The organism is Chitinophaga fulva (genome assembly GCF_012927205.1).
GTDB classification, from domain to species: Bacteria; Bacteroidota; Bacteroidia; order Chitinophagales; family Chitinophagaceae; genus Chitinophaga; species Chitinophaga fulva.
Window position 1 is genome coordinate 3,909,167 of sequence record NZ_JABBGC010000001.1, and the last position, 230,686, is coordinate 4,139,852.

A 230,686-nucleotide genomic window follows, 5' to 3' on the forward strand; every position below is an offset into this window, starting at 1 on the left:
AAAGAGATCGCCGGTGCCATGCACCTGAGCCAGCATACCATTCACTCACACCGCAGGAATATCATGCGGAAATTGCAGATACACTCTGTCGTTGAGTTGTGCAATTACGCACTGGAAACCGGTATCGTTAAACCAGAAACCTAAATAAGGCCATTTGCCTGCAAAACAGCGGGGCAGCCGTATAATACGGCTGCCCCGCTGTTTTTTGTCCTACTGCAATACCTCCGCATTGTATACCATGATCAGGCTAACCCGCCTACCATCTTTCTACCATTTTTTTACCACCGCCAGGCGATTGTTGTTGGGAAGTAACACTTGTACTTTTAATGCTCTGCTATCAATTAAATGAAAATTCTATGGACAAAAAGATCTATGACTTTGCGGCTGTTGGCGTTGGCCCTTTTAACCTCGGACTGGCTTGCCTCACCCATTCTATTCCGGACCTGAATGGCATTTTCCTCGACAAAAGACCTGAGTTCAACTGGCATCCCGGGATGCTGATGCAAGACACCACCTTACAGGTGCCTTTCCTGGCAGATCATGTTACCCTGGCTGATCCTACCAACCCTTTCAGTTTTCTGAATTACCTCAAGGAACAGGGACGCATATACGCTTTTTACATCCGGGAGCAATTCAAAATGCTCCGCAATGAATACAACCAGTATTGCCAATGGGCTATCCGCCAACTGCCGGAGGTCCACTTTAATACAGCGGTGAAAAACATTGAGTACGACGAAGCGGCACAGCTCTACCTGTTGCACGGCGTTACCGCCGCAGGTGAACAGCTGTTGCTCCGCGCGCGGAAACTGGTGCTGGGCACCGGTACGGTGCCTTATGTGCCCGCCAACTGCCGGGAGTTGATGAGCAAAGCGATACATTCCGCCCATTACCTGCAACACAAGCACGAGCTGCAATCGCAGCGCTCTATCACCATTGTTGGCAGCGGGCAGAGTGCCGCAGAGATTTACTATGATCTACTGCAAGACATCGATACTTATGGTTACTCCCTGCACTGGATCACCCGTTCCCCCAGGTTTTACCCGCTGGAGTACAGCAAGCTTACATTGGAAATGACCTCTCCGGAGTATGTTGATTATTTCTATAACCTGCCACAGGCCAAACGAGATGATCTGCTGCATCACCAGAAGCACCTGTACAAAGGCATCAACAACGATCTGATTGCTTCGATCTTTGATACCATCTATGCCAAGAAGCTGGTGTCCGATATTGACATTTCCCTGCGCACCAATGCTGACCTGCGGGAAATCACGCATGATGAAACAAACGGATTCCGGCTCACCTTCTTCCAGGAAGAGCAGGAGAAATACTATTCCCATCAGACTTCCGGGCTGGTGCTGGCAACGGGCTACACGCACCGCATTCCCGATTTTATGGAGCCGGTGCTGCACAAAGTGCAGCTGGATGAGAAAGGCCGCTTTGCGGTGAACCGCAACTACACCATCGATGCCGCCGGTTCCATCTTCGTACAGAACGCAGAGCTGCATACCCACGGTTTTGTAACGCCCGATCTGGGCATGGGCTGCTACCGCAATGCCTGGATCATCCGGGAGATGCTGGGCCGTGAGGTGTATCCGATTGAACAGCGGATTGCCTTCCAGCAGTTTACTGTGGATGCCGACGAGGAAACCGTACCTGTACAACCTCACCTGATATAATATGCCGCTGCGATTTTACCTGATACTCATGACACTGGTGGCGGTGGTCAGTGATTATATGATGCATCCGTTTTATCCGTTGTTCTTTGCTTCCCGGTTTGGTATTGAAGACCCACGGATCACCGGTACCTATTTCAGCGCCGTGTGCGCTACCGTGATGGTAGCGTTTCCGATATGGGCCATGGTGTCGCGGCGTATCCCGGAGCTGCGCATACTGGTGTACACACAAGTGATAGCGGGGATACTGGCGGCTTCCTGCGCGTTTATTACCCACTATGCATTGTTCTGGGTAGTATCGCTGGCCATCATCATTTTTAAGGGCAGTTATTTACTGGTGTATCCGTTCATTCTCCGTATAACGGCCACGGACAAACATGTAGGCGTTATCAGCATCCTGTCGGTGATTATTCATCTGGGCAGCGTGCTGGGGGCGGTGTTTGGCGGGATGGTCATCGACTGGATGCAGCCGCAGTACATCTACCTGGGCATGGCTGCCGGCGACTTTTTCCAGGCGGGGCTGAGTGGCTGGTTGTTGCTCTCCCGGAAAGACATTCCCGGTCCGGTGGTAACGGAGCAGCCTACACGTAGCTGGTCGGAGCTGTTGCCTTCAGGCACCGTGTTGCGGCTGAGTGTGATCACGCTGTTCTTTTACTATGCCGATTTTATCATCCGGCCGTTTTTTGTCCGGTATTGGGAGACCGTATCGGCGGTGCATCTGCGGATCGTTTCCGGGGCGGTGTACGCCATTCCCGCAGCGGTAGCGGTTTTGGCGCTGTGGATGAACCGGCGGCGTAAAGTGCCGGATTCGCCCTGGCATGCTATACTGCCGGCGTTGTTGCTGGCGCTGGCCGGACTGCTGCTACAGTCATGGCCTTCAACGGGCGCTATCATCGCCGGGCGTTGCCTCTATGGCTGGGCATTTTTTCAGTCGGCCGTCCGGTTTGATGCGTTGCTGTTTCATGTCAGCGATCCTGCGTCCTATGCTGTTGAATACAGCAAGATCCATTTCTTTCAAAACCTGGGCGTGCTGACGGCCTCATTTTCCGCCGGGGTACTGGTGGAGCATTACCCGCTGAATGTGCCGTTTGTGGTGGCTTTCGCCGGTTACCTGCTGGTGGCCGCGATGTACTACCAGCTGGCGCGCCCGCATGTTCACCCGGTTAATCAGTCCTGATCATGAAAACAGTCAATGTAATACCAGCATATACCAATCCTCATCATCCACTGGGAATAGTGGATCTATGGCCGATGGACCTGAAGCAGGACACACCGGAAATCTATCGTTGGGTGACACAGCCCTACGCCCACTATTGGGGGATGACTTACAAAACATACGAAGAAGTGCTGGCAGAATATACCGCTATCCATCATAACCCGCACGCGGAGGCGCTGATCGGGAAGATAAACGGGAAAACGGCCTTTCTCTGCGAATGTTACGATCCGGCGCATGATCTTATCGGCAGCTTTTATACGCCTGAAGAAGGAGACATAGGCATGCATATACTGATCGGCCCGGCGGAAAAGCCTGTCCATGGCTTCACCTGGCAGGTGTTCTCCATCGTGATGGACTACCTGTTTGAAAACCCATCACACAACAGGGTAGTGGTAGAACCCGATGCCCGCAACGAAAAAATCCATCGCCTCAATAAAAAGGCTGGTTTCACCTACGTGAAGGAGGTGCAACTGCCCCACAAAACCGCTGCCCTGGCTTTTTGTACCAGGCAGCAATACTTTCATGCAAAGAAAAATAACTGAATATGTATACGAACGACACTATCATGAATTCCCCTGAAACAGTAGTTAGCCATCTGCAACCAGCCCTCTGGGCAAAGGCCAACAGGCTCCATGTGGCAAAGATCATCAGCGAGTTTGCCCATGAACTCCTGCTGCAGCCCGAATGGATCAGTGATGACCAGGAATGGTCACAGTACCGGCTACACGCTCCTGATGCGGAACAGACTACCTATTTTTTCCGGGCGCGGTTGCTCAGCCTCAACCACTGGTCCATCGATGCAGATACCATCCGGAAAGTAGGTGGCAGCCAGGAACTGCCACTGGACAGTATTTTATTCATACAGGAATTCCAAAGCCAGCTGAATATCAGCAGGGAGAATATTCCGGCCTACCTGGAAGAAATTACCAGCACGCTTAACGGCAGCGCCTATATGATGAGCCGGCCACAGTTGCCTATGGATAAACTGGTACGGTCAGACTATCAGACTTTGGAGCATGCCATGACTTCCGGTCATCCCTGTTTCGTGGCCAACAACGGCCGCATCGGTTTTGATGCCAACGACTACCGGCAATATGCGCCGGAGGCAGATCAACCGATCCGCCTGATATGGCTTGCCGGGCATAAGAGCCGTACCGCCTACAGCGCAGTGGATGAATTGCCTTATCAGCAACTTATCGCCGCTGAACTGGGTGCGGACGTACTGTCTCTCTTTAATAAAAAACTGGCAGACAGCGGGCTCTCACCGGATGACTATTTCTTTATACCCGTGCATCCCTGGCAGTGGTTCAATAAGCTCGCCATTATCTGTGCGCCGGACCTGGCCAATCAGCAGTTGGTATGCCTGGGCTATAGCCCCGATCAGTTTAACGCGCAGCAGTCTATCCGCACGTTCTACAATATCAGTCACCCGGAGAAGCACTATACGAAAACAGCCCTCTCTATCCTGAACATGGGTTTTGTACGCGGACTGACGCCGTATTACATGGACAGCACACCACCTATTACGGAATGGATCCGGAAGTATGTAGGAGAAGATCCCTACCTGAAACAGAATGGATTTACACTCTTGTGCGAAGTAGCCACCGTAGGATACAGGAACTTCTACTACGAGCCTTTCGGTAAACACGTGCCTTACAACAAAATGCTGGCAGGCCTTTGGCGGGAAAGTCCGGCTAAGGTGCTGCAACCCGGTCAACAGCTGATGACCATGGCCGCCCTGCTGCATACCGATTTCCAGGGCAACGCTTTGCTGCCGGCGCTGATCGCCGCTTCCGGCCTTTCCATCCACGACTGGCTGGAACGTTACCTGCGGGCCTACCTGACGCCGCTGTTGCATTGTTTCTATGAACACGACCTCGTGTTTATGCCACATGGCGAAAACCTGATCCTGGTGCTGGAAAACCAGGTACCGGTAAAAGCGATCATGAAGGATATCACCGAAGAGATCGGCGTTTTCCGCATGAATACAGACATTGCAGAGAAAGGAAGGCGTATATGCGTTACCGTGCCGGAAGAACTGCGGATACTGAGCATACTCACCGACGTGTTTGACTGTTTCTTCCGTTTCCTGTCCAATATCCTGGTGACAAAATGTGATTACCGCGAAGAAGATTTCTGGCAGCAGGTGGCTGCCTGCGTATATGCGTACCAGGATGACCAGCCGCAGCATGCCGCTAAGTTTGAACAGTACGATATGTTTGCGCCTGAGTTTATTCTCTCCTGCCTGAACCGGCTGCAGCTGCGGAACAACCGGCAGATGGTGGACCTCGCCGATCCGGCCGGCAGCCTGCAGCTGGCAGGGATGTTACAGAACCCGATAGCGCCGTTCAAACGCACCACAACAGTTCCCGCAGCACTGGCCAATACCGTTGGCCAATGATCATGTGGGAAGAGAAACGGGATGTCCGGCAGCAGGTGCTGACGGACATCATCCGCCAGAGAAGGAGCATCTTTGCTGATGACTACCTGGACGTGCCGATACCGGAAGATATTATCCGGGAGATACTGACCAATGCTACGTGGGCGCCGACTTACAAAATGACACAGCCCTGGCGCTTCATCGTCCTACAGGACAGTCAGCGTGCGCCTTTCGGGGAGTACCTGGCGGAATACTACCGGCAACGGCTATCCGCTGATGAATGGCCACACAACAGGCATGAGCGGGCAAGACTGTACCCGCTGAAAGCCCCCTGTATCATTGTCATCGTACTGCGTCGTCATCTGAAGATCGACATAAAAGAATGGGAAGAAATGGCAGCTGTGTGTTGTGCTGTACAGAATATGGCACTGACCTGTGAGGCGTACGACATAGGCGCCTACTGGGACAGCTGCGATGCCTGTGTTGCATACGCCCGCGAACACTGGCTGGAAGACCATGAGCAGTGCCTCGGATTTTTTTATATGGGTTATTACGACCGGCAAAAGCACCACAGCGCTAAAAGGCGCACCGGCATTGACAAAAAAACGACCTGGCTCTATTGATTTTTTGACCCGCTTAATGACTATTCTATGGAAACTGTTCTTCCGCTGCTGCTCGGAAAAATGCAGAGCGTATTTGGATATATCGTGCTGGGGCTCGTCGTACTGGAATGGGTGATACTGGTGATCTCCAAAAAGATGGAAAGCAACCGCGAAGGATGGGTGAACGTGATCTCCTACGTGCTGGACAGCTTCCCGTATTTTTTCCTCGGTAAGTTCGTCGTTTTCGGCACCATGATGTGGATGTACGAATACCGTTTCTTTACGCTCGGTTACGCCTGGTACGTATGGATACTCGCTTACCTGGTGTACGATTTCATGTTCTGGCTCGTGCATTATCTCGGACATAAAGTCCGTTTCTTCTGGTGTATCCACGGGGTGCATCATACCGCCGAAGAGATGAAGCTGACGGTGGCCGTTCGCGGTTCCTTCCTGGGAATACTGCATATACCCCTTACCGTTATAGCCCTGCCCATACTGGGATTTGATCCTTTTATGATCTTCATCTGCGAGGCCATCGCACGGCTGTACGGCCTTTACGAACATGTGAATGACCACTTCGATGAGATTGTCGGAAAACAGCGCTGGCTGGAGTTTTTCTTCATTACTCCCTCCGTGCACCGGGTGCATCACGCGAAAAACCATATCTATCTCGACAGAAATTACGGAGAAACCTTTTCTATATGGGACAGGATCTTCGGCACTTTTCAGACAGAGATGGACCAGGTAAAGCCGGTATACGGCATCCTGAACGACAAGATCAATGGTAAAAACCTGTTGCAGGTGCAGCTTCAGTTGTGGCGCGACCTGTGGGCCGATGTAAAACACGCGCCCGGACTGAAAAATAAACTGAAATACATCATCATGCCTCCGGGCTGGAACCATATCGATGGCGGTAAAATGGCCGCCGAATACCGCGCAGAAGGCTGGAAAGTTCTGCGGGAAGAGAAGAAGAAAAAATTAGTAGCCCAATTAAACCCTTCAACATGAGAAACATCACCCTAACAACACCCGATATCATAAAGGACGTATGGCAGGAAACCTCCGTGCCGCCGCCATCCGCACCACTCGTTGTAGATATCACCGCGCGGGAATCTACCGCGATGTACTATATCGGCCGGCAACTGATCAGGGAATACGGCAGTTATGAAAACCCCGCATTCATCGCCACGTTGCACCTGAATGCCTATCAGCTGCTGCCGGAGCGCATTGCCAGGATACTCAGCCAATTCGGTACCGATTATTCCGCCGGTCAGTATGGCGCTATTGTTTTCAGAGGATTAATACAGGTAGACCAGGACGACCTGGGTAAAACGCCTTCCAGCTGGAAAGACGCCGATTATGAGAAGCTGAAAGCATATGGCTTTATCAGTAGTCTCATGCATGGCGCTGTGCCCAGCAAGCCCGTTCAGTATTACGCTCAGCGCAAAGGTGGTGGACTGATGCACGCTATCATCCCGGATGAGAAAATGAGCCATACGCAGACAGGCAGCGGTTCCCGCACTGATCTGTTTGTACATACGGAAGATGCCTTCCTCTTTCATCAGGCCGATTTTCTGAGTTTCCTGTTTATTCGTAATGAAGAAAGAGTGCCTTCCACATTATACTCTATTCGTTCACATGGCGCCACCGACGAGGTGATGCGGCCCTTGTTCCGCTCCCTGTACAAATGCCCGAAAGACGCTAATTACACAAAGGATACCGCAGCAGGAGAGGAGGTGAGCACCGCCGTATTGTATGGTAACGAAACCTATCCTTTCATCCGCTTTGATGCCGCCGAGCAAATCCATAATCCGGATGCCGGCCAGAGCGCCGAGGCCATGCATTACCTCGAGGAGTTCTGGAAAGCAGCGAAGACACATATCTACAATGATTTTGTCCCTGAAGCCGGTGACCTCATCTTCGTGAACAACCACCTCTGTGCACATGGCAGAAACGCTTTTGTGGCCGGTTACCGGGAAGAGAAAGGCGTATTGGTGCCCTGCGAGCGAAGGATGATGTTGCGCATGATGAGCAAGACCAGCTTGATTAACATCCGTGCCGTCACCAAAACAGACGACCCTTATTTTATCATGGAAGAGCATTATGGCAACATCTTCCGCTAAATCATCTCCCGAAAAAAAATATGATATGCATACAGACCAGATTACCGTTATGGCTCCCATTCAGCAACACAGCAAGAGCAACAAATTGCTGAAAGACATCTTCTATGAAGAAACATCCGCGGAATATCACCAGGCACTGGAAAAAGCGCGAACGGCCGTGGAAGATTTTCTGCATCATACCCGGCAGCCATTTACCGGCATCCGGCCGGCTGCCATGCGCGAAGCGGTGTATAGCGTGGATTTGAGCAATCCGCTCACCGGCTATGACGAGTTGCTGGCAGAAGTGAATGAGTTGTATATCCGTCATGCTACCGCCTTTCACCTGCCGCAGTATATCGCGCATTTGAACTGCCCGGTGGTGATACCGGCGCTGGCGGCGGACGTGATCATCAGTGCCATCAATTCCTCGCAGGATACGTATGACCAAAGCGCGGGCGGTACTTTCATGGAGAGAAGGCTGATCGACTGGACGGCTCACGAGATCGGTTATACGAACGCTGATGGCGTATTTACCGGTGGCGGCTCACAATCCAACCTCATGGGGCTGTTGCTAGCAAGGGATCATTTTGCCATGCAGCTGTTGGGGCATAATATTAAACTCGAAGGGCTGCCGGCACAGGCCAGCCGGTTCAGGATATTTGTATCGGATAAAGCCCATTTCAGCAACGATAAAAACGCATCGCTGCTGGGGCTGGGCGAGCAGGCCATCGTACGGGTAAAAACGGATAGCCGTTTCCGTATGGATGCCCCGGCCCTGAAGGAGGCGCTGGACTGGCAGCTCAGTCTCGGTAATATTCCGATAGCGGTAGTAGCCACCGCCGGTACGACTGACTTCGGCAATATAGATCCGTTGCAGTCTATTGCAGCCATTGCGGCGGAGTACCAGGTATGGATGCACGTAGATGCCGCTTACGGTTGTGGTTTGCTGTTGTCCGGTAAATACCGCCACTTGCTGAACGGGATAGAGCACGCCGATTCCGTGACGATTGATTACCACAAGTCTTTCTTTCAACCTATCAGCAGCAGTGCTTTCCTGGTGAAAGACAAAGCCACGTTGCAGCTGGTCAGGCATCATGCGGACTACCTGAATCCGGCGGAACAGGATTATGAAGAGCTGCCGGCACAGATCAATAAATCGATCACGCAGAGCACGCGTCGTTTTGATGCCTTGAAACTCTGGTGTACGCTGCGACTGATGGGCAAACAGAAACTGGGCATCTATACAGACATGATCATTGACACCGCTGCAGGCACCGCTGCCTTGTTGCAGCAGGACCCGGAGTTTGACCTGCTGAGCAGTTCCGACCTGGGCGTACTGGTGTTCCGTTTCCGGCCGGTGGGGCTGAATACAGACCTGTCGGCGCTGAATCTGCACATCAAACAATCGTTGTTCTTTGATGGAACTTATATTCTGGCCAGCACGAAAGTGGAGGGGAATTTTTATCTGAAGTTTACGATCCTGAACCCGGTGACTACGCTGGCGCATATACGGGAAATTCTGGCTGCCATTAAAGCGAAGGGATATAGTTTGCTTTGAGTGTTAAAATGCCTGTCCCGGTGCCAACAGGCCCGGGACAGGCATTTTAACCAACTATTTTACAGTAATTCCGGCTGTAGCCCAATATTTCTGAGGCAGCCATATCTTCCCGGATTGCGGGTCTACCGCGAATTCGGTATCGGTATCGCTGATATAGATGCTGTGGTCTTTCCCGTTCCAGGTGATCCGGCTGGGCGTTTCAAATATTACTTTCACATCAGTGGCGCTTTGTTTCAATACAAACTGGTTGTTGCCGTTGGGTGATTTCTCCACGTCGAAAACGGGGTAGACAACAGCTGGTTCGGGCCTGTTTTTTGACGGAACTCCCATAGGAGGTACCGCGCTGGCCTCATCGTACTCTGACAATTTTGTTTTCATGATGTCAGAAGCTATCTCCTCCAGTTGTTCCTTGCTAGCATTTTTCAGCTCAAACTTTTTGACCAGCTTCATGGCTGTATCATACAAACTATGCGTATGATCGGTGCTGAAAATGATAGCGTAAAAGTTAGAATGCTGACGGGGGCCATAGGTTACGGTTTTCACCCTGACGATTGTTTCCTCTGCCTTGTTGTTGTACAGGGGCAGATAGGTTTTATACAATCCTTTCATGACAGGCTTTAAAGTCTCGTCATTAGCGGCAATAACGGCGTAATTACTAAAGCCCGGCGGCGGTATCTTCATGGGCGGTGGTAGCATTGGAGGGGGCGGGAGCAGCCCCCCTTTGCTTTTTACCTGCTTAACAGGCGGCGGTGGTGGCGCCGGCAGCGCACTGGCGTAATATTTAGCGATAATATATTTCCCTTCAGTTTTAAAATCAGAATAGTCTTCTTTCAGCGGGATGATTTTACCATCTTCCTCGCTGCGGAGGTACTTTTTGGTTTTTTCCGTGACGAGCGTATAGGAGACATTGTTTACCGTGGCTTCGCCGGGATTAATATAGGCAAACGTCAGTATCTTTCCCGTGGAGGTGTTCACAATCAGGTCTTTTACGTCGTCGTTGAAGTTGTACAGCGCGAATTCTTTTCCTGAACGGAACTGCTCACAAAACTTGTGAACGGGTTTTACCAGTTCATTGCCCAGCGTGTCGGTAACGCCGTACATCTTGTCCACACGGAACGGATGATACTTGTTTTGGGCAAAGGAGGTACTGCTGACTGCCAGCAGCAGCGCAGTGGTCAGTAGTTTTTGCATGCTCTTGTATGTTGTGGATATTGAATGGTGGAAATTGATTGGGTTAAACAATTAATGGCGAAAATAGGGATTTTTCCGCTACTAGTGGTGGGTGTTTCTTTGGTTTAAATTAATTATTTTCGTTTCCCTGTTTGACCACTTCTGCCTATTGTAAGCATTGTTAGCATCTGTCACCCAAAAAAATATCTTATGAAAATTGGCATCATTGGTTCCGGCGCCGTAGGGCAGACGTTAGCCAAAGGATTTAAAAATGAGGGCCATGCCGTAACCCTGGGCACCCGCGACATTTCCAAACCGGAGGTTGTTCAGTTCAACAAAGACACCGGCATTCCCGTAGCAGATTTTGAAACCACCGCGAAAACGGCTGAGTTGATCGTGCTGTCCACCAAAGGAACGGTGGCTGCTGACGCGCTCCGGCTGGCAGGTATCGCCAATCTTGATAAGAAGATTGTTATCGACACCACCAACCCCCTGGCAGAAAAAGGCCCCGACCATGGCGTATTACATTTCTTTACTACGCTGGATTTCTCCCTGATGGAGCAGTTGCAGCAATTGGTGCCGGCCGCCAGGTTTGTAAAGGCATTTAATTCAGTGGGCAATACCGCCATGTATAAGCCGCAGTTCAGCGAAGGGCCCCCGTCCATGTTCATTTGCGGTAACGATGAGGAGGCTAAGAAAACGGTGACTGACCTGCTGACTGCCTTCGGCTGGGAAACGGAAGACATGGGTACTGTAGAGGCTGCGCGGGCGATTGAGCCGCTGTGTATCCTGTGGTGTATCCCCGGGTTCCTGCATAACAGCTGGTCACATGCGTTTAAGTTGTTGAAATAAAAATACTGTTCGCTGTTTTTTGTTTTTCTGGTAGCCCGCAGTGGTGAAATAAATATTTCGTATAGGGGATCAAGACGAAAAGTTGGGGGATGGAGTAAAAACACATTGCCTGGCGACAGAAATGAGAAAGGAGTGTTTCCCTGGATATATCGCTATGATACATACAGCATCCCTATAGTAACCCAGGGGTAAAGGTGGACTTGATGCGGGGGTGTTCTTTGGATGTATAGTTTTAATGAAATATAACAGGAAGGATGGAGAAGATGCAGGACATGCATGTAAAGGCAGGCTTCAGATTAAGCCTGCGGGCAGTAGGTTGGAGCATGTAGTTCAAAGGGAGTTATGTTTGTTCATCAGTATACAGTTGCCAGACAGGAAATGGCTTATTCCCGCTGAATGACAGGCAGCAGGAGTTGCACTGAGGCAGCGGCAGGTATTTTTTCTGACTGCAGTTTTAACCGGGGGAATTCCGGACAGGTCTGTTTGTACAGGGCCTCCGGCAGGGGTTGTGGCGGCTCTGCCGCAATAATATCAGCGGCGAAGTATTTCGTGTTGCAGGAAGGAACATGGTCCTGTATGCCTCTTACCTGTAGAACAACTATCAATGTTCCTTTACCCGGTACATCCACATTACATGCTGCTCCTTTAAAATCTTCTCCGGTTTTTACTGTGAGTACAGCGCTTTCCGTACCTACTACCTGGTGTGTAGCGAAATGGATACGGGCGGCGATCACCTTTATTTCCAGGCTGTCGATGCCCTTACATGCAGGTAATGCCTGTGGCGAAATGTACAGGATGCCATCATGGGAAAGCCTGGGTGCATGGATGAGAAACCTGTCTGTTCCCGTATGCCGGTTGAACCTGAAGCCGGTAATGCTCCTGATGTTATTACCGGTGGAAGGAATGAGTGCGCTGGTCAGCCTGTTGATATGCCCGCTATCGCAACCAGCATCCAGCTTGCCGGAAAAAGCACTGCGGATGAGCGCCCCTTTTTTGCTGGCTATGCCAAATCGTTGAGCGGCCCTGCAGGTAGCTGCCGTCTGCCGGACGTATGAAGGCATGCTTCGCAGGAAGTGTTTGCCATTACGCCTGTAACCGATCAGGTTGCCGAGCCTGCCGGTGAAGGTGATGATAGAAAGCTGTTTTGCCATAACGAATGATACTGATGATAGCTAAAGATAACATTATCAGCAAAAGCCATTTGATGGCCATACTGAAGATTATCCAATAGTAGGGGCTGGCTGCAGGAAAAATATTCAGGCGGAGTGCATCGGGCATTAGATATCCGTTAAAGCCGGGTGAACCAGGTTTAGAAAATTTTGAAAATACAAAACAAGAAAACAGATACACCGTTTTTCGGTCCCCAACTTTTCAACTTGATCCCGTATCGGCCAATAAATGCATTAAAAAACAAAGCCAGGCATGTTTATCTGCCTGGCTTTCGCACTTTTAAAGAAACCCGATCGTCATGATACGGCCGCGGGAGCTACCGCTGCATAATGCGCGGGGTACAGTTTCCGGAACATCAGATAAGCTGCGGACAATACGGTGAAAGCAATGATGGCGTCCACGGTGGCCGGGAAGCCCAGCACGCTTATCTTGGAAAAGAACGCAAAGGTGATATCGAAGAACATACCGGCAAATACCCATTCTTTTAACCGCAGGAATTTGTTGGGAATTAAAAGGGTGATGATACCGGCAATTTTGAATACACCCAGTATGTAAATGAAATGCGGAGGATAACCTAACTGTTGGGTAATGCCCCATACGATGGGGTTTCCGGTCAATTCAAAGAATCCGCTTGCGCCAAACCAGAGTGACATAAAAATAGTGGCTGACCAGTAGATGATAGTAGCTGTCTTAGTGTTCATTTTTTTAAGTTTTAGTAAGATGAAAAATGGAGATGAGTTTATTCTGCTAAATGTCCTGCCTCTATGATAGCCGCTGTAAAGGCTTCGGGGGCTTCGGCGGGCAGGTTGTGGCCTACGCCTCCCGTAATAGTATGATGCACGTATTTCCCTTTGAACTTGGCGGCATAAGCTGCAGGATCGGGATGTGGCGCGCCATTGGCGTCTCCTTCGAGCGTCACGGTGGGTACGTTGATCACCGGGCCCTGTGCGAGTCTTTTTTCCAGCGCATCGTATTGTTTTTCGCCGGTGGTCAGTCCCAGCCGCCAGCGGTAGTTGTGGATCACGATGGCTACATGGTCCGGATTATCGAAGGAGGCGGCGCTTTCGGCAAAGGTGCTGTCACTGAAGTGCCAGTCCGGAGAAGCTGTTTGCCAGATAAGTTTGTTGAAGGCACAGGTGTTGGCTTTATATCCTGCCTGCCCGCGTTCGGTGGCAAAGTAAAACTGGTACCACCATGCCTGCTCGGCCTTCGGTGTTAACGGCGCCTGGTTGGCCTGCTGGCTGCCGATGAGGTAACCGCTGACAGACACCAGTGCTTTGGTACGCTCCGGCCATAAGGCCGCGATGATATCTGCTGTCCGGGCTCCCCAGTCAAACCCGCCGATAATGGCCTGTTGTATTTTCAGTGCATCCATCAGCGCAATGATGTCTGCTGCAAAGACCGACTGCTGGCCGTTGCGTTTGGTCTGCGCAGAAAGGAACCGGGTGCTGCCGTAGCCACGCAGATAAGGCACTATTACGTGGTAACCTTTGGCGGCCAGTTGCGCAGCCACGGCGCTGTAGCTGTGGATGTCATAAGGCCAGCCGTGAAGAAGAATAACGGCTTGTCCGTTTGCCGGGCCGGCTTCGGCGTAACCTACATTCAGCACGCCTGCTTTGATTTGTTTGACAGGCCCCAGGGTAGCTGCGTTGTCCACGGCGAATGCTGCTGTATTACCGGTTATGATGAGCAGCGCTGCTGCGATGATTTGTGTGATCGTTTTCATGATTTATGGTATTTGTACTGGTTTATAACGCATGATGTAGGTAATTCTCTCTGCCTGCGTCGCGGGACGTTGTAGCGTTCCAAAGTCAAGCCGATAGGCAATAGAATCGTGACTGCCGGCCTGTACGGTTTCTACGCTCAGTAACTCGCCGTTTATCTTGCTGCCGAAGTATTGCGGATTATCGTGATAGCGCCAGGTGACCAGTTTCATGACGGTGCCTGCTGCGGGATGATTGCCTTTTGCGAGTGACTGAAGGGCGCTGTCATTGCCGTACAAGACGGACATGGTTTCCAGTTTCGGGTTCAGAGAAGAAGCGATGAATTGCAGGTCGCCCGGTTCAAATACAATACGTGCCTGGTCATGGGTGGAACGCTCATTTTTACAGGCGGTGAAAAATGCAACGGTCAGTAACAGGTAGAGCATGCGGTTCATTTGGAAAGAATTTTTTCGGTTAAACTTGCAGGATTTACTTTCATCGGAACATCGAAGAGATAGCCGGTGGAGGCTGACAGCTGCCGGTGGCAGCCGATGCAGGATTGCTGCGCAAACAGTGCATCTTTTCCGGTCGGGGCCAGCTTTTGTCCGCTGAACTTGGCGAATCCCCAGCCTTCTGTGTCCTTGTATTTTTCAGCGTTCTTTTCCATGAACTGTGCGTTGACAAACTCACCGGGCCTGATTTCTCCGTCGGGCTGTTCCTCCTGTTTCCATACGGCTTTCACTACAACAGCGCCATCAGGCCAGGGGAAGAAGTTTTCTTCACGTACCGCTTTTACCGCGATGTCATTGCCATAAATAACCCGGATGGAATGATCAAAGAGGGTGCTCATGCTGATGACCGTCCACTGTTTGAAGGCATCCGTGTATTTCACACCGTTGGGAGACACCGGGAATGTTTTGGGTGCGGCGCCGGCGGTGGCTGGTGGCGTGTTGTGTGGCGCTTCGTTGCCGGAGCGTGATAACGTATATTTTTTCACCACCTCGATATCCTTCTCTGTGACTTTTGCGCCCGGATGCAGCAGGAGGTACTCGCGGAGCGGCATTTTACCCGCCTGCATCATGTTGAGGATAGCGTACATTTTGCCGGTACGCTCGCCGGTAGACAGTTTGTCCCATTCTGAGAAATTCATCACTTCCCGTGCGCGGTCAACATCTTTTTTTACTGCCCAGGAGGCCGGCGCCAGTTGGTCGAACCAGCTCAACTTTTGCTCGTTGGAGTGGCAGTTGTAGCAGGACCGCTGCAGGATGGCCAGTACTTCTGCCGGCGCTTCATCCATATGGCCGGTGACCGGCTTGGAGGCGATCGGCTGGTTGAACAATTGAAGGCCGATCAACACCGCTACAATGGCAGCCGGAATGATGTAAATACGTTTTATGCGTTGTGTGTTTTTGGTCGTTTCCATGTGGATTGTTTTTTCCGTATTTGATAGCTCAAAGGTAGATGCAGCGCGGCCGGGAAGGAACCTGAAACTGGTGGGTTGGACATATTGGAGGCTGAATTAGACATTTCCTGCCTCCAATAGCGGGCTACCATTCCAGTTTGGCCGCCTGTGTGATGGCGCCGGTGTTTTTATGCTGTACAAAAGCGATCACTTCCCACCCGTTTTTTTGAAAATCTTCCGGCAGGGAGAGCGTTATTACTCCTTGTTCTTTCGCCTCTTGCTGCTGCAACCGACGGACAATCTGCACATGGGTAAGCTGTTTACCGGCGTTCTCACCGGCGCTGACCTGTGAACTGGCATTTTTCTGTACCAGCGCCACCAGGATGTGTGCTTTTTTGTTGGGCACGGCGCCGGAGTAGGTTATTTTCAACTCCCTGCCTGCCTGTTCTGCGTTTAAAGACAGCGGCTGGGCGCTTGTTTCCCGCAATGCGGCACTGATAGACCCTAACACGGCGCCTTCTTCTGAACCCACCATTTCGGTCCTGCCGTTAACGATCAGCTGTGGTGTGTAGATGTTGTTGAGGCGCAGCCAGGAAGCATATTGTTTTTGCCTTTCGGTAAAATCAGCCTGACTGAAGCGGTCTTTCCATCCCTGGTGGTCCCAGTAATCCACGTGGAAGGCCATGATGTAAAGCTGTTTGTTGTTATTGCCCTGTTGCAGCTTTGCAATCAGTTCATCTGCCGGCGGGCAGCTCCAACAGCCTTCGGAGGTAAACAGTTCCACCACTGCGAACCCTTTGTCATGGCTGTCTTTCTGAATATTTTCTATCATGGTTTGGTGGTTTGCGTTTCTAAATGCCATCATGGCAATGAAAATCAGCGGGAGGCCTATATACAGGGCGATTTCTTTAATGTATTTCATGATGAATCTGTTTTAGGAGGTAATGACAAAGGGTTCCGGGCAGGCCTTTCTTCCGGGGAAGAAAGGCCTGTTGTGGTTTATTTGGAGGCTGCGATGATCACATTGGCTACTTCCTTCGGATGGGAGACAAAGACAGCGTGACTGGCGCCTTTGATCTCTGTGATGGCGGCGCCGGAGCGTTGGTACATGTTTCTTAAAATAACCGGATTGATGCTTTTGTCGGCTGTGGGAACGATGCCAAACGATGGTTTGTTATGCCATGCGGCTGCCGTTACCGGAGTGCCGAAAGAAGCCGCTACTATGGGTTTCTGGGCATCTGCCATAAAAATTGCCTGTTCGTGGGAAAGGTCTGCGGCGAAACCTTTATGGAATTTTTCGCGGTCATAGTATACCAGTCCGTCTTTGTCCGGCGGCAGGATACCGTTTTCCGGCAGGGCAGGAGCGGTACCTAACCATTTCGTAGTGGCTTCGCCGTTATCCGGCTGAAAGGCCGTCACGTACACGAGGGAGGCCACTTTTGGATGTGCGCTGACTTCTGTGATCACGGTGCCGCCCCAGGAGTGGCCTACCAGTACTGCGGCTCCGTCTTGCCGGTCCAGCGCTTTTTTCACCACGGCTGCATCGTCTTGCAGGGAGGTCAGCGGAATCTGGGCGATGGTAACATGGTATCCTTTTTTAGTGAGTATATCGTACACGCCTTTCCACCCGGAACCATCTACGAAAGCGCCATGTACGAGTACCACGTTTTTGATTTTCGAAGCGGTGTTTTGCGCGGTGGCCACGGTGGTGCTGAACAATACCGCGATGAGGGCCGAAAACAGGAGGCTGAGTTTTTTGCTGATGGTTTTCATATTAGATAATATTAGTGGTGACGTTGATGTTTCCTTTGATAGCTTTAGAGTAAGGGCAGGTTTGGTGGGCCAGGTCCACCAGTTGTTGGGCCAGTTCGGGCGCCACGCCGGGCAGGTGTACCAGGAGGCGGGCCTGTAAAAAGTAGGCGCCGTCTGTGGTGCCGAGGTCCACTGCTGCATCTACCAGCGTGTCCTGGGGTAAGGCAGTGCCCAGTTTTTTAGCGGCCAGTCCCAGTGCCCCGATGTAGCAGGCAGACCATCCTGCGGCGAAAAGTTGTTCCGGGTTGGTGCCGGCGCCGCTGGTACCGGGAGGCGACAGTAATATATCCAGTCTGCCATCGTTGCTTTTGGCGTTTCCTTCTCTGCCACCAGTGGTGCGGGTTTGGGCAGTATACAATACTTTCTCAATGGCTACTGTGTTGCTGTTGTTCATCGTTTTAAATTTTAATAAGGTGATGTGAATGTTTTTTTATTTATTTGATGTTGATGTTAAAAGAGATGGTCTCCGGAGGGAGGCATTGGCGGGAACTACAGACGGTGAACTCGATAGTACCTTTTACGGCGGCGGTTTTGCCGGTCAGCTTGACTTTCTGTTGAAACACCACTTCGTGTTCGAAATAGCTGATGTCTGCACCGAACAGTTTCTCAAACCGGGTAACAGGTTCCGGCTGATCAACATTCCCTTCCGGACGGTAGGATGGATCGGGGAGGAAGTTGAAGGCCAGTCTCACCGGGCTGTTGGCGGGATTGTTCAGTGCGTACAGATGCCATCCGTCTGCGAGGGTAGCAGTGATCAACAGCACTGCTTCACCGGCAGCTGTTTTCCGGGCGGTATAGCTCCATTTAATGGGCTGCCCTGCCAGTACAGGTGTGGCTGCGTAACTGAAGCGGGTTAAAAGGCTGGTCAGTAGCAGTATCAGCGTGAACGATATCTTTTTCATCTTGGGTGTTTTTAATGTTGTTGAGATGTTGCTGCCCTGTCAATCCTGCGGTGAGCAACGATTACAGCACAAAGAGAACACAAAGCGGAGGGAAGGCATAGTACAAACCTGTTGAAGCCGGCATCCTGGCAGGTGAAATGGACAATAGCTACCCTGACGGATTTTGGCCCGGAAAAGGAGAGGGAGGGTGGGTTGTCCAGGTCAGGGGGAGGATTGTCTGATTCACGGGCGGATATGCCTGATTCAACCACTGAAATGGCGGCTTTCCGGCGTGGGAACAATACATTTGCAACAGATCAATTACTAAAAGGTGAATACACAACAACAACCGGCATTTAAAATATCCAACCGGATCATATGGTTAAGCTCTATCTCTTTGGGGATACTGACCGCCATTCCGAAAATAGCCGATCATCATTTTGTGCTGTATGAGGCGCTGGTGGATGCCGCAGTAACTTCGGGGTTCTCGCTGCTGATATGGTACTATAACGTATATACGTTCCCGTCATATACCGCCAAAAATGCCGGCGGCGGATTTGGTACCAAACGGTTGCTGCGGAATTTGCTGGTGGGGCTGGTCATCATGTTCGTATTATCATGTATCCAGCAGTACCTGTTGTCTCACCTGAATTTCGGTCCGGTGATGCTCATGTTTGAGGTAAGGGGGATATTGATCAACCTGACGTTTTATATGTTTATCCACCTGTTGCACCAGAGTTACCTGAACCAGCAGGTGTCGCTGGAGCTGGAACGCACCACCTCCGCCAATCTGTGGGCACAATATGAACTGCTGAAACAGCAGGTGAACCCGCATTTCCTATTCAACAGCCTGAATACACTGAAATACATGGTGGAGAGCGATGACCGGCAGGCGGTCAACTTCATCCTAAAGCTGTCCGATTTTTACCGGTTTACGCTGGAAAGCCGGAAGCTGGACCTGATACGGCTGTCGGAGGAATCAGAGATACTGGACTCCTATGTATATCTGCTGAAGGCCCGCTTTGAAAATGGGTTTGAACTAAAAAAGGATATTTCGGAAGAAGTATATGCCTCTATGATACCGCCTTTTACATTACAGTTGCTCATTGAAAACTGTATCAAACATAATATTGTTTCGGAGGGAAAGCCGTTGCATATTTATCTTTATTCCACTGCGGAACATATTGTGGTGGAAAATAATATCCAGCTCAAACGGGTGCCCGAGTCCTCCACAGGGATAGGGCTGGAGAATATCAGCCAGCGGTATCAGCACCTGCTGGACGGTGAAATGATCATCGATGTTACCGCTGAAAAGTTTATCGTTAAATTACCGATTATATATGAACGCCATCATCATTGAGGATGAAATCAAGGCCGCAAGGTCATTGGAAAACCTGATCATAAAGTTACGCCCGTCTATCCAGGTACAGGCTAAGCTGCAGAGCGTGGAAGCGGCCATCGACTGGTTATCGGACCACGAAATGCCCGGCCTGATTTTTATGGACATCCAGCTGTCTGACGGCCTGAGTTTTGATATATTCAAGTCCGTTACCATTACCTGTCCGGTGATATTCTGTACAGCCTACGGCGAGTATGCGCTGGACGCCATCAAAGCCAATGGGGTGGACTATCTGCTGAAACCATTCTCCGAAGATGACCTGAGAGCGGCCCTGGAAAAAGTAGAGAATTTCCGGAATTTTTTCCAGCAGCACTCCGGCAACAACCTGGAGGACCTTATTCGTAAAATCAGTGTGGACGAGGGAAAGAAGAGTTTCCTGGTGTTTAAGAACAATAAGTACGTGACCGTGCAAACCGATCAGATCGCGTATATCTATATCAAATACACGTCGCCTTCTATTGTTACTTTTAAGGGAGAAGAATATACCATTACCCAGTCGCTGGACCAGGTGCAGAACCAGTTATCGGCGAAGCAGTTTTACCGGTTGAACCGCCAGTATCTTATCAACTTTGCGGCTATCAAGGAGGTGGAACATTATTTCGCGCGAAAACTACTGGTAAACCTGCAGGTGGCTACTCCCGAAAAACTGTTAATCGGAAAAGAGAAGACTGCTGTTTTCCTGCGCTGGCTGGAGGAAAGATAGGATGACGGGGTTAATATGATAAACAGATATCATAATATCCGGGTTGTAAAAGATATTGCGGGGAATTGAATTTTAATGTAAATTCACGCAACATATCTTTAAACAACAATTGTATTAACCCTTTACATGTATGGCCCAACTGACCGATACTATGTTTAGCATTGATGGTAACCCCGTATTGCAGTTCACCTCCTTTGCGCTAAACCAGTCCATATTTGATCATCATCAGTTTACCTTAATTTGTCCGGCACAAGCCATTGATGGCCTTAGCGGCATCTTTTCGTCCTCACGGGACATGATCGGCAGCACCTTTGGAGCACACATCTCCGGGGTGGGTCTGAAAGGAGACCTAACATTCAATGGTATTGTCACCAGTGTGGAAACGTCACGGGTAAACGGCCAATACGGAGAGATCATTATCTCCGGTTACAGCCCCACCATCGTGCTGGACAATGGTCCGCATTGCAAAACCTGGGAACAGAAGACACTGCGGGATATTGCGCAGGACGTGCTGCGGTTCTTCCCACAGAACCAATTGTCTCCCAAAGTACAGCCCCTGGCGAAGGAATCATATGACTATATGGTGCAGTACAAGGAAACAGCATGGGCTTTTTTACAGCGTATCAGCGCTGAAAACGGGGAGTGGTTGTTCTGGGATGGCCGTAATCTCGTGTTGGGGCCGCCTACCGGTGATGCCAAGACTTCCCTCGTGTATGGGAGCACGTTAAGCCACTTTAACATCAACCTGAATGCGCGTCCTACCCGGACACAATATATGGGCTGGGACTACCAGAACAGTGAGCTGTACACCAGTGTGCCCCAGGCAGAAAACGTAGGACAGAAAGCCGGGCTCAACTCCCTCGGTGAAAAAGTGCATGAAAAAGCACAGACCATCTTCAGCACACAGCCCAAGCAGTGGAACTTCCGTTATACCGGCAGTAAAAAGCAGCAGGACGAAATGGCCACGTTGCACAGCGCCATGGAAGGCAGTAAGATGGTCCGCCTGACCGGTCATAGCGGGCACCCAGGCGTAGCCATCGGGGCCAGGACGGAGATCGTGTCTAACAACGTATTTAACGGCAGCACCGAAGGTTATGGCGAATATATCGTGACCAACATCAGTCACTTTGTAGATACCAAAGGTGATTACCGTAATGAGTTTACCGCCGTACCGTCTTCCATCCACCTGCCGCCGGTTTCCATACCGCAGGCGCCCGTTTGTGAAACGCAGAGCGCTATCGTGACCGACAACCACGACCCCAAAGGCATAGGCCGTATAAGGGTGAAGTTCCATTGGATGAACGGCGAGGAAAAGACGCCCTGGGTGCGGATAGCATCGCCTCACGGCGGTGGCGGCAAAGGGCATTTCTTTGTCCCTGAAATTGACGAAGAAGTGATTGTAGGCTTTGAAAATGACAGCGCCGTCAAACCTTATATCATCGGTACCGTTTATCACGGCAGTGCCAATACTTCTTTTAGCAACGCCGAAAACGATATTAAAACCATACAAACACGCAGCGGCAACAAGATCATCTACAATGATGGCAATAACAGCATGATCGTACAGGACGCCAGCGGCAACACCGTCACTATGGACGGCAACGGCAGCATCATTATCGACGCGTCCAGTGCCAATGTGACCATCAACGCGCCCAAAACCATGAACCTGCGCTCCACCGATATGAACATCGTGGTGGACAACAGGCTGCACATGACCGTCGGCAACATGCTGCAGATGGACGTGGGCAACCAGATGATGATCAACGCCATGGCCCAGATGCTGGTCAACACACCGGAGATGAAGCAGATGGTCTCCAAATATCTGCACCTGCAGGCCACCAAAGCGTTGATCCATACTCCTAAAGGGGAGATGAAGATCGAAGCGGAGGACTTCTATATCGCCGGACAGAAAAAACTGTTCCTGCATTCCGATGAAACGGCCACGCTCAACTCCAAAGGCACCGCCGAAATGAAAGGCCAGCAGGGCAACAAACATAGCAACAGCCCTATGCAGTACGAGGCGGCCACGCCCGAAATACAATCCAAATGTATCGTGTATTTCCGGCCTAAGAACGGCTGGGCAGGCGAGGACTTCGGGTTCGACTGGTACCGCAGCACCGATACCGGCAGGGATGGGGACATCAAATATGATGAACATATCGGCAAACACTACCAGGATGCCGCTTTCACCACGCTGCTCACCAACCTGAACGACTATTCCGCCAATTTCAAAAAGGACGATGTGATGATCCGCTCCCTGAAATCCAACGAATACTACGCGCATAAGATAGTATGGAAGCCTCAAAAAGACGCTGCCGGTGCTGAAGTGAAAGATGCCAGCGGCGCCACTATTTATGAGCAGTATTTTGGCGCGTGGCTGAGCCTTTACCCGGCACAGAAGACCACGCCGCCGCCTGCAGCGGCCGCCGCAGGCGCTCCCGCTTCCACGCCTCCGGCGCCTGTATCCACCGGATATACCAACACCAAAGCCACGCTGAGCCTCTATGTGGAAATTGAAGAAGAACCGGACCTGCTGCGCTTTGAAGACAACAGCCACTTTACCATCACCCCCAAAGAAACCAACGTAAAAGGAAAAGGGAAAGGGCTGCATAAACTGAATGACGCCATCACGATAGAATGCCTGACCGAATTTGCCACTGACCAGACAATTATCGTGAACGCGGTAACGAAGAACCCCGACGGTACTGAAACCGTGAAAAAAGCCGGGTTCGTGAAGGTAATGGCCAATAACTCCGCCAAACGCCGCAAAAAGAAAATTGTGCTGGTGAAAGTGGCCACCCCGCCCATGTCTACCGCCGTAGCGCAGACTGGCAGTACCAGCGGGCAGAAAGACCTGTTCGCCAAATACCTGAAGCAGGCGCTGATCAATGTGGAAGTAGTGGAAGAAACGCTGAATGTGACTGCAGATCCTGGTTTCCAGTCTGGGGGCAACTATAACAACAGTGGCCAGATAGTAGCTTATTATATTGGCAGCGGTGCACCATCAGGTTTTGTAACGTTGGAGAACCACCTCTATAGCAAACTGAAAGACCAGCTGAAAGCAGCCAATCCGGCAGATGAACGCAAATATGACGGGTATTTCAGGGCCTACTATATGGGTGAGGGCGGCGGATATATGCAGGGCGGTACCCTCAATGGACTCAATGGTTATTCCATTGGGAGCTCCGTGATGCTCTTCCCGACGAAGAATGACCAGACTGCCGCGCATGAGTTCCTGCATTCGCTGAACCTGCCGCATACCTTCAGTAATCCGGGTTCCAGCCCTAACGCTAAGTATACGTACCAATATAAACTTACGGAGAACTTGATGGACTATTCCCACCAGGCCAGCCCGGCTATCGTGAGAAGTGCCCTGTGGCACTGGCAGTGGGTGATTGCTAACGCCAAAGCAGACCCGGAATAAACCATAAAACCATGTTTATGACTAAATACATCCTGCTATTTTTACTGACCATAGGTACTGCGTGTAATGCACAGATAACGAACCAGACCAAACAAACAAAAGGAAATAATATGAACAATCCTGTTGTAACAAAAGACTTTGAAAAATTCGATTCCGTACTGTTTGATAACAGGAAAGATAAAAATGAGAACGTGCTGAGAGCCACGCAGCCCGACGGTTCCTACCTGGAGATGACCGTCTGGGATGGCGGTATGGGCTATAGCCTCACGCCCCGGTCTTCCTATTATATGCTGCAGAAAGTTTATTATAAGAACAACGGCAATATCAAAGCCAAAGGACTTTATTTTAATAACGGGTTTCTGCAACTGGGCACCTGGTATGAGTTCGATGAACAGGGGAGAATGGTCAGGGAGGTCAACTATGACAAGGACTACCACCTTAAACTGGAAGATGTGCTCAGGTTCTGTGAGCAGGAGGGTATCCGGGTAGACAAGGGACCGATCCTTCAAAGCACTGGTTATCACACTAAGATCCGGAGGGCCGGTAATACGCAGGGAAAGACCTGGACCATTGAATGGCTGAAGCAACCCGAAAAGGTGGAGAAGGTCATCCTGGATGACGCTACCGGCAAGGTGATTAACAGAACGGAGACGAATTACACCAATAATTAAGATCTTGCTATGCCGCAGAAGATAACAGAACAGGCAGTCCTGATGTGCGACAAAGGGGCTGCCCCTTCAAAGCTGAAAGTCACCAGCCAGCAGTTTTACGAGGTGGATGGTAAGCTGGTGGCCACGGAGCAGGACAAGGGCGCCGAAGTGAACATCCCTAATTTCGGCGCCTGTACCATTACCCGTGGTAAATGTGTGCCTGCGCCGGTAGCATGGCAACAGACAACTGAGAAGGACACCATCAACGATATGAAGATACTCACCGAACAATCTACCTGCCAATGTGGGGTGGGTGGAAAAATCTCTATCCAGCAAAAAGGCTACGGGGAAAATCACGAGGTAGCTTAACCAACCAAAAACACAGTTTTTACGTAACTTATATGACGGGGAGCATTTTGCCTCTGCCGGTAGTATCGTATTTGATCATCCCTATTTGCCCTGGCCGGGGGTGAATTTTACCACCTGGTTAAGGTGTTTTGCGTTGCTGCACCAGGAAGCGACCCAGTTCACCGGCATAACCATCGTGATAGATGCTGCCATAGGCTGATTAAAAAACCCGATTATCAAACTATCTTTACAAACGGAACATCAGCGAAGTATAAGAAGCCAACAGTTACAGGTAAATGGAGAAGAGCATGCCGATTTGCATTTGAGAGACCGCCGGAAGCTTATTTATTGCCGGCGAAAATGAAACTGTCACAAGAAGGTATATAGACCTTTGTCGATTTGCTTAATGTTTTATTAAAACATATTTCATGGATTAGCCCAGGGTATTATATACTTTGGGCTTTTTTGGCTGCATGGTCACTGCAGTGCCTATACGATTTAGGTAATATGTAATTTTTATTTATCTTAATAAAGCAACGACACATTTTTTCTTAAAATAGCCAGACCATCAGCTTGTACCCTTGGCGATTGGTTAGATCTACACTTTAGAATGCTACCACTTTATTTCATTTCTTATTTATTTCTTCTTCACTTTTTAAATCAAATTGTTATGTTAAATCGAAAGTATGCAATGGTCACTATCCCTGGTGACATCAAAATCAGCGATTATAGTGATACCGTACAGGCCAACACAGTGAATTGGGCGCAGGAATTTAACCTGTCGCCTTTTTTTAAACCTTTGAAATGGTATGACCGTGCCTTATTTGGAGTGCAGGCAGCCCGAGAGTATCCCTTTGCCAGTTTGGAACACATTACGTTGGCAGGAGAGCTGCTGACATGGCTCTTTACCGTTGATGACAGCTGTGATAGGGGATCGGAAGATAAAATCCGGGCAGTGCAAATGACCGCTCAGCTGGATGTATTCATCAGTATTTTGCAGGGAAGGATCTATCAGGGGAACGGACGTTTGGAATTAGCACTGGGGGATATCATCAAAAAGCTGCGGATGATTTGTAGTGACAGGCCTTTCCTGTACCAGCAGTTCAGTATCCATATGACAGATTACCTGACTGAATGCAAACTGGAAATCAAGATGCAACTTCACCGGCACCAGATGAGCATAGAAGATTATTACAGGGAGCGTCCTTTTACCGGCTTTTGCATTATGTACCCGTTGGTGGCCATGTTTGCAGGATTGCGTATTCCTGAGAAAGTGTACACACATCCTGTTGTCAGAAAAATCGAATTGGAGATCAGTTTATTGGGCTGTCTGTCCAATGACCTGCATTCTATTCGTCGTGAAGCCGAACTGGAAGAAGGTGGATTTAACCTGATATTGATTGCCCAAAGAGAACTCAATCTGACGTTGGATGATGCGATCGATTTTGTTGCCGATGAACATACGCGGCACCTACAGGAATTTGAAACAGCCCGTACCCTGCTTCCTGATTTTGGAGACCGTATTAATACACAGTTGGCGAAATACATTGCCGGAGTATATCAGATCGTGAGAGGGTATGACGACTGGGCAGTATTGGACACAGAGCGTTATCGTTAGTTACATCACGGCCCTGTAGGGCAGATATTTAGCCAATGCCAGACATAGTTCACCAAAATCAATCGGCTTCTTTAGGAAGCCGTTGGCGCCTATAGCTATAGCTTCATTTTCAGAAAACGATTCACTGGCACTGACAATTAAAACGGGGATGCTTTTTAAGGCGGCATGTTCCCTCATCCGCTTTAAAAGCATCTCTCCTGATAATCCCGGCATGTTCAGGTCCGTAATGACCAGGTTGGGGCTTTCCGCTACGATACGAGCTACTGCACTGTCAACATTATCATCTTTGCATAATTTGGCGTCGATACCCCATTTTTTCAGGAAACGCATAACCCAGCCCGCGCCCATCTGGTCATCTTCAAACAGTAATACTTTGGATTTCCAGAAGATGTTTTTGCCGTCTGCTACTTTATTGAGTTGTATGATGGGTTTTTCGCCGGCTTCATAGGGCATCTTTACAAACATCGTTGTCAGGTTGGGGTCGGGTTGAGGTAGGATGGAAATTTCACCACCCAACAGTTCCACCATATGTTTGGTAATAGCCAGTCCTAATCCACTGCTGGATTCACTTTCGCTTTTTGCTACAAAACGTTCAAAGGCAGCCTTGGCAATTAAAGGATCTATTTTCCCGGTATTCGTGATTTCCAGCGTCCACCACTCATCAGCTTTTTTCAACACAACACTGATCACCGTATTGTTGGTCGTGTATTTGATGCCGTTAGACAACAGGTTGTTAAAGATTTTGGTGATGATCATTTTATCGCTGTGGATAGCTTGCTTCAATGCATCGTCGATTTCCAGCGCTATCTTAATGCCTTTGGGGCCGGCCAGATAGGAATGGGCAGCGATGGTGGAATTGACAAGGCCAAACAGGGAAAAGTCTTCTTTGTTGACGTCCATAAATTTGCCACTCTCAATTTTGGCAATTTCCAGCACATGATTGATGATATTGCGGGTAAGCGCTGTGGAGCTGTACAATTGGTCGGCCATTTCGCCGCCGTTGGGCAACTGGTATTCTTCTGCGGCGTCTTCTTCTTCCAGTGTCGAGAGCTTGTCTTTCTTCAACAGGAATAACTGGGCAATGCTATACACCACGTTTAGCGGGGTCCTTACTTCATGAAACACTTCAGACAGATAGGCGGTCTTCCGTTCAGACGCCATCTGAAGCCGGCGGGATTCGGCTAACAGGCCATTAATTTGCGCAGCATAAGAAGCCAATATGGCCAAAATGATGATCAACAGCGCGATACTCGTTGACCAGCGCATGACAGTTGTTGCGCTTTTGCTGAAGTCTAGCGGTGTGATGAACCGGAGGTAGGCATTCGAGATAATATAGATCATCATGGCCACACATCCTATTATTCCATACAACAGCGCTTTATTTTTTTTATAAAGTACAAAGGAAGATATCAGATAGAATGTCATTACCGTCATAAAAGCCAGCAACATTTCAAGGGAAATGCCTTCACCCAATACTGTAGACCAATAGCCGATAAAAGCCACATTCGTGATCAGCATCAGCAGTACAGCGCGAAAAAACTGCTTTTTTTGATTCAACAAAACCACGCTCAGAAAACAAAGTGTTTCAAGCGGAACACCGATTAAAAACAAAGGGCTTCGCTTGAGCGAATAAAAGTATCCACCAATACCAACAACTAATAAAGCGAAGATAATTGCAATGACGTTTAATGATATGGCTGAGCGTCTTGCCACTTCTTTTTCATCGACGTACATACCTGCTACCGGCTGTAATAGCATCTGTTTGGTCACGTCAGACATTGTAATACGCTCTGGTTTCATATTTCGGATATATTGAGGGTCATAGAAAGACGAATTTCTCCTCCTGCACGTTGTAAGCGGGTATTCATTAAATGCCTTAGTTTCAGTTTTTTGGGTTACGGAATCAGGGTACAGTGTTTCGTGGGTAAGATAAATAAAATTATCGAATTTCTAAGTAATTTACCATCAAAGTGATTGTTCAACATTCTCTAATCCATTACTAAAAAATGAAAACGCCTTTGAGCCAACATCCCCTGCATCCACGTATGCAGGCCGCACTACCCTTTTTCGACACCAGTTTCACACCTTATTATTCCGACCATATTCCCGGCGCCTGGCAGGTGACCCGTTATGAGGATGTGGTGGCCGTACTGAGTGACTATGCTACTTTTTCCAGTGAGTACATCCCTAAAACCGATGACAACGTATTTACGCGTAACCTGAACGTGACAGACCCGCCGAAGCACAAGCATCTGCGTGCATTGGCCACCAAAGCATTTTCGCCGGCCATTATCGCCCAGTCAGAGGGGTGGATACGACAACAGTGCGAGGAACTGCTGTTGCCGCATCTGTCTGCCGGTTCTATCGAATTTGTGGGTGATTTTGCGTTACAATTGCCTCACCGGGTGATCTCCCGGCTGTTGGGCGTACCGGATGCCGAGGTGGAGAAGGTAAGGCAATGGATCATTGCGGTAGCAGGTGATCCACGGGTGATCGGGGTCGAAATTTTCGGCCGGTCTATGCAGGAAATGAGTATCTTTTTCTCTGACCTGATCCAAAAAAGGACAGCGCATCCGGAAGATGACCTGATTTCACAATTGATCGTTTCAGAAGTGGAAGGCAGCAGGCTGGAGACGATGGACGTGATAGCCATGTGTGTGGCCATTTTCCTGGGAGGCTATGAAACAACGAAAAGCTCCCTGGCCAATGCCATGTATATTTTCTCACAGCTGCCGGACATCCAGGCGCATCTGGCCGGACGTACGGAAGATATTCCCCGGGCCATCACGGAAGCATTGCGGGTATTATCGCCGGTGAAAGGATTTCCGAGAATAGCTGCGAAGGACATCATGGTTTCCTCCGCAGCCATTAAAAAAGGTGACCTGGTAAACGTCTCTATTAGCACAGCGAATAAAGATGAATCTGTTTTCGCTCATCCGGACGCTTTTGATATGGACCGTTCCAACCTGAACCAGGCATTAAGTTTCGGGCATGGCATCCATTATTGCCTGGGTGCGCCGTTGGCCAGAGTGGAAACGCGGATTGCTTTTGAAACGATCTTCAGCCATGCACGGGTACGGCTGGCAACGGCTGTGGAGCCTGAACCGGAAATCAGCGCGTTGGTATACAGTTTGAAAAGCCTGCCGCTGGTATTAGACAAGATCTAACGCCACGTGACCATATTCAAAGTGGTACCGTGCTGTTTCTCTGTAGCTCCAGTCCATGTTGCCGCGAAGGATAGCGCCGAGAATACGGACATATTTTCTGACAGCGGCATCATGGGCGCCGAAGGAGGGAAGCTGCTCAGATGCCCGTTCAAACTGGCGCATTTCCTGGTCATGCAGGGTAGCCGCTTGTACGATGGCATTTTCCAGCGAAAGCGCTCTTTCTGCTTTCATGATCAGCACCATGTTATGCTGGTCGCCATGGTCCAGTTCCTTCGACAGGGAAAAGAGATCGTTGGCCCAGCATACCAGGTTGCGTGCCAGCACCACTAATTCCGTCACTGCCGGATGTTCAAGAATATCGGCCGGCAGTGATATTTCTTCTATCACTTCAATCATGTCTGTACTGACATGCGCCGCGCCGAGGTATTGCCTCCTCTTGTAAAACTCCGCTACGGACGGGAGCTGACCGTTTTGTACGTTGCCATATTCCCACAGGCCGGCGGCAAACATTTTGTGCAGGCTTTCCACGAAGTTGCGTTGCCATTCGGGGGTGCTGATGGCTTTAAAACGGATCCATACGTCTGCCAGTGCCGCCATGACGCCGGTTTCATCTGCTTTAGGCGGTTGCGGGTCTGACAGGATCTGCTTACAGGCCCCAACAAAACTTTCAAAATTTAAACGGGACTGTATCAGTTCGTCGCGCTCTATCTGGTTGTCCATGGCATCATCCATCACAAATAAAAGCACGTTGGCATCGTTGGCCAGCTTCAGCTGGTCCAGCCCGCATTCGGGATAAAACCTGGCGGTCATCATTCCAAAGTTGTCGTCCAGGTATTTTTCGTAACTGCTGTCGGCATGCAGTGCAAATCTCTTTACCCACGCATTGGTGTGGTCGATGGCATGTTGGTAGTGTAGATTGATCGCTGGCTCGATAGGGCAGTAGAGGATCGGGAGAATTATTGCATTCATATCACATAATTTGTCCATATCAAGTTACGGCTAAATATTTTAATATTTAGCCGTTGACGTTATAATTGCCCCGTCTCGGAGACGAGCCTGCTGGACAAAAACGGCAGTAAGGCATAGTACAATTGTTCCAGCATAATAGGCTTGGAGAGGAACCCGTCTCCATGTATCCTGGCGGCTGCGATCTCTGCTGTATCTGCATTTCCGCTGATAAAAATTACCGGAACATGGCGCAGCAGGGTGTCTTTGCGGATCTTTCCAAGCAAAGCCATACCGGATATTTCGGGCAGGTAGTAATCGAGCAGTATCACATCAGGAATGATGGCGCGTGCTTTGTCTAGTGCTTCGCCGGAAGAGGCAGCGAAGGCGGTGGTGCAGCCTAATCGTTTTAGCTGCAACTCAGCCAGCAGCCGGTTGCTGTGGTCATCGTCCACACAGAGCACGGTAGCACCGTCGAATTTCTCAAATTCATTCGGCTGCTGTGGCTGGGATTTCCGGCTGTTATCGGCCACCATGGGGATGCTCAGCCGGAAAGTGCTGCCTTTGCCGGTTCCGCTGGTGGCGGTGAGGGTACCGCCCAGTGTCTCGGCTATTTTCCGGGAAATGGGCAGTCCCAGTCCGGTACCTTCCCCGGGTTTGGAACCGGTGATATATAAATCAAACACTTTCTCCAGTTCTTCGGCAGGGATACCCTTGCCTTCATCGCTGACTTCGAGGATGAAATGCTGATCTGTGGCGCGGGCGGTGATGGTGATGGAACCACCGGGAGAGGAAAATTTAATGGCGTTGGTGAGCAGGTTGCTCAGTATCCTTGTCAGCAGGGCGGCATCAGACACAATACGGCCCGGGATGCCGGCGAGCTTTAACTGCAAAGGGACCGGCGAAACATACTGGTAGCTGTCCAGCTGCTGGTACAACCATTGCCTGACAGAAAACGGCGCCGGTTGCGGTACGTCGTACATGCCTGCTTCGATGCGGGCGGTGTCCAGCACCACGTTCGTCATATCCAGCATGTTACGGGAAGAGGCGTACAGCGCGCGGATCACATCGGTAGACACTTGTATCTGGTCGGGCATGCCTTCGTCTTCTGCCTGTAATACCAGTTCATGTGCAAGCCCGTAAATAGGGTTCAGCTGTGTACGGTAGTCGTGCGACAGGGAATTGAGGTACGTGGTTTTATAGCGGTTGGCCTGGTCCAGTGCCTCCGTCCGTTCTTCAACGAGTGCTTCCAGTTCACGGTTGCTTTTGTTCACGGCCCGCTCGTAGAAATAGAGCAGGAGCGCATTCATCAGCAATACCGCCCCGGCGGCGAAGAAATACACCAGCCGGTTGTTACCGATGCTCAGGGGCAGCGGGTCTATCAGATTGCCATACCAGATCACTTTCAATATAACCGTTACCGTTAACACAAAGCTGATCGCTGCCCATTTGTAGCGGCTGGATTTAATGATCAGCAGGGCGGCGCCGCAGAGGAAAACGGCCAGCGCTTCTATGTTGATAGCAGGCCCCAGCAGCGCGCCGTAGTACATGGCGCTGAAGGACTGCAGCACGAAGATGGTCAGTAAGGCGCTGTTGGTTTTGCCGGCTTTGTTAAACAACGGCACACTGAGGTATATGACAGCCATCGCGTAACCGACGCCGGAGATACGAATTTCGTGGGCTGTGTTCCATAAAACAGTTGAAATCAGGAAGCACAGAAAAGAGGTTAATAAAGCCAGGGAATTAAGGATGATGATGACACGCTTGCTGTTTAACGGAAGCGGTGCTCCATCTGTACCAAGGAATGGAAGAGTTTTCAACAGGCGCCAGAATCTACGCATACATTCGTTGTGGGTTTTTTAGTGGGTCAAAGTTATCAATTGAGGGTGTTGATTACAATGATGCCGTTATTTTAGTTTTAGCAGGATACCGGTGCGCGTTACCTGACGTTAAGGTTTTCTGAACAGTTGTACATCGTTGTAGTTAGTCTTGGCTACAATATACGAAATTGATAAAGTTTTTTTTATTATTTATTGAAAATTGCTGACAATCGGCAGCTGGATAAGTTTTGGGGAGATGAGAAAACGGAATAATATTTTTATCGTACGCGGCTTGCTTTCAGACCGCAGTGAGTGTATGAGGATACATAGCCGTGGCCCATTTGGACCGCGGCTATGCCCTGGCTTTATCAGCCGAAATATTGTTGTTTCCAGGCATCAAAAGCAGCCTGATGTTTTTCCTGTGCGGGATTGATGATAAGTTCCGCATCAGTGATGGCATCCAGGTTGAAATTATCTTTCAGCCAGGTACGGTATTCTTCTGCATAGGAGCTGGAATAGTCGTCATCTTCGTCTCTATAAAAAGTAACCTCTTCAAAGATCATCGGCTCTGCATCGATGGTGAGCAGCTGCAGGAGACCTTTGATATTTTCTGCCACCACATATTCACCGCCTTCGTCACCGAAAACCACCACCGGCAGTTCGTTCAGGTCGGTGCTGTCATTGTGCAGCCATAAGGCATAGAAAGAGCCGGAGCCGTTGGCCTGGGCAAAGGGCAGCAGTTTTTCGAGGAAAGCTGGTTCGTTGGACCAGCCATGTTCCAGGCCGGATTTATCGTCGCGCAGCAAGCCGAAACCTTCGGCATATTCTTCGAAACCGGTTTCTTGTTGAAATGCCAGCAGCTGGGCCAGCGCCTGGGGAACGGGTTTTCCGTCAAAGTTTTGGGTAAATTCTTGTAATGAGGACATATTGGATGATTTAATGTAAAGTGGTTTGGTTTTCCGTTCCACAATATACGGTAAGACGGGAAAAATCCCGGATGCATATTTTAAAAATTTAAATATCTTTGCGCGCATTAATTTTAACCAAGAATCTGATCGCTAAGCCGTTACCCCTTTTGTCCATTCAATATCAACCCGAATAAACCGCAACGACCGTATGTACCAGAATGAAAATCAGCATTTTTTACCGAATGCGAACGTCCCTATGCCAGTGTTGACCACACCTGTCACCAGTTACCAATTTATTATCCCGGAAGAGGGTATGACCTGTTCACCGTGGCCGCTGTCGGGCTATTGCGTATAGCCGTCGACGACAGATAACCTGTACTGTTTAAATATTTCCCTGATAAAATCTTGTTCTACTAAATAAAATAAACAGGGGCAGGACACGGATGTGTTCTGCTAAGACCTGTTTGCCGTTAATTCAATAGTATGTATATCCCTAAAGTGATCCGCTTCGGATGGTCTTGTTTGTTGTGGTGCCTGTTGCTGGCAGCTATGCCGGCCAGTGCGCAGCTTTCTCCGTCCGATTTTGCCACTGATCCGCAACACACGGCTATTACGCGCGACCGGAATAATAACATCTACACCGTGGCTTATGACGTTAACGGGAGGGTGACGGTCCTCAAATATCTGGCCGGTGGTTCCGGTATTTATTTTGTTTACTCAGAATTAACCGGTGGGCCCGGTTTGGATGGTAGTTTTTTCTCGGGCATTGCCGTCAATTCAAAAGACGAGGTATTTTTGACCACTTCATTCAATGATGTTGGCGGCAGCAGAATCCTCAAAGTACGTTTTAATGGTACCGGTTATGACCCGGCCCAGTTGGTCAGATCGGGCGAAGGGTATACCAACCTGGCCTTTGACCAGCAGGACAATCTGCTGGTGCTGCAGGCAGATGGCGCTACCGGCAAATATAAGCTGGTAAAGTACCTGGCGGGGCAGGAAAATGGAGCGGGCATCGTGTTGTGTGATGATAACAATGTGCCGGGCGGGTTCAAACAAAAGGATTTTTTTATTCATCCCTGGGGGCTGGCGGTGGATAAAAGTAATACCGTGTACTTTACCACGTGTATGGGGGCTGTCCTCAGTTCCTCTAACACCAACCAGGTTTTTCGGTTAAAACAGGGAGAAACAACTCCCACATCTGTTGGCTCAGGGGCTTTTACATCGCTGGCATGTGATGATAATGGTAATCTGTACGCGCTGGAGGTAGAACTGAACACGATTGGGACACCCGGGAGAATACGATGGGGGGCTTCTGGTTCGCAGTTAACTTCAATGCTTTATTGGGGTGTCGCCAATGATGTCGCCAATGGCTATGTTCCGCTGGGGATTACCGTAACCGGAAATGGAAACGGTTCCACCATTTATTTTGACCAGCTTACTGATTACAATAATAATCCGCTTATTCCCGGCGTGAAAAAGCTGACGCCGTTACCGGTAATAGTGACGGAGTTGTCGGCCATGAACGCCACCGTTACCAATGCGAACACCGTACGTTATAAATTCAGCACCAATCTCGCGCTGAGTTATACGCCGGGAATAAATGCCTTTTCACTGAGCACGACAGGACTTACCGGGGCGACCATTACGAACGTGCTCCCTAACATCAATTATTATACGATCGACGTGAATACCGGCACCGGAGATGGTACGCTGACGCTGGCACTGAAAAATGGCGGGCTGATAAACCCTGCCAGTAATGCGCCCTATACCGGAGCGACTTATACCATTGACAAAACACCGCCTATGGCCAGTATCCAGAGCGGTCCACCGGCAATTACCTCCTCGAAGAATGCTTCGTTTGCTTTCACATCCAATGAAACAGTTACGTATGAAGTCAAACTGGATGGTGCTGCTGCCGTTAGTGGAACTTCTCCCTTCGCCTATACCGGGCTGTCCACCGGTGCGCACGTATTCTCAGTGAGGGCAAAAGATCAGGCGGGAAATCAGTCGGACTGGACGTCCTATAACTGGACCATTGTTACTATGCCCACCATAACAAATGTGACAGTACCGGCCCCCGGTTTTTATAATTTGACCAAACCGGTGGTTTTTGATGTTGTTTTTGACCAGGATGTGACGGTTAACTACATGCCTTTCACCACTCCTTATATTGAACTGACAGTAGGTTCACAGGTAAAACAAGCCAAATATGAGAGCAGCCCTTCGCCCAACACCTTGCGTTTCAGTTATCAGCCGCTGATGGGAGATGAGGACCTGGATGGTATCACCGTCAATAACCTGAATCTCAACGGAGCTACCATCCGTAATGCAGCAGGAGATAATGCCAATACAACGCTGAATAATGTTGGAAACACCGCAGGAGTAAATGTCAACACGACCATGCCTACCTGCGTTATCAGCATGTCAAGACCGTCGCCTGTCAACGGGAGTTTTACCCTGACAGCTGTCTTCAGCGAAGCAGTGACAGGCGTGACTGCGGGAACGCTAAGCCTTGTTAACGCTACTATTCATTTTACTGGAGGGACTGGTACCACCTATACCTTCACGATTACTCCCAACCCCGAGGGGCCCTATACCATGAGTATACCCTATGGGGCTGTGCGGCAGGCCGTTGGTGGTAATAACAACATGCCGTCGAACACCATTAACTTCATCGTGGACAAGACCAGCCCGGTAGTGAGCAGTGTGGTTGTCCCCGGCGGTAAATACTATAGAGAAGGAGACCCCCTCGATTTTGATGTTACATTTAGTGAAGATATTGTTGTCTCCACATCGGCTGGTGTTCCGTCTCTCCAGCTGACCATTGGCAGCGCCACTAAACAGGCCACTTTCCTGAACAGCCCATCCCCGGGTGTGGCGCGTTTCCGTTACACCATTGCTAACGGAGACATGGACAATAACGGTATCGCCATTAATTCACTGAACACCAATGGTGGTTCCATCCGTGACGCCGCCACGAACGATGCGGACCTCACCCTGAATAATGTGGGTAATACCACCGGTGTGCTGGTCAATACCGTACACCCGGCCGTAACCATCACTACTCCTGCACCTGCATTTGTGACGGCTGCCTTTACGGCCACCATTACTTTCAGCGAGGTGGTATCCTTATTTAAACCCGCCAATATTACGGTTACCAATGCTGATCTTTCCAATATGACGACCAGTGATAGTATAACCTTCACCGTTACTGTCTCGCCCCGCGGAGATGGACCAGTGACGGTACAGGTGCCAGCTGATGCAGCACTGAATATTGGCGGCAACGGCAACTACGCTTCCAATGCACTGAGCCTGACAGCTGATATGACAGCCCCTGTGGTGGCCAACGTAGCGGTTCCACCTGCCGGATACTATAAGATTGGCAGCAACCTCGATTTTGATCTTGCTTTTAATGAAGATGTAGCGGTGAACACTACGGGCGGTACTCCTTTTATGAATATTACCATCGGCTCACGGGTGAGGCAGGCTGTGTATGTGAACAGTCCTTCCACGACCACTATGCGTTTCCGTTATACGGTTGTGCCCCAGGATGAAACTGTGACCGGTATCACGATAAACACGCTGTTCCTGAACGGCGCTACTATCCGCGATCTGGCAGGCAATAATGCCAATATTACCCTGAACAATATCGGAAGCACCAGTGGCGTGAAGGTTAATACGACCCTGCCCACCTGTGTCATTTCAATGCCGTCATCACCTGTCAGCAAACCATTTACCCTCACGCTCACCTTCAGTGAACCGGTGACAGGGCTGGATGCCTCGGATTTAAACATTGCCGGCGCCCAGGTCACCAATCAGCAAATGGTCAATGCAAGCACCTTTACCTTTCTCATTTCTCCGCAGACAGAGGGTTCCTATACCGTCTATTTGCCTGCCGGCAGGGTGCAACAGACAGCTGGTGGTAATGACAACCAGCAATCGAATACGCTGACTTTCACAGCGGATATGACGCCGCCGAAAGTAACAAGTGTAAACGTTCCTGTTGCCGGATACTACGGCACCGGGAAACAGCTGGATTTCCATGTTCTCGTTTCTGAAGCCACTACGGTAACCGGTACGCCTTCCATTCCCATAACCATTGGCAGTCAAACCGTACAAGCCAACTATGTGGGTAATAACCTCGGTATAGATTTACTTTTCAGATATGTGGTACAGAGCGGAGAAACGGATTTGGATGGTATCTCCCTGGGGAGCGCAATCAACCTGAACGGTGGTAAAATACAAGATATAGCAGGCAACGATGCGTGGCTGGCACTAAATAACCCCGGTAACAGTACCGGTGTGTTCGTACATACTGCCGCGCCTACCGTTACACTGAGCACCAGTGCTGTATCGCCGGTAGGTAAATCATTCACCATAAAAGCTACTTTCTCTGAAAAGGTAAGCGGATTGTCAGATGCTGATTTTATCGTTACCAATGCAGACGTAGATCCGCCATCATCGGCTGACGGCGGCCTTACCTATACCATGGTAGTGAAACCCCAAACAGACGGGGCAGTCACTATATCCCTACCGGCCAATTCAGCCGTGAATCTGGCGGGAACGGGTAATGCCACGTCTAATACACTGAACGTGACGGCTGATGTTACCTCACCAGAGATAGTGAGTGTATCAGTACCCGGCGCAGATGCCTATGCTGCCGGCCGGATCCTGACTTTCCAGGCACGGTTCAACGAACCCATTATAGTGACCGGGATACCTTCCCTGACACTCAACATTGGTGGAAAAATGGTACAGGTGCCCTACGTTAGCACCGGAGGAGGTAATACGATGTATTTCAACTACCAGGTACAACCGGGCGACAACGATCCTGATGGTGTTGAACTGGGGGCTGTTATTCAATTGAATGGCGGCACCATTAAAGATGCAGTGGGTAATGATGCAGATCTGACCCTTCGTGGTATCCCTGTTACCACCAGCATTCTCGTAAATACCGCTACACCAGTTGTGCAGTTGTCTACTGCGTTCGTGTCGCCCGTAAACCATGCCTTTGTGATAACGGCTTCCTTTAGTGAAGTGGTGACGGGTGTTACCGCCGCCTCCTTCCAGGTAACTAACGGCACAGCAGATAGTGTGGTGAATAAGAACGGCTCAACTTATACCTTGAAGATTACACCCGTGGGAGACGGTCCCGTTCGAATCAGCGTACCGGCCAACGCAGCCATGAATAATGCGCATACCGGTAATTCGGCTTCCAGTCCGCTTATCGTGGCTTACGACGGCACAGCGCCTAATGTGAACACCGTATACGTTCCGATATCCGGCTCCTACAAAGCAGGTCAGTCACTGAACTTCCTCGTCTTTATGACAGAGGCAGTATCGGTGTCAGGGACTCCTTCGATACCTGTGATCATCGGTTCCCAAATTGTACAGGCTAACTACGTAAGCAAAACAGGGCCGGAGTCTCTGCAATTCAGGTATGTTGTACAACCTGGTGACATGGATTTGGATGGTATTTCCCTGGGAGCAGCCATTCAGCTGAATGGTGGCACTATTCAGGATGCCGCGGGAAATAATGCTGTCCTGACTTTAAATAATGTGGGCGACACCCGCCCGGTGCTGGTCACCGCACAGCAACCCACTGTTACCCTGAGCACCACGGCTGTAAGCCCGGTTAGCCAGGCGTTTACAGTGAAAATTGTTTTCAGTGAGGCGGTAACCGGATTGGCTGTCAGCGATATTGCTGTCACCAATGGTACTGCCAGCCTGCTGCAAACAGGTGATAATATCACCTATACCGTAGTGATCACGCCTTCAGATGGCGCTGTGACCGTGCAGGTGCCTGCCAGTGTGGCTAAGAATAGTGTAGGCAACGATAACCTGGCATCTAATACGCTTACCCTCCAGGGAGATGTGACGGCGCCGGTGGTGACCAGTGTAGGCGTGCCCGTGAATGGCCACTACAAAGCTGGTACGCCGCTGAACTTCAGCGTTAAGATGTCTGAACCAGTGAACGTGACTGGTGCTCCTTCCATACCTGTCATCATCGGTACACAAACGGTACAGGCTACCTATACCGGAGGTACGGGAACGGCTACCCTGCAATTCAGCTATACGGTGCAAAACGGCGACAACGCCCCGAACGGCATCAGTCTCGGTAGTGCTATCGTGCTGAATGGCGGTAGCCTGAAAGATGCCGCAGGCAACGACGCTGTGCTGACACTGCAAGCGGTGCCCGCCACCAATAGTATCATCGTGAAAACAAGCAGTCCTACCGTAGCGCTTTCTTCCACCAGCTCCGGCCGCATCAATACACCGTTCACCGTGAAACTGACCTTCAGCGACGTCGTGACCGGTCTCACAGCGGCAGCCCTTCAGGTGGCTAACGGTACCGCAGGTACGCTGCAAACGACGGATAATATTAATTACACCGTTGTGATCACACCGGCAACGGATGGTAATGTCACCCTGCAACTGCCTGCCGGCGTGGCCGCTGACAATGCCGGCAATAACAACCTGGCATCTAATCAGCTCAGTCTGGTGTACGACGCCACCGCACCGGCTATCAGTGCACAGGCGTTCGACGTGTATGATAACAGTCCGGCTGGCACCAGCGTAGGCCAACTGACCGGCACAGATGCTTCCGGTACGGTGAAAGACTGGACACTGGCAACAGACGGCTCCCGCGGTGCTTTGTCGCTCGATGCCAACGGCCACATCACCGTAAAAGACAACGCATTACTGCGTACGTTTGCCGGCAAAACTATCTCCCTACAGGTAAGCGCAAGCGATGGACTGAATATCAGTACAGCCGTTCCCGTTACCATAAGGGTCCAGATCTCGTACGTCAATAAACAACCCGTGATGGACCCGGTGGCGGATGTGTACATCTGTGCCACCACCGCCGCACAAACAATACAACTCACCGGTGTATCACCCGTGGAACCGGACCAGCACTATACCATCACCCTGGCGGCCAACCAGCCCTACTTTGATGTACTCAAGGCAGATGTTGTCACCAATACCATCCGGTACCAGCTGAAACCCGGCGTTACCAGCGGCAATACGGCGATTACCCTGACCCTGAAAGACGATGGCGGCACCGACAACGGCGGTAAAGACACCTACAGCCAAACCTTCTACCTGACGGTGAACGCGCTCCCTGGTGTGACTATCAGCAGCGATAGAGGCGCCTCCGTTTCCAAGGGAGATATCGTTACGCTGACAGCAACAGGCGCTGTTACTTATAGCTGGGAGCCTGCCAGCGGCACAAGCGGGGACCTGCATCAACCAACGCTGACCGTACGGCCCAATGCTGACGCCACTTACAAGGTGACAGGTACCAACGCCGCCGGTTGCAGCGCTGCCGCTACCATCAGCATACGCGTAGCCGATGATTATAAACTGGACGCTACCAACCTGCTCACGCCCAACGGCGACGGTAAAAACGACCGCTGGGTGATCCGCAACCTGGACAGCTATCCGGACAACGAAGTGAAAATATTTGACCGTACCGGCAGACTGATTTATCAGCGCCGTAACTATAGCAACGATTGGGACGGCACGCTGAATGGCCACCCGCTGGCGGAAGGCACTTATTATTACGTGTTGACCGTCAACGGTACCACCCGCGTATGGAAAGGATTTATCACCATTATCCGGAATGATCAATAGGAAAAAGATGTTTTATCAACATAATTACATGAGAAGCATAGTAACTTCCCTGACAAAGCGCATCACCCTGCTGCTGCTCACCGTAGCGGCAGGCAGCGCCTCGGCTCAAACACTCAGCAATGTGCCCGCACTGTTGGAGCCCTCTGGTACACAGTATTTTCAAAATCAATATCTCGCCAACGCCGCGATGGCAGGCATCGATACAGGGCTGCATGTGAATGTGGCCTACCGTCGTCAATTCAAACAAATGACCGGCGCGCCGGAAACCCGCTTCCTCACGGTAGACGGCTCATTGGGCAAAAGAGTGGGAGCGGGGCTGAGCGTGTTTAATGATGTGGCAGGATTGATCAACCGTACCCGGGTGGCCATGAGTTATGCGTATCATTTACCGTTAGGAGAGCAGGGGCAACAACTGCATTTTGGTCTCTCGCTGGCGCTTAATTTCCAGCGGCTGGACGTCTCCCACGTGAACGGCGATCCCAATGATCCTTCCCTCGGCGCTTTCAACCGCCGTGATAATTATTTCGAAGGGGAATACGGTATGGCCTATACGAACGGTCAACTCACCCTGCAGGCAGCCCTGCCCAATATCAGAAGCCTCTTTACCGGTGACAATAAAACCGTAGACGGCGGCACTATCTTGTATTCAGCCGCGGAATACCGGTTCCTGTTTGACGGGGCGCTGGAAAGCCTGACGCCTAAAGTCTGCTTCCGTGGCGTGCGTGGCTATGATAACATTATGGATATTGGCGTGAACGCTGCTTTCCTGAACAATGTGCTGAACATCATGGCGATGTATCATACTTCCAAAAGTGTTACGGCCGGATTTGGGGTAGATATCAAAAATACGGTGATGATACAGGCGCTTTACCATGCGCAGACCGGCGGGTATAATAATCCCAATAACGGTGCTTACGAAATAGGCGCTGCGATGCATCTGTTTAAATAGAAAAACGGAATGACATATTTAATACCGCCCTGTTAGCAATAACAGGGCGGTATTGTTTTTATAATTTATCAATCCACGATTTAATCTCTTCTTTTGTTTTTCCTGTTTTCTGCTGGATGCGCCCCAGCAGCTCATCTTCCTTGCCTTCCACATATAACAGATCATCGTCGGTGAGATCCGCATACTGTTGTTTGATCTTACCTTTTAATTGATTCCAGTTGCCTTTTACCTTCAGGATAAAGCTGTTGTTTTGAGTGTCCATAGTAAACAGTTTTTTGGGTGAATAATATTTTATACCGATGTCTGTCAAATATTAATCCACCTGTACTTATGCCTGTTTTCGCGGGTTGACGATATCAAAAAACGAGGAAAAACATCCCCGTACGCGGTCATCTGTCGACAGTTTGCTTATCCTTGTCCGCGGCCTGAGCCGGACAGGAACGATGCTTTGTCCATGACGGCAACAGTATGGCGGCAGATACAGATCAGCCGTTGTTCATCATCTGTGATCCTGATTTCCCAGATATGGCTGCGGCGGCCGATGTGTATGGGCGTGGCAGTGCCATGCACATATCCTTCGCGGGCGCTGCGTATATGGTTGGCATTGATTTCCATGCCTACGCAGATTTCTACGGCCGGATCTATCACCAGGGTAGAGGCGATACTGCCCACTGTTTCTGCCAGCGCTACGGAGGCACCACCATGAAGGATGCCGTATGTCTGTACCGTACGGTAATCTACGGGCATGCGTATACGAAGATAGTTATCGCCCACTTCCGTGAACTCCATGCCCAGGTGTTCATTCATCGTGGATTTTCCTTTCTCATTCAGTTCCGCCGGTGTAACATTTGAATGCCAGATTTTTGTTGTAGTCATATGGGTATATATATCTTTTTTGCGAACAGGAAATATAGTAATTTAGTTGGCTACATAATACCACCAATATGAAACCTCTCAAATTACTTCTCGCCACAGGTATCGCGGTATGCCTGTCATTGCAAATGCACGCCCAGCAGATCACGGGCAAAATGCTCAAAGAATGGGAAAGAGCAAAAGAGTACACCAAAGAGTACCTGGAAGTTATGCCGGAAGGCTCTTACAGCCTCAAGCCGACCCCGGAAATGCGCTCTTTTGCCGAACAAATGTTACACCTCGCAGAAGCCAATTTTGGTTTTGCAGCCGCTGCCAGCGGTAGCACGCTGCCTGGAAAACCGGGCGACCTGGAGAAAAACTCCGACAAAACCAAACCGGCGGTGACCAAAACTGTAATGGACAGCTATGATTACGTTATCGATAAGCTGAAAACCATGACAGATGCACAGCTGCCGGAGAAAATCAAACTCTTTGGCCGCTTTGACCTCACCCGTGGGGAAGCATTGGAGAAGGCATTTGAGCACCAGACACATCACCGTGGACAGACCACTGTGTACATCCGTCTGGCAGGTGCCAAGCCACCACAGGAAAAACTGTTCTAAGCCGGACTATCTGTTTTGTCGCAATTGGACGCAGGGGATGCCGGAGGATAGTTGTTACTTTACCAGGACAAAAGCATTGATAATGGACTTTTCAATACAACCCCACCTGGAAAATGAACGCGCTATTCTCCATCCGCTGCAGCAAAGCGATTTTGAAGCGCTGTATGAGGTAGCTTCCGATCCGTTGGTGTGGGAACAACACCCCAACAAAACCCGCTGGCAACGGCCGGTATTCGAGACGTACTTCGATGGCGCCATGAAAAGTGGCGGCGCATTCCGGATTGTAGACAAAGCTACCGGTAAAACAGCCGGCAGCAGCCGGTTTTATGACTATGATCCACAACAGAACAGTATCCTGATCGGTTATACTTTTTATAGCCGTGAGTTCTGGGGCTCAGGACTGAATCCTTCGGTAAAACACCTGATGCTTTCCTGGATTTTTCAGTACGTGGACAAGGTCATCTTTCATGTAGGTGCCGTCAACACCCGCTCACAGATAGCGATGACGCGGTTGGGCGCCCATAAAGTGAAAGAAGAGGAAGTGGCTTACTTCGGCGAACCTTCCCGCCTGAATTGCATTTATGAAATCAACAAGGCAGACTGGCAGGCACAGCATCCCTGATCCTACCGGTCTGCCATTTTATAGCCCGCTCTTATCTGCCGCATGCCCTGACCGTAAAACTTCTTCATCATACGGTTCATATGGCTGCTGTCAGTGAATCCCAGCTCCAAGGCAATATGCTGTAAAGAGGTGTCCGTGTACAACGCACGGGACTCGGCGATCTTCAGCCGCAGCTTCATCACATAATCCTGAAAACGTTCGTTGGCATTACGCCGGAAATATTCACTGAAGTAAGTTTCAGCGATGTGGAAGTGTTTTGACAGATAGGGCACGCTGAGCTTCTCCACATCCATGATATTAAAACTGATGAAATTGATCAGGTCAGCAAACCGTGTATCGGTAAACCGGCGCCCGTCCAGTTTCTTCTTCTGGATATTTCTGCAAATCACTGCCAGCACGGACACCAGCGTGTTTTGTATGATAAAGGCGGAGCAGATATCCTTCCTTTCATATTCCTGTAAGATGATATCCAGTAACTTTTTCAGCTGGGCCTTGTCGGCCGGATCTTCCACCAGCTCACCCGGATGATAATCATGATGCCCGAAAATAAAATTCAGCCGGCTGAACCAGCTGCTGTAGTCTACTACATCCGTTGGCCCGGGAATGAAGTAGCTACCGGTAAACCGCACAAAAAGGAAACGGCTATGTTCCTTTACTTCGTAGTAATGGCATTTGGCCGTCGGTAAAAGAAAAATACCGTTTGAGGTATAAGGGTACTGCATCTGGTTGACCGTCTGGTAACCTGATCCGTCCAGCACATACACCAGTTCGAAAAAGTTGCTTTTACGGCTTCTTTCCTTCCATTCATCGTATGCTGCGATTTCTACTGCAAAAGAATCATGTAAAAAGTCCATGGTATAAAATTACGGGAAATGAACAAGCAGAAATGTCTCATCCCGGAATGTTACTGTTTTTTCAATGTAGCGTACCGGAGTTTGCACGGACGCCGAAAGACCTTTGTCCTGTTAAACATCAAAATAAAAAAAGATGAAAGCAGTACAATTAACAGCCTTTGGCACAGATAACCTGGTGATAAACGACATTCCCACACCTTCTCTTAAGACCAACGAAGTGTTGGTCAATATCAAAGCGGTATCCTTAAACTATCTCGATCAGATCATACTGAACGGCACTTTCAACAGAGGAGTGGTATTCCCTTATATCCCCGTGTCGGACGGTGCCGGCGTGGTGGCTGCGGTAGGGGCAGACGTTACCCGTTGGAAGCCGGGCGACCGTGTGGTGGTGCAGTACGTACAAAACTGGACCAAAGGAAAGGTAGACCCTGAAAGTAATAGCATACGGGTAGCCTGGCAAACGCCCGGCGTTTTGTCTGAATACACCGCCATTCCGGAGCATGGCCTGGTGAAGATACCGGAGAACCTGAGCTTTGAAGAAGCGGCTACTTTGCCTATCGCTGCACTTACCGCGTGGTACGGACTGATAGAACAGGCGGGCCTGCGGCCTGGACAAACAGTGCTGACACAAGGGACCGGCGGCGTGTCATTGTTTGCCCTGCAGATAGCCAAAGCTGCCGGCGCTAAAGTGATAGCCACCACCAGCAGCGAAGAAAAAGCGGCCCGGCTCAAAGCACTCGGCGCAGATGCAGTTATCAACTACCGCCAACATCCGGAGTGGCATGAACAGGTGAAAGCGCTCAACGGCGGCGAAGGCGTGGACATTACCATGGACGTGGCGGGGGCCGCCACTATAGGGCAGTCGCTGCTTGCTGTAAAGGAAAACGGCTTTGTGGGAACGGCAGGTTTTATCGCCGGCCCGGAGTTGTCACTGGACATTCACCAACACCGGATCAATTTGAATTTCCTCAGGATACAGGGGCTGGCAGTAGGCAGTGCAGAGAGTTTTGCGGCGATGAACAGGGCTATTGAAGTGAATGATATTCATCCGGTAATAGACAGCGTGTTTACCATGAAACAGGCTATGGAGGCCTATCTGCGGCTGGAATCCGGTCAGCATACCGGGAAGATCGTGATCACTGTTCCGTGATAACAGCACTCATTACAAAGGGCTGCCTGCATGATGCGCGGGCAGCCCTCTTTATGATATAATGGATGGTTATTTGCTGGTTTTGCTGATGATCACGTCATCCAGGATGATGTCCTGTTGACCGGTATTTTTAAAATAAATACGGACCGTCTTCATGTTCTGGCCGTATTCTTTACCGGTTTGAAAGTGCAGCTGCTGGCGGGTGAATGTGTTTTTACCAGGTTGTGTCTGCGCAGCGGCCTGTTGTAATTCACCGGTGACGAGCTTCATATTCGCCACAGCAGCGTGCACAGGGCTGTTGCCTTGTTGCCAGTAGGTCAACTGGTAATTGGCGTCATTATCCAGGTAGACATATTGTTCCATCTCCTGGCCGGGTTTCAGCAGCAGGCCATGGCTGCCATTGCGGCCGGTGGCCAGCGTGCCGTTGCCTTCCCATGGCAGCAGGTTGGTGTTGGCGTCGAAATCGGGATTGGGCAGTTCGTTGTTGCCTTCCAGTGGCCACTGGTATCCGCGGATGTAATCCACCTCCATGCTCACGGAGCCGCCACCACCGTAGGAGCCCAGGAATACGTTCATGGCATGGTTGGGAGAGTAGATCTGGTGTTTGTCGGTGTATGCTTTTATCAGCTGGCCGTTGATATAATGTTTGATGCTGTTGGGTGTCCAGAGAATACCGTGGGTCACCCATTGGTCTTTGTGCTCAAACCCTTTGGCGATGTGGGTGTTGAGGTTATGTACGAACTGTCCTTTCTCATCAACATGACCGTGCAGTACAAACTGTGCATCGATGTTTTCAAAGACATCTATTTCAAATACCTGTCCTTTAGGACGTACGCCACTGACGCCATCCAGCGTGGTGCCTTCCTGGAGGTAGTATTTCAGGTCCGGCCCAGGGGAGTCAAACCAGTAGGCGGTGTTCAGTCCCTGTGGCTTACCGGTGAAGCTGCGTTTAACCCTTACTTCAAAATATCCGCCGCGGCTGTTGTCCAGCAGGTTTTCGTTGGTGCGCCAGTCATACGTCTGAATGGAAGATATCTTCCGGCCGTTGGACGGGTAGAACGGTTTGGCGGGCAGGGAGTCGTTGGTGAAGATATTGATGGTGTGGCCATTCAGCGTATAAGCTGCTTCCGGCAAAGTGCCATTGCGCATGGCTTCCAGGTTGTCTTTTTTCAGGAAGTCAATATTGGAATAGTAGGTCGTATGCCATTTGTTACGGTCCAGCAGGGAATCGTTGAATTCATCGTGCCAGAAGAGGGACATGCCTTCCGGAACAGCGGTGGAGCTGGAAATATCGAGCTGACGGGCTTCGGCGGAATCCAATGACCAGCGGGTGTTTGTGAGCACGGTGCCGGTCAGTGTTTTGCTATGCTGCCGCGCATCGAATGCTTCCACCCAAACATGATAGCGGGTGTTGCCCTTTACCTGCTGAATATAAAAGCGGGTACTGTTGGCGGGCAGGGTAGCAGCAGGTGTGGCGGGCTTGTGGTTATTGTCCGACCAGTACAGGTGGTACCCTGTCTCGTTGGAGGTTTTATCCTCCCAGTCCACCCTGATCCAGCTGCGGGTACCGGTGAGCCGGAGATTTGCAGGCGCGGATAAATCCTGCGCCTGCAAACCGGTTGATGTTAAAAACAATAAATAAAACAATCGCTTCATGGTCCTTAGTTATATCCTTCGTTTTGTTTGATAACACCGTTGCTTTGGGTGATCACCTGCCTTGGTAGAGGCAGCAGTACTTTATAAGCCTGGGCGGTAGTGGAACCGTCGTTGATGGCGCGCTGGATATAAAGGTTCCAGCGGATCAGGTCATCTTTTCTCCAACCTTCGCCCCAGAGCTCAAACAGGCGTTCGTCCTGTATTTTAGCGAGGAACTGGGACTTAGAGAGGCCAGCGGGCAAATCGTCTACCCCGGCTCTTCTCCTGACGGCGTTGATCGCATCGTAAGCCTGCTGGTTGGGTGCACCGTTCGCTTCGTTGATGCTTTCTGCCAGCATGAGCAGCACGTCTGCATAGCGGTAAATCGGGAAGTCGATCGCACTGTTTTGTGAATTGGCGCGGGACGGATCGGGGCCGAATTTTACCGGGATAGCGCCCAGTTCACCGCCCGTTCTGGCGTTTCTATAAATTACTTTGCCGTTGGCGTCATTACCGGTGGGATAGGACTCCAGCAGTACTTTCAGCCTTTTGTCCTTTTTGTCGAATTTATCGTAGCTGGACCATGGCATTTTGTAACCGCCCCAGGCAGTCAGCGGAATGCCGGTAGAGTCTTTATAATCTGACGGCAGGGCGTGTGCCAGCCACATGTTGGTGTACTGGTCGCCGCCGGAAGAGGAGCATACCACCGCGAGGATTGTCTCTGGTGAGTTGCCGCCTTTGCTGGCGGTATTGAAGTTGTCTTCGTAATTGCCCATCAGAGAGTAACCCATCTGCGTCAGTTGTTGCCCTACGGTCACAGCTTCCGCCCATTTTTTCTCATGCATATATAGTTTCATGAGACCTGTGAGGGCGGCGGCTTTGGAGAAGCGGCCGTAATCGTTGCCGGTGAATTTATCGGGCAGGGAAGCGGCTGCATCTTTATAGTCCTTTTCGATCTGTGCCACCACCACCTCTTTGGTCGGGCGCGGAACGTAGGGCGCATCAGGATTGGAAGCTATTTTAGCGTCGGTAACGATCGTGAAAGGGCCGTAGTTGAAGTACAGCAGCTGGGCATAGTGTGCTCTCAGGGCCTTCAGTTCACCGATATACCTTTTTTTCATGTCCGCATTGATGGTCATGTTTTCCATGTTGGCCAGGGCGATGGCAATGCGGGAGATATATGGTGTGTATCGGCCGTAGTTATGCGTCACCCAGTCAAAGTCGGGCGTATAGTTCAGGTTACGCAACGGTATCCAGTTACCGCCCCAGGAGCATACGCCTTCGTCGGTGGTCATCATGGCCTGTGTGCGCCAGGCATAGGTGCCGGCATCCCAGCCGCCCTGCCAGTCAGTGCCGCCGGCGAGGCCGGTATAGGCAGCATTCACAGTGGCCACAGCACCTTCGGTGGTGTTTACCACTTCGGCGAGGTTACCGTACGTGGTGTTTTGCAGATCTTTTTCACATGCACTGAAAGCCGCGAGGCTGCCCAGCAAAACGAGTCGGTGATATATGTTTTTCATGATTGTCCGGTTAAGTGATTAGAAGGATACGTTTAGGCCAAATACATAACTTTTTACCAGCGGGTAGAAGTTGTCTGGGTCCAGTTCCGGGTCCAGGCCTGGGTATTTGGTGATGGTAAACGGATTCTGTACGTCGAAGGAGAACCTTACACCAGAGAACACTTTTTGTCTTTCTATTACTTTGGCGGGCAGGGTGTACCCCAGTGTGATGTTGCGGCAACGCAGGAAAGAAGCGTCTGCAAGCCAGTAGCTGGCCGCGTTTTGGAACTGGGAGTAAGAGCCGTCGTTCAAAGCAGTGGGGAAGTCACCGTTCGGGTTTTTGAATGTCCAGCGGTTGGATGATATTGGCATGGCATTGAAACCAAACGGGTTGGTGGTGTTCTCGTTGACTCTGCCGGCGAGGTAAGGTGACCACTTTTTCTGCACCAGGCCGGAGAAGAAGATGTTCAGATCAAAGTTTTTATAGGTGAACTGGTTACCGATACCGAAGTTGAAGCGGGGATCAGCATTGCCCAGGTAGGTCCTGTCAGCAGCGGTGATGGCGCCATCGGGACCGATGATTTTGCTATTGGCATCATAACCGCGGATATCCTCGAGGATAAGGCCACCAGGTAGCATGCCGGGCATATTGGCAGGAGCGGCGCCATCGCCTTTATATATACCTGTTGAAACATAGCCGAAAATCGGATTGAACAGCGCGCCTTTGCCGGTGGCGATTTCATAAGGCTGTAATACAGCCAGTGCAGCGGGGGAGCGTTTCACCCAGTAGTTGAGGTAGTGGGAGAAGTTCACGCTGGTTGACCAGGTAAAGCCATTGTTATCGGAGATAATATTTTTACTGTGCAGGGCTATTTCATAACCGGTAGACCGTGTTTTGCCTGCGTTCATATATACGCTGTCAATAGGGAAGCCGGTAGGGTATCTAATACCTGCAATCAGGTTGCGGATGTCTTTACGGAAGTAGTCGAACGAGCCGGAAAGGCGGTTGTTAAAGAACGCAAAATCAATACCAGCGTTCAGTTCCCCGGCGGTTTCCCAGGTGAGATTTGGATTTGCGGCGCGGGTCATGACCAGACCGGAGTTAACATTACCAGAGCCGAAATACGGGCTTTGAGCCGTGCCATATACCTCGTTGGCAGCCGATCCAAAGCTACTGTTGCCTGTTTCACCGTAGCCTGCCCTTATCTTCAGGAAGGAGAGCGGGGTGAAGCCTTTCAGGAAAGATTCATCGGAGAGTACCCAGCCGGCAGACACGCCGGGGAAGTAACCCCATTTTTTATTAGCAGCAAATACAGAGGAGCCATCACGACGGATAGATGCCTGCAGGGTGATATTGCCTCTGTAGGTATAGATGGCACGGGCGAAGTAGGAGGCCCAGATCGTTTCTGATTTGCCGGAACCCACAGTAGGCTTGATCGCCTGTCCGGAGCCAATGTCATAGTATTTGGATATATCAGAAAGGAAGCCCTGGTTGGCGGCATTGAAGCCTTCCCAGCCTGATTTCTGATAGCTGTAACCGGCAACGGCGCTGAGGCTGTGTTGTTCGGAGAAAGCTTTGTTATAGGCAAGGGTATATTCCAGCAACGTGGATTTGGCTTCTGACTGGGCGATGCTCGCGGCTCCATTTACCTGTGAGCCCAGGTAGAATGTCCTCGGCATGTAGGTAGACCGTTTGGAGGTAGAGTTATCGTAGCTGAAACGTACGTTAGCTTTCAGTTCCGGGATGATGGTCCATTCGGCAAAAGCGCTGCTGAGTGTGCGGGTCAGATTGGTCAGGTCAGTGACGGTACCGTAAGATACCGGGTTAGGGATATTAGGGTAATAAGGGCTTACGGGGTAGCTGCCGTCCGGTTTTTGCAGCGGTTGTACCGGAGCCCAGTAAATGGCGGAGGTGATAATACCGCCGTTTTCATTGGCGCCGCCGGTAAAGGTGTTGTTGGCGGCGGAGTTGGAGAGGATCATGCTGGCGCCCAGTTTGATTTTGTCAGACACCACCTGATCAATGCTTACACGGCCGTTGTAACGTTTGTAATCGCTGCCAATGATTACACCTTTCTGATCGAAGTAGTTACCGGAAACATAGTAGTTGGTTTTGCCATTACCACCGGAAAGGGCGATGTTGTGCTGTTGCGTGTAACCTGCGCGGGTGATGGCGTCGGTCGCTTTTTCGTTATTACTGCGGGCGGAATCGATCTGCCCCTGGGAATAAATAGGTTTGAAAGGATCGGTTACAGAAGCAGGGTCTTTGGTGCCATAATAAGGTGCTACTTTGTTAGCACGGTACCACATCTCCTCTTTCAGCAGGTTGCGTTGTATCATGTAGTCGGCCGCACCATATATTGGGTACATTTTATCTACGTTCTGTATGCCGTAGGAACCGGTATAATCTACTTTAGGTTTGCCATTGACACCTTTCTTAGTGGTGATCAGCACTACGCCTGCGCCGGCACGGGCGCCATAGATGGAGGCGGCACTCGCGTCTTTTAGGAACTCGATGGAGGCGATATCATTGGGGTTGATGAAGTTCAGCGGGGATTTGTCCACGCCGCCTACTGCGTTTTTACCATATTTGGAACCTGTTATAGGTTGGGCAGCAGCATCCATTACCGGTACCCCGTCAATCACATATAGCACGCCTGCATTGGCGAAAGAAGGGTTGCTCCTGATCTGCACATTGACACCTGCTCCCGGTTGGCCACTGCTTTGTACTACCTGTACACCGGAGGCTTTACCCTGTAACGCGCTCTGGAAGTTGGTGCTGGCGCTGATGTTCAGGTCTTTGCCTTTTACAGTGGTCACCGCGCCGGTGAGGTTCTTTTGTTTTACCGTGCCATAACCGATCACCACTACGTCTGACAGGGCGTTGGTGGCTCTTTTCAGGCGGATGTCGAGTGTGGCCTGACCGGTATAGGTGATTTCCTGTGTTTCAAAACCGATGGAGCGTACCAGCAGCACATCGCCTTTGTTGAGGCTGAGGCTGAAGCTACCGTCAGCTTTGGAGATGGCGCCTTTCTGGGTACCTTTTACGGCTACGCTCACAAAAGGCAGCGGAGCACCGTCAGCGTCCAGGATTTTGCCGGTCACGTCTGTCAGTAGGCTGCCAGTCAGTGTTGTGGCCGCTGCTTTTTTTCTTACCGTGATTTCTTTGCCATCGATCACATAGGAGAGTGGCTGATCTTCAAAAATAATTTTCAGTGCTTCTGCCAGCGGAACATCGGTGAGGTTGACATTCACCGGTTTGGCAGCGTTGATGTGGTCTTTGACGTAGAAAAAGTTGTAGCCTGTCTGGCTTCTCAGTTTGTGGATGACTGCAACAAGTGAAGCGTTTTTCTCAGAAAGCGTGACTTTCTGGGCACTGGCCACAGCACTAAGGCTGATGAACGCTGTAAGCAGTAATGTGGTAGCAATCCGCATGAAAACGAAGGTTTTGGAAGGCCGGCAATAGCTCGCCCTGCCTCCTTTGTGAAGAAGGTTTAATATCATACCTTTACGAGGTTTGGTTTTTAATTCAATGTTGTTTTTCCGTGCGTGAAAAATTGATTTTGATTGAAACCTTACGACCGAACGTGGAAGTGCTTCCTCACTTTCACGTTTTTTATAAGGCCACATGCTGGTTGGCGCTTTTACTTCATTGGCGTGGATTTAAAGTTCACTGTTAATAGTTGTTCTCTTTGACAGTCACATTGTTCACAATCGTGTTCAGTACTTGCTTACATATATTTTCCCGGTTACTATCCTGAATTTTAATAAGCCTGCTTTCTCGATGGTGTTTAATACTTTTGATACGTTCTCAAACCGGGAGATGGTGCCTTCCATTTCGTTGGTGGGAATGTCTCCTTCATAGATGACTTCCACATCATACCAGCGGGATATTTTCCGCATGATCTCGTAGATATTTTCGTTGCTGAATTCAAAGTATCCGTTTTTCCAGGCCACGATGCCGTCGGTATTTACGGCGGCTATTTTCAGTGTGCCGTTTTTACCGCTGATGGCTTGTTGACCGGGCTTCAGCACCTGTGCGTCATTGATTTTAACGGCGCCCGTGAGTAATGTTGTTCTGGCAAACGGCTCATCAGCGTAGTTGTTGACATTAAAGCTGGTGCCGAGCACTTGTATCTGCTGATTGTTGGTGCGTACTTTAAAAGGTCGGGCCGGGTCGGCAGCTACTTCAAAGTAGGCTTCCCCGTTTATTTCCACCGCGCGTTCCGCCTGTTGTGCGAAAGAGGCGGGGAAGGTGAGGGTGGTGGCGGCATTGAGCCATACCCGTGTGCCGTCGGCCAGGGTGATCTGGTATTGTTCGCCCCGGGCGGTGCTGAGAGTGTTATATTGAATAGCGGCGGTGCCGTTTACCGGGCGGTATTCCAGTGAGCCGTCGGCCGCTTTGTTGACTTCCGCGCCTGCCTGGTCTGTCAGTTTACCGGTTTGTGTATCAGAGAGCAATATCTTCTTTCCGTTGGCCAGTGTGAGGGTGGCGGTATTTTTCCCGGCCGGCATGTCAGTTTGAGCGGGCATGGCATGCATTGCTACAGGTGTCGGCTGGCTGCCGCTGTGGCGGAACCAGTAAATGCCGCCGGCCAGTATGCCGGTAAGCGCAGCTGCCGCCGCGATGCGCCAGGGAAAGACCCTCCCGCGGGAGATGCCTGTCTGCCGGTGTATTTTTCCCAGGATGAGCGCTTCCTGTGCAGACATGTCGCCGATATCCGGTTTACCTGCCTGCTGTGCGTCGCACCAGGCGCTATATACCGCCAGATCTTCATCTGTGGCCGTGTTGGTCGCTATTCGATCTATAATACCGGTGATATGTTTTTCATCCATGGAAAGCCTGTTAAGTGCTGGTTCTATCTATTAAGGGACATAAAAAGGGGCTTCCCCCCAAAGGAGCTGAAAAAAAATTATAGCAACAGGAAGGAGAGCATTTTTTTGCTCAGGTCTGACCGGAGTTTTTTCAGGGCGATGGTGATCTGGTTTTCGACCGTTTTTTCGGAGATGCCCATGCGGGCAGCGATTTCCTTATTGGTAAGGTGTTGTACCCGGCTGAGATGAAATATCTTCCGGGCCCGTTGGGGCAGTGTTTCGGAGAATTCAGTGATCACCTTTCTCAGTTCTTTCACTTCAAAATCTTCGTCTATACGGGTGATAGTGGGCATTTCCACATTGGTCGCGAGGATCGCGGCACGGCGGCGGGATGTCTGGATGATCCGCGCCAGCCGGTATTTAACGGCAGCCATGAGGTAGCCTTTCAGGGAGGTCACTTCCAGGGTGCTACGGTTTTCCCATAACCACACAAATATCTCCTGTACCGCGTCGCTGCACTCTTCTTCATTGTTCAGGATATTCCAGGCATACTGGTACAGCAGCCGGAAATAGCGGGCATACACCTCGTTAAAGGCCAGTACCTCGCCTTCCTTTAATAAAGGTAGCAATGCTGCATCACTGAACGCGTTATAATCCCTCATATACTATAAACCTCTGGCAGAGCCCATCGGCCAAATTTATTTAGTTATTTGGTTATTTGGCGATTTTATTATTGGATTTACTGATTTTGGGATTTTTTGATTTTGGAATTTGGGGAGATGATCCAATCCAGCGGTAAATTAATTTATATTTGCTTTTGTCGATTTCATCCTGAAAAAACACCAGCAAATGGCAAAACAAACAACAGGCGGAGCAGGCATACAACAGGCCGGATTAGATTTTTTAAGTGTGTTGAAAAAAAATAACAACCGGGAGTGGTTTAACGCACACAAAGATGATTATCTCCAGGAACTGAAACAGATGGAGACATTTGCTGATGCCCTGTTGGCAGACCTTTCCGTTCATGACGTGATAGAAACAGCTTCCGGCAAACAAAGCCTTTTCCGCATTTACCGTGATACCCGTTTTTCCGCAGATAAATCACCTTACAGGACGTACTGGAGCGGTGGTTTCAAACGAGCCACCCAACAGCGTCGTGGTGGATACTACTTCAGTATAGAGCCAGGCGCCAGTTTCATTGGCGGCGGTTTCTGGGGCCCGGTTGCAGACGATCTCCGGAAAATCCGCGATGATATAGCGTTTGACCCGGCGCCGTTGCAGAAGATCCTTAACAGCAAGTCTTTTAAATCCACATTTGGTACCCTCGAAGGGGAGCAGCTGAAAAAGGCGCCCCGTGGCTATGATCCGGCGCACGAGGCCGTTGACCTGTTGCGTTATAAGCAGTTCCTGCTGATGCGCCGCTTTACAGACGAAGAGGTATTGTCGCCGCAGTTCAGAAAAGAAGCGGGCAAAACATTTGCCGCCATGCGTCCTTTCTTCGACTATATGAGTGAAATTTTGTCCACCGATTCCAACGGATTATAATCATCAGTTTATGCCCAACATAGAACCGTTAGCACCGGAGATAGAACAGCGCGTGCGCGATAGTTTCGGCCGGCAGAAAATGATGGCGCTGTATGGCGCCACCATGACCGGCATTGGTAAAGGTTATGTAGAAATCAGCATGCCGCCCAGCGACATCGCCCTGCGCCCGTCGGGCATCTTCCATGGCAGCGCCATCGCAGGCCTGACAGACGTAGTGGCCGGCTACTGTGCGGCCACTATTCCGGTGGAAGACCCTTATTTTGTGACCGTCGAGTTTAAAATCAATTTCCTCAACCAGGCCAAAGGCGAACTGTTGGTCGGACAGGGAAGGTCGATCAAAGCCGGCGCCACGCTCACCATTGTACAAACAGATATTTACACCCGTACCGGGGAGCGGGAAACCCACGTTGCCACTGCCCTGGTCACTATGATGAAAATCAATAAACGTTAACCACGTATGGAAATCACCTCTATCAGCACTTTCCTGCCTTACTACGACAAAATCCGTGAGCGCACCAAAAGACTGCTCGCCGTAGTTCCACCCGATTCCCTGGACTGGGCTTATATGCCGGGTAAATTCACCATCGGTGATGAGATCCGGCATATCGCCACTATCGAAAGGTATATGTTCGCCGAAACAATCGCCGGTCGCCCCAGCAGCTACCGTGGCTGCGGAAAAGAGCTGGCCGACGGCTACGATGCCGTGATGGCTTACTTCGATCAGCTGCATGAAGAATCCATGGCTATTTTCCGCGCATTAAGCGATGAAGACCTGCTGCAGAAATGCACCACGCCCGGCAACGCCACCATGCCCGTCTGGAAATGGTTGCGCGCCATGGTGGAACATGAAATACACCACCGCGCGCAGTTGTATATCTACCTGAATATGATCGGTGTAAAAACGCCGCCTATGTTCGGGCTGAGCGCAGAAGAAGTAGCGGCGTATTCGAAACCGGAATAGATCTTCTTCGATGAAATTGTGGCCTATAGCTATGTTGTTGTGCCTGGGCGTTTGCTGCGGGTCGCAGCGGTGTGCCTGATCTTTTTCGGGTTCCATGTGTGCTACCAAAAAATATAAAATATGGCTGTGAATGATCTTATATTCAAGTTTATAAATACCAGTGAGGAACCGCTCGTGATTTTTATTGACCCTCCCGTTATTGACTATATATTGGAAGCCGGAGAATCCCTAAAGTTGAAAATCATTGGCTATAAAGCGGAAGCGCAGGATGTGAGTGATATCGTTGATGTCCGGTATGAGAAGGATACTATCTATATCGATCTTAACTACAGCTTTACGACAATGGTCGAAAAAGATGGGGAAGAGGAGATTATCTGGGGATGGCCGGATAAGGAATAATTGTAGTATGAAAGCAGCCTTAAAGTTTATTTCGTTGTATGCTGTCTGTTGCCTGGTGGTGATAGTGGTCCTATATTGGTTGAAGTTCTTTTCTATCGAAATATTTTCTTATTTGTTGTGGTTTTATATAGAAGAATGGTTGTTGGGATTGATCATATATCCTCTGGTCAATCGTAGTGTTGAATGGTTGCGTCCCGGTTATCTTTTGAAGATCCTGATGGATGGTATGGTATGTATCCTGTTGTTGAATATTCCTTTCCTGATAGCTGATCATGAGATACTGACGGTAGATTTGGTAAAACGTATAGGCAGTGGGGTTGATCTTCATGATATACTATATCGTTGTCCTGCATGATCGGGGTAATAATAGTGGCAAAGGGAGAGGTGGTTGTAGAATGACTAAAAATCAATACCTATGTATAAATTACTGCTGATAGTAATTTTGTTTAGTATGACGGCCAACGCCCAGATGAAATTGAAGCCATCTTCATGGGAATCATCCATCTGGATAGGAGATAATACGGACAGTCTTTTCTTAAAGGGGGATACCGTTAGCCTGATCAAAGCCCCTGCCACAACTGATAATTATATTATCTGACATGATTTCTTGACGTTGGTATTTGGAAAGGCGCGAGCGTTGGATATATCAGAAACGAAGGTCAGTATATGGTCGGTAACAAAGCGGAAAGGGCTTTATACCTGGCAATTTGATCCACAATGTCAGTTACTGACGATCCTTTTTAATGGTGGAAAGTTGGTGGTATTTGGGTTGTTATCTGAAAAGCCTGTGCAACTGGAATCTTGTTATGTGAATGAGCCGGAAATAACGACCAGGAAAATTACCATGAAAAGGGTATGGTCAGCTATAGCCTTTGCTGGTTTTAGAAACAATAAATAACAAACATGAAAAGAAAGTTGGTTTATATTTCGCTGTTGCTGCTTTTGGCTGCCTGTTTTCCTCCTTTGTTAGAAGTTGACAGAAGAGTGTTAGCCAACATACCGGTTCCCGGCAAGGATTATAAGATAGTTATTTATTATGTTTCCGGAAACGCGACAGTGCAGGATTGTATTCAGGTAGTAGCATCTTCAAAGGATAGTGGTGAGCAGGTGTTGGAAAATTACGAGCGATACAATATACTGGAGTCTTATCAATTGGTGGCTGATTCTTCTTTGATGCTCGTTGTGGGCGATTCGTTAAGCTATTTGGGCAGTAAGAGCAAGCCGGATACGATTTTTTTACCATTGAAATAAATCGATTGAAATATATATTCATCCTGCTGATCAGCATAGTTTTGATCAGTTGTCAATACAAAAAAACGACTGCATCCTTCCATAAACTGCACATCACCTATAGCAATGGATGGGGCAAGCGTTTTTCCGTTATAATTGATAGTACAGGGAAAGTTATTCTCGGGAGGAAATGGGCTGATAGGACCTTTTTTAACGCGCAATTAGATGACCAGGATTTATTAAAGCTGGATAGTGCCTATAGGAGGACTCCATTTGAAAGCTATGACAGCACTTATTCAAAGGATGATCGCTCTGATTTGTACTCTTATAAAGTAGTGTTACCAGACTTTGATAATAAAGCAGTATATGTTTATGGCGGAATTGCACCTGAGTCATTGAAGTCATTCATTGGTTGCGTTAGAGAGATAGTAGAGAAACTATTCCTGACGCCTGCTGATACGGCTGTTATCTTTGAGAGTCATAAAGGCTTTTATCCTGTACAACCTCCATTAAAATAGAAAAACATTTGTTCATCATATTGAAATGAAATTTATAATAAAAGAGAATATCGATTAAGTGTAAAATTTTAAAGATGTAGGATAAGCCCTTCGTTTCCTTACCTTTAAGGAACTCTGATTATAGAAGGTGGTCGCATTTTGCGACCACCTCGAAAGCCTTTATGAAAAGGTACGTTAGTTACAGGGAGGATATAAACAAAATGTGCCAGAAGGACAAGATAGAAGCCGCTACCTCCGGCTGTAGGAAATATGATGAATAACCTTATAATTTAAAGATGAGTAACAAAATAAATGAAATGATGTTACCAGATGAAGTGTTAGCCAGCAAAATATATCATATCCGGGAACATAAGGTAATGTTGGATCGTGACCTTGCGGAATTATATGATGTGAAGCCAATACGGTTGAGAGAACAGGTAAAACGAAATACGGAGCGGTTTCCTGAAAACTTTATGTTCCAGTTAATGGATGAGGAAGCGGAGGTCATGGTATCGCAAAATGCGATACCATCTAAAAAGCATCTGGGCGGCTATCTCCCATATGTTTTTACGGAACATGGTGTACTGATGTTGGCTAATGTGCTGCGCAGTGACCGCGCCATACAGGTAAGCATTCGGATTATTGAAATCTTTGTGAAGATGCGGGAAATGCTGTCTGCGCATAAGGATATTTTATTGAAACTTGAACAGCTGGAAAGGAAATCAATAGGTCATGATGTGGATATACAGCTAATTTTTGGATACCTCAAAGAATTACTTAACCCGTCGCAGGAGCCTCGTAACATGATTGGGTTTACCCGTCATGGAGAAACGGAGGAATGATATGGAGTTGTGATCCTGCTTAGTGATCTGTTATTCCTGATAATTTCCAGCTTGTTCGCGTTTCTAAAACAACTCATCCAACATCACATAATACGCCAACCGCTCCTCATCTCTCTCCATCCCCAGTCTTTCAAACAACATCCCGGCATAATCATCCGTTCCGAAATTATGCTTCAACGACCGCACGCATAACGCAATATCCTGGTACGCATCTGCCACACCGGCGCCGCCAATATCGATGAAACCGCTCACCTGTCCTTGTTTGCCGAAGATATTCGGCAAACAGTAGTCACCGTGGGTGAAGACGGGCGTGTAGTAAGACGGCTTGTGAGCAATGAGATAGTCCAGCAGCGCCTGAGGGGTAGGGAAGCGGTTATTGTCTTCCCAATCGGAGGTATCTACCAGTCCGTGTGTTACATTATGCGCTGCGGCTGTTAGTTTCTTTTCCAGGCTGTTATCGAAAGGACAATTATCGATAGGAAGTGCGGACAGCAGCTGTATGCCATCGGCCAGCAGTTTGACGGTCAGTTCGGGATTATCGAGGTAGCTGTCGGCGCAGAGCATTTCGCCTTCTACAGCAGTGGTGAGCAGGTAATCGACAGCGTCATGGGTGCCGAAATACTGGATTACGGGCACCGGCAGCTTATCCTGCAGCCAGGTTAATACCTCATATTCGAGGCGTAGCCCTTGTCCGGAGGGTTGTGTTTTCAGGTAGAACACGCTGTGGGTGCTGGTGTAGCGGTACACGCTGGCGGCCGAGTAACCGATAGTGATGGGTTCGGGTGATAGGTCTGCCAGCAGATGGGCCAGGTCTGTAGGGAGGTTGGGCATGGGTTCCTGTTTTGTCTCCCTGTAAAAATAGGGTATTAATATTTTCCGGGCATACTTGCATATGTAAAAGGCTTTTTTTTATTTTTATGGCTAAACCTTTCGTGTTTGGAGCAGTTGTCGGATACCGCGTTGTTGGAGCGTATGCAGGCATATAATGATAAGGCCGCCTTTGATGAACTGTATCACCGGTATTGGGAACAGCTTTATGTGGCGGCATATGCCAGATTGCAGCAGGATGCAGATGCCAAGGATTGTCTGCAGGAAGTTTTCGTTTCTCTCTGGCATAAACGCCGGGAGTTACGGATTCAGGGCCCATTGGGGCCATACCTGCATGTGGCGCTTAAATACAGGGTCCTTAACCATCTCCGCAGCCATCAGAATTACCAGAAACACCTGGATATTTTCTCCGCTATCCCGCCGGCGGTATTTGACCGGGCGGATGACCGCCTGGCACTGGCGGAAATACAACAGATCATAGAACAGGCCATCGCGGCCATGCCGGAAAAGATGCGGCAGACCTATATCCTCAGCCGGCAGGAACAACTGACTGTCCGCGAAATGGCAGACCAGCTGGGCGTTTCCCAGCAAACGGTCAAAAACCAGCTCACCACGGCGCTGAAGCGCCTGAAAGATGCCCTTGCAAGATTCAAATAGCCTCATCCAAAAAAAAATTTCTCCCCGGTTTAGTACTATCCTTTTTCAGCGGTGTCATTATGGTAGAAAACGGTTAAAATGTGCACGATCAGGAAAAAATAGCAGCGATCATCACACGGCTCGAAACCGGCACCTGTACTCCACAAGAACTGGAATGGCTGCATGAATGGTATCAATCCCAACACATGCAAGCCGGCACAGCGTTCCGTCATGAAGGCCATCGGCAGCAACTCCAAGCGGAGATGTTGCAACATATCCATGGCCAGCTGGATACGGTGCCTGTTGCCACAGCAGGAAGGGTAGTGCCTTTCTATAAAAAATGGTGGGCGGCCGCCAGCCTGTTGGCCGCGGTGGTGACGGTGAGCGCCTGGTTATGGCATGACTACCGTCAGCAGCATGCCCTGCTGCTGGTGGAGGTAGGTCCTGGTCAGCAACGGCAGCTCATGCTGCCCGATAGCTCCCTGGTATGGCTCAATGCCGGCGCAAAGCTGAAATACCCCCGCACATTCGATGCCGTGCGGAAGGTAGAGCTGGAAGGAGAAGGATTCTTTGACATACACCCGGATGCGCATCATCCGTTTGAGGTACATACACAGGAACTAAATGTACAAGTGCTGGGAACATCTTTTGATGTGAAAGCCTATAATACGCTCGATGAGACACAGGTAACGGTGAAAACAGGCATGGTAAAAGTCCTGCACCATCAAACCGGCCTCGATGTGCTCAGTGCCAACGATCAGCTGACTTACAGCCGCTCGGCGCAACAGTATATGAAATCAACCGTAGAAAACGAACAAATCAACGAATGGGCCAACGGCATGATCAGCCTGTCCCAGGCCGGCTTCGCGGAAGTGGCGCTCACCCTGGAAAACCAGTACGGCGTTCGCATCCGGTACAATCCGGCGGAAATGAAAGCATTTGAATACACGCTGAGATGCAGTAAACAACTGTCGGTAACACAGGTACTGGACATCATCAGCAGCATACATCCGATACAATATGATATAAAGGACAACGAGATTACCATTCACCGTAAAAACTAATGTAGCACCAAGGAGGTTGCACCACCTATTAAAACCGGGATGACAGCGAAGAGAGCGTCCCTGGCACCGCTATGACCATATGTGTACAAAAAACCGCGTCTGTTGCAGCAGACACGGTTTGGATCATACAATGTTTTGTATGCATTTAGTAAAACACTAAAATCAACCAAAGATATGCAAAAATCGCTTTCGCTAACGTATATACGGAGCTTAGTGAGATGGAGCATCGCGTTCACAGTGTTCTCGCTGGGAAATATCAGTCTCCTTTCTTCACAGGTATATAGTCAGTCTACGCAGCCGGTCAGTGTTACCGCTGCTTTTGAAAATGAAACGCTTGCATCCTGTCTCAAAAAACTGGAACGCAGCTACCACCTGTCTTTCGGCTACGATAGCCAGGAACTCTCCCAATACCGGATCGATCAACAACATTTCGTCAACGTACCCCTGGACAAGGTACTAACAGCCCTGCTCAAAAAAACAGCTTTCGCATGGCAGGCAAAAAACGGGGTTTACCTGATCGTAAAACAACCGTCCACTCCAGCTGTGGCCACTACGCCTGCTGCTGCCGGTAAAATCCGCGGCCGTATCACCGATGCCACTACCAACAACCCTGTTCCGGGTGTAACGGTACGCGTGGCCGGCGCTAAATATTATGCGGTCTCCAATCCGGAAGGGGAATACGAACTGTTGTTACCTCCCGGCAACTATTCTCTTTTGTATTCTTTTATCGGTTACCAGGAAGAAGTAAAACCCATGGTGAAAGTGATGCCCGCTGCTGTGGCAGCGGTACCTGTGGCGCTGGTAGTGAAACCTTCCCGTTTAACCGAGGCCGTAGTCATCGGTTATGGTGTCCAGGAACGCCGCAGCCTGCTCGGCTCCGTGAGCAGCTTCAAAGCCAGTGAAATGCCCGGCCAGATGCCGCTTTCTGTGGATGAAGCCATGGTCGGCAAACTGCCCGGGGTGTTCATCGCGCCTTCCAGTGGCGTGCCCGGCGCTGCCAGTAACATCACCATCCGTGGTATCAGCACCCTTAACGCCAACGGCAATACGCCGTTGATCGTGATTGATGGGGTGCCTATCTATGGTATTGATCCCAATCTTAATACGGTGGACTATAATAAAGGAGCCTCACAGACCTTTTCTTTCGGTGGCAACCAGGTGGTGAATGAATACCGCCAGCCGACCACCTTCGAGAAGAACCCGCTGGCTACCCTCAACCCCGATGATATTGAATCCATCGAAGTGTTGAAAGACGCTTATTCCACTGCCATCTACGGTTCCCGTGGCTCCGGTGGCGTTATCCTCATCACCACCAAAAAGGGGAAACGCGGTAACGCCCGGGTGGATGTACAACTGGGCGCCTCCATCGCTTCTCCCCGCAAACTGCCATCTGTCCTGACCGGCGACCAGTACGCGGATTTCTACAACCGGCTCTTTGCACTGAAAGACTCTGTCGGCCGCGCGGGCAACCCTTTCTATCGACCATTGAATTATAAGTTCCCCAAAGGAGTGAACACCAACTGGTTGGATGAAGTAGTCCGCAATGCCGTAGGCAGCGATGCTAACGTGTCCCTCAGCGGCGGTACGGAAAAAAGCAACTACTACGTGAGCCTGGGATACGACAAACAACAGTCCTATATCGTCAATAACGATTTCACCCGCTATCAGGGTCGCGTGAACTTCGACAACCAGATGACCAAATCACTGAAGGTTGGCGTGAGCATGTCTATGAATCAGGCCAACAACAACTCGCTGAACGCACAGGAAGTATACCGCAACGCTATCCAGAAAGCGCCTAACATCGGTATCTACGACAGCACCGGCAATTTCAACTGGCGCTATGGCAACAACCCCACCGGACCGGAAGCCGTGATGAACCCGGTGGCACAAGCTACTGCTACTAAAAACTATTCCACCGACAGCCGCGTGCTGGGTAACGTGTTCGCTGACCTGAAGCTGCGCTCCTGGCTTAGCCTGCACTCCGATTTCGGGGTGGACTGGATCAGCTCCCGCGCGTATAGCCGTAACATTGACCGGCCCCAAACGCCGGGCGGCAACGCTACAGAATCTCAACAGCAGCTTCGCAAATGGGTGACCAACAACCGCCTCGATATCAACAAAGCCTTTGATGGCGGTCATGCTATCAGCGCCATGCTGGGCCAGAGCTTTGAAAAATCGGTGGAAAGTGTCAACTCCGTTGCCGGTGATGGTTTCCTCAATAATGAAATGCTGAGCATCTCCACCGCTAAAAACAAGAGAGTGGTGAACTCATTGCAACAGCAGTGGGCGCAGGTGTCATTCCTCGGCAGGCTCAATTATGAGTACCTGCACCGCTACCTGGTAGGTGTTACCTACCGGATGGACGGCTCTTCCCGTTTCTCTGCCAATCACCGTTATGTAGGTTTCCCTTCTTTTGCAGTGGGCTGGGTGCCCAGTGAGGAAGCTTTTCTGAAAGGCGGCAAACTCATTGAACAACTGAAAATACGCGGTAGTGTAGGCTTCACCGGTAGTGACGGCGGCAACGGCTACTATGGCAACCAGGGCCAATATGTGGTAGACGTATACGGTGCTTCCTATGGCAACGTGTCCGCTATCGGTGTAAAACAACCGGCCAATCCTAACCTGCAATGGGAACGTACTACCACCTGGAACGTGGGCATGGACCTCAGTCTGCTGAAAGGCCGTGTGAGCGCTACGCTGGACTACTACAGACGACAAACCTCCAACGCTATCCTCGGCTCTGTACTGCCTTACTTCATGGGTTTCTCCATGCAGAAACAGAACCTGGCAGACCTGAGTAACAACGGTATTGAGTTCAGTATCGCCAGCCAGAATATCATCCGGAAAAATTTCAGCTGGACCACCAACTTCAATATCTCCGGTAACAGGAATAAAATCATCCGCCTGCATAAAATCAGCGAAGACCAGCTCGCCAATCAGAACGAAATTGATGGCAACAGGTTCTGGCGGGTAGGGCATTCCGCTACGGCCTTTTATCTCTACAACTGGGGCGGCGTCAACCCGGACAACGGGCAGCCGCTCTGGATAGATAATACCGGCAAAAGCTCAGAGAAGCCTATTCAGCAACAGTATCCCAATGCGCCTTACGTACACCGCGAATACATGGGCGATGCTATGCCGGTGGTATTCGGTGGTATGGGAAACACCTTTACCTACAAAGACCTCGAGTTGAACTGCTTCCTGTCTTTCTCTGCCGGCAATAAAATCATCAATGGCGCAAAGGCGGCGCAGTTCAGCTATTTAGGCAGTTCCTCTACCGCCAATAACGTGTACAACCTTTCTCCGGACATCCTGAACTACTGGCAGTATCCGGGACAGCAAACAGATATTCCCGCGCTGATCAATAAGTCCAATGCAGCTGCTGCCGGTTTCGGCAACTCTTACGACTATACGCTCAGCCGGCAGAATTCCCGCTTCCTCGAAGATGCGTCGTTCATCAAACTGAGAAGTGTGTCTCTCACGTATAATTTCACGCGCCTGTTAAAACACAGCCAGTCAGTGAAATCACTGCGTGTATTCGTGGAAGGTAACAACCTGTTGGTGCTGACCAACTATTCCGGTCTGGACCCGGAGGTGAGCGCCTATGGCTCTTCTGCACTGAACATGGGATTTGATGAGCTCACCATGCCGTCACCACGCACATGGAGGGTAGGTATTAAAGCATCTTTTTAAAATGAGATTATGAAAAGATATTCCTGTTATATATATGCTGCGCTACTGCTCTCCCTGGGAGCATGCAGCCGGCAGCTGGACCTGAAACCGGAAGGTACTATGGTGGAAGCAGACCTGCTGAAAAATAAACAGACCACCGAAAGTTTTCTGGCCGACACTTACCTGCAATTGATGAAAGCCTGTGGCGGTAATGCTTTCCTTTTGGGAGATGTGACCGGCAATGTGGTGAGCAGTTTCGATCAGGCGTTGGTGAAGGGTGCTGTAGAGCCCAGGGATGGTAATTATGACGCCTTATGGTCCACGTATTATACCACCATCAATGAGGCTAACGTAATCATCACACAGCTGCCCAAACATGCTGCCTTTGATGCTGCCACACAGCAACAGTTTATTGCCGAAGCCAAGTTTATCCGCGCTTTCGGACACCTGATGCTGTTGCAGATGTATGGCGACGGCGCCCTGCAGGGAAAGCCTGGCAACATGGGCATCCCATTGATGCTGCAGTCTTTCGACGGGTATGACGGTTCCCAGAACAAAGCCAGGAATACCAACGAGGAAGTATACACGCAGATACTGAAAGACCTGGATGAAGCCATCGCCGCGCTGCCTGATAAAAGGACTGATCCTGTGGCGCAGGCCAGTCGCGCTACCAAAGGCGCCGCAGCGGCACTGGCAGCAAGGGCATGCCTGTACAAACAGGACTATGCCAAAGCGGCTACCTACGCCAATATGGTGCTGACCGCACAGCTTTACAACCTGCAGTCTTCCTTTGTGGCGCTGTGGCCTGATAATTCTACCGGCAATGGGAAATACGCACTCTCTACTGAGATTGTGTTTGCCTTCCCGGAAAGCTGGAATGCTACTGCATATGGTAATCACGGTATTTATTATTCCTACGGCTTCTATAAGCCCCTGCCTGATTTTCTGGCTATCTATGAAGCAAAGGACGAAAGGCTCACAGATTTGTTGACCACTACGAAGCTGATGCGCAAGTTCACCGATCCTAAAATCATGGATAACGTGAATATGGTCCGGCTGCCGGAGGTGATGCTGACCGCAGCAGAAGCCATGGCGCAAACAACCGGCGTGAACCCCACTTCCGTGGACCTGCTCAACAAAGTATACGCCCGCGCCTACACGAAAAATCCGGTGCCGAAGGTATATACCGTGGCAGATTTTGCCAGCAAACAACAGCTGATAGACCGCATTCTGCTGGAACGCAAACGGGAACTGGCTTTCGAAGGCTTCGCCCGGTTCGATGCCATTCGCAGCGGACAACAACCGAATCCGCAGCTGCCGGCCAACCGCTATTGTATGCCGATTCCGCAGCGGGAGATCGATATCACCGGTGGCCTGATCGTACAGAATCCGGGCTATGTACAGTAACGTAAAAGTATAAACGATAAACCATGAAGAAAATCATCACCACCCTTTCAGGGGCCTGCCTGGCACTCGGCTGCCTGGCGCAGTCCGGAAAAGAAATCACCCTACAGGGCGACATCTCCGGAGACCTGAAAGGACACAACAAAATGTATATCTATACCCGTACCTACAAAGACTCTGCGGTCATTGAAAACGGGCATTACACTTTTAAAATTCCTTTCGACGGCCCGGTATTCATGATGATACTGCCGCAATATGTACAGGCGGAACGCCAGATGTATGTGCCTTACGGCGTGCTGATGGACAAACCTGCTACCTATACCGTTACCAGCGATATCACTAAAGGCATGAATGCCTCCACGGTAAAAGGTTCCGAAGCACCGGAGTTGTATGAGGCCTATGGCAGGGAGAAGTCTGCTGCCTGGAAAACCATCAGCACCACGCTGCAAAAGGAATTCGGTAAACCATGGCTACAGGAAAATGACCCGCAGTATGAAGCTTTCCGGAAAAGACAGGAAGAACTGCAAAAGCAGCACCTGCTGCCATTGCTGGAGAAACTGGTGAAAGAACATCCGAATTCTTATGCGTCAGCCTTCAGCCTGAGCGATGCCCGCCAGATGGCTACCGTGGAACAACAGGACCGGCTATACGCTATGTTGTCCAAAGAAATGAAGGCATCGGCGCAGGCAAAGGAATTTCATCAGTTTACCGACGGTATCCGTAATTCCGCTATCGGTAAGCAGGTAAAGGATTTCAACCTGCCGGATCCGCTGGGTAATATGGTCTCCTTCAGCAGCCTGAAAGGTAAATATGTGTTGATCGATTTCTGGGCCAGCTGGTGCTCGCCCTGCCGTAAGTCTTTCCCGCATATGCGTGAAGTATACCAGCAATACAAAGATCAAAACTTTGTTATCTACAGTATCTCTATCGATAAAAGCAAAGCTGACTGGTTAAAGGCTGTAGGGGAGGAGAACAATCCCTGGCTGCAATCCCTGGACAATATCAATATTGCCGGCAGCGGTTTTGCTATTACCGGCGTGCCTACCACCTACCTGATTTCTCCTGAAGGAAAAATTCTGATGAAAGAAATAGGATTTGATGATACTGGTAATGGTAATATTGAAAAAAAGCTGGTCTCCCTCTTTGGTGCTGCCGTGAAAAAAGCAGCAGATAAACCCCAAACAGACGGAAAGGTTATACCGGCTATGCCCATGACACCTATGCAATAGTAATATCACAAACCATCCACATGAGAAAAAATCAACGTTCCTGGTTGTTGGCCCTGCTCGCCGCTACCATCGCACTGCCGGTGGCAGCGCAGACAAAAAAGTACATCACTGTCAGTGGGAAAATAAAATTTCCCCCGTCAAAAGAGCAACAGGAGAAATTTCCTTTCCGGGTACAAAAACAGGATGGAGATGACCGCATTACCATCGATACTATCCGCCTTAAACCGGATGGGTCCTATAGCATCAAAGTAGATGCTACCCGGCCACAGTTCTATATCCTGAACGAATTCGAAGAAGACCGGCTGACCATCTGGGCCAACAAAGACAATCTTCAGATCGATTTCAGAGGAGAAGACACCGCAGCGATGAAGATCAAAAACCCACCGTATGTGTACATCCTCGGCAGCGAAGAAAATAACCTGATCAACCAGGTGAATTTTATTACGTACCGTAATTACCAACAGATGATCCAGAACGGCAAATTGCAATATCAGGCTTCCCTGGCGAAAGACACGGCGTTAGTGCGTGTGATGCAGGACCAATACGACTGGCTGGGTGATGATATGGGCGAGCGGGTAAAGCTGCTCATCAAAATGTACCCCAACACACCGGTGCTGCTGTATGCGCTCGATTACCTGCATCCGCGGAGAGACAAAGCGCTGATCAATACGGAACTGGCTAAACTGGTAAAAAAATACCCCTATCTCGAAGAGGCTAAACGAAAACAAACAGACCTGGTGAAGGCGGAAGAGATTGCCCTTAAAACCGCTATCGGTGCTGCGGCCATGAACTTCACACAGAACAACGTCAGCGGAAAAGCTGTGCAACTGAAAGACTATCGGGGCAAATACGTGCTGCTCGATTTCTGGGCCAGCTGGTGCGGTCCCTGCAGAGCAGAAAACCCCAATGTACTGGACAACTACGAAAAGTACCACAGCAAAGGGCTGGAGATACTGGCCGTATCGCTGGACGATAAAAAAGATGCGTGGGTAAAAGCCATTAAAGATGACGGTCTTACCTGGGAGCATGTCAGCGACCTGAAAGGCTGGAAAAACGAGGTGGCAAAAGAATACAATATCCGTGCGGTACCCAGCAATTTCCTGATCGATAAGGAAGGTAAAATTGTGGCGGTAAACCTGCGCGGGGAAGAACTGACGAAGAAACTGGAAGAGATATTTGGTAAATAGTGTTAAAATAAAACTGTAAAGAAGCGTTATGAAGCGATTGTTATTATTGTTAGGCATCTGCTGGAGCAGCATGTCCATGGCCCAGATGCAGGCGGCTAAAAAGATCATCCCGGATTATACTCACGAGACGCAGATCAAAAGCACGACGGTGAAAATATGGCGTGTGATCCGTGACTTGCCGCAGGTAAAAGAATATTCCAACGGCATGGTGCGTGAGGTGAATGTCCGGACAGATCACGATACAAAGTACCGTGATCTGACCTTTAGTGATGGCCGTAAACGTACGGACGAAATTGAACAGATACATGATCAATACAAGTTCTTTGTGTTTCATGTACAAGACCCTTTGCCCGCAGGCATTAGCAAAGCGATTGTGACCGCGCTGGTAGAATCGATGCCGGACAATGACGATGTGTCCGTCGTACGCTGGAGCATTATCCTGGAAGGTGATAAAGCCGGCCGAAAGCCGCTGGTAGAAAGCCTCTCCGCAGAGATAGCCAATTACGAGACAGGACTGAAGAAGATGCTGGAATAGAAAAGAGAGAAAAGCCGGGTGATGGACCCGGCTTTTTTATTATTCGTTCAGAAAGTCGTCTATCATGGCTACCGCCATTTGTGGTGTGTGGCTGTGGTGTTTGGCTGTCAGCACATCGCCCAGGAATTCTCCATGTTGACCTGGCAATATCACGAGGCGGCCTTTAGGCAGCAACCGGTACATAGCGGTGGCATGTTCCGGCGTTATGGCATCCTGATCGCTGATCAATACGAGTGTAGGTACTTTGATGGAGCGGATCATATCATCGGGCCAGTCTTTAAAAGCCAGCATCCGGCCATTGTCCTGGTTGAACATGGTCTGCAATGCTTTAGGGTCATTGCGGACGGCGAGAAATGCGTCTTTAAAGGGTTGTGGCATATCGCTGAGGTGGGCTTTTTTCATCATGTCCCAAAACATTGGAGGCAGGCCTTCTCTTTTGTAGAAGGAGGAAATGGCTACAATGCGGCGTACCATTTCCGGATGACGGACGCCGATCTGGAGCGCCGTACAGCCGCCGTTGCTAAAGCCCAGGATATCTGCCTGTTGGATGTGCAGTGTTTTTAACAGGGCTGCCACATCATCGGCGTCTTGTTCGAAGGTAGTAGGACCGGGGCGTGCTTCTGTATGCCCGTGCCCTTGCAGCTCAACGGCTATCACCTGGTGATGTTGTGCAAAATCATTGAGCACCTGGCTGAAAGTGCTGCGGATGGTGGAGCCGCCGCCGTGGATCAATACCAGCGGGCTGCCGCTGCCATGTATTTCATAATACATTTTAATACCGTTGACCGTCGCGTAGGCACTGGTCGTATCCGTTTGTACGGCGGTTTGGGGCAAAGGAGTGCCCGTTCCGGGCATGGCGCTGCTGATGGCCATGGCCAGAAAAATACATTTTAGCATATATCTGTTTTTGTGTTGGTTGATTAGCGGGTGCCTGCCGGTTGCAGGTGTGCTTCGAGGATGTCGAGCATCTGTATCCAGCTTGGGTAGGCGCCTGTTCGTTTAGCCAATACCGTGTTGACCGTCTGGTGTAAAGTGAACAGGGTTTTGTCACCCTCCGGCGTGAATGTCACGGTCAGGATGGTTTCATCCGGCCAGTCAGGGTCCATGCCTGCTTCCCGGGAAGTGATGGGGCGTCCGTTGGCATCTGCCACCTGTAGTGTGCAGACGATTTTCTCCGGCTTCGTGATTTCCAGGAAGGTGGTTTTGCACCAGCAGTCCTTATAAGGGCCGTCCGGATTGCGGATGCAGGAGAGGAAGCCGCCGCCGGGGCGGATATCGACATGGGCAAAGTGGACCGTGCAGCCTTTCGGTGCGTACCAATGCTGAAGATGTTCTTCCCTGGTCCATGCTTCAAAAACCAGTTCCTGTGGCGCGTTGATGATACGGGAAATGAACGTATCCTGATTATTGCTGTTTGCCATGTTTTTTATTTTTAGTTTGTAATTGCTGTAAATAATCCTCCATGGAGTCGATGGTGGCGTTCCAGTATTTGTTGCATTCTTCCACCCATGAAGTCACCTCTTTCAGTTTGTCTATTTTCAGTTCGCAGAAACGTTCCCGGCCCTGTTGCCGGATAATGACCAGCCCACATTCAGTCAGTACTTTAATATGCTGGGAGATGGCCGGCCTGCTGGCGTCGAAGTTGTCTGCTATAGCGTTCAGGTTCATCGACTGCCGGGCTATCAGCGAGATGATTTCCCGCCGGGTGGGGTCTGCTATGGCCTGATAGATATCCCTTCGTTTCTCCATTATGTAAGTATTTGCTTACAAATATAGCAAATGTAAGTAAATGCTTACAAAATAATTTTCAGGAGATTTTTTATATCTCCCCAAAATCAAAAAGCGCAAATCAAAAAAATCGGAAGTGATCACTGCTTTTACTATTTTTATCGCATCAATAAATCCTATATACCTATATTATTCCTATGAGCCAATTAGCCCTGTACCATCCGGTAGCGCCCAGTATACATACTGCTATGGAACAAACGGCGCAGCGTACCATCCTTGCCCGGGAAGCGGTTGCCGCGATGAAACGTTACCTTTTTACAGATCAGCTCAACCAGGAACTGGACGGCAATGAAGAAGCCAAAGATGCCATTGCCACGGTGCTGTGCGACTTTGCGCAGGTAGCCTGGAATACGGACCGGGATTTGAACAGTGCCATACAGGCTGTCACCTGGGCGTTGGCGCTGAATATCTCCGTAGAGAAACGCAAACAGGTATGGGTATACGAAAAGCAGATGGCCGATTTGTATAAGCAACATGTGGGCATTGATATCTGTCATTTTTGTGCCGCTGCTCCGCACGACCGCAAGAGCAGTATTTTCCAGCCGTTGTACCAGGAGTATGAGCGGTCGGCCCGGCAGGTGAAGTTTAAAAAGATGAAAGTGGAAGTACCGCGTTGTGAGCGTTGTACCGGATTTCACAGCAAAGAGGAGGGCCGTGTGGGCTTAGTGTTCATAGGCGTATGGGCGGCATTTTTACTGGCGGGTTATTTCATGAAAGCCATGATCGTGATGGGCATCATCGGTGGTGCTGCTGCCTGGTGGATCAGTAAGAAGGCTGGTAAACGGGTACTGAAAGACGATATTGTACGGCCGGCAAATAATGAAGTGCTGGCGTTGCATCCTTCTATTGCGCCTTTTATGGAAGAAGGCTGGGTGCTGGAAGAGCCCACCGCCTGATGTTTTTAACTTATCTTCGCGTAAAATAAAAACAGAAGATGGGACCGTGGTTACATATTTGTCCGCAGTGTGGCGCCAAAAATTATTACAAGGCATGGGACATGTGTCAGCCGGAAGTCCGTTGCCGGGAGTGTGGGTTGGTGAAATCAAATCCGCCGGAAGAAGTGGAGCGTATGCGCAAGGTGCAGGCGGAGAATGTCTGGTACGCGGGTTTCGTGGAACTATTATTCGAGATGGAGGACGAGCTGGGCATCGAATTTAATGGCAAGGAATTTCCGCAGCCCTTTGCTACCTGGCGAACGTTGCTGGAGGCCACGTTGCAATACACCGGCACAGCAGTGACAGAAGCGCAGGTGATAGCAGTAATGGCACGTTGTGCCGGTGTAACGGAAACGATTATACGTGAAAAACTGGATGAACCAATCAATCTATAAAAAATGATATTTTATATAATAGTCAGGAAAACTAATTATAGGTTTATTTTATTTGTTGGCCTGTAATGGTCTGTGGTGGCTTGTTTGAGGGTGGTTTGCTGGTGAAATTTGTTAATCTTGTTACTTTTTTTGAAAAAAAATTTGGAGGAATCAGAATCTTAATTATCTTCGCTTCACTTATCCAAACAGTCTGTTTTTCTAGTTGTCCCAAAGTTGTCCCAAAATATTTGATTAATATTGTACCCCAGAATACTTATACTTATACTGAGATTGGCTATATCCTGAAATATCAATTCCATAGGTTTTCCAAGAAAAATATCCCTTCGCTGCGGTTACTGTTATCAGTATTATCCGTTGGTGTCTGTTGGGAATACAGATTAGATGTATCGAGTGCATGTGATTGTTATGTATGTATGCTTCGTGTGTAAGGAAGTGTAGCGCTTATCCCTGGCCGCACTCTGCTTATTTTCCGTTCTTAAAGATTAGCTTATTATTTTAAATCTGACTTCTTATGAAAGAGAAGATCCTCTCCGTGACTTTGCCTGTCGCGGTCTCGTGGGCCTGTAAGGTCTTCGCGCAGGCATCGCTGACAACGGTTACAGCTGACGCATCCGCAATAGTGGCGGCACCTGTACGATGTTCGCGGACTAATGGTAACATAGGTTTTGGTGACACGGCGCCTTCAGGGACAGCTGGTGTTGTGAAGCCGGCTCCGGATGTTACACGCAGGATTTCCGCTTTCTGGGAACGAAGGATCATAAACGCTGAAATTGTTGATGGAACAGGTGACGGGTAACCGCAAAAAGTAACTGATCGGCAATTCCGGCTTAAAACCAAAAGGTCCTGTACTTCACCTGGGTGCAGGCCTTTGGTATCCCTACCATGCAACCCAAAAATTTTTGAAAGATGTATGCAACCATGCTTATGAAGCGGCTAACCCTGCGCGTGCAGCGGAGATATGAGATAGTCTTTGCCACCGCATTTACCCTTTCCTTTTTGTTACTGCACACGGTGATTGTGCATGCGCAGGGAAACCTGATGATCTATCCGAAACGAGTGGTATTTGATGGTTCCAAAAGAACGCAGGACCTCGGTCTCGCTAATACCGGCGCAGACACGGCTACCTACCAGGTATCTTTCGTCCAGATCAGAATGAAAGAAGACGGTTCTTTCGAAAACATCGAACAACCGGATTCAGGACAAAGCTTCGCAAGCGCTAACCTCCGCATTTTTCCCCGTACCGTTACCATTGCACCCAAAGAATCACAAGCCGTGAAGCTACAGGTCATCAACACTGGTAGCCTACCTCCCGGCGAGTACAGATCTCATGTTTATTTCAGGGCTGTTCCTGCTCCCTTACCTGCCGGTGAAACACCGCCAATGCGACCAAAAGACACCAGTAAGCTGGAAGTCAAACTGGTCCCTGTATTTGGTGTCACTGTACCTGTTATCATCCGTGTGGGCCCCGATTCCACTTCCGTTGTTATCTCTGACATGGACATGGATTTCAAAGACCCGAAACAACCACAGGTGATGTTTGCGCTGAACCGCAGCGGCAATATGTCGGCCTACGGCGATCTGACGATCGACTATATCTCGCCGTCAGGTCAGCGAACGCGTGCCGCGGCGGTGAAAGGAGTGGCGGTATATACACCGCTGCCAAAAAGAAAAGTCAAGATAGATCTCGACAACACGGCTAAGCTCAATTATCATCAGGGCCGGCTCGAAGTCAACTACGAAACGGCTTCCGGCAAACCGGTCACCCTGGCTAAACAGGAAATAGTTCTACGCTGAGATAAACAGACGATTGTTTAACCCCTTAGCAATTACCCGATCATGTGTATGCATTTTATACAGCACCCTGCAGGGTGGGCTGTGACGGGCATCTTATGTCTGCTGCATTGTCTGCCCGCGGTGGCACAGGTAACGCCCACCATCGTTCAGCAACTCAGTTTTGGCACCTTCAGTACTGGTCAAAGTGGCGGCACCATCACCGTCAACGCTGATGGCGCCACTACCACCACCGGAGATGTGATACCCATCGGAAAAGGAACCATAGCTTCGCCGGCAGTGATAGAACTGGACGCGCCCGTTGGCAGCAGGATCGCCATCCTGGAAACCAACTCCCTGCTGAAAGGTAGTAACGGCAACACCATGTTATTGCGGATCAAAGGCTCTGACCCGGTGATGCCCTTCATCACCAAAACACCCCGGACCAGCATCCATATCGGTGGGACATTAACAATCAACAAACCCGGACAAACAGCTTCAGGAAAATACAACGGACAGGTTTTCATCACTTTTTTAGCAGGCGAGTAACCCTGCAAACTATGAGAAACCATGAACCATGAAAAACCTTCACGATATGCTCATGTCCGTTCTGTTCGGCGCGCTCTGCATCGCGTGCGCCATCACCGGAACTACGGGCAGATGCAAAGCACAAAGCCCCGGCTCAGATGAAGAACTGGTAGTGACTGTGTGGATGCAGGAATTGGGAAACGCTGAGATATCCACCATTATCCGTAACCAGGATGTTTACCTGTCGGTGAGTGACCTGTTCGATTTCCTGCAAGTTAAAAATACCTTGTCCCCCCAGGCTGATACCCTGTCAGGATTTATCATCGGCCCGGACGACAAGTACATCATAGATAAATCGACACATACCATTACATACAATAAAAAAACATTCACCATGGACGCTCAAAAACTTATCTGCACGCCTGCGGGATTCTATCTCCGCTCCGCCAGCTGGGCTGATGTGTTCGGGGTGAACTGTGTTTTCCACTTCCGCGATCTGTATGTAGCGGTGACGACTAAACGGGAGCTACCGATTGTCCGTGAAATGAAACAACAAAAGCTTCGTGATAATATTAACCGGTTGAAAGGAGAGGAGAAAGCGGATACTATTATCCGTAGAAAAGCCAGTGCTTTCAGCATCAATGCTGCCGACTGGTCAATGATGACCACCAGGCAGCGGGAGGCCACCAACGTGAACCTCAACCTCTCGCTCGGCGGACAAATGGCCGGTGGCGAAACCAACCTGCAAATGAATTATATAGATGGAAATTTTGACATACGCAATCAGCAATTCATGTGGCATTATGTGAACAATGAACATCCATTGTTACGGCAGGTTACCGTAGGCAAAATCAATAACATGGCGATCGCCTCTGTATTGTATCCTTTGGCAGGTGTGCAGTTTACCAATGCACCCACGACCAACAGGACTGCCTTCGGTACCTACCGGTTGACCGACATCACTACACCTGGCTGGAAAGTAGAACTGTACATCAATCATGAACTGGTGGACTACCAGCAGGCAGATGCTTCCGGTTTCTTTGCCTTCAACGTACCCATTATTTATGGCAACACTACCGTTACCCTTCGTTTCTATGGCCCCTTTGGTGAGGTACGCACCGAACAGCGGGAAATTATGGTGCCGTTCAATTTCCTGCCTGCCGGCGAAATGGAATATACGCTGACAAGTGGTATCATCCTCGACGGACAAAACAGCCGTTACGCTATGGGCGCCGTTCATTACGGTATCACCAAACGTATCACTGTGGGCGCCGGCACAGAATATCTTTCATCCATTCCCGGCGGGAAACCCATTCCTTTCGTGCACGCCGCCTGGCGGTTGACCGACAAACTGATCTTCAGCGGTGAATATGCTTATGACGTGAGAAGCAAAGCCTCCCTTTTCTGGCGGTTGCCTTTTGAAATGGAAGTAGAAGCGCAGTACCTGCGTTACAAACGCGGCCAGCAAGCGGTGAAATATAATTACCAGGAAGAACGCAAGGTGTCAGTCATGCTGCCTATACGAAAACCCAATTTTTCCCTGTTTTCCCGGTTGACGGTAGATCAGATCACCATGCCGCCGGCAGAACAGACCCCCGTGATAGAAAAAAATCCGACGGCGCCTTCTATCCCGCTGGTGAAATACACCACGGTAGAGTGGATCACCTCCGGTACCATAGGCCGCGTGAATACGAATGTCACCACGTTCTGTAATTTCAGGGAAGATGCGCCGCCAGTGGCTTACAGCACCTTATCACAAACGTACCGGCTCTTCTCCAATATGTTTGTCATGCCCCGGGTGCAATATTCCTATGACAGTCACCAGTTTTCCAACGCCCGCGTGGAGCTGGAGCGCAACATCAGGGAACGCACCTATGTAAGACTATCTTTCGAAAGGGATTTTATCTACCAGCAGTTTATCGGTGGCATTACCCTTCGTTATGATTTTAAGTTCGCTAAAGCGGGAATGAGTGCGATGATAGCAGGCCGCAATTCATCGATCACCGCTTCAGCAGGCGGCAGCCTGCTCTACGACCGGGAAAGTCACTACCTGATGACCAGCAACCTGGGTAGTGTGGGACGTGCGCAACTGACGGTACTGGCTTTCCTCGACATCAACGGCAATGGTAAAAGAGATGCCGGTGAACCCAAGCTGGACGGGCTTTCTATACAGATCAACGGAGGATTGTCCGTATTCGACCAACAGGATACCCTTTACCGTGTCTTTAACCTGGAACCTTACCGTAAATACCTGATACGCTTAAATCCTGATGGTCTCAGCTCCGTAGCGTGGCAGCTGAAACATACCGCCATCGGGGTTACCGCGCTGCCCAATCAGTTTAAACCGGTTGAAATACCTGTGACCGTTTCCGGTGAAGTAGCCGGTATGGTCAGGAATACCCAAAAACAAGGCATGTCCCGTATCCGGATAAATGTACTGGATACCGACTGTCACACAGTTGCCTCCGTGCTCACGGAACCCGACGGTTATTTCAGCTACCTTGGCCTTCGTCCGGGTACCTATACCCTAAGCCTGGACGCGGCGCAGCTGCAGCGCCTGCATATGACAGCCCAACCCGCTGAAATAACCGTTACCATTAAACGAAATCCGGATGGCGATGTCGTTGACGGACTGACGTTCAAACTTATTTCGATTCTATCCTCTAACCCTCCCAAATAGTTAATTGAATTGACCCCAAAACGTTTTTATTAATCACTTATTTATTAATCACTTATTTATTTTTCATTTTTTAAAACCCAAATTTTATGAAAAAGGTGTTATCATTAATGGTTATCATTTCAGCTATCTTCGCCGGCAAAGCAGTTGCCCAAACATCAGCTACCGCAACAGCCAATGCATCTGCTACTGTCATCACTCCCATCGCCATTGTAAAAACCCTGGACCTGAACTTCGGTATTCTGGCTTCATCTCCGATACCTGGTACGCTGAAACTCAGCCCAGCCGGTGTTCGTACCACAACAGGCGGTGTTTCCACCCTGTCTACTACTGGTACTGTTACCCCCGCCATCTTTTCCGTGACAGGCGAAAGTGGTTTTACTTACGCCATCACACTGCCGCTGATCCCTGTAGTATTGAATCATACTACACTTCCAGGTGCATTCATGCTGGCAGCTGCCTTCACCAGCTCACCTTCCGTGATCACTGGTGGTGTATTAACTGGCGGTTCTCAGGCACTGAACGTAGGAGCTACTTTGTTTGTAGGTCCTAATCAGCCTTCTGGCCTGTACACTACAAATATTCCGTTCCCGGTTACTGTGAACTATAACTAAGCAATTGTTGCGGTTGCTAGAACAAGGGGTTGTCCTGCATACAGGGCAGCCTCTTTATTTTTATTGCTATTTTAGATCTGTGCTTTGCGCAGTCAGCTTTTGGGGAGAAGAAAATGTCCGCTGTAACTGTAAAACTTCTTCCAGATGGGGGAGGCTCCCGGGCGCTACTCCGGGAAGTCATCTATATCATTATTGCATGGCTGTCACTTCCGGCAATTGTTTGCTCAGATAGCCGATAAAGGTCCAGATTTCCGCTACTTCATTGATGGGTACTTCAAAGTCGGCGTATTCCTCGTTGATGGAACGCAGCAGCAGTGTGCCGTTTTGTTTGATGCGGCTGTTAACCAGTTTGAAGATAATATCTTCTTCTCCGCCTTTCAGTACCAGTACGCAGGCCGTATTGTCTTTCAGATGTGACCAGTCTTCCAGGTACTGGGCGATGATATGGCTGCCATCGGGGATGGGATGCATGGAATCGCCGGAGATAGGGAACATGCGGATGGTTTTGCCGCGAGGCAGTTCAGGCAGGGAGAACTTCGGCAGGCCGGCGATGAACTCCGGATCTGCATGGCCGCTGCGATAGCCCGCCCTGGCGCGTGCCGGTACGTACTCCATATTTTCTTCATTATCCTGATCTACCGTGATCGGCAGAATGCGTATATGCCTGCCCGTTAAATCCACCGTGTTGCCGGCTTCCAGCTCCAGCAGTTGTTCTTCTGTGGCTTGTTGCAGATCATTTTTAATAAACGTGTCCAGATCTACCCGGAAAAAATCAGAGATCAGTACCAGGTCTTCCAGCCGCGGATTCCGTGTTTTGCCGCTTTCCTGCGCTGTAATTTTGTTTCTGTTGATACCCAGCAGATCGGCCAGATGCTGCTGTGAGAGCTTTTTCCGCGTGCGTAATATCCTCAGGTTCTCTCCCCAGAAAGTCGGCTTCTTCATCATGTCCCGATTATATTTAAAATAAACTATATTTATAACAAATGAAGACAAATGTAGTCAATTACGAATTACAAATGACGAATTACGAATGGAGAAGTCGTTTTTGGAAAGGTTACCTAGTAATTTCCCGATAAAGAACCCTGAATTCGTAATTCGTCATTCGTAATTGATCATCGGTGGTATCCTTTGCTGTACAGTTCCGCGGCGGTATAAGCTGCATAAGGGGCTTCCTGCAGGGGATAGTCCCAGCAACCCATGCGATGGAACAGCTCTCCGCCGAAACCATTTTTGAATTTGTACAGGCCGTATAACGGATGCTGTGGATCAGGGGTAGGGGACACGCCGAAAAAATCATACTCCGTACAGCCTTTACGTTTAGCCCGCCGCATGGCTTCCCATTGCAGCATATAGGTGCCCATGTAGTTCCGGTGCGTATCAGCGGAGGCACCATAAAGATAAGTGCCACGGTGGCCCGCCACCACGAGGAACATGGCCGCCAGCGGAATACCGTCAGCCTCGGCCAGCAACATCTCCACATCGGCAGGAGAGGTGCTGTTATTGGCCCGGGCGGTGAGGACGGTCCTGAAGTAGCCGATATCTTCCTGCACAATGCCATTGCGTGCGCACGTTTGTGCGTAGAGGTTATACCATGTATCGATGTTCTCCAGCCCGGCGGCTTTTACCTGCACGCCTTTACGCCCAGCCAGCTGAATGTTGTACCGGGTCTTGGTTTTCATTCGATCGAGCAACAGCTGGTCATCTTTCTTCAAATCCATAAAAATAGTGTTGGAAGGCAGGATGTCTGTGTTGGACTTCTTCAGTGCCCGGCTGCGGGTGCTGTAGTTGAAACGCAGCTCCTGCATTTGTTTGGCCGGAGGGCCCAGCCAGCTGCCGTTTTCATCGAAGTATTGTGCTTCACCTGACCAGTGCGACTGCCACGCCAGGTCGTAACGTATCATAATACATTGCGCTGGCAGGAGAGGCCGCAGGCACTCCGACAGTTCTTCGAGGAAAACACCCTGACAGTCAGTGTCCGGCTCTATCTCCGGTCCGTAGGGCACATACGCGATATAGTGCTCGTCGCTGATCTGCCGCAGGATCACCAGCACGTCACTCTCCACATAACTGTGTTCCGCAGCACCGGCAAACAATGCCTGCTGCTGTACTTTAAAATCAAAGGCGCAGGTTGTCCAGCCCTGGCGGCTTTTCACCTCCGACCAGTAGGCGGTCTGCTGTAGAATAGCTGTCTTGTTTACCTGCCTGATCTCTTTTTTGCAAATGTCAATATACATGATGCATCACGGTTGGATGTAAAAAAAGAAACCGCTTCACTTCCTGCCGGAAATGAAACGAATAAAAAATAACGCTATAAGTACGGGGTCCCCGGTATACGGCCGTTAGATCAACAGCCCGGGGTTTGTATATGGAAGTCCTTGAAATTGGAAATGAAATACAGCTTTTTACAGAAGCAACCGAAGGAGATAGCAGCAGCTATTTCCGCTACAGAAGCGGAAAGCGTGCGGTGTTGCTTTGTGTTGTATGATAAAAACTGTAACATGACGGAGGCAAAGATACGGAAATTCCCGGGGCATACATCGAGGATCCCAGGGCTGAAGCCCTGGGCTACAATTGTTATTCAGGCTGTTTCGCAGTCTTGCTCTCACAATTATTGGCATTAGCATTGGTCTTAATCCACATCGTTGTTCGTAATCGGTATTGCGGGCTTCAGTTCATATCGTCCTGTCGCAGTGATTCCGTAACCTCGTTTCCGCACTTACCAACATCAACCCTATATCATCACTTAGCACCCCAACCCCTGAATGGATTTGAACAACATCATAGCCCAGGGCTTCAGCCCTGGGATCATATGTATTATGCAAACAAAAGGGATCGATATCATCATACCGATCCCTTTTGTTTGCATAATATATCTAATCTTCCAGCGCCTGATACACGGCTACTTTAAACTCATCGCCAATGCTCCAGTAAGGTGATAAATACTCTTGTGTAAAGATGATGCCAATCAGGTCCTGTTTCGGGTCGGCCCAGTAGTGGGTGTTAAAAGCGCCGCCCCAGCTGAAGGTGCCAATGCTGTAAGGCATCAGGTGATCATTGGCTTTTGTCTCCACTGCGAAGCCAAGGCTGAAGCGGAAAGGCTCCGGTTGTGCAGGCAGGGGAGAAGGACGCACGCCTTTGTCCAGCTGGTTGGTCAGCATGAGGGCTACTGTAGCGGGACTGATAATAGTTTTGCTGATGTTGTCGTTTTTGTTGATGTACTTTCCGTTTTGCAGGAAGAGCGTCAGGAATTTGGCATAATCAGCGGCGGTGGACACCAGGCCGGCGCCGCCGGAGAGGTAAGTGCCCTCATGGTTGGGAAACAGCGGGTCTACGCCTTCATAGATAGGATGATTGACCGGCTGCATTTTCCCATCTGCTTCTTCGTAGAGGGTGACTAATTTCTTTTGTTTGTCTGCCGGCAGATGGAAATACGTGTCCTGCATGTCCAGCGGCGTAAATACGCGCTGTTGCAGGAATACGTCCAACCGTTGCCCGCTCCATAATTCTATGAGATAACCCAATACGTCGGTGTTGAGGCCGTAGGTAAAGGCTTGTCCGGGATCATGCATCAGTGGCTGCTGCGCGAGCAGGGCGATTTTAGTTTTCAGGTCAGAAGCCATGGTGCCGATGCCGCTGGGCACACCTGCTTTGGCATAGATAGCCTGCATCTGCGGATCACTGAACACGGCAGCGTAAGCGATACCGGAGGTGTGACGGAGCAGGTCACGCACCGTGATTTCGCGTGTAGCCGGCCGCGTGGTATAGCTGCTGTCTTTTGGATTAAAGAAAACCTTTACCCGCGGGTTTTTGAAGGCCGGGATGAATTTAGATACCGGATCATCCAGCTGGAACTTGCCTTCTTCCCAGAGTATCATCGCACCCAGACTGGTAATGGCCTTGGTTTGTGAAGCGATGCGGAAGATGTTGTCTGTCTGCATGGTTCTGCGGGACGCCACATCGGCATAACCGAAAGCTTTATTGTAAACAACCTGCCCGTGGCGGATAATCAGGGCGGTGGCGCCGGGAATATGTCCGGCTGCTATATGGCGATTGATCACGTCGTCAATGCGGGAAGTTCTTTGGGCGTCCAGTCCTGGCTGGGCATAGGCTGTAAGGGCCATTGCCAGCGCGGCAATGACAGTAAGTATACTTTTCATGATGGTTCGTTTGTTATTTTTTGTCTTTGGTATTGCAAAGATGGGGTCGTTTGATGTATAAATAAAATAGTATAAATTATATCAGTCTATAAATAAATTTATAATTTAGAGGCATGATAAATTTTGAATGGTTCCGCACTTTTAAGGCTATTTATCAGACAGGCACGCTTACCGGCGCTGCACAGGAATTACTGATATCACAGCCTAACGTAAGCCAGCACCTGGCTGGGCTGGAGGCTTATATCTGTCATCCTTTGTTTGAAAGACAGCCGCGCCGCATGGTGCCCACTGATTATGGCAAACTGCTGTATACGGAAGTCATTGATGCGGTAGAGAAACTGGAAAAAGTGGAGCTGGACTTCCGCAATACCAGTGCGTGGGAGGTGCCGCTTACCTGTGTGGGGGCGTCGAAAGAATTTTTTCAGGCAGTCATAGCACCGCGTATCAGTCAGTCGGACGCGAATTTCATTTTCGAATTTGGCGACCCTAAAGCCTTGCTGGAAAAGGTGATCAGAAAGGATATGTATTTTACGCTGACGACCGTCTGCGGCCAGGAGAAAAACATCGTATATGACCCGGTGCTGGAAGAGCGGTTTGTATTGGTGGGCAACGCCGGACTGGATGATACTGCCTTCCGGAAGGCGGTCCGGAAAAAAGACAACGCAGCGGCGGAAGCCTGGCTATACGACCAAACCTGGTATGCCTACAGCAGTGATATCCCACCTGTACGCCGTTTCTGGCAGGAGAATTTCCATAAGCGCCCGCAGATAAAGCCCCGTTTTGTGATACCAGACTACGACGCTATCCTGAAAGCGCTGGCGGCCGGCACCGGTGTCGCCATCGTGTCGGACTATCTCGTGAAAGACTATCTGCGCAGAAAAGAACTGAAACAGCTCTGGACAGACGCTGAAACATCCTCTCAGACCATTTACCTGGCCTATGATAAAACATGCGTTACTACCCGGCAACTACAGCAGGTAAAAGCCTTGTTGCATTTGTAGGTCCTATTGGTTATTATTGTTCTGCAAAATAGAAGCAGCGTCCGTATGTCCAGCGTTAGTGAATGGCAAACGAGCATTTCCCGTTATGATGATAAGAGGTCTTCGCCTATTTGTTCCGGTATTTTTATGACCGGCTGCTGCCCTTCTGCGAACAACAATATGATAGGCTTATAAAATAATGCTTATGTACCGTACAGTATGGCTAACGGTGGCGTATATACTCATGGTCGCCACCCTGTTTGCCCAGCACAATGCACAACGTGCCGGCCTGCTACAGGCGGCGGTTGACAAACACCTGTATGAACCGCGTACCGGTCTTTACATCCAGACCAGCGACCCGGCTAAGAACCATAATCCCCATGCCGACCTGTGGGGGCTTTGTGCGTTGGTACAAGCTGCCAATGAAATGGAGGGGCTGAATCCCGGAAAAGTTTATCTGAAGCCGGTAGTGAAAGCCATTGATCAGTATTATGACCCGGTTCCGCCTGCGCCGGGATATGCGTCGTATGTGGTAAAGGAAAGGCGGGAAGACCGTTACTACGATGATAACCAGTGGATAGGCATCGCTTACCTCGATGCTTTTGCCCGCACCCGACAGCGGACTTACCTCGATAAAGGCGCGGAAATTTACCGGTTTATGATGACCGGCTTCGATACCGTGAGTGGAGGAGGCTTGTATTGGAAAGAAGGTGATAAGACAACTAAAAACACTTGCTCCAATGGTCCGGGTATACTGCTGGCTTTGCAGTTGTACGAAGCCACGCATAAGAAAACATACCTTGACACCGCTTTGCTGCTGTATCATTGGACGAACGAACATTTGCGGAATGCCAGTGGCGTATTCTGGGATGCGCTCAAGCCATTGGAGAACAACCGTATCGATTCTGCTACCTATACCTATAACAGTGGTACCATGCTGGAAGCGAATGTGAAGCTGTACCGTATCACGCGGCAGCCAGAGTACCTGGAAGAAGCGCAGCAGATAGCAGCGGGTACGCTACAGCGGTTCTACCGGGATGGCCGGTTTCATTCCTCGTATTGGTTCAATGCCGTGCTGTTGCGAGGGTACCTGGCCCTTTACCGGGAGGACAAGGACAAGCGGTACGTAGATGCCATGCAGACTTACGCCGACAAGGTATGGGAGGAAGACCGGGACGCTGGTAGCAATATGCTGGGAAAACGGCCGGAGAAGGAGTTACTGGGACAGGCGGGTATGATGGAGATTTACGCCCGGCTGGCGACGCTTAAATAATCCGATGGTTTCATGACAAAATAATAAGCCACGCTGGTAAACACCAGTGCGGCTTTTCCTGTTGTTGTCGTTGTCGTATGATTAAAATCTTGTAACCAAAGCAATGCCCTGGTAGTTGTCCAGGGCGTTTTCGTCGAGAAATACCACGTTCCCGCCTTTATGCAGCACGGTGTCGATGACCGGCAGCGTTACGTCCGTAGAGCCGTTGCCGTTACCCAGACTGATGATGCCTTTGTCGATGTGGCCGGTAGGAAGGTAGGTCTGCTCGATATAGAGCGTATCTGCCTGCCCGTTTTCTGCGGCGGTATAGATATCGTTCAGGTCTACCAGCAGGCGTTGTGCAGATTGTGCTGCGTTGATGGCCTGCATGGCGGTATCCTGTTTCCCGGCAATGTATTGTTGAATGACCGGGAAAGTCACTTTTGCGATTTCCGGGTCGGAAGTGTCGTCAAAGCTACCGTGATGGGTACCCACTACCAGTCCCTTGATGTCCATTATTTCCTGGTAAAAGACGAGGTTTCTTTCCTCTCCCAGTATAATCACCGGCAGCGGATTCTCTTCATAATATTTTTTAAATCGTTTATCCGCCGTGTTAAAGAACTCTTTCAGGAGGTTGTCCACGACCAGGTCCTGTTGCAGGCGCATGGGATCGGTGGTGTAATAATGATTGAGATACGGGAAATCCTCATTTTTCACCTCTTGTACTATTTTATCATTGAAAGCTTCCAGCAGCCGTATTTTCTGACGGGAAACGGAGATGATATAATAGTGCTCACTTTGCTGGACGGCTTTGAGCAGGGGGCGGATCTCGAAGCGGTCGCCGATTACGTACCGGTCGGTAGTGACGATGGGCAGGCGTTTCACCAGGAGGAAATCCGCACTGGCGAAGATGACCAGCGTATCCAGGTTATAGTCGTGATTGATGGACTTTTCGGTTTCTTTTATTTTATCGAGTACAGGCCATACGATCCGTTTGTCGAACTGTTCATATAGCTCTTTTTCCACCTCTGCGATAAGGTTTTTGAGGTGGATGCTGTCCTGTTTATTGTCGGGGAAGGTGCGGTGAGTAGACAGCAGGATGGTAACTGCCGGGGTGCCGGTGTACTGGCTTAAGTTGATCAATGCTTGTTCCATAATGTCCTCCTGTTTTTTCTGGTGTTGAACAATCCGCGATGGGTAATGTTGCCCCTGCGTTTACAATGCAAAAATGCGATGAAACGCGCACCTGAAAAATGACAGGGGTCAGTTTATGCCCTGATGTTTGTCAGCCTGTTGTCTTCCTTTAGCCGTAAGGTAGGGGTAGAACTGGTTGAACAGCACCTCACCGTAGTACTGGACGGCTTTTTTGCCTTTGAGCTGCATTTTTATTTCATTGTGCGACAGGGCAAAGTCGGCCATGATATATTGCTGGGTGATGAGGTTTTTCCAGATATAGGGAGGAATGTCATCGCGGAAGATGCCTTCTTTGATGAGGGTGTTGAACAGGAGGAGGAATTGTTCTTCGCGGGCTTTGTCCCAGCTGTTGTAGAGTGTTTTGACTTCCGGTACGCGGCGGGTCACTTCCACGAAGTGGAGGAAGATGAAGCGGTATTGCCAGATATGTTCCATGAGTATTTCCACCCACTGCCGGAAGTGTTCCAGTGTCACCTGCCCGATGTTTTCTCCTTGTGTAAAAACGCGGGAGAAGCCATCGTTGAGCTCATTGAAGAGCACGAGGATGATATCGTTGGTGTTTTTGTAGTGGTACTGGAGGTTGCCGTGGCTGATGTCCAGTTCTTTGGCGATATGCCGTATGGTGATGGCATCGATGCCCTGTTCGTTGAACAATTTGAGGGCCGCTTTCCGTATTTTCTCTTTTGTGTCTACCATTAGTACAAATGTACTATTTTTTTCCACTGATATTATTTTATGTGTTCATTATGATATAATATTACATAATTCCTTAATTTTAAGTTTTTCATTATTTTTCAGGGCGGGAAATGTTCCCGTTGTGTTAAACGATAAACCTATCCTAACCTATGAGGCTGTTGTTGTTTCTGGTTTTTGCCTTCGTGCAGTTGACTGTCAGTGGACAGACGGCGGCGCCGACGGCTAAAAAAGGAAACCGCGCAACGGAGTTCCAGATGAAGGAGGGGAGTTACCTGGCGTTTGCACAAGTAAATCTTAGTATGGGCGAAATTGGTTTCCGGGTGGAAGTAGCCTGTGAACATAAAAAGAGCGGCTCTAAGCTGGAGTTCCGTATAGACAAGCCCAAAGGCAAAGTTATTGGCACCCTTGATATTCCTTATACCGGCGATAGTACTTATGCGCTGAAGTTGACCGGCAACCTGCGTCATGCGGAAGGTATACACGATCTATACCTTGTAGCCAAAGGGGGCGTGGCTTTCAGCGTTACCTCCTTCAGTTTTATCCACAATTATTAGTATATCCTTTCCCGTTAGTTTGAAAAAAAATTGACTTTTTGTTTGGAGAATTAAAATGAGTGCTTATCTTTGCGCTCCCTGATCACAATATCAGTTGCCCAGATGGCGAAATTGGTAGACGCACTGTGTTCAGGTCGCAGCGCCTGCAAGGGTGTGCTGGTTCGAATCCAGTTCTGGGCACTTAAATTAAAAGGCTTGTAAGTTGATGCTTACAAGCCTTTTTTATTTAGTCAAGTATCGTTTTTTACGACACAAATTTGACACCTCAAATGACACCCCACTAATAGGATATCCTCGCGTCACCCTCAATATATATAAAGGGTCTCTGGTTATGCGCTGGTAGATAGGACGTAGTTGTTAAAATGCGCCAAGAATAGCATCTGTGTAGGCTTTATTTACATTGCCGGCATAAATCATGACACCTGCTTTGTCTGGTGAAGGATGCCACTGCGCGTGGCTAATGGCGGAAGATTGGTTGTTATAGTCATGCGACATACCATCCATTACTTTGGCATTGCCCAATGTAGCAGCCCAGTAATTGAAACGGGAGTTGTTGTCGCTGAAGTAAGCCATGTCCATTATAAAGTTCATGTAATTAGTGAGGGCCGGGTCCCTGAAAGCAGGTCCGGGTTCACCACCGGAGTATACGGCGCCGGTATAGATTTTGGAGCCGCTGGCTGAAGATAACGGACCAAAATATTTACCCAGTTCTTTGATCATGTTGCGATAATTTGAATTATCATAAGCGCCATGTTCAACATCCAGGGATATACCGTCAAGCCCAACCTTATTTACGCAATTATTAATAAACGAGGCAAACTGGGTATACGTATATGGCGTACCGTTATAGGTAGTAAATGGGGTACTTGTACTCCATGAGGCAGCATCATCTACGTTCATCAATACCTTAACACCCCGGGCGCGTAGTGCCTGGATGTCGGCTAATATCTGTTTTTTTGACTTATAGATGCTGTTTACCATCCATCCGGTGTTATAATTTACGGTATCTGCCAGTTCCCATAGTGTACCTTCAAATACAATCACGATATTGGCCTGGTCGGTGAAGTTGACAAGGGACTTGTAACTCTGATTGACCGGCGTAGCATCGAAAGTATAATAGGCTACTTTGTTTCTGCCGGCAGGAGGCAGCGCACGCGGGCTTGTTTCAACTGTGGCTTTGCTGCTAACAGGATCAATCTTGCTCTCATTTTTTGTACAAGCGCTAAGCCCTACCAATAATATCATTGATAGTGTTGCTACAGAATGCTGAATTTTCATAATGAGGAGGTTTTATGATGAATAAATAAAGGTGCAAAATGAGATTACTTCTTACTGTCCCACCACAACCTTGTTTCACCGTTGTCTGGTCCGTTGAGTGTTTGTACGGCTCTGTCGTAACCCGGCTTGTTGTTCGATTGGTACTTACCCGGAATTGGCAGCCTGCGGATAAATTTTTTGATCAGGCCTCCGCTGTTGTTTACAACAACGGGGAACAATTTTGGATAACCGGTTCTTCTGAATTCCGTCCAGGCCTCTTGTCCGTCAGGATAGATGGCGATCCATTTTTGCGTAATGATACGTTCTAATTGTTGTTCAGGAGGAGCTGCATCATCCCACTTAATGGTAATGGTGCTAAGGTTGGAATCTTTTACAGGAACATCGTTGTTACCGGCCACCTGGGCTTTAGGATCAACATAGGGAGCTGCTGTAGAGGTATTGTCGTTTGCGTATCCAGCAGATGATCCGGCAGCCCACTCTTCAAAAGAGGCAGCGATGCCTTTGTTATAGTTATCTGCTTCATTTCCGGCATTGGCCCAGCCATTGAGGGCTGCTTCTGCCATCAGAAAATAGGTTTCTGCTGCGGAGGCCAGTTTTGCCTTTCCATCTTTAGGATCGAAATAATCACCGGAAGCTGCTTTGGCTAATGGGATGGAATACCCTGAATACCGGGATTTATCATCAATGGCCACACCATTTCTGATGCCGATATATTTTCCTGCTACCGCAGGATCAGTAGCACGAGCGGCCATATGGGGCAGGCGGGGATCGTTATAACCGGTCAGGAAACTGACAAGCGGCGCACCTATACGGATATCGTCCCATCCAATAATTTCACTTATTGGATGACGCATCCCAAAATCTAGCAGTGCATTGGCGGAGTTGTCAGTGATAAGCCCGCCATTTGCGGGCGCCAGTGCCTTTTCACCTTGTATTCTTGCAGTAGCAGCATCTACATTATTAATCCTGATCGCCAAACGCAGACGCAGGGTGTTTACCAGCTTTAACCAGTTGACGGCATTACCGCCATAAATGATATCCGCTTTGGTAAAAGCAGCTAATACTTTCTTTGATCCTGTAGTAAAGGGTTTTAGTAAGCTGACTGCATCATCAAGGTCTGCGAAGAAAGCCATATAGGCATCTTTCTGTGAATCATAATCTACAGAGAGATCTGCATTGGCCTTACCAAATTTTGTGTAGATAACAGGCCCGAAGATATCTGAAGTCCGATGCAGCGCTAATACCTTAATGGTTTTAGCCATAGCATTTGTAAAGGCAAAATCAACGCCTTCATAGGTAGTCGTTAGTTTCGAATAATCGCTGAGGACCTGCAGTACATTGTTGTAGGCAACGTCCAGGATAACGGTATTCCAGCCGTCCATCATGAAGTAGTTGGTGTTATTAATGCCGCCGTTAAATGGAGTGGGGGACATCATAAAACCGCTGTAGATATCAGCATTTAGATTTTGCTGTACCTGGTAACTGCCTGAGCTCTGAATAGCTTTCTGTGCATTCTGCAACGGCAGGATAATCTGCTTGAAATCGGCTTTGAATACATCTTCTGTGATCCCTGCAGGATTAGTGTTCAATGACTCAAAATTTTTAGTACAGGCTGAGAACAGCATGGATGTTATTATCGCGTAACAGCTTTTATAAAAGTGGGTTTTCATATTAGTTCATTTTTAGAAAAAACAAAAGATCATTCATCGCGTCTAACACTGTTACAGTGTGGCTTTAAGGCTGAAACCGAGGCTGCGGTAGGTTGGCAGGCCAAATACATCTACCCCGACACCGCCAGGGTTAACGGCAGCTACCTGTTCAGGATCAAACGGCGCCTTATTATACAGGAAGAAGAGATTATTACCGATAGCGCTGAAGTGGATCTGTTTCACCAGTTTATTCAGTTTCAAGGTATATGATATGGAAAATTCTCTCAGGCGGATAGCGGTGGCATCATACATATACGCTTCCGCAATGGGAGTTTTGCCGCCAATTGCTTTATAGTAATCTTTTGCATCCACTGTGGCTGTTACTGATTTGCCACTTTCATCTACGGCGTCCGGAATGGTTACCTTGCCGCCGTTATCGCGGGCGTCACCTGTTCTTTTGCTAACGCCCATCTGGTCCATCAATGCTTCTGTAATGCTGAGTACTTTACCGCCAAACTTACCATCCAGCAGGAAGCCAATAGTGACATCACGGATATTTATACTGTGGCTCCAGCCAATGATGGATTTGGGGTTGGGATTGCCCAGGTAAATATTGTTTACGGAGAGCGGCATGTTGTCGGAACCGACTACGATATGGCCGGCTGCATCTCTCTTAAATCCGCGGCCATAAATGTCGCCGAATGAACCTCCTTGTACCAGGAATCCGGAGCCACCGCTCAGCGCATACTTCTGATCGGCGGAGGGGGTGGCTACGATAGAAGGGTTGAAGAGCTCAATGACTTTATTTTGGTTATAGGAATAGTTGATGGTAGTACTCCAGCTAACAGCATGTGTTTTAACTACGTTGAAAGTTATGGCCGCTTCAACACCGGTATTCTGGATATTACCTCCGTTTACGTCTGCAGCGGTACCGGCGCCAAGGCCTGGCGCTACGGTAATGTCTTGAAAGAATTGGTTGGTGATATTGGATTTATACACTGTTACGTCCAGTGACAGCCGATTTTTCAGCATGCTCCATTGTGTCCCGAGCTCCAGTGATTTGTTCTTTTCCGGCTGCAGATAGTACCCGGCCACACGTATCGGGGTACTTGTTGGCGGAGTGGAAATACCTGCATTGAAGGTATACAGCGGACGGGTTCTGAATGGATCAATATCATTACCGACTACGGCATAGGATACACGGACCTTTGCATAATCAACCAGGTCAGGAAGATTGAATATCCTGCTCAGCACGGCGCTTATGCCTCCTGAGTAGTAATTGAATCCCCTGTGGGCGGTAGGTGTATAGGCAAGGGTAGAAGACCAGTCATTCCTGTCGGTCAGGTTGATGAATACTTTATCCTTGTATCCTAATTCCACTGCACCCAAAACGGATTGTATCTGACGGCGAACGGCTGTATTCTGATTTACTGCCCTGGAAATATTGCTCCAGTCAATCGCAGATTCCATGAATACATTAGGAACGGCCAGTGCTCCGCGTACGTTGGTGGTCGCGCCTTTCTGGTCCTGGATAGAACTACCCAATGTTACGCTCAGTGCCAGGTCAGTATTCAGGTTCTTGTTGGCTTGTAATACGAAGTCGCTGTACAATGTCTGGCTATTGGTCCTGTTCACATTCAACAATCCGTTATCTGGTGCAAGGGTGGATTGAGTGGTGGCATAGGTATTACGTTGGAATGTATTCTGGTAGTAGTTATAGTTGCCTCTACTATCCCCTTGTTATCTGTATTAGAGTATGAGAGGTAGTTGGATGTTTTGTCATTGCCCCAGGTCATGCCTGCACTGTTGATCCAGGTCATTCCTGTCTGGAAGAAATGCCTCATATAATTGGAAGTTGGTGTGGCAACTCCTTTGGAGCCCCAGCTGTCTTCACTCCCCGGTGTGGTGGCAGTAGCAGGTGTCGTTTGGCTGTAGCTGAATTGTTCTTTCGGGAATTTATAGGCCTGATCGAAAGTCATGCTGCTAACTAAATCGACTTTAGAAATACCCGCTTTCGCTTTTTTCGTCGTAATGAGTATAACCCCATTACTACCTTGACTACCGTAAAGTGAGGACGCTGAGGGTCCTTTAAGGATGTTGATGCTCTCTATATCTTCTGGGTTAATGGTACTGAGTATATCACCGCCATCGGCTGTAGCGTTATACCATTCCGCACTGGCGCCACCGGTTGGGTTGATGAGGGGTAACCCGTCTATCACATAGAGTGGCTGGCTGTTGCGGGTAGATTTGTCACCTCTGATAACAATACGCACGGAACCACCGGCACCACCGGAAGTTCGGTTGATTTGTACACCGGAAACTTTTCCACTGAGGCTATTAAGCACATTAGTACTTTTTACTGTATTAAGTTCTTGTGTACCCAGCTGCTGTGTAGCATAGGTAAGGTTAGAAACTCTTTTACCGAGACCAAGTGCGGTAACGACGGTTACCTCACCTATCTGGCGGCTATCGCGGTTCAGTTTCAGGTTTATTCCTTTATCAGTAGCATATACCGCTACTGTCTTGGATTCAAAGCCAATGAAACTGATTTCGAGAAAACCTGAGGGTTCTTTGAGCACAATGGAGAAAAGGCCGTTCTGATCTGTGGTGGTGCCGATGGTAGTGCCTTTCAGCTTGATGCTGGCACCGATGAGCGGTTGATTCCTGTCATCGCTGATACGCCCGGTTACCAGGTGGGTAGTGTCTGGTTTGCGTACCTGTTCATCTCTTTGTTTGATGATGAGGGTTTTTTCGACTAATGAATAGCTGAACGGAATACCGGAAAAGCACTTTTGTAATACACCGTCTATCGTGCTGTTGGTAATGCTGAAAGTTACTGGACCTACCTGGTCCAGGAGAGATTCATCACAAACCAGGTAGTAGCCGGTTTGTTTCCTGATCTCGTTAAATACTTTCTTCAGGGGAACATTCTTAACTGTCAGGGATATCTGTTGGGAATATCCCGTGGCACTTACATGCAGACTGACAGCCAATATAAAAATAGCAGTCCACTTCATTAAAAGTAATATTTTGAACCTATGGTCACAGGTATAGGAATACCAGCTGCAAATGTTGTTTTTTTGCATACATTTGTATGGTTGAGTTAAAATAAATAGCTGTAAACAAGTCTGTTTAATACTTGACCCGGACCAGTAATGTGAGCGCATTACTGGTCTTTTTTTAGGATAGCATCGTTGATATTATCTACATGCGTAGTTAATTTTGGTGAATCAATAACGTGAATGATAGTTTTCGCGGTCTGTCTTAAAAAATGATTTAGTCTTTTGGCATAATCACAAGTTTCTTTCCATTCAGGCGGCTATCTACGCCCATTCCTCTCAGTACGTTTAAAGTGCCGGATAATGCGCCATTGCGGGGGATCATACCTGCAAAGCGTTTTTCGGGTACGGGGCCTTCATAAACGATTTCAAGGTCATACCACCGTGCCAGCTGACGGATGATGCTTTTGAGGTCGGCATGTTCGAAACTAAAGTATCCGTTTTTCCAGGCCAGCGCTTCTTCTTCATTGGCGGCTATAGCCACCAGGGTTGATTGATTTCGGTTATATCGCCCCTCTTCTCCTGGTTTAAGAAGAAGCGGCTTATTATCATTCCAAAGTTGGACAGCGCCCTGTAGCAGCGTAGTGCGTATGTTTTCTTCATCAGGATAGGCCATCACATTGAATCGCGTTCCCAGTACCTTGATATTTATTTTATTGTTGACGGTCACATGAAAGGGGTGATGGGCATTTTCTGCTACTTCAAAATAGGCTTCTCCCTGCAGGTCTACATCACGTTGCAATTCTCTGAAATCAGTAGGGAAATGCAAGGATGAACAGGAGTTGAGCCAAACCCTGGACCCATCCGGTAATACTATCAGAAACTGCCCGCCTGGCGGAGTGGTGATCGTATTAAATTCCACGGGAGTATTTTGTCTGGCGGAAACGTGATATTCAATTTGCCCGGCACCATTCTTCTGAATGGTAAGGCCAGACTGACTTACGATGACTCCCTGCCTGCCGGAATCAAGCATTATCTTTTCTCCGTTTGCCAGCGTTAATATTGCTTTATCACCTCCGGGGCCAACATCGTTCTGCTGCACTCGTGCGGTTTCGCTTTGCCGATGGCCGGATTTGGTATTGAAATAATACAGTGTAGCCGATACCGTTATCAATGCAGCTACCGATGCTGCAACCCACCATTTTCTTTTAGATACATATACCGGCTGGAGTATATGTTTACCGGCAAATGCCTGTTCCTGAATCCTTTCATACATAGATTGTCCCAGTGGGTCCACAACATCCGTTTCCGCAGGTAATTGTTCCCAGTCTTCATCAATGAGCGCTTTCAGGTTATTCCAATGCTCATCGGAAGCCAGTAAAGCTCCCAACTGCTCTCTTTCTGCTGCATTGATATTGCCTGCTAAATACTTGTCCAGTAATTGCTTAAATACTTGCTGTTGTTCCATATACTGATATAATCATCGGCCTTCTACATTAAAAGACGCAAAAGAAAAGAGATAGGGGACATGTTGAGGAAAAAAAATGTAGGAAGGTGAAGAGAGTAGGCTATTTATTGACTTCAAGGTATTGACGGATAGACACTAATGCACGGACAATATGCTTTTTAACTGTTTCCCGGACTATGCCGGTGCGGGATGCAATCTGATCATAGGAAAGCCCCTGTTCTCTGCTTAACTTGAAAATATGGCGACGCTGAGGGGGTAGTTTTTCTATCGCTTTGGAGATAAGTGCGGCTGATTCGCGGGATATAGTTACAGTATGAGGCAGAAGACTATCGTCGGCACTGAGTTCCAGGTTGGGGTCCAAGGGAATCTGTGGGAGCTGATGTTTGCGCATATAAGAAATCACTTCATTACAGGTGACCACCCGGAGGTAACTGTCCATACACTGCACCGTTTTAAGCGCACTGCGCTTTAGCCATAGTTTGATGAAAATATTTTGTACAATATCCTCCGCTTCCTGGGACTGTTTCAAGTAAGTGAGTGCTATCTTATATATCTTCTTCCAGTATCTGTTATATAGTTCCTTGAAGGCATCCTGACTACCCTGGGCTAACAATTCGCGTAAATCTTCTTCAGACAACAAATTGTTCATTGTTCTTGCATTTGTATAAACTGAATAGGATTAAAGCTAGTAAAAATAAAGAAACAAAAAAAAATTGCAATGGTATCGCAAGGTTTTTTGTTATCCGGTGCAGATAAAAGAAATATTCGGGATTTTACCAGGTAGAATTTAGTCGTTAAGTAAGCAATTCCCACGGCAAAAATACCATTTGTAATGATCAAATTAAAGGTTGTATACCGGTTGACTTAGAACAAACTTTATATCAGCTTTGGAGAGGTCGGGTACTTGGGTAATGAATATGAACAATGAATGAGCATTCCACGAACTAGTCACCTATTATAATTTCCTTTATGAACCAATCTAAATCGTTACTATGGACGATCGCACTACTGTGTATTGTCCTGCACGCAACGCGAACTTATGCCCAGAACAAAATCAATGTCAGGGGCATTGTCACAGATTCTACCGGAACGTCACTGCCCGGCGCTACAGTCAGCCAGGATGACAATATAAAAAATGGGACAATTACCAGCCCGGAAGGGCGGTTTGAACTAAATGTCCCTGCCGGCAGCCGGCTGAAAGTCACGATGACAGGCTTTCAGGTTGCATTCGCCATGGCCGGCACTTCCCAGCTGACCATTAAACTGCGTCCTGCCACCACTGAATTAACAGATGTCGTAGTGGTGGGTTATGGTACGCAGAAACGTACTAAAATGACGTCTGCGGTATCCTCCATGAATGCGAAGGATATACAGCTGATTCCGGCCACCAATTTGTCCAATACATTGGCGGGACGTATGTCCGGGGTTTTCATCAGTTCCGGGACCGGTACCCCTGGCATAGGCTCCAAAGTCAAAGTACGCGCGCTCTCTTCATTCAGTAAAAGCGCTACTGAGCCCTTATATGTGATTGACGGTATCGTAAGGGATAAAACGAGCTTTGATGCATTAGACCCTAATGAAGTAGCAGACATCACCGTTTTAAAAGATGCATCTTCAGCGGCGATCTATGGCTCCCGTTCTTCCCCAATTTTAATGCTACCTACAACACGCAACGCGTGGGTGCGCTGCCGCAATACATGCCGGTAAAGGATGCTTTGAATTTAACCAAGGCGGTTAACGGAGGCATCAGCGATGAAGAAATCAACTGGGTACTGAAAAACAATCCTAACGGCGACAATTACTACAAAGCCGCTTACTCCAACCCTTCCAGCCAGCGCTATGCCATCAGCGTTTCCGGCGGTAATGAAAAAATCAGGGGATATATTGGCGGATCTTATGTCAGAGAAAACGGGTTCCTTCCACAGGTAAACTATGCCAAATACAACCTGCGTGGTAATGTACAGGCCAACCTGGTGAAAAACCTCACACTGGGCTTAAACATGTCCACCAGTAACGGCACCCGCAGCCGCTTCAACTTTACCTATGACTATGAGTCCGACGATCTGAATAACCTCTGGGGCAAGCTGTTGTACTGGGATGTATTTGCATCGCCTTATATCAACGGCAAACCGAATAACCCCGGATGGCTGGGCAACCCTATAGAAATGATGAGGAATGGCGGTTACTGGCGAAAAGACAATCAGCAGATAGATGCCCTCGTTACAGCAGAGTACAAAATTCCATTTGTAGAGGGGCTGAGCGTAAAAGGTACTTACAGTAAGAACTTTGACAACGGCTATGTAAAAACATTTGCCAAAAAACAACAACTGTATAACTTCAAGAAAACAGGCCCCAATGGCCTGATCTACACAGATTCACTGGTCGGCACTGTCATGAGCGGCGATCCTGGCACTCCTTATTTAGGAAACATCTACGACAGGTCCAACAATTATCAGCTGAACACACAGATCAATTACGATAGGTCATTCGGAAAACACACGGTGGGCGCCCTGCTTGTTTATGAACAGTTTGAAGGGTTCACCAATAACCTGGAACTGATGCGGTATAATTTTCCGCTCATAGCAACAGACCAGTTTTTGTATACCAGCGCCAACAATGCTGATTGGTCTACGAAAGGCGGGGAAGGCCAGATCGGCAGGTTATCCTATATAGGAAGGATCAATTATGATTATGATGCCAAATACCTTTTCAGCGCATCTGTCAGGAGAGACGGTTCTACCAACTTCGCACCGGATAGGCGTTGGGGTTGGTTCCCTTCTGTATCTGCAGGCTGGGTTGTTTCAAGGGAAAACTTCTTCAGCTTATCTAAAATTGGTCAGGTGGTTGATTTCTTAAAGCTGAGAGGGTCCTACGCCACTACAGGTAATGATATTCTTGATAAAGACGATCCTAACAGCAGATGGAGATGGATGGAGCAATATATTATCAAGGACGGCAGTTATTATCTCGGCGCCACCGGCACTCCCGCACCGCGCCTGGATTATGGAGGTCTCTCTAACAGTGGCCTCACCTGGGAAAAATCAAATTCCACCGGCATAGGGGTGGACGCTACGATATTTAAAAATATCCGGTTCAGCTTCGATTACTGGAAACGTCAGTCCTATGATATATTAGGCAGCCGCGTTTTAGCCATCCCGATTGAATTTGGCGCTACCCTGCCTCCGGAAAATTATGGAAAAGTAAATTCCCATGGTATTGAAATTGAACTAGGTTATAATAACAACATCGGCAAAAATTTCAGCTATAACGTAAAAGGCGTGTTCACCTATGCCACTAACAAGGTCATAAAGAAAGATGTGGCGGCCAATGCCCAGGATTATGCCAACCCCAACGGGAAAACGCTGGCCTACAAATATGGCTACCAGGCTTTAGGCATTATACGCTCAGAAAGTGATCTGAGTAAATTACCAGCCGGCTATACCATCAACGGAGTAGCGCCTGCTGTTGGAGATATGTTACTCGCTGATCTCAGCGGCCCCGATGGAAAACCGGATAATAAAGTAGACAGCTACGATCAGATGGTGCTGGGCAACTATTTCGGCGCAGACAATGCTCCCATTTCTTATGGACTGAATATCTCCATGTCTTATAAAGGCTTTACGGTAGATGCATTGTTCTCCGGTCTTACAGGATATAAAATAGAGTATAATGATCCCTGGGGTAAAGGCTTTGGCGGCGGTGGCAAAGTGCCGGTATACCATGCTGATTCCTGGAGCACTGATAATCCGAATGGCTCCACTCCAAAATTGTATCCAGGTGGAAATCCGCACTCAGCAGGCTACCAATGGACTTCTACTTTCAATGTCTATAACGGAGGATTCTTACGGATGAAATACCTGAACATTAATTACAAGCTTCCTGATGCAATATTAAACAGGCTGTCAATGCAGGATGTGAGGGTTTTCGTGGCGGGTTCAAACCTCTTTAACATAACAAAGTTCAAGATGTATGATCCTGAAATATTAGGGTTCATGAGTTATCCCACCTCAAAAACATTTACTGTGGGAATTGATGTCAGATTGTAACAGCCGTGTTTAAACCAAAAGCCAAAAAAATGAAGAACAAATTAAATATAGCCATACTCACCTTTTCCATTCCCTTCTTAATGATGGGTTGCAATAAGGTACTTGATAAAACGAACCTTTCTGCTGTCGGCCCTGACCAGGTATGGTCGGATGTAAATATGTCGACGGCGTATTTAAACCAGATCTACTTTGCCCTGATGCCAGGCAATACAAGTGGCAGCGGTAATGAAACAGATGAAGGGGTCCCTTATCAGAAACAAACCAGTGAATGGCTTAGGGGAACAGCTACCATTGACTCGTGGGACAACTTTAAGACCTATAACAGCATACGCACCATCAATATCCTGCTGGGCAATATTGATAAAGCTACTTTCAGCCAGGCAGACAAAGATAAGATCAAAGGACAGGCATTATTCTGGAGGGCATGGGCCTATCATGACCTGGTAAGCAATTATGGTGGCGTGCCTTTGATACTGGAAGCACAGTCTCCCACCACAGATCTGACAACACTGCAGAAGCCACGCAATAAAACATCTGAATGTGTGACACAGATCTTAAAAGACATAGATAACGCCATCGCCTTATTACCTGATGCTTTCACTGATAGTGATCTCGGAAGAGTGGATAAAGGCGTGGCCCTGGCTTTCAAAGGAAGAGTACTGATGTTCTATGCAAGCCCCCTGTTCAATGGATTGGGAGGTATTGCTTCGTGGCAGAAGGCATTCGATGCCACTAAAGCAGCCAAAGAATTTTTAGATGGCCGCGGCAAAGGACTGTACAGCCCTTACAACAAAATATGGGATGACGAGTTAAACAAGGAAGTAGTAATGGTGCGTCGGTACAACTATCCGCAGGCCGTCTATTTCCAGGGCGGTCTGATGCCCCTGAACTGGTCTAAAGACGAGGTGGGAAAAGACCGTCCTTCCCTGGAACTGGTGAACGCTTTCCCTATGAAAGATGGCTCCTCCTGGGAATCCCAGACAAGAAGCTATGATACTTTGTTTTCAAACAGGGATGACCGCTTCTATGCCAACATTTATTACAACGGATCTCCCAATCAGTATTTAAAGGGAATGCGTGATGATAAAACTTACCTGTGGACATATTTCACCAGCATAACCAATTATAGCGGCGTTACCGGTCTTGAAGGTGCACATAACGCTGTAACACAAGACCCGCTCTGGTCTAATTCCAGCTTCTACCGCATAAAAGCAATTGATAAAACAATCGATAAAGGCACTGTCTATAATGCGGCGGTGGACTGGATCGAAATACGCTATGCAGAAGTATTAATGAACTATGCAGAATGCGCTAACGAAACAGGTAACACCGCGGCTGCGCTGGATGTATTAAAACAGATCAGGGCCCGTGCAGGCGTTTTACCAGGCATATCTGGCAATTATGGCATTACAGCAGCGACACAGCCTGATGTCCGGACAGCTGTCCTGAAGGAGCGTTTTGTTGAGTTTTGTTTTGAAGGAAAACGTATGAATGATTTACGCAGATGGAAAATGTTTGACTACCTGAGAGCCTTGCCTCAACGCCACGGTATTGCCGTTTTATTGAAGGCCGGCCAGCCTGATGTAAGCCCCCTGTCGGATATCAGCACAGTATGGAACAGGTTCACTTCCACCGTTATCACAACAGATGCGGCTAACATCGCTATTAAAGATCAGTACTATATCTACGCTATTCCTAAAACTATCTTGGACAGGAACCCGTTATTAAAACAAAACAATAACTGGGGAGGAGATTTCGATCCTTTACAATAATATTCCGACAGATCGATTTGACCACATCTTTCGGGTGCAGGGACGCTGATAGGGCGTCCCTGTTTATTTTAGGGAAGCGTTTCATCAACTACCTAATTAATTTATTAGTATTAAAAATAAATAACACCACCATTTGCAATACGAAAAAAGGCCGCGCAAGGCGGCCTTTGGGTTAATGGTTGGTGCTTGACGTTACTATTTTTTCACTTCGCTTTCCAACAGCAGCTTCAGTTCTTTGCTGGAAGGCCGGGGAGCGTCGGTGGATACAATATTCCCTTTTTTATCAAATACCATGAAACGCGGAATGCCCTTGATGTTGTAAGACCTGGTAATTTCGCTCCTGCCGCTGGCAAAAAGCTGCACCCCTCCAAGCTCCTCGCTGGCAATAAAGTCCTTCCATTTCTGATGGTCCTTTCTTTTTATCTACATTAACCATATTTGTATGTTTTAAGCGAAAATCGATAAAATAGTTTATGTAATGGATTATGGACTTGTAGGAGTGTTGTCCAATTGAAACTAGTTTTGGCTTCACACTGAAATCGGCCATGAAAAGACGGAATTTTGTAAAAGCGGCGGGAGGTTATGTCCTTTTATTTCCCTTGATTAAGCCATTTGCCAATATTAGCATTAATGAAGGAGACATTGATTTGATACGGATTTTGAAAATATTTAAAGAGAAAAAATTTGATGGTGTATTTATCCCCGACCATACTCCTCAAATGAGCTGTGATGCCCCATGGTATGCAGGTATGGCTTATACATTGGGCTATATGAAGGCAGATTTGAATTTGATTTAGCAAGGAGGTGAGAAATATATTTTCAGCCAATGAAGCATTTGTACGAAAATTTCATATCCCCGGCAGATCAATCTTTCGTTATACGGACAGAAGTGCTGGAGATGAAGAAGTATAATACATTTAAATATCACGCCAATTTTAAAATAATATTGCAGGAAAATTGCTGTGGAAAGAGATTTATCGGGGATCATATAAGTAATTTTGAAGGCCCCGAACTGGTATTGCTGGGTAGCTATCTGCCACACTGCTGGCAATATCATCAGGTGCAAGACCTCACACAGTTACCGAAGGCATATATCGTGCAGTTTTTCCCGGATTTCCTGGGCAGGGAACTGCTTGAAAAACCGGAAAGCAAAGAACTGAATGACTTGTTCGACAAGGCGGCAAGGGGCATTATATTTTCAGGAAGTACAGTTGTCCAGGCAAGGTTAATTCTTCAACAAATGCTGCATGAAACGGGGCTTGGCAGGGTAGTCTGTATGATACATTTGTTACATACGCTAACGCGTTCAAAGAACAGCCAGGTATTGTCCTCCCCTTACTTCAACCCTGTGAAAACATCTAAGGACGTGCAAAAGATCAAACGTGTGTTTGATTACATCTATAAAAATTTCAAAAACGATATTACACTACAAGAAGTGGCGGCAATTATCCCTTTGTCAGCCTCCGGATTTTGCCGCTTTTTTAAGCAGCAGACTAATAAAACGTTTGTTGATGTTGTTAAGGAAATCCGGATCAGTCACGCAACCAGGTTACTTATTGGAGGTACGCACAACGTATCGGAAGCATGCTATAGCAGTGGATATAATAATATTTCCAACTTCAATAAGCACTTTAAGGAGGTGAAAGGCCTTTCTCCATCAAACTTTATAAAGCAATACCGGGTGCAAGCAGTTGGTAATTCAGCTTGATATAATAAATTTAATTATATATTAGAGTCCGGTTCTGGGCACTAAATGGACAAATCGAGATTAACCTCGGTTTGTCCATTTCTTTTTGGGAGCAAACACCTTGTCCAGATGGTTTATTAGCTCAACGGCCTTATCCAATAGCGTTTCAATGGTGTTGAATCGTCCACATTTGTTATCTAGTTTATATTATGTGGGTTGTCAATTATACAACGCCATATTCCATCTGCTCCTTTCCGGACCACATCTGTTGAAGTTCCTGAATATTTCGCAGGGTTTCCCGCCTCATCTGTATAGTCAACTGCCCAGTCAAGAATAACCAGTGCAATATCTTCATTGATTAATGTGTGCCTTGTTCCTCCTGATATTTTTCCATTTAAAGCAAAATACGGCTCCAACGCACTTTTTAATGCTGCTCCCTGAGCAATTTTACCTGGACTTTCAGCGATAACAGCATTTTGCTCATAATAAGCGTTTATCAAATTGTCGATATTGCCCTGGTTGTAGTAATAGATGAACACCTCTGTCGTTTTACCTGGCGTTGTTGCTTTTGGCGCTTCCTGTATCATTTTATTTTTGTTATTTGTGAATAGATGGGTGTACTTGTTGAAAAATAAACCGGTGATTTCTCAATACATCAAAACTATTTACTTTTACTGCGCAAAATATTTTACTTTCCTAAAGTATAGTGACTTTTTAAAACGAAAATTTAAATAAATGAAAGAAGCGTCAATAGAAGAATGCACCCGTTCTATTCTGCCTATCAGGGATGTGTTGGATATTTTAAGTGGCAAATGGAAGCTGCAGATTATTATGCTGCTGATGTTTGGAAAAAGAAGATTTAAAGATTTACAAAATCATATTCCCGGCATTACCCCTAAAGTGCTTGTCAAGGAATTACGTGGACTTGAAATGAACCAATTGGTAAATCGTACCGTTTACCAGGAGTCGTTTGTCTATATTGAATATTCTATGACTCCTTATGGAATGTCACTAAAAAAAATAATCCTTGAAATGGAAGATTGGGGTAAAAAACACAGGAAAAGAATAATGGTGAAGGCATCTTAGGAAAATAGGAAACGATGAGCCTATATGTGGGCCGGACGCAGAGATATACGCCTGCGTCTGCCGGCAAACTCTATATAAATAGGAATCGCGGATAATACAAGCCCGATAATCGATAGGACCGTTGCTATCAAATTGGTGTTCCTGTCTAAAAAAGAAGGATGGTCACGATTGTAATATTGTAATACGGCTTTATGCACCGGTATATACGTTTCCCCGTCATTCCTTATTTTTTGGAGTTGGCAGAACGGGTACTCATTGACAAGCTCAGATTCCTTCTCAAATAAAGCTCTCGTAAACTTATATACTGTTCTGTCACTGAGGTTACTGCTGACCACCAGCATCGCCCTTGTAGCAAAAGTTTCGTAATTACTGTCCGGCCTGTGAAGTCCATAAAATCCCATTGGTAATATAAACTTGTTCAGCTTGTGACGCCGCAGAACATAAGCATCCGTGTTCTCAAATGCAACAAGATGTAAAGTGGGGTCTTTTAATACGGAGGAAATCACTTCATTGCCCAGTCCCACAATCATAAAGCCGAGATCTGCTTTTCCACTTTTCAGCATAGCATATGTGCCATTGTAGTCCTTGTCAATATACCTGATTCGCGAAGCGTCAATGCCATAAAAACTGATCAGGTTAAGCAAATCCTTACTGGTCTGGCTGGGTGGGTCCAGCCGGGCAATCGTAAGCGTATCCCGGCAATTGGCAATATCCGAAATAGAGGCCAGGTCCTTCCTGTTGGTAATCAGGAAATAAAGCTCTGAATACACGTAGGCGACTGCTGATATATTTTTCGAATTCCATTTGGCATTCGATTGGACCAGGCCGATATCCGCCTTTCCTTTGTCAAGTTGATCAATGGTAGTACCAGACGCTCCCTGGGAATTACAAACATTAAGCTTCACCTTGTAACGCGAGGAGTCTTCATTTAGCACATGGGCAAACGCAGCCAGGAAATGTTCGTATTCGCCGCCTTTCTTTACACTAGCGGTAAGCGTCACGTCTAAGTCTTTTGCCAGACGCCTGGAGAAACGGAAGGTAAGTATAGCGCAGCCCACGAACGAAACGACAGCAAATGGGATGATGATTTTCAGATTTTTTTTAAAGAAGGAGCGCAGCTTCGCCTTGATGATGCCCATAACTTCAAAAGATGTTGGTTGATAAATTTGGGGTAATAAATATGTAAACAAGCCATCCCCTCCGTTGGGGGGAAGCGGCGTAAATATAGTAAATTATCAGATCAATAAATCTTGTACGGCGACAGGTTACTGCAAAAGGACATCAGGCCTGACCTCCCTCTTTTTTCTCATTTCCCCCTAAAAATGGTTTAAGCAAGTCGATGGGGATAGGGAAAATAGTAGTCGAATTTTTTTCCGTGGCAATTTCCCGCAGCGTCTGGAGGTAACGCAATGTAATAGCGCTTGGTTGATCGCTTAAAATATGCGCAGCATCCGCTAACCGTTGTGATGCCTGGAATTCCCCTTCCGCCGCAATGACCTTTGAGCGGCGTTCCCGTTCAGCCTCTGCCTGTTTAGCCATGGCCCGCTGCATTTCCTGGGGCAGGTCGATTTGTTTTACCTCTACGTTAGACACCTTAATGCCCCATGGTTCCGTATTGGCGTCAATAATTTGCTGCAGCCGCTGATTGATCTTCTCCCGTTGTGAAAGCAGATCGTCCAGTTCCGATTGCCCCAATACACTTCGCAAGGTTGTTTGCGAGAGCTGGGAAGTGGCTACCAGGAAATTCTCCACTTCTATAATCGCCTTGTCCGGCTGAATAACGCGGAAATAAATCACCGCGTTTACCTTAATGGAAACATTGTCCCGTGTAATGACATCCTGTGGCGGTACGTCCATTACTACGGTACGCAGGCTTACCTTCACCATCTTGTCAATAAGCGGAATGAGGAGAATGAGCCCGGGGCCACGGGCGCCATTGCCTAACAGCCGGCCAAGCCGGAATATCACGCCCCGCTCATATTCCCGCAAAATGCGGACGGCATTGGCGAGAATAATAATGGTAAAGAAGGTTACCACAATAAATACGACAGGAATACTTTGCATAGTCATTGCGTTTAAGATGCGTTCTCATTAAGTTCTACTTGTAGCTGAAGGCCTTTTATCCCTACCACCCGTACTTTCTTGCCCTTGTCTATTTTCCCGCTGATGGACTTTGTGTTCCATATTTCGCCATGTACCCGGGCCGTTCCATAAGGGTCCAGCTCTTCCAGCGATACCCCGTTTTCTCCTATTAAGCCGTCGATGCCACTGACAGGTTTCAGTCGCTGCGCCTTCAGGCCCATGCCTAACACAAATAGGAAAAACAGCGCAGAAACAATCGTGGAAATGATAATAATATTTTCGGAAATCCTGATCCCCGGGGCAGCCGGGTTCACGCGGACCAGCATCATGGAACCGAGAAAGAGAGATAAAACACCTCCCAGCGTCAGTAACCCGTGACTGGTGATTTTTATCTCCAGTAAAAAGAGGACAATCCCGAAAATGATCAATGCCAGTCCGGCAAAATTGATGGGTAAGGTATGAAGTGAATAGAATGCAAGAATAAGGCTGATAATACCGACAATACCCGGAAGAATAGCACCGGGGTTGTACAGTTCAAACAGTATTCCGTATAATCCAAGCAGGAGCAGTATATACGCGATATTGGGATCGCAAAGCACATCCAGTATTTTTTCGTCTACTCCCATTTCCAGTGGTTGTATATGCGCATTTTTTGTGTGGAGTGTCACTGCTCCGGAAGCTATTTCCACGCTTTTTCCGTCTATATGGTTGAGTAGTGCTGCTGTATTAACGGCCGTGAGGTCTATTACCTTCATATCCAATGCCTGGTTGGCCGTGATGGAAACACTGTTGCGTACTGCTTTTTCCGCCCATTCCACATTTCGTTTCCGCCTTTCCGCAATGGTGCGGATAAAAGCGACAGCGTCATTGGTCACTTTTTTATTCATGATAGAATCGCTCTCTGCCTGTAAACCAACAGGGTGCGCTGCGCCAATATTTGTACCCGGCGCCATAGCCGCAACGTGGGCGGCAAGGGTAATAAATACCCCCGCGGAACCGGCCTGAGCGCCTGCCGGGGCAACATACACCACGGTAGGTACCGGAGATTCCAACATATCGCTGACGATCACACGGGTGGATTTTAGCAGGCCGCCGGGCGTGTTGAGCTCAATAAGGAGGCACTCCGCTTTGCTGCGTTGGGCGGTTTCTATTCCACGATGAATAAACTGTGCGGTAACCGGGTTGATGCTACCGTCGATTTTTATTAAAACAACGGTTTGTGCTGCAAGCAGCAGTGGAGATAATAAAGACAGGGCCAAAGAAAAGATACGATGATTCATAGGAATATTGCTAAATCAAATGAAACACAGTCTGCCGGCCGTAGTGCTCTTATGCAATTTACTAAAATTCAGGCGGAGTTGGTGACGGGGAGGATAAAGTCAATCTGTGTGACGTGTTGAGCAGTATGCTTCATCGGGATTATCATTACTTGTCCAGCCTGTTAAAAAATGCGATGAGGTTCTTAATCATTGGTTTTTAAATAACAAATTGATAATAATTTTTGCGCGTTCGTTTACCAGCTCCTTAAAATCTTTCCCGGACACCTGGAATAGCTTTTGGTAAAGAGGGGCCATGATTAATGGGTAAGACAAAAGAGAAAACAAGTTCATGAGAAAATGCGCTGGATGCATCTTTTCAATCGTTCCTTTCTTCATTTCGTCCGCAGCTTCTTCCAAATAGGACTTTACAGGGCCTGATTGGATGTTGGTGATCAGTTTTTTACCTAAAGTATTGATCTCCGTCACCAAAAATGTCTCCTGGTAGGGGAAGGCAATCATATGCCTGAGAAAAACTGCAATAATATTTTCTGTCTTGGCTTTAAAAGGTTGGTCAGCAGTCATGCATTCGTTGAGGCGTTGGCTCAAATCCTGCATCGCCTCTTGAAATATGGCAGCAATCAACTGATCTCTCGAACGGAAATAGTAATGTAATGCAGTTCTGTTAACGCCAGCGGCGTCTGCTATTTCCTGCGTAGTAGCATGGAGTTTCCCCTCTGCAAAAAGCAGCCGTTTTGCGGTATCTTTTATATGCTGCTCAGTCCCTGTATTTTTTAGTGGCATATTTTTTTAAGTTAAACTTATGCTATAGTCAATTCCAATTTCGCTGATAAAATAGTCATCATGCGAAATCACTAACAGTGTACCCTCGAAATTTTTTACCGCCAAAGTCAGCACTTCCAGGCTTTGAATATCAAGATTGTTTGTCGGTTCATCAAGGATCAGTAAATCCGGCGCCTGATTACTTACCAATAAACAACTCAACGATAATTTCATTCTCTCTCCACCACTTAATCCTGCACATTTTTTATCAAAAGCAGCCGGATTAAACTGGGAATAAACCAACAATTCTTTTAATTCATGCTCTTCTAACCCTCGTTTATTATACGCTTGTATTTGTTCATAAACACTAAGTTTCGGATCTATCATCGAGTAGTCCTGGTCAAGGTAAAAATAGGAGAAGGCTGAACTGTTATAGCTGCCTTCAAAAGGTTCCAGTTCCCGTGTAATAATTTTCAGCAATGTGGTTTTCCCGCTTCCATTCTCGCCTTCGATCTGTACCCGTTCGCCGGATTTAATCTGAAAGCTAAGATTATTCCACAATAATCTGTCACCATACCTGAAGTTAACAGCTGCCATATCGATAAGCAACGCTCCCGGGTTTAGTTCCGGCGCCTTGATATCGATTTTAAGGGTTTCATATTCCTGGATTTGTGCTTTGGTCTCTTCAATGCTATGCAGCAGCGTGGCTATCTTTTCTTCATGTGCATGTAACATCCTCGCGGTACTGCGTTCCGCTTTATTTTTTAAGCCACCAGCGATAATACGTGGTATAGAAGCGCTCATGCCTGCGGACCTGGACTCCTGCTGTGCCCTGTGACTAGCCATATCGGTGGCTTTTTTCTCGGATTCTTTCAGTGCTTTGGATTGCTCGTTCAACCGGGCGCGCAATGCGCTTACTTTTTCCATTTTTTTCTGCTGGTAAAACTCAAAGTTTCCACCAAATACTTCAATTCCCTTTTCATTAAGTTCCAGCGTTTTGTTCATGAGATTCAATAACGTTCTGTCATGACTCACGATAAGCATGGTTGATTTGCTTTGAAGGATCATCGTGTACAGTTTCATCCTGGTTTTGATGTCCAGATGATTGGAGGGCTCGTCCAGCAAAATAAGGTTCGGGCTATTCATGTCCATTGCGGCAAGAAAAACTTTGGTCTTCTGACCACCGCTGAGGCTTCCCAGTAGCCGGTTTTCATGTATATGACCCAGTTCCCATTTTTCAAGGACCCTTTTAACTTTGTTTTCGATATCCCAATCATCATCCAACTGGGAAAAGTGCTGTGCATCCGTGTCCCCACCTAAAATAGCGTGAAGCGCATGCAGTTTCTTATCCGCTCCTAATGCCTGGGCGACGGACCATGTGTCAAACTCCCCCAAATGCTGTGGTACGTACCAGGGTATCTCCGGATAGGTAATTTCCCCCGATGTTAATTCAAGTTTTTGGGAAACGATGCGAAGCAGTGTTGACTTACCCGCACCATTTATGCCCACCAATGCGGCTTTTTCTCCATCATTTAAAATGAAGTTCAGGTCATGGAACAGCTCCGCATTATCTGGATGAACATAATTCAATGATCTTACAATTAAGCCCACGGGATTTTTGATTTAAACATTAACACTCCATTCCGAGTAGGCAAAGATGATAATTTATATTCATTTTTGTTAGACAAAATTGTTAAAATAAAAAATGGACAATGAGAAACTATTTTTGACTCACAGTTATATTTTTATATTTATAACGTATACAATGTGTTATGTATATTAATATATCATGGTTCATAATATATTGCCCATTTACAGATAAACCCGCAATCCCGACGTTTACCAGATAATAATTGTCTTTCACTAAAATTGCGGCGCTCTGTTATCCTTTTTTGTTATCGTTGTAGTCCCGGACCTGATATATTAGATGCTAACCTCCTTTAACCCTGGCCACACCTTCCACATCTATGTTTTTTCATATTTTTAACTTCCAACATTATGAAAAGAAAATCTTTTATCCCCACTGTACTGTGTATGTTGTGCTGCACCTTCCTTTTTAATGCGTGCAAAAAATACCCCCCTGTTGTACCGGATAACAACGTCCCTAATGGCCGGCTTCTCAAAACATGGCAACTTACTTCCTCTGAGGCCCCGGTCAATACCTATTTCTTTTACTATAACAAAAAAAATACGGTGGACTCTATTACTATTACACAAGGCAACGAGTATGTTTTTACCTATCATGTACAACGTAAAAGCAATGGTCAGATTGATAAGGTGACCGCCACCGAGGATACTAATAAGTTCAGTGATTTTGTCTATATTATTGCTAACAATTACAAGTATAACAAAGACGGATTGGTTACCCACTATGATTATAATGGATATGACCATTTTGGAAATCACCATTTACTGCTTATTGACATCAGTCATGAACTGCATAAAATGACAGTTAGATATAATACCATTGTACATGAATTTACCTTTAATGACAAACTGGATGTTGTTCACATGAAAGACAATACCCACCATCCATTCGATGGTACTTTCAATTATGATAATGGCATTAATCCACTGTTTTATGTAAAAGAGTTCTATGCGATCGTTGTGGACCTGTCTCCCTATTATTATGAATATATGCTACCGAAGCATAATGCTTCCAGGAAACAATATGGTGATGGTTATGCTGTTGACTATATCCATATGTACGACAATAAGGGCCGGCTTATCAGAAGTGATTTTACTGATATAAGGCATTCCGGGACCCAGTCATTTAAATATTCCTACTATTAAGATTTTAAAGATTGATTGGTTCCTGGATTAGCATAACAATCGGTCCGGGCAGGTCGGATGAAAATCCGGCCTTTCTTTTTTCAATGGTTCGATCATCCTTTTTATTAAACATCCGTTTTACGGGAATATCCAGCCAATGATTTTGTTTGATATCTAAATCCAACTCGCAGTATGTTGTTTAATTTTTTTTTGAGGATTGCTTAATAATTCCTAGTTTCATATCTTAGCCCTAAAGTATCAACCAGTAACCCTTTGCAGCAGTTTTTGAAGATATAACCTCAGATGATTCTGTGCCTGGTGAAACAGAATATCACTATTCTAATTTTGGCTTCTGCGTACTGGGCCGTGTTATTGAAAAATTATCCGGCCAAAACTATGACAGCTATGTAAAAAGCCAGATACTCACCCCCGCAGGTATCAGCAACATGGAAATCGGCGGCGATACAGAGGCAGACCGGAAAGTCAATGAGGTAAAATATTACGGACAGGGCGGCGAGGACCCATACAATATGAAAGTCTCCCGCATGGATGCACACGGTGCGTGGATAGCTACGCCTATGGACCTTGTTCGCTTCCTGGTCCGTGTAGATGGTTTTACCACAAAACCGGATATCTTACAGCCTGCTACGCTCAACCTGATGTATGCTCCTAGTACAACCAATGCCGGTTATGCAAAAGGCTGGGCGGTAAACAAGGTGCCCAATTACTGGCATAACGGATCGTTGCCCGGTGAACAAGCCCTCATGGTACGCACTAACGACGGGTTCTGCTGGTCGATACTGGTAAATACCCGCGCCGGCAACATCGGTGGAGATATGGACGTCCTGATGTGGACCGTCAAAAATGCCATTGGCTATTGGCCTTCCATCGATTTGTTTTAAAAAGATATTTTTGATACGGACAACTGAAAAGGCTTGTAACTATAAGTTACAAGCCTTTTTTATTTGTTCTTTGAGTTGTCGTAAATGTCAACTTGTTTTACGACGGCTCATGCTGACCAACAGCATTCAATTCATCAGTAGGTATCAATAGCTGAATTTGCTGATCAGGGGATTGTATGATATTGTTCAGTAAAACGAAATACTTCCTGAACAATTTCACAATCGTTTCCTGCCTGAACACATCAGTGTTGAATTCCACTGAAAATACCAGTCCGTCCGGTTTTTCCCTTACTGACACATTCAGTTCGTACTGACTGGTTTCATGTGTTTTCTTCACTTCATTCAGGGATAAATTATCCAATTGCAGTGGGGGGAGTTCAGGGGTATTCTGTAAAATGAGAATCGCCTGGTAGAGATATTTAGCCTGGATGCCCGATTCTTCCGCAAGGGCTTCCATAATTTTCTCCAGTGGCACTTCCTGAGCTTCATAGGCGTCTATGGCGGTTTGCCTTACCTGTTGCAGTAGTTCCGTAAATGACGGATTACCGCCGAGGTTACAGCGGAGTGGCAACAGGTTGTTGGAAAAGAACCCTACGAGGCCTTCCAGTTCCTGCCTGGTACGGCCGGCGACAGCGGTGGCTATACAGAGATCATCTTTACCACTGAATTGATGCAGTATGATGTTGAAGGCAGCGAGTATGGTCATGAACAGGGTACTCTCATGGCGCTGTGATAACGCATGCAGCGCTGTTGTTAGCTTTTTGTCCGCCTGGAAGATCAACATGCGGCCTTTGTTGCTGTCCTGTAAAGGCCGTTCGTAGTCTGATGGCAGTAGCCAGGGCGTATATCCTTCCAGTTTTGTTGTCCAGTACCGTAGCCTTGAGGCCAGGGCACCTGATGCTACCTGTCTGCGCTGCCAGCAGGCGTAGTCTGCAAACTGGAAAGGAAGAGGCGGCAAGGTTAAGCTTTCGCCCCGGCAGCATGCATTGTAAAGCTGTGTGAATTCCTTCATTAATATCGCCAGCGACCAGCCATCAGCGGCAATATGGTGCAGGAGCATTACCAGGATGTGTGTGTCGTTGCCGGTCTTTACCAGGTGGGCCTTCAGCATATAGTCTTCCGATAAATCAAAGGGCGTGGTCAGCAATGATTGCAGGCAGGGCTGAACATTTGATTCATCCTGTTGGTGAGAGAGGTCGATAAAATTCAGCTTCCAGTTGTCGGCGGTAAGGAAGTACTGACAGGCCTTTGCATCGGCAGGATGCTTCCGTATGACCGTACGCAGTGACTCATGCCTGTTCACCAGTGCGCTGAAAGTTTGTGTGAGGGCTTCCTGGTTGATATCTCCCTGAAGGTTGAAAATAAAAGACATGTGATAATTGATAGTACCCATTGCCCTGTCCATCATCCACAACTCTTCCTGGCCAAATGATAACGGAACAGGCGCTGAATGGCTGCGGTCAAACGGTGTAATGGCATCGTCACCGGTCCTTTGCTGCTGTTCATCAATATATGCTGCGAGGCTGGCCAGTGTTCTGTATTGGAACAGTTTACCAACAGGTATACTGACATTTACAGCCATCGTAATATGTGCCCTCACCCTTATTACCAGCAGCGAATGCCCACCCAGCTGAAAGAAATTATCATATTTGCCAACGGTTTTTACATGCAGCAGTTGTTGCCAGATGGCTGCGATAGCCTTTTCGGTGTCCGTATCCGGCGCTATATGGCCGGTTTCCGAAATAATGTCCGGATCAGGTAAGGCTTGTTTGTCTACTTTGCCGTTGGGCGTAAGCGGCAGGTCATCCATCGGATGTATGACAGCAGGTACCATATATTCCGGCAGATGCGCTGTAAGGAATTCCTGCAATGCTTTCCTGTCGAAGGCGCCGATAGGTACTACATAGGCCATCAGTTGCTGGTTGCCCGTCGTATCTTTTTTTACAATGATGACGGCCCTTTCCACCAATCCGCTTTTCAGGACCATATGCTCTATCTCGCCTGGCTCTATACGATAGCCGCGCACTTTTACCTGGTCGTCCGCCCTTCCCCGGAAGGCTACCAGGCCATCTTCCCTAAAGCAGGCAAGATCACCGGTTTTGTACAACCTTTCTCCGGCTACAAAAGGATGCGCGATAAAGCGCTCGCCGGTGAGCAGCGGATTATTGTAATATCCGCGCGCAAGCCCGGCTCCGCCTACATACAGCTCTCCTGTTACGCCCACCGGCAGCAACCGTTGTTGCGTGTCCAGCACATATGCGGTACGGTATTTCATCGGAAGCCCGATAGGAATATCACCCGTTATTTCCCGTCCTATGCGATAGTTCAATGATCCGGTGGTGTTTTCTGTAGGCCCGTAACCATTGATGATTTCAAGGCCTGGATAAGCAGCACGTAACTTGCTGATATGTGTTTCCGATAGCTTCTCACCGCCGGTGATAACAGTATGCAGATGGGCGAATATGCTGATATCTGTATCGACCAGTTGATTTAACCATCCCGATGTAAACCATATTTTAGTTACATGATGTTGTTCGATGGCTTTTTTCAGGAGCTCGTTGTCCAGGAGCTGTTCGTCGCTGCAAAGCAACAGCTGTCCGCCATTGAGCAGCATCCCCCAAAAATCCAGCGTGGTGCCGTCAAACGAGAGCGCGCTGGTAGTCAGTAAAACATCGTTGGCAGTAAGTGCTACAAAGTCGCATTTAAAGACAAGGCTCACCACGTTGCCGTGAGTGACCATTACGCCTTTGGGACGGCCGGTAGAACCAGAGGTAAACATCACATAGGCCAGATCATCCGGATGGATATCCTGCTGCAGGTTGTCCGAAGGAAGCATCGAAAGCGTGTCTCTGAGCGTGTCCAGGTATACCACTTTTGCCGGTGTGTCTGACAGCTGGGTATTACTGCTCATGGTAATGGCCACCTGGTAGGTGATATCTTCTACCATGCGTGCAATACGTTCCTTTGGATAGGCGGGGTCCAGCGGAACATAGGCCCCTCCGGCCTTCAGGATGCCCAGTATGGCAATGATCAGGTCGGCCGACCGGTCTATGCAAACGGGTACGGGAGTATCCTTCTTCACGCCCAGCTCTTTCAGGTAATACGCCAGCTGATTGGCCCGTGCATTCAATTCGGCATATGTCAGGGTACCGGTGCCGGTAAGCGCTGTGGCATCCGGATACAGTGATACCTGTTTTTCAAATGTACCCCGAATGGTATTGAATACAGGCTGTTCTGCTGTTACTTTGTTCATCGGGGTGAAACACATATCCAGCTCACGCGGGGAGAGCAGCGCCGTTCTGTTGATCTGTTCATCATAGTGATGCAATATTTGCTGTAGTATCTTCTCGATGTATGCAGAGAACTCTTCCAGCGTCTTTCCTGATTTCAGTTGATAGGTTTGACACAGGAGAATGGTCAGCACGTCGCCGGTTGTGCTCACGGTACAGTCTAAATAGGTATTGGCTACCGCAAAGCTGCCAAAGGTCATGGTCCCGGGGTCATTGACAGTGCCTTGCAGGAGACGGTCGTTTAGCTGATCATACACATGGAAATTGATGAAGTTGAACAGCACGTCAAAAAAGGGATTTCCTTCGGTGCTGTGATTCGGGTGCAACCTTGCTATCTCTGCAAGTGGCAGGCGGTCGTAGGCTTTTAGTGACAACTGCTTTTGTTCCAGGCCGGACATCAGCTCGCGCCAGGTAGCCCTGCCGGAGGCTTTACATCTTAACGGAAGGGTGTTGAGGAAGCACCCCAGCATCTGATCACCATCTTCAATGAGAGGCCTGTTGTTGGTCACAAGCCCCAACGTCAGTTCATCTTCATGGGTAAGCATGCTGACAGCATAGTAAAACGCTCCCAGGAAAAGCGTGCTGACAGAGATACCTTCTTTTTTCGCTTTTTGCTTTAAAGCATCCAGTACGCCGGGTTCATATTTTTTGATGAAGCGCAGGTTAACTTTTTCGGCGGTGAAAATATCGAGGTGTTTGTAGCCGTCCATCTCCTGCATCCAGAAGGATTTTGATTGCGCATTGTTTTTTTCGAGGATGTTTTCTACAACATAATCTTTGTAGGTGGCTTTCAGTGCAGGCAGCACATCCGGTGACGCGGAAGTATAGAGGTTGTTGATTTCTGTATTAAGACTGGCAACGCTCCATCCATCCAATATGGCGTGATGCATTTGGAGGATGAATACGCAGTGCGTTTTCAGTTTTATCACAGCAGTACGCCAGAGCGGAGCTTGTGCGTAATTGAATGGAATGCCGCGTTCTTTTTGCAGGTAGTCATTTACCAGCTCTTTGTCTTCTTCCAGGTGGCTCATGTCCAGTACAGGCAGTTGTATCGGTACGGACTTGTACACGATTTGCATGTTTTCCGTGTGGGCATCAAGACTGAAGGCGGTTCTCAGTATACCATGTCTGGCGCTGATCAGTGACAGTACTTTTTCGAGTCTTTTGAGATCGGTGTTCGGCGGCATACGGGAGGAAAACTGATCATGATAGATGGCGTCTTCAGGATTGCGCAGGGAAGCGTAGATCATCCCCGATTGTATGTCGCTCATCGGAAAGATATCTTCAATGGCGTCCGCATCAGGCAGAGAGGGGAGCAGTGCATTTTTTTGTCTGCCTATATCAAGGAGGATATCTTTCCTGGCAGTATCATTGGCATGGGTGTGCAGTTCTCCGATCAGCTGCGATAAATCTGCAATGGTGGCAGCCCTGTACACATCGGCAGCCTGTAGTTCTTTGTCAAAGACCTTCCTGATGCTGCTGACTACCTTGATCAGCCGGATGGAGTCGCCTCCAAGTTCAAAGAAATTATCATTTCTGCTGATGTCCTCTACACCCAATACCTGTTCCCAGATAGCGGCCAGCTGCTGCTCCCGGGCGTTTTGGGGGACTTCTCTTTCGGCGTTATGCCGGATGTAAGTATGTAGTTCAGATAGTGCTGATTTATCAATTTTCCCGTTTTTCGTCAGCGGCATTTCGCTGACAGCGGTGAGGAGTAACGGAATCATATAATCAGGAAGCCACTCACGCATATGGCTAATGATCACCTCCCTGTTGAATTCGCCATTGGGTACAATATAGGCTGCTAATTGTTTTTCTTCCGAGGTGCTGATAGGAGAGGATTTGACGATAACAACAGCCTGTTTCACCGCGGTGCAGCGGTGCAGCACATTTTCTATCTCACCTAATTCTATCCGGTACCCGCGTATTTTTACCTGGTTATCTATGCGGCCAAGATATTCCATGGTACCATCGGGTAGCCGTCGGGCAAGATCGCCGGTTTTGTATAAACGAGGGCTTGTGTCGGAATGGAAAGGGTTGGCAATAAACCTTTCAGCCGTCAGCTCGTCGCGGTTCAGGTATCCTCTTGCAAGGCCGGCACCGGAGATATACAGTTCTCCTGGTACGCCTACAGGCTGCAGTTGCTGGTGAGCATCAAGTATATAAGCCCCCAGGGACGGAATTGGCCGCCCTATCATACTGCCGGTGCTGTTCAGGTGTTCGTCGGTTATTGCCTGGTAGGTGACATGGACGGTCGTTTCAGTAATGCCATACATGTTGATCAGGCTGCAGCCGGGGAATTTCCTTTTCCAGGATACCAGTTTTGCAGGGTTCAACGCCTCTCCGCCGAAAGTGACGCACCGTACTGAAAGATCGTTATAGGCGTCGTTGGTGGTGACCGCTTCCTGTAGTACATAGAATGCGGCAGGGGTTTGATTCAGCACGGTAACCTGTTCCTTTTTCAGTAGTGCTGCAAAGGCGGCGGTATCTTTGGTGAGATGCTTTGGCACTATTACCAGGCGGCCGCCGTAGAAGAGTGCGCCATACATCTCCCATACAGAGAAATCAAAGCAATAGGAATGGAACATCGTCCATACATCCTCTTCATTGAAATCGTAATATCCCGGCATGGCCGCAAACAGGCTAACAACATTGCGATGTTCTATGATCACCCCTTTGGGCTTTCCTGTGGAACCGGAAGTATAAATCACATAGGCCGCATCATGCGGCTGGGCTGCGGGGGGGAGCACCGTCGTTTCCACAGGTGAAAAGTCCGGGTGATCACTTAATATCACGGTCTCTCCGTCATATATTGTTTTGAGCGCCGGCTGGCTTTCTACGGACGTGATCACGACGCTGGCGGCAGTATCTTCCAGTATAAAACGGATGCGTTCTTCCGGGTATTCAGGGTCTATGGGAACGTAAGCCCCGCCTGCACGTAACACGCCGAGGAGTGCCACGATCATTTCGGGGGACCGTTCTATGCAAACGGGTACCAAAGTATCTTTTCCTACGCCTTTGCTGTTTAAATAATGCCCCAGTTGTTGGGCACGTTCGTACAGCATTTTATAGGTAAGCGAGCGGTCGTTGCAGGAGATGGCTATACGATCAGGTGTACGTGTTGCCTGCTGCTCAAAAATGGAGTAGATGGTTTGGCTGCTGTGGAAGTCTGCCCCTGAACGGGAAGACTGCAGGAGCATTGTTTTTTCATCGGCAGGTATTATATCAATTTTGCTGACAGGGTGATGCAGTTTGTCTGCAAACTGTGAGATGATATGGAGTATGCGTCCGGACAGCAACACTGCTTCCTCTTTTTTGATATACGCCAGTTGATGGAGGATATTCAATTGTAAAGGCTGGTGCCTGCCGTAGTCCTGCCAGTAAACACGTAGTGGCCTCCTTTCGTATTCCGTCCATATCTGATGGAAAGAGGTGGAAATATTTTCATCAAAATCGAGTTGGAGATCGAGCAATACATAATTGACAAGTACTTCAAACAGGGAGCTGTCTGTCTGCTTGTCTTTTAGCATACTGCTAAGATCATTCAGCGATGCCTGCTGATGATGATAATCTTCTTTTTGTGCGGCATCAATTTTATGCAGCAGGTCCAGGAGGGTATCATCAGGGTTGTATTCGCCGATGAATGGAACGATACCGGAGTACATGCCTATGGTGCTGCGTTGCAGCGGTGTCAGGCGTCGGTGGCGTACGATGCCCAGCAATAATTCAGCATGTCCGGTAATGCGGGCAAAGTAGATGATGACCGCTGCTACGGTGAGCTTCTGTAAACTGTATCCGCAGGTTTGTGCCAGCTGCTCTAGCTGCGTCCTTTCTGCAGAGGATAATGGCTGGGTAAAGAGGGCGCTGGTTTTCCCCTGCCCGTCGTGATGATGATATTTATAATGAAAGATTTTAGGAGGCTTGTTTTTAAGTTTTTCTTTCCAGTACTGGAGTTGTTGCTGATAAGAGTCGCGCTGATAAAAAGGGGCGTAATCTTCAATTTCTTTTGCGTAGGAAGGATAGACGGTGGTGTTTTCAGGTTGCCTGTACTGCTGTGCTATTGCCTGTAGGAAAAGCTGATATCCGCTGCCATCGATGATAAGGTGATGATACCTGAACTGATACCAGTATTCTTCTTCAGCGATTTTTACCAGGTAATGTTCGAATAGCGGATTACCTTTTTTAAGTTGAAAAGTAGTGTTGCATTGTTGCTGCATCCATTCCACCGTATAGGCTTCCGGGTTGTTCCGGTAGCTGTGGTCTATTTCCTGCAAAGGTATTTCCGGGGAGCTGTCGCTCAGGTATCCTTCTGGTTGCAGACTTCCCGGATCAAAGCTCATCCGGAAAATGTCATTACCAGAGATCACCGTGCTGACAGCTGTGGCAAATCTTGCTTTATTGAGCCGGCCTTTTAATTTAAGATATCCTGACAGGGAGTAATGAGGGCTTTCAGGATTCATCAGTTGGTCTACATAAATATCCTTCTGGGTAGGATGTAGAGGGAAAACATGTGTTAACATAACTAGTAGTTGAATAAGAAAAGCAGGGGATTAAACGGGTGGTCGGATAATCACCAGGTTATTTTAAAGGGATTGCATGAAAATCAGCGGCATAGACGCGCTTGCGATTTGTTGTAACAAGTTATACAAACGAAGTAAGCGATTTTCAGGCGGGCTAAAATAACACCTTAGTAGTATTTCCTGTTTGTGAAATTATGCTATTGATCTGGCTCCTATGGAGATGATGTTACCCAACCTATAAAATCCTAACGGCTTGTTATTTCCCGAAAAAATAAAAGAAAAAATCCTGCGAATAATTATCTTAGTAACCAAATCGAGTGCACAGTGAGCAATGATGAGACCGTCTTGTTGGGGAGGTTACGACTGGGTGATCCGGAAGCATTTATTGCTATCTATAACCAGTATTATTCCTCGCTTTACAGTTATATTCTCCATTTTATCAGTATACCGCAACTGGCAGAGGATGCGTTGCAGGAGGTGTTTGCGCGGATATGGGAGATACGGGAACGTATCAACCCGGAGTTGTCGTTCAGCGGTTATCTCTACCGCATCACCCGTAATCATGTATTTAAATTGCTGAAGAAGATATCAGCTGATGAGGAGCTGCGTACGCAGGCTATCCTGGAGGTATACCGGCAAACGGATGATGCTGAGGCGCGCGTGCTGTGGAAGGAGTACGAGCAGCTGCTCCGTGAGGCCGTATCGCAACTGCCACCACAGCGTCAGCGTGTGTTCCGTCTCTGCCGGGAGGAATGCAAGAGTTATGAAGAAGTGGCCACGGAACTCGGGATCTCCCGCAATACGGTGAAAGAGCACATGGTGCTGGCCATGCGCAGCATACAATTCTTCTTTTACCATCATGCCGGCGGGGTATTGCCCCTGGTCGTCATCGGTTGTTTTTTACCTGCCGCTATCCGTCCTTAAAAAAAAATTTCTCCGGGGACCCACCCTACATCCTTTTTTTCGGATAGTATATATATGCCCACAGAAAAAAATCCTGAATATTACCGGCAGTTGTTGTCACGCTGGCAACAACGTACCTGCACGCCGGATGAGGCGCAGGAGCTGATGGGCTACCTTCAGCAGCATGATGGTGACCGTACCTTGCTCAGCGAGCTACAGGCGGCCTTTCGCCAGGTGAAGCCGGAAGGGGGCACCCCTGATGCCGGCGAATATGGCAGCCGCGTGCGGGAAAAATTGCTGCAACGCATACAGGCGCCTTCAGCAGCGGCGCCGGTACGGAAATTGAACAAAGGCATCATCCGGTATACCGCCGCTGCGGCATTACTGGCCGGTTTGCTGCTGACGGCAGTATGGCTGCTAAAGCGGCAGGCACACCTCCCGCCAGAAATGGCCATGGTGAAAACGATGCCGGTTGTAACGAAGGGCGCAGGCAACAAGACGGTACTGACCCTCGCCAATGGGGAGAAAATAGAATTGGACAGTGCCGGGATACAGCAACTGATGCAAGGTAACAGCGCTGTCACTAACAAAGATGGCCAGCTCATATATGAAAAAACGGGCAGCGGCGCTCAGTCGATGGTGTATAACACGCTCTCTACCGCGGCGGAACAAATGTATCCGCTGGTATTGTCCGACGGAAGCCGCATCTGGCTTAATGCTGCATCCACGGTGCGTTTCCCGGTAACATTCAGTCACCAGGAAAGAGCGGTGGAACTGAGCGGGGAAGCCTATTTCGAGATCGCGCCCGATGCGCGCCGGCCTTTCAGGATCAAAGTGGGGCAGATGACCGTGGACGTGCTCGGAACGGATTTCAATATCAATGCATACCCTGATGAGGCAAGTATCAATACCACCCTCGTACAGGGAGCCGTGAGGGTCAATAGTGGGGACAACAGCCTGCAGCTGGCGCCCGGAGAGCAATCGCAGGTGAAAGCCAATGGAAATATCAGAAAGGTCGCCGATGTGAATGTCAGCGAAATTGTGGCATGGAAGAGCGGATATTTTCAGTTCGATAATACTGATATCACCAGTGTCATGCGGCAGTTTTCCCATTGGTACAATATAGAGGTGGTATATGAAGGGAAAGTGAAACCAAGGAAATTTTTCGGGATGATCAGCCGTGGCAGCTCCCTGGCGAACGTATTGAAAATGCTGCAGGCAAATGATGTAACCTTCAGATTGGAAGGAAAACAACTGGTTATTAAAGGCGAATAAGCATAAAAAGGAAGTGAACAATTATATGATCAACCAAAACAGCCTGCAATCATCGTAAAAAGACAGATGTATCGAGACTGCAACCAAACACTTATCTAAATCAAAATCCAAATCCAGCAGAAGTATGTTATCAAGTACTATTGCCTGTACCCGCCATGCCAGAAAGCGGCGGCCAACCAGTATGCTGAAGGTCAGCAAGCTGCTAGCACTGTTTTGCCTTGCCACTGCTACGCAGGTGAGCCAGGCGAGGGAGCCTTACCAGGTAGTGAGCCTGTCGCTCAAAAACGCCTCTGCCAAAGACCTTTTCCGTGAGATCACACGGCAAACCGGCATGAACGTGCTGGCCGACGAAGCCGTATTGGAAAAGAGCGCTAAGACCACCTTGTCGGTGACCAATATGCCGGTAAATGATGCGCTTACCCTCTTTATGCGCAACCAGCCGCTTACCTGCACGATTGAAGGCGGCGCTGTCATCGTAAAGGCAAAACCTTTGGCGCCGGCACCCGCTGCTCCTCTGCAGCAAGTGGAAATATCGGGTATCGTAACCGGCGAAAAAGGACTGCCGCTACCCGGCGCCACCATCACAGTAAAAGGGACCAAACATGGTGTGGTCACCAAAGTGGATGGCAGTTTCCACATCAGTGCCAATCCCGGCGAAACACTGGAGATCAGTATGGTAGGCTATAAGGCCACTTCCATCAAATTCGATGGCAAAAACACCACGCTGAAAGTAAACCTGGAGGCCGATGTGTCCAACCTCTCCGATGTAGTGGTCGTAGGTTATGGTACAACAAAGAAAAAGGACCTTACCGGCTCCATCAGCTCTATCTCCAGCGACCAGATGAACAACGGCGGCGTTACCAGCAATGCGGCACAGGCCATCCAGGGCCGTGCGGCAGGGGTGCAGGTCAGCCAGTCGAATTCCGCACCAGGCGGACAGACAATTGTCCGTATCAGGGGCGGCAACTCCATCAACTCTACCAACGAGCCGCTGTATGTGGTGGATGGATTCCCTTCTGAAACGGGAAAGGATATCAACCCGAATGATATTGATGATATCCAGATATTGAAAGACGCTTCGTCTACCGCTATCTACGGCGCCCGTGGCGCTAATGGCGTGGTGATGATCACCACGAAGAGAGGCAAGTCGGGTAAACCTTCGATCCAGTACGACGGATACTATGGTGTACAGCGCATCACCAAAGCATATGATAAAATGGATGGCCTGGACAACATGAAAGTGACCAATGCCAAAGCCAACGAAAAAGGCCTGCCAGACTATTATTCCGCTGCCGACCTCGCCAGCGGCCGTAATAATGACTGGTTCAATCTGGCCACACGTCCGGGCGTGGTACAAAACCACAGCCTCAGCGTAAGCGGAGGCAACGCCACAGACCACGTCTCATTGTCCGCTAACTATTTTGACCAGGAAGGTGCCCTGAAGAATACCGATTACAAGCGGTATTCCGTGCGCCTGAACTTCGACAAACAGTTTACGCCACATTTCAAGACCGGTGCCAGTATTTATGCTTCCCACGCCTATACGAATTTCAAAACGTATGACGGTAACATCGTCCCTTCAAACGTGATGTATGGCGTGCTCACTGCATCTCCTGCTTTACCGGTATACAATACAGACGGCAGCTATGCCCGGTTCAAAGGCCGCGATAACCCGCTGGCCTGGCTCATGGCGCCTACCAACGACCGCTATGAGAACAAGGTGAACATCAATGTATATGCGGAATATGAGATCATCAACGGTCTCAGCTTCCGTGTAAATGGCGGCACGGAATACTTTACCACGAAAGAAGGCACCTATCTTCCGCGCGATCTTGTTGACGGTGAAAAGGTGAATGGTAAGGCCAGCCTGAATGACGTAGCCACCACCCGTAACCTCGTAGAGGGCTATTTTACTTATAAAAGAGTGTTCAACAATATTCACTCGCTGAATGTGGTAGCGGGTGCATCTTACCAGTCTGACATGAAAGAGCAGCACTATTCACAGGTGCAGAACTTCAGTACGGACGCATTCCTGTACCACAACCTCGGCGCCGGTACGGAACGTCTGGCCAGCACCAGTCTTACGCTGCCGGGAAAGATCGGTTCTACCTACGGCCGCGTGAATTATGCATTGAAAGATAAATATTTGCTCACCTTCACTTTCCGCCGCGATGGATCTTCGTTCTTCGGACCGAACTACCGCTATGGTTATTTCCCTTCCGGATCTGTTGCATGGAGAGCGGGAGAGGAACAGTTCATCAAAGACCTGCATATCTTTTCCAACCTGAAGTTCAGAGGCGGCTATGGTGTAACGGGTAACGACCGTATTCCTGCTTATATCTATATGTCGCAGTTTGGCCCTATTAACGTGTCGCTTGGTGAAGGCAGTGCAAGTTATCCGGGTACGGTGGCCACACGCCTGTCGAATCCCGACCTTCGCTGGGAAAGCACCGCGCAGCTGGACCTGGGCGTAGATATGGGCTTCGCCAATAACCGCGTGAATGTTACCCTCGACTACTATCACAAGAAAACGAACGACCTGATATTTAACGTGCCCATTGGCGACTGGAACGGGTTCTCTTCCCAGACAGTAAACACCGGCAGCCTGGAAAATAAAGGAATAGAACTGGGTATCACCACAGAAAATATCCACAATAATTCATTCAACTGGACTACCACCATCAACATCGCCTACAACAAACAAAAATGTCTTGACCTGGGCGGCCGTCCGTATATCATCACACAAACGGCCAACCTGTACGGCGGTCGTGGTATGGACTTTACCAAACTTGCGCCCGGGCAGGAGCTCAGTACTTTCTACGGTTATCAGTACGATGGTGTGATCAAGGCGGGTGAGGCACATCCCGCACAGCCATTGTCTAAACCGGGAGATCCGAAGTTTAAGGATGTCAGCGGTCCTGATGGTAAACCCGATGGTATCATCGATGCGAATGACCGCACCTATCTCGGCAATGCCAACCCGCATTACATCTATGGTATCAGTAATACCTTTACCTACAAGGATTTCGAGTTAAGCATCTTTTTACAGGGAGCGCTGGATTACAGTCTGTACAACGCCACCCGCCTGGTGCTTGAATCCGGTCCCGGTACGGATGCGCTGAACAGGTGGACCACCACCAACCCTAATACCGATATTCCAAGGGATGGTTATGCCATCGCCTACGGTGGCCTGATGAACTCACGCTTCGTGGAGAATGCTTCTTACCTGCGTTGTAAGATGATCACACTGGGTTACAATGTTCCGGTGTCCAAAACCTTCCTGAAAGGGCTGAGAGGTATCAGGGTGTACGGAAGTGTACAGAATTTATTTACCATCACTAAATATACAGGAAGCGATCCGGAGGTGAATAGTAACCTGAACAGCAGCGGTAGCAATGCCAACCTTTCATCCGGACTGGACTACACGGCGTTCCCTGCTTACCGCACTTTTACTGCCGGCCTGAAAGTAAACTTTTAACCTGTAATTTTTTGAAAGAATGAAATACGCATATATAGCACTTGCTGCGCTGCTCCTGGGAAGCACATCATGCAAGAAAACGGTGGAACCGAAGGTATACAGCTATCTCTCCGATGATAATGCCTTCCTCACGCTAAGCGATGCCAAAGCTGCCGTGAATGGTGTCTACTCCAGGCTGAAACAACCCAGCGGCCGTAGCGACGCCTGGATGTATTATGCCGGTTTCCAGGTGACGATCTCCGATCTCACCACCGATATCGGCCACGCCAGCTCCGGCGGTGATGTGGGATTGATGTCAGATTGCCAGTGGTCTCCCAATAATACTTACCTCGCCTTTGCATGGCAGCACCAGTATAAACTGGTAACAGATGCCAACATCGCGTTGTACCATATCCCGAAGATGAGTATCCTCACCGATGCGCAGAAGGCGCAATTCATCGGGGAACTGCATTTCCTCCGTGCCCTCGGTTATATAGACCTCACCGATGCTTTCGGTCCGGTGGTCCTCGTAGATGAATCTACCGTGGAAAAAAATCAGACCAATCCTTCCTATGGCGCTGCGGCAGCACCTTCGCCGGTGGCAGATATCAATAAGCTGATCATCAGCGACCTGCAAAATGCCGCACAAAATCTGCCGGTAGATTACAAAACGAGCACGCTTTACAGTACCAACGATATCGGACGCGCTACTAAAGGAGCGGCACTGTCGCTCCTTTGCAAACTGTACATGCGCGAGCATGAATGGCAAAAAGCGCTGGACCTGACCACTGAAATAATGAAGCTCAACTATAGCCTGTATCCTTCTTATGCAGGTCTGTTCGCTGAAAAGAACAAGTGGTGCCAGGAGAATATCTTCAGCGCGCTCGCTGATCCGCTCACCGATGCGGTGGAGGTCATGAACCACTTCGGGCCTATCAACAACCCGCAGGTAACAGACCGGTGGCAGTACTTTGCACTTACCTGGTACTTCTGGAACACTTTCGGCGATAACGACGACCGCAAACAGATGTTCTACTACGATTATGTTGGCACCGATGGCCTGCATTATATGCAGGCGCCTCCGGGCCAAACCAAACCGCCTACCGGTTATTACTACATGCCGGATGTAGCTACCACCAAGTTCGCAGATCCGCACGGTTCTACTACTTACTACGATGGGCACGTGTTCCCTATTCTGCGTTACGCAGACATCCTGCTGTGCAGGGCGGAAGCGCTGAATGAGCTGAATGGTCCTGTTGCCGAAGCCATCTCGCTGATCAACCAGGTGAAAGGCCGTTCGCATGCCACGCCATTAGCTGATGCGGGCACCTTTACGAAAGATGCGTTGAGAGATGCTATCCTCCAGGAACGTGGCTGGGAATTCTTCTTCGAATGTAAACGCCGCCAGGACCTGGTCCGCATGAACAAGTATCAAAGCGTGGTCAATACCTATCTTTCTGCTGTAAAACTGGTGCCTTCTATCACTATGCCGAGAGATAAATATTTCCCTTATCCACAGGCACAGGTAGATCTGGACAAGAACCTTAGTAACAACGACCGACGTCAATAAGATGGATAGAAAAAGAAAAAATAGTTTGCGATGCAGGCTGCCGCTGGTAACAGTGGCAGCCGCATTGTTGTTGCTATGGCAATCATGCATGAACAGTGGTCATGGCATTACAGAGATCATACTAACTTCCCAGGGCCAGAATGCCATGAAAGTAAAGGCATCCGTGCAATGTACCGATACGGTGGATGTGGCCGTTGTATACTGGCAAAAAGGGCATGAACAGCAACGGGATACTACGCTGGTCTCCGTGCACAAATTGCATCACGATATTGTCCTTACCAACCTCCTGCCCGCGAGCGACTACGAATACAAAGTGCTCTCCGGCCGGGGGAGCGAATTACAGGAAAGCAAGGGGTATGATTTCCATACGCCGGACGTGCCTATCTGGATGAAAGGGCTCTTCAATGTGATCTGTCCGGACAGCAGCGTGCTCCCGGAAAGTTTTCGCAAAGGGTATGTCCTGGTGTCACGCCGTGATGATCCTGGTGCGCTTTTTTTGGTGAATGCCAAAGGCGATATCGTGTGGTACCACCAGGTGAGCGGCTCCGGCTTCAAGGTGGCGCGGTTCACCGCAAACCATACCCTGCTTTCATTGCTGGGCGGCCCTGCATATGAAACCAGCTACGGTGATGAAATACTCGAACTTTCCCTCACCGGCGATACATTGCTCCACCTGAAAAAAGGACAACAGGATTTTAAGCAGACCATCCATCATGAGATCATGCAGAACGCCGGTGGGCAAATCGTGAGCTTATGCGTAGAAGAAAAGGTGCTGGACCTCAGCAGCAGGGGCGGCGTCAAACAAGACACAGTGAAAGGCGACGGCATACTGGTGCTCGACCGCCAGGGCCACCAGGTGTGGAAATGGACGGTGTTCGACGTACTTGATCCCCTGAAAGACAACAACATCCTGAAAGACAAGAAAGACTGGATGCACGCCAACTGCATCGCATTCGACAGAGACAGTAACTACCTGGTATCTTTCTATAACAACGGACAGATATGGAAGATAGATGCCCACAGTGGTAAACGCCTGTGGGTACTGGGCAGGGGCGGCGATTTTCCGCTGCCTGATTCCGCATTGTTTGACCAGGCGCACGCGGTACATATCAACGAGCATGGTCAGCTGATGTTCTTCGATAATGGCGTCAGCAAAAAAATATCGAGGACACTCGCATTCGATATCGACGAAAAAAATAAAAAAGCAACATTGGTCGTCAATACTAAACTGCCGCCGGAGAACTACAATGAAAGAATGGGCAGCAGCTACCTCGTTGGAGATAGCGCCTTGCTCCAATGTGCTACCAAAAGGAATACGGTCATCCTCTCCACTTTCCAGGGCCGTTTTCTCTGGTTGTTACGGACAGGCATGACATCATACAGGGCCTCTTTTATTCCGTCGGAACAAGTGATGCCATACATTTCAAGGCCCGGTTATACACATTGATCACAATTAAAACACATCGCATGAAGCATAGCTGGTTGATAGCAGGATTGATTGGTTTAGGTATATGGTGGGGAAGTGCCGCCTGTACCTCTGAAGGGAAAGGGAAGCCGGCGGCCAGACCGGAAATACCCGGCACGGAGGTTGCTGTCGTTATCGATACTGCGCTGATGCCTGCCGGTCAGTTCGGAGAAGCCGTACGTTATGGCCGTGAGCTGATGATCAATACGGCACGTTATATAGGTCCGGAAGGTACTGCCGGTAAATTTCTGGGTAACAGGATGAATTGCACCAACTGTCACCAGGATGCCGGTACGAAACCATTTTCCTTCTCCCTCATTGCTTCGCACGATCATTACCCGCAGTACCGTGCCCGTGAAGGAAAAGTGCTTACCCTTGCAGAGCGGATCAACAACTGTGTAACAAGGCCGCACAATGGCCGTCCGCTGCCGCTGGACAGTAAGGAGATGGTGGCTTTTCTTTCCTACCTGAAATGGATTAACAGCTTCGCGCCAAAAGATAAAACATTCAAAGGAGAGAAGAACCGTCCTGTCAGCTTCCCTGATGTAGCTGCAGATCCCGGTCGCGGCGCCTTGCTCTTCCGGGAAAACTGCGCACGTTGTCATGGCGCCGACGGAGAAGGGCAGTGGCGTGCGGATAAAAGCACCTACGTATATCCACCGCTGTGGGGCAGCCAGTCGTACCAGCCCGGTTCCAGTATGCACCGCGTGATCAAGCAGGCAGAATGGCTGAAAAATAACATGCCGTTCGACAAGACAGGAGAGGGCAAACCTTTCCTCTCCGATAAAGATGCACTCGATATTGCAGCATTTGTGAACGACGACAATATCCATAAAAGGCCTGATCCTAAAACCTTCGACTACCCGCATCCTGCGGAGAAAGCGATCGATTATGATCATAAGCCTTTCGCGGACACCTTTTCCGTCGCGCAACATAAATACGGTCCTTACCAACCCATCATCGATTATTGGAAAACAAAAGGAATGAGACCTGTGTATTAAGCATCATCAGGGAAACACCTGAAACCAGGTATTGACAAAACAAACAAATGGCGCCTCAGGACTAAGGCAGTAAGTCTGTTTGAAAGAGATATCAATAAAGCAGAACACCCGGTACTATACCGGGCGTTCTGCTTTATTGTGTTGAAGCGTACTTAATTCATCATTTTTTTCGCGCCTGTTTTCTTCAGCCATGCTTCAAACGTCAGCAGGTCCGGATGAATGTTGCGCAGGCTTTCCTCATCTGCTTTGGTGGTCTTACCGGAGTTGAGGAATTCGTAGCCTCTGGCGAATCGGGGATTGAGCTGTCGTAGTGTTTCCATGGGAAGCAGTTCATAGGTGATGTGCAGACCGGTGGTTTTGCTCATGGCGGCTGCCATTTGCACGGGGGTTAAGGTATCGCCTGACAGTTCTATGATTTTCTGATCAAATACTTCGGGCTGCCGGAAGGCCATGGCTGCCAGTTTACCGATATCCTCCAGCGCAATCAGCTGCATTTGGGTAGTTGGTAGCGCTGCGGTGGTAAATGAAGTGCCCTGTAGTCCGAATTTCGGGTTGAGAAAGTTTTCCATAAAAGAAGCAGGCCGCAATATGGTATAGGAGATGCCTGTGGCCTGAATATACTTTTCTACGATTGCTTTTTCGGTTTGCATCCCGGTTTGCGCTGCCTGGTCTACACCAATAGCGGAACTATATACCAGGTGGGAAATCCGGTGCGCCTTCGCTGCATCGGCGATATTTTTCCCGGCCTGTACTTCGTCCTGGTCCACGGCCAATGGCCCCGGATGTACGTTAAAGACACCATACACGTCTTCCATGGCCTCATCAATGGAGGCCTGGTCAGCCAGATCTCCTTTTACCATTTCCGCTCCCAGGGCGGTGAGTTCCTGTGTAGCGGTACTGGTGGTGTCACGGGTAAATCCGCGTACCATCCATCCTTCTGTTAATAATACACGGGCCACGGCGCCGCCCTGCTGGCCAGTGGCGCCAACTACTAAAATACGATTCCTGTTTTGCATAAATCAAATGGAGTTTATAGGCAAAACTATCACCGCAACCTGGTTTGGAATTGTATCATACCGACATTCTCTGATGCGAGGAACAACACATCTGAAAGTTTTTTGGACTGACGCCGGTGAGCCGTTTAAAATCGGCAATAAAATGGGACTGGTCGAAGTACCCCGCCAGATGTGCAATGTCCGTTAGCCGCAGGGATGGCTGGTTGGCAATGAGTTGTTTGGCCCATTCAAAACGGGAAATGCGAAGAAAGCGGCTCATGCTGATGCCGATATACCGCTTGAAGTTTCGTTCTATCTGTCGCTCACTTAATGGCAGTGCCTGTAGCTGCCCGAATGGAGATCTGCCTATGTTATTTTTAATTCCATCTGCCAGATCAACAATAAGCTGATGAGAAGCATGTGGTGCGGTGAACCGCTGCAATAGAAACGCTTCAAACAAACTAACCCGCGCGGCAAAAGGCAACGATTGCAATTGCTCGTACAACTGATAAAAGCTGCTTCCGAAAATATCTTCTCCGGACACCGCGCCACTGCCTAATTCCTGCATGGGCAGCCTGGTAAATACACTTAATCCATAAGGGGTGAAGCTAACGAAAAATTTATCTGCAGGAGCGGAATGACTGGCAACAGGGCTGAATTGGACCATCTTATCTTTCACGTTCAACAGTCCTGTTTTTATGGACTGTCCATCGTAAAAAGTACCCTGATCAAAATCCATCAGGAAAGAAGTATTAAGCCGGGAATAGATAGATTTGAACAATACACCGGTACCGCCCAGTTGAACGAAGTATTCAACATAAGGCGTTAATAGCTGGTGCTGCGGTTTGGCAAACTCATAGTTAAACATGGCCGGCGTGTTTTTCCCGGTTATCGCATCGGGGCGTACATCGGGGCATAAAACGGAGAATAGCCCTGGTAGGTGCCTCTGCCTACACCAATGCTGCCGGAAATGGAGAAAGTCCTGTCATTGCTGATATACATGATGCCTACTTTCGCATCTGAATAGGCGGCAACGTTACTTGTTTGCATGAAGCCACTATTCTTGTTAATCGCAGGCTGATACGGCACATTGTTGTAACGGAAAACATACGGCGTCACTGATACGCCGCCAAAGGCGAACAGGTTATTGGTCAGCTGACGGTTGAGCTGTAGTCCCAAAGGTACCGACATAAAGGAACTGCTCCCGCCGTTAAAGGCGATAACGCCGGTGGAGATGCCCACATATTTGGTCGTAAACCATTTTTTGTGAACGTTGCTGGTATCGTTGACCCGCTGAGGGGAGCCGAAAGCCGACTCCATGCGGTGGCCGGCACCGAAAACCGGCACTGTCTGCGCTTTTGCAGCCATAGCCGACATGAAAACACCCGCTAAAAAGATTGTCCGTAACATGTGGCTAAAGGTAAGTATCCTTTTTTAATTAAAATGCTAATGACATCTTAATATGTGGGGGAGGGCCGGAAGTAATCACCTCCGGGCCAGCTTTAAACAAACAAATGGCGCCTCAGGAATGAGGCGCCTCTTTTTTAACATGTTAAAACAGCCAACATTATTGAATCTTTCTTAACTGCCATTGTTGGGCTGTGTCCACTTTAAACCCTTTGGTTGCTACAGCTGGCCGCGCGATACCTACACCTGTGGTATCGAGGCTCATGCATAATTTATTATCGGTTTTGCTGACCAACCTGAAGTATTGATTAATATAAGAAGGGGTAATTGCCCACAACTGGCTATCAACACCGGTATACGTCTGTAATACAATGCCTGTATTTGATTTGGTCAGGCATTTGGTGGAGTCCCTCCATGCGGTGAGTTTATAAAATCCATTATTCTGGTGCCTTACTCTCCATCGCTGCGCTAATGTGTCTCTCACGGCACCCGCAAAAATGCTATCATGCAGGTTGTCTGCCTGCAGGGCTTTGCGGCTGATGAGCTGTGTCGTTAATTCATAAGTACCGTCACTGGTATAAGAAGTGATGTTGTACTTGTAGTTGATGCCCAGGATGTCGGTAGCAGAAGGGTTCCGGCGGTTTGTCGGCCATCCTGTTCCGTCCAGTTTGGTGAGACGATTATTTTGACTGGGATACAACATAATGGAGCCGAAATCGAATGGGCCAACAGGCGTGGCGTTTGATTTGATGTTGTATTGGTATGCCCAGTTGGGGGTAAGACCTGCGGTATTGACCAACACAAACAGTTCCCGGTCATGACGCGTTTGTTCATGCTCCAGGCCCAGCGCGTGTCCTATTTCATGGGCAAGGTTCCCGGCGCCATAAACGGTGAGGTCTATGGAGATCCTCATGCTTCCTGCCGGCGCACCGATGCTGGTCGAATATGCCGACTGGTCCTGGTTTTCACCCAGCACAATATATCTCGGCTGCACTGCCTGTTGATCATACACAAACTGAAGGCCCAGTCCTGCATTTACCCACATCTGTGTAGCAGCCGGCCATACATGGTTTTTGAGATTGTCTGAAGCGGTATTATCATACCTGTAATAAATAGTTTTGTTTGGCCAGGCAACGCCATTTGTGGTGCTTTCGGTCCGTGGATCTCCCGGCATCCTGATATCTTCTCTTTTCAGGACCACATCGCCTCCTAAGAGGTACATCCCGTTTTCAATTTCAAGCAGATCCACCAGGTGATTGCGATAATAAGCCTGGATAGTGTTGCCGCTGCGTTGAAAGCGATATACTTCTGCTTTTGCATCTCCCGGTGAGGTATGAGATTCATCTCCAATTGAAGATGCCTCCTTTTTTTGGCAGGAACTTAAAACAGTAGCAACAAGCATGGTCGCTAATAATGTGCTCGACAGATTGACTTTTTTCATAGTACTCAATTGAAATTATGGTGATAAATGGTAAGTGCAACAGTTATGTGCAAACGTCGGCCCCCTCCTCTGGTAAGCACCATGGAGATGTTTGACATATCCCTTTCGCGTTGGGCAAAGGGATTACAAGCAGGCATGCAGCCCTGCCTGGTATTGCTGATCGCTTAGTGTAAATGCTAAGTACTGGCTATCCGGTAGCGGATTTCAGCACTACTAATTAAAATCTGATAGGATGAAGTGAAAACAAGTCATAGGGTCTTCATTTATTGTTGAGAAACAAGTTAGCTTGTCGGGTTAATGATTCTTCTTCTACAGTTGGGCTCCTCTAAAGGTTGTGTTGAGTAATAAAATAAAATTAGATAAAAAAAAGCAGTTACATATCACCATGCAAAAAAAGCATCTGAAATTGGCAATATGCTGGAGGTGTACAGTCTCCAAACATGGAAAAACCAGCCGGTATTTCGTATGGATGGTGAAAGCAAAAAGGCCTGTAAGGTTTGACTTACAGGCCTTTTTTGTTTATAAAAACAACGTGTTTTTCCGTTCGGATTTCCTCAAAGCGACAATATATACCGTACTATTTTTTGGGCATCTGTAACACTTAAAGCAGGGTGCGGCGTCATTGGCACCTGTCCCCAGTTGCCCACTCCGCCTGCTATCACCTTGTTGGCGAGTTTGTTCACGCTGGCTTCTGTATGCGGATACTTTTGAGCAATGGCTTTGAACGATGGACCTACCAGTTTAATATCTGGCTTATGACATGCGTTGCAATCCTGTTTGGCAAGCAGTAATTTCCCTGTCGTGTTTGGATTGGCTTTATTGACCGGTTGGCTGGGGGCCACTGTCTTTTTTACTACTGCCTTTTTTTCGATAGTGGCAGCAGGTTTGATAACGGTGTTTGTATTAAAATTTTTCAGCTCTTCGGTGGTAAACAGTTCCGTGCGTGATTGGGTGAAATCCCTGATCTTTTTTACATCGGAGGGACTGATGATATTGAATGGGCTGTTTTCCGGCTTACAACGGTAATGTACATAGCTGAGCACATTGGCCACCCATTCATCGCTGTTGCCCGCGCCTAAAGGGGCCATTACGTCCGGGTAGGTTTTGCCGTTCACCGGGCCTGTTAAGCCATGCAGCAGAATTGCGATCAGCATATCCGGGTTGCCCGCTCTTGGGGAGTTTACCAGCGGCGGCGCCGGCATGGGGTTGCTGCCGATAACGATTCCTTTTCCGTCTTCACCGTGGCAGGTGGCGCATACCTGTTGAAAGGTTTCGCGGCCTTTGAGGACAATAGTTTTGTCCTTGTCTGTTAACCCGGCCAGATCAATACCGAACAATTTCCGGCTCCGGTTCTTTTCTATTAGTCGGGTTACATCTTCGAGATTTTTCCTGTTTGTTGAGTGGAGCATCAGTTCTTTCACGAGTGCGCCTGCATTGTCTCCATTGTAACGGGACAGGGTAGCGGCCAGCTGTAGCTGTACATCATTGTCCGGATCGTTTACCAGCGGAGATAACAGCTGCAGTATATTGTCATCATGTTGTTTCAGGTATTGTTCACTGATATTGATGGCCGCCTTTCTTATCTGTGCGTGTGTATCTTTTAGCGCAATGGCCAACAGGTTTTCGTCAATGCTTTGCAGGCCTTCCAGTGTCCATAGTGCATGAAGCCGGGCCAGATGATCGGGGTTGCTTTTCACCATTTCCTGCAATGCGGGCACAACAGCCTTATCGCCCCGGATGATGATCTCTTTCTGTGCATTGTCTCTCCACCAGCCGTTCGCATGCGCGAGATAGCCGACCAGTGCTGAGGTCATTTGCCGGAGCATTTGCGGAGCAGGACCAGGCTTGTAACCATTGTATACCAACCGGTAAATCCTGCCGTGACCGATATTCTTGTCTAATCCTCTCTTTAATATCTGCGGCCGTAGGTAACTGCCCTCTCTCGTCCAGTTACCTTCCTGGATAATGCCCCGATGCATGTCTACGATATAGAGGCAACCATCAGGGCCGGTGGCCGTGTTCACAGGACGGAAATTCATGTCGGTGGAAGCAATGAATTCCTCCTGGTTATAGGCATTCTTTAAGACTTTTATGCCGTTTTCGTCAGATACTTTCGCTCTGCGGATCAATCGTCCTACAGGCTCGCAGATCAGCAGATCGCCTTTCAGGTCATCAGGCAGTGCGGTGCCTCTGAAAACAGACTGGCCGCAGCAACCGGTGAAATGATTCAGGGTGCTGTCAGCACGTAGTCTTGCCTCGCCACCCTGAACATCAGGAGTGGCAATGATCGGCCAAACGGCGTTAAAATCCTTATCGAGTTGCCGTGGCACATCATAGCGGCCATAAAAGGGATTGATCTGAAAGCCATACGCGGGGACCTCTCCGCCGGCGAGAGAAAAATACAATCTGCCATAATTATCATTCCCTACTCCCCATTGACCGAGCCCGGTGGCCATGGTGTCAGCTTCCAGCTTTCCGTTGATATAACGGTAGCGGAGATTTTCATATGTAGTGTAAATACGGTTATCTATATTCCATATCAACCCGCTTCGCTGGTGTTCAAGGTTACCTGTATGCCGGGCGCTGTTTCCGAAAACCTGCACTTTTTTATCTGCCTTTCCGTCTCCGTTTACATCTTCATAAGACCAGATATTGTTGGTATAAGTTTCACTGACCAACAGTTTTTTCCCGACACAGAGCATCATTCTTGGTAACAGCAGGCTGTCTATATATACGGTGGATTTGTCCATGACACCATCCCCGTTAGTATCCTCCAACAATGATATCCGGGACACCGGTTCGTTTTCCCCTGTGCCGTTCACATCCTGCATATAAGTCAGCATTTCGGATACAAAGAGGCGACCATCACCATCCCAGGCAATAGCCACTGGTTCCTTGATCATTGGCTCACTGGCTACCAGTTGCAACGAGTATCCTTTAGGAAGATAAATGCTGTTAAGGCTTTCCTGGGGTGAGAGATATCTCCCGTCCGGATTGGAACGCACAATTATTCTTCCGGCAGTGTCTCTCGGCAACAGCGGTTGTTTCGGGCCGTCACCGGCAGCAGTGTGCGGCTGCGTTACCTTGCACTGATAGATAAGCACAGCAAATGAGACTAATAAAAAAGTGATAACGAAATTTCTTTTCATCTGTTGGATAAATAAAGGAGAATATGTTCTCCCGGTTTGGAAGAAAAGTGTAAAGTCTGGCTCACAAATGTAGCGTGGCTAACCTTTTAAAGGTGATGTGATATTTGCGAACACCTATGTTTTATTGAGCCCGGGATCAAAAAAAGCAGCGGGTGGCAGTTTTTAATTGTCACCCGCTGCTTATCCTGACATCGTGCCTTAGTAATTCGGATTTTGTTTCAGGTTTTTATTCAGGTCTATCTCCTTTTGCGGGACGGGCCAGAGATAATGTTTGGCAGGATCGAAGTTACGGGGGCTGCCTACCCGTATCCTGGATGCAGGATCGAGCGTCAGCGCTCCGGTGTTCGGATTTACGGAGCCGTTCAGCGAACCGGTTACCTGCCCTTTCAGGACGTCGGCGCCTATCTTCCAGCGTTGTACATCATACCAGCGGAGCCCTTCCATGGCAAATTCCACTCTGCGCTCCCGCCTGATCAACTTCCGGAGCGAGGCCTGGTCGTTATAGGTTGTTCGGTCAACAGGCGGCAGACCGGCACGTGTGCGTACCTTGTCGATCGCGTCATATACGGAGGCGTCTATTTCCCCGGTCTCAATTTTACTCTCTGCATAGGAGAGGAGTATCTCTGCATAACGGATAACGATAAAATTCAATCCTACGTTCCAGATGTCGTCAAAGTCTTCAGAGAGATGGGAAATGAATTTTTTGGAATTATAACCTGTAGGCGGACAGTTACCGTTTTGATAATAATCAGGAGACTTTTTGTCCAGCGGATTAAAGTAGCTGTTTTCCCACCGAAGTCCCGGCCGCAGTACCGTAGCGTCCAGTCTTGGGTCCCGGTTTACAAAAGGCTGTACCGGATCATAGCCGGATGCAGGATCATCAATGGTTTTACCGTTGCTCATTTCATAGGCGTCTACCATATTTTGAGTGACGGCCACAGAACTTTGTCCGCTTTTGGAATTGGGGGGCAGCACGCCCAAATCTCCAAATGAGTTATATGTTTTCAGGTATTGTACATCAAGGATGACTTCCTTGTTGCCGGAAAATGCAGGTCTGAAAAGGTCACTGTAGCTGGTAAACAGGTCGAAGGCGAAAGGAGAGTTCATCAATTGCTTACAGGTGACGATACAGCCCTGGTAGTCGGCGTTAAATAACTGAATGCGTGCCATAAGGGCCAGTGCTGCCCCCCGGGTAATTCTTCCCTGATCTGTGCCGGTATAACTCAATGGCAGATCAGCGGCAATGGAAGTCAGTTCATCGAGCAGGAATTTTATGATTTCTTGTTTAGGCGTTTGCTTCACCAGGTTGGCACTGTCTAATGAAACGGTGCGTAATATCAGCGGAACATCGCCGTAGAGCTGGCTCATAGCGAAATATTGATAATCCCGCAGGAACCTGGCCTCTGCTTTCATTCTTTTTTTCAGCGCAGCGTCCATGGGTGTTTTGTCAATATTCTCCAGGAACCAGTTACATTTCTGGACCGTTTTATAGTTCCATCTGTTGGCAGACCCTGTATTTACGGGAGTAGCATTACCCTGTGCCACGGGTTCGAATCCTTCCCAGGGGTATTGGTCGTAGGCGTTGTCTGTAAAACAATCGTAGTAGATGATATTGCTTCCGCTTTCCCAGTTGTGATAGCAGCCGTTGAGCGCCACTGTTGCATCATTCACGGTGGTCCACAAGGTACCGTTGCTGTATGCGTCCAGCGGGGCCCTGTTGAGGAAGTCTTTATTACATCCGGCCAGCGAGGCAACGGCCAGGAGCAATGCAGCTATTATTCCGTTACGTTTCATGATCATGATTTTAGTTGATTAAAAGAGCACGTTTACACCTACGGTATTGATTTTTACCTGGGGATAGTTGTAGCCTGATTCTGCCTGCGCAGTTTCGGGATCTACCCATTTGTAAAATTTGGTGAACGTCAACAGGTTTTGTCCACTATAGTAAACCTTCACATTCTCCAGGCCAATACGGTGCACCAGTGTTTTGGGCAGATTGTAGCCCAGTTGCAGGTTTTTGAGACGCAGGTAAGAGGCGTCCCTGATCCAGAAAGAAGAGGGCATGTTACTTGGACCGTTGTTTTTGTAGGAAAACCATAACCGGGGAAAAGTAGTGGAATGATTTTCCGGTGTCCACCGGTCAAGAAAGATGGTAGTGGGCTTGCCGCTGTTGGCGCCAACACCTCCCATCATATTGGACTGTACATAGTTTTTTACCCCGAGTGCTCCCTGGAAGAATGCGCTCAGGTCAAAGCCTTTCCAGTCAAGGGCCAGATTAAAACCGATAGTGGCCTTCGGGAAGTTACTGCCCAGGTAGGTGCGGTCTGCACCGTCTATCTTTCCATCCTGGTTGAGGTCCTTGTACATGAGGTCACCGGGTGCTGTCACACCGCCTGTTTGTTTGGCGTGTTTGTTTACTTCTTCCTGTGTCTGGAAAATACCTTCGCAGACATAGCCATAGAAGGAATAGATAGGGTATCCTACTTGTTGGAAGGTACCACCGTTGATATAAGGCCCGCTTCCTTTAAGACTGGTGATGCGGTTATTGATAAAGGTGGCATTGGCATTAACACTGTAATGGACATCATGCAGTTCGCCATTATAACCCACTGAAAATTCCCATCCTTTATTGCTAACAGCGCCGGCATTCTGATAAGGGGCAGAAAGGCTGTAGGGGGCGCCTATGGGCAGCGCCAACAGGATGTCGGTGGTCTTACGGATAAAGTAGCCTCCGCTGAAAGTAAGTTGATGGTTCAGCAGGGAGGCATCCAGGCCGAAATCAGTAGTAGTGGTGGCTTCCCAGCTGATATCCGGATTAGCGCCTGAAACAGGGGCTATTCCCGGAGCGATGACCTGATTAAAGGAGTAGTCCTGGCTGGAGGAAACAGTGGAAATAGCAGGATAGTTGCCCACTACGTTCTGATTGCCCAGTTGTCCCCAGGAGCCTCTGAGTTTCAGCTCCGGAATGATGTCCCGTATCGGCGCGAAGAAATTTTCCCTGGCAATGTTCCATCCACCTGAAAAAGAAGGGAACAATCCCCATTGACGGGAGGGTGCAAAACGGGAAGAACCATCATAGCGGAGACTGGCTTCAAAGATATATTTTTCGTTGTAGTCGTAATTAAAACGTCCAAAGAAAGACCTGAGGGCCACTTCATTGGAAAACCCTTTGCTTGTCTGGCCTGCTGAGGGGCCGGCATTGATCTCTGAAATGCTGTTGTTGAGGAATTTTTCCCTGTACATGGAATTTTCCCGATAGCGTGTATACTCCTGGGAGCCGCCACCAAGCAGTTTGAAGTGATGTTGGTCCAGGGCTATGCCATACTCCAAAATAGCCTGCAGGTTGGTATAGGTGGAGGCATCATCACTATTGGTAAGATTATTGGGCCCCTGGTATTTTGTAGGGACCCCGGAATTGGGATCATAGAACTGTATGTCCTTCACGAACTTTTGTCCCTGGTCTATATTGAGCCGGTATCCGAAATTTGGTTTGAAATGAAGCCCTTTTGCCAGTTCGATATCAGCTCCGGCATTGCCGGTAAGGGTATAACGCTGCGTGCGGTTGAATGAACCCAGTTCAAGCGAAGCAATAGGATTGCCATTAGGTCCATAACCATACTCGCCGTTAGGGAATTTATAAGGCACTACATTGGATACCTGGTTGGCCACAAAGGTAATGAGTGACAGGCTGGTGGCTCCGGGATAGGAGCTTACCGGCTCTTTGAACGGATCGTAGAGGTAACCGATGTTGGCAAAGACAGTTGTCTTTTTAGTGACATGGGAACTGATGTTTACCCTTGTAGTGAATCGCTTGTTATTGGTCCCTTTGATGATCCCTTCCTGGTCGAGATAACCGAGTGAAACGAGGTATTGCGTTTTTTCATCGCCTCCGCTCAGGCTGAGGTAATGATTGTGCTGTAATCCGCTGCCCCTGTACAGAAGAGCCAGCCAGTCGGTGTTAGGGTGCGCGCCGGTGGGGTCGCTGCCATCTTTGAATTGCTGAATATCAGTATCGGTCCATTTGGGAGGTGCTCCTTCATTTTTGAGCGCTTCGTTGTAAAATGCTGCCTGTTGCCACGATGGAAGAAAGCTGGGAAGGCGTGTGGCCTTTTGTTTGCCCAGGTAGGCATCGTAACGTATCTGCAACCGCCCTTTTTTTCCTTTTTTGGTGGTGATGAGTACCACGCCGTTGGCCGCGCGGGAGCCATATATGGCAGCAGATGCGGCGTCTTTCAACACGGTGACGGACTCCACATCATTGGGGTTTACATCGCTCATGGAGCTGATCACCCCATCTACCACGATCATCGGATCACTGTTGTTCAGTGTGCCGATCCCTCTTATTTTGATGGACCCTGCGTCTTTTCCCGGCTGCCCGTTATTCTGCACAACGGTAACGCCAGACATGGTGCCTTGCAGCGCGTTAGTGAGGTTGGTCAGTGGCCGGTTCTCCAGCTGCCTGGAAGAAACGGTTGAAACAGACCCTGTCAGATCGGCTTTCCGTTGTTTGCCATAGGCTACTACCACTATTTCGTCTATTGTACGGTTACTGGGAGACAAACGTATCTCCAGCGATCGGGTATCGGCATTCACCTGTAGGTTTTCGCTGTACTTTCCATATCCCATCAGCGATATTTCCAGGGTATAGTTTCCTCCTGGTATATTGTTCAGCAAGAACTTCCCGTTGGCGTCTGCAACGCTTCCCTGTTGAAATCCGTTCGCCTTCAACAACACGGTGGCGCCGGGCAGCGCGGCGCCTTTGTCGTCTGTTATAATGCCGGACACGGGAAAGGATTGTCTTGCCGGAGGGGCGACTGGTTGGGAGGCTTTGCTGTTGTCGGCTTTGCTGACAACGATTACCTGGTTGGATATACGATAATCAAGATGCTGAAAATCGAGGCATTTGGCCAGTACGCTGGCCATCGATGCATTGGTCGCATGTAGGGAAACAGGCAAGGCACTGTCGAGCAATGCCTTGTCCACAATGAATGAAAGTCCGGTTTGTTGTTTGATACATTCGAATACATACTCCAGCCTGCAGTTTTTTTTGTTGATGGTAACCTGCTGCGAGTATGTTTTGGCGCTAATCGGTAATGCGATAACCATTAGCCAGACGCTAAGTTTCATGATCGTCCATAGTTTTAATTGCCAATGCGGAGAGATGCGTTGGCCTGATGCAGTAAACTTCATACCTTAGTACGGTTTTGGGTTTAGAGGTGAAATGATGTGTTACCTTATTTTGCGCTTTTGCCCGGAATGCATGCCGGAGGTGAGTACCAGTCACCCCGGCTTTTTTTACGGGATTTTGGTTGATTATCCTGTCATGACAATGTAGTTTGGTTGATAAAATTATTTTGCTCCCGATATGACAATGATCTTCCGGCCCATGGTACGGAAATGGACATGGCCGGTCATTTCCAGCACCTCCAGCAACTCGGAGATATTATGCTGCCGGGGAATGACTCCATAAAATTTGTTGGAAGGAAGAGGCCCCTGATAGGATACCTCCACATCATACCAGCGTGCTGCCTGTCGCATGATAGACGATATATCGGCATCGCGGAAACGGAATTCACCTTCCTTCCAGGCGAGTACTTCCTGTACATCGGCCTTCACCAATTGAAAATTATTTCCTCCTGATGGTAAAACAGCCTGGGTGCCGGGCCTGAGCTGACAACTGCCTGTGCCTTTGATCACCTTTACCATTCCGGTTATCAGCGTGGTTTTGATGCAGCCTTCGTCTTTATAAGCCATGATATTAAAAGAGGTGCCCAATACCTGTACCTGCATATCTCCGGAGCTTACCTCAAAAGGTACCGCCGCTTGTTGCGCTACATCGAAGAACACCTCACCTGATATCTCCACGTTCCTTTTTTGAGGGGAGAAGGCCAACGGGTATTTGATGGACGAGGCTGCGTTTAGCCAGACCTTTGTCCCATCTGGCAGCTCCAGGTGATATTGACTGCCTGTGGGAGTAGACACCGTATTGTAACTGTCAGCGGATGAACTATTACTGCCACGGGTATACGAAAGACTGCCGTCAGTGTGTTTGATGACCAGTATGTCGCCCTGCCGGGCTATGGTGCCGGCAGCCTTGTCATCGAGTACTACCGGTTCTCCATTGGAAAGCGTCAGTACTACTTTCTTTTGTGCGGGAAGGGTAGGGGCATGGCGGCTGGCGGTCGGTTTGACAGCACGAGACTGAAAGAAAAAACGTATGCCGAACAGCATCAATAATGATGCGGCAATTTTCCACCAGTGTTTGCTGATAAGCGTTGCGACCGGCCGTTTTTTCGGTTGTCTTAATATGCTGTCCAGGATATGGACGCTGTCAACTCCGGTGAAGACATCCCGCTTTGGAGGGTCATTCCAGGCAGCCCTGATACTTTCGGGGAAATCATCGGCAGTTGCCAGGGTATCTATCAATGCCCATAGCTCTTCCTGTTCACCGGCAGTGATGGTGTCTGATAAATATTTATTGAATAGGAAATGTAAGCGTTCCTGTTGGTTGTCCATCTTCCGTTATCTTCTGTACAGATAACGGACGTAAAAAAAAGGCGGTGGTAGTACCGGAGAATAAAAAAAATAAATGCAACAGGAAGTAACAGATCATAAATATCATCAAGTTGTCCAGCCCGTGCCTGCTCAGGAAGGCCCTAATTGTCTTAATAGCGTTGGACATCGTTTTCTTTACAGTATGGGGAGACATATTTAATTGTCTGGCAATCTCCTGGTGTGTAAGGCCATGTTCCCTGCTAAGGGTAAAAACCAGTTTCCGTTGGGGGGACAGCTCGCTGATGGCTTCACGGAGCAATGCGGTGTTCTCCTTGTTCACCATCTGTTCCTCTTCTGTATACAACTGGTGACGTGCAATTTCAGCGGCTATTCGTTGTTGTATCTTTTTTTCCTTTGCAGCTAACCTGAAAAAGTCAATGGCTTTATGATAGGTCATGGTAGCTAAAAAAGCGTCTACATCACGGATGTCGGGGGCCGTAGCCCGGTTGGACCAGAATTTGGTGAATATCTCAGAGAGCAGTTCTTCCGCTGTTTCACGTGATTTGGTGAGACGAAGGAGGTAGGTGAAAACCTTCCTCCAGTATAGCTCATACAACGTGCCGAATGCTCTTTCATCCCCCGATGCGATCAGCTCCAGTAATAGTCGCTCATTCACCGGAGCTGTCGGTTCGGAATACGGAGGATATTTCGTCATGCCAATAAACGTTTGGTGGACCTGCTATTTTAGTTTGTCGGCAGTATTCCAGACTTTCAGGTCTTTAATGACACCTTTGAAAGCATGCGTCGTATCTCCAATGTATTTAAGCGGGAAAAAGAGCGTTTGTACTATTCTCATAGAGTCATTGGTCCCGGGGAAAGCTACTTTCTGCTTCTCCAGGTTTTGCACCAGGGTGCCATTCACATACAGGCGGGTGCCTTTATGGTCACCGCTGATGGCGATCTGTGTCCACCGGTTGGCTTGTACGGTATAGTCAAACGTATAGTCATAGCCTTCTCTGGAGAAGCCCAGTTTACCGGTCTGTTGTTGTTTCAGTTTAACGGTCGCATGTGGAGAACTAAACAATACTGCATTGGATGCATTGTTGGCGTCCGGGTTCACGCTGAAGCTGATCGTATAGTCGTAGCCGATTTCCGGTACCGGTGTTTCAGCGAAGCTTTTGCCTCCGGAGAAATGAATGCCATCTTTCCGTATAGCCGTCCGGGTGGTACCAACGATGTGCCTGCCGCTGCCGGAAAGATCTTTGCCTTTGTGTGTGCCAGGCTCATATTGTAATACCAGTCCATTGTTTGCGGTTAGCTTGCCCCGCATATTAGCGCCGGGGCCTTCTCCGATCGCGGCAGCTTTGGTGGCGAAGGCTTCATAGGCCTGCGTAGTATCAGTGCCACGCCACATTTTCTGGGCCAGGACCTGCATGGCAGGGAACACCCTGTCGTGAACATCTTTCTCCGTAATGCCATTGCCGACACGGTCATTCCATACCGCAAATGAACCTCCCTTGATTTGCGGATCGCCATCTTGAAACCGTACTTTCCCTACCTGTACCGGTTCCCATTTGTCATATAAGGTGCGCAGGTTGAGGTAATCATAGTAGTAACCAGCAGCAGGGACGATATACAGCCAGCCATCAGGCGTGGAGATAAGATTGTACCCCAGCTTTTTCATTTCTATTGGATCAGCATAGCCATTGTACCATAGGTTCATGGTTACGTCCTTCGCTTTAACGGGTGTTTTACCACTCGCATGGGTGAGGGAGCCCCAGAGCCTTGCTTTTTTGCCATAATGTTCTACCAGGTGTATATAATGGTCTGTAAAAGCACGGAATTGTTCTGCCGCTTCTTTGTTATATTCATCAGTGCCGATATGCACCTCCGGTCCGGTGAAGACAGGGTCCGGCCCTGCCAGGTATTCCATGAACACGCTGTCGATCACCTGGTAGGTCACCGGGTTATCAAGATCGAGATGGTCCATGCCGTATTTTTTACTGCCAATTTCATGGCGGAACTGGGAGAAGGCCAGTGAATGTGCCGGCACATCTATTTCAGGGACAATGTTGACGCCATAAGCATTTGCCAGTGCCTGCAGGTCTCTGAATTCCTGTTTGGAATAAGAGCCGTCCTTCGCGGTGAGAGCCGGATAGAAATCGCTCTGGAGGCGGAATGCCGCGTAGGTGCTGTCCCAGTTTTTGTTGAAGTGTTTGTAGGACCCATTGTCGTTGAGATGGATGTGAAAATCATTCATCTTATAATAAGACATGAATTTCACATACTGCCGCAGGAAATCGAGACTGAAAAATTTGCGGCCCGCGTCCAGGACAAACCCGCGTACTTCATAGCGGGGGCGGTCTCTGGCGGTCCCACAAGGGAAATGAATATGGCTGCTGTCCTGTTCCAGTACCTGCAATAAGGTGCGGGTACCCCAGAATACGCCTTTGTTTTCAATGCCGGATATGCGTAGTACGTCCCGCGCGGCAGCGAGTTCGTAACCTTCTTTTCCGAGGATGGTATCTGCCTTGTCCAAACTGAGGAAAATATCGCCGGCTGCCGGCATGCCTGTCTTTATGGGCAGGGAAGCGATATGGGTTAATTGCAGCAGGTCCTGCTGCAGGATGCGTGCTGTGGCCGATAACGCTTGTGAAGACGCAGGCTCCAATACAATAGTGCTTGCCGGCCGAAGGGTAAATTGTCCGTTGCCTCCGTGCCATTCCTGTAATCCGGGAATGACAACCGGTGCGGAGTTGACATTTTGCGAACGTGCCGGCAGGAAGAATCCCAGCAGAAAGGTGGTAATAATTATTTTTTTCATTGATCAGATAGTCAAAAAATATTGTTCACTGTTCCCCTGCAACATCCATTAAGCTGTTGGAAAATAGAGATGATTTTGGTTGGTATTTGACAACAGTTATAACTGTTTGCAGGGATAGCTCTCAAAAGTAATCATTGCATGAAATTTCTTTTTATCATGCCCGGCTGTTGTCAATATAACATAGGAGAAAGTCAATAAAGCGTAGGTTCTGGTTAAAGTTGTTGATAATTGATGCTATTTATAATCAATCAGTTATTTTGATTGCTGCATTATTTCTCAAAAAACCGATCGTTTTGTGCCGCTCAATCGTCCAAAAGAAAAAGCGACACAAAATGAACACTTTAAAAGACAAAGTAGCCGTGGTTTTCGCGGCATCAGGGGAAGTGGCAGGAGCCGTTGCCCGCGCATTCGCCCAACATGGAGCTATCGTATATGTGACTGCCCGGGACCTGGACGTGGCCAGGGCATTGGCCGAAGAAATCGTTGCCGGTGGCGGCCGCGCCGAAGCCGGCAAGGTAGATGCACTGAACGAACCGGAGATCGATGCCTATCTAAAGAAGGTGGTGGCTGATAATGGCAAACTGGACATGGTATTTAATGGCATTGGCAGCTACTATAAAGATGCCGGCAGTGGTACCCCTACAACGATGGCCACCTTCGAACAATTTATGAACCCACTGCAAAGAATCTGCGGATCACAGTTCCTGACATCCAGAGTGGCCGCCAGGTACATGATCGAATCCGGATCAGCCGGCACCATCCTGCTGTTCAACGCATCTATGGCGAAGACCAAGACCCCCAATATGGCGGGATTTGCCGCTGCCTGCGCGGCCATAGAAGGACTGACCCGGGTAATGGCGGCCGAATTTGGCAAACACGGTATCAAATCCATCTGCATCTGCTCCGGCGCCCTGATGGAGACCCAAAAGATCCAGGGAATGATCAGCGACTTCTCCGCATTGGCGGGCATCCCACGGGAAGAAATGGCCCTGAACTACACGCGGTTCGATCTCCTGGAATCAGGACCTACCCTGAAACAGCTGGGCGAAACGGCCGCCTTCCTCGTTTCTGAGAATGGCGTGGCTTTTAACAGCCATATTGTCGATTTTGATTGCGGGAAAATAAATGTATTATAGAAGCCTTAAAACTGTTACAATGGAAAGAGAAGCCATACTCCATAAAGCCCTGACCGGGGATATTACATCCTTTCAGCAACTGTTTGCGGAATTCCAAAACCAGCTGAAATCATATCTCTATCGCCTGGTAACAGACCGGAATGATGTGGATGACCTGACACATGATACTTTCATCAGGGCATTTGATAAAATATCCACGTTCAACCAGGAGTCCTCCCTCAAAACCTGGGTGTTTAAGATAGCTACTAACCTGGCATATGATCATCTGAAGAAATTAAGAAGATGGCCGGTCGACGCACAGGACCAGGGCGCCAGCCTGGCAATAGGCTCAGCGGAGATCGCCCAGTCGTTCAGGATCGTTCATAGCACCTTCAATGCCGGGGCCTATGAGATGAAAGAACACATCGATTTCTGTTTTACCTGCATCTCCAAAACCCTGCCCATCGAAAACCAGGTGGCCCTGATCCTGAAAGATATTTATGACTTCCAGGTGAAAGAAATTTGCCTCATCCTGGATAAGACGGAAGGCGTGGTGAAACACCTGCTGAACGGCTCCCGGGAAACGATGACGGACATTTTTGACCACCGGTGCGCCCTGGTCAATAAAAATGGGGTCTGCGACCAATGCAGCCAGCTGAATGGCATCTTTAATGCCAAACAGGACCAGCAGGAGCAGCGAATGAAACTCGACCTGGTAAAAGGGTCGAAGAAATTTAACCGATCGGAGCTCTTCGACTTAAGGACCGTGCTCGTCAAGGCGATTGACCCGCTTCATTCATCTGGCACTGATCTGCAGGATATTATTATGCGATGCACCCGGACAGCTATTGGTGAGGTAAATGACTTCTTTGACAAATCGCCCGGTAAAGCGAACTAATGTATTGGAAAAAATCAAACCCTGATCAACATGAAAAAAGTAATATTTCTTATCATATTTTGTTCCACCTGCTTTGGCATGCAGCTGCAGGCACAGGAACTCAAATCGGCATTTTTATTTGACCTGGAAATCAGCCTCGACCCGCCACAGGCCGTTGGGCCGGTACTAAAGGGAACGCGACTGATCTTTCCGTTTAAGGAAGGCATGGTAAAAGGAGATAAAATCAATGGGACATTACTGAACTGTAGCGGCGAATGGGGGCTCGCGCTGGATTCCACCACTTTTAAAATGGACTCGCGCGCCACCATCAAAACAGCCGACGGCGCCCTTATTTATATCAGCTATGCCGGCTACAATTATGCCAGCGGGAAAAATGCCGCCTTATTGCAGGCAGGAAGAGGCTATGAACTTTCGCCGGCTGACTACTACTTCCGGTCAACACCGGTTTTTGAAACCAGCGCACCCCAATATGCCTGGCTTAATCACACGGTGGCCGTGGCCGTAGGCCGCTTTTCCGCGCCGGGAAAAATAACTTACCGCGTGTATGCCATCCAATAATACCAAAGGAAGTTAGCTGGTGGCTCAGCTAACTTCCATTTTTTTGTACGTTTCATGTATTATATATTATCTGCAATTGTCAGGTAGTCACTTTATTCTAAATTATTGTCCGCTCTAATTGTAATACTTTTGTAGCATAGCGTATAACTTTGCAGGATCGGCTATTTCGCCAGGGTATAGTGGAGGCAAAGGGAAAGCCTGAAAAAATATATGTCGTGCGTATGAGAGTTGTTATGTTGTTGCTGTTATGCCTGCTGATGATAAGCGCCTGCCAGCATACAGAAAAAAAGCTGCCTTATCTGGGCACGCCCATTGTGACCGAACATTTCCGGAATGGTAACACCGTTTACGATTCCACCTACCCGGTGGTGCCGGCTTTTTCACTGACCGACCAGGACAGCATGACCGTAACCCCGCAGACATTCAACGGGAAAATATATGTGGCGGACTTTATCTTCCTGTCATGCCCTACCATCTGCCCCACCATGAACGACAACATGTTGCAGGTATACCATCATTTTAAAAATGAAGACCGGGTGAATTTCCTGTCACATACCATTGATCCGAAGTATGATACCATACCCCGGCTGAAAGCTTATGCGAACAGCCTGCATATTACGGATAACAAATGGCGGTTCGTCACCGGCAACCAGGACACGGTTTTTCAACTCGCAGAGAAAGGTTATTATGCCTCAGCAGCGAAAGACAGTGCAGCGCCGGGCAATTACATACATAGCGGAGGCTTCTTCCTGATTGACCGGCAACGGCATATCCGGGGCATCTACAACGGTACCGATAAGGAAGCGATGCAACATTTGATACGTGATATTCAAACCCTGTTAAAGGAAGATTCCCAAAAACTTTGAAGAATATACTGACCATATGGCTTCTTAGTATCATACTGATCCAAAGTACAGGCAACTGCTGGATCATAGCGGCGTTTTACCTGAACAGGAACCGTATCGCCAATGACCTGTGCATAAACAGGTTTGAGCAGATACCGGTTTGCCGGGGGATCTGTTACCTGCAACAGAAACTGACTGAAAATGAACATCAGCAGGACCGGGCCCCTGAACTAAAACACAAAGAGGTACTGCTGTTTTTTGAACCGGTATCCACACCCGCTATCGGAATGTCGTCCGACCATAAGCGGCCTTCCGGCAGGTATATCTCTCCTTATTTCCCCACTTCCCACTTACACCCCGTTTTTAAACCACCGGTCTGTTAATACCACGACTAAACGCCCATTAACGTTACCAATCTTTTTATGTGCTTATGAAAACAGAAGAAATAGCTGTTTTGTCCGTTAGCATGTTTCAGGCAGGTAGTGATTATTGCTGGATGGGTGATCTGGAGCATCTATTGGAGAAATTCCCTATGCTGGAATTTCCCAACAGAAGACGTTTTTATGTATTGATGATCATAGAAAGCGCCCAGGGTACTGCCGTTATTGATGGTAATACCTTACGGCTCGATCACCCAAAGATTATCTGTATCAATCCCGGAAGCATATTCAGCCTGGAAATAAACCGTAAGGCAAAAGGGACCATGCTGTGTTTCACAGAAGACTTTTTTTCTATCAGGTATAACAACAACGCCCTGTCGAACTTCACTTTCCTGGAAAGGGAATATGGCAGTTACGTCAGGCTGACGGAAGAAAAAGCCAGGGAATGGGAACAGCTGTCCGCTTTTATGAAAGGCGAATATACCGGGCAACAGAAGGGGGCAGACAGTGTGCTCAGGTCTTTTCTGAATATTATGTTGTGTAAGCTGGACCGCGAGTTTTCTCATGTGGTCCCGCTGATGAAGAAAAACACCTATGAAGAAAAGATCAAACAGTTCAGATCACTACTGGATGAGCATTTTGTGGCACACAAAACACCTGCTTTCTATGCTTCCAGATTAAATATCACGACCAATTACCTGAACAAGCTATGCGGAAAATATCACGGGGTGTCCACTGGTGAATTGATAAGAAAGCGGATCACTATTGAAGCGCAGCGGCTGTTGCACTACACGGTACTGCCGATTGCAGACATCGCCAAGCAGCTGGAGTTTGAAAGTGTATCTTACTTTATTACATTTTTTAAAAGAAGTGTGGGCACTACACCGGAAAATTTTCGAAAAAACCATTAACTAAAAAATCTCCATTTATGCTGAAAGATACCAATGAGGTGCTAAAAGGTAACGAGAGAAAGTTCAACCTGAGCAGAAGAATGCTGAAGGCTGTATTATTGTTGTTGATTTTGTTGATCGTCATACTACAGTTCGACCATATCATGGCATTGCTGAAAAATATTTTTTAAACTCTTTTGTTCCATGAAACTTACTCATTTTTTATCAAGATATATTGATCCTGAGAACAGGAATATGATCGATGCAGTGATATGGATCAACAGGATAGCGCTGGTGGTGCTGTTTTGTTGCCTGGTACTGATGTTGGTCCGTATATAGGTTTTGACGCCAGTGCCGGAACTTTACATTGTTGTCCTTAAAATCAGCATCGGCACTAGTTTTTTTCTAATCTTTTATTTACTAAATCAACAAAAGCCGGCTTGTTTCTTGAAACTTCCGGCTTTTCTGTTTCTTCGCTTTTGCCCGCTACCAGTCTACCTTTGCAGCATATTAAACGTATTGCTGCATGGATTTTCCAATGTTTCATCTGGACTGGCTCAATGACCGGTTTTTGATAGCGATGATCGCTATTGTGCATGTATTTATCAATCATGGATTGGCCGTCGGATTTATTCCGTATATCACCTGGCTGGAGCAGAAAGGGGTGAAGATGGCCGGTGCTTCCAATATTACCGATCCCGAATGGGACCACCTGGTATACAGGAAAATGAAGGTCGCTTTTATTATCACTACTACCATAGGTGCGATGACAGGCGTGGGGATCTGGTTTTCCGCCGGGTTGATCAGTCCATCTTCTATCGGCAGTCTTATCCGGGTCTTTTATTTTGCCTGGTTTGTGGAGTGGTTGACGTTTGTGACGGAGGTGGTATTGATCATGATATATTTTCTTACCTGGAAGCAAAGCAATCAATCGCTGAAAGCCAAAATCAGGCATATCCGCTTTGGGTGGTTCCTGTCTGTTTTCTCCTGGATCACGATGTGTATCATTGTTTCCATACTTGGGTTTATGATGGACCCGGGCAACTGGAACACAGACCATTCGCTGATCAGTGGGTTCACTAATCCTATTTATTTACCGCAATTATTTTTCCGGACGCCCACAGCGATGGTGTTAGGTGGTGTGTTCGGCATGTTGCTGACCACCATTTTTACAGACCGGCATTCCGCCTGGAGGAATACGGTTTTGAAGTATGGCGCGCGGTGGGTATTGTGCTGGGCACCGGTTTCCCTGGTGGCTGCCGTTATCTATTACAAGGCGATGCCTGCGGCCATGCGGGAAAATATGAGTACGGCCGTAGGCACCATGGAGTTCGCGCAATACTATGACCTGCTGCGTTATATTATCCCGGGAGCGGTATCGCTGGTGGTGATGCTGGGCATATGGACATTGTTCAGGCCGCGCTCTGTCCGCATGTGGATGGTGCTGGTGCCCTGTGTGGCAGCTTTTGGTTTTCTGGGGATTTTTGAGCGGGTGCGGGAATTTATCCGTAAGCCTTACGTCATCGGGGGGTACATGTACTCCAACCTGTTAAGGGAAGAAGATTATCCGTTGTTTAAACGCGACGGGCTGCTGAAATATGCGACGTATGCCACTGCCAGCAAGGTGACGCCGGAAAACAAGCTTAGCACCGGTCGGGATGTATTCATGCTATCTTGCAGCCGCTGTCACACTACCAACGGCATCAATTCCATCGTGTATGTTTTTGAAAGACTCTATGGTATAGGCAAGCCGCTGGATGAAAACTCTATGGCAGCATATATCCCCAATATGCATAATGGCAGGACCTATATGCCTCCGTTCCCGGGAAACAACGAAGAACTCGGCGCACTGGTGGCCTATATCAAACATCTCCAACAGACAGGGGAGCCCCTGGAAGGCGCCCAGTCAGCGGGGATCACTGTTAACCCGGGGAACAGTACTGAACAAATTGCCGATTCGGTCCAATCGAAATAATCATACCTGATGTCTTACAATTATTCCATGAATCACATGTTAACGTTATTGCAGTCTGTGACCCCTGTTCCGAGGGATATTCCATTAGCGCTTCCCTTGCCAGAATGGTTATTGGTGGTATTACTGGTCGTTTCATTTCTTGCCCATATCATTTTTGTAAACCTGATGCTGGGAGGTTCTTTATTGACTTTATGGGCACAGGTGAAGGGCCTGAAAAACAAGGAGTATGATACGCTGGCTTATGAAATCGCTAAAACCATTACCGTTAATAAAAGCCTGGCGGTGGTGCTGGGCGTGGCGCCGTTGTTGAGCATCAATGTGCTCTATACCGTTTATTTCTATTCTGCCAATGCGCTGACCGGCCTGATGTGGATAGCCATCGTACCATTGGTGACAGCGGCTTTTCTGTTGACGTACCTGCACAAATACACCTGGCACAAGCTGGAGGACAACAAAGGGTTGCATATTTCCATCCTGGCTTTGGCGGTGCTGATTTTCCTGTTCATTCCCCTGATATTTCTGACGAACATCAACCTCATGCTGTTCCCCGAGAAATGGGGCACCATAAAAGGATTTATGAGCGCGCTGGCACTGCCGAACGTGTTTCCGCGGTACTTACACTTTTTATGTGCATCGCTGGCCATCACGGGGTTGTTCCTGTTCTGGTACCTGGGAAGAAACCGGTATGCTTTTGAAACGCACTTTAAGTCCATTACCCGTTATGATATCCGGAAACAGCTATACAGCCTGGCGCTGGGCGTTTCTGTGTTTCAGTTTGTGCTGGGGCCGTTGGTGTTGATCACCCTGCCGGCTAAAGGGGTGCAATGGAACCTTATCATCGTTATCCTGTGCGGGGCAACTGCCGCATTACCTGCTATGTACTGGATGTGGAAAGGGATTACCGGAAAGCCGGAAGAGATAGGGATGAATTTTGGGAAGGTGATCATGGCCATGACACTTACTGTATTGCTGATGGCCAGCGGACGGCATGTGTACCGCTCCAATGCGCTGGCGCCTCATAAAAAGCTGATGGCGGAAAAGACAAAAGCGTTCGAACGATTATCTGCTGAAGCGAGGGCACATCCGGCGCCGGATGAAAGTACAACGGCACAAGCATCCGGTACGCCCGCTGCCCCAGGGGCCGCTGTATTCCAGGCCAATTGCGCTTCCTGTCATAAAAAAGAGGGGCGGCTGGTAGGGCCGCCGGTAACGGAAATGGTGAGCATCTACCAGGGTAATCTGCCCGGGCTGAAAAAATGGATACGGCAACCCGGGAAAAAACGGGAAGGGTATCCCCAGATGCCGGGATTCCCGCAACTCTCCGAACAGGAGCTGACGATATTAACCGATTACATTCTATCTGTTAAATAAATAACGATGTTATCTGCATGCTTTATCGTATCAATTGTATTGTTGCTATTTTGGATATTGAGGCAACTGATTCTGGCCTCTACCAATATTTTGTATTTATCAAAAGATGATGAGCTGGCCAAATCCAATAGTGATGCTGCTTTGATTGAATTTTGACGGGTTGGTTGGCTAAACAGGAAAGGCGGGAAGATAGCTTCCCGCCTTGTTATCAGGCTTGCTTTTCTATTGCTAAAACTATCTTTGGTAATGAGCGGCCCAGTTGTCCATATATTTTTCCAGCACCTGCAGCGGCATATCGCCATATGCCAGCAGGGCATCGTGGAAGTCGCGCAAATTGAAACGGGCGCCCAGTCGTGCTGCCAGTTTATCCCGCAGCGCTTTTAATCTTATTTCCCCGGTTTTGTAGGACAGTGCCTGTCCGGGCATCGCCATATAACGTTCTACTTCTGCCGTGGCAATCGCTTTATTAACGGATTCATTGGCCATCATATAATCGATGGCTTCTTCGCGGGTCATTTTACCGGTATGGATGGCTACATCCAGCACCAGCCGGATGGCGCGGTGGATCTCGTTGTTGAGCGCGCCCATTTTCTGATACGGATCGGTGTAGCAGCCCAGCTTTTCTCCCAATGATTCCACATACAACGCCCAGCCTTCAAAATAGGCGCTGAAAGTTGGTTGCCGCCGGAACGCCGGTATCTCTTTGTTCTCCTGCTGTAAAGCAATCTGAAAGTGATGCCCTGGTATACCTTCATGAATAAAGGTGGCTTCCATCCCGTAAAAAGTAACATTCACTTTTGTTGGATCAGGTACCGGCACATACAAAATAGCCGGACGTTTTTCTGATAAATTACCTTTGATATAGAAGGGGCCTCCGCTGGCGGCTTCCCGGTACGCTTCCACCCTGCGGACCTCCATAGGAGTTTGTGGCTGGTGGCCAAATAGCTGCGGTATGTGTGGCAGCACTTTCCGGTAGATAGCCCTGTAAGCCTCCAGTACTTCTTCCGGCGTTTTAAAAGGCATCAGGCGGGGATTGGTCTTCAGGTGGGTGAAAAATTCGGACAAGCTGCCGGGAAAACCGGTCTGTGTCTTTATCTTCTCCATCTCAGCCCGGATTCTGGCCACTTCAGATAATCCTGTCTGGTATATTTTCTCTGGTGTAAGGTCCGGCGTGGTGGTAAAGGCGTGTACGTAATAATTGTAGATCCGGGCTCCGCCTGTGATGGCAAATAGCCCCGCCTTATCCTGCGCTGCGGGCAGGTATTGATCTTTCAGGTAGACAGCTAATTTGGCATAAGCAGGGCGCATTTTTGCAGCGATCACATCATGATATAACCTTGTTATCCTTTGTTTATCGGCTGTGGTAAAGGATGCGGGGAATTTTGACAACGGCTTATAGAAGATATTTTTAGCAGTGTCTTTTTCTGCCAATGCTTCCATTTGGGGGATCATCAGTTTCACCAATGCTTTCGGCAATACTACGCCGGCTTGTATGCCTTTATTGAAATTGGCGATACAGGTGTCTGCCCAGTCCATAAAGGCGGTCATCCGTTTGGCCCAGTTCTCGTAATCTTTCACGGTGTTAAATGGCTGGTCTCCGTCGCCGGAGCCAAAGGAAGCCAGTTCCAGTGGCGTGGAAACAAACTGGTTCATCGGCAGGTATTCCAGGTGGAGGGATATGGCTTCCAGGGCTGACTGCAACGTATAGGTGAGAATATCGCAGGAGATCCTGTCACCGGTGTTCAATTCGGTTTTATCAAATTTTTTCAGTTCCCCGAGATATTTCCTGTAAAATGTTTCGGTGGCGGCCAGGTAAGGTGCAGCGCCTTCCATGGCGAGCCGGTCGTCGTACTGATGAAAGCCGGCAGTGGTGGCTTCTGAGGGGAACAGTTGCATCCGCTCTGCATAATAATTATCAAACAACTGCTGCAGCTGTCGATTATTTTTCTGTGCCTGGATATTGGTAGTACATAACAGGGTGGCTAGTATCAGCAGGCTGGTCATTAGTCCTTTCATCATAGTTATACTTCTTTTATCATCCATATACTGCAGCCGAAGTGAACGGCGCTGCCCAATGGTGCTGGTAAATATGTAAATCCCATTTTCTCATACAGGGGTATGGCCTGCTCCAGTTCGGGCAGTGTTTCCAGGTATACGTGGCTGTATCCCAGTTCCCTGGCGGACTGCAGGCATTGTGCTATCAGTTGTTTCCCCAGCCCCAGGCCTCTGGCTTCGGGCAGCAGGTATAGTTTTACCAGCTCGCAGTGTGCGGGCGGGAGCCCGGGCACTGGGAAGATACCGGCGCCGCCAGCCACGCTGCCGTTTACTTCTACAATCCAGTATGCGGCATTGGGGATGGCGAAAGCGCTGTATAGTTCATAAAGATTTTTGTCGAAGTAGGCGGTGCCGGGTTTGTTGGCATTGAATTCCTCCAGCACCTGGCGTATAATAGCGCCCAGCTGCTGATTGTCGTCCTGTTGCAGTGGCCTGATTTTACTTGTCGCTGTCATGCCACAAAACTAAGCAGCTGGTTACTGCTAAAATTGTACAGGATTAACCTTTTGTTGTTTTCAGATTTTTCTGTACTGGTTGGGGAGCATGCCGGTAATGCGCCGGAAGGTTTTGGTGAAGTGGGCCTGATCGGTAAATCCGCATTCATAGGCGATACCGGTGAGGGATACTTGTTCTTTTTTGATGAGGGAGATAGCCCGCTCTACTTTTATTTTACGGAGATATTCTCCTGCGGAGCATCCGAAATAACGGGAGAAATAACGGGAGATGGTCACCGGGTGCAGGTCCAGCTGCTCGGCAAGAAAGGGCAGCGATAACGGTGTGTCCCAGTGATCGTACATGATATCCCGTATCTTCTCCGTCCATTCCGGGTAGCAGCGGAAATCCTCCTGGCAGGGAGTGATGAGGTCAACACACAGCTGGTCTATCGCGATGGAGGAGGCAGTATCATGGAGGTAGTGTTCTTTCATGATCCGGACAAGCCCGCTGGTGTTCAACTGGAACTTGTCGCCAAACATCAGCGACGGCGGAGGGTGTGATAACCCGAAGGTCTTAAAGAAATCCCCCGTCAGCTCCATATTAAAAATACGGGTACCGGGGAGGTAGTCTATATTCTGATGCGCTACGCCGGGATGGTAATAAAGGCCGGTACCGGCATACTGCCTGTCGCTTCCGCCTTTTCTTACTTCTTTGCTTCCGCCTTCCAGGATATGGGAGAAGTGTGGGTTGATGTGAAAATGCCAGTCAGATGCCATATTGGGCACAAAGGTGGTTTCACTGGTGATGACTGCGCCAAAAACGCGCTCCTTCACCTTCGTGCCAACGTATGTGCCTGCTGCAAGCTGAACCGGAATGGTACCTGACATATCCACTGATTGATCGATAAAAGTAAAAAAAATTATCAGAGAATGCAAAACGGGATGCATTAGCAGCGCATTTGAAATCGTTAAATTGTCAAGGTAAGTTACCCGGTCCCGGACGATTTTGAGCGTATATGTAACCCACGATGACATCACCCCGTATTATTCATCATAATTGTAAATTCCATGAAAACAAAACGTTTATTATTCCACGTTAGCGTGCTTTTACTGGCCGCATTATCCTCTTGTAAAAAAGACATGAAAGACAACAATGCCCAGCCACCTTTGAACAGTAAAACAGCTGTGACAGAGGCTTACCAGCTGGTCTGGTCCGATGAATTTAACGGCAGCAGCGTAGACGGCAGTAAATGGCAGTTTGAAACAGGGCCTAACACCAGTAATAACGAAAAACAATATTACCAGGCAGCCAATGCTACTGTTAGCAACGGCAACCTGGTGATAACAGCCCGTAAACAATCGGTAAACGGATGGCCGTACACATCAGCCCGGCTCAATACTGCCGGTCGTTTTACCACTACATATGGACGCATAGAGGCGCGTATTAAGCTGGCCTCCGGACAGGGGCTGTGGCCCGCATTCTGGATGCTTGGCAATAACATCGGTTCCGTAGGCTGGCCGCAATGCGGCGAAATCGATATTATGGAACAGGTAAACACCAGCAACACCATCTACGGGACCATGCACTGGTTCTCCGGTGGCCATGCTTCTTACGGTGGTACTACTACCACCACTTTTACCGATTATCACGTATATGCGGTAGAGTGGGACCAGAGCGCCATCCGTTGGTACGTGGACGGTGTTAAGTTCCATGAAGGCAATATTCTCAATAACATCAACAATACCGGCGCATTTCACAATCCGTTTTTTATCATTCTTAATCTCGCCGTCGGCGGCGATTTTCCGGGGCAAACCATCGATGAGAGCCGCTTGCCCGCCAGCATGTATGTGGACTATGTGCGGGTATACGCTAATACCAATAACAGCGGCAGCGCGCCTATTGGCTCTACCATTTCCATGAAAGGATTTAATAACGCCTATGTCAGCGGCGAAAACGGTACACAGGCCATGAACTGTAACCGCGCTGTTGCACAGGCATGGGAGCAGTTCATCGTGGAAGATGCCGGTGGCGGAAAAGTAGCGCTGAAGAGCATGGGGAAATATGTATCCTCCGAAAACGGTACACAGCCTATCACCTGTAACCGTGCCAGTGCCGGCGACTGGGAGAAATTTGACTGGATTGCCAATGCGGATGGCACCTTCTCCCTGCGCGGCAATAATGGTCTTTATATTTCCTCTGAGAACGGTACGCAGCCGATGACCTGTAACAGGGCCACCATATCGGGATGGGAGGCATTCCGATACTAATTCACAAACAGGGGTGATGATTATACGCCCGTTCGACAGATAATCGTTTCAATATGATGGTGGTCACTGGCGTGTAATTAAAAGGCCGGATCCTTTCCGGCCTTTTTCCCTTTTTAGTCTGGTTAAAGACTATCGATTTATCTGTTTGCTGCCACACATTAAAGTATTGTTACCATTCTTATCCAGTGGGAAAAGTTTACCAGGAATTGCTAATTTCATTTTATGAGCCAAAATACTTTATTAGAGAACCTAACAACCAAGACAGCCGGCATTTTATATTATAGCGAATCGGAGAACCCACTGACCATTGAGTCATGGGGGCGGCTTCCGGTAGCTGAAATAACCGGTAAGATTGCCACCCGGCATCAGGTTGAACCCAACGTCGTAAAAACCATCAGTCCGACAGATTTTTTCAACGAAGTAGAGAGAGCACCAGACCCAAACGATGCCCCCATTGTAGAAAACGCACAAAAATTTAAAGCCCTGCATCAATTTCTGAAAGAACACTTTACCGGCATACAGGTAGTGCGGGTGGAAGACGGCACCAGTATTCCGGTGTATATCGTTTGCCATCAACCGGATGAAACCTGCGTAGCCCTGGTGACCACAGCGATAGAGTCGTAAGCCTAATCTCCACATATTACAGAAACCCTTAAAAACCTGAATTATGAAACAATTCATCAGGCATTGTATGATTATTTGCCTGGGCGGCTTGTTATTTTCTGCCTGTAAAAAAGAGGCAGACATTCAGCCCCAGGAAATTGAAAAACCACGTTCTGCAGTTACAGAATCCGTAGTCATCCTTAATGAAGACTTTGAATCAGGCAGTAAAACAGCTTATGCCATCGGCAACGTAACGCTGAGCAGCGGTTCCTGGACCCTGGACGACGCGTTGATCGGCAATCTCGCTGCCGACCTTAAAAACGGTGCTAAATCCGTTCGTATCAGAAACACCGGTAGTATCACCACCAATTTCAGCAGCACCAGTACAGCCGGTACCGTTACCGTGAGCGTTAAACACGGCACCTATGGCTCCGATGCGTACAGCAGCTGGCAGCTCTGGACATCAGCCGACAACGGAGCAACCTGGACACAGCAAGGCAACACCATCACCACTTCAGGCAGCCTGCAAACCGCTACGTTCAGCTTCCAGTCAACCGGCAACCTGCGTATCTCCATCCGTAAAACTTCCGGCAGCACCAACAGGATCAACATCGACGACGTGACCATTACAGCCGGCAGCACCGGCGGTGGCGGCGGTACAAATCCTGGTGATGACAACAACCTGCTGTTGGGCAACCCCAGCAATGCACTGGCTGATGTGTCTTCAGAGAACAACTACCTGATGGTAAAAACTTACTACACTTTATCATATAGCCGTGGCCGTGGTACCCCGAACTGGGTGAGCTGGCATATTCAGTCTGCCGACCTCGGCAGCATATCCCGGACCAACGATTTCCGCGCCGACACTGACCTGCCCGCAGGATGGTACCAGGTGCAGAACAGCAGCTATTCCGGTTCCGGATTTGATCGTGGACATAACTGTCCTTCAGCTGACAGAACGGCTACTGCTGACGCCAATTCTGCCACTTTCCTGATGTCGAACATGATGCCACAGGCGCCTAACAATAACCAGAGGACCTGGGCTAACCTGGAAAACTATACCCGCGACCTCGTAAAGGCCGGTAACGAAGTATTCGTTATCTGCGGTTCCTATGGCCAGGGTGGTACCGGTTCATTGGGCGGCGTTACCACGACCATCGACAACGGCCATGTGACCGTTCCTGCCAACATCTGGAAAGTAGTGGTGGTGATCCCCGATGGCAGCAACGACCTGAACAGGATCACTGGCAACACCCGCGTGATTGCAATCAATACACCTAACCGTAACGATATCAATACCGACTGGACCCAGTATAAAACAACGGTGCGTGATATCGAAAGCGCAACAGGTTATAACTTATTGTCCAACCTGCGCCCGTCGCTGCAGGACAGCCTGGAAACCAGGATAGATCCGTGAGGACATAACAATGAGACAAACGAAAAGGCTTGTAAGTAACACTTACAAGCCTTTTCGTTTTAAAGCTATCTTTCGGATACAGTTATTTTGCAAATTTCTTCGTGCCCGCCACGCAGAGGATGACGCCCACCGTAACCGCCAGCATGCCCATGCTCACTTTTTCGTGCAACAGGGAAGCCGCCAGTGCCAGTCCAAAAAACGGCTGTAACAATTGCAGTTGCCCTACCGTGGCTGTGCCGCCCTGTGCCAGTCCACGATACCAGAAGATAAAGCCGATGAACATGCTGAACAGCGATACATAGGCCAGGCTAACCCAGGTGTCAATATGGATCTCCCCGAAGGATGACGGCTTATAAATAAACGCAAGGGGTAACATGACTGGTAATGCTAGTACCAGGGCCCAGGAGATCACCTGCCAGCCGCCTAGTACCTTGGTCAGTTTAGCGCCTTCTGCATAACCCAGTCCACAGACAATAATTGCTGCTATCATGAACAAATCACCTATAGGCGACGCCGTTAGTCCCTGTGCTACGGCATAACCAGTGACCAACAGGCTGCCGGCTATGGAGAAAACCCAGAATACAGGCCGTGGGCGTTCACCGCCGCGAATAATGCCAAAGACGGCCGTGGAAAGGGGCAGCAGGCCTAAAAAGACAATAGAATGAGCGGACGTGATGTACTGTAATGCCATGGCCGTCAACAGCGGAAACCCTACCACAACACCCAGGGCGACGATCAGCAGCGGAATGATGTGTTCCCGCGATGGCCGTTTTTCCTTAAAGAGCAGTACTGCCATGACAGCGAGTATCCCCGCATTGGAGGCCCGGGCCACCGTCAGAAAAACAGGGTTTAATTCTAACACCGCTACTCTTGTAGCTGGCAACGATCCGCTGAACAATACCACGCCGATAAAACCATTGAGCCAGCCTCCATTGCTTCCTTCCTTTGGAATACCCATATGAATTCGATACTAGTTTATAATTGATACTGCAAAAGTAGTGGTCAGGCGCAGATGCTGACGGTACCAGTTTTATGTTTTTGTACGAGCACAGTTTGAACCGGTATTTTTATGATAAAATGGCTTACTTTGATGTTGTAATGATAATAAATCCCGTAACACCTGCTCATGAAAAAATTCATCCTGATAAGTATGTTGCTCTGTAGCGGATGGGCCAAAGCTCAAACTATCAAGTCCACCGCCGGCAGCACCCGGCTTACCGTAAACAGTGATGGCGTGATCAAAAACAGTAGCTACATCATCGTGGGCCGTATTAAAACCGACGGCACGGTACAAACAGCAGGTTATCAGATTATCGGCTATGTTCGGGGAGAACGCATAGAAGACAATAGCCATTCTACCGTGGGTTATGTGAAAAAAGATGGTACCGTTAAAAACTATAGCCATAGTACTATCGGTTACATCAAGGACAATGGCGACGTGCAGAACTGGAGCCACAGCAGCATCGGATCTGCCTCCGGCGTTAAAAAGGAGTGGGCGGCGTTGATTTTTTTCTTCTTTGATTTCTGATCAATTGATAAGTTTGTTACCCATTAAGCAATACCCAGTGAGAGGCTGTGTGGAAGGCTATCTCATTCATAGGTGTCGGTAGAAAAATATCCTGAAAGTAAAGAAAAGTCTGTTATATATGCAACAGCAAAAATCCACCCAGGCTGCCCAATAGTATCACATAAACAGTGCTCAGCTTTTTCCATGTCAGCGTGATCCCGAGACAAGTAGCCAGTATCGCCGCGCTACGCCAGTCCTCTGTGGAGGAAAGCAGCAGGTGTATCCCTACTACTGCAATGATAGATATAGAAGCGGCGCTAAGCCCGTCCAGGAATACCCGGAGCCGGTCACTTTTGCGGACAGACGATAGTAGTTTATGCAGAAAGAATGAGATAAAAAAAGAAGGCAGGAATATGCCGATGGTGGCCAGCACACCGCCGGAAAGGCCATGGATCAGGTATCCCGCAAAGGTGGCGCTGGAGAGGATAGGGCCGGGCGTTATCTGTCCTACGGCGATGGCATCCATCAGCTGTTGCCTGGTGAGCCAGTGGTTTTTCCTGACCAGCGACTCATCCATGTAGGCAAACAGTACGTAGCCGCTGCCATATAATACCGCCCCGATTTTCAGGAAAATGGAAAATAGTTTTAAGCTGGAAAAAGCACTGCTGCTGCTTTGCGCAGCCGGTATCAGTAGCCAACCGCTCCAGGAGATGACTGTATTCCTCATCCGGTGGGCGAAATAGTTCAAGATCCCGGCGCCTAAAATCAACAACACTTCGTTCAAACCATACCAGGAGCCTGCAAAAACCAACAGGCATAGAACGATCAGCGTGGTATTCCGTTTGAGGGTGGTGGCCGACAACCGGAACACGGTGGCCATGACCAGCGCTGTGGTGGCCGGGCGCAGGCCATAAATAAAACCCTGTACATCCGGCAGTGCACTGTATTTTTGATAGAAGTATCCAAACAAAAGGCAGATCACCATGGCCGGGAAGATGTAACACACGCCGGCTACAATGAGTCCCAACCGGCCCGCTCGCTCTTTGCCGCAATGCATGATCACCTCCACCGCATTAGGGCCTGGTATAATGTAGGAGGTGCTGAGCACATCCATAAAATGCTGATGATCGATCCATTTTCGCTTTACCACCATTTCGTTTTCGATGGTGGCCACCATTCCGGCAATGCCGCCAAAACCAATACAGCCTAATTTGAACGTGGAGAAGGCCACTTCTTTCAATCGTTGTGTTGTTGAGTCTTCAGGGTGTTCCATACACAATCAGTTTGATCGGAGGTATCTGTAAATATAGCTATTACACCCCGGCAATCAAACTGATGTAATCATACAGGATAAAGTTATTTTTTTATCGTCCATAACCCTGTACTGCCTGGTTTTCTTTCGTCTGTGGCTTTTTGCACCAATGTATCTCCTGCAGTGAGGTTGCCAAAAATCTCCACACCAGCATCAACAGTCATGCCTTGCCGGACATCCACCCATTCCGCTTTTCCTTCTTTCACACGGATGACAAATTTCTTTTCCTGCGTGGTGGCCACTGCGGAAAACGGCACAACGAAGGACGGAGCATTTCTTTCGAGCGGAATTTTTACGTAGCAGAAAGCGCCTGCTTTCAGCCGGTGATCGCTATTGTCTACTTTAAACTCCCATAATTCAGTACGCGTGGCGGGATCGATGGTTTCAGACTTGCGGGTGAGGACCGCCTTAAAACGTTCTGTGGGATAGGCATCTATCCTGAAGTCGATGTTTTTAAGTCCGCCTGCGGCGGCGACATATATTTCCGGGACGGCAGCGCGCAAACGCAGTACGTTGTTGTTCTGTACTGTCAGCAGCATAGCGTTGGTGCCTACCAGTGAGCCGGGATCGGCTTTACGGGCGGTCACAACACCATCAAAGGGAGCGATGATATAGAGATACCCTGACACCGCTTTGTAAGATTGCGCCTGCTTGCCAGCGGCCAGGAAAGTAGCGCTGTCGGCCTGCATCTGATTACGGCTGCGCTCCAGGTCCACCGGTGCTACGATGCCCGGTGTATTGGCCTGTGATGCCCGGTACAGCCTTTCGTAGTTATCCTTACTGGATGTCCACTTAGCCCTGGCCGCCTGTACGACGGCTTCTGATTCTGCCAGCCTGCTGTTTACCTCCGGCGCTTCAATCACGGCCAGTACCTGGCCTTTCCTCACACGGTCGCCCATATCCACTTTCATCTCCCGGACAAAGCCCTGTACTTTGGCAAATAGCTCGGCATTTTCATAAGGCACCAGTTCAGCCGGGAATTCTACCGTTTTCTTCAGGGTGTCCTGTTTCAATATGAATACCGGTACGGTATCCGCGGCTGGCGTATCAGTACCGGCTGCCGGCGCCTGTGAATGCTGGCCGCAGGCCGAAATAATGAGGAGTAAAAAGATAGCCGCGATTATCCGCATATGGTTACAAGATGTTTTTGTCATAGTAAGTGCTTTTTTCATCATCAGGATCAAGGGATACATATTGGTAGGGTTTCCTTCCAACTGTCCACTGATAGACAGCAGGCAGAAAGAACAGTACGCTGAGGGTGGAGAACAACAGGCCTCCTATTACAGCAATGCCTAGTGGCGCGGTCTGATCGCCACCTTCAGACAATCCCAGCGCCATGGGGACCATCCCGACAATCATCGCCGCGCTGGTCATCAGGATGGGGCGGAGGCGATGCTCCGCGGCATGCAACTGTGGATGGTCAACATTGTTTTTCCGGTAATGTTCTGCATTGGTAATGAAAAGTACCGCATTGGCAATGGCTACGCCCACCGCCATGATAGTGCCCATGTAGGACTGTATGTTCAGCGAGTTGCCTGTCAGGTACAAAAACAACAGTGAGCCTGCCACAACTGCTGGTATGACTGCTAAAGTGGTAACAGCCACCCGGAAGGACTGAAAATAAACAGCCATCACCAGGAAGATCACCAGTACAGCGATCAGTAAACCAAACTGAAGGCTGGTCAGCGTTTCCTGCAACAGGGACGGCTGACCGCGCAGGATGATTTTAGCGCCATTGGGCAATTGCCCCATACTGCTGATAGTATGCCTTACCTGTTTGAATACGGTTCCCAGGTCTTGTTTGTGGACATTCGCCGTAATAGTGATATACCGCTGCTGATTCAGCCTGTCGTATTCACCGGGCATCGATGTACGCTTCCAGGTGGCTACTTCACTGAGATAATGTGTGTTACCATTACCACCGGAAACCGGCACTGCCTCCAGCTGGCTGGTGCTGTTCATCCTGAACTCGGGATACTGCACCTGTACCTGGTAAGCTGTACCGGTGGCCTTATCCAGCCAATAGTTGGGAGTGGTGAAGCGGCTGGAAGAAGTGGCGGCAACAACAGAACGGGTGATCTGATCGCTGGTAAGCCCCAGTTGACCGGCTTTTACACGGTCTATTTCCAACCGGATGACCGGGTAGTCCAGCGGTGTGGCTATCTGCAGGTCACGCAGGGATGGGATGGATGCCAGTTTTTTGATTAATTGGGCCGCTGTCTTTTTTCCTTCGGCCAGGTTTTTATTGACTACGGCAATCTCTATCGGATTACTGCTGCCCAGGTTCAATACCTGTTCTACGATGTCTCCCGGCTCAAAGGACAACTTCACACCGGGGATCGCTGAAACAGCAGCAGCTCGTAGCTTCTCCCGGAAGGAGGCAACAGGCATCACGCCCCGTTTGAGTTTTATTTTCACCACCGCTTCCTGTGGACCGCTGGTCCACAGATGAATATAGTTCACCGGATAACTGGACGGCTGTGTGCCTATAAAAGCAGAGGTGATTTCGACGTTTTGTTTTCCTACGATGCTGTCTGTCAGCGACAATAGCTTTCTGGTGGCATCTTCTGTTCGTTCAAAGCGGGTGCCGACCGGCAACCGCAGCCGCACCTGTGCTTGTCCGCTATCTGTTTGCGGGAAAAGTTCAGTGCCGGTAAATATAAACAAGAGTACTACTAAGCCGGAAGATACCAGCAGGAACAAAATGGCGTTCCACCTGAAAGCGGCTTTCCGGCGCTCTCCTGCGGCAACATAGCGTTGTTTTAACTTGTCAAAAAATCCACGTTCCTTCTTTTCCTGTTCCTGCAGCGACGTTTTAAATAACCAGTTAGCAACCACCGGAACAAATGTCTGTGATAGGATAAAGGAGGCGATCATTGCAAAACCCACCGCCAGCGACAATGGCATGAACATGGCTCTGGGAACGCCGTTCATAAACATAGCCGGAACAAACACAGCCAGGATGCTCAGCAGGATCAACAACTTAGGCCCGGCGATTTCTATGCTGGCATCTGCAATAGCACGGGCTTTTGTTTTCCCGGCTTCCATATGCCGGTGAATGTTTTCTATCGTAACGGTGGCTTCATCCACCAATATACCAACAGACAAGGCCAAACCGCCTAATGTCATAATGTTGATTGTTTGCCCTGTCAGATATAAAAGGATGGCAGATGACAGCAATGCCAGCGGGATGGTCATGATTACGATCAGCGCGCTGCGCCTGTCGCCGAGGAAAAGCAGCACCATCAGACCGGTAAGCACTGCGCCCAGACCTCCTTCAAACAACAGGCTTTTTAATGAATTGATCACATAGCCGGATTGGTCGAAAGCATAGGTGACTTTTATATCAGGAGGTATCGCCGCCTGCATATCCGGTAAGGCTGCCTTAACGCGCTGCACCACATCCCAGGTGGAAGCATCAGCCCTTTTGGTAACCGGAATATACACCGAACGTTTCCCATTGATCAGCGCGTAGCTGGTGGTAACGTCGGCGCCGAGACTGACGTTGGCGATATCTTTGACATATACCACTGCGCCTGCACCTGGTTGCAGCGGGGTATTCTGAAGGTCCTGCAACGATTCGATGACACTGTTCTGAGGAGTGATGTAAGTCGAGTCCCCGATGCGTACATTACCAGCGGGAGAGATGGTGTTGGATTTTGCGATGGCTTGTACTACCTGGTCGGGTGACAGGTTGTAACTCCGCAGTTTGTCGGGGTCCACAGTGATCAGTACTGTTTTCTGATTACCACCGAATGGTGGGGGAGCAGACACGCCCGGTAATGTTGAGAACATAGGGCGTACGCGGAACAGGGCAAGATCGGATATCTCACTCAGCGAGCGGCTGTCTGAACTGAATACCAGCTGTCCCACCGGCACACTGCCGGCATCGAAACGGGTAATAAAAGGAGGCACGGTGCCCGGTGGCATAAATGCCCTGGCACGGTTGGCATATCCTACTACTTCCGCCATGGCCTGGCTCATATCGGTGCCTTCATTAAATTCGATTTTAATAATGGCCGCCCCTTGTATGTTTTTAGAGTCTACTGATTTCACCCCGGTGATATACAGGAAATGGTATTCGTAGTAAGAGGTAACAAATCCTTCCATCTGTTCCGGTGACAAACCACCATAGGGCTGCGCCACGTAAACCACCGGTAACCCGAGACGCGGGAAAATGTCCACCTTGGCCTGGCGGATAGAGAGGTATGCGAAAAACACAATAGCCAGAACAGCTACCAGGATGGTAACAGGATGTCGCAATGCCGAACGGATTAGCTTCATAATGCTTGCTTATATCGTTATTTCAGATTGTCTGTAAAAGTTGTCAGCTGGCCGTTGGCCACGGCAATATCCAACAGCGACCGCCATGCCTGCAGGAATGCCCCTGCTTCTCCTGTCTCCGCCTTCAGCAGGTCGTACTGCCCTTGTATTAACCGGGTGAAGTCAATCAGGCCGCTGGCGTAACTGAGTTTTAAACCTTCGAAGGCAAAACGGGCTGCCTGTGATTGCACCATTGCCTGCTTTGTGATCTGCATGTTCTGATCGTAATTGAACCGGGCTGTTTCCTTCTGCTTTTGCAGGTTCAATGCTACCTGGTCCAGCTGTGCTTCATCCGCTTTGATCAGGGCATTGTATTGTTTCTTTTTCAGGTGGACTTCAGAGAATTGCAGGATGGGGAAGCTGATCTGAACGCCGGCGCCGTAGTTCTTCCGGGAAAGCGACCAGCCGTCTGCTTTATCGATGCTGCCATCTGCTTTAACGCCTGAGCCTCTTGCGTAGGCGTTGGCCCACAAGTCCAGTTTAGGCCGCCAGATACGTTCCACTTCTTTCAAAGAGGATTTCGTTACTTCCTTTCTCATCTGATAGTACTGATACACCGGGTTGTCCGTCGGACCGGCAGTAGTATCGGCCATCAGCGGCAGTTGATTAAGCAGGGAGGTATCGGCCAGCAGTATGTTTGTTGGTGGATCAGGCAGCCCCGTTAGCCTGGTGAGTTCGGCGACCTGGGTATAGTACTGACGCTGAACAATCAGCAGGTCTGTCGTGGCCTGCGCCAGGGCTGACTGGAACTGGGTGGTGTCTATGCCGGGGCGCAGCCCTTCCCGTGTAAACACCAGCGATTGTTGCAGCCCGGCGTTGGTCCTGTCAATATTGGCCTGGTAGGTCTGCATGAGCTTTTGCAAATACACGGCATCCAGGTAGGTGGACACCGCCGCATACTGCTGACGGAACAGCGCGTCGTTGTAGGTGCTGTTGGCCAGCTTATATTGGGCGCTTGCCTTTTCGATGGCAGCACTGCGCTGACCGAAGGTGAGCGGGTTCCATTTCACCATCGCTCCGGCGGCGGTACCTGGTACCGGGTCATAGCTATTGCCGGCAGAAGGCGGGCCGCTGATGGGAAGTGTCAACCCGGGATAACTCATGCCGGTGATATTGTTGTAGGTCGCATATCCTGCCTGATAGCCGATGTTGACTTCCGGTAACAGCGTGTTCTTTGCCAGGTTGATGCCATACTGACTACTCTTTGCCTGCTCCGCATACGCCTTCATTTGTGGCTGTGAGGATTGTACAAGGGCAAGCATATCCCTGATATGCAACGTTTTCTGTTGAGCGTAAAGGCTAAGGGAGAGGAGCACGGTGCTGCCAAGGGTGAGTGTCTTTCTATAGGAAGCATTCATTCATCAAATGTATTTATATAACGATCTATATTCATGTTAAGAAATCGTTTTTACCAGCAATCCGGCTCCTGCCGCTACGGCGATGATAACAGGTTCAGGTACTTTTTTGAACCGCCACAGGATGAAAGCCGTTAACACAGCGATACCGATAGTATAGATATCCACGAGAGAGCGTTTGGCAAGCACAATGACGGCACCGGAAATAGCCCCGATAGCAGCAGCGGTAACACCATCTACAAAAGCTTTTATTCCGGGGTGTTTGCCATACTTTCTGAAATAAGGGGCTGGTAATACGGTGAAAAGATAGCAGGGGAAAAAAGTCCCGAAGGCTGCTACACTGGCGCCGGCAAAGCCGGCAGTAAGGTATCCGATAAACCCTACCGTGATAACTACCGGGCCGGGCGTAATCATGGCCACAGCCACCGCGTCTACAAATTGTTGTTCATTCAGCCAGCCGTATTCTTTTACTACCCCGCCATAGAGAAACGGTACAATAGCGAGACCGCTCCCAAATACAAAGGCGCCTGCTTTAGTAAAATACAAAAGTATTTGCCAAAGTGTTTTCCCGGAAGCGCCGTTGGTGATATTCAGTAAGGCAGGAGGGGCCAATAATTTGGTGATCGCCGCGCTTTTACGAGGAAATGATAATTTGGTGGGTGGCGCTTTTAGGAGCCAGTAGAGTACCCCGGCACCGAGGAACAACCAGATGTTTTCGTTCTCCTGCCACACCGTATAGGCGGCGGTAACGATATAAATTCCTATCAGGACTTTGTTGTTGCCAACAGATTTACGGGTCAATTTCCAGGCACTCATGCCAATGATGCCAATAACGGCAGCACCTACACCGTAAAAAACGGCCTGCATCCAGGGAATGCCCTGCCAGCGGACGTAGATAAAACCAAGGCCCAGCACCATGAGAAAAGACGGCAGTACAAACGCCAACCCCGCAAGCGTGGCGCCTAACAGGCGGTAATGAACATACCCCATGTATATCCCGAGTTGTGCGGCCAATGGCCCGGGGGCCAGCTGCGCCAGCGTCAGTCCCTCCTTGTAATCTTCTTCACTGATCCATTGTTTATCTTCAACAAGGTCACGGTGCATGTATCCTGCCAGGGCCACAGGACCACCGAAACCCCAGGTACCCAGTTTCAGGAAATAAAGAACGAGGTCGCGCAGACTATACGGTATGGTTGGTTTATTATTATCCATTCTTTGGAGATGTTTGTGTCCAGGTATGTTGCTCAGATTGATTTACACCTGCAAGTTCAGACTATGGCTATCCAAAAAATAGAATGAATAATAAGGTTTAGTCTGTTTTTTACTTTTTTACCAGCGCTTTTTTGTAGATAGATGGGCTTTTACCAGTGAATTTCTTAAAGATCCGGGTGAAATGACTTTGATCTGAAAACCCGGTGAGATAGGCGATCTCAGTCAGGGAGTGGTCCGTAGTGCTCAACAGTTGAACTGCTTTATCTATCCGGAGCTTACGGATATAATCACCAAATGACAGATCATCAAAATACTTTGAAAACTCCCGCGACAAGTATGCCGGATGTACCTGAAGCGTTTCTGACAGGCCTTTCAGGCTCAGGTTCAGGTTGGTGTCTATCTGGTCCTGGATGATCTCTTTTAGCTCTTTTGCCCAGCCGGGTATCTTCCTGCTGTCTTTCTCCTGTTGAAGGAATTTTTTAAAGATGTCGATCAACTGATTTTCAAATGGCTGCTGGGTATGTTTGACATGCTGGAGATACTTAGCCCAGCTGTAAAGGGCATCATACAGCATCATCCCTTTTTCCAGTAGCGCCTGATCGTCAGGTTCATTATAGGCCAGCCCGGCAGAAATCGCCCACAGCCCGGAGGCCTGGGCGGCAAGGTCATGCCGGTCGGTGTCGGCTCCCCGGACAATAGGGGCCATCATCAGCACAGCAGGATCATCAATGCCATGCTTTTTTATGATATAGTCAAAAGTACACTGGTCTTCATAATGGGTGTATTCAACACCGGCAATATCAAAAGGGATGGCTCCTTCGGCCTCCGCCCTCGACATCACCTGGTCAAAGGGGACATAGATAAACTCCGCGGCCGCGTCCACAAATCTCTTTATCAGCCACGGACAGGCGATACGGTCAATCTTAGGGCGCTCACGGGTAATCCATTTCATAATAGCTGCTGATTTATATTGGCCCGTAATTTAATGCGGTTTCGACAAATCCTGTTTTTCTGTAACAGATAAAAAAGTATCGATTTCAGACAGTGTGCTACGGGCCTGGAATAAGGCTTACCTAAGGGATGGCTAAAGGATACTAAAACGAGAGTAAAACAATACCCCTGCAGTGAATTGTTAACCAGTTAGTTAGATATATATAAGAATTGATAATATAGCCCCATACTGATGGTATTTAAACCTCCCCGGTATTTGGCTACAAACAAACAGGATTAGGCTACACCCACCCCCACGGCCCTCCGGATATTTGCAACGGATATCGTTCCACCGGATTTTTAATTTTACATTTGAATAGTATGAAGACCGTTTTGATTACCGGCGCCAACAAAGGCATCGGACTGGAAACAGCCAGGCAGCTGGCGCAACAGGGAAGTTTTGTATTTATCGGCAGCAGGGACCTGGCCAATGGACAAAAGGCCGTTGACGAGCTGAAAGCCGCCGGCATATCCAACGTGACTGCCATTCAGCTAGACGTGACGGATACGGATTCTATAAACAAGGCAAAGGAGGTGATCAGCCAGCAGGCTGGTTCATTGGATGTGCTGATCAACAACGCCGGTATTGCAGGGGAGCAGCCGCAGCAGCTGGCTGATGGCAGCATGGAAAACCTGCGCGAGCTGTTTGAGACGAATTTCTTCGGCATGGTGCAAACTACACAGATCATGTTACCCTTGTTAAAGCTGTCATCTACACCGTCGATCATCAATGTGTCGAGCGAGGTAGGGTCTTTAACGATGAACACGGCCCCCGACAGGCGTCCCAACTGGACCCTCTATTCTGGGTATGGCGCCACCAAAACCGCGGTGAATGCTTTTACGGTGATGCTGGCCAATGAACTGAGGGAGCAGCATTTTACGGTCAACAGTGTTACGCCCGGTTATACCGCTACTGACCTGAATGGCTTTCAAGGCTTTAAAACAGTAGCAGAAGGGGCGAAGCCCATCGTGGAACTGGCGATGTCTACAGACAGAACAGTGACCGGCAAATTCTTTAAAGATGGCGGAGAGATATCCTGGTAACCACCGCTAAAATTTTGGTTCATGACTCACAACAATATTCAGCGAATAAAGTCTATCAGCGATTTTCATCGTACCCGCGGCTTACCGGCCCCGGAACACCCGTTGATAAGCCTGATCAATTACAACTCCATCAAACACACTACGGAAATCAATAACATCAGCTGGGTGTATGACTTCTACTTTATTGCGCTGAAAAGAGGAATGGACGGCAAGTTAAAATACGGCCAGCTACAGTATGATTTTGATGAGGGAACGATGTTCTTCATTGCGCCAGGCCAGGTATTCAGGATAGAAATAAAACAGGATACGCCGGGAAAATCCGGCTGGATGCTGCTGGTCCATCCTGATTTTTTCCGGAACCTGCCGCTGGCACAACACATCAAAAAATATAAGTACTTCGGTTATTCCGTTCGGGAAGCACTGTTTCTTTCTGAAAAGGAAGAAGCCGTGCTGAACGGCATTGTACAGAATATTCAACGGGAGTACCAGGCCAATATCGATAAATTCAGTCAACAGATTATTGTCTCCCAGGTAGAGGTACTGCTCAGTTACGCGGAACGGTTCTATCAGCGGCAGTTCCTTACGCGGGAGGTGGCCAACCACCAGGTGCTGGAAAGACTGGAAACCTTGCTGGATGAATATTTTGAACATACGCACAAAGAAGGCTTGCCGACTGTCAACTACCTGGCCGCGCAGCTAAATCTCTCTGCTGATTATCTCAGCACGTTGTTGAAAGTCACCACCGGATTAAATACACAACAGCATATCCATGAAAAACTGATCGAAAAAGCAAAAGAGAAACTGATCGGGACAACATTGACGGTCAGCGAAATTGCCTATGAGCTGGGCTTTGAGCACTCCCAGTCTTTCAGTAAACTTTTTAAAGCAAAGACCAACCTTTCTCCACTGGCATTCAGACAGTCTTTGGGATAATCCTTTTTGGTACCGCGAATCCCTCATTTGGTGTAAATAAATTGCCGGAAGGCGAGGCGCTGAATAGTTTAGCGTCTAAAAAAACACCGAATGAGAAAATTGTTTTTTTGTGTACTGTTGTCCTTATGCGCTACTACACTATCCGCGCAGAAAACCTTGTTTGATACCGTTTTTACTTTGGTAAAAGAGCGATCTGTTTATAAGCAACGTGTTAACTGGGATTCCTTAACCCCTGCCATTTACCGCCAACTGGATGTCACGAAAGCTGACAGCGCGGAGGCTGTCCTGTCGACTTTCGGTACGCTGATGCAGGCCCTGAAGGACATGCACAGCAGCATGTCATACAAAGGAAAAGTAAATGGTAACCCCGATGCCTGGGCGTTTGTCAACAGTAAAATCACCCCGGAAATGCGGGAGGCTGTCAAAAAAGGATATGACCGTTTACGTATAGCCATGCTACCCGGTAACTACGGCTACATCTCCATACCTGCCGCGGGTATAGAAGCCACGGAAGATATGCAGGTGGCGGTCGAAAAAATGACGGCTATTGCCCAGCGTATATCCGATTCATTGTGTACGCTCCAAAGCAAACCTCTCAATGGCCTTATCATAGACCTGCGGCTGAATACCGGAGGAAGCACGCCAGCGCTCATCGGCGGAATGGCTGCTGTATTGCAGGATGGCCTTTGTTTCGCTTTTTCAACAAGCGGAAATGCCCGGGAAGAAATGCGGCTAAAAGATGGAAACCTGTTTTATGATACTCTTCAGATGACAAAATTGAAAAATCTGTCCAGGCCGAAGAAAGCCGTGAAGGTGGCCGTGCTGATCAGCGGTTATACCACCAGTGCCGGTGAACACGCCGCCATTGCCCTCAAAGGCAGCAGCCATACCCGCTTCTTTGGAAGCCCCACCAGGGGACAGATTACAGGCAATGAAACTATTTTCTTAAGAAAAGATGTTACTTTAAGCCTGTCAACTGCCTGGGCTGAAGACAAGACCGGAAGGAAATACATGGTGGACGTGGTACCCGACGTACTCGTTCCTGCCGGGGCTGATTTTGAGCACCTGGACAACGATAAAAGCGTGCAGGCTGCTATCAGGTGGTTCATGACAGGTAAATAATATTCTGGAGAAAAACGAGATATGCCAGCGATTGCCGTTGCAGACCTTTTAAAAAAGATCATCAGCCAGCCGAGAATTTCGTATTGGAAAGTTATCGGCTGGCTGGCCGTGCTGCAAATAGTGATTAATGCCAAAACGTATTATGTCAACAGTCATCTGAAAGACCCGGTGCTAAGAGCCGGGTTTCTTAGCTGGATATCCAGCTGGACTTACCTGTTGCAGCAGTTGCTTTCCTGTGTGCTGGTGTCATTGCTCTGTTTTACGGTATTCAACCTGTTTTATCATTTGTCCGCCCGCAAAGCCCGGCTACCCGTATTTTTGGCTGCCGGAGGGTTGTTGTTTGCGCTGTACCTGGTGATAGACCAGGGTATCAATTATTTTTTTTATCCGGAGACATTCAGTGTTTTTATCAGCAACCCGCTTGCGCTTACTTCGGATATATTGTTGGGGGTAACGATTATCACCGTGCTAACGGTTATCGTTGTCAAAGTGGCCATCTCCAACGATGTCTCCAAAAGAAACAAACAACTGGAACTGGATAAACGGGAAGCGGAATACGAGCTGTTAAAGGCGCAGGTGAACCCGCACTTTTTGTTTAACTCCCTGAATTATTTGTATGCACGGTCGCTTCCGTATTCAAAAGAACTCTCGGAAGGTATTATGACACTGTCGGAAATTATGCGGTATGCCTTTGATACCCACGGTAAGGAAGGGGATGGGAGGGTATTGCTGAAAAATGAGGTGGAGTATATCGGGAAGTTTTTAAAGATGAATGAACTCCGCTTTGGCGTTGGGTTTTATGCCAGCTTTGAGCAAAGGGGCGCGATAAGCGGGTGGCGGATCATTCCTTTTGTGTTGATCACAATGGTGGAGAATGCCGTCAAACATGCGGATGCTACCAATGCGCTTCATCCTATCCGCATCCATTTGGAAGTGACGGAAGATACGCTGGTATTCAGCTGTAAAAACCAGAAAAAGCCCCGTAACATGGCGGTACCTTCTACCAAAGTGGGTATTCCCAATATGAAGGAACGGCTCCGGATGGCTTATGGCGACAACCACGAGCTGTTGATAGAAGATACTGCGGACACTTATTTTATTAAACTAACGCTGCGTAATGGCCATTAAAGTAGTTGTAATTGACGATGAACCTGCTGCGATAGACGTCATGAAATATTATATCAACATGACGCCGTCGCTCGATTTGCTGGCCGCCTTTTCGGATAGCGGCGAGGCGGTACGCTATTGCATGCAGCAGCAGGAGATCGACCTGATTTTTTGTGATATAGAGATGCCCCTGCTGAACGGACTGGAGATTGCCGGGCATCAGAAAGGAAAAACCGCCATTGTTTTTGTTACGGCGTATACCCACTACGCGGTAGAAGCTTTTAACCTGAATGTGGTAGATTATCTGGTGAAACCCGTCAGGTATGAACGTTTCCTACAGGCGGTCAATAAGTATAAGGAGCAAAACGCGGTATCGGAAGAAGATCATTTTTTTGTGAAGACCGGTGTGAAAGGTTGCCTCGAGAAAATCAACATAGCCGATATTATCCAGGTAGAAGGCGCAAAAAACTATGTTACGATCTGGCATGGCAATATGAAAACGATGACGCTCCTGAACCTGAAAGACCTGGAAGCGCGCCTGCCAGGCCGGGATTTCTGCCGGGTGCAGAAATCAAGCATTGTGGCGATAAAGCATATTGTAGGCCTGAAAGGAGGCGTCATAGCATTGTCCAACGGTCAACTGGTGCCTATCGGCCCCACCTATAAGGAAGAAGTGGTGCAGCTGATCAACAGCCGGCTGATTAATTAGCTATTGTTCCTCTTTCACCCGGATGAGTGAGGCCTTGTCATTATAAAAATCTGTTTTGAAGACTTTCTTTCCGACGTATTTCTTTTGATAAAAGTAATGATCATGAAGTTGGGAGCCGCCTTGAACGCCCATGCCTATAGCCTCGTCTTTCTTTAATTTATTTTTGATGGCGTTGAAAATCTTAGTGGTATTTTTATTCGTTTTTTTAGCCAGGATCCTCAACGAAATCCGCTCCATGCTGTCTTCCGTTTCTCTTCCGCCTTCCCCGTGAATAACAAACGGGGCGGTTTCATCATCGTATATCTGACTCCTGGTTAAATTATCCAGGTGATCAGATAAAATAAAAAAGTCCAGGTTCTTCCCCCTGTTGTCTTCGATCGCCGATGGATTTTTTATAGAAAAAATGCCATCATTATCTCTTTCCTCGATAAAAAGTTCGCCATTATTCTTTTCCAGTATGTCTGCTATATAGGTGGAAAACGTTTTCAGGGACATGACTACACGGATGTAAGGCATATGATGTTTTTGTTGAAAAATGTTTGCAAATGCTACAGAACGAATTTCAGGAAATTCTATAGCATTTGCAAAAGTGAATTGTTAGTATTTCCCAACCAACATTTGCAGCTGTTCCACCGCGGCCGCCAGGTAAGCCTGTTGCGTTTTCAGCCACTGCGTTTGGGCCGTAAGGTTTTTCTGGCCGCTAACGATCATTTGTTCTACAGCCACGGGTGCGGGCATGCCTGTACCGGTTTTACGCTGAACGCTTCTCTGTGGATCGAGGGCGTCTGCTAACCTGGCTACGGGGATCATCAGCTTACGACCCAGTTTTTTCTCTATGGCAGCATTGATCATGGCCGGTGTGATCTGGCTGGCCGTTAAATGTTCATCCAGTGCTTTGGTAATGACGGCCGCCACGATTTCATGCGCATCACGAAAATCCAGGTGGCCATATTGAACGAGGAGGTCGGCCAGATCGGTCATCGTGGAGTAGTTTTCCCTGGCATATTTCAGCATGGTTTCTTTGCGTACCTGTAGCGTCCTGACAACGCCGGTCATGGTATGCGTGGCGGCCAGCACGGCATCCAGGCTTTTAGGTTCTATCATCAGCCGTACGCCGCTGTGTTGGTATTCGATGCCGTTGAGCGAGGTGAGAATGCCCGCCAACTGGCCGGCAGTGAGGGCTGCAGCTTTCCTCGTTCTTTCAAGGGCATCGGGATTCTTTTTCTGCGGCATCATACTGCTGATGCCCGCAAAGGAATTGTCCAGTTCCGCGACGTTGTATTCATCGGTGCTCCACAGCTGTATTTCAGACGCCAGTCTGCTCAGGTTGCTCATATAGATACTGTTGTCTGCCGCCATTTCTGTAATATGGTCCCAACCGGCTGCCCCTTCGATGGTATTGTTCACGAGGCCTTTGAAGCCCAGGAGGTCGCCCAGCCGTTGCCGGTTGATCGGCCAGGAGGTGCCACCGCTGGCGCCGGAACCAAGCGGGCATTGGTCGATGCGCGCGTACAGCTCCTGGTAGCGGTCCAGGCATTTAGCCAGACTTTCGTCGATGCCGGTCAGGTAGTGGGCTAGGGTAATGGGCTGCGCTTCTTTGCGGTGCGTGTAAACGACCATCACGGTTTCTTTATGCTCCGCTGCTTTGGCGACAACGGCAGAACGCAGGTCTGCCACCGCTTCCATGATACGGAGCAGCTGGTCACGGAGATACATGCGGTGGGTGGTGTTGTCCATGTCGTTGCGGCTCCTGCCGGTATGCATCTTTCCGCCCACGCTGCCAATGGCTTTAATAACGGCCGCTTCATAGGGGAGGTATACCCGCAAAGCCGGATTGGCAGCCGCCTGCTGGTCGGCCGTTGCCAGTCCGCCTAAAATAGTCTTCGCCTCCTGTGCCGTGATGATCTTTTGTTCTGCCAGCATGATGACATATGCTTTGTGCAACAGCTGCTGGTAAGGAAATATTTCGTCATTGAGATTTTTAGTGCTGACTTCATAGTCATACAGCTCCTGGAACGCAGCCGCTTTGGCGCCGGCAGTGCGGCCCATGCGGCTCGCATCCTGCAACCGGCTGTTGCCGGCGGTGTCCATACTGTGCTTGTTTGCAGTGATCATCTGCGCTTTTACTTCGCAGGAAAGGGCCATACAGGTGGTCAGCGCCACCAGCCCCGCATAGTTTCCGATAGTAGTCATGGTTTTCAGCATAAGAAAACAAAGATAATATAAATGCAACTATGTTGCATTTTAAAGTATTACCCTTTTGATTGTTCTCTTACATCGTCATTACTGATCTTCTTCCTGCCGCGCTGCTCAAACATTGACCCAAACTCCCAATTGAGCGTAACCTTCAAAGCCTGGTTATAATACCTGTTCAATATGCCTGTACGGAAAGATGCCGCATGGATGTACTCTTTCTGCCGGATGGTTTGATTAAACGGATTGATAGCAGCCAGTGTAACGGTCATCCGTGTGGCTTTGAGCTCTTTTTTAGCGGAGAAGCTGTAGTAGAACCGTGGCGTTTTATGTCCCTGTAAAGTAACGATGCGGGTATCATATTCGCCGAAGGCCTGGAGGCTCACAGCGCCTGGTAATTTGTAAAGGGCATTGAGATTAAAATCCGCCGCCCATCCGGTATTGACCACCATCAGCGCATCGCTTTCAAAATTGAGATGATTGATGTTGACGTTGCTGTTGAAGCTCCAGTTGGCCGTGGGACTTACAGCACCGCTCAGGTTAAGGCCGTATTGCACATTCCCCGCCAGGTTCTCTTTCCGGGTGGTGGCGATACCGGCGGCATTAGTGGTGGTGAGGTCAATGATCGTGTTGTTTGTTTTTTTGAGAAATGCCGCAGCATTGATAAATGTACCAGCGGGGGAAGTCCAGCCGTAGGACAGTTCTCCCTGGTGCATCGTTTCCGGCCGCAGTGTTGGATTACCAACGGTGATATTACGCGGATCACTGGCGTTGGCATTGGGGTTCAGATCCCAGATGTACGGACGGGTGAGGCGTTGCGTATAACTCAGGGTGATGGTTTGCGCTTCATCCAGTTTTTTGCTGATGTTGGCCGTGGGCACCAGGTTCAGGAAATTATTGCTGAAGGCGGAACCGGGCGCATTGAAGTGTCCTTTGATATGGGTGCTTTCCAGGCGGGAACCTGCTTCCGCGTTCCAGCCACGGGGCAGTTTCATTTTCATCAACAGATAACCTGCCAGCACATCCTGCGAATAGATAAAATTGTCGGACCGGTCGGCCTGTAACACCATGTCAGCTGGCGGCGGCCCATCGGCAGACCATACCTGGTAACGTTTGTCAGCATGACGGAAAATGGATTTCAGCCCGCCCTGCAGCGTGTATCTGCCATCGGCAGTCAGCGGATGGGTGTAGTCTGCCTGGAAGGTCCATTCCCGGTTAAGGGTGCGGTTGACGTTGTCTTCCCGGTAACGGGTTTTATCGTCGCCGGTCCATTGATGGCTGTTATAAGAAGTGTTTTCTTTTGACGGAGAGAACTGCGCCAGCAGGGTGATTTCCTGGCCGTCCCTTTTCAGTCTGCGCGTATAGCCGAGCGCGATATCTGTGCCGGCGAATTTCTCTTTTGATCCCACCCGTTGCTGGTATTGATCGGTGATGGTACCATCAGGCAGGGAGATGACAGTGTGCTGCTGGCTGGCATCGGGCCAGTTGCCCAGCCAGCCATTTACGGTCAGGGAAATTTCGCTGAGCGAATCCGGCAGGAATCCGAGGGACAGTTCACCGGAGCTGTGCGGCATAATATTGTTTTTGCGTGTTTCCTGGCGGATGACCATCGTAGGCTGACCGTTGTTGAGCACGGTCCTTTCCATTTCAGCGGATGATTTATCCTGGGCCCTGTGCAGGTGCCCGTGCAGGCTCATGTTCCACCTGTTCCTTGATAGGGAGATACGCGGATTAAACGCCTGTTCCCAATTGCTGGCCATCACTTCCAGGTTGCCGCTGAAGCTTTTGCTGCCTTTTTTGGTGATGATGTTGATCACACCTGCGGCGCCTTCTGCATCGTAACGGGCGGAAGGGGAGGTGATGATTTCTACCGAACGGATGATATTGGCCGGCATCATGTTGAGCGCATCGGCGGGACTGCGGGCCATCTGCCCGGAGTATTTCCCATCGACCAGTATTTTGAGGGTGCCGCTGCCCCGCATGGTCACTTTGCCCTGCGGATCTACGTTCAGCGCCGGTGCTTTGCGCAGCACGTCGGCGGCGGTGCCTCCTCGGTTGCTGATATCACTTTCAGCATTGTATACCAACATGCCGGGTTTCTGTTCCACCAGTTGCCACTGTGATATCACCTGTATACCGCTCAACTGCACCGTGGTGGCTGCCAGGAAGAGAGTGTCCAGCTGGATGAGCATTTTCTCTTTATCGATCAACAGCGGTTGGCTGGCGGGGCGGTATCCCACGGAAGACAAGATCAGCTTAAACCGTCCTGCTTTTTGCAGTGACATTTTAAATGTGCCGTTCTCGCCGCTGTAGGCAGAAGCGGCCGGTGTTTGCTGTTCGTCGGTGATGCCAATGGTGGCATAGGGTATCGGCTGCCGGGATACGGAATCGGCCACGATGCCGCGAACCGTATAGGCGCCGGGGTTAGTCTGGGCAAAAACGCCCTGGGTGAACGGGATAACGACCCACAGGAGGTATCCCAATGGTTTCCTAAACATGCTACAGTAACAAAAATTGGTCAGCTGCAAAGATCTGTCCCGTAGCAGGAGGGCCGTTTATGTAAAGCGGAGAAAAATTTGCGAAAATGGGAAATGATGGATGAGCGGCAATACAACCGGAAAGGATGGTAAGCAGGTTCGCTTACCATCCTCACTGAACACCTGGTTCCAGCAGGGTAAATGTTTTTTCGGTACAGTTGACCTCTGCCAGCACGCCATAGGGAAGCGTAAAAGTAGGGCAGGTATGGCCAAAGTCCATTTGGGTCACTACCACCATATCGGTTAAACCTTCTTCCCGCAATACTTGCAGTATAGCAGTTTCGTATTCGGCTGCATATTGATTGTCGTACGGCCGCCCCAACAGGATGGCCTTCGCTTTGCGGAGAATACCCAGCATGGCATAACTTCTCATCCAATAACGTATCAATTCGGGCCGGGCCATCTCTTCGGAAGTTTCGAAAAACAGGATGCTGTCCTGCCAATAGGCATCTTCCGGCCAGTAAGGAGTGCCTTTAAGAAACTCCAGTACGTCGATGCATCCGCCCATGAGCCTGCCCTGCACGGTACCCTTGCCTTGCAGGAACTTCCACCCGGTATTGGGTTCCAGCTTCCTTTTGATGTCCTGTAAAGCAGGATCAAACCATTCCAGTCGCTCGGATGTCCAGCCGTCGGTATTGGGCATGATCCGGCGCACAGGCGTTGCGGTAAAGAACGTGTTCCTGATATCTTCTACCTGGTAACGGTGCATGCCGCCATTTTCCGCGAAGCCTGTCAGCAGGGAGGTGCCATAGAAGGAGGTGAGGCCTGCTTTCAGGCAGAGCAGGTGCGTGATGGTGCTATCAGAGAAACCCAGGAATATTTTGGGGTTGTTCCGGATAACGTCCATGTCTACATATTTCAAAATCCGCACACTGTCTTCTCCGCCTATGTTGGAGATAATGGCTTTCACCGATTTGTCGGCGAATGCTTCCATCAGATCTTCTGCTCTTGCCTGTGGATTTTCGTAGATCCATTGAGCGGGTTTCAGGGCATTTTTTGTTTCGGTAACGTCAAGGCCAAACTGTTGTTGTAATTGTTCTTTGCCTTTCCGGTACCGATGTGGCAGTTCCCCCGCTCCGCCCCAGGAGAGGGAAATGGTGGCGACTTTATCGCCCGCTGCCAGCCGGGAAGGTTTGATTAAGTTCATATATCATCATTTAGCATTTACTGCCCGAAGGTATATTTTTTTGATCATCCGGCCGAAGGCCGGACTGTTGATGATTCCTGCTATATATCGTATATTTACTGACGGTTTTATACGCAGTCAGGCTTATGAGCATCATTCTTTCACCCGGGCATTATTTTGGCAAGGAGCAGCAGTTCAACGAAAATGCTTTCTTCAAGCTGAACATTACGGCTTATCAGCCGGATACGCATATTGGCGCGCATTACCACGAAAATGCCTATCTCAGCCTGTTGATCAACGGTGGTTATCATGAAATGAACCGTCGCACGGAAGATGAGGTACGGCCCGGAGAATTGTTGTTCCGCCCGGCCGGATATACGCATGCCAACCGTTTCCTGGAACAGCCCGGCCGTTGCCTGAATATAGAATTCAAACAATCGGGGATAGAAGAACTGACGTTGAAAGGCTCCCTGCCACAGCAACTGATCATCTACAAGCCTGGAGCTTTCAGTGATTTGTACCAGTTGCTCTATGCCTTTCTGAAAGAGCCGGCCAACTGTCTGCCGGAGGAACATATCGTCAACTGGTTATCCGAAGTGACGGACGTGAAAATTGCCAGCCGTCTGCCCTGGTTCACACAGGCAAAGGATATCCTGCAAAACGAATTCGATACGCATCATACCATTCAATCCATCGCCAACAGGGTGTTTGTGCATCCTGTTTACCTGGCGCGGGCTTTCAAGGAAAAAGAAGGTATGACCGTGGGCAACTACCAGCTGAAGATGCGGGCGCAAAAAGCGATGGAGCTGCTTTTTACCACCCGGCTGCCCGTAACGGATATTGCCTTCTCCGCCGGGTTCTCCGATACTTCCCATCTGATCCGGGTGTTCCGGGCATTTTACCGTTGCACGCCGCATCAATTCAGGCGTCATCTGAATAGTTAATCTGATACTATTTTTTGAGTGGATGACGGCGTTACTTTGTAAAAAAAGTATGCGCCGACTTATCGCCCTTTTATATTTACTTTCACCGGTGTGGCTTGTTGCCCAGCAGAAACTGGATTACCAGTTGCAGGTACAGGCAGATCTGGCGAAAAAGACTTTTGCCGTACAGGGAAGCCTTTCTTATGAAACCACTGCGGCTACCACCGATTCCGTTAAAATAATGATCAGCAAGGGGAGAGGCCCCGCCAAACTGCAACTGCAGGGCGGCATAGCCGCTACGGTGGACACCAGCCTGAGTGGTTCCGGTGACGTGCTTTACCACTGGCACTTTAAACGCCCGCAGCCCGTGGGTTCCCGCTTACATTTTACCTATGCCTACGAACGGGGAGATGCCCCCACTTTTCAGTACTACCTGGACAGCAGTTTTTGCATGGCCGGCGGATACGGTTCCGCATGGTATCCGCAGGTGTTGGCCCGCGCTGCCGATGGGAGCGATGACTACATCCGTGGCACGGGCACCCTGCGGGTGACGCTTCCGGAGCCGCTGATGGCGGTAATGGCTGCCTGCACCATCAAAACCACGAAAGGCGCCGGTTCCCAGACCTATGAATTTCATTACGCCCAGCCGGACATCTTCTCCCTGTATATCGGAAAATATACCCGGCAGGACTATCAGGGCAAGATGCCGTTTTACACTTACTGCCTGAGTAAAGCGATCAACGGAGAAGATATCTCCCGGAAAGCAGCGTCAGTACTGGACTTCCTGTCTGCCGAATTTGGACCGCTGGTTATTCCCAATTTCTCTATCATCGAATTCCCGGAAGCCGTGGCAGAAAAGACCGGCATCGGTGGCGCCAGTATCTTGGGCGGCGTGGTGATGCCTACCGGCGCACTGCGGGAGTTTAACTACGCGCTTTTCGGTCATGAGATAGGGCACCAATGGTGGGGCAATAAGGTGCTCTCTAAAGGAAGTATCGGTGCGGAAATGCTTTCCGAAGCTATGGCGCAATATGGCTCGCTGCAGGTGGTGGAACGCTTTGATAGCGCACGGGCCATTAACTACCGGAAGACGGGTTATCCCGGTTACCTGCCTGATCAGAGCGGAGTGGGATACCTTAAAAACGCCGCTGCCGGTAATGATGAGCCCCTGGCCACGCTCAGTGGTAAGAACGGCCATATCCTTGGCGACAGCAAAGGTTTCCTGGCGCTGGAACTGCTGGCAACAGTGGTGGGTAAACCAACATTTCACAAAGCCCTGCAAAACATCGGCGAAAAGTACAGCCATGACGGCCTTAGCTGGAACGACTTCTTACAGGAGATATCCAGCGCGCACGGCAGCAACCTGGAATGGTTCTATCAGCAATGGTTTGACCGCACCGGCGCACCGGCATGGCAAAGCAGCTGGCAGCAACAGGGCAATATCCTTCAACTTACCGTTACCCAGAAAGACAGTATTTACCGGTTACCACTGGAAGTATTGGTGACTTATCGTAATGGCACCACTTCCCTGCAACATATCACCATCCAGGAGCGGACCAACCAATTGCAATTACCTGTGAACGGCCCGGTAGCTGCTGTACAGGTAGATCCTTACTTTAAGGTATTGCACTGGGACGATGCGCTGACACCTATTGCGCAGGCACAGTCGAAAGTGGTGCGCGTGCTGAACCTGCGCATACAGCAGCAACCCGACGAAGCCATGGCATTGGCGAAATCCTACGTGCAGGCAGGTATCCCTGATGATCAGTATGGTGTGGAGTTTTCACTGTACTACCAGATGGGCCGTATTGCCGCTGCGCAGAACAAAACAGATGAGGCAATAGGCTGGTACCAGCACGCGTTGCAAAGCGTTAGCCGTAACAAGGAGCTGTTGGCGTATACCTATTACCGTGTGGCGCAACTGGCGGCTGCAAAACAGGATGCCGCGCTGTTGGAATGGGCCTGTAATAACGCTGTCACCGCAGATGCCGCCAACCAGAAGGCGGATGGCATGGAATCAAAAGTAAAACTGCTTGGAAAATAACAGCATGCCGGCGGGCATCCGAAACACACGGATGCCCGCCGTTTCATCGGTTACTGGATGATTTAATAGTTATTGTTGCCCGGAAAACATACATTTGAGCACCAAAATCATCCTGATAAAAATTGTAGTAACCTATGATTGTTAATAAACTTTTCTTGTTTATCCTGATCTTACTGTTTAACCCAATGGTCCTCTTCGCACAACAACCTTGTAATTGCGAAGGTAATTTCAAATGGGTAAAAGAGACCTTTGAAAAGAACGATGCCGGATTTGACTATGTGATCCAACAAAAGGGCATGGCTGCCTACGAGGAGCATAATAAGGCCATCCTGTCAAAAATTAAAAAGGCAACAGACAAGGAACAATGTGCTGTAGCGATGCGGGAATGGTTGCTGTTCTTCAGAAAGTCGCATCACGCTATTATCCCTGTCAATACTACGAAGCCTACTGCGGCCGCCAGTAGCATTTCCCTGGAAGTGCTGGCACTTTCCGAAGAGCAGGTGAAACAAGGGATACCTGACGCTTCAACCCCATTACTGGAAGGTATCTGGACAACATCTTCCTATAAAATCGGTATCGTCAAAAAAGACAAAGGTTATAAAGGAATTATCCTGACATCCGGTAACCCGGCATGGAAGCCTGGTTATGTGAAACTGAACATCACTGCGGACAGTGCCGGTGCTTTTTACATGGGCGATTTCTCTGCGAACAAATTTGATAAAGCGGTATTAGTCGGAAAAAATACCTTGCAACTGGGCACTGTGTTTTTAAAGCGCGAGTATCCGGTGTTCCCGGGGAATGATGACGCTGCGGTGCTGTATGCGAAGGAAATGGCTACCAGCGTGCCTTTTATGCAACAACTGTCTGATAAGACCATCCTCTTCCGGATACCTACTTTCGAAGACTATGCCAAGCATGATATCGACAGCCTGCTCAAACTCAACGATGCCCTGTTGAAACGTACTCAAAATCTAGTCATCGATATCAGGAATAATGGTGGCGGATCAGATATCAGCTACTACGAGATCATCCCGTTACTTTACACCAACCCTATCCGCTCTATCAACACCACGTTTCTTTCCACACCACTGAACAACAGCAGAATGGAAGGTTTTCTGGCAACGCCCGGTCTTTCTGACGCTGAAAAAAAGGCGCTGACAGAAGCGGTAAACACGCTGAAGGAAAACCCGGGTAAGTTCGTCAACCTGAATAAAGGAAAAATCGTTGACGTAGGAAAACTGGATACTATTTTCCCTTTCCCCAAAAATGTGGCGATCATCATCAATAACCAAAACGGCAGTACGTCGGAAGAATTTCTGCTGGCGGCCAGGCAGAGCAAGAAGGTAAAACTCTTTGGTGTCACCACGTTTGGCGTGCTCGATATCTCCAATACCTATGTGGTGGAATCGCCGGACAAACAGTTCAAGCTGGGGTACGCTCTTTCCAAAAGCCTGCGTATTCCCGATCTGGCCATCGACGGGAAAGGCATTATGCCGGATTATTATATCGACAAAAGTATTCCTGATGCGCAGTGGTTGAACTATGTGGTGGGAGTACTCGAACAGTAACGCCTGTACGATTATGGACACCGCCCGTACACATCCGGACATTTGACGGGTGTTTAAAATGAATAAGGTATTGAATTTTATTGTGTTATGAATGCGGCATGAAAATGCTGTGCAATATTGTCACACCGGACCGGTGTGACAATGCTTTTTTATGAATCTATCCATCAAATCTATGTTCCGCCGCCTGTGGCGTCAACGGCTTTTTTCTTTTCTGAACATTGCTGGTATAGCCGTCAGCGTGAGTGCCTGTTGGGTGATATACCGTATCGTGAGTTATGAATACAGCTTTGACAGCCAGTTGCCCGACAGGGCCTATACCTACCGGCTGGTAACAGGATTGATGTTTGATATAAAAGAGAATTATAACGGAGGGGTTTCCAAACCCATGTATCAGGCGATGCGGGAGCAGGTGCCGGGACTGAAACGGGTAGTACCTGTTTTCGGACAATGGGTGAATAATGCGGAGACTAAAGACCAGCAACAGCGTCCTGTGGTGGTAGATGATGTTAAAGAAGTAGTGGCCACAGATTCTTCTTATTTTATGATGGTGCCTTATACCTGGCTGGCCGGTAATCCGGCAACAGCGCTTCAGGCGCCGGAAAGTGTGGTACTGACAGAGAGCCGCGCCAGGAGTTATTTCGGTACGTTATCGCCTCAGGCTATACTGGGCAGGACGATTACCTACAACAAGGAAAAAACACGCACCGTCACCGGCGTGGTGAAGGACCTCGGGTATCCTTCTGAATTTACAGCAAAGGAATTTTTCAAGCTACCCCTGATAGAATATGAGCTGGCTGAATGGACCAACACCAATGGCTCCGATAAAGTATACCTTCAAATGGCCGCCGGGGCGGACACCGGTAGGGTAATGGCACAGATCAGCAAAATAGGTGCAGATAAATGGTCGGAACAAACAAAGCATTGGAATTTGCCCTCCACTGTCAAACGCTGGTTTAAACTGATGCCTTTTGAAGACTCTCATTTCTCCACTTATATCAGTGAGGGAAGTGGGCACAAAGCCAACAGGTCTGTTATGCGGGGATTGATTGGGTTAGGGATACTGTTAGTCATCGTGGCCTGCATTAATTTTGTTAACCTGACCACCGCCCAGTTGCCACAACGGTCGCTGAGCATTGGTGTGAGGAAGGTGCTGGGCAGCAGCAACACACAGCTGATGCGCATCATCATGGGCGAAACGTTTTTGATTGTATTGCTCGCTATACTGGCGGCCTTCCCGCTTACCACCATAGCCTATCGTTTCCTGGGAGATATTATACCAGAGGGCATGATGAACTATACTGCCGGATGGGGCATTGTCCTGTTCCTGGCGGCACTATTGACCGGTATCACCTTGCTGGCAGGCAGTTATCCCGCATGGCTGATGACCCGCGTACAACCAGCCGGTATCATTCAGGGACAGGGTGTATTGAATACCGGTAATAACCGCCGGCTGGCGTTGCGGAAAGTACTCATCGTATTTCAGTTTGTCATTGCACAGGTGTTTATCGCCGGTACCCTGATCATGGGCGCGCAAATGAATTATACCCTGAAGAAAGAACTGGGATTCAATAAAGATGCAGTAGTACTCATCGACATACCCTGGAAGCTGGTGCAGAACCCTGCCTATACCAACAAACAATATGTATTGGCAGAAGCCCTGAGAAACGAAACAGGTGTGGCGGCAGTATCAGTTGGCCGTCCGCCATTGTCGGACGGCTACAGTTCGAGCATGTATGAATATTACAATGGCAAAAAGCAGGACCCGGCAAGGCGGCAGGTATATAAAAAATTCATAGATACGGCGTATATCCGTACCTATCATATGCAGTTGGTAGCCGGCCGTAATATCCGTCCGTCTGACACCACCAACGAATTTGTGCTCAACGAAACGGCCGTGAAAGGCCTGGGCTTTGCTTCTCCGCAGGAGGCTATCGGAAAAATGATCGGGCAGGTGTCTGAACAAAAGTTTCCCATTGTTGGCGTGGTGAAAGACTTCCATACACGGGATTTCCACGCCACTATGGAGCCGGTGGCGCTGATGGCGCATAAGGATGGCAGCAATGGCCTTAATATCCTGCTAACGGGTAATGACCCCGCACAGTGGCAGGCAACCCTGAAAATGATCGAGCAGAAATGGCACGCCATGTATCCCGGAGAAGAATGGACCGGCAAGTTCTACGATCAAACCCTCGCAGCTTTGTATAAACAGGACCGCTCGGATTCAAAACTGGTGAACCTCGCCACAGGCGTAGCGATCGTGATCAGCTGCCTCGGTTTGTTCGGACTGGCCGTGCTGGTAGCTTTCCAGCGTACAAAGGAAATCGGCATCCGGAAAGTATTGGGCGCCACGGTGACCGGCATCGTGCAACTGCTGATGTCAGATTTTGTGAAACTGGTAACGATCGCTTTTATCATAGCCACACCGATAGCCTGGTGGGGCATGGACCGCTGGTTGCGCGGATTCGCCTATAGCATCAAAATTGAATGGTGGATGTTCGCATTGTCCGGCGTAATAGCGGTGCTGATAGCCATCTTCACCGTGAGTTTCCAGGCGGTGAAAGCAGCGTTGTCCAATCCTGTAAAATCTTTGCGGACGGTATAAAGGCACTTTATACCGTCCTGAAGCTCAGCTGGTACATCCTGCCATGTTCCAGCAGCTTCACTTCCAGTTCCCGCATATTGCCCGGCACCAGTTCTACCGGCGCCAGCGCCCGCATTTCATCTGTTGTCCCGTTGTTAAAGTATCCTTTTACGAAAGGGATTTTCCGGTACCGTTTCTGAATATGGACGGCGGTTTCATCGATGATAACGATGCGGGTACCGGGCTTGGCTACACGGATCATTTCCCGGATGGCCCGCACACGGTTGTCGAAGAAGTTGATGCCGCCTACATGAAATACGCTGTCGAAAGTGTTGTCTCTGAAGGGAAGGTATTCAGCATTGCCCCTGAAAAGTTGTATGGAGCGGTTCCATTTTTCCATATTGCGGACTGCCTGCTGTAGCATGCCGCCGGAAATATCCAGTCCGTAGTATTCTGCAAAATCGGGGAGCACCCTGATGTTCCAGCCGGTGCCCACAGAAGTCTCCAGCACTTTATAACCCGGTTTGACTTCTACATCGGCCATCCATTTGCTGCGGAGCTTATCAAGATCGATAAAAAATGAAATCACTTTCTCGGCTATATCATTAAAAGGACTGATGCTGTCGTACAGGCGCTGGTATTTCCTGTTCATGCCACCAATCTTTTCCAGTGCCAGGAAATCAGGGATACCCTTGACAACAGGAATCCGGTTGCCGGAGACATCTTCCAAATGCTGTTCTCCGACAGGGTGTAATGACTGATGGTTATAGGGATTGATAAGCATAGGCGCCAGTTCCCGGATATTCATAATGTCTGATTTATCTGCAAAACAATACCATCCGTACTTTGCAGGAAAGAGCATCCGCGCAGGACGCAGGGCATTGTCGGTGAACGGCCGGTTTTAACCGGTGACGATGATGCGGCGGTTTTGCCTCTTTTTATTTATTCCCCTATCTTGTTGCAATAATTAATTATTTATGACAGTCCATAACCTTATTAACCTGATGGGGACAAAAAGTACAGACCCCGCCATCAGCCAATTGTTTGAAACCTTTGGATTGGGGAAACCGCCCAAAACCGTCAATGCCAACCAGGGCGACAAAGGCTTTAAGGACAAACTGAATAACCTGAAGTTTGGTTTTAAGTTCAACATTACCAACGATCGCTTCTATCCTCCGGTAAGCCCCAAAAAGGATGATTATAACTTTGAATGTTATATGCACTCCGTCGTGTTGTACAGCGAAGACAGAAAAAAAGCACCGGACCCTAAACCGGCTGCCTTCTGGGAGGGATTTATCCATCCGTCTGGTACCTACGATGACTGTCTGGCCTTCTTTGGACAGGAAAAGTTCGCGGATCCCCGGCCTATTTTCGAAAAACAGGTAAGCGATATCGCGAAAGTAATGGTGTGGATGTCACAGGACGGGAGCCGGATTACGGACATGGAACTACGTTTGGATGAAGCGCGCGAAATTTTCTCCCAATATGATTTTAATGATAGCGACAAATATAATACGGTAAGACAGGCCTATACGCTGTTGGTAAAATGGTTGCTCGATAGCCGTTTTCTGATATTACCGGAAGAAGCTTACCGCGAGCCCCTGAACACAGATCATGCTGCTATTTTGGATTTTACGGGGAGATACTTAAAAAGACATATCTGGGATACGCAGTTGATTGCTGACCCGGTGGTGATCTCTTTTTTGTACCATATATCCAGCAACAGAACAATTATCCTGCCTGATGGCGAAAAAGTCAACGTCTACATTAAAAACCTGTATATCAAAGTCGCCGGCAAAGCAGCGCAACGGCAGGAACTGTATGACAACAGCACCATGGACGAAGTAGATGCACTGGAGCGGAGCCTCTGGCTGGATGAAGCACAGTGTGAGGTTTTCCTGCAAACACTCTCTGAAACATTTGCGCTTTTTAAGCAACGTGTCCCTGAAGAACGTTTTTAAGTCAAAGGCTCCCGGCAGGGGGCCTTTTTTAGCTGTGCTCAACAGGCCCTGCCGGATGAAGGACCGGCATTATTTTCGTAAAATTGTACCTTAAAAAATAGTTGTCAATTTTCCGGTTGTCCGGCGGACGCAGTGGCCCTACTTTTGTTGGGAAATCAATCAGATAAACCATGCAATTGAGCTTTGACAGGATGTACCAGGCTTCGCTGGAGAAAGACGTGGCTTTTGAAGGCGTGTTTTTTACAGCGGTAAAAACGACCGGCATTTTCTGCCGGCCTTCCTGCCGTGCCCGCAAACCGAAGCCGGAGAACATTGAATTCTTTTCCACCACCAAAGAATGTATCCTGAAAGGATACCGTCCCTGTAAGGTATGTCATCCGCTGGAGCAGCTGAACCAGACGCCGGATGATATCCGGCAGCTGTTGGAGGACCTGGCAGATGATCCGGGCGGGAAGATAAAAGATGCAGACCTGCTTCGCCGCGGTATAGAACCGCATCAGGTACGGCGCTGGTTCCTTAAAAACCACGGTATTACTTTCCATGCTTACCAGCGCATGTTCCGCATCAACTCCGCCTTTAAGAAAATACAGCAGGGCGAGTCGGTCAGCGGCGCCGCTTTTGACGCCGGCTTTGAATCCCTGAGCGGCTTCGGGGACTCTTTCAAAAACATCTTTGGGGTGTCTCCCAAAAAAAGCAAACAACAACGGATCATTGACCTGAAACGGCTGGAGACCCCGCTGGGCACCATGTACGCCTGTGCGGTAGAAGAAGGCATATGCCTGCTCGAATTCACCGACCGCAAGATGCTGGAAACAGAATTCCTGTATTTGTCGCGCGTGCTGAACGCGACCATCGTACAGGGCGACAATCCTCACTTCGCTACGCTGGAGGACCAGCTGAAAGCCTATTTCGACGGGCAGCGGAAAACATTCACCGTGCCGCTGTATATGCCGGGATCGGCGTTTCAGCAGTCGGTATGGCAGGTGTTGCAGGAGGTGCCCTATGGCGCTACGCGCTCTTACAAAGATCAGGCGGTGGCCCTTGGAAAGCCGGAAGCGGTCCGCGCTGTGGCCAATGCCAATGGCATGAATAAAATTTCTATCCTCGTTCCCTGTCACCGCGTCATTGGGGCCGACGGTTCTCTGACCGGCTATGGTGGCGGCATCTGGCGCAAGCAATGGCTGCTGGATTTTGAAAATAACAACGCCCGCTAACAATTTTTCCTTTTTTTATGATCATAACTATTTCCTCCATCAACAGGTGGTATGCGCTGCTTATTGTCCTGACCGCGCCACTGTTGTACGTGATAGACATTTTTATCGTTAACATCGCTCTTCCGACCATCAAAACCAGCCTGCATGCCACCGATGGTGAGGTGCAACTGGTGATCGCCGCTTACCTCCTGGGCAGCGCGTGTTTCCTGATCACCGGTGGCAGAGCAGGTGATTACCTGGGTAAGAAAAAAGTATTTTTCCAGGGGATGGCCTGGTTTACGCTCACCTCCTGTATATGCGGATTGTGTCAAACACCGATGCAGCTGAATATCGCGCGTTTCTTGCAGGGCGTTAGTTCAGCTTTTATGGTAACGCAGTCCGTTGCGCTGATACAGGTGCTGTTCCCGGTAGCGGAAGAGCGGGCCAAAGCTATTGGCTGGTATGGTATTACGCTAAGTGTGGCGGCTATCATCGGGCAGATGCTGGGTGGTTACCTGGCGGAAACGCATGGTACTATTGAGGGTTGGCGAATGATATTCTTCATCAACCTGCCGGTGGGTGCGGCTGCCATGTGGGCTATTTATCGTTACCTGCCGGAAACGCCTACCACCGTGGGGGTGAAGTTTGATTACTCCGGCGCGACGGTGCTTACGCTGGCATTAGGTTGCCTGATATACGCCATCACGGAAGGGCGGGAGCAACACTGGCCGTTGTGGAGCTTTGTGCTGCTGATATTGTTCGTGGTGTTAGCGATGGTGTTTATACGTATACAACGGGTAAAGCAAGGCGATAATAAGGGAGCGCTGATCAACCTGGCGTTGTTTAAGCAGCCGGCGTTTAACATTGGTTTGCTGGCGGTGCTGTTTCATTTTATGCTGCATACGGCTTACCTGCTGATGATGGCGGTTTACCTGCAAAGCGGGCTGGGTATGTCGGCGCTGGCCTGCGGGGCCAGTTTTATCCCGCATGCCTTGTTGTTTATGTTGTCGTCTGTGGTGGCGTCCCGATTGCTGGTGAAGCATGGCAAGAAGGTATTACAGGCAGGACTGCTGATCATATTTGTCGCTTTCGGGTGGCAGTTGAGTGGTGTTGACAGTCGCGCCGGAACGGTGGCCCTGATTGCATTGTACGGACTGGGAAACGGCATGGTATTGCCTTTTCTGCTGAATATTGTGCTGGACAAAGTACCGGTGGAAGATGCCGGCGCCGCCTCCGGTATTTTCTCTACTTTTCAGCAGACGGCTTCCGGGTTGGGGATCAGTATCATTGGCGGTGTGTTTTTCGCAGTGCTGCAATCCGGTATACACGACCATGCCTATACGGAGGCGCTGCGTTACGGGCTGGGAGCGGGGATGGCTTGCCTGATCGTAGTGGCTGTTACGTTGTATTGTCTGCCGGGTAAAACTGATCCGGCATAGTAGAAGAAAAATTATTTTATTTGGCGATCCTGTCTTAAATTAGATGATCATCAAAACAACCAAAATACCTGGACCTTTACTACCAACAGTGAATCATATTCCCGTGCAAACATTACCGGCGTGAACAATGGAATGGGTAATAGTTGCTGTTAACCTTTATTGAGTTTTACCATCAGCATATATACTGACTGGCCTGTATGCGGGTCTGTAAGCTGTTTTGTGCTGTAAAAAATCGTATAAGCAAAGCTGTTAGACTGCAACCATCAAATCGCATCCAATGAAAAAAGCACACCTTATCTTTATGTTAATGGCAGCCATCGCCATTGTTTCCTGCGGTAAAAGTATGCAGGACGCCCTTCCCGCCGATGCCGAATCCCTTAGTAAGGTAAAGGCTTCCCTTGTTCCTCCCGCTTCCAGTTACGCGGTAGCACTGGCTGGCAACGGCTTTGTGACCACACTGGCTGCCGGTGGCGCCGAAGTGATCACCAACAATGGCCTGGGTAGCTGGACGAATGCCAACAGTATTACCAGCACCTATTTCCGGTTGGGGCAAACCGGTCAGCTCAATGTTGCGGTCCGGATGAAAGTGCCTTCCGGCAGCAGCGATATTAAAGTGACCGTCAACGGTACGGCCTTTACCAAAACGGTTACCGGTGCCGCCTATACGGCCTTTACTATCGGTACGGTGAACATCACCAGCGCGGGTTATGTTAAAGTAGAGCTGCAGGGTGTCAGCAAAACCGGCAGTTACTTCGGAGATGTTTCACACATCGTTATCAGCGGCAGCGCTACCACCAGCAACGTGGTATACGCCAACGACTCTACGAACTATTACTGGTCCAGGCGCGGCCCCTCCGTGCACCTGAACTATCCCATCCCTTCCGGCGTGAGTGCTGAATGGTTCTACAATGAAGTCACCGTACCGGCAGGAGAAGACAAAATAGGATCTTATTTTATGAGCAATGGTTTTAATGGCGGTTATTTCGGTATACAGGTGAACAGTGCCACCGAAAGGAGAGTGTTGTTTTCCATCTGGGACCCTACTACCGGCAAGACCACGCTGGTGCGGAAAGGTCCGGGCGTGGTGGACAATGCTTTCGGGGGCGAGGGTACCGGTGGACAGAGTTATCTCGTGTTCAACTGGCAGGCTGGCACCACGTATAAATTCCTGACACATATCGTTCCTGATGGCGCCGGCGCTACAGATTTCTCTGCGTGGATATATACGCCGGAGACAGGGGCCTGGCGTTTTATCGCCACCTGGAAGCGGCCTGGCACCAACACTTATCACGCAGGGCTGTATTCTTTCCTGGAAAATTTCAATGATAAAAACGGTTACATGGGCAGGAGCGGACAATACAATAATCAATGGATACGCTCCACCACCGGCGTATGGACGGAGATCACCACCGCCAAATTCACCGCAGATGCTACCGCCACCAATGATCAGCGCAGGGACTATGCAGGTGGCCTGGATAGCACTACTGGGCGGTTCTTCCTGAAAAACGGCGGGTTCTTCGCCAACTATGTAAACTACAATACTACTTTTACGCGCACCGCAACAGGGGTAGCGCCTACAGTGAACCTGAACACATTACCCTGATTGCAGCGGGGCTTTGCTTATCGGACGGGCGCTTTTGCAGAGGCGCCCGTTTTTTTATGCCGGTAGATCCTTGCGCATGCACACGCTGTTGTCTACACCAATGTACTGGCCATAGTTTTCCGTGATGGCATAACCATTTTTCTGGTAGAGTGCAATCGCTTCGGGTTGCCGTTTACCGGTTTCCAGTACACAGGCCTGGTAGCCGAGTTCCCCGGCCCATTTTTCCAGTTCCAGCAATATTTCGCTGGCGAGGCCTTTGCCGCGGTAGTCGGGATGCACGAACATGCGCTTCACTTCCACTTGTCCTTCGGAAAAGGGTTTGATAGCGCCGCAGGCCACGGGGCGTCCGTCGAGATAGCCTACCACCGCCTGTTTGATAAGGTCTATTTTGTTGAACTGGGCATAAAACGTATGGTCTCCGCCATCGCGGATAGCGAGGTCCTGATCCAGCAACTTTACCAACGATACGAAATCGGGGTTGCCGGAATCGGTTCTGATGAGTTGTAGCATAGATAGATGTTGAGCGAGCCGTGAAGGTACGAAATTCCGCTGTCGCTTCTACAGGATGAATGGGATCAGTTTACGGGTCTGTTGCTGATAGACCGCATAACTGCCAGGGAAAAGTTCGTTCAGCAGTATTTCTTCCTGCCCTATTTTCATATACAGCGACAGTGCGCAGACAGCCGTTACGAAGATGGCGCCGCCTCCGCCGGTGACCAGGCTGGTACCTGCCAGTGCGGTAAGAAAGCCGGTATAGATGGGATGCCTCACTACGCGATAAGGCCCTTTGATGATCAGTTCATGATTTCTTTTGGCGGCCACTCCACCGCTCCAGTTGGTGCCCAACAGTAGGCGCGACCAGATAGACAGACAGACGCCGGTCACGCACAGCAGCGCCCCGAGGCCCTGTAGCATAGGCGAAGCAGGCAGGAGGCGGGTGCCTGTAAACAAGGGGTAGTACAAAGCTGAAAAGATAATCGTATAACCGATAAAGCCCAGCCAGCGCTGACGGGTAGTTCTGAGCTGTACGTTTTCTTTCGTGCGGTTCCGGAGCGTAAGCCAGCAGCAGCCGAACAGCATCCAGCTACAGAGTGTGATCCAGGTGAAGAGCGTCAGGTTTTCCTTGATCATAGGACGGGTTGTTTTGGAATTGAAGTTAAAGAGGATGAGGGAAAAGAAGGCTATTCATTTTATTCATTCCTTTAGGAGAACGGTGGTCATGGCGGGGTATGAAAAAACAGTGGCTAGCCAATATGCTGGCTGGCCACTGTTAGATGATGCAGGGGGATATCATTTTTGTAACAGGATCGTGCTTTGATACACTTCTCCGCTATGCGAAATTATTTTAACGTGATACCATCCGTTTGTGCCCTTTATCCGGAAAATGTTGTTGTTCAGCCTGTTTCTACTCACTTCCCTGCCTTGCCCGTCGAATAGTAAAAGCAGGGCCCCGCTCAGGTCCTCTTTACTGTCGATTTTTACTTCCCCGCTGGTAGGATTGGGGAATAACCGGAGTGTTATTGTTTTTCCGGCCCGTGGTGTTACCAAGGCACTTTGTCGCAGGGCGCACGGGTTAACGGTAACCTTCACAGGGCGCCGTTGCGGGTAGTCGCAGTCAAATCCGGCAGTAACGTAGTACGTGGTGGTAGTGAGGGGATGTACCGTATAGTACTTACCGGTAAAGAGCAGGTTACCGCCGGAAGGGGCGTCATACCAGCGGATGGCGGAAAAGTCGGAACGTGGGTCAACCGCGTGCAGGGTTACGCTGTCACCCTGGCAAATACCGGCACTGTCCATGTCAGGGGTTGCCGGTCCTGCGAAACCGCCTTGCAGGAATACCTGGTGCACGGTGTCTGACAGGCAGTCGTCGGCTATCGCCTGCACATAGAGTTCCACTTCCAGCGTGGAGTAGGCGATATGCGGAGGGATAATGATACGATTGTCATTAACGAGGTACCAGGTGGTATCCGCTACCGGGCCTAAGAAGCCGGAGTGCAGCACACGGACTTTATAGCCGTATCCCGGCTGATGGTTTTGTACGGCTATCACCTGGGTATCACATACCGCTGCCTGCGGTACGGAAAATACCGGGTCGGGTATGCTGTGTACGATGACTTTCACCGGTCTGCGCTGCGGATATTCGCAGCTAAAGGCGCCAGCTGCATAGTAGGTGGTAGTCGTATCGGGGAACACCAAAAAGTAGTTGCCGGCGCCCAGCCACTTACCGCCAACAGGTGCATCATACCAACGGACCACCATATCCGCAGATTGATTGCTGAAAGCGTGTAAAAAGGCATATCCTCCTTTGCAGATGGTGACGCTGTCGGCGTCCACGCTGGGCAGTCCTCCGCTGCCGCCAATATGATAAAGCTGTTTTACACTGTCGGAGGTGCAGCCGGTAAAGGGATTCACGGCCCGTACCACCACATTGACCGTAGCGCCCATAAAGGCAACGATACCAGGTACGGCGATGGTGTCCTTGTTTTTTACCGTCCAGGAGCTGTCTTTTACAACAGATCCGTCAGCAGCGGTATACTTAGCCTTCACCCGGTAGTCGGTTCCCTGCTGATGGTTTAACACCGGCAGTGACTGCGCGCCACATACCTGGCCTTGTGGAACACTGTATACAGGAGCAGCCGGAGTGCCGCTATGGTAGTAAGCGTAATAGACACGGAAGTCGTCCAGTAAGCCCAGTAGGCTGCTGCTCAGCGTGATTTTGACCCGGTCGAATGTTTGTTTGGGATGCAGCAGTACTTCCGCCCGGGTATTTCCCTGTAGCAGTCGCAGGATAGTGCTGTCTACGATCAGGGCGTCATTGTTAGCTGTATTGCCGTTGAATGTCTGCACCGTTACGCCCCGGAACAGGTTGGCGGAGAGCAGGGAGCTTCCGCTACCAATGCTGATGACTAAAGAATCGCAGCCGGTCGTACTGGCGGCAGGAAATATCAGCGTTTGTTGCACTGTCACGCCCAGCAGCCCGGCGGTGATAGCAAAGCTGGAGTAGTCATCGTGATTGGCATTGACGGAATTGCCCGGGTTGATGACGCCACAGAGTATACAAAGCCCGGTGACGCCGTTCGTTTGGGTATTGGCGTAAGTTTGTGCCTGTGCTCCGCGTGGCAGCATACAGGTAATCCAGGCAATGAGCAGGGTTAATTGGAGCGGGTAAAATTTGATTTTCATGGGAGGATGTTTAAGGATGAATTGTATGGGATAACGTGCTTACAGTAAGGATTACTGTGTTCAAAGCTAGGGGTAACAGCTGTTTAAATATTGCAGGCGTGCAACAGATACTTTATATTTGAATGTCTAATAAGACAAATTTTATATGGCCCGGCTATTGAGTTTATTCGTTTTATGCTTTTTCTGCGCGCTTCCTGGATACAGTCAGCATACAGAAGCAGTTTTTGGAGATATGGACATGTTTACCCTGGAGGGTATCAGGCCGTTGAAGCCGCCTTTCGTTTATCCGTACGTTATAATAAAATCGCAGAACAATAACGAGAAAGATATTTCATATCATACAGACAGCAAGACGGTTAGAAGTTATCATTATGAAAAGATAGGCAACTACTGGCGGACGATCTACAGCCAGGTGGGAAATATTTCACGGGAATGTACATACGAATATGTAATGCCGGATAAAATTGTTAGCCTGAATTATTGGATCAACCCTAAAAATAAGGTCAGCTATCTGAAAGAAGTGTCTGTTTTTAAAAAATGGGAAGAGGAAAATTTCCTGATGGGCAAAGGCCTTACCATAAAGCCTGATGTTTCGCTTCCGGACAGAGTAAGAGCACAAGCGTCAGGCGCTGTAGCCCAGAAAATTCAGATGAAGAATGGTGTGTTAAGGATGGAGAGAACGATTTATAACGAAAAGGGAAAAGAGATTCACCGCAATGTGACCTGTTACAGGATTGGTAACAAGTCTTATTTTGCCTGGCGGTACCTTTATGCTGATAAAGAGGAGATAAAGTGTGAGTGACAAAGTTTTGTTCTGTTTAATATTCACCCATGATAAAAAGGACATTACTCATTTTAGCGCTTGCGATATCATTCGGTGTTGGTTTCGCATTCAATACAGTATTGACCAATACAACCAAAAAACACATCAACATGAAACGCGTAACAGGCATCGGGGGCATATTCTTCAAATGCAACGACCCCGCGAAAGTCAGAGAATGGTATAAAACCCATCTCGGTTTTGATACCAACGAATACGGGGCAAAGTTTGAATGGAAACAAAAAGAAGACTCAACACAGGAAGGATATACGCTGTGGACCCCTTTCGCCGAAAAGACCAAATACTTTGAACCTTCCGCTAAAGACTTCATGATCAACTACCGGGTGGAAAACCTGGAAGCGCTGGTAACAGAGCTGAAAAAAGAAGGGGTGACGGTGTTGGATAATATCGAAACGTACGATTACGGAAAGTTCGTTCACATTCTTGATGTAGAAGGGAATAAAATTGAATTGTGGGAACCGACGGATAAATAGTTTTCTCACACCTGTGTTTATTTTTGTTTTAAGGCGGCGATAGCTGCCTTTTTTTCATATTACCAATGGATGCCTGGATGGCGTGCCTTGTAATGAAACGCAGTTCACAAAACAGGCATTCTGAATTGAAAGTCATTTTTTAATTTGTAATTAATTGATAGTGAGTTGAATACATATTTTTTGTTGTGTCGGTTTTAGCCTTGCAGGTGTGTTCACTTGCGAGGCTTTTTTATATCTGAGCAGGTAGTATACCTGATTGTACAGGAATTCCCTTATTTTTGACGCCTGACTAAAAGAATAAATGGAGAAGGAGCAATATTTTGACATTGAAGCACCGATCATTCCCGGCGTAAGTCTTGGTGGTATTCAGCAGGGGATGGAGGTAAAAGGACTGGAGAAGATGTTTCGGACAGACCAGTACTTTGCCCGTGACAAGAAGATCAGCCTCATGACAACGCCTTCCTTGCGATATATAGAATACTGGTATATGGGTGGTATTATCCGTCTGAAAGTAGATATCTATGATGGAAGGATTACCAATATTATTGCTACGAAAGGGTATCAGGGCACTGTTAACGGCGTGCTTCGTGTAGGCATGACGGTGCGTGAAGTGCTGCAGGTAGATGCAGGCTTTAGCTGCTATTCTCCTCCCGGCGGACTGATGAGCCCTAATTTCTTGGGTATCTGCCTTTATTTTACACCTAACTTCGACGCAGAAACCGACAGCCTGTCGGATTACATGGACCATAAGATCCTGGGCATCGGCCTGATCAATGAATTTAATGCAGAAGGAGACGATGTATATGTGATGTTGTATGGGTTAAACCATCCCCGGTTTAACGGTTAGTTTTTCAGTTCCATATCATAGCGGTCCAGTCCCGGTCCGTAAAAATCAGGCGTGACTTTCGTCACCGCAAATCCCATTTTCGCGAAGAAAGGAGCGGAGTGTTGTGTCGTGTCCAGCTGGATGGTGCATGCAGGGCATACTTCTTTAATGATGCTTACTCTGTACTGGAATAGTTGTTTGCCCCATCCTTGCTTGTGGTATTGCTGATGCAGCATTCCCCAGGTCATCACCGCGGTGGTTTTATCCGGGCGGACGTAGTAGCCGCCGCAGCCTATTACCTGCCCGTTTGTTTCGATGACGAAGTAGCATTCGCTTTTATCTTTATCGGCCAGGTCACGTTGCGCTTGCGTATCCAGCCATGCGTCGAAGTCATTGAGTTCTTCCGGTGCGAAGAACCGCGGCATATTGCTGCGGAAGGCGTTGAGGCAGGCGTGTTTGTCGGCGGCGGTGTATGGGCGGATGGTCATTTCATAAAGGTAGGGAATTATGCCGGGACGTGCTGCGCTGCTACGTGGAGGAGTATGTCCTGGCATCTGGCGCCGAAGATGGCTTCTTCTTCCGGAGTGTTTGCGGGTGTATTAATAATGTCGCTGAATAGTTGTTGTAACGTGTTGTCGATTTTGCCGCTGCCGTACAGCCAGGATTTTTCCTGTTCGAAGTTGTCGTGCCAGTGTTTGGTGACGTCGGATAGTTTCTCCTGCTTGAGAGCATCTGCTGTGAATTCCAGGCGTATGATTTCCTGTCTGCCCTGGGTGAGGATGATGGACGAGTATTCACTGCTGCCGTGGGTAATGCCGTATTCATTTGGTTCGAGGAGTACTTTACCCTGTTCTATGAAGCGGGTATACAGGGTTTTGTTGGGCGAGGTTTCGATGACTAGTTTTGGTTTTTGCTCTTTTATTAGCAGTGTTCTTCTTTTATCGGTGAAACAAACCATCCGGCGAAGAGAAATCCCCTTGTATTGTTTATCCTGGAAGAGAATTCCCACATCCTTGAAATGCAAAAAGTACGGTTGTTTGAATGGTTTAATGTGGCCACAGTAGAAAAATGGAACAGCCTTTTCACGGGTATATAAATCAGGTTCGGTTTCAGCAATTCGTAGTATCATAGTATGGACGTTTTTTTGATAGGGTGAAAAATAACTATTAAGTTATGATACCAAACTGCTTGAATGGCCGCAGTAGTAAAAACTTAACATTGGCTATGTCGGTTTTTTGTAAAGGGTTTCGTGGAGGCGTGTTCTGTGGCATACTAGCAGTAGTATTGTCTAAATTGTATGATACGAGTTTTTGGTTGAATGCTTTAAAACCGCTTTTTAGATGTCCGCTATCCATACTATTGAGTTTGTTATTGCCAACGCTCCCAATATTCATGTTGTCCCAACAATTGCTATTCCGGAGGAATATAAGCAATACATATATGATTTTGGAACTCCCCATTTATTCAGATCTTCTAAAATAGACATTCTTTTGCACAGATATGAAACGAATGGCTCTTCGATTATCAATGCAATGTTTTTTGTTCATGAAAAATCTATCGTCGAAACGCAGGTGAGGAGTACGTTTCATGTATGCTCCTGCATGTTGCAGGGAACGGCAGAAATGCTTGTCAGAAACATGGGTAAAGTGCTTTTTTATCAGGGGCAGTTCTGTCTTTTTGAGGTAAAGCCGGAAAAGTTGTTGTTGTATTTTGAGCCGGGCGTTTACGAATGGCATGGCATGGCCTTTTCCCGGAAACAAATCAATGATTTGGCAGGGTTATCACCTATGTTGCATAAATGGACGACGCTTGTAGAGGGTGTTAAGTCCGTTGTTGTCAGCAAACATGCCGGTATTATTCAGGAAGATCTGGGTGGACGGATTAGGGAATTGAAGAGGATCAGGGTATTAGATAAACTAAAAGCTACATGGGTCCAGAACAAAATATTTGAGGTGTTGATTTTGGTAGTTACCTATTTCGAAAGTGAGCAACATTCTGATACAAGGAGTAGCGACTTTCTATTGTTTGCCGGTATTAAATCTTATATAGATCAGAATCTCGATATTCCACATACAGTGAGCGAATTAGCACATATGTATAACATCAGTGAATCAAAGATTAAGAAGGGCTTTTCTAAATATTATCAGATACCCATCAGTAAGTACCTGGTCAAACAACGAATGGAAACTGCAGAAAGGCTTATCAGAGAATCAGGACTGAGTATGAATAAGATAGCCTATATGCTGGGATATGGCTATCCGGCTAACTTTACCCGGGAATATAAAAAATATCACGGAAAACTTCCGGGTGCTACCCGTTAAAATTCCAATGTTAACTTTCCCCAAAAACCTAAAATGATAAGGTACTATTTCCAAAATGAATATTTTGTTATCTTTTTATTAAGGAACTTTATATTGTTAGCGTGATCTGCGGAAAAAATCAGAAAGCCCGAAAAGAAGAACCCAGCAACGTTATCAAAGTGGCCGTTAGTGTTTTTCCGAAGAGTACAGTACCATTAAAGATATGATCCAATAATTAGGATGAAAATGCTGAGAATAAAGACTTGAAAAGATCTCCTGATCTTTTACAGGTTCGCTATGCCAATGGATGCATGAAGTAATCCCGATAAGTGATATTTAATAACTATGCCCGAATAAGATATGCCATCTGCTTGAATGGCAGGGGGCTTGTATTGCATAAAAGACTAAATATGATAAACGAATTGAAGGAAACACACAACCAGAATGTTGATCAGCAAAATGGTTTCCACCACCTGCTTGATGAAATGTCTATTCCTTATCAGGAGGACGAATTCTATCTCAATGTTGGGGAAATTCCGGGTGTTGACGGATGGGTTTTATTTCTGACTATGAAGACTGACTGTATCGACGATTTGATTAAACAGGTTTGTCCCATATTGTATGCGGCAAAGGTATCATTCAGTCTCATTAAGGATAGGGACATCGCGGGAAGGAAAAATGATTTTTTGATGGGCCCTGACGAAGTAGGTAAAATATTGGTTGTGTTTACTATCGATGAACATACTACCAAAACATTGATTGGTCAATTAAATGAAGTGACAAGAGGTTTTAGAGGACCCTGTGTTAATAATACTATACGAATTGGGCAAATAATATACGTGACCCGTATTAAACATGTTGAAAAGCAAGATGTAAATGGTAATACATTCACAGAAATAAGGATAGATACCCCTAACGTTAAGAAATTGCCCTTTTATGTTGAACCGAAGTTTCGCTACTGGAAAACAAAAAGAATATTAAAGTGGCGTTATGTTCCCTTGATAATGCTGAACAGATCACCCAAAGGGGATTTGTTGAAATCTGTTGACCTAAAGGGGCTTAAATTCAACTGGTGCTTTATTAAAGAAGGGAAATATCAAATGTTCGAAGATCGTTATGGGAGAACTATAAAAGAAAGGTTGCAATGGCAGGCAAAGGCATTACAGGAGTTGGATGGTTACATACCTATCCCTAAGTTTATTGATTATTTCGAACAAGGGGAAGATAGCTACCTGGTTATGGAATTTCTCGAAGGTATTGATTTATATACCACGATTGAAAAGTTGTATCAAAGGAGGAATTGGAGAGATTTGCAGACTGATTTGCAGTATCAGTTACTGGAGTACTATCTGGAGGTTTTGGAGATAATGGCGAAAATGCACGCGGCCGGATATGCTCATAGGGACGCAACGGCAGCTAATTTTATGATTCTGAATTCTGGTGAAGTATATACTATTGATCTAGAGCTGTCATATAATTTCAGGAAAGAAGAACCGAAACGTCCATTTGGGTTGGGTGTTTTTGGCTACGTTTCTCCCGAACAGATTTTGCACCAAAACCCATCGGCTAAGGAGGATATTTATGCCATGGGAGCGTTGTTGCTGCATGTCTTAACCGGAAAGCATCCGGGTACTTATCTTGATAAAGATGGTATGGTACGTATATCGGAAGTAATGAAGGCCGTTGAGGAGCCGGCCTTCCTCGAAATTATATTAAGATGTTTTGAAGAGAGTCCGCAGAAAAGGCCTGAGTTAGAAGAACTGAAACAGATGGTGAAAAAGTATGTTTCCAAAAATTAATGATACTATGAAAAAACAATTTTTAACTGAGGTAGCAGCTTTTGCTTATATCCTGCTTTTTTCTTATGCGGCTGCGGCTAAGTTGTTCAGGATAGATATGTTTGAATTTCAGCTGAAGCTGCAGCCATTTAGTCGCTCCTGGGTGCCTTTTTTAATGTGGGCCATCCCCATTTCTTTGATACTAATCGTTTTGGTGTTGCTGTTTCCACGATACAGAATGATGGGATTGAAGTTGGGGACAGGATTGATGATCGTATTTACTGGTTATATCTCTCTGGCTAAGTTCGGTTACTTCAAGAATCCTCCTTGTACTTGTGCCGGCGTTGTTCCTAAGTTTACATGGGGGCAGCATTTATGGTTCAACCTGTTTTTTTTGAGCCTGGGAGTGCTGGCCATCCTGATTCAGGTAAATAAAAAGAATTTAAAATTAAATTAAGATACTCTTGCGCATGGTACAGAATTGCCGACCTGTTAAAAATACGGCAAATAATATTTTAATAACCTTTAAAAAATCAGATTTATGAAAAGGATTAAAATTGCTTTCGCAGCTCTGACAGCTGTAGTGGGTATTGGTGGAGCTTATGCATCTACTCATCAGGAATCTACTAACAACAGGGCAGGTACTATTTACAGGTGGCGTACTGTTGTTCCTAATGGACCAGTATTAATCACCACAACAATTCCTAATGCCAAGGTGTTTGGCGGTTGCACAGATGGTAGCAATTTCTGTTTGCGTGGAACAAATGTTACTCCAACTTCGGTTCCAATTGTTACATTGCACAAGCTCTAATTTTTTCTGTCAGAGAAAGAGATGGTAATTTGCCATCTCTTTCTTTTTACAGTATCCCCCTTTTATATTAATGGCTACTGTGTTTTTTTGATTTTAGCATTAATGAGATCAGTTATGAAAAAGATAAAATTAGTTATCGCGGTAGTCGGTGCTTTACTGGGTATTACAGGAGCATATGCTACTACACATCATGCCAGTTCGAAGTATGTAGGGGAGGTGTATAATTGGTATTTAGATGGACAACTGGCGTTTAGCGCAACTATTCAAGTGGCAAGAAGTGCATGTCTAGAGGGTGTCGCATTCGTCTGTCTGAGAGGTACTGCGTACTATTTACTGATGCCTCCGGTGACTCTGAAGCGTCAATGAATAAATCGAAAATAGATATGAGATTTATCTTAGTAAGGATAGTTTATGAAAAGGATACAAATTTTTTTACAGCTCTGACAGCTATAATGGGTATTGGAGGCGCTTATGCAGCTACTAATCAGGATTCTGTTAACAGGGTCGGTACTCTTTACAGGTGGCGTACGGTTCCACCTAATGCACCAGTATTATTCACCGCAACAATTCCTACTGCTCGATTATATGGAAACTGTCCAGATGGTCCTTATTTTTGTATGCGTGGAACAGCGATTACTCCAACTCCGAATCCAATCGTTACGTTGCACCATCTCTAATTTTTTTCAGTCAGATAAAGAGATCATAATTTACTATCTCATTCTTTTTACAGTATTCCCCTTTTTACATTAATAGCTGTATGTTTTTTGATTTTAGCATTAATGAGATTAGCTATGAAAAGGATAAAATTATTATCGCAGTAATTGGCGTTTTGCTGGGTGTTAAAAGAGTATATGCTACTAAGCGTTATGCCAGTTCAAGGTATGTAGGTGAGGTATATAATTGGTATTTATCCAACGGTATTTTTAAATAAAATAAATTGCTCAAATTCTGTTGCAATATTCTATGGTTTGGATTTTGATGAATCTCCGATAAAATACTTTTGGAGATTTGGACATTATGAAGCCTAATGTTATCCCTAAGTTGCCTGAAAAATTCATGTTTATGAAAAAGATCAAGATTTTCTTTGCAACGCTTATGGCTATGGCTGGTGTTGGAGGGGCTTATGCGGCTGCTCATCGGGGCGCTGGTAATTGGGTAAACACCATTTACAGATGGCATACAATTAGCGGATCTGTGATATTTACCACGACAGTCTCCTCTGCTCAATTATTGGGTAACTGTACTGGAGGCGCTAATGTTTGTCTGCGTGGAACAGGAGGCACTTTTCCGAACATCAGGGTACTTACATTATTTCATCGATAACTCTGGTAAAAAGGAGGGAGATGATATGATGTTATCTCCTTCCTTTTTTTTAAATCATCAGAACATGTGCAGGGAATTTAATTGAAAAGAAGGGGCTATTGTCGGTCATCTACATCTTGTAGTATGACGACATTTTCCTCTCTCGTTTCCTGATTGATGTCCAGCCCATATTTGTTTAGCGCTTGTTTTAATTTTTTAATGTCCTTGCTCTGGGGTATTACTATATCTACTGCTCCGTTATATCCGGTTTCATTTATGATGTCATGTGTCAGGTCATTATATAGATGGTTTTCAAGAATAGTGTGCAAGGGCATGCTTTTTATAGAAATACTGTCACCTTTGTTCTCAATGTATCCGCTATGTAATTTTTCTTTCGTTGAAAATGCGTTATTCGAATGCTTTTTTAATGTGGAAAGTACATAGTATTGTACGTCTTGTCGTCTGATGCTGCTTTTAAGCTGGAAAAAATTATCAAGGTCTCGCTGCATTATTTTCTTTATCGGGGATTCAGATGAATCTCTCAGGAATACTTCATAGCAGAAGACATTTTTTTTAGTTCTATAGTCTGATTGAAGTCTAAGTGTATCCCTGAATTGTTTTGATACTGTTATTACTCTGGCACTTTCAATTTGCCATTTGGTTCTCCGGAGGTTATATGCTTCCCGGTATAGTCCAACGATGTCTATGTTTTGGTATATTAGATGAATACCCGGCATCGCTTGTTCGTTTCTTCTTGAAGAGAGGGAAGGTACCCGCGGGTCTGCGTCTCCTATCCATGAATAATAAATTTTTCTTTTCCCACCGCTTCTTTCTTCATCACTTATGAGAAGTGCTTGCCCACCCATTGCATACTTTGTGTCAAAATCATCCATTTTTTCTGGTAGGTTTAATGAATCTCCTCTCAAAAACTTTTCGATGTTTTCAGACGTAATCTCATAGAACGAGGTGATTGCTTGTACGATTCCATTTTTTCCTATCCAAACTTCATGAGGCTCTCCGAAATGAGGGAACATTTTTTTTAGATCTGATGTTAAATGTGCGGTATAAACAATGGGTTGTTTCAGGTTTTTAAACTTTTCATTGTGGTTTAAAAAGTTTTTTACGTCTTCTTCTTTTTCGCTGGTTACCATCAATATGTTGAACTGATCTTTGTATATCTTCTGGAGTGAATCCAGTTTAATCATTGTCGCGATGCAAGGAGGACATCTGATGAACCAGAAATCGATGATTAACGGCTTGTCGTTGAATGCTGTCAGTAGATTGGCCTCTGCTGATTTGTAGTTTAACAGGCTTGTTAATTTTGTGTCAGGACATTTTTCTCCGATATTCACTTTTTGTGCGACAGCTATTTGACAGATTTGATAACAAATGAGGGTTAAAAGAAAGGTCTTTTTCATTTTTTTAAGTTTACGAGAAATAAAAATTTGATTTTGAAAAATGATTGTTAGTTGTATCCACTATTTTGCGTCAGGTTCTTGTTGATAAGTATTTGCTGCAGAGGAATGGGAAATAGTGTATCTGTATCTTGCCATCCTGGTTTTATTGGCTGTAGTGTTGCTGTGCAAAGATGGAATCTCTTTAGGTCTAACCACCTGTTGCCCCATTCCGTCATTAATTCAATTCTTCTTTCTTTAATGACGTATGATAATGCCTGTTGTTGAGTGGCTCCCATGGGCTGGTCCGGTAGAATTGTGCTGTTGTTTCCTCTTGCCCTTCCCCTGATTATATTTAGATCTTTCACCCCTTCATCTGTTTTTCCTTGTCTGATTTTCGCTTCAGATCGGATTAAATATTGTTCCGCCAGTCGAAACATGACGTAGTTTTCTTTGGCGGTTGATGTACTGGACATGGGGAGCTTGTACTTATAGGGGAAATAATATATTTTGTTACTGATGGTCTTGGTTCCTATCCAGGCGGTTTTTCTTGGATCATTCGCTTCAAAACCGTTCATTAATGCGTCACTAATTAGATAATTAGGTATTGCATTAGCATTGCTATTTACAAATAGTACACCTTCCCTGGTGTTAAGACCGTCGATGGATGCAGCTATTTGCCAGATGGCCTCATTGCTGCCGGACAGGAATATTTTTGTTAAATCTGTTTGCAGGCTGTATTGTGCTGATTTTATGACGTTATTAGCTTCTGTTTCTGCCTTTCCCCACTGACCGGTATAAAGATATACTCTTGATAGCAGTGCCTCTGCGGTATAAAGATTAGGACGTAATCTCCCTGTTGTAGGGTAGGTTTCGGCTAAATCCTGTTTTGCCTCAATGAGATCGTTGATGATGAAATCATAGATTTCTGGTGTTGAATTCCTGCGTTGTACGGTGTTCGTGTTGAAGTTAGTAGTGGTGATAAGTGGAACGTCACCGTATAACTGTATTAAGTAGAAATAAATCAGGCTTCTGACTACTCTGCATTCTCCTTCCAGCTGGTTTTTTGTTTTGAGAGATATGCCTGTACTGGCGGCAATACCTTCCAGGCTGGCATTTGCCTGGTAAATATATTTGTAAGCAGGTGCCCAGAAGTCTCCTACATTGGTTGAATTATTTGTTGAAATAGAATTGGTTTGAAATTCTTTAATGGCTGCTGCATTGTTAATGTAGTTTAATTCATCGGAAGTAATACCAGTTAAGGATGTTATAGAACCATTGGCGATATTTTGTACTAAATTTGCCATCTGTCCATATATACCGGTTACAGCTGAGGTTGCATTCGCGTCGTCTTTAAAAAGTTCCTGAGCGGCAATCTTGTTCACAGGAGAGGGTACATCAACAAACTTGTTACATGCCACAATTGGTAACAGCATAAGCAGGATAACTCCAGATGCTGATTTATTGAGTCTATGCGATTTGAAACGCAGGCAAAATGTACCCTTCCGTTTATTTCTATAATGGATGCTTTTTTGCATAAATTTGTTGTTTTGACTTTATTGATAGATTTACCTGTTTATAATGTAAACTCCAATCCCCCTGCTATTGTTTTCAAGGGTGGAATGCCATAGAAGTTTTGCGTTTCGGGATCTCCCAGGTAGTTGGTTATGGTAAATAAATTTTGTCCTTGAATGAAACATCTCCCTCCCTTTAATCCTATTTTTTTGAGCGTATTGTCGGGAATCATATAGCTGAGAGAAACGTTTTTTAACCTGATAAAGGAGGCATCACCGTAGACGCCACTGGATGCTCCAAACAAAGTTGCTTGTTTATAAGCCGGGCTATTGGTGGTAGCAGTGAATTTTTCAAATGACGTCTTATCTCCGGGTTGAGTCCATCTGTCGAAGACGATTGTGGGTTGATTAGACATCAAGCCCGGGAAGTTATTCGATTGATAGATGCTAAGCTGGTTATTGGCGCCCCATTGTTTTCTGAAACTGAAAAGTACATTTAACTTAAATCCTTTGAAGTTCAATTCACTTCCAATTGAGCCGTAATAGTCCGGATCTGTTTTTCCGATATATTGATAATCCTTGTAATCAATGTTATTGTCTTTATTGACGTCTTCAAATGTATATAAGCCGGTTTTGGGATCAACACCTGTAAATTTGGCTAGTTTTACCAGATTAATGGATCTGCCAGTTTCATAGGTGCTGGCATAGCTGGATGTCTCAAGAGATGGAAAACTTGCCAATGTGTTTGTTGGCATTGTTAAAATTGATTGTACGCTCCATTTGAGATCCTTTGAGTTAATAACCCTGAAACTTAGCTCAAACTCCCACCCTTTATTGATGATAACTGCTGGCAAATTTCGGGTGATATTGGTAAAGCCGGTCTGAATAGAGAGTGGATAATTAACGAGTTGATTACTACTGTTGTTTTTGTAGTATGTTGCAGTAAACAGAATTTTGTCGCGCCAGAGCCCCAAATCTAGTGAGCCTTCCAGTTTTTTGTTCATTTCCCAGTTGAATTCAGGATTGAAGGGGTTGTCGGGACGGACAGTGATCCCCCCCTGATAAGCATACGAAGGTATCCAGGTAGAGAGATATTTATAATCTCCAATCTGATCACTTCCAGTGACACCATAACTACCCCTTAATTTACCATAACTCAGAAAATTAACGTTGTGAGAAAAGAAGGATTCATTAGTGAAAATCCAGGCTAAACCTACTGCTCCAAAATTGGAAAACCTTTTATTGGGTCCAAATCTGGAAGAACCATCTCTTCGACCTGTAAGATTTACTATATACTTGTTTGCATATGCATAGTTGATACGCATAAACAATGCTTGATACCGGTATTTGGAATCATCTGAGGATTTACCCAGAACGGTAGGTGCAGCTGCAATTGAACCCAGCAGGTTATCTGTAGTGTAGCCGTAGAAGTAAAAGAAGATATTGTCCCTCTCGGTAGTTTGCCATGTACTGCCAAGCAATGCATTTAGTTTACCCCTGAGAAAAGAGCGGGTGTATTCTAATTGAGGTTCAATAATCCAGCTTTTGAAGTTGGTGTTTGAAAACGAGGACAACCCTGCTGGATTTGTAGCGGGATTGGACGCCGCGATGGGAATGAGCTGCTGCTCTTTTACAGTCATAATATTGAATCCGGCGCTGGTACGGAAGGTAAGCCCATCCATCATTTTGTAGCCGATTGTTAGATTATTCAGAAAATTGTTGGTTGTTGCTGTGTACCGTGACTCGAATGCGCCCATAGGGTTTTCAAAACTCACCCCATCCATAGTCCAGTTGAGGTGTCCGGTTGAGTCATAAAGTTTGGGCATATTGGGAGGTAACTGAGAGCCCAAGAAACTGCCGGCTATTAATTTGTTGTTGTCAAAACTCGAGAGTGAGGTAACTGAAATGGTTAGTTTCCTATCCGAAGTCGTATGATTTAGATTCAGCTTTATGGACGATTGATTATCTGCTGCGTCGGAAGGTAGTATGGTGTTTTGACGATGGAAATTTCCACCCAGTGAAAATTGGGTTTGTTCACTGCCGCCAGAAACAGACAAGGAGGCATTCAGGAAGCGGGCCTGCCCCCCGTAAAGTAGTTTCTGTAAATCTGTATATCTGGTGGTATCCCAGACCATTAAGTCAGGTGCATATCCCGGGGCCGTGGGAGAGGCGCTTGGCGTCAGACTATCATTCCTGAAGGCTTCTCTGCGCATCGCCAGGTATTCCTGGGTATTCATCATTTTGATTACCCGGGCTGCTGTACTAATACCCGTGTTTATATTCGTATTGAGAGTTGTTTTACCGGCCTTGGCTTTTTTTGTGGTAATAAGCACTACTCCGCTTGCCCCCCGGCTGCCATAGATGGCAGTTGCATCAGCATCTTTCAGTATTTCTATGCTTTCGATGTCTGATGGATTGATCATGCTGAAAGGACTTAATCCCCCGTCTTTTTGACTAAGTATGGAGTTTAGGCTGTTGATGTTCCCATTGTTAGGCGCAAAAGGTATTCCATCAATAATGAACAGTGGCTCTGAACCGTTAATCAGTGAGTTTTGTCCCCTTACCTGGACCTTCACCGAAGCACCAGGGCCTCCGCTGCTTTGTGTGATTAATACCCCGGGTACTTTTCCTTCCAGCGCCGCAAGCGGATTTGACACCGGCTGCATACGAATCTCCTCACCCGTCACTTTCCCAATATTCCCTGTATTCAATCTCCTCGACGTAGTACCATACGCCATCACCACCGTTTCATCCAGCTTGTTGTCAGCTATTTCCAGCTTTACCTGCATCGGCTCTGCTGTTGCAGTCAGCAACTTTGACGTGTACCCTGTATAGCTGATCTGCAGCAGTGCCCCGCGCGGCACGTTATTGATGGAAAATTTTCCTTTTTCATTGCTGACAGCACCTTTCTGCGTGGACTTTACAATGATGAATGCCCCCGGTAACGGCGCTCCATTCTGATCTCTGATTACGCCGGAGATAACGCTGCCTGAATCCGCCGGTGCTGCACTCACCGGTGCAGAAGCTCTCTCCGGCTTCAATACAATTGTTTTGGTCCTGAACTCCCACGTAATACCCTTAGTAGAAAGGATGTCTTTGAGTACATCATTGAGCAAAGCCTTTTTTACGTATATGCTTACCCGGTAGTTATCCTGTATCTGGTTGGTGTTATACATGAACACAAGACCCGTTTGTTTCTCAATGCCCTTAAATACTTTACTGACAGGAGCATCTTTAAATGAAAGTGTCACTTTCATTTCTCCCTGGCTGGATGCACTTGCAGGAGGGGAGATGTACAGCATACCGGCAATAAGTACCAGTGTGATCAGTTGACGTACATAGTGTGTAAAGTTCATGACAATGCGTTGATAGGTTTGATAAATTTGTTGTTGTAAAATCAGGTACCTCTAATATGAAGACAACAAAAAAAAATCGCTGGCCTAACAACGGGGGAATTTTTTCGCGTTAACTTAATGTTACGCGATTCCAGCCCATAACAGAAAATTAACATGCAAATTGGTGTTTGCTTTCTTTCTTTGCATCTGAGATTTCATAACAACTGATTAACATCTTTTCTTTTCGTCCGATTCGCTGTAGCCTCTAGTTATATGTTATTTTCATGTGGGACTATTATTATTGATATGCTTTAGTACGTTACTCGGTTTGCAACAAAAAAACTAATCAAAAACGCTCTGTGCAGGAGAGCCATTCATCAACGTAACATTATTGCCATGCTTAATTCTATGTCAGTACTTTATGGTAACTGGCCTGTTTATCCCTTTGACGGATACTTTTACTGCATACCCTGTCACCGCTGCATATCAAGACCGAATACACAGCCATGAATAAGTACGAAAATGATATGATATTATGGCAGAAGCTGAAGGAACGGGATCCGGATGCTTTTGGGTATGTGTATACTACCTACCGTAAATGGCTGACAGTAGTGGCTTATGGGATCGTTCAACAGGAGACGGAGTCACAAGACCTGGTCCAGAAATTTTTCGTGGACCTCTGGCAGATGGACTGGAGCAAAACAGGCGCCCTCACTGGTCCTATCAAGAACTTCCTTTTTATCAGTATCCGTAATCGCTGCCTTAATTATATCCGGCATAACGAGATCATGCGTAAACGCGCAGCCCGCTTACAGCTGCCGCCTGATTACGAGCCACCTGCCGATATCCTGGAAAATAAAGAACTGCAACAACACCTGGCCGACGCCATGGCACAATTGCCGGCCGTCAGGGCCAGGGTATTTAAACTGGGTTACCTGCACCAGTTTACCCGCCAGCAAATAGCCAACTATCTGGGCGTCAGTGAAGCCACCGTGAAAACGCACATGGCACTCGCCCTGAAAGATCTGCGGAACCTGCTGAAAAATAAAGTCTATTAATCGTTAGCCCGCCTTGCCAAAAAATGTGTCTTATTTAAGTGATGAGAGCCAATTTAAAAATACAGCAACTGATGATGGAGAAAATCGGTCGCGTAATTAACGCTGCTGATGAAGCCTATCTCGACCACCTGATCGAAACCGACAGCGTGGTGGCCAGCGTATGGCACCAGACATTAGAACTATATTCTTCCGAAGATATTGAAAACGGCTTTAGCCGGTTTGATCACCTCCAATGGCAGGAGATTACCACTTTGCCTGCTGGTGGAATCACCATGGCACCCATGCCATGGGAACAGGATAAGTCATCAGAAGCTGCTATCCCATTCCTGTTACAGGAAGAAACACCTGAGGCCATTCAGCCTGAACCTGCTACAGTAACCCGGCGTATACACCCTGCTATCTGGGCGGCCGCCGCAGCGGTGGTAGTAGCCGCCATCGCCTCCTGGTGGCTGTTTCAACCCACACGGCCTACCCACCAGCACCTGAACCTCGCCGATAAAAAACATGGCGTACAGCTGCAACTGGCCAACGGTAAAGTAGTGAACCTGTCCACAGACAGCGGCACCATCGCCCTGCAAAAAATACAATTCACCAACAATAATAAAACGTTTTCACTGGCAACAAGTACCATCGACAAACCGGAAGGAAACGAAAAGTTAACATTAACCGTGCCCGTTGGTCTCGACTATAAGGTGAAACTGCCGGACGGCTCCGACGTATGGCTCAATTCCGCGACTACCATGCGTTTCTCTGTACCTTTCCTCGGCAAGGAAAGAGAAGTGTTTATCGATGGGGAAGCATTCATCAAAGTGGCCAAAGATGTAGATAGGCCCTTCCTCGTACATACTGCTACCAGCACGGTACAGGTACTGGGCACTTCTTTCAATGTCAATTCCTACGATAACAATACCATAAAAGTGTCGCTGGTGGAAGGAGCGGTGAAAATGAAGGAAAACGGAGAAGAGGTAATGCTCAAACCCGGTCAACAGGCGGTCGCCAACGGCAAGGAAATCCGCATCCGCCCCTTCGACGAAACCGAAGAACTCTCCTGGCGCCAGGGCGTCTTCTATTTCTCTAATGCATCACTGGGAGAAATTGCTCGCGTATTGCCCCGCTGGTTCGGTATCCCCGTTATTATGGACAACGCCCGCATTGCCAGCGAAACCTTCACCGGAAGCCTGGAACGCAGCCAGTCCATCAACACCTTCCTGGAGAACCTGAAGTCAACTACTACCGTGGATTATTACTTCGATAAAAACGGGCACCTGCACTTTAAGTAAGCTGTTGCAAATAACGTAGCCCGGTCATTGCTCCGGGAATGCCGAATGTGGGGAAGCCCAAAGAAGCGGCAGCTTCATCTCCATACAAAAAATTAAAAATAACTGCATATTCCCGGCTATCCTTATGCTGCTGATAAAAAGCTGCAATAGCGGCATCGGAGAAAAATGGAATGCTGCCCGCCTGTATTGCCACATACCTTTCCTGCTTTCCATGGTCTTCCAACGTAAGAGGTTTCGAAGCGGTTAACCAATACAACGTCCGGTAACAACTCTCCAGTGTCCGGCTGCGAATGAGTGCTGCATCATAGGATTCACTGGTCCAGAAAACAGGCACACAGAAGCCCCGGGCCACCAGCGCCTGTATCTTGAAACGGGCATCGTAATCGGTAGTATAACGGTGGGTCCAGCCACCTTTGAGATCATCACAGAGATTTAGCGCTACTTTAAAGACACCGCCAGACGCCAGCGGTCCAAGGGACGACAGCGTATCAGCCATGATATCTTCGGCATGCAGGGCCTTCAACTGCTCCAGCTTTTCGGCGACATGTGCTTTGCCCATAGGATTAAAGCCTCCCAACGGTATGGCGAGGTCACCCCTGGTATTGCCCTGCAAATGTTTTAAATACTGGTGGAACCGCTCCATGCCTGCCGGTTGGTGATACAGGCCGAGCATCAGGTCGATGACTGGTAATACCTCAAATCGCATGTAGTAAATGTAGGCAAAATATCACTTGTCCAGCCACTGTTTAAACAGCGGCACTTTCTCCTTGCTGACCAGCACTTCCCGCTCGGGATCGCGCTTCAGCCTTATCTGCAATTTGCCGTTAAAAGAGTGGAGTATACGGTCTATACTGTGTATACCGATGATATGCTGCCGGTTGGCACGGAAAAACTGAACGGGGTTTAACTGCTCTTCCAGCTCGTCCATCGTCTGGGTGACGACTACGTGCGACTTGTCCTTCAACACCAGGTGGGTAACATTAGTGGCATAAAAAACAAAATCAACATCTTCTACCAGCACGGTACGGTATCCATCCCGGAAGGGAAGCATAAAACGGGTACGGTAGGAGACTTCTTTTTGTTTGAAGAACTCGAGCAGCTGCTGCACCATCTCGGTAGGACCGGCCTGCACAGGCTGTTTGTTGATCTTGTCCAGCGCCTGCCGCAGGTCTTCTTTCTCGATGGGTTTCAACAGGTAATCGATACTATTCACCTTAAACGCCCGGATGGCGTATTCATCGTAAGCAGTGGTAAAAATAACAGGACATTGCAGGGGCACCTCCTGGAATATGTCAAATGACAATCCGTCGGCGAGCCGGATGTCCATCAGTACTACATCGGGATGAGGGTTCTCCCGGAACCATGCTACACTGCCGCTCACAGTGTCCAGCATGGCGTCCACGACAGCATCCGGACAGATGTCCTGCACCAGGTTCTTTAAGCGGGTAGCATTGGGTTTTTCGTCTTCTACGATCACAATTCTCATACAGTAAGTTTTAAAAGTCCAGTAAGGGCAGCGTCACCATAAACATCCCGTTTTCTTCCCTGATATCGGGTGTCTGGTCGGAGAGCAGGGCATAACGGTTCCGGATATTTTCCAGGCCCAGTTTGGTTGAAGGGATCACATTGGGGATACGCTGTGTATTATTGCTGACAGTTAATTTTCCTTCTTCGTTTTGATAGATATGAATGTGCAACGGGTGGTCCCCGGTGGCAACATTATGTTTGATGGCATTTTCTATCAGCAGTTGCAGCGTGATAGGAGGGATGCCGCGGCCGGAAATCTCGTTCGGTACGTCAATCCGGATGTCCACATTGTCTCCGTGCCGTATCCGGATCAGGTAGATGTAGGCCTGTATAAAACGCAACTCTTCTTTCAACGTGATGATGTCATTGGGAAGATTCACGATCATATACCGGTACACACGAGAGAGGTTTTCGAGGAAAGACAACGCGGTGGTCTTATCTTCTTCTATCAGTGCGGACAGTGTACTGAAATTATTGAACATAAAATGCGGGTCGAGCTGGAGTTTGAGGGACTGCAGCTGCGACTGCATCGCTATCTGCCGCAGATCGGCGGCTTTAAGTTCCAGTTCGGAAGCCTCCAGCATGGATGTTTTCCAGCGTTGCAGGAAAAAGTTGCCGGTATGTACAGCGCTGATCAGGATGGACAGCATCACACATACAAAGACAAACTGCCACTCTTCCAGCTTTTCGGGTACGGTAACCGGCTCGTTCTCCCGGGGGCCGAATATAAGCGACAGGATGACGTAAAAAATACTCAGCAGCACACCCACAGAGATGATCTGGCCACAGAGCTGGGCTATGAAACGCCGGATGGGCCATCGTTCCCAGGGGATCCACCGGTCCATCCACCGGGCGGTGATCAGGCTCAACTCTGTGATCAGCCAACAGAAAACCATCATAATGGTGATCTCTATCATCCACTCCTTCCAGCTTTGTTTGAACATCCTGGTCCATGACTCGCTGTAGGGATTTACCAGGTAGGACAACAGGTAGTACAGGAGAAATATCATCGGAATGATAAATATCCGGTAATACCTGTTGAACATTTTTTCTGTTCTGTTATTTTTGGTCATTGCTTGTTTTTAGTGCTTCAACTGGCCCTAAATATAAAGTAATCATATGATACCTATTTCCAGCCGCCGCCGAGTGAGCGGTAAAGCTCCACTACAGCGCTTTGTTGGGCACGTTGCACGGAAGCGAGGTCCAGTTCACTTTGCAGTACATTGCTTTGGGCGGTGATTACTTCCAGGTAGGTGGCCATGCCACTTTGAAACAGTAAGCCGGCATTGTTGGTAGCGCTATGCAGCTTGTCCACCCGCAGTTGCGTCATCTCATGTTGCGCTTTGAGTTTGTCGATCTTCACGAGGGCGTCCGATACTTCTCCAACGGCTGTCAATACCGATTTCCTGAAGTCGATGGCTGCTTTTTCCCATTCAATTTTAGCTATTTCCCAATCTGTCTTTAACTTCTTCCGTTGGAAGATCGGCTGCGTAATGCTGCCGGCTACTGTTTCAAAAAGGCTGCCTGGTATGCTGAACCAGTTGCTGGCTTTAAATGTGTTAAGGCCGGCAGTGGCGGTAATATTTAAGGCCGGGTACATGCTGGCCTGTGCGATGCCTGCTTTGGCGTTAGCCACTTTAACGGCCATCTCAGCTGCCTGTACGTCGGGGCGTTGACTGAGCAGGCTGGCAGGAACGCCTGCCTGTAACGGACTGCCAGTAACAACGGATGAAGGCCGGTTGCTCCGGGTGACGCTGGCGGGCAGCGTACCGGTAAGGATGCTCAATGCATTTTCCTGGAGTATGATCTGCTGCTCTAATTGGGGTAACAGGGCAGCGGCCACCTGCCGCTGTGCGGCGGTTTGTTCGATGGCCAGGTTGTTGATCATACCTGACTGGTACTGCAGCTGCATCATCGACAGCGTGCTGTCATTCAGCGCCAGGTTCCTGGCGGCGATGCCACGCTGCTGGTCCAGCATCAGCAGGTTATAATACCCTTGCGCTACTTCGCTCACAATGCGGGTCTGTACGGCGCGGGCAGCTTCGGTGCTCGCCAGGTAACCGGCCAGGGCGGCTTCTTTCAGCCGGCTGATTTTACCCCAGGCGACTACTTCCCAGCTCAGGCTCACGTTGGCGTTATAGTCGTCCATATAACGGGTACCCATAAACTGATCTGCCATGGAGCCGTTCAAACTGTTCTTGGATGGATAACTGCGGTTGGCCTGTATTTGCAGGTTGATGTCCGGCAGATTGCCCAGCCTGGCGGTTTTGAGCGTTTGTGCGGAGATCTCCGCATTTTTCAGGGCGGTCTGTATGTCGAAGTTGTGCGCGATGGCACTGTCGATCAGCGTTTGCAGCGCCGGATCAGTGAAAAAGGTTTTCCACGACAGCTGGCCGATATTGCTGCTGTCTGCCGGAGCGGCCATGTCCCGGTATTGAGTGGGGATCGTGGTGGCCGGTCTGGTGAACTCTTTGCCCACCCTGCAGGCCATCACCGTGCTGGAAAGCACGGCAATAGCGAACAACAGTGATTTATTGGTAGTCATTGTATACTGATTTTTAAAAGTGTTTATACAGCAACTGCTTCTTTGATAGCAACAGGTTTTTTACCGGTGACTTTTTCCTGCAGGTACTGGAACACGATAAATAATACCGGGATGATGAACACGCCGAGGATAACACCGGACAACATACCACCGGCGGTACCGATACTGATGGAGTGGTTACCCAGTGCTGACGGGCCTTTTACGACCATCAGCGGTATCAGGCCGGCCACAAAGGCGAGCGATGTCATGATGATCGGGCGGAGACGCAGTTTGGCTGCTTCCAGCGCGGCCGACAGGAGCGTTTTACCTGCACGGCGCCGCTGTACGGCAAACTCCACGATCAGGATGGCGTTCTTGGCCAACAAGCCGATCAACATCACCAGACCTACCTGTACGTAAATGTTGTTATCGATACCGGCCATATTGATGGCGAGGAATACGCCCAGGATACCGGTAGGGATGGAGAACAGTACGGCCAGCGGCAGCAGGTAACTTTCATATTGTGCTGCCAGCAGGAAGTATACAAACACCAGGGCCAGTATGAAGATGAACACCATCTGGTTGCCGGCAGTTTTTTCTTCCTTACTTAAACCGGTCCATTCATAACTGAAGCCGGTAGGCAGTTTGGTGGCGGCCAGCCGTTCAACGGCCTTGATGGCGTCGCCGGTGCTGTACCCCGGTTTGGGGATGGCGTTGATGGCGATAGAGTTGAACAGGTTATAACGGTTCATCATCTCCGGGCCATATACTTTCTTCAGCGTGATGATACTGTTCACCGGTACCATCTGCCCCTGATCATTCTTCACGAATATGCCTTCGAGGCTGCCCGGATTACTACGGGCCTGAGGTTCCGCCTGCACCATCACACGATAGTATTTACCAAACCGGTTGAAATCGTTGGCCTGGTTACTGCCGTAGTAGGTCTGCATGGTCATCATCAGATCACTCACGCTTACCCCCAGCTGTTTGGCTTTTACGGCATCCACTATCAGTTCGTACTGCGGGAAATCCGCTTTGAACATAGTGAAGGCTACGCCTATCTCAGGTGTCTGCATCAATTCACCGATGAACTTATTGGCTGTTTCGCTGAACTTCTCCACCGGGCCGCCGGTGCGGTCCTGCAGTACCAGTTCGAGGCCGCTGAAGGAGCCGAAGCCGGGCACTGTCGGGAAGGTGAACACACTAAAGGTGCCTTCTTTGATCGTAGCCAGTTGTTCGGTGAGCACATATACGATATCGTTGATGTCGCTGGTGTCGCCACGTTCCTTGATAGGCTTCAGTTTCACGAAGCCCATGGCATAAGCCGGGCTGGCGCCGTTACTGAGAATGTTATAACCGGAGATGCTGGTCTCGGACTCTACGAAGGACATCTTTTTCAGGATGTTATCTGCACGGTGCAGTACCTGGGTGGTCCTTTCCAAACCCGCACCCGGAGGGAGGGACAGGGAGTAGGCCACAAAGCTGCCGTCCTCGTTGGGAATAAAGCCTTTCGGTGTGGTCTGCATCAGCCATACGGTAGCCGCGGTGATGATGCCGAGTAAACCAAGACCTACCCATTTATAAGAGATCAGCCATTTTACAGCACGCCCGTATTTATTAGTGAGCGCCGTAAAACCGGAGTTGAACGCGGTGAAGAAGCGGCCTGCAAATCCTTTCGGGGCCGGGGCTTTGCCATCGTGACTGCCTTCGCCGGCGTGGGTGTTCTTCAGGAAGAGGGCACACAGCGCAGGGCTCAGGGTCAGCGCGTTCAGCGCGGAGATCAGGATGGCGATGGCCAGCGTAAAGGCAAACTGCCGGTAAAACACGCCGGTGGGGCCTTCCATGAAACCTACCGGCAGGAACACCGCGGCCATGACCAGGGTGATAGATACGATGGCGCCGGTGATCTCGCCCATGGCCGACATCGTGGCGGCTTTGGCCGGAAGGTGCGATCGTTCCATCTTACTATGCACAGCCTCCACTACCACGATGGCGTCATCCACCACGATACCGATGGCCAGCACCAACGCAAAGAGCGTTAACATGTTGATGGAAAAGCCCATCATCTGTAAGAAAAAGAAAGTACCTACCAGTGATACAGGCACTGCGATGGCCGGGATCAGGGTGGAACGGAAATCCTGTAAGAACAGGAACACGATCACAAACACCAGCACGAAAGCTTCTATCAGCGTGGATTTTACCTGTTTGATGGAGATGTCCAGCTGCTCCTTGGTGCTCATGGTCACATTATAACGTATCCCTTTGGGGAACGTCTTCGAAGCATTTTGCATCACCTCGCCGATAGCGGTCTGGATGGCGTTGGCGTTAGACCCGTTGGTCTGGAAGATGGCCATGGTCACGGCATCTTTACCATTCACCCGGTTGTCGGTGGTGTAGTTGGCGGAACCCAGCTCTATGCGGGCGAGGTCTTTCAGGTACAACACGGAACCATCGGGGGCTACGCGGATAACGATCTTTTCATATTGTTCAGGGAGATTGAATTTCCCTTTATAGTTGATAACGAAAGATAGAGGCTCGTCGGTGCCTTCCCCGAATTTACCGGGAGCGGCTTCCAGGCTCTGGTCGCGGATAGCGTTCATCACCTCTGTAGGTGTAACGTTATAGGCCGACAGCTGTTCGGGCTTCAGCCATACGCGCATGGAATAGTCCTTGGCGCCGAAGATCTGTGCCTGGCCTACGCCCGGAATACGTTTGATCTCGGGTATGACGTTGATCTTAGCGTAGTTCTGGAGGAAAGCCTCATCATATTTTTTATTGTCGTCACTTACCAGATCGAGGATCATGATCATCCCGTTCTGTTGTTTGGTGGTGGTAACACCGGCCTGTATTACTTCAGCAGGCAGCTGGCTGGTTACCTGGGCTACACGGTTTTGTACGTTTACCGCGGCCTGGTCCGGGTCGGTGCCCAGTTTGAAGAAAACAGTGACCATGCCCATACCATCGTTGCTGGCGGTGGACTGTATATAGGTCATGTTTTCCACGCCGTTGATGGCTTCTTCCAGCGGCGTTACCACCGAGCGCAGTACGGTGGCTGCGTTACCACCAGGGAAGGTGGCGCTCACCACTACGCTGGGCGGAGCGATGTCGGGGAATTGGGTCACCGGCAGGCGGGTAAGGCCTACGATACCCAGAATCACCAGGATCACCGATATAACGGTGGCGAGTACTGGTCGTTGAATGATTTTATTGAGCATGACTTGTATTACTTTGGGTTTATTTTACCGCTGCTGTGGCAACGGTATCTTTACTGCTGGCGGCGGGTTTCACCACGGCGCCTTCCATGAGGGTTTCTATGCCGGCGGTCACGATCTTGTCGCCTTTTTTCACCCCTTCGTGGACGATGAAGTTTTCTCCGCTTCTGCCTGCCAGATCAAGGATGCGGCGTTCTACTTTGTTGCTGTCGCCCAGCTGGTAAACAAACACTTTGTTTTGCAGCTCCAGTGTGGCGGCCTGGGGCACCTGTATTACCCCGCTGTAGAGTTGTTCTACCCTTACTTTGCCGGTATTGCCGGAACGCAGCAGGGAGGCCGGATTAGGGAAAGTGGCACGGAGACTGATGGCGGCAGTGGTTTTGTTGAACTGGCCATCTATCATCTCAATACGTCCTTTATGCGTGAAGGCTTCTCCATTGGAGAGGATCAGCGTTACAGGACGCAGTTGTTTGAGTTGTTGCTGTAAAGTGGCGCCGGATGCACCTTTGCTGAAGTTCATGAAGTCGTTTTCGCTCATGGAGAAATACGCATACACTTCGCTGATATCAGACAGGGTGGTGAGCGGCGTTGCATCGCCTTTTCCGACGAGGTTACCGATCCTTTTAGGGATACGGCCGATATAACCGCTTACCGGCGCTTTCACCAAAGTAAAGCCCACATTGATACGGGAGGATGCTACCGCTGCCCTGGCCTGTTCTACATTGGCTTTAGCCGTTTGGAGGGTGGCGAGGGCTGTTTTTAACTGCATCTCAGCCATCACTTTGTTATCTACCAGCGGTTTTACCTTGTCCACTTCCAGTTGGGCCGCATTCAGTGCGGATTCCATCGCATGCAGACTGGCGATATCCTTGTTGAGTTGTTCGCGGTACGTCTGGTCATTGATCTGGAACAGTGGCTGGCCTGCTTTCACATAGCTGCCTTCGTCGACAAATATTTTATCGAGATAACCATCCACCTGTGGACGGATGTCGACATTCACCTTGCCTTCCAGCAGTGCGGAATAGTCGTTGGTGGTCATCGCGGTGGTAGTGTCTAATGTCATTACCGGCAGTTCGGGCACAGGAGCTTCCATTCCGGCAGCGGCTGCTCCGGCTTTGTTGCCGCAGCTGCTAAGGGCGGCTGGTACCAGGCAGGCTATCATTAGCCCCGGAATCAGATGTCTGCTTCTTATGTTGCTTTTTGCGTGTGTCATTGCCATCATTTTTTCTTTATAGAGAGCAAATGTGGGCCATAACAGGGGATTAGGGGCCGGCAATCCGGATGAACCGGCAAAAAGGAAGGGTGAACCGGAAAATGTGGGAAATGAAAAAAGACCGCTTGTGAGGGTGGTCTTGATAACTATATCAGGACTGCTGATGGAGCTTTAATGGGTAGTGGTGCTACCCATCCGGAGCCAGTGAGGAATATACCGGGAAACAACCGTTTTACTGACAAACCGGAAAACTATGCGTTGTAATATCTCCAGGCCGGTCATCAGCACCAGCGAAATGAACATCGTAGCTAGACAGGGCATGTGTGGCCGTACACGACCTCCAAACAGGTTACGTACATCGGGCCGTCCCATCAGATACCATACTACTGCGCTTGTCACATAAACGAGTATGATGGTGAGGAAGGTTTTTAAAGCTCTTGACCAGAACGTTTGCGGATAAACGGTAATTATCTCCAGCGCATTTATGATAAAAAGGCAAACAGGGAGATAGAAAACAAAAAGGTTAAACTGTAAAAGAAATCTTGTTGGGCAGGGATAACCTATATTCTGCAGGAAGGATATGGAGGTCACCATCGTTAACCAATAAATCCCGGCAAACAAAACAACAATCAGTATATAGGGCAACAGTCTGCGTAAGGTCATAGGTAAATTATCTTGCCTTATTAGGTGAACAGCCAAACTTCTTTTTAAACGCAGTACTAAAATGCTGAATAGACGAATATCCCAGCATGTCCGCAATCTCGCCGACTGTCTTATGTTGGTCCAGCAGGTAGGTGCGGGCCAGGTCCAGCCGTTGTTCGGCCACAAAACCGAAGGCGGTGATGTGGAACATCTCTTTAAATCCGTGTTTTAATTTGTATTCGTTTAGCCCTGCCAGTTTGGCCAGTGCGGAGAGGGTGGGAGGATTCTCCAGGTTCTGTGACAGGTGCTCCCGGGCGAAGTACAGCCGATCGCGGTCATAGGGTGTACGTACAACGGTGTTTTTGGCGTGATGGTATTCCTGGTAGGCAGCTGCTTCCAGTACCAGCATCTCAATGGCTTTGGAAAAAAGGAACATCTTTTTAATACCGCCCTGATAGCCGCAATGCAGGATCGCGTTGATCGTTTGCTGCATAGGAAGACTGATAGGCATGGAACGGGGGGAGAGTATGCTGATCTGCCCATTCAACACTTTATCAGCAAACCGTTGCAATACTTCATCTGAATGTTCGGTAAGCTGAAGAAAAATGTCTTTGGAAAATTGGAGGATAAAGGCAGAAGCTTCCAGCTCCTGGATATTAAGCACGCCCGGCACCATATTGTTGTACAGCATGTTGTGCGTATTGGCGGTAAAATGCAAGGGCGTCTTTCCCTCCAATGGCTCCATGAGGAGGTCCCCTTTCAAAATAAAATGCAGGTGGACCATATCAACCTCGGTCTGCCAGGTCAACTGGCTGCGGCTATTGTATTCCCAGTTGCTCCTGATCATACGGATACCGTCAAACTGCCAGGTGGATATTTTTCCCTGGCCAAACGGCGCGGATACTTCTGAAGAGTTTTCATGCAATTGCGGCGTAAAGATGTCCGGTTCGTCAACGTTGAATTTTGGCCGTCCATTCCCAGCGGCATCCCATTCCATTGGCATGGTACTTTTTTTACAAATCTAATTCCTTTTTATATAAATAAGGCTCCTTTTAATGTAAACGGAAATGGCGGGTGGCACAGACCTTTGTCTGTATAAAATTACGTTAAGATGAACACCTATTTATTGAGTTTATTGGTGCACATTACCGGACTGGCGATGATGTCCGGCATTGTACTGGCTGGATTTATGGCGAACCGCCGGTTTTGGAAGATTTACGCGTCCGACAGGGTAAGAGCCGTGGCTATTCTGGACCTGACGGCCCGTTTCCCGGTGGCGATGGGGATCGGGATGTTACTGTTGCTGTTGTCGGGCATCAGCATGATGGCACAGGTACACGGCGTTTATGGAGAACAGCTATGGTTCAGGATTAAAATGGTAATGTTCCTGTTAGTGATCATCAATGGGATATTGGGAAGAAGGCTCGGTTTAAAGATGAAACCGGTATTGCAGGCCGCAACATCAGGTGAAAACATCAGCGCATCCATTGAACCGCTGAAGGGCCGGCTGAACCTGTTTTACATTATCCAGCTGTTGCTGCTGCTGGCTATCTTCACTTGTGGCGTATTGAAATTCACCTAAAGTTTTTCCAGCGTACTGTCTATAAAGGCGATCACGGCCTGTCGCTGAGCCGGTGTCCATATGGCTTCGCGGTGCATGAATGTATAAGAAGACAGTGGCATGGCACCGGTAATGATCTGTTCCTTTATCCTTTTGAGTTTGTTGCGTTGCCGTTTGGTTTGGTAGTTGCCGTACTCCTGGAAGTTCAGTTCTTCTTTTCCTTCCCGGACATGACTGGCCAGCCACCAGCCTGCCGGCTGGATGTCTGTATACCACGGATAACGGGTGTGGTTACTATGACAATCATAACAGGCTTGTTGCAATAACGTATGTACGCTGTCCGGCATCGTATATACGTGACTGATATCTGTTGTCATGTCCTGTGGATTACCCTGGTTTTTAGCGGGCCGGTATAACTGCATAGCGCCAAACATCAACAACAACACGCTTGCTATCCATTTGAATTTTTTCATAATGATTTTTTATGCCCAGGGCAGAGGCCCTGGGCTATGTTGATGATCCTCTATAAAGCCAGGTTAGCCGCTACATGGCGGAACCCGGCTACCGTTCGTATATGCCACATGGTTACCCCAAAAAAGAAGTTATAAAGGCAAAAGAACCTGAAAAACATCGTAGCCCAGGGCTTTAGCCCTGGGAATCGGAATGTATGAAAAATGATAATTATTGGATTAATTCCTCCACGTTGCCGCAGGTGGCCATCTTAGCGCCCATGTAAGGATTTTTAATCGTAGCGGATTCACTCAGCCACAATGCGCCTTTGTTGTCGTTGTACATTGGGCAGCGATCGTGGTACAGCGGTTGACCGCCACCAAATGCTTTTACCAGCTCATAAACATCTTCGCTCATCTGTGCAAAATGTTCCCGTTGATGAGCGATGTTGCCAACGTTTTTGCTGATATGTTCGGCATGTTCTTTCAGGTCTTCTTCGTTGTTGGCGTAGATTTTCTTTTGATCTGCCGTGAGTTTGGAAACATTTGCTTTGGCCAAGGCTGCGCTCATGGTCTCGCCGGCTTTGGCGGCGGCTGCATCGTCATCAGCGGCGAGGCTGTTTTTCAGTTGCAGGTAGCCGTCTACAATGCCTTTCATGGCGGTGGTCATGGCCGGGTCTACGTCGGTGAACTGTGGCTGTACCGTGGTTACGTTTGCAGCGGCGGCAGGTGCGGCATCATGATGATGCGCAGTAGCGGTGCTGTCGGTGTGACTGCCCTCATGACTGGCCGGTTGGTTGTTGCAGGCGGCGAAGGTCAGTGTGGTAACTGTCAGGGTACTGATGATGATCGTTTTCATGTGTATACGTTAGGTGTTATTGAATGGTTTCTTTTACTTCTCCGCAGGTGAGCATCTGTTCACCGAAATAGGGGTTCTGAATGCCTTTCTCCGTGCTCAGCCAGTAGCCGCCTTTGTCGTTGAGGGCCATCGGGCAGAAGCCCACATACAGGGTGCCGCTGCTGACGCCTGATTTTTTCACCAGCGCAATCAGGTCATTGCTGAGCGATGCATAGGCGGTACGCTGTGCTTCGATGTCTGCTGCGGATACGATAGCGGCAGCGGTGCTGGCGGTCTGTGCGCCGCCGGCGAGGTCTTTGGCGCCTGTTTCAATAGCATTGGCTGCAATGCGCGCTGCTCCGGCGTCACCATTGACAAGTGCCTGGGACAGCAACTGGTACTGCTGGTACACGGCATTCAGTTGATCGTCTTTCAGTTGCAGGGCTGCGGGTTGCGCGGTGGCAGTAGAGGCCTGTTGCGGCTGTTGCTGATGGGACGAGTCTGTATGGTTGCCTGTGGTGGCGCTGTTGCCGCAGGCGGCCAGCACCAGGGCGGAGAGTACGGGAATGCCCGCTTTAACGAATGATGTCATGTTGGTGATTTTTATGATGAACAGTTGATTTTTTAATGTTGATGACTGGCTGCTGCTGCCAGCGGGTCTGCGCCTTTTTTGAGGATATATTCGCTATACAGCAGGTAGGCGCCGGTTACGACTACTTTATCACCGGCGGCCAGGCCGTCTGCGATCTCCACGGCGTCGTAGTTTTCCATGCCGGTGGTAACGATACGCGGTTCAAACTTGCCTTTGCTTTTTTCTATCCATACGTGTGTGCCTTTACCATCACGGATAACAGCATCTACCGGTAACGTCAGTACGTCGTTTTTACTTTTAACGGGCAGGAGTATATTGGCTTGTTGACCGGGCTGCCAGCGGTTGTCCGGGTTGGGAATGGTGCCGCGCAGCTGCATCAGCTGGCTGCCGCTCTGCAGGGCAGGGTTGATGAACTGAATGGTCATCTGCTGTGGTTCCTGTTCCCAGCCGGCTATCATTACTTTAACGGTCTGTCCCGGTTTTACGGTTTCGGCTTCCGCAGGGTAGAGGTCCGCTTCCACCCATAACTGGTGATACCCTTCGAGGCGCATCACCGGACCACCTTCGGCTACATACTGTCCTTCGGTGACAGACAGCTCTGACACTACGCCGCTTTGTGTGGCGGGGTATGTCACGTACGGATTGACTTTCTGTGACTGCAACAGCTGTTGAATAGCGGCATCTGACTGGTCATACAGCGACAGTTTCTGCCTGGCGCCTTTCTCTATTTGCGCAAAACGGGCGTCGTCGGGAAACTGCCGCGCCTGTGCGGCTGCCAGCAGGTATTCCTGTTGCAGGGCTGCCAGCTGCTCGGAGTAGATGCGGTACAGCGGCTGTCCTTTGGTCACTTTCACGCCTGTTTCCCGTACATACAGCACTTCCACACGGCCAGCTACACGGCTGGAGATAACGTTGGTCTTCTCCGGATCGGTGGCAAGGCGGCCGTTCAGCTGTTTAAAGCCTGCCAGGTTACCGGCGCCGATCGTCACAGTGGTGATGTTGGCAAGGGCTATCTGGCTATTGTCCAGCGTGAGTGAATGGTCCTTGTTGTTTTTGTCGAAGGGTACCAGGTCCATGCCGCAAATAGGGCAGGTGCCGGGTTTGTGCTGTACGATCTGCGGGTGCATGGGGCAGGTAAACGTTGGCTGCGGACCAGCCTGTGCGGCGGGTTTGCCGGTTTCCTTGCACGCGGCCAGCAATACGGCAGGCGCCACAGATACCAGGAATATATTGCGTAAGAATTTTTTTCTTTCCATGTTTTGATGTTTTACGCTATGGATTGGTTTTGATAAAACTTTCGCTGTCTACCAGGTAAGCGGCATTGGAAGCCACTTCCCAGTCGGCGATGTTTGATGTTACCTGTACCATGTCTGCTACGGTGGCGCCGGTTTGCACGGCTACGGGTGTAAAGGCGCCGCCTGTTTTACGGAACACGAGCGACTGATTTCCGGAGTGGTACACGGCTTTGGCTGGTAGCCACCATCCTTCGTGATATACCAGCGGTATGCTGGCGGTAAGCAATTGACCGGCACGGAAATGATGTGTTCCGAGGTATACCCGCACCAGCGTGAAGTTCTGGCCGTTGCGGTATACGGGTTCTATCAGTCCGATGGTACCGGGTTGCATCGCGTTTTTATCATGCACCGGGTAAAACAAGAGGCGCTGCTGCGGCTTTATTTTCGATGCCAGCGCAGAAGGGAAAGAGAATTCCGCCACGAGGTTGTCAGCCTGGTAAATGGTGAACAGCGACTGTCCCGCGCTTACATACTGCCCTTCGCGCAGCATCACGGGCGTATTGGCTGGTGCTGCCGGTGTAGCGGCTGCGGGAGCACTGCCGCCGCCACTGCCCATGCTGCTCATGCCATCACCGGCAGGCGCTGATGTGGCGGAAGGTGCGACGGCCGCAGGTACTGCCGCACTGCTTTGTTCCAGGATATAGCCGTTGGCGTTACTATATACCGGGATACGGTAAAGGATACGCCCCGTTTTCAGCACCTGTTCTACCTGTGCGGGCTGCATGCCCAGCAGCTGCAACCGTTGACGGGCAGCGGAAAGCAACGGGCCTTCCTGTTTGGCTACGAGCAACAGCTCCCTTTGTGCGGCAGCCAGATCAGGGGAATAGATCTCCATGATCAGCTGCCCTTTGCTGACAGGCTGGTAGTTGTATTTGATCAGCAACCTTTCGATACGGCCGCCTACGCGACTGGCGATGCTGGTCTGCCGGCGGGTATCATAGGTGATGACACCGCTTACTTCAGCCGTATGGATGCGGGTGCCGCTGGTGGCTTTGATTACCGGAATAGTGGCAATCACGCGGGCATTGACCGGCTGCGTGAGCGCGGTAATGCTGCTGTCCGGCGTTTGTGCGTGACCGGTAGTATGTGTCTGCGCCGGTTTACGCTGGCAGGCGGCGAGGCTCAACAACGCCAGGGCTGCCACGGACAGAATATTGATATTAACGATATAGCTGTTTCTCATAATCCACGATCATTTCATAGAGTTTCAGTTTTTCGTCCAGAATATTGGACTGCATCATGGTCAGTGCTTCCCAGGAGTCGATGACGGCGGAAAGCGACAGTTTGTTTTCCTGGTAGTTCAGAAAACCGGCATCCAGCGTTTGCCGCAGTGCCGGCACGATCTTGTCTTCCATGGCGCTGATGCGCTGTTGCATGGAACGTATTTCGTACTGCATGCCGTACAACATGCCCTGCGTCTCCTGCAGCATGGCGGCTTTCTCTTTCTCCATGGCTGCCACACTGTATTCCATGGATTTAATGCCCGATTTGTACATTTTGGATGCCCAGGGCACTATCGGTATGCTGATCATACCCATGGCGCTGAAAGCTTTTGGCATCCCGGCACCCAGCGGCTGCATGTGATCGAAGCGTATCCTGAAATCAGGCTTTTTGTCCCGCTTCATGGCTTCTACATTGAGCTGCATGGACCTGATGCTTTCGTTCATCTTGAATATGTCTTGTCGTACAGCCGCCAGCGATGCGGTGTCGTAGGACAGTGCCTGCTCAAATACCGGTTGGTACGTGGTGTCGATATCGAATGACTGATTGCCCGGTGTGTTCATCAGGCTGTTGAGCCAGGAGCGCGCTTTGGCAATAGTGCCTTCCTGCATGCGGATCATGTTGCGGTTGTCTTCCAGTTTGGCCGTG

General features: G+C 48.7%; 191 protein-coding genes and 1 tRNA gene (2 of these 192 cut by a window edge). 100 read left to right on the forward strand and 92 right to left on the reverse strand.

Going from position 1 to position 230,686, the window contains the following annotated elements:
* From HHL17_RS15890 to HHL17_RS15930, 9 genes are all read left to right on the forward strand, one after another.
* Window positions 1–144 carry the final stretch of a response regulator transcription factor gene (locus HHL17_RS15890; protein ID WP_169225666.1) on the forward strand. 516 nt of this gene lie to the left of the window's left edge, so the window shows 144 of its 660 coding nt (coding positions 517–660); the start codon falls outside the window, past its left edge; it ends in the stop codon at window positions 142–144.
* A gap of 212 nt (window positions 145–356) precedes the next feature.
* Entirely contained in the window at window positions 357–1,676 is a 1,320-nt protein-coding gene (locus HHL17_RS15895) for a lysine N(6)-hydroxylase/L-ornithine N(5)-oxygenase family protein (protein WP_169225667.1), read from the forward strand.
* Window position 1,677: 1 nt separating this feature from the next.
* A complete protein-coding gene (locus HHL17_RS15900) occupies window positions 1,678–2,850 on the forward strand; it encodes an MFS transporter (RefSeq protein ID WP_206155998.1) in 1,173 nt (390 codons plus the stop codon).
* Between the two features lie 2 nt (window positions 2,851–2,852).
* Complete coding sequence (locus HHL17_RS15905; RefSeq protein WP_169225668.1) at window positions 2,853–3,431, forward strand: GNAT family N-acetyltransferase; 579 nt, start codon at window positions 2,853–2,855, stop codon at window positions 3,429–3,431.
* A 2-nt stretch (window positions 3,432–3,433) separates the two neighbouring features.
* A complete protein-coding gene (locus HHL17_RS15910; protein ID WP_240975386.1) occupies window positions 3,434–5,290 on the forward strand; it encodes an IucA/IucC family protein in 1,857 nt (618 codons plus the stop codon).
* Complete coding sequence (locus HHL17_RS15915) at window positions 5,287–5,892, forward strand: nitroreductase family protein (protein ID WP_169225669.1); 606 nt, start codon at window positions 5,287–5,289, stop codon at window positions 5,890–5,892. Before HHL17_RS15910 ends, HHL17_RS15915 begins: the two co-directional genes overlap by 4 nt.
* A 27-nt stretch (window positions 5,893–5,919) precedes the next feature.
* Complete coding sequence (locus tag HHL17_RS15920; RefSeq protein WP_206155999.1) at window positions 5,920–6,879, forward strand: sterol desaturase family protein; 960 nt, start codon at window positions 5,920–5,922, stop codon at window positions 6,877–6,879.
* On the forward strand, window positions 6,876–7,994 hold the full coding sequence (locus HHL17_RS15925) for a Fe(II)-2OG oxygenase family protein (RefSeq protein ID WP_169225670.1): 1,119 nt from the start codon (window positions 6,876–6,878) through the stop codon (window positions 7,992–7,994). Before HHL17_RS15920 ends, HHL17_RS15925 begins: the two co-directional genes overlap by 4 nt.
* Window positions 7,995–8,019: 25 nt before the next feature.
* Window positions 8,020–9,531 (forward strand): pyridoxal phosphate-dependent decarboxylase family protein, encoded by a 1,512-nt coding sequence (locus HHL17_RS15930; protein ID WP_169225671.1) that lies wholly within the window; start codon window positions 8,020–8,022, stop codon window positions 9,529–9,531.
* A gap of 54 nt (window positions 9,532–9,585) precedes the next feature.
* Here the strand turns inward: HHL17_RS15930 and HHL17_RS15935 are convergent, their stop codons facing one another.
* Window positions 9,586–10,722, reverse strand: a complete 1,137-nt coding sequence (locus HHL17_RS15935; RefSeq protein WP_169225672.1) for a hypothetical protein — start codon at window positions 10,720–10,722, stop codon at window positions 9,586–9,588.
* Between the two features lie 189 nt (window positions 10,723–10,911).
* Here HHL17_RS15935 and HHL17_RS15940 point away from each other — a divergent pair, with 189 nt between their 5' ends.
* Complete coding sequence (locus HHL17_RS15940) at window positions 10,912–11,553, forward strand: NADPH-dependent F420 reductase (protein WP_169225673.1); 642 nt, start codon at window positions 10,912–10,914, stop codon at window positions 11,551–11,553.
* Between the two features lie 383 nt (window positions 11,554–11,936).
* On the opposite strand, the gene HHL17_RS15945 is transcribed toward HHL17_RS15940, so the two are convergent.
* The 9 genes from HHL17_RS15945 to HHL17_RS15985 all read right to left on the reverse strand — a co-directional run bounded on the left by HHL17_RS15945 (window position 11,937) and on the right by HHL17_RS15985 (window position 18,542).
* On the reverse strand, window positions 11,937–12,704 hold the full coding sequence (locus HHL17_RS15945) for a hypothetical protein (RefSeq protein ID WP_169225674.1): 768 nt from the start codon (window positions 12,702–12,704) through the stop codon (window positions 11,937–11,939).
* 315 nt (window positions 12,705–13,019) lie between these two features.
* Window positions 13,020–13,424: a DoxX family protein gene (locus HHL17_RS15950; RefSeq protein WP_169225675.1), complete on the reverse strand. Its 405-nt coding sequence runs from the start codon at window positions 13,422–13,424 to the stop codon at window positions 13,020–13,022.
* Window positions 13,425–13,462: 38 nt separating this feature from the next.
* Entirely contained in the window at window positions 13,463–14,449 is a 987-nt protein-coding gene (locus HHL17_RS15955; RefSeq protein WP_169225676.1) for an alpha/beta fold hydrolase, read from the reverse strand.
* 3 nt (window positions 14,450–14,452) lie between these two features.
* Entirely contained in the window at window positions 14,453–14,881 is a 429-nt protein-coding gene (locus tag HHL17_RS15960; protein ID WP_169225677.1) for a hypothetical protein, read from the reverse strand.
* Window positions 14,878–15,849 carry a heme-binding domain-containing protein gene (locus HHL17_RS15965; protein ID WP_169225678.1) on the reverse strand — a complete coding sequence of 324 codons (972 nt, stop codon included), beginning with the start codon at window positions 15,847–15,849 and terminating at the stop codon, window positions 14,878–14,880. Before HHL17_RS15965 ends, HHL17_RS15960 begins: the two co-directional genes overlap by 4 nt.
* Window positions 15,850–15,973: 124 nt before the next feature.
* The gene (locus HHL17_RS15970) at window positions 15,974–16,750 is read right to left on the reverse strand and encodes a DUF1223 domain-containing protein (protein WP_169225679.1); all 777 of its coding nucleotides are present in this window, start codon (window positions 16,748–16,750) and stop codon (window positions 15,974–15,976) included.
* A 77-nt stretch (window positions 16,751–16,827) separates the two neighbouring features.
* On the reverse strand, window positions 16,828–17,601 hold the full coding sequence (locus tag HHL17_RS15975; protein ID WP_169225680.1) for an alpha/beta hydrolase: 774 nt from the start codon (window positions 17,599–17,601) through the stop codon (window positions 16,828–16,830).
* A 1-nt stretch (window position 17,602) separates the two neighbouring features.
* Window positions 17,603–18,034, reverse strand: coding sequence for an organic hydroperoxide resistance protein (locus HHL17_RS15980; protein WP_169225681.1), 432 nt, complete (start codon window positions 18,032–18,034; stop codon window positions 17,603–17,605).
* A gap of 40 nt (window positions 18,035–18,074) precedes the next feature.
* Window positions 18,075–18,542 carry a protein-disulfide reductase DsbD domain-containing protein gene (locus HHL17_RS15985; protein WP_169225682.1) on the reverse strand — a complete coding sequence of 156 codons (468 nt, stop codon included), beginning with the start codon at window positions 18,540–18,542 and terminating at the stop codon, window positions 18,075–18,077.
* A 310-nt stretch (window positions 18,543–18,852) separates the two neighbouring features.
* Between HHL17_RS15985 and HHL17_RS15990 the strand changes: the two genes are divergently transcribed.
* The 6 genes from HHL17_RS15990 to HHL17_RS16015 all read left to right on the forward strand — a co-directional run bounded on the left by HHL17_RS15990 (window position 18,853) and on the right by HHL17_RS16015 (window position 26,663).
* On the forward strand, window positions 18,853–19,881 hold the full coding sequence (locus tag HHL17_RS15990) for a sensor histidine kinase (RefSeq protein ID WP_169225683.1): 1,029 nt from the start codon (window positions 18,853–18,855) through the stop codon (window positions 19,879–19,881).
* The gene (locus HHL17_RS15995) at window positions 19,862–20,623 is read left to right on the forward strand and encodes a LytR/AlgR family response regulator transcription factor (RefSeq protein ID WP_169225684.1); all 762 of its coding nucleotides are present in this window, start codon (window positions 19,862–19,864) and stop codon (window positions 20,621–20,623) included. The genes HHL17_RS15990 and HHL17_RS15995 overlap by 20 nt, the downstream gene beginning before the upstream one ends.
* A 130-nt stretch (window positions 20,624–20,753) precedes the next feature.
* Window positions 20,754–24,047 (forward strand): type VI secretion system Vgr family protein, encoded by a 3,294-nt coding sequence (locus HHL17_RS16000; RefSeq protein ID WP_169225685.1) that lies wholly within the window; start codon window positions 20,754–20,756, stop codon window positions 24,045–24,047.
* A gap of 17 nt (window positions 24,048–24,064) precedes the next feature.
* Window positions 24,065–24,718 (forward strand): hypothetical protein, encoded by a 654-nt coding sequence (locus HHL17_RS16005; RefSeq protein WP_169225686.1) that lies wholly within the window; start codon window positions 24,065–24,067, stop codon window positions 24,716–24,718.
* 9 nt (window positions 24,719–24,727) lie between these two features.
* Window positions 24,728–25,066, forward strand: a complete 339-nt coding sequence (locus tag HHL17_RS16010; RefSeq protein ID WP_169225687.1) for a DUF4280 domain-containing protein — start codon at window positions 24,728–24,730, stop codon at window positions 25,064–25,066.
* A 649-nt stretch (window positions 25,067–25,715) separates the two neighbouring features.
* A complete protein-coding gene (locus tag HHL17_RS16015) occupies window positions 25,716–26,663 on the forward strand; it encodes a terpene synthase family protein (protein WP_169225688.1) in 948 nt (315 codons plus the stop codon).
* On the opposite strand, the gene HHL17_RS16020 is transcribed toward HHL17_RS16015, so the two are convergent.
* Window positions 26,664–28,463, reverse strand: a complete 1,800-nt coding sequence (locus tag HHL17_RS16020) for a hybrid sensor histidine kinase/response regulator (RefSeq protein ID WP_169225689.1) — start codon at window positions 28,461–28,463, stop codon at window positions 26,664–26,666. It lies immediately after the preceding gene.
* A gap of 206 nt (window positions 28,464–28,669) precedes the next feature.
* On the opposite strand from HHL17_RS16020, the gene HHL17_RS16025 reads away from it, so the two are divergent.
* Window positions 28,670–29,830: a cytochrome P450 gene (locus tag HHL17_RS16025; RefSeq protein WP_169225690.1), complete on the forward strand. Its 1,161-nt coding sequence runs from the start codon at window positions 28,670–28,672 to the stop codon at window positions 29,828–29,830.
* Here the strand turns inward: HHL17_RS16025 and HHL17_RS16030 are convergent.
* The 3 genes from HHL17_RS16030 to HHL17_RS16040 all read right to left on the reverse strand — a co-directional run bounded on the left by HHL17_RS16030 (window position 29,816) and on the right by HHL17_RS16040 (window position 33,521).
* Window positions 29,816–30,799 carry a terpene synthase family protein gene (locus tag HHL17_RS16030; RefSeq protein ID WP_169225691.1) on the reverse strand — a complete coding sequence of 328 codons (984 nt, stop codon included), beginning with the start codon at window positions 30,797–30,799 and terminating at the stop codon, window positions 29,816–29,818. The two genes, HHL17_RS16025 and HHL17_RS16030, sit on opposite strands and share 15 nt — an antisense overlap.
* 59 nt (window positions 30,800–30,858) lie before the next feature.
* The gene (locus tag HHL17_RS16035) at window positions 30,859–32,616 is read right to left on the reverse strand and encodes a hybrid sensor histidine kinase/response regulator (protein WP_169225692.1); all 1,758 of its coding nucleotides are present in this window, start codon (window positions 32,614–32,616) and stop codon (window positions 30,859–30,861) included.
* A 347-nt stretch (window positions 32,617–32,963) separates the two neighbouring features.
* Window positions 32,964–33,521, reverse strand: a complete 558-nt coding sequence (locus HHL17_RS16040) for a hypothetical protein (protein WP_169225693.1) — start codon at window positions 33,519–33,521, stop codon at window positions 32,964–32,966.
* A 465-nt stretch (window positions 33,522–33,986) separates the two neighbouring features.
* Here HHL17_RS16040 and HHL17_RS16045 point away from each other — a divergent pair, with 465 nt between their 5' ends.
* Both HHL17_RS16045 and HHL17_RS16050 read left to right on the forward strand, forming a co-directional pair.
* Window positions 33,987–41,138, forward strand: coding sequence for an Ig-like domain-containing protein (locus HHL17_RS16045; RefSeq protein WP_169225694.1), 7,152 nt, complete (start codon window positions 33,987–33,989; stop codon window positions 41,136–41,138).
* Between the two features lie 28 nt (window positions 41,139–41,166).
* Entirely contained in the window at window positions 41,167–42,087 is a 921-nt protein-coding gene (locus tag HHL17_RS16050; RefSeq protein WP_169225695.1) for a PorP/SprF family type IX secretion system membrane protein, read from the forward strand.
* A gap of 58 nt (window positions 42,088–42,145) precedes the next feature.
* Here the strand turns inward: HHL17_RS16050 and HHL17_RS16055 are convergent, their stop codons facing one another.
* The gene (locus HHL17_RS16055; RefSeq protein WP_169225696.1) at window positions 42,146–42,349 is read right to left on the reverse strand and encodes a CsbD family protein; all 204 of its coding nucleotides are present in this window, start codon (window positions 42,347–42,349) and stop codon (window positions 42,146–42,148) included.
* Window positions 42,350–42,495: 146 nt separating this feature from the next.
* Window positions 42,496–42,963, reverse strand: coding sequence for a hotdog fold thioesterase (locus HHL17_RS16060; protein ID WP_169225697.1), 468 nt, complete (start codon window positions 42,961–42,963; stop codon window positions 42,496–42,498).
* A 68-nt stretch (window positions 42,964–43,031) separates the two neighbouring features.
* Between HHL17_RS16060 and HHL17_RS16065 the strand changes: the two genes are divergently transcribed.
* Both HHL17_RS16065 and HHL17_RS16070 read left to right on the forward strand, forming a co-directional pair.
* Entirely contained in the window at window positions 43,032–43,562 is a 531-nt protein-coding gene (locus tag HHL17_RS16065) for a DinB family protein (RefSeq protein WP_169225698.1), read from the forward strand.
* An 82-nt stretch (window positions 43,563–43,644) separates the two neighbouring features.
* Complete coding sequence (locus HHL17_RS16070) at window positions 43,645–44,184, forward strand: GNAT family N-acetyltransferase (protein WP_169225699.1); 540 nt, start codon at window positions 43,645–43,647, stop codon at window positions 44,182–44,184.
* A gap of 2 nt (window positions 44,185–44,186) precedes the next feature.
* On the opposite strand, the gene HHL17_RS16075 is transcribed toward HHL17_RS16070, so the two are convergent.
* Window positions 44,187–45,038, reverse strand: a complete 852-nt coding sequence (locus HHL17_RS16075; RefSeq protein ID WP_169225700.1) for a helix-turn-helix domain-containing protein — start codon at window positions 45,036–45,038, stop codon at window positions 44,187–44,189.
* 133 nt (window positions 45,039–45,171) lie between these two features.
* Here HHL17_RS16075 and HHL17_RS16080 point away from each other — a divergent pair, with 133 nt between their 5' ends.
* Window positions 45,172–46,188 carry a zinc-dependent alcohol dehydrogenase family protein gene (locus HHL17_RS16080; protein WP_169225701.1) on the forward strand — a complete coding sequence of 339 codons (1,017 nt, stop codon included), beginning with the start codon at window positions 45,172–45,174 and terminating at the stop codon, window positions 46,186–46,188.
* 69 nt (window positions 46,189–46,257) lie between these two features.
* Here HHL17_RS16080 and HHL17_RS16085 read toward each other — a convergent pair whose 3' ends face one another.
* From HHL17_RS16085 to HHL17_RS16105, 5 genes are all read right to left on the reverse strand, one after another.
* Window positions 46,258–47,844, reverse strand: a complete 1,587-nt coding sequence (locus HHL17_RS16085) for a family 16 glycosylhydrolase (protein WP_169225702.1) — start codon at window positions 47,842–47,844, stop codon at window positions 46,258–46,260.
* 5 nt (window positions 47,845–47,849) lie between these two features.
* Window positions 47,850–49,343 carry a RagB/SusD family nutrient uptake outer membrane protein gene (locus HHL17_RS16090; protein ID WP_169225703.1) on the reverse strand — a complete coding sequence of 498 codons (1,494 nt, stop codon included), beginning with the start codon at window positions 49,341–49,343 and terminating at the stop codon, window positions 47,850–47,852.
* An 18-nt stretch (window positions 49,344–49,361) separates the two neighbouring features.
* Window positions 49,362–52,826 (reverse strand): TonB-dependent receptor, encoded by a 3,465-nt coding sequence (locus tag HHL17_RS16095; protein WP_169225704.1) that lies wholly within the window; start codon window positions 52,824–52,826, stop codon window positions 49,362–49,364.
* Between the two features lie 216 nt (window positions 52,827–53,042).
* The gene (locus tag HHL17_RS16100) at window positions 53,043–54,158 is read right to left on the reverse strand and encodes a FecR family protein (RefSeq protein WP_169225705.1); all 1,116 of its coding nucleotides are present in this window, start codon (window positions 54,156–54,158) and stop codon (window positions 53,043–53,045) included.
* A gap of 77 nt (window positions 54,159–54,235) precedes the next feature.
* A complete protein-coding gene (locus HHL17_RS16105; RefSeq protein WP_169225706.1) occupies window positions 54,236–54,799 on the reverse strand; it encodes an RNA polymerase sigma-70 factor in 564 nt (187 codons plus the stop codon).
* A 187-nt stretch (window positions 54,800–54,986) separates the two neighbouring features.
* Between HHL17_RS16105 and HHL17_RS16110 the strand changes: the two genes are divergently transcribed.
* The 9 genes from HHL17_RS16110 to HHL17_RS16150 all read left to right on the forward strand — a co-directional run bounded on the left by HHL17_RS16110 (window position 54,987) and on the right by HHL17_RS16150 (window position 59,611).
* A complete protein-coding gene (locus tag HHL17_RS16110; RefSeq protein WP_169225707.1) occupies window positions 54,987–55,682 on the forward strand; it encodes a DUF2461 domain-containing protein in 696 nt (231 codons plus the stop codon).
* A 10-nt stretch (window positions 55,683–55,692) separates the two neighbouring features.
* Complete coding sequence (locus HHL17_RS16115; protein ID WP_169225708.1) at window positions 55,693–56,133, forward strand: PaaI family thioesterase; 441 nt, start codon at window positions 55,693–55,695, stop codon at window positions 56,131–56,133.
* Window positions 56,134–56,139: 6 nt separating this feature from the next.
* Complete coding sequence (locus HHL17_RS16120) at window positions 56,140–56,643, forward strand: DinB family protein (protein WP_169225709.1); 504 nt, start codon at window positions 56,140–56,142, stop codon at window positions 56,641–56,643.
* 126 nt (window positions 56,644–56,769) lie between these two features.
* Complete coding sequence (locus HHL17_RS16125; protein ID WP_169225710.1) at window positions 56,770–57,042, forward strand: hypothetical protein; 273 nt, start codon at window positions 56,770–56,772, stop codon at window positions 57,040–57,042.
* A gap of 7 nt (window positions 57,043–57,049) precedes the next feature.
* Window positions 57,050–57,397, forward strand: a complete 348-nt coding sequence (locus HHL17_RS16130) for a hypothetical protein (RefSeq protein ID WP_169225711.1) — start codon at window positions 57,050–57,052, stop codon at window positions 57,395–57,397.
* A 60-nt stretch (window positions 57,398–57,457) separates the two neighbouring features.
* On the forward strand, window positions 57,458–57,640 hold the full coding sequence (locus HHL17_RS16135; protein WP_169225712.1) for a hypothetical protein: 183 nt from the start codon (window positions 57,458–57,460) through the stop codon (window positions 57,638–57,640).
* Between the two features lie 305 nt (window positions 57,641–57,945).
* Window positions 57,946–58,293 carry a hypothetical protein gene (locus HHL17_RS16140; RefSeq protein WP_169225713.1) on the forward strand — a complete coding sequence of 116 codons (348 nt, stop codon included), beginning with the start codon at window positions 57,946–57,948 and terminating at the stop codon, window positions 58,291–58,293.
* A 5-nt stretch (window positions 58,294–58,298) separates the two neighbouring features.
* Window positions 58,299–58,790, forward strand: a complete 492-nt coding sequence (locus tag HHL17_RS16145) for a hypothetical protein (RefSeq protein WP_169225714.1) — start codon at window positions 58,299–58,301, stop codon at window positions 58,788–58,790.
* Window positions 58,791–59,065: 275 nt separating this feature from the next.
* A complete protein-coding gene (locus HHL17_RS16150) occupies window positions 59,066–59,611 on the forward strand; it encodes an ORF6N domain-containing protein (RefSeq protein ID WP_206156000.1) in 546 nt (181 codons plus the stop codon).
* Between the two features lie 63 nt (window positions 59,612–59,674).
* On the opposite strand, the gene HHL17_RS16155 is transcribed toward HHL17_RS16150, so the two are convergent.
* Window positions 59,675–60,442, reverse strand: a complete 768-nt coding sequence (locus HHL17_RS16155; RefSeq protein WP_169225715.1) for an APH(3') family aminoglycoside O-phosphotransferase — start codon at window positions 60,440–60,442, stop codon at window positions 59,675–59,677.
* A gap of 105 nt (window positions 60,443–60,547) precedes the next feature.
* Between HHL17_RS16155 and HHL17_RS16160 the strand changes: the two genes are divergently transcribed.
* The 7 genes from HHL17_RS16160 to HHL17_RS16190 all read left to right on the forward strand — a co-directional run bounded on the left by HHL17_RS16160 (window position 60,548) and on the right by HHL17_RS16190 (window position 70,166).
* Window positions 60,548–61,096 (forward strand): RNA polymerase sigma factor, encoded by a 549-nt coding sequence (locus HHL17_RS16160; RefSeq protein WP_169225716.1) that lies wholly within the window; start codon window positions 60,548–60,550, stop codon window positions 61,094–61,096.
* 80 nt (window positions 61,097–61,176) lie between these two features.
* Complete coding sequence (locus tag HHL17_RS33585) at window positions 61,177–62,139, forward strand: FecR family protein (protein ID WP_169225717.1); 963 nt, start codon at window positions 61,177–61,179, stop codon at window positions 62,137–62,139.
* A gap of 174 nt (window positions 62,140–62,313) precedes the next feature.
* On the forward strand, window positions 62,314–65,832 hold the full coding sequence (locus tag HHL17_RS16170; protein ID WP_169225718.1) for a SusC/RagA family TonB-linked outer membrane protein: 3,519 nt from the start codon (window positions 62,314–62,316) through the stop codon (window positions 65,830–65,832).
* Between the two features lie 9 nt (window positions 65,833–65,841).
* On the forward strand, window positions 65,842–67,218 hold the full coding sequence (locus HHL17_RS16175; protein ID WP_169225719.1) for a RagB/SusD family nutrient uptake outer membrane protein: 1,377 nt from the start codon (window positions 65,842–65,844) through the stop codon (window positions 67,216–67,218).
* Between the two features lie 23 nt (window positions 67,219–67,241).
* Window positions 67,242–68,444 carry a TlpA disulfide reductase family protein gene (locus tag HHL17_RS16180; RefSeq protein WP_169225720.1) on the forward strand — a complete coding sequence of 401 codons (1,203 nt, stop codon included), beginning with the start codon at window positions 67,242–67,244 and terminating at the stop codon, window positions 68,442–68,444.
* Between the two features lie 20 nt (window positions 68,445–68,464).
* Window positions 68,465–69,631, forward strand: a complete 1,167-nt coding sequence (locus HHL17_RS16185) for a peroxiredoxin family protein (RefSeq protein ID WP_240975400.1) — start codon at window positions 68,465–68,467, stop codon at window positions 69,629–69,631.
* 28 nt (window positions 69,632–69,659) lie between these two features.
* On the forward strand, window positions 69,660–70,166 hold the full coding sequence (locus HHL17_RS16190) for an SRPBCC family protein (protein WP_169225721.1): 507 nt from the start codon (window positions 69,660–69,662) through the stop codon (window positions 70,164–70,166).
* A 39-nt stretch (window positions 70,167–70,205) separates the two neighbouring features.
* Here the strand turns inward: HHL17_RS16190 and HHL17_RS16195 are convergent, their stop codons facing one another.
* The 3 genes from HHL17_RS16195 to HHL17_RS16205 are packed head-to-tail and all read right to left on the reverse strand — an operon-like array spanning window position 70,206 to window position 71,915.
* Window positions 70,206–71,063 (reverse strand): alpha/beta fold hydrolase, encoded by an 858-nt coding sequence (locus tag HHL17_RS16195; RefSeq protein WP_169225722.1) that lies wholly within the window; start codon window positions 71,061–71,063, stop codon window positions 70,206–70,208.
* 23 nt (window positions 71,064–71,086) lie between these two features.
* Entirely contained in the window at window positions 71,087–71,587 is a 501-nt protein-coding gene (locus HHL17_RS16200) for an SRPBCC family protein (protein WP_169225723.1), read from the reverse strand.
* Window positions 71,571–71,915, reverse strand: coding sequence for an ArsR/SmtB family transcription factor (locus HHL17_RS16205; protein WP_169225724.1), 345 nt, complete (start codon window positions 71,913–71,915; stop codon window positions 71,571–71,573). Before HHL17_RS16205 ends, HHL17_RS16200 begins: the two co-directional genes overlap by 17 nt.
* Window positions 71,916–72,091: 176 nt before the next feature.
* Between HHL17_RS16205 and HHL17_RS16210 the strand changes: the two genes are divergently transcribed.
* Window positions 72,092–72,850, forward strand: coding sequence for a hypothetical protein (locus HHL17_RS16210; RefSeq protein ID WP_169225725.1), 759 nt, complete (start codon window positions 72,092–72,094; stop codon window positions 72,848–72,850).
* A 38-nt stretch (window positions 72,851–72,888) separates the two neighbouring features.
* The gene (locus HHL17_RS16215; RefSeq protein ID WP_169225726.1) at window positions 72,889–73,284 is read left to right on the forward strand and encodes a hypothetical protein; all 396 of its coding nucleotides are present in this window, start codon (window positions 72,889–72,891) and stop codon (window positions 73,282–73,284) included.
* 495 nt (window positions 73,285–73,779) lie between these two features.
* Here the strand turns inward: HHL17_RS16215 and HHL17_RS16220 are convergent, their stop codons facing one another.
* Window positions 73,780–74,043 (reverse strand): hypothetical protein, encoded by a 264-nt coding sequence (locus HHL17_RS16220; protein ID WP_169225727.1) that lies wholly within the window; start codon window positions 74,041–74,043, stop codon window positions 73,780–73,782.
* 147 nt (window positions 74,044–74,190) lie between these two features.
* Here HHL17_RS16220 and HHL17_RS16225 point away from each other — a divergent pair, with 147 nt between their 5' ends.
* The 4 genes from HHL17_RS16225 (at window position 74,191) to HHL17_RS16240 (ending at window position 78,873) form a co-directional block, all read left to right on the forward strand.
* Window positions 74,191–75,078: a fimbrial biogenesis chaperone gene (locus HHL17_RS16225; protein WP_206156001.1), complete on the forward strand. Its 888-nt coding sequence runs from the start codon at window positions 74,191–74,193 to the stop codon at window positions 75,076–75,078.
* Window positions 75,079–75,126: 48 nt separating this feature from the next.
* Entirely contained in the window at window positions 75,127–75,603 is a 477-nt protein-coding gene (locus tag HHL17_RS16230; RefSeq protein ID WP_169225729.1) for a DUF4402 domain-containing protein, read from the forward strand.
* 28 nt (window positions 75,604–75,631) lie between these two features.
* Window positions 75,632–78,262, forward strand: coding sequence for a carboxypeptidase-like regulatory domain-containing protein (locus tag HHL17_RS16235; protein ID WP_169225730.1), 2,631 nt, complete (start codon window positions 75,632–75,634; stop codon window positions 78,260–78,262).
* 86 nt (window positions 78,263–78,348) lie between these two features.
* A complete protein-coding gene (locus tag HHL17_RS16240; RefSeq protein ID WP_169225731.1) occupies window positions 78,349–78,873 on the forward strand; it encodes a DUF4402 domain-containing protein in 525 nt (174 codons plus the stop codon).
* Window positions 78,874–79,062: 189 nt separating this feature from the next.
* On the opposite strand, the gene HHL17_RS16245 is transcribed toward HHL17_RS16240, so the two are convergent.
* The 3 genes from HHL17_RS16245 to HHL17_RS16255 form a co-directional block, all read right to left on the reverse strand.
* Entirely contained in the window at window positions 79,063–79,818 is a 756-nt protein-coding gene (locus HHL17_RS16245) for an XRE family transcriptional regulator (protein ID WP_169225732.1), read from the reverse strand.
* Between the two features lie 167 nt (window positions 79,819–79,985).
* Window positions 79,986–81,107, reverse strand: a complete 1,122-nt coding sequence (locus HHL17_RS16250) for a lipid II:glycine glycyltransferase FemX (RefSeq protein WP_169225733.1) — start codon at window positions 81,105–81,107, stop codon at window positions 79,986–79,988.
* A 639-nt stretch (window positions 81,108–81,746) separates the two neighbouring features.
* Window positions 81,747–83,030, reverse strand: coding sequence for a serine hydrolase domain-containing protein (locus HHL17_RS16255; protein ID WP_169225734.1), 1,284 nt, complete (start codon window positions 83,028–83,030; stop codon window positions 81,747–81,749).
* A 113-nt stretch (window positions 83,031–83,143) separates the two neighbouring features.
* Here HHL17_RS16255 and HHL17_RS16260 point away from each other — a divergent pair, with 113 nt between their 5' ends.
* Window positions 83,144–84,031, forward strand: coding sequence for a LysR family transcriptional regulator (locus HHL17_RS16260; protein WP_169225735.1), 888 nt, complete (start codon window positions 83,144–83,146; stop codon window positions 84,029–84,031).
* A 184-nt stretch (window positions 84,032–84,215) separates the two neighbouring features.
* Window positions 84,216–85,283, forward strand: coding sequence for a glycoside hydrolase family 76 protein (locus tag HHL17_RS16265; RefSeq protein WP_206156002.1), 1,068 nt, complete (start codon window positions 84,216–84,218; stop codon window positions 85,281–85,283).
* A gap of 81 nt (window positions 85,284–85,364) precedes the next feature.
* Here HHL17_RS16265 and HHL17_RS16270 read toward each other — a convergent pair whose 3' ends face one another.
* Together HHL17_RS16270 and HHL17_RS16275 are read right to left on the reverse strand one after the other, a co-directional pair.
* Entirely contained in the window at window positions 85,365–86,417 is a 1,053-nt protein-coding gene (locus HHL17_RS16270; protein ID WP_169225736.1) for a baeRF3 domain-containing protein, read from the reverse strand.
* 108 nt (window positions 86,418–86,525) lie between these two features.
* Window positions 86,526–87,152: a TetR/AcrR family transcriptional regulator gene (locus tag HHL17_RS16275; protein ID WP_169225737.1), complete on the reverse strand. Its 627-nt coding sequence runs from the start codon at window positions 87,150–87,152 to the stop codon at window positions 86,526–86,528.
* A 149-nt stretch (window positions 87,153–87,301) separates the two neighbouring features.
* Here HHL17_RS16275 and HHL17_RS16280 point away from each other — a divergent pair, with 149 nt between their 5' ends.
* Together HHL17_RS16280 and HHL17_RS16285 are read left to right on the forward strand one after the other, a co-directional pair.
* Window positions 87,302–87,706, forward strand: a complete 405-nt coding sequence (locus HHL17_RS16280; protein ID WP_169225738.1) for a carbohydrate-binding protein — start codon at window positions 87,302–87,304, stop codon at window positions 87,704–87,706.
* Window positions 87,707–87,802: 96 nt separating this feature from the next.
* A tRNA-Leu gene (locus HHL17_RS16285) sits at window positions 87,803–87,886 on the forward strand.
* A gap of 177 nt (window positions 87,887–88,063) precedes the next feature.
* Here HHL17_RS16285 and HHL17_RS16290 read toward each other — a convergent pair.
* The 6 genes from HHL17_RS16290 to HHL17_RS16315 form a co-directional block, all read right to left on the reverse strand.
* On the reverse strand, window positions 88,064–88,984 hold the full coding sequence (locus tag HHL17_RS16290) for an EndoS/ChiA family endoglycosidase (protein WP_169225739.1): 921 nt from the start codon (window positions 88,982–88,984) through the stop codon (window positions 88,064–88,066).
* Window positions 88,985–89,028: 44 nt separating this feature from the next.
* Complete coding sequence (locus HHL17_RS16295) at window positions 89,029–90,573, reverse strand: SusD/RagB family nutrient-binding outer membrane lipoprotein (RefSeq protein ID WP_240975416.1); 1,545 nt, start codon at window positions 90,571–90,573, stop codon at window positions 89,029–89,031.
* A gap of 132 nt (window positions 90,574–90,705) precedes the next feature.
* On the reverse strand, window positions 90,706–92,268 hold the full coding sequence (locus tag HHL17_RS16300; protein WP_394353268.1) for a hypothetical protein: 1,563 nt from the start codon (window positions 92,266–92,268) through the stop codon (window positions 90,706–90,708).
* A gap of 2 nt (window positions 92,269–92,270) precedes the next feature.
* Window positions 92,271–93,650, reverse strand: coding sequence for a TonB-dependent receptor plug domain-containing protein (locus HHL17_RS16305; protein WP_169225741.1), 1,380 nt, complete (start codon window positions 93,648–93,650; stop codon window positions 92,271–92,273).
* Between the two features lie 259 nt (window positions 93,651–93,909).
* A complete protein-coding gene (locus tag HHL17_RS16310; RefSeq protein WP_169225742.1) occupies window positions 93,910–95,100 on the reverse strand; it encodes a FecR family protein in 1,191 nt (396 codons plus the stop codon).
* Window positions 95,101–95,200: 100 nt separating this feature from the next.
* Window positions 95,201–95,749 (reverse strand): RNA polymerase sigma factor, encoded by a 549-nt coding sequence (locus HHL17_RS16315; RefSeq protein ID WP_169225743.1) that lies wholly within the window; start codon window positions 95,747–95,749, stop codon window positions 95,201–95,203.
* A gap of 320 nt (window positions 95,750–96,069) precedes the next feature.
* On the opposite strand from HHL17_RS16315, the gene HHL17_RS16320 reads away from it, so the two are divergent.
* From HHL17_RS16320 to HHL17_RS16340, 5 genes are all read left to right on the forward strand, one after another.
* Window positions 96,070–96,807, forward strand: coding sequence for a TonB-dependent receptor plug domain-containing protein (locus HHL17_RS16320; RefSeq protein ID WP_169225744.1), 738 nt, complete (start codon window positions 96,070–96,072; stop codon window positions 96,805–96,807).
* Window positions 96,808–96,815: 8 nt separating this feature from the next.
* The gene (locus HHL17_RS16325; protein ID WP_169225745.1) at window positions 96,816–99,146 is read left to right on the forward strand and encodes a SusC/RagA family TonB-linked outer membrane protein; all 2,331 of its coding nucleotides are present in this window, start codon (window positions 96,816–96,818) and stop codon (window positions 99,144–99,146) included.
* 29 nt (window positions 99,147–99,175) lie between these two features.
* Window positions 99,176–100,918: a RagB/SusD family nutrient uptake outer membrane protein gene (locus HHL17_RS16330; protein WP_169225746.1), complete on the forward strand. Its 1,743-nt coding sequence runs from the start codon at window positions 99,176–99,178 to the stop codon at window positions 100,916–100,918.
* Window positions 100,919–101,463: 545 nt separating this feature from the next.
* The gene (locus HHL17_RS16335; RefSeq protein ID WP_169225747.1) at window positions 101,464–101,715 is read left to right on the forward strand and encodes a hypothetical protein; all 252 of its coding nucleotides are present in this window, start codon (window positions 101,464–101,466) and stop codon (window positions 101,713–101,715) included.
* A gap of 29 nt (window positions 101,716–101,744) precedes the next feature.
* Window positions 101,745–102,626, forward strand: coding sequence for an AraC family transcriptional regulator (locus HHL17_RS16340; protein ID WP_169225748.1), 882 nt, complete (start codon window positions 101,745–101,747; stop codon window positions 102,624–102,626).
* A gap of 176 nt (window positions 102,627–102,802) precedes the next feature.
* On the opposite strand, the gene HHL17_RS16345 is transcribed toward HHL17_RS16340, so the two are convergent.
* Window positions 102,803–103,192, reverse strand: a complete 390-nt coding sequence (locus tag HHL17_RS16345; protein WP_169225749.1) for a YybH family protein — start codon at window positions 103,190–103,192, stop codon at window positions 102,803–102,805.
* 148 nt (window positions 103,193–103,340) lie between these two features.
* Between HHL17_RS16345 and HHL17_RS16350 the strand changes: the two genes are divergently transcribed.
* Window positions 103,341–103,691 (forward strand): winged helix-turn-helix transcriptional regulator, encoded by a 351-nt coding sequence (locus tag HHL17_RS16350; protein ID WP_169225750.1) that lies wholly within the window; start codon window positions 103,341–103,343, stop codon window positions 103,689–103,691.
* A gap of 20 nt (window positions 103,692–103,711) precedes the next feature.
* On the opposite strand, the gene HHL17_RS16355 is transcribed toward HHL17_RS16350, so the two are convergent.
* The 5 genes from HHL17_RS16355 to HHL17_RS16375 all read right to left on the reverse strand — a co-directional run bounded on the left by HHL17_RS16355 (window position 103,712) and on the right by HHL17_RS16375 (window position 109,423).
* On the reverse strand, window positions 103,712–104,830 hold the full coding sequence (locus HHL17_RS16355; protein WP_169225751.1) for a TAXI family TRAP transporter solute-binding subunit: 1,119 nt from the start codon (window positions 104,828–104,830) through the stop codon (window positions 103,712–103,714).
* A gap of 142 nt (window positions 104,831–104,972) precedes the next feature.
* The gene (locus tag HHL17_RS16360; RefSeq protein ID WP_169225752.1) at window positions 104,973–105,755 is read right to left on the reverse strand and encodes a slipin family protein; all 783 of its coding nucleotides are present in this window, start codon (window positions 105,753–105,755) and stop codon (window positions 104,973–104,975) included.
* Window positions 105,756–105,766: 11 nt separating this feature from the next.
* A complete protein-coding gene (locus HHL17_RS16365; RefSeq protein WP_169225753.1) occupies window positions 105,767–107,053 on the reverse strand; it encodes an NfeD family protein in 1,287 nt (428 codons plus the stop codon).
* A 186-nt stretch (window positions 107,054–107,239) separates the two neighbouring features.
* Window positions 107,240–107,833, reverse strand: coding sequence for a TetR/AcrR family transcriptional regulator (locus HHL17_RS16370; RefSeq protein ID WP_169225754.1), 594 nt, complete (start codon window positions 107,831–107,833; stop codon window positions 107,240–107,242).
* A 6-nt stretch (window positions 107,834–107,839) separates the two neighbouring features.
* Window positions 107,840–109,423, reverse strand: coding sequence for an ABC-F family ATP-binding cassette domain-containing protein (locus tag HHL17_RS16375; RefSeq protein WP_169225755.1), 1,584 nt, complete (start codon window positions 109,421–109,423; stop codon window positions 107,840–107,842).
* Window positions 109,424–109,810: 387 nt separating this feature from the next.
* Here HHL17_RS16375 and HHL17_RS16380 point away from each other — a divergent pair, with 387 nt between their 5' ends.
* Entirely contained in the window at window positions 109,811–110,605 is a 795-nt protein-coding gene (locus HHL17_RS16380) for a hypothetical protein (protein WP_169225756.1), read from the forward strand.
* Between the two features lie 290 nt (window positions 110,606–110,895).
* Window positions 110,896–111,486 carry a serine hydrolase domain-containing protein gene (locus HHL17_RS16385; protein ID WP_169225757.1) on the forward strand — a complete coding sequence of 197 codons (591 nt, stop codon included), beginning with the start codon at window positions 110,896–110,898 and terminating at the stop codon, window positions 111,484–111,486.
* 97 nt (window positions 111,487–111,583) lie between these two features.
* Here the strand turns inward: HHL17_RS16385 and HHL17_RS16390 are convergent, their stop codons facing one another.
* Window positions 111,584–119,296, reverse strand: coding sequence for an amino acid adenylation domain-containing protein (locus HHL17_RS16390; RefSeq protein WP_169225758.1), 7,713 nt, complete (start codon window positions 119,294–119,296; stop codon window positions 111,584–111,586).
* Window positions 119,297–119,620: 324 nt separating this feature from the next.
* Between HHL17_RS16390 and HHL17_RS16395 the strand changes: the two genes are divergently transcribed.
* The 6 genes from HHL17_RS16395 to HHL17_RS16420 all read left to right on the forward strand — a co-directional run bounded on the left by HHL17_RS16395 (window position 119,621) and on the right by HHL17_RS16420 (window position 128,967).
* On the forward strand, window positions 119,621–120,220 hold the full coding sequence (locus HHL17_RS16395) for an RNA polymerase sigma factor (RefSeq protein WP_169225759.1): 600 nt from the start codon (window positions 119,621–119,623) through the stop codon (window positions 120,218–120,220).
* A 54-nt stretch (window positions 120,221–120,274) separates the two neighbouring features.
* Window positions 120,275–121,474 carry a FecR family protein gene (locus tag HHL17_RS16400; protein WP_169225760.1) on the forward strand — a complete coding sequence of 400 codons (1,200 nt, stop codon included), beginning with the start codon at window positions 120,275–120,277 and terminating at the stop codon, window positions 121,472–121,474.
* A 124-nt stretch (window positions 121,475–121,598) separates the two neighbouring features.
* Window positions 121,599–124,952, forward strand: coding sequence for a SusC/RagA family TonB-linked outer membrane protein (locus HHL17_RS16405; RefSeq protein WP_169225761.1), 3,354 nt, complete (start codon window positions 121,599–121,601; stop codon window positions 124,950–124,952).
* A gap of 19 nt (window positions 124,953–124,971) precedes the next feature.
* On the forward strand, window positions 124,972–126,501 hold the full coding sequence (locus HHL17_RS16410) for a RagB/SusD family nutrient uptake outer membrane protein (protein ID WP_169225762.1): 1,530 nt from the start codon (window positions 124,972–124,974) through the stop codon (window positions 126,499–126,501).
* A 25-nt stretch (window positions 126,502–126,526) separates the two neighbouring features.
* Window positions 126,527–127,948: an aryl-sulfate sulfotransferase gene (locus HHL17_RS16415; protein WP_169225763.1), complete on the forward strand. Its 1,422-nt coding sequence runs from the start codon at window positions 126,527–126,529 to the stop codon at window positions 127,946–127,948.
* 20 nt (window positions 127,949–127,968) lie between these two features.
* Window positions 127,969–128,967, forward strand: a complete 999-nt coding sequence (locus HHL17_RS16420; protein WP_169225764.1) for a c-type cytochrome — start codon at window positions 127,969–127,971, stop codon at window positions 128,965–128,967.
* Window positions 128,968–129,119: 152 nt separating this feature from the next.
* On the opposite strand, the gene HHL17_RS16425 is transcribed toward HHL17_RS16420, so the two are convergent.
* From HHL17_RS16425 to HHL17_RS16470, 10 genes are all read right to left on the reverse strand, one after another.
* Window positions 129,120–129,983, reverse strand: a complete 864-nt coding sequence (locus HHL17_RS16425; protein ID WP_169225765.1) for an NmrA/HSCARG family protein — start codon at window positions 129,981–129,983, stop codon at window positions 129,120–129,122.
* A gap of 55 nt (window positions 129,984–130,038) precedes the next feature.
* Window positions 130,039–130,830: a helix-turn-helix domain-containing protein gene (locus tag HHL17_RS16430; RefSeq protein ID WP_169225766.1), complete on the reverse strand. Its 792-nt coding sequence runs from the start codon at window positions 130,828–130,830 to the stop codon at window positions 130,039–130,041.
* Between the two features lie 20 nt (window positions 130,831–130,850).
* Entirely contained in the window at window positions 130,851–131,372 is a 522-nt protein-coding gene (locus HHL17_RS16435; RefSeq protein ID WP_169225767.1) for a hypothetical protein, read from the reverse strand.
* A gap of 157 nt (window positions 131,373–131,529) precedes the next feature.
* Window positions 131,530–132,810: a M12 family metallopeptidase gene (locus HHL17_RS16440; protein WP_169225768.1), complete on the reverse strand. Its 1,281-nt coding sequence runs from the start codon at window positions 132,808–132,810 to the stop codon at window positions 131,530–131,532.
* A gap of 554 nt (window positions 132,811–133,364) precedes the next feature.
* On the reverse strand, window positions 133,365–135,959 hold the full coding sequence (locus HHL17_RS16445; protein ID WP_240975436.1) for a DUF7133 domain-containing protein: 2,595 nt from the start codon (window positions 135,957–135,959) through the stop codon (window positions 133,365–133,367).
* Window positions 135,960–136,157: 198 nt separating this feature from the next.
* A complete protein-coding gene (locus HHL17_RS16450; protein WP_169225769.1) occupies window positions 136,158–137,753 on the reverse strand; it encodes a RagB/SusD family nutrient uptake outer membrane protein in 1,596 nt (531 codons plus the stop codon).
* Between the two features lie 18 nt (window positions 137,754–137,771).
* Window positions 137,772–141,149: a TonB-dependent receptor gene (locus HHL17_RS16455; protein WP_169225770.1), complete on the reverse strand. Its 3,378-nt coding sequence runs from the start codon at window positions 141,147–141,149 to the stop codon at window positions 137,772–137,774.
* Window positions 141,150–141,308: 159 nt separating this feature from the next.
* Window positions 141,309–142,475, reverse strand: coding sequence for a FecR family protein (locus tag HHL17_RS16460; protein WP_169225771.1), 1,167 nt, complete (start codon window positions 142,473–142,475; stop codon window positions 141,309–141,311).
* Window positions 142,435–143,169: an RNA polymerase sigma factor gene (locus HHL17_RS16465; protein WP_169225772.1), complete on the reverse strand. Its 735-nt coding sequence runs from the start codon at window positions 143,167–143,169 to the stop codon at window positions 142,435–142,437. The genes HHL17_RS16460 and HHL17_RS16465 overlap by 41 nt, the downstream gene beginning before the upstream one ends.
* Before the next feature lie 24 nt (window positions 143,170–143,193).
* Window positions 143,194–145,278, reverse strand: a complete 2,085-nt coding sequence (locus HHL17_RS16470) for a family 20 glycosylhydrolase (RefSeq protein WP_169225773.1) — start codon at window positions 145,276–145,278, stop codon at window positions 143,194–143,196.
* Between the two features lie 332 nt (window positions 145,279–145,610).
* Here HHL17_RS16470 and HHL17_RS16475 point away from each other — a divergent pair, with 332 nt between their 5' ends.
* The 10 genes from HHL17_RS16475 (at window position 145,611) to HHL17_RS16515 (ending at window position 153,310) form a co-directional block, all read left to right on the forward strand.
* Window positions 145,611–146,414, forward strand: a complete 804-nt coding sequence (locus tag HHL17_RS16475; RefSeq protein WP_169225774.1) for an SDR family NAD(P)-dependent oxidoreductase — start codon at window positions 145,611–145,613, stop codon at window positions 146,412–146,414.
* Between the two features lie 19 nt (window positions 146,415–146,433).
* Complete coding sequence (locus HHL17_RS16480) at window positions 146,434–147,291, forward strand: RNA polymerase sigma factor (protein ID WP_169225775.1); 858 nt, start codon at window positions 146,434–146,436, stop codon at window positions 147,289–147,291.
* 30 nt (window positions 147,292–147,321) lie between these two features.
* Entirely contained in the window at window positions 147,322–147,849 is a 528-nt protein-coding gene (locus tag HHL17_RS16485; protein WP_169225776.1) for a DUF3237 domain-containing protein, read from the forward strand.
* A gap of 221 nt (window positions 147,850–148,070) precedes the next feature.
* A complete protein-coding gene (locus HHL17_RS16490; protein WP_206156003.1) occupies window positions 148,071–148,715 on the forward strand; it encodes an SCO family protein in 645 nt (214 codons plus the stop codon).
* The gene (locus HHL17_RS16495) at window positions 148,712–149,077 is read left to right on the forward strand and encodes a hypothetical protein (protein ID WP_169225777.1); all 366 of its coding nucleotides are present in this window, start codon (window positions 148,712–148,714) and stop codon (window positions 149,075–149,077) included. The genes HHL17_RS16490 and HHL17_RS16495 overlap by 4 nt, the downstream gene beginning before the upstream one ends.
* Before the next feature lie 47 nt (window positions 149,078–149,124).
* Window positions 149,125–149,985, forward strand: a complete 861-nt coding sequence (locus HHL17_RS16500; protein ID WP_169225778.1) for a helix-turn-helix domain-containing protein — start codon at window positions 149,125–149,127, stop codon at window positions 149,983–149,985.
* Between the two features lie 17 nt (window positions 149,986–150,002).
* Entirely contained in the window at window positions 150,003–150,155 is a 153-nt protein-coding gene (locus HHL17_RS16505) for a hypothetical protein (RefSeq protein ID WP_169225779.1), read from the forward strand.
* A 13-nt stretch (window positions 150,156–150,168) separates the two neighbouring features.
* The gene (locus tag HHL17_RS33745; protein WP_262889052.1) at window positions 150,169–150,303 is read left to right on the forward strand and encodes a hypothetical protein; all 135 of its coding nucleotides are present in this window, start codon (window positions 150,169–150,171) and stop codon (window positions 150,301–150,303) included.
* A gap of 187 nt (window positions 150,304–150,490) precedes the next feature.
* Window positions 150,491–151,939: a c-type cytochrome gene (locus HHL17_RS16510; protein ID WP_169225780.1), complete on the forward strand. Its 1,449-nt coding sequence runs from the start codon at window positions 150,491–150,493 to the stop codon at window positions 151,937–151,939.
* A gap of 27 nt (window positions 151,940–151,966) precedes the next feature.
* The gene (locus HHL17_RS16515) at window positions 151,967–153,310 is read left to right on the forward strand and encodes a c-type cytochrome (protein WP_240975445.1); all 1,344 of its coding nucleotides are present in this window, start codon (window positions 151,967–151,969) and stop codon (window positions 153,308–153,310) included.
* A gap of 234 nt (window positions 153,311–153,544) precedes the next feature.
* Here the strand turns inward: HHL17_RS16515 and HHL17_RS16520 are convergent, their stop codons facing one another.
* Genes HHL17_RS16520 through HHL17_RS16530 form a run of 3 tightly spaced genes read right to left on the reverse strand, consistent with a single transcriptional unit; the run spans window position 153,545 to window position 156,687 of the window.
* Complete coding sequence (locus HHL17_RS16520) at window positions 153,545–155,329, reverse strand: DUF885 domain-containing protein (protein ID WP_169225781.1); 1,785 nt, start codon at window positions 155,327–155,329, stop codon at window positions 153,545–153,547.
* 2 nt (window positions 155,330–155,331) lie between these two features.
* Complete coding sequence (locus tag HHL17_RS16525; protein WP_169225782.1) at window positions 155,332–155,820, reverse strand: GNAT family N-acetyltransferase; 489 nt, start codon at window positions 155,818–155,820, stop codon at window positions 155,332–155,334.
* Window positions 155,821–155,880: 60 nt separating this feature from the next.
* The gene (locus HHL17_RS16530) at window positions 155,881–156,687 is read right to left on the reverse strand and encodes a helix-turn-helix domain-containing protein (RefSeq protein ID WP_169225783.1); all 807 of its coding nucleotides are present in this window, start codon (window positions 156,685–156,687) and stop codon (window positions 155,881–155,883) included.
* Between the two features lie 162 nt (window positions 156,688–156,849).
* Between HHL17_RS16530 and HHL17_RS16535 the strand changes: the two genes are divergently transcribed.
* The 3 genes from HHL17_RS16535 (at window position 156,850) to HHL17_RS16545 (ending at window position 160,087) form a co-directional block, all read left to right on the forward strand.
* Window positions 156,850–158,067: a family 16 glycosylhydrolase gene (locus HHL17_RS16535; RefSeq protein ID WP_317166572.1), complete on the forward strand. Its 1,218-nt coding sequence runs from the start codon at window positions 156,850–156,852 to the stop codon at window positions 158,065–158,067.
* Between the two features lie 222 nt (window positions 158,068–158,289).
* Entirely contained in the window at window positions 158,290–158,691 is a 402-nt protein-coding gene (locus tag HHL17_RS16540) for a nuclease A inhibitor family protein (RefSeq protein WP_169225785.1), read from the forward strand.
* A 43-nt stretch (window positions 158,692–158,734) separates the two neighbouring features.
* A complete protein-coding gene (locus tag HHL17_RS16545) occupies window positions 158,735–160,087 on the forward strand; it encodes a DNA/RNA non-specific endonuclease (protein ID WP_169225786.1) in 1,353 nt (450 codons plus the stop codon).
* Window positions 160,088–160,169: 82 nt separating this feature from the next.
* Here HHL17_RS16545 and HHL17_RS16550 read toward each other — a convergent pair whose 3' ends face one another.
* On the reverse strand, window positions 160,170–161,045 hold the full coding sequence (locus HHL17_RS16550) for a DMT family transporter (protein ID WP_169225787.1): 876 nt from the start codon (window positions 161,043–161,045) through the stop codon (window positions 160,170–160,172).
* Between the two features lie 168 nt (window positions 161,046–161,213).
* Between HHL17_RS16550 and HHL17_RS16555 the strand changes: the two genes are divergently transcribed.
* Window positions 161,214–161,615, forward strand: a complete 402-nt coding sequence (locus HHL17_RS16555; protein ID WP_169225788.1) for a 5-fold beta-flower protein — start codon at window positions 161,214–161,216, stop codon at window positions 161,613–161,615.
* A 112-nt stretch (window positions 161,616–161,727) separates the two neighbouring features.
* Here the strand turns inward: HHL17_RS16555 and chrA are convergent, their stop codons facing one another.
* The 6 genes from chrA to HHL17_RS16580 all read right to left on the reverse strand — a co-directional run bounded on the left by chrA (window position 161,728) and on the right by HHL17_RS16580 (window position 170,748).
* Entirely contained in the window at window positions 161,728–162,867 is a 1,140-nt protein-coding gene (gene chrA, locus HHL17_RS16560) for a chromate efflux transporter (protein ID WP_169225789.1), read from the reverse strand.
* 83 nt (window positions 162,868–162,950) lie between these two features.
* Window positions 162,951–164,060 carry an efflux RND transporter periplasmic adaptor subunit gene (locus tag HHL17_RS33390; protein WP_206156004.1) on the reverse strand — a complete coding sequence of 370 codons (1,110 nt, stop codon included), beginning with the start codon at window positions 164,058–164,060 and terminating at the stop codon, window positions 162,951–162,953.
* Complete coding sequence (locus tag HHL17_RS16565; RefSeq protein ID WP_206156005.1) at window positions 164,041–167,190, reverse strand: efflux RND transporter permease subunit; 3,150 nt, start codon at window positions 167,188–167,190, stop codon at window positions 164,041–164,043. The genes HHL17_RS33390 and HHL17_RS16565 overlap by 20 nt, the downstream gene beginning before the upstream one ends.
* 17 nt (window positions 167,191–167,207) lie before the next feature.
* On the reverse strand, window positions 167,208–168,587 hold the full coding sequence (locus HHL17_RS16570) for a TolC family protein (RefSeq protein ID WP_169225790.1): 1,380 nt from the start codon (window positions 168,585–168,587) through the stop codon (window positions 167,208–167,210).
* A 36-nt stretch (window positions 168,588–168,623) separates the two neighbouring features.
* Window positions 168,624–169,796, reverse strand: coding sequence for a chromate transporter (locus HHL17_RS16575; protein ID WP_169225791.1), 1,173 nt, complete (start codon window positions 169,794–169,796; stop codon window positions 168,624–168,626).
* 109 nt (window positions 169,797–169,905) lie between these two features.
* Entirely contained in the window at window positions 169,906–170,748 is an 843-nt protein-coding gene (locus HHL17_RS16580; protein ID WP_169225792.1) for a chromate resistance protein ChrB domain-containing protein, read from the reverse strand.
* A 359-nt stretch (window positions 170,749–171,107) separates the two neighbouring features.
* Between HHL17_RS16580 and HHL17_RS16585 the strand changes: the two genes are divergently transcribed.
* The 5 genes from HHL17_RS16585 (at window position 171,108) to HHL17_RS16605 (ending at window position 175,701) form a co-directional block, all read left to right on the forward strand.
* Window positions 171,108–171,830, forward strand: coding sequence for an SDR family oxidoreductase (locus HHL17_RS16585; protein ID WP_169225793.1), 723 nt, complete (start codon window positions 171,108–171,110; stop codon window positions 171,828–171,830).
* 21 nt (window positions 171,831–171,851) lie between these two features.
* Window positions 171,852–172,763, forward strand: a complete 912-nt coding sequence (locus HHL17_RS16590; protein WP_169225794.1) for a helix-turn-helix domain-containing protein — start codon at window positions 171,852–171,854, stop codon at window positions 172,761–172,763.
* Between the two features lie 90 nt (window positions 172,764–172,853).
* The gene (locus HHL17_RS16595; RefSeq protein WP_169225795.1) at window positions 172,854–173,885 is read left to right on the forward strand and encodes a S41 family peptidase; all 1,032 of its coding nucleotides are present in this window, start codon (window positions 172,854–172,856) and stop codon (window positions 173,883–173,885) included.
* A 21-nt stretch (window positions 173,886–173,906) separates the two neighbouring features.
* Window positions 173,907–175,013 (forward strand): sensor histidine kinase, encoded by a 1,107-nt coding sequence (locus tag HHL17_RS16600; RefSeq protein ID WP_169225796.1) that lies wholly within the window; start codon window positions 173,907–173,909, stop codon window positions 175,011–175,013.
* Window positions 175,003–175,701: a LytR/AlgR family response regulator transcription factor gene (locus HHL17_RS16605; protein ID WP_169225797.1), complete on the forward strand. Its 699-nt coding sequence runs from the start codon at window positions 175,003–175,005 to the stop codon at window positions 175,699–175,701. The genes HHL17_RS16600 and HHL17_RS16605 overlap by 11 nt, the downstream gene beginning before the upstream one ends.
* Here HHL17_RS16605 and HHL17_RS16610 read toward each other — a convergent pair whose 3' ends face one another.
* The 4 genes from HHL17_RS16610 to HHL17_RS16625 form a co-directional block, all read right to left on the reverse strand.
* Entirely contained in the window at window positions 175,702–176,196 is a 495-nt protein-coding gene (locus tag HHL17_RS16610) for a hypothetical protein (protein ID WP_169225798.1), read from the reverse strand.
* 102 nt (window positions 176,197–176,298) lie between these two features.
* Window positions 176,299–177,894, reverse strand: coding sequence for an argininosuccinate lyase (gene argH, locus HHL17_RS16615; RefSeq protein WP_169225799.1), 1,596 nt, complete (start codon window positions 177,892–177,894; stop codon window positions 176,299–176,301).
* Window positions 177,895–177,953: 59 nt separating this feature from the next.
* Entirely contained in the window at window positions 177,954–180,392 is a 2,439-nt protein-coding gene (locus tag HHL17_RS16620) for an outer membrane beta-barrel family protein (RefSeq protein WP_169225800.1), read from the reverse strand.
* Between the two features lie 151 nt (window positions 180,393–180,543).
* Window positions 180,544–181,578 carry a S66 family peptidase gene (locus tag HHL17_RS16625; RefSeq protein WP_169225801.1) on the reverse strand — a complete coding sequence of 345 codons (1,035 nt, stop codon included), beginning with the start codon at window positions 181,576–181,578 and terminating at the stop codon, window positions 180,544–180,546.
* 125 nt (window positions 181,579–181,703) lie between these two features.
* Here HHL17_RS16625 and HHL17_RS16630 point away from each other — a divergent pair, with 125 nt between their 5' ends.
* From HHL17_RS16630 to HHL17_RS16645, 4 genes are all read left to right on the forward strand, one after another.
* Window positions 181,704–182,501: an AraC family transcriptional regulator gene (locus HHL17_RS16630; RefSeq protein WP_169225802.1), complete on the forward strand. Its 798-nt coding sequence runs from the start codon at window positions 181,704–181,706 to the stop codon at window positions 182,499–182,501.
* A 49-nt stretch (window positions 182,502–182,550) separates the two neighbouring features.
* Window positions 182,551–184,524: a M1 family aminopeptidase gene (locus HHL17_RS16635; RefSeq protein WP_169225803.1), complete on the forward strand. Its 1,974-nt coding sequence runs from the start codon at window positions 182,551–182,553 to the stop codon at window positions 184,522–184,524.
* 134 nt (window positions 184,525–184,658) lie between these two features.
* The gene (locus HHL17_RS16640; RefSeq protein ID WP_206156006.1) at window positions 184,659–186,092 is read left to right on the forward strand and encodes a S41 family peptidase; all 1,434 of its coding nucleotides are present in this window, start codon (window positions 184,659–184,661) and stop codon (window positions 186,090–186,092) included.
* A 151-nt stretch (window positions 186,093–186,243) separates the two neighbouring features.
* Window positions 186,244–188,694, forward strand: coding sequence for an ABC transporter permease (locus HHL17_RS16645; RefSeq protein ID WP_169225804.1), 2,451 nt, complete (start codon window positions 186,244–186,246; stop codon window positions 188,692–188,694).
* Between the two features lie 7 nt (window positions 188,695–188,701).
* Here the strand turns inward: HHL17_RS16645 and HHL17_RS16650 are convergent, their stop codons facing one another.
* Window positions 188,702–189,481, reverse strand: a complete 780-nt coding sequence (locus HHL17_RS16650; RefSeq protein WP_169225805.1) for a class I SAM-dependent methyltransferase — start codon at window positions 189,479–189,481, stop codon at window positions 188,702–188,704.
* A gap of 169 nt (window positions 189,482–189,650) precedes the next feature.
* Between HHL17_RS16650 and HHL17_RS16655 the strand changes: the two genes are divergently transcribed.
* From HHL17_RS16655 to HHL17_RS16670, 4 genes are all read left to right on the forward strand, one after another.
* A complete protein-coding gene (locus tag HHL17_RS16655; RefSeq protein ID WP_169225806.1) occupies window positions 189,651–190,634 on the forward strand; it encodes a hypothetical protein in 984 nt (327 codons plus the stop codon).
* A 170-nt stretch (window positions 190,635–190,804) separates the two neighbouring features.
* The gene (locus HHL17_RS16660) at window positions 190,805–191,848 is read left to right on the forward strand and encodes a bifunctional transcriptional activator/DNA repair enzyme AdaA (protein ID WP_169225807.1); all 1,044 of its coding nucleotides are present in this window, start codon (window positions 190,805–190,807) and stop codon (window positions 191,846–191,848) included.
* Window positions 191,849–191,865: 17 nt separating this feature from the next.
* Window positions 191,866–193,266: an MFS transporter gene (locus HHL17_RS16665; protein WP_169225808.1), complete on the forward strand. Its 1,401-nt coding sequence runs from the start codon at window positions 191,866–191,868 to the stop codon at window positions 193,264–193,266.
* Window positions 193,267–193,543: 277 nt separating this feature from the next.
* Complete coding sequence (locus HHL17_RS16670) at window positions 193,544–194,869, forward strand: DUF3472 domain-containing protein (protein ID WP_169225809.1); 1,326 nt, start codon at window positions 193,544–193,546, stop codon at window positions 194,867–194,869.
* 54 nt (window positions 194,870–194,923) lie between these two features.
* On the opposite strand, the gene HHL17_RS16675 is transcribed toward HHL17_RS16670, so the two are convergent.
* The 3 genes from HHL17_RS16675 to HHL17_RS16685 form a co-directional block, all read right to left on the reverse strand.
* Window positions 194,924–195,379 carry a GNAT family N-acetyltransferase gene (locus HHL17_RS16675; protein ID WP_169225810.1) on the reverse strand — a complete coding sequence of 152 codons (456 nt, stop codon included), beginning with the start codon at window positions 195,377–195,379 and terminating at the stop codon, window positions 194,924–194,926.
* Between the two features lie 48 nt (window positions 195,380–195,427).
* Window positions 195,428–196,000 carry a methyltransferase family protein gene (locus HHL17_RS16680; protein WP_169225811.1) on the reverse strand — a complete coding sequence of 191 codons (573 nt, stop codon included), beginning with the start codon at window positions 195,998–196,000 and terminating at the stop codon, window positions 195,428–195,430.
* A gap of 159 nt (window positions 196,001–196,159) precedes the next feature.
* A complete protein-coding gene (locus HHL17_RS16685; protein ID WP_169225812.1) occupies window positions 196,160–198,052 on the reverse strand; it encodes a T9SS type A sorting domain-containing protein in 1,893 nt (630 codons plus the stop codon).
* Between the two features lie 232 nt (window positions 198,053–198,284).
* Here HHL17_RS16685 and HHL17_RS16690 point away from each other — a divergent pair, with 232 nt between their 5' ends.
* From HHL17_RS16690 to HHL17_RS16700, 3 genes are all read left to right on the forward strand, one after another.
* Window positions 198,285–198,854 carry a hypothetical protein gene (locus tag HHL17_RS16690; RefSeq protein ID WP_169225813.1) on the forward strand — a complete coding sequence of 190 codons (570 nt, stop codon included), beginning with the start codon at window positions 198,285–198,287 and terminating at the stop codon, window positions 198,852–198,854.
* 131 nt (window positions 198,855–198,985) lie between these two features.
* On the forward strand, window positions 198,986–199,366 hold the full coding sequence (locus HHL17_RS16695; RefSeq protein WP_169225814.1) for a VOC family protein: 381 nt from the start codon (window positions 198,986–198,988) through the stop codon (window positions 199,364–199,366).
* Window positions 199,367–199,667: 301 nt separating this feature from the next.
* Window positions 199,668–200,213: a hypothetical protein gene (locus HHL17_RS16700; RefSeq protein ID WP_169225815.1), complete on the forward strand. Its 546-nt coding sequence runs from the start codon at window positions 199,668–199,670 to the stop codon at window positions 200,211–200,213.
* Here HHL17_RS16700 and HHL17_RS16705 read toward each other — a convergent pair.
* Together HHL17_RS16705 and HHL17_RS16710 are read right to left on the reverse strand one after the other, a co-directional pair.
* A complete protein-coding gene (locus HHL17_RS16705) occupies window positions 200,210–200,680 on the reverse strand; it encodes a GNAT family N-acetyltransferase (protein WP_169225816.1) in 471 nt (156 codons plus the stop codon). The two genes, HHL17_RS16700 and HHL17_RS16705, sit on opposite strands and share 4 nt — an antisense overlap.
* A gap of 17 nt (window positions 200,681–200,697) precedes the next feature.
* The gene (locus tag HHL17_RS16710; RefSeq protein WP_169225817.1) at window positions 200,698–201,321 is read right to left on the reverse strand and encodes a hypothetical protein; all 624 of its coding nucleotides are present in this window, start codon (window positions 201,319–201,321) and stop codon (window positions 200,698–200,700) included.
* Window positions 201,322–201,532: 211 nt separating this feature from the next.
* Between HHL17_RS16710 and HHL17_RS16715 the strand changes: the two genes are divergently transcribed.
* The 5 genes from HHL17_RS16715 (at window position 201,533) to HHL17_RS16735 (ending at window position 206,404) form a co-directional block, all read left to right on the forward strand.
* Window positions 201,533–202,513, forward strand: coding sequence for a helix-turn-helix transcriptional regulator (locus HHL17_RS16715; protein ID WP_169225818.1), 981 nt, complete (start codon window positions 201,533–201,535; stop codon window positions 202,511–202,513).
* Window positions 202,514–202,902: 389 nt separating this feature from the next.
* Window positions 202,903–204,291 carry a serine/threonine protein kinase gene (locus HHL17_RS16720; RefSeq protein ID WP_169225819.1) on the forward strand — a complete coding sequence of 463 codons (1,389 nt, stop codon included), beginning with the start codon at window positions 202,903–202,905 and terminating at the stop codon, window positions 204,289–204,291.
* 7 nt (window positions 204,292–204,298) lie between these two features.
* Window positions 204,299–204,727 carry a MauE/DoxX family redox-associated membrane protein gene (locus tag HHL17_RS16725; protein WP_169225820.1) on the forward strand — a complete coding sequence of 143 codons (429 nt, stop codon included), beginning with the start codon at window positions 204,299–204,301 and terminating at the stop codon, window positions 204,725–204,727.
* An 84-nt stretch (window positions 204,728–204,811) separates the two neighbouring features.
* Entirely contained in the window at window positions 204,812–205,081 is a 270-nt protein-coding gene (locus tag HHL17_RS16730; protein ID WP_169225821.1) for a hypothetical protein, read from the forward strand.
* A 1,062-nt stretch (window positions 205,082–206,143) separates the two neighbouring features.
* Entirely contained in the window at window positions 206,144–206,404 is a 261-nt protein-coding gene (locus tag HHL17_RS16735; RefSeq protein WP_169225822.1) for a hypothetical protein, read from the forward strand.
* A 95-nt stretch (window positions 206,405–206,499) separates the two neighbouring features.
* On the opposite strand, the gene HHL17_RS16740 is transcribed toward HHL17_RS16735, so the two are convergent.
* The 3 genes from HHL17_RS16740 to HHL17_RS16750 are packed head-to-tail and all read right to left on the reverse strand — an operon-like array spanning window position 206,500 to window position 212,647.
* Window positions 206,500–207,801, reverse strand: coding sequence for a TlpA family protein disulfide reductase (locus tag HHL17_RS16740; RefSeq protein WP_169225823.1), 1,302 nt, complete (start codon window positions 207,799–207,801; stop codon window positions 206,500–206,502).
* Window positions 207,802–207,848: 47 nt separating this feature from the next.
* Entirely contained in the window at window positions 207,849–209,315 is a 1,467-nt protein-coding gene (locus HHL17_RS16745) for a RagB/SusD family nutrient uptake outer membrane protein (RefSeq protein ID WP_169225824.1), read from the reverse strand.
* A 38-nt stretch (window positions 209,316–209,353) separates the two neighbouring features.
* Complete coding sequence (locus HHL17_RS16750; RefSeq protein ID WP_169225825.1) at window positions 209,354–212,647, reverse strand: SusC/RagA family TonB-linked outer membrane protein; 3,294 nt, start codon at window positions 212,645–212,647, stop codon at window positions 209,354–209,356.
* 485 nt (window positions 212,648–213,132) lie between these two features.
* Between HHL17_RS16750 and HHL17_RS16755 the strand changes: the two genes are divergently transcribed.
* Both HHL17_RS16755 and HHL17_RS16760 read left to right on the forward strand, forming a co-directional pair.
* Window positions 213,133–213,684 (forward strand): RNA polymerase sigma factor, encoded by a 552-nt coding sequence (locus HHL17_RS16755; protein WP_169225826.1) that lies wholly within the window; start codon window positions 213,133–213,135, stop codon window positions 213,682–213,684.
* Window positions 213,685–213,725: 41 nt separating this feature from the next.
* Window positions 213,726–214,964: a FecR family protein gene (locus HHL17_RS16760; protein WP_169225827.1), complete on the forward strand. Its 1,239-nt coding sequence runs from the start codon at window positions 213,726–213,728 to the stop codon at window positions 214,962–214,964.
* Here HHL17_RS16760 and HHL17_RS16765 read toward each other — a convergent pair.
* The 8 genes from HHL17_RS16765 to HHL17_RS16800 form a co-directional block, all read right to left on the reverse strand.
* Entirely contained in the window at window positions 214,957–215,670 is a 714-nt protein-coding gene (locus HHL17_RS16765; protein WP_169225828.1) for a hypothetical protein, read from the reverse strand. The two genes, HHL17_RS16760 and HHL17_RS16765, sit on opposite strands and share 8 nt — an antisense overlap.
* A 21-nt stretch (window positions 215,671–215,691) precedes the next feature.
* The gene (locus HHL17_RS16770) at window positions 215,692–216,450 is read right to left on the reverse strand and encodes a LytR/AlgR family response regulator transcription factor (protein ID WP_169225829.1); all 759 of its coding nucleotides are present in this window, start codon (window positions 216,448–216,450) and stop codon (window positions 215,692–215,694) included.
* A gap of 10 nt (window positions 216,451–216,460) precedes the next feature.
* On the reverse strand, window positions 216,461–217,564 hold the full coding sequence (locus tag HHL17_RS16775; protein WP_169225830.1) for a sensor histidine kinase: 1,104 nt from the start codon (window positions 217,562–217,564) through the stop codon (window positions 216,461–216,463).
* Between the two features lie 53 nt (window positions 217,565–217,617).
* On the reverse strand, window positions 217,618–219,036 hold the full coding sequence (locus HHL17_RS16780; protein WP_169225831.1) for an efflux transporter outer membrane subunit: 1,419 nt from the start codon (window positions 219,034–219,036) through the stop codon (window positions 217,618–217,620).
* A 23-nt stretch (window positions 219,037–219,059) separates the two neighbouring features.
* Complete coding sequence (locus HHL17_RS16785) at window positions 219,060–222,230, reverse strand: efflux RND transporter permease subunit (protein ID WP_169225832.1); 3,171 nt, start codon at window positions 222,228–222,230, stop codon at window positions 219,060–219,062.
* 19 nt (window positions 222,231–222,249) lie between these two features.
* Window positions 222,250–223,440, reverse strand: coding sequence for an efflux RND transporter periplasmic adaptor subunit (locus HHL17_RS16790; protein WP_240975446.1), 1,191 nt, complete (start codon window positions 223,438–223,440; stop codon window positions 222,250–222,252).
* A 171-nt stretch (window positions 223,441–223,611) separates the two neighbouring features.
* Entirely contained in the window at window positions 223,612–224,103 is a 492-nt protein-coding gene (locus HHL17_RS16795; protein WP_169225833.1) for a hypothetical protein, read from the reverse strand.
* A 7-nt stretch (window positions 224,104–224,110) separates the two neighbouring features.
* The gene (locus tag HHL17_RS16800; RefSeq protein ID WP_169225834.1) at window positions 224,111–225,085 is read right to left on the reverse strand and encodes a helix-turn-helix transcriptional regulator; all 975 of its coding nucleotides are present in this window, start codon (window positions 225,083–225,085) and stop codon (window positions 224,111–224,113) included.
* Between the two features lie 108 nt (window positions 225,086–225,193).
* Here HHL17_RS16800 and HHL17_RS16805 point away from each other — a divergent pair, with 108 nt between their 5' ends.
* Entirely contained in the window at window positions 225,194–225,664 is a 471-nt protein-coding gene (locus HHL17_RS16805; protein ID WP_169225835.1) for a hypothetical protein, read from the forward strand.
* On the opposite strand, the gene HHL17_RS16810 is transcribed toward HHL17_RS16805, so the two are convergent.
* From HHL17_RS16810 to HHL17_RS16835, 6 genes are all read right to left on the reverse strand, one after another.
* The gene (locus HHL17_RS16810) at window positions 225,661–226,116 is read right to left on the reverse strand and encodes a heme-binding domain-containing protein (RefSeq protein WP_169225836.1); all 456 of its coding nucleotides are present in this window, start codon (window positions 226,114–226,116) and stop codon (window positions 225,661–225,663) included. The two genes, HHL17_RS16805 and HHL17_RS16810, sit on opposite strands and share 4 nt — an antisense overlap.
* A 208-nt stretch (window positions 226,117–226,324) precedes the next feature.
* Window positions 226,325–226,951, reverse strand: a complete 627-nt coding sequence (locus tag HHL17_RS16815) for a DUF3347 domain-containing protein (protein ID WP_169225837.1) — start codon at window positions 226,949–226,951, stop codon at window positions 226,325–226,327.
* 16 nt (window positions 226,952–226,967) lie between these two features.
* Window positions 226,968–227,522 (reverse strand): DUF3347 domain-containing protein, encoded by a 555-nt coding sequence (locus HHL17_RS16820; RefSeq protein ID WP_169225838.1) that lies wholly within the window; start codon window positions 227,520–227,522, stop codon window positions 226,968–226,970.
* Window positions 227,523–227,554: 32 nt separating this feature from the next.
* Window positions 227,555–228,778, reverse strand: coding sequence for an efflux RND transporter periplasmic adaptor subunit (locus HHL17_RS16825; RefSeq protein ID WP_169225839.1), 1,224 nt, complete (start codon window positions 228,776–228,778; stop codon window positions 227,555–227,557).
* Window positions 228,779–228,794: 16 nt separating this feature from the next.
* Window positions 228,795–230,000, reverse strand: coding sequence for an efflux RND transporter periplasmic adaptor subunit (locus HHL17_RS16830; protein ID WP_169225840.1), 1,206 nt, complete (start codon window positions 229,998–230,000; stop codon window positions 228,795–228,797).
* A protein-coding gene (locus HHL17_RS16835) for a TolC family protein (RefSeq protein WP_169225841.1) crosses the window boundary here: on the reverse strand, window positions 229,978–230,686 show its 3' portion. Its footprint extends 548 nt past the window's final position; 709 of the gene's 1,257 nt are visible here — the last part of the coding sequence; the start codon falls outside the window, past its right edge; its stop codon occupies window positions 229,978–229,980. The genes HHL17_RS16830 and HHL17_RS16835 overlap by 23 nt, the downstream gene beginning before the upstream one ends.

Excerpts from the sequence above, each read along its gene's own strand:
- HHL17_RS16805 (WP_169225835.1), top strand. The coding sequence starts at position 225,194 with ATGAACACCTATTTATTGAGTTTATTGGTGCACATTACCGGACTGGCG.
- HHL17_RS16510 (WP_169225780.1), top strand. The coding sequence starts at position 150,491 with ATGGATTTTCCAATGTTTCATCTGGACTGGCTCAATGACCGGTTTTTG.
- HHL17_RS15915 (WP_169225669.1), top strand. The coding sequence starts at position 5,287 with ATGATCATGTGGGAAGAGAAACGGGATGTCCGGCAGCAGGTGCTGACG.
- HHL17_RS16650 (WP_169225805.1), bottom strand. The coding sequence starts at position 189,481 with ATGAATATCCGGGAACTGGCGCCTATGCTTATCAATCCCTATAACCAT.
- HHL17_RS16010 (WP_169225687.1), top strand. The coding sequence starts at position 24,728 with ATGCCGCAGAAGATAACAGAACAGGCAGTCCTGATGTGCGACAAAGGG.
- HHL17_RS16530 (WP_169225783.1), bottom strand. The coding sequence starts at position 156,687 with ATGTCAGGTACCATTCCGGTTCAGCTTGCAGCAGGCACATACGTTGGC.
- HHL17_RS16000 (WP_169225685.1), top strand. The coding sequence starts at position 20,754 with ATGGCCCAACTGACCGATACTATGTTTAGCATTGATGGTAACCCCGTA.
- HHL17_RS16830 (WP_169225840.1), bottom strand. The coding sequence starts at position 230,000 with ATGAGAAACAGCTATATCGTTAATATCAATATTCTGTCCGTGGCAGCC.
- HHL17_RS16015 (WP_169225688.1), top strand. The coding sequence starts at position 25,716 with ATGTTAAATCGAAAGTATGCAATGGTCACTATCCCTGGTGACATCAAA.
- HHL17_RS16060 (WP_169225697.1), bottom strand. The coding sequence starts at position 42,963 with ATGACTACAACAAAAATCTGGCATTCAAATGTTACACCGGCGGAACTG.
- HHL17_RS16580 (WP_169225792.1), bottom strand. The coding sequence starts at position 170,748 with ATGAAATGGATTACCCGTGAGCGCCCTAAGATTGACCGTATCGCCTGT.
- HHL17_RS16075 (WP_169225700.1), bottom strand. The coding sequence starts at position 45,038 with ATGGACTTTTTACATGATTCTTTTGCAGTAGAAATCGCAGCATACGAT.
- HHL17_RS16725 (WP_169225820.1), top strand. The coding sequence starts at position 204,299 with ATGAAAAAACAATTTTTAACTGAGGTAGCAGCTTTTGCTTATATCCTG.
- HHL17_RS15950 (WP_169225675.1), bottom strand. The coding sequence starts at position 13,424 with ATGAACACTAAGACAGCTACTATCATCTACTGGTCAGCCACTATTTTT.
- HHL17_RS16090 (WP_169225703.1), bottom strand. The coding sequence starts at position 49,343 with ATGAAAAACATATATCACCGACTCGTTTTGCTGGGCAGCCTCGCGGCT.
- HHL17_RS16020 (WP_169225689.1), bottom strand. The coding sequence starts at position 28,463 with ATGAAACCAGAGCGTATTACAATGTCTGACGTGACCAAACAGATGCTA.
- HHL17_RS16460 (WP_169225771.1), bottom strand. The coding sequence starts at position 142,475 with ATGGACAACCAACAGGAACGCTTACATTTCCTATTCAATAAATATTTA.
- HHL17_RS16680 (WP_169225811.1), bottom strand. The coding sequence starts at position 196,000 with ATGATCAAGGAAAACCTGACGCTCTTCACCTGGATCACACTCTGTAGC.
- HHL17_RS15905 (WP_169225668.1), top strand. The coding sequence starts at position 2,853 with ATGAAAACAGTCAATGTAATACCAGCATATACCAATCCTCATCATCCA.
- HHL17_RS16465 (WP_169225772.1), bottom strand. The coding sequence starts at position 143,169 with ATGACGAAATATCCTCCGTATTCCGAACCGACAGCTCCGGTGAATGAG.
- HHL17_RS16040 (WP_169225693.1), bottom strand. The coding sequence starts at position 33,521 with ATGTCCTCATTACAAGAATTTACCCAAAACTTTGACGGAAAACCCGTT.
- HHL17_RS16365 (WP_169225753.1), bottom strand. The coding sequence starts at position 107,053 with ATGAATCATCGTATCTTTTCTTTGGCCCTGTCTTTATTATCTCCACTG.
- HHL17_RS16195 (WP_169225722.1), bottom strand. The coding sequence starts at position 71,063 with ATGCTAAAATGTATTTTTCTGGCCATGGCCATCAGCAGCGCCATGCCC.
- HHL17_RS16620 (WP_169225800.1), bottom strand. The coding sequence starts at position 180,392 with ATGTTTAGGAAACCATTGGGATACCTCCTGTGGGTCGTTATCCCGTTC.
- HHL17_RS15910 (WP_240975386.1), top strand. The coding sequence starts at position 3,434 with ATGTATACGAACGACACTATCATGAATTCCCCTGAAACAGTAGTTAGC.
- HHL17_RS16275 (WP_169225737.1), bottom strand. The coding sequence starts at position 87,152 with ATGGTAGACACAAAAGAGAAAATACGGAAAGCGGCCCTCAAATTGTTC.
- HHL17_RS16170 (WP_169225718.1), top strand. The coding sequence starts at position 62,314 with ATGCAAAAATCGCTTTCGCTAACGTATATACGGAGCTTAGTGAGATGG.
- HHL17_RS16545 (WP_169225786.1), top strand. The coding sequence starts at position 158,735 with ATGAAACAATTCATCAGGCATTGTATGATTATTTGCCTGGGCGGCTTG.
- HHL17_RS16700 (WP_169225815.1), top strand. The coding sequence starts at position 199,668 with ATGGAGAAGGAGCAATATTTTGACATTGAAGCACCGATCATTCCCGGC.
- HHL17_RS16715 (WP_169225818.1), top strand. The coding sequence starts at position 201,533 with ATGTCCGCTATCCATACTATTGAGTTTGTTATTGCCAACGCTCCCAAT.
- argH (WP_169225799.1), bottom strand. The coding sequence starts at position 177,894 with ATGACTACTATCGGAAACTATGCGGGGCTGGTGGCGCTGACCACCTGT.
- HHL17_RS16455 (WP_169225770.1), bottom strand. The coding sequence starts at position 141,149 with ATGAAGTTTACTGCATCAGGCCAACGCATCTCTCCGCATTGGCAATTA.
- HHL17_RS16310 (WP_169225742.1), bottom strand. The coding sequence starts at position 95,100 with ATGGAACAACAGCAAGTATTTAAGCAATTACTGGACAAGTATTTAGCA.
- HHL17_RS16240 (WP_169225731.1), top strand. The coding sequence starts at position 78,349 with ATGAAAAAGGTGTTATCATTAATGGTTATCATTTCAGCTATCTTCGCC.
- HHL17_RS16115 (WP_169225708.1), top strand. The coding sequence starts at position 55,693 with ATGCCCAACATAGAACCGTTAGCACCGGAGATAGAACAGCGCGTGCGC.
- HHL17_RS15930 (WP_169225671.1), top strand. The coding sequence starts at position 8,020 with ATGCATACAGACCAGATTACCGTTATGGCTCCCATTCAGCAACACAGC.
- HHL17_RS16675 (WP_169225810.1), bottom strand. The coding sequence starts at position 195,379 with ATGCTACAACTCATCAGAACCGATTCCGGCAACCCCGATTTCGTATCG.
- HHL17_RS16265 (WP_206156002.1), top strand. The coding sequence starts at position 84,216 with ATGTACCGTACAGTATGGCTAACGGTGGCGTATATACTCATGGTCGCC.
- HHL17_RS16130 (WP_169225711.1), top strand. The coding sequence starts at position 57,050 with ATGAAAGCAGCCTTAAAGTTTATTTCGTTGTATGCTGTCTGTTGCCTG.
- HHL17_RS16660 (WP_169225807.1), top strand. The coding sequence starts at position 190,805 with ATGCAATTGAGCTTTGACAGGATGTACCAGGCTTCGCTGGAGAAAGAC.
- HHL17_RS15960 (WP_169225677.1), bottom strand. The coding sequence starts at position 14,881 with ATGAACCGCATGCTCTACCTGTTACTGACCGTTGCATTTTTCACCGCC.
- HHL17_RS16340 (WP_169225748.1), top strand. The coding sequence starts at position 101,745 with ATGAAGCATTTGTACGAAAATTTCATATCCCCGGCAGATCAATCTTTC.
- HHL17_RS16220 (WP_169225727.1), bottom strand. The coding sequence starts at position 74,043 with ATGATCCTTCGTTCCCAGAAAGCGGAAATCCTGCGTGTAACATCCGGA.
- HHL17_RS16525 (WP_169225782.1), bottom strand. The coding sequence starts at position 155,820 with ATGACAGCGACAAGTAAAATCAGGCCACTGCAACAGGACGACAATCAG.
- HHL17_RS33745 (WP_262889052.1), top strand. The coding sequence starts at position 150,169 with ATGAAACTTACTCATTTTTTATCAAGATATATTGATCCTGAGAACAGG.
- HHL17_RS15985 (WP_169225682.1), bottom strand. The coding sequence starts at position 18,542 with ATGAAAAAGATATCGTTCACGCTGATACTGCTACTGACCAGCCTTTTA.
- HHL17_RS16500 (WP_169225778.1), top strand. The coding sequence starts at position 149,125 with ATGAAAACAGAAGAAATAGCTGTTTTGTCCGTTAGCATGTTTCAGGCA.
- HHL17_RS16105 (WP_169225706.1), bottom strand. The coding sequence starts at position 54,799 with ATGAGGGATTATAACGCGTTCAGTGATGCAGCATTGCTACCTTTATTA.
- HHL17_RS16135 (WP_169225712.1), top strand. The coding sequence starts at position 57,458 with ATGTATAAATTACTGCTGATAGTAATTTTGTTTAGTATGACGGCCAAC.
- HHL17_RS16370 (WP_169225754.1), bottom strand. The coding sequence starts at position 107,833 with ATGCCACTAAAAAATACAGGGACTGAGCAGCATATAAAAGATACCGCA.
- HHL17_RS16480 (WP_169225775.1), top strand. The coding sequence starts at position 146,434 with ATGGAAAGAGAAGCCATACTCCATAAAGCCCTGACCGGGGATATTACA.
- HHL17_RS16215 (WP_169225726.1), top strand. The coding sequence starts at position 72,889 with ATGGGACCGTGGTTACATATTTGTCCGCAGTGTGGCGCCAAAAATTAT.
- HHL17_RS16720 (WP_169225819.1), top strand. The coding sequence starts at position 202,903 with ATGATAAACGAATTGAAGGAAACACACAACCAGAATGTTGATCAGCAA.
- HHL17_RS16610 (WP_169225798.1), bottom strand. The coding sequence starts at position 176,196 with ATGTCCCTGAAAACGTTTTCCACCTATATAGCAGACATACTGGAAAAG.
- HHL17_RS16120 (WP_169225709.1), top strand. The coding sequence starts at position 56,140 with ATGGAAATCACCTCTATCAGCACTTTCCTGCCTTACTACGACAAAATC.
- HHL17_RS16570 (WP_169225790.1), bottom strand. The coding sequence starts at position 168,587 with ATGAATGCTTCCTATAGAAAGACACTCACCCTTGGCAGCACCGTGCTC.
- HHL17_RS16635 (WP_169225803.1), top strand. The coding sequence starts at position 182,551 with ATGCGCCGACTTATCGCCCTTTTATATTTACTTTCACCGGTGTGGCTT.
- HHL17_RS16390 (WP_169225758.1), bottom strand. The coding sequence starts at position 119,296 with ATGTTAACACATGTTTTCCCTCTACATCCTACCCAGAAGGATATTTAT.
- HHL17_RS16670 (WP_169225809.1), top strand. The coding sequence starts at position 193,544 with ATGAAAAAAGCACACCTTATCTTTATGTTAATGGCAGCCATCGCCATT.
- HHL17_RS16705 (WP_169225816.1), bottom strand. The coding sequence starts at position 200,680 with ATGACCATCCGCCCATACACCGCCGCCGACAAACACGCCTGCCTCAAC.
- HHL17_RS16760 (WP_169225827.1), top strand. The coding sequence starts at position 213,726 with ATGAGAGCCAATTTAAAAATACAGCAACTGATGATGGAGAAAATCGGT.
- HHL17_RS15955 (WP_169225676.1), bottom strand. The coding sequence starts at position 14,449 with ATGAAAACGATCACACAAATCATCGCAGCAGCGCTGCTCATCATAACC.
- HHL17_RS16400 (WP_169225760.1), top strand. The coding sequence starts at position 120,275 with ATGCCCACAGAAAAAAATCCTGAATATTACCGGCAGTTGTTGTCACGC.
- HHL17_RS16140 (WP_169225713.1), top strand. The coding sequence starts at position 57,946 with ATGAAAAGAAAGTTGGTTTATATTTCGCTGTTGCTGCTTTTGGCTGCC.
- HHL17_RS16030 (WP_169225691.1), bottom strand. The coding sequence starts at position 30,799 with ATGAATGCAATAATTCTCCCGATCCTCTACTGCCCTATCGAGCCAGCG.
- HHL17_RS16380 (WP_169225756.1), top strand. The coding sequence starts at position 109,811 with ATGAAAAGAAAATCTTTTATCCCCACTGTACTGTGTATGTTGTGCTGC.
- HHL17_RS16290 (WP_169225739.1), bottom strand. The coding sequence starts at position 88,984 with ATGAAAATTCAGCATTCTGTAGCAACACTATCAATGATATTATTGGTA.
- HHL17_RS16210 (WP_169225725.1), top strand. The coding sequence starts at position 72,092 with ATGAGCCAATTAGCCCTGTACCATCCGGTAGCGCCCAGTATACATACT.
- HHL17_RS15980 (WP_169225681.1), bottom strand. The coding sequence starts at position 18,034 with ATGAACAACAGCAACACAGTAGCCATTGAGAAAGTATTGTATACTGCC.
- HHL17_RS16515 (WP_240975445.1), top strand. The coding sequence starts at position 151,967 with ATGAATCACATGTTAACGTTATTGCAGTCTGTGACCCCTGTTCCGAGG.
- HHL17_RS16425 (WP_169225765.1), bottom strand. The coding sequence starts at position 129,983 with ATGCAAAACAGGAATCGTATTTTAGTAGTTGGCGCCACTGGCCAGCAG.
- HHL17_RS16450 (WP_169225769.1), bottom strand. The coding sequence starts at position 137,753 with ATGAAACGTAACGGAATAATAGCTGCATTGCTCCTGGCCGTTGCCTCG.
- HHL17_RS16205 (WP_169225724.1), bottom strand. The coding sequence starts at position 71,915 with ATGGAGAAACGAAGGGATATCTATCAGGCCATAGCAGACCCCACCCGG.
- HHL17_RS16320 (WP_169225744.1), top strand. The coding sequence starts at position 96,070 with ATGAACCAATCTAAATCGTTACTATGGACGATCGCACTACTGTGTATT.
- HHL17_RS16350 (WP_169225750.1), top strand. The coding sequence starts at position 103,341 with ATGAAAGAAGCGTCAATAGAAGAATGCACCCGTTCTATTCTGCCTATC.
- HHL17_RS15920 (WP_206155999.1), top strand. The coding sequence starts at position 5,920 with ATGGAAACTGTTCTTCCGCTGCTGCTCGGAAAAATGCAGAGCGTATTT.
- HHL17_RS16745 (WP_169225824.1), bottom strand. The coding sequence starts at position 209,315 with ATGCAAAAAAGCATCCATTATAGAAATAAACGGAAGGGTACATTTTGC.
- HHL17_RS16565 (WP_206156005.1), bottom strand. The coding sequence starts at position 167,190 with ATGAAGCTAATCCGTTCGGCATTGCGACATCCTGTTACCATCCTGGTA.
- HHL17_RS16110 (WP_169225707.1), top strand. The coding sequence starts at position 54,987 with ATGGCAAAACAAACAACAGGCGGAGCAGGCATACAACAGGCCGGATTA.
- HHL17_RS16785 (WP_169225832.1), bottom strand. The coding sequence starts at position 222,230 with ATGCTCAATAAAATCATTCAACGACCAGTACTCGCCACCGTTATATCG.
- HHL17_RS15970 (WP_169225679.1), bottom strand. The coding sequence starts at position 16,750 with ATGAAATACATTAAAGAAATCGCCCTGTATATAGGCCTCCCGCTGATT.
- HHL17_RS16790 (WP_240975446.1), bottom strand. The coding sequence starts at position 223,440 with ATGACACACGCAAAAAGCAACATAAGAAGCAGACATCTGATTCCGGGG.
- HHL17_RS16025 (WP_169225690.1), top strand. The coding sequence starts at position 28,670 with ATGAAAACGCCTTTGAGCCAACATCCCCTGCATCCACGTATGCAGGCC.
- HHL17_RS16645 (WP_169225804.1), top strand. The coding sequence starts at position 186,244 with ATGAATCTATCCATCAAATCTATGTTCCGCCGCCTGTGGCGTCAACGG.
- HHL17_RS16735 (WP_169225822.1), top strand. The coding sequence starts at position 206,144 with ATGAAAAAGATCAAGATTTTCTTTGCAACGCTTATGGCTATGGCTGGT.
- HHL17_RS16175 (WP_169225719.1), top strand. The coding sequence starts at position 65,842 with ATGAAAAGATATTCCTGTTATATATATGCTGCGCTACTGCTCTCCCTG.
- HHL17_RS16080 (WP_169225701.1), top strand. The coding sequence starts at position 45,172 with ATGAAAGCAGTACAATTAACAGCCTTTGGCACAGATAACCTGGTGATA.
- HHL17_RS15935 (WP_169225672.1), bottom strand. The coding sequence starts at position 10,722 with ATGCAAAAACTACTGACCACTGCGCTGCTGCTGGCAGTCAGCAGTACC.
- HHL17_RS16585 (WP_169225793.1), top strand. The coding sequence starts at position 171,108 with ATGAAGACCGTTTTGATTACCGGCGCCAACAAAGGCATCGGACTGGAA.
- HHL17_RS16475 (WP_169225774.1), top strand. The coding sequence starts at position 145,611 with ATGAACACTTTAAAAGACAAAGTAGCCGTGGTTTTCGCGGCATCAGGG.
- HHL17_RS16445 (WP_240975436.1), bottom strand. The coding sequence starts at position 135,959 with ATGAAAAGAAATTTCGTTATCACTTTTTTATTAGTCTCATTTGCTGTG.
- HHL17_RS16085 (WP_169225702.1), bottom strand. The coding sequence starts at position 47,844 with ATGAAGCGATTGTTTTATTTATTGTTTTTAACATCAACCGGTTTGCAG.
- HHL17_RS16505 (WP_169225779.1), top strand. The coding sequence starts at position 150,003 with ATGCTGAAAGATACCAATGAGGTGCTAAAAGGTAACGAGAGAAAGTTC.
- HHL17_RS16005 (WP_169225686.1), top strand. The coding sequence starts at position 24,065 with ATGACTAAATACATCCTGCTATTTTTACTGACCATAGGTACTGCGTGT.
- HHL17_RS16255 (WP_169225734.1), bottom strand. The coding sequence starts at position 83,030 with ATGAAAAGTATACTTACTGTCATTGCCGCGCTGGCAATGGCCCTTACA.
- HHL17_RS16795 (WP_169225833.1), bottom strand. The coding sequence starts at position 224,103 with ATGACCTTACGCAGACTGTTGCCCTATATACTGATTGTTGTTTTGTTT.
- HHL17_RS16035 (WP_169225692.1), bottom strand. The coding sequence starts at position 32,616 with ATGCGTAGATTCTGGCGCCTGTTGAAAACTCTTCCATTCCTTGGTACA.
- HHL17_RS16730 (WP_169225821.1), top strand. The coding sequence starts at position 204,812 with ATGAAAAGGATTAAAATTGCTTTCGCAGCTCTGACAGCTGTAGTGGGT.
- HHL17_RS16095 (WP_169225704.1), bottom strand. The coding sequence starts at position 52,826 with ATGATATTAAACCTTCTTCACAAAGGAGGCAGGGCGAGCTATTGCCGG.
- HHL17_RS16330 (WP_169225746.1), top strand. The coding sequence starts at position 99,176 with ATGAAGAACAAATTAAATATAGCCATACTCACCTTTTCCATTCCCTTC.
- HHL17_RS16270 (WP_169225736.1), bottom strand. The coding sequence starts at position 86,417 with ATGGAACAAGCATTGATCAACTTAAGCCAGTACACCGGCACCCCGGCA.
- HHL17_RS16360 (WP_169225752.1), bottom strand. The coding sequence starts at position 105,755 with ATGCAAAGTATTCCTGTCGTATTTATTGTGGTAACCTTCTTTACCATT.
- HHL17_RS33390 (WP_206156004.1), bottom strand. The coding sequence starts at position 164,060 with ATGACAAAAACATCTTGTAACCATATGCGGATAATCGCGGCTATCTTT.
- HHL17_RS15965 (WP_169225678.1), bottom strand. The coding sequence starts at position 15,849 with ATGGAAACGACCAAAAACACACAACGCATAAAACGTATTTACATCATT.
- HHL17_RS16280 (WP_169225738.1), top strand. The coding sequence starts at position 87,302 with ATGAGGCTGTTGTTGTTTCTGGTTTTTGCCTTCGTGCAGTTGACTGTC.
- HHL17_RS16180 (WP_169225720.1), top strand. The coding sequence starts at position 67,242 with ATGAAGAAAATCATCACCACCCTTTCAGGGGCCTGCCTGGCACTCGGC.
- HHL17_RS16710 (WP_169225817.1), bottom strand. The coding sequence starts at position 201,321 with ATGATACTACGAATTGCTGAAACCGAACCTGATTTATATACCCGTGAA.
- HHL17_RS16485 (WP_169225776.1), top strand. The coding sequence starts at position 147,322 with ATGAAAAAAGTAATATTTCTTATCATATTTTGTTCCACCTGCTTTGGC.
- HHL17_RS16780 (WP_169225831.1), bottom strand. The coding sequence starts at position 219,036 with ATGACTACCAATAAATCACTGTTGTTCGCTATTGCCGTGCTTTCCAGC.
- HHL17_RS15925 (WP_169225670.1), top strand. The coding sequence starts at position 6,876 with ATGAGAAACATCACCCTAACAACACCCGATATCATAAAGGACGTATGG.
- HHL17_RS16345 (WP_169225749.1), bottom strand. The coding sequence starts at position 103,192 with ATGATACAGGAAGCGCCAAAAGCAACAACGCCAGGTAAAACGACAGAG.
- HHL17_RS16765 (WP_169225828.1), bottom strand. The coding sequence starts at position 215,670 with ATGCGATTTGAGGTATTACCAGTCATCGACCTGATGCTCGGCCTGTAT.
- HHL17_RS16755 (WP_169225826.1), top strand. The coding sequence starts at position 213,133 with ATGAATAAGTACGAAAATGATATGATATTATGGCAGAAGCTGAAGGAA.
- HHL17_RS16690 (WP_169225813.1), top strand. The coding sequence starts at position 198,285 with ATGGACATGTTTACCCTGGAGGGTATCAGGCCGTTGAAGCCGCCTTTC.
- HHL17_RS15940 (WP_169225673.1), top strand. The coding sequence starts at position 10,912 with ATGAAAATTGGCATCATTGGTTCCGGCGCCGTAGGGCAGACGTTAGCC.
- HHL17_RS16070 (WP_169225699.1), top strand. The coding sequence starts at position 43,645 with ATGGACTTTTCAATACAACCCCACCTGGAAAATGAACGCGCTATTCTC.
- HHL17_RS16065 (WP_169225698.1), top strand. The coding sequence starts at position 43,032 with ATGAAACCTCTCAAATTACTTCTCGCCACAGGTATCGCGGTATGCCTG.
- HHL17_RS15895 (WP_169225667.1), top strand. The coding sequence starts at position 357 with ATGGACAAAAAGATCTATGACTTTGCGGCTGTTGGCGTTGGCCCTTTT.
- HHL17_RS16155 (WP_169225715.1), bottom strand. The coding sequence starts at position 60,442 with ATGCCCAACCTCCCTACAGACCTGGCCCATCTGCTGGCAGACCTATCA.
- HHL17_RS16655 (WP_169225806.1), top strand. The coding sequence starts at position 189,651 with ATGACAGTCCATAACCTTATTAACCTGATGGGGACAAAAAGTACAGAC.
- HHL17_RS16225 (WP_206156001.1), top strand. The coding sequence starts at position 74,191 with ATGTATGCAACCATGCTTATGAAGCGGCTAACCCTGCGCGTGCAGCGG.
- HHL17_RS16305 (WP_169225741.1), bottom strand. The coding sequence starts at position 93,650 with ATGAAGTGGACTGCTATTTTTATATTGGCTGTCAGTCTGCATGTAAGT.
- HHL17_RS16810 (WP_169225836.1), bottom strand. The coding sequence starts at position 226,116 with ATGAAAAAATTCAAATGGATAGCAAGCGTGTTGTTGTTGATGTTTGGC.
- HHL17_RS16055 (WP_169225696.1), bottom strand. The coding sequence starts at position 42,349 with ATGGACACTCAAAACAACAGCTTTATCCTGAAGGTAAAAGGCAACTGG.
- HHL17_RS16665 (WP_169225808.1), top strand. The coding sequence starts at position 191,866 with ATGATCATAACTATTTCCTCCATCAACAGGTGGTATGCGCTGCTTATT.
- HHL17_RS16200 (WP_169225723.1), bottom strand. The coding sequence starts at position 71,587 with ATGGCAAACAGCAATAATCAGGATACGTTCATTTCCCGTATCATCAAC.
- HHL17_RS16740 (WP_169225823.1), bottom strand. The coding sequence starts at position 207,801 with ATGAAAAAGACCTTTCTTTTAACCCTCATTTGTTATCAAATCTGTCAA.
- HHL17_RS16420 (WP_169225764.1), top strand. The coding sequence starts at position 127,969 with ATGAAGCATAGCTGGTTGATAGCAGGATTGATTGGTTTAGGTATATGG.
- HHL17_RS16100 (WP_169225705.1), bottom strand. The coding sequence starts at position 54,158 with ATGGATGAAAAACATATCACCGGTATTATAGATCGAATAGCGACCAAC.
- HHL17_RS15945 (WP_169225674.1), bottom strand. The coding sequence starts at position 12,704 with ATGGCAAAACAGCTTTCTATCATCACCTTCACCGGCAGGCTCGGCAAC.
- HHL17_RS16050 (WP_169225695.1), top strand. The coding sequence starts at position 41,167 with ATGAGAAGCATAGTAACTTCCCTGACAAAGCGCATCACCCTGCTGCTG.
- HHL17_RS16775 (WP_169225830.1), bottom strand. The coding sequence starts at position 217,564 with ATGACCAAAAATAACAGAACAGAAAAAATGTTCAACAGGTATTACCGG.
- HHL17_RS15900 (WP_206155998.1), top strand. The coding sequence starts at position 1,678 with ATGCCGCTGCGATTTTACCTGATACTCATGACACTGGTGGCGGTGGTC.
- HHL17_RS16185 (WP_240975400.1), top strand. The coding sequence starts at position 68,465 with ATGAGAAAAAATCAACGTTCCTGGTTGTTGGCCCTGCTCGCCGCTACC.
- HHL17_RS16245 (WP_169225732.1), bottom strand. The coding sequence starts at position 79,818 with ATGATGAAGAAGCCGACTTTCTGGGGAGAGAACCTGAGGATATTACGC.
- HHL17_RS16540 (WP_169225785.1), top strand. The coding sequence starts at position 158,290 with ATGAGCCAAAATACTTTATTAGAGAACCTAACAACCAAGACAGCCGGC.
- HHL17_RS16250 (WP_169225733.1), bottom strand. The coding sequence starts at position 81,107 with ATGTATATTGACATTTGCAAAAAAGAGATCAGGCAGGTAAACAAGACA.
- HHL17_RS16630 (WP_169225802.1), top strand. The coding sequence starts at position 181,704 with ATGAGCATCATTCTTTCACCCGGGCATTATTTTGGCAAGGAGCAGCAG.
- HHL17_RS16555 (WP_169225788.1), top strand. The coding sequence starts at position 161,214 with ATGAAAAAATTCATCCTGATAAGTATGTTGCTCTGTAGCGGATGGGCC.
- HHL17_RS16315 (WP_169225743.1), bottom strand. The coding sequence starts at position 95,749 with ATGAACAATTTGTTGTCTGAAGAAGATTTACGCGAATTGTTAGCCCAG.
- HHL17_RS16355 (WP_169225751.1), bottom strand. The coding sequence starts at position 104,830 with ATGGGCATCATCAAGGCGAAGCTGCGCTCCTTCTTTAAAAAAAATCTG.
- HHL17_RS16260 (WP_169225735.1), top strand. The coding sequence starts at position 83,144 with ATGATAAATTTTGAATGGTTCCGCACTTTTAAGGCTATTTATCAGACA.
- HHL17_RS16550 (WP_169225787.1), bottom strand. The coding sequence starts at position 161,045 with ATGGGTATTCCAAAGGAAGGAAGCAATGGAGGCTGGCTCAATGGTTTT.
- HHL17_RS16595 (WP_169225795.1), top strand. The coding sequence starts at position 172,854 with ATGAGAAAATTGTTTTTTTGTGTACTGTTGTCCTTATGCGCTACTACA.
- HHL17_RS16590 (WP_169225794.1), top strand. The coding sequence starts at position 171,852 with ATGACTCACAACAATATTCAGCGAATAAAGTCTATCAGCGATTTTCAT.
- HHL17_RS16430 (WP_169225766.1), bottom strand. The coding sequence starts at position 130,830 with ATGTTTAACTATGAGTTTGCCAAACCGCAGCACCAGCTATTAACGCCT.
- HHL17_RS16405 (WP_169225761.1), top strand. The coding sequence starts at position 121,599 with ATGTTATCAAGTACTATTGCCTGTACCCGCCATGCCAGAAAGCGGCGG.
- HHL17_RS16435 (WP_169225767.1), bottom strand. The coding sequence starts at position 131,372 with ATGTTACGGACAATCTTTTTAGCGGGTGTTTTCATGTCGGCTATGGCT.
- HHL17_RS16820 (WP_169225838.1), bottom strand. The coding sequence starts at position 227,522 with ATGACATCATTCGTTAAAGCGGGCATTCCCGTACTCTCCGCCCTGGTG.
- HHL17_RS16490 (WP_206156003.1), top strand. The coding sequence starts at position 148,071 with ATGAGAGTTGTTATGTTGTTGCTGTTATGCCTGCTGATGATAAGCGCC.
- chrA (WP_169225789.1), bottom strand. The coding sequence starts at position 162,867 with ATGGAACACCCTGAAGACTCAACAACACAACGATTGAAAGAAGTGGCC.
- HHL17_RS16410 (WP_169225762.1), top strand. The coding sequence starts at position 124,972 with ATGAAATACGCATATATAGCACTTGCTGCGCTGCTCCTGGGAAGCACA.
- HHL17_RS16625 (WP_169225801.1), bottom strand. The coding sequence starts at position 181,578 with ATGAACTTAATCAAACCTTCCCGGCTGGCAGCGGGCGATAAAGTCGCC.
- HHL17_RS16045 (WP_169225694.1), top strand. The coding sequence starts at position 33,987 with ATGTATATCCCTAAAGTGATCCGCTTCGGATGGTCTTGTTTGTTGTGG.
- HHL17_RS16190 (WP_169225721.1), top strand. The coding sequence starts at position 69,660 with ATGAAGCGATTGTTATTATTGTTAGGCATCTGCTGGAGCAGCATGTCC.
- HHL17_RS16750 (WP_169225825.1), bottom strand. The coding sequence starts at position 212,647 with ATGAACTTTACACACTATGTACGTCAACTGATCACACTGGTACTTATT.
- HHL17_RS16150 (WP_206156000.1), top strand. The coding sequence starts at position 59,066 with ATGAGTAACAAAATAAATGAAATGATGTTACCAGATGAAGTGTTAGCC.
- HHL17_RS16605 (WP_169225797.1), top strand. The coding sequence starts at position 175,003 with ATGGCCATTAAAGTAGTTGTAATTGACGATGAACCTGCTGCGATAGAC.
- HHL17_RS16770 (WP_169225829.1), bottom strand. The coding sequence starts at position 216,450 with ATGAGAATTGTGATCGTAGAAGACGAAAAACCCAATGCTACCCGCTTA.
- HHL17_RS16600 (WP_169225796.1), top strand. The coding sequence starts at position 173,907 with ATGCCAGCGATTGCCGTTGCAGACCTTTTAAAAAAGATCATCAGCCAG.
- HHL17_RS16825 (WP_169225839.1), bottom strand. The coding sequence starts at position 228,778 with ATGGAAAGAAAAAAATTCTTACGCAATATATTCCTGGTATCTGTGGCG.
- HHL17_RS16695 (WP_169225814.1), top strand. The coding sequence starts at position 198,986 with ATGAAACGCGTAACAGGCATCGGGGGCATATTCTTCAAATGCAACGAC.
- HHL17_RS15975 (WP_169225680.1), bottom strand. The coding sequence starts at position 17,601 with ATGAAAACCATCAGCAAAAAACTCAGCCTCCTGTTTTCGGCCCTCATC.
- HHL17_RS16470 (WP_169225773.1), bottom strand. The coding sequence starts at position 145,278 with ATGAAAAAAATAATTATTACCACCTTTCTGCTGGGATTCTTCCTGCCG.
- HHL17_RS16575 (WP_169225791.1), bottom strand. The coding sequence starts at position 169,796 with ATGGATAATAATAAACCAACCATACCGTATAGTCTGCGCGACCTCGTT.
- HHL17_RS16440 (WP_169225768.1), bottom strand. The coding sequence starts at position 132,810 with ATGAAAAAAGTCAATCTGTCGAGCACATTATTAGCGACCATGCTTGTT.
- HHL17_RS16520 (WP_169225781.1), bottom strand. The coding sequence starts at position 155,329 with ATGATGAAAGGACTAATGACCAGCCTGCTGATACTAGCCACCCTGTTA.
- HHL17_RS16815 (WP_169225837.1), bottom strand. The coding sequence starts at position 226,951 with ATGAAAACGATCATCATCAGTACCCTGACAGTTACCACACTGACCTTC.
- HHL17_RS16685 (WP_169225812.1), bottom strand. The coding sequence starts at position 198,052 with ATGAAAATCAAATTTTACCCGCTCCAATTAACCCTGCTCATTGCCTGG.
- HHL17_RS15995 (WP_169225684.1), top strand. The coding sequence starts at position 19,862 with ATGAACGCCATCATCATTGAGGATGAAATCAAGGCCGCAAGGTCATTG.
- HHL17_RS16230 (WP_169225729.1), top strand. The coding sequence starts at position 75,127 with ATGCATTTTATACAGCACCCTGCAGGGTGGGCTGTGACGGGCATCTTA.
- HHL17_RS16640 (WP_206156006.1), top strand. The coding sequence starts at position 184,659 with ATGATTGTTAATAAACTTTTCTTGTTTATCCTGATCTTACTGTTTAAC.
- HHL17_RS16335 (WP_169225747.1), top strand. The coding sequence starts at position 101,464 with ATGAAAAGACGGAATTTTGTAAAAGCGGCGGGAGGTTATGTCCTTTTA.
- HHL17_RS16800 (WP_169225834.1), bottom strand. The coding sequence starts at position 225,085 with ATGCCAATGGAATGGGATGCCGCTGGGAATGGACGGCCAAAATTCAAC.
- HHL17_RS16235 (WP_169225730.1), top strand. The coding sequence starts at position 75,632 with ATGAAAAACCTTCACGATATGCTCATGTCCGTTCTGTTCGGCGCGCTC.